The sequence below is a fragment of the Pseudomonas sp. B111 genome, from assembly GCF_026428275.1.
GTDB classification, from domain to species: Bacteria; Pseudomonadota; Gammaproteobacteria; order Pseudomonadales; family Pseudomonadaceae; genus Pseudomonas; species Pseudomonas aeruginosa.
The window spans coordinates 729,855-953,832 of sequence record NZ_CP097857.1; the positions used below are offsets into that span (position 1 = coordinate 729,855).

Here is a 223,978-nt window from a genome sequence, read left to right on the forward strand (position 1 = left end):
GGCTGGTCGAGCAGCACGATCGGCACCAGCGGGCTCTTGCCGGTCTGCACCAGGGTCAGCACTTCCAGCGCCTCGTCGAGGGTGCCGAAGCCGCCGGGGCAGAGCACCAGGGCGTCGGCTTCCTTGACGAAGAACAGCTTGCGCAGGAAGAAGAAGTGGAACGACAGCAGGTTGCCGCTGCCGTCCACCGTATGGTTGGCGTGCTGCTCGAAGGGCAGGGTGATGTTGAAGCCCAGGCTGTTCTCCAGCCCGGCGCCTTCGTGGGCGGCGGCCATGATGCCGCCGCCGGCGCCGGTGATCACCATCAGATCGTAGCGGGCCAGTTCCTCGCCCAGCTTGCGCGCCAGGGCATAGACCGGATGTTCGACCGGCGTGCGCGCCGAGCCGAACACGGTGACCTTGCGTCGCCGCTTGAACTGCTCGAGGACGCTGAAGGCATGCTCCATCTCGCGCAGGGTCTGCAGCATGATCTTGGCGTCCCAGCGGTTGCGGTCGGCCTGGGCCATGCGCGTCACGGTGAAGAGCATCTCGCGGTAGAGCGCGAGATTGGGGCTGTCGCCGGGAGCCGCAAGGGCCGCCAGTTCGTCGACCTTCCGCGCCAGGTCGGTGCCGCTGGTCTGGAAGTGCCGGGAAAGATAGTCATCGGCTTCGTAGGGCATTCGCATACTCCTTCTACAACCACCCTGGACAGGCGGTCATCCGCATACTGCCACGGACTGCGTGACAGTTGCGGACGGCGGCTCAGATCTCGATGCGTTCGCCGGGTTTCGGTATCTCGGCATCCCAGTCGAGACGCTCGCGGATCGCGCCCTGCAGCGCTTCCATCTTTTCCCGCTCGCCATGTATCAGGTATAGCGCTGGACGGTGGGCGAAGTGAGCGACCCAGTCGAGCAGCTGTGATTGCCCGGCGTGGGCGGAGAAGCCGCCGAGGGTATGGATTTGCGCCTTGACCGCGATGCGCTGGTGGAACACGCGAACCGCGCTGGCGCCGTCGACGATGTTGCGGCCCAGGGTGCCGCGCGCCTGGAAGCCGGGGAATACCACATGGCATTCCGGGCGCCAGAGGTTGTGCTTGAAGTGATGGACGATACGGCCGCCGGTGCACATGCCGCTGCCGGCGATGATGACCGCGCCGCTCTTGATCCGGTTGATCGCCATCGACTCGTCGGCGCTGCGGGTGACGCGCAGCACCGGCAGCCATTCCTCCAGGCGGGTGGTGCCGGTGCCGCGAATGTACTCGCGGTCGCGGTCGTCGAACTCGTTGCTGTGGCGCAGGTAGATGCCATTGGCACGGGCGGCCATCGGGCTGTCGAGGAATACCGCCTGTTGAGGCAGGCGGCCCTCCTGGTAGAAGCGGCCGAGGTAGTAGAGCAGGTCCTGGGTGCGACCGACGGCGAACGACGGGATCAGCACGTTGCCGCCGTCGCGATGCGCCTGGTCGAGAATCGCCGCCAGTTCCTCCAGGGTGTCGTTGCTGTCGCGGTGATCGCGATCGCCGTAGGTGGATTCGAGCATCACCACGTCGGCCCGGCTCAGCGGCGAGGGCGCGCGCATCAACGGCGAGCAGGTGTTGCCGAGGTCGCCGGAAAACACCAGGCGGCGCGGTTGCACCTGGTCGTGGAACTGCACTTCGACGATCGACGAGCCGAGGATGTGCCCGGCGTTGTGAAAGGTCACCCGCACGCCGCGAGCGACCGCCACTGTGCTGCCGAGGCTGATCGGCCGGCGCAGCTTGAGTGCGCGTTCGGTGTCGGCCTGGGTATACAGCGGCTTGATGCTCGGCTTGCCGATCCGGTTGCGCCAGCGGTTCTCCCACTCGGCGTCCTTTTCCTGGATGTGCGCGGAGTCCAGCAGCATGAGTTCCAGCAGTTCGCAGGTGGCCTCGGTGGCGAAGATCGGGCCCTTGAAGCCCTCGGCCGCCAGGCGCGGCAGCAGGCCGCTGTGGTCCAGGTGGGCGTGGGAGATGACCACCGCGTCGATGCTTGCGGGATCGAAGGGGAAGGGCGCGCGGTTGCCGTTGTCGGCTTCGCGGCGCCCCTGGCGCATGCCGCATTCGAGCAGGACCTTCACGCCATCGAGGGTTTCCAGCAGATAACAGGAGCCAGTGACCTCCTGGGCGGCGCCTAGAAACGTCAGTGATGCCATCGAGCCTCCTCCGTCAGAGCTCTGTCGACACCCCGATACCTTTCGGGGATCGTGGAATGCCATGGAACCTTCGTACAGGGCCAGGGTGAACGAATCGGGGGCGGGGAGCTTGATGCAGGTCAGCGCCCTTTGCCGTGTGCTGCCTAGACTGCAAGGCACCACTAGGGAGGCTACCCACCATGAGTCAGATTCTGCCCAGTCAGGACGAGTTGCTTGCCCATGCGGCGGCCGAGCCGGCGTTTGCCGCGTGGCTGCAAGGCCATGGTCCGCTCCAGCATAGCGCAGAGACCCGCGCCGCCGTGTTCCGCACCGCTCATCAATTGGTCCAAGCCGGGCTGCAACCGGACCTGGCCAGCGTCTACCAGCTGTTCCGCGCCCTCGACCGGCTGACCGCCAGCGCCCTGCGCATCGTCGTGCACATGACCTACGCCCGGCGCATCCGCCTGGACGGCCAGCCGTTGCAGGCCGAGGATTTCAAGACACAGCCCGAGGGCCACACCGGCGGAGCCCTGAACATGGTCCCGGCCTACGCCGGCTATCTGGCACTCAACGTCCTGACCGGCAAGACTCGCGCCTGGCTGATGGGCCAGGGCCATTGCGTGGCCGCCATCGACGCGCTGAACGTCCTCACCGGCAACCTGCACCCGGAGCAGGAGCGCGCCTATGCCGACGGCGAGGAAGGGCTGAACCGCTTGCTGCAGGACTTCTACGGCTATGCCCAGGCCCCCAACGGCGCACCGGCGGCGCCACTGGGCAGCCACGTGAATCCGCATACCGCCGGCGGTATCGCCGAGGGCGGCTACCTCGGCTTCGCCGAATTGCAGTACGCGCACATGCCGCTGCCCGGCGAGACCCTGGTGGCGTTCCTCTCCGATGGTGCCGCCGAGGAACAGCGCGGCAGCGACTGGATTCCGCGCTGGTGGCGAGCCGAGGATTGCGGGGCGGCGCTGCCGGTGATGATCGCCAATGGCCGGCGCATCGAGCAGCGCACCGAACTGGGCACCCATGAGGGGCTGGAGGGCTTCAAGCTGCATCTGCGCCGCTGCGGCTTCGATCCGATCAGCTTCGATGGGCGCGACCCGGCCGCCTTCGTCTGTACGCTCTGGGAGATGGAGCAGCGCCTGGAGCGGCGCGTGCAGGAGAAGAACAGCGGCATCCTCCGCTACCCGCTGCCGATTCCCTACGGCATCGCCGAGACGGTCAAGGGCTTCGGCTTCTATGGCGCCGGCAGCAACGCCGCGCACAACCTGCCGCTGCCGGGCAATCCGCATAACGACGAACAGGCCCGGCAACTGTTCAACCAGCATGCAAATGAACTCTGGGTCGAGCCTGAGGCTCTCGAATTGGCCCGCCGGCTGTTCGCCGAGCAGCGCGGCGAGCGTCCCCTCGAACGGGACAACCCGCTGGCCCTGCGCCATCCCATCGAACCGATCATCCCGCCGCTTCGCTATCGCGACGACGCGTGCTCGCCGATGGCCGCGCTGGACCGCTTCTATACCGAACTGGTGGAGGCCAACCCCGACCTGCGCGCCCGGGTCGGCAATCCCGACGAATTGGCCAGCAACCGCCTCGGCGGCGTGCTCAAGGTGCTCAAGCATCGGGTCAGCGAGCCGGAGAGCGAACTGGAATCGGTGAGCGGTCGGGTCATCACCGCGCTCAACGAGGAGGCGGTGGTGTCCGCCTGCCTGGCCAACCAGGGCGGACTCAACCTGGTTGCCAGCTACGAGGCGTTCTGCGTGAAGATGCTCGGCGCGGTGCGCCAGACCCTGATCTTCGCCCGCCAGCAGAAGGAAGTCGGGCGTCCGGCCGGCTGGCTGGGCTGGCCGCTGGTCGCTACTTCGCATACCTGGGAGAACGGCAAGAACCAGCAGTCGCACCAGGACACCACCTTCTGCGAGGCCCTGCTTGGCGAGATGAGCGACATGGTCCGGGTGCTCTTCCCGGCCGATCACAACAGCGCCCTGGCGCTGCTACCGACGATCTACCGCAGCCGGGGGCAACTGGCCTGCCTGGTGATCCCCAAGCGCGACCGGCCGATGGTGTTCGACGCCGTCCAGGCCGAGCGCCTGGCCTGCGACGGCGCGATCCTGGTCGAGGAGCGCTGCGGCTCCGATCCACTGCTGCTGATCGCCAACGGCAGCTACCAGCTTGAACAGATGCGCCGCGCCGCGCAGCGTCTGGCCGAGGCCGGGCAGGCCTACCGGCTGGTCTACCTGCAGGAGCCGGGACGCTTCCGCGCGCCGCGCGATCGCTGGGAGGTCGAGGCGGTGGCCGACGAGGCGTTGGTGGAACGACTGTTCCCGGATAGCCATGAGCGCCGCGTGCTACTCACCCATATGCGCGCGGAAGTGGCGCGCGGTCATCTTTGGCCGATCCTGCCGGATGCCCGGCGCACCTCGGTACTCGGCTATCGCAACCGCGGCGGCACCCTCGACGAGGCGGGCATGCAGTTCGCCAACCGCGCCTGCTGGGGCAACGTGCTGGCGGCTTGCGCCCGCTTGATGGAGGTGCCGCGCACCGCGCTGCTGACCCCGGAGGAAGCGGCGGCGGTGGCCGGCAAGGGCGATCCGGCGTTGTTGCGCTGAGTTCGGCTGCGTATCGGCGGATAACGTCTGTGGCGTTATTCGCCCTGCCGAACGGGGGCGGGTGTCTGGCGAAGGCAGGGTGTGGGCAGGGTATCGGCGGATAGCGTCGGCGACGTCATTCGCCTACGGAGCGGGGGGACGAAGCGGCTTGAGCAGCCCGTCCAGCCCGTCGATCTTCAGTTCCAGGGTCAACTGCATCAGCCGCCCGAGTTCACCGGGCGGGAAGCCTTTCTTGTAGAACCACAGCAGGTACTCCTCCGGCAGGTCGACCAGCATCCGTCCCTGGTACTTGCCGAACGGCATCGGCGTTCTGGCGATCTTCAGCAGATGCTGCTTGTCCAGCATGGCGACCGCGCGGCGCGCTTACTTCTTGCCCTGGATGCGGCAGCTGCCGGCATCGAAGCGTTCGGTGGCGACCGGCTGGTTGGTCTTGTACTCGGTGAAGCTGTAGGTGAGGATCGCGCCGCGGGCGAGCAACTGGCGATAGCCGGTGTTGCTGCACACGCTATCGCCGAGCTGGCTGCGCACGCTGTCCGGGTTGGAGCGCATGCGCTCGGCGTGGCTGGCGCGTACGCTGAGGTGATTGATCAACTGGTTGCCTTCGACGGTGTAGCCCTGGTCGAGGATGTCTTCGTTGATGGCGCGGGGAGTGCCTACGCTGCTTTCCTTGGCCACTTTCTCCAGCATCTTGCTCAGTTCGAAATCCTTGAGCGAGGCGGCATGGGCGGCGGTGGGCAGGACGAAACAAAGGGCAAGGGCCATGAAGCGCGACATCGAAGATCTCCTGGGGCAATAAGCGGATTCGACCGATGGAGGGGGCGAATTGTTTCCGTCGGCCCATTCCCGGGACGGACGGTGGCGAATGGGCGCCATGTTACCGCGTTCGGGGCGGGGCACGGAAACGCAAAAGGGCGACCGAGGGTCGCCCTTTCGTCGATAGCGGTGCGGATCAGCGCAGCTTGATCTCTGTCCAGAGCTTGTTCAGGGCGCGTCGCTGGCGCGAGTTCAGGTCCTTCAGCGGCTCCAGCCTGGCCTGGGTGGTGGCGTCCGGGAACAGGGCGGCGAGCGTCTTGATTTCCGGCTTGATGAAGGGCAGGGCGGCGGCGTTGGGCGTGCCGGTACCGATCTGGTTGGTCAGCTCGGAAGCGTTCCGACCGTCGAGCATGAAGTCGATGAAGCGATAGGCCAGGTCAGGGTTCTTCGAGCCCTTGTGGATCACCATGTTGTCGATGGCCAGCACCGCACCTTGGCGGGGCAGGGCGAAGTCGACCTTGAAGGCGCGGCCGGCAGCCTCCGCGTCGGCCCTGGCCTGGTACATGTCGCTGGAGTAGCCATGGGCGACCCAGATGTTGCCCAGGGTCAGCTCCTTGATATAGCTCGACGAGTTGAACGCGGCCCAGTACGGCTTGGCCGCGAGGATCAGCGCCTGGGCTTCCTTCCAGTGCTGCGGGTCGGTGTCGTTGGCGGAGTGACCGAGGTACTTCAGGGCGGCGCCGAACAGTTCCTGCGGGTCGTCCATCACCGTGACCCTGCCCTTGATCTTCTCCAGGACCGCCGGGTCGAAGATCACCGACCAGTCGGCGGGGTCGATGCCCAGCTTGTCCAGCTCGGTCTTGTTGTAGCCGACCAGGGTGGTGGTGAAGGCGTAGGGCAGGGAATAGCGGTTGCCCTTGTCGAAATCCTTGTCGAGGTAGCCCGCGGCCTCGTTGCTCAGGTTCGCCAGGCGACTCTTGTCCAGCTCCAGCAGGTCGCCCTTGCGGATCAGCGCCTCGACCGCGTTCTGGGTCGGGATGATCACGTCGTAGCCGCTGGCCCCGGCGGCCAGCTTGGCCATCATTTCCTCGGTGCCGGAATAGAACTCCTGCACCAGCTCGCAGCCACATTGCTGCTCGAAGCGTTTCAGCGTGTCCTCGGCGATGTAGTCGTTCCAGTTGAACAGATACAGCTTCTCGGCGGCGGTGGCCTGGGCGGCTCCTGCCATGAGGGTTGCGACGAGCAACAGCTTTTTCATCATGGTTCCTTGTTACGGGGTGGCAGGGCTCCGGAAACCGGAGCAGGGCAAGGCCGCAGGCCTCTCCGGGAGGCCCGCGGGTTTCGGCGGATCAATGGCCCTTGATGGCGCTGGGGGAGAGTTTCGAGGCGATCACGATCAGCACCAGGGTGAGCAGCATCAGCAGGGTGGAGACGGCGTTCACTTCGGGCGTCACGGCGATCTTGATCATGGTGTAGATCTGCGTCGGCAGGGTGGCGAAGCCGCCGCCGGCGGTGAAGAAGGTGATCACGAAGTCGTCGATGGACAGGGTGAAGGCCATCAGCGCGCCGGCGACGATGCCCGGCATGATCAGCGGCAGGGTCACCAGGCGGAAGCTCTGCCAGGGCGTGGCACCGAGGTCGCGGGCCGCCTCGGTGAGGCTTTCGTCCATGCCCGACATGCGCGCCTGCACCACCAGGGCGACGAAGCCGACCGAGAAGGTGATGTGCGCGAGGGTCACCGAGAGCATGCCCAGGCTCATGTTCAGGCCGATGAAGAAGATCACCAGCGAGACCCCCATCAGGAGTTCCGGAATGGCGATCGGGGTCAGCACCAGCAGGGGCAGCACGCGCAGCTTGAAGCGATGCAGGGCGACCCCGGCGAGGGTGCCGAGCAGGGTCGCCACGCTGGCCGAAACCAGCGCGATGACCAGCGAGTTGGCGGCGGCCTGGAGCATGTCGCGGTTGCCGAACAGCTTGCGGTACCAGTCCAGGGTGAAGCTCACCCACTCGGCGTTCAGCCGCGAGTCGTTGAAGGAGTACAGCACCACGATCACCAGCGGTACGTAGAGGAACAGGTACACCAGCGCGGTGGCGCTCCAGAGCAGGTAGGGCCTACGCATGGGCGCCTCCCTTGCGGGCGCGCGCGGCGCCCATGCCGAGGGCGACCAGCAGCAGGATGCAGCCGGTCAGGGCGATCGACAGCGCGCTGCCGAACGGCCAGTCGCGGGAGTCGAGGAACTGGCTCTTGATCAGGTTGCCGATCATGATGCCGTCGGTACCGCCGACCAGGTCGGGGATGGCGAACATTCCCAGCACCGGGATGAATACCAGTGCCGCGCCGGCGGCCACGCCCGGCAGCGAGAGCGGGAAGGTCACCCGCCAGAAGCGTTGCCAACGACCGGCGCCGAGGTCCTGGGCGGCGTCGAGCAGGGCCGGGTCGTGTTTCTCCAGGTTGGCGTAGAGCGGCAGGATCATGAACGGCAGGTGCACGTAGACCATGCACAGGATCACCGCGAACGGGGTGAACATCAGGCTGATCGGCTGCGCGCCGAACAGGTCCAGCGCGGCGTTGATCCCGCGGGTCAGGGCACCGGACGGCGAGAGGATGATCATCCAGGCGTAGACGCGTACCAGCAGGTTGCTCCAGAACGGCAGGATCACCAGCAGGATCAGCAGGTTGCGCCACTTCGCCGGGGCCCGGGCGAGGGTGGTCGCCACCGGGTAGGCGAGCAGCAGGCAGGCCAGGGTGGTGACCAGGGCGTAGCCGAAGGATTTGACGAACAGTTGCAGGTACACCCAGCTCTCGGTGAGCCGGGTGTAGTTCTCCACGCTGAGGTCGTAGACGGTCTGCCCGTCCTCGCTGTACATCCAGGGCGCCAGGCCGCCGTAGTCGCCGGGAAAGCGGAACGAGGCGAACAGCATGATCAGCGCCGGAACCAGGAAGAAGAACAGCAGATACGCTTGCGGCGGCCAGACCAGCAGCCACTTGCCGAGGTTCTTTCTCATCGTCTCAGGCCCTGACCAGGTGGCCGGCATCGAAGCGCCAGGCGGCTTCCACCGCGTCGCCCACCTCGAAGAACTTGGCCCGGCCGGGCGTGGCGTTGGGCAGCAGGGTTTCCAGGCGCTCGCCGTTCTCCAGCTCGACGATGTACAGGGTCACGTCGCCCAGGTAGAGCAGTTCGGCGACGCGGCCGCGGAAGTGCACCTCGTCGCTGTCGGCGGTGACGCTCTGCGCCAGGCGGATCTTCTCCGGCCGCAGGGTCAGCACGCAGGCCTCGCCGGGCTGGGCGTCGAAGGATTTCAGCGCCTGGACCTCGCCCAGGCCCCGGAGATCGATGCGCACGCGTTCGCCGTCGACCGCCTCGACTGTGGCGTCGAGCAGGTTGCACTGGCCGATGAAGTCGGCGACGAAACGACTGCGCGGGAAGCTGTAGATGGTTTCCGGGGTGTCCAGCTGCTCCACCCGGCCCTGGTTCATCACCGCGATGCGGTGCGACAGCGCCAGGGCTTCGCCCTGATCATGGGTGACATAGACGAAGGTGATGCCGACGTCCTTCTGCAGGTTGATCAGTTCGATCTGCATTTCTTCGCGCAGCTTGGCGTCCAGCGCCGACAGCGGTTCGTCGAGCAGCAGCAGGCGCGGCCGGTTGACCAGCGCGCGGGCGATCGCCACGCGCTGGCGCTGGCCGCCGGAAAGCTGTGTCGGCATGCGCCCGCCCTTGTCCGCCAGGCGCACGTCCTTCAGGGCTTGTTCGACGCGGGCGTCGATCTCGCTCTTCGCCACTCCGGCCATCTTCAGCGGGAAGGCGATGTTCTGCGCCACGCTCATGTGCGGGAACAGCGCGTAGCTCTGGAACACCGTATGCACCGGGCGCTTCTCCGGCTCGACGCCGGCGAGGTCCTGGCCGTTGAGGCGGATCTCGCCGCTGTCCGGCTGGTCGAAGCCGGCGAGCATGCGCAGGAGGGTGGTCTTGCCGCACCCGGAAGGGCCGAGGAGGGTGAAGAATTCGCCGGTGTTGATCGTCAGGCTGACATTGTCGACGGCGGTGAAGTCGCCGAAGCGGCGGGTCACGTTGCGGATCTCGAGCAAGGGGGGCGTCACTCGTCTGGAGAGGCAGTAAGGTCAGCGGGCGGAGCCGGCTGCCCGGTGTCGAAAAAGGGGGCGGATTATAGGGATCGCATCCCGCTCTAACTAGACGTCTGAGGCCCCTGTGAAGAATTTTTTTTCGCGGCCTCGGAAGTTGTCCGACAAAGCAGGAGCCACGCGGGCTCTGATAGAATTTCGCGGTCGCTTTCCAGCCCGTTTCCTCGAGTCTTCGATGTTCCTTCGCCCGTCCTTTCCGTATCGGGAGCCTGCCCGATGAGCCATGCCGTTTCCCGCTTGCGCCAGGAGCGCCTGGCGCGCAGCCTGAAACCCTTCGTCGCGCGCGGTTCGCGCATGCCGCGCTGCGAAGGCTGTCGGCTGCTGCCGAGCTATTGCATGTGCGCCTGGCGGCCGCGGGTCGAGGCGCGCGCAGGCATGTGCCTGGTCATGCACGACATCGAGGCGCTGAAACCGACCAACACCGGCTGGCTGATCGCCGATACCGTGGCCGACACCTTCGCCTTCGGCTGGTCGCGCACCGAGGTCGACCCGCGCTTGCTGGAGTTGCTGGCCGACCCGCAGTGGCAGCCATACCTGGTGTTCCCCGGCGAATACGTGGCGGCGGAGCGGGTGGTGAACGAGGTCGCCCCGCTGGCGGAAGGCAAGCGACCGCTGTTCATCCTGCTCGACGCGACCTGGACCGAGGCGCGCAAGATGTTCCGCAAGAGTCCTTACCTGGAGCCGTTCCCGGTGCTCAGCCTGCTGCCCGAGCAGCTCTCGCGCTATCGCCTGCGTCGCTCGACCCGTGGCGAGCACCTGTGCACCGCCGAAGTGGCGGCGCTGTGCCTGGACCTTGCTGGCGACGAGGCTGCGGGCGAGGCGCTCGGCGCCTACCTGGAGGTGTTCAGCGAGCGCTACCTGGGCGCCAAGCGGCACATTCCGCTGGACGAGGCCAGCCCGGCGCACCGTGCCCTGGCGCCGTTCCGTGGCTGAGTGTCAGGCCGGGCGCGCTTCGGCGGCGAGCTTGCGCGGCCACAACTGCGCCACCAGCATGCCCGCCAGCATCAGCGCGCAACCGAAATAGCCGCGCAGGTGCAGGGTCTCGGCGAGGAACAGGGCGCCGGCGATGGCGGCGAACACCGCTTCCAGGGACAGGATGATCGCCGCATGGGAAGCGATGGCGTGCTTCTGCGCCACCACCTGCAGGGTGAAGCCGGTGCCGACGCCGAGCAGGCCGCCGTATAGCAGGGCGGGACCGGCCTGGACGATGGCGTCCCAGTGGATTTCCTCGAAGACCAGTGCCAGCAGCAGGCTGACCGCCGCGCAGGTGGCGAACTGCAGGAAGGCCAGGCGGATCGGGTCGTAGCGGCTGGCGAACAGGCCTACCAGCAGGACGTGCGCGCCCCAGACCACCGCGCCGGCCAGTTGCAGCCAGTCGCCGGAAGCGACCTGGAAGCCCGGGCCGATGCTCAGCAGGGCCATGCCGAGCACCGCCAGCGACGCCCCCAGCCAGGTGCCCGCGCCGGTGCGCTGGCCGAACAGCAGGCCGAGCAACGGCACGACGATCACGTAGAGCCCGGTGATGAAGCCGGAGTTGGTCACGCTGGTGAACAGCAGGCCGACCTGTTGCAGGTTGATCCCGGTGGTCAGGGCGACGCCGAGGATCACACCGGCGAGCAACTGTCCGCGATTGAAGGGTTGCGCGCCGTCGCGTCGCGAGCGCAGCATCAGCAGTGGCACCAGCACCAGGGCACCGAGGACGAAGCGCAGGCCGGTATAGAGGAACGGTCCGATGGCGTCCATCCCCAGGCGCTGGGCGACGAACGACACCCCCCAGATCATGGCGGTGATCAGCATCAGGACATCGGCACGCAGGGCTTGGCTTCGCATGGCTCGCTCGACGGGGCGGGGAGGGTCCGCCACTCTGCCAGCAAGCCGGGGTGTTTGAAAAGACGAACGCGGTGTACGAGGTATCCCTCATTCGGCTTGACCGGTCCGCCCTCGGTCGGCATCCTGAGCGCCGCCTCGGCTGGGCCGAACAAACTAGGACATGTCATGGCTTCTTACGAGATCCTGATCGCCGACGATCACCCCCTGTTTCGCAGCGCTTTGCACCAGGCCCTCACCCTCGGGCTGGGTCCCGACGTGCGCCTGGTGGAAGCCGCCAGCATCGCCGAACTGGAAGCGCGGCTGAACGAGAAGGCCGATTGGGATCTGGTCCTGCTGGACCTCAACATGCCGGGGGCCTATGGCTTCTCCGGCCTGGTGCTGTTGCGCGGGCAATACCCGCAGGTGCCGGTGGTGATGATCTCGGCACAGGAGGAGGCCGCGGTGGTGCAGCGCTCCCGCGAGTTCGGCGCCAGCGGCTTCATTCCCAAGTCCAGCCCGCTGGAAACCCTGCAGCAGGCGGTGCGCGCGGTGCTCGACGGGGACACCTGGTGGCCGCCGCAGGATGCCGCCGCCGAAGCCCTCAGCGAGGAGGCCAAGGCCGCCAGCGCCGGGCTCGCCAGCCTCACCCCGCAACAGTTCAGGGTACTCACCATGGTCTGCGAAGGGTTGCTGAACAAGCAGATCGCCTACGACCTGAACGTTTCCGAGGCGACGGTGAAGGCCCACGTCACGGCGATCTTCCGCAAGCTCAACGTGCGCACCCGGACCCAGGCCGCGCTGCTGCTGCAACAAATGGAGACGGTTCCCGCTTCTCATTGAGAGACGGCTTAACGCTTTTTTGACCAGCCGGCGGCTAGACTGCCGGCCTTCCGAATCGATGAGAACCCGACGTGTCGCCTTCCCCCTTCAAAGGCCAGACCGGCCTCAAGCGTATCCTCAACGCCACCGGCTATTCCCTCGCAGGTTTCCTCGCCGCCTTCCGCGGTGAAGCCGCCTTCCGCCAACTGGTGCTGCTCAACGTGGTGCTGATCCCGGTGGCCTTCATCCTCGACGTCAGTCGCGGCGAACGCGCGCTGATGATCGCGGTGTGCCTGCTGGCGCTGATCGTCGAGCTGCTCAACTCGGCGATCGAGGCCACCGTCGACCGCGTCTCGCTGGAACGCCACCCTCTGTCGAAGAATGCCAAGGACATGGGCAGCGCCGCGCAGTTCGTGGCCCTCACCGTGATCACCGTGACCTGGGCGACCATCCTGCTGGGCTGATCTACGCGGACATGAAAAAGCCGGAGGCAGCGATGCCTCCGGCTTTTTCTTGCGTGCGAGGGCGGCGGCTCAGGCCGCCGCGTCGAAGCTGTCGGCCCGCGCCATGTTCCACATGCGCTCGTAGAACTCGCCCTCGATCTTGCCGGAAAGCAGTTCGCCCGGCTTGAGGAAGTAGTGCAGCTGCGAGAACAGGCGGATTTCGGTGTCGGTGATGCGTCGCACCAGGTGCTTGGCTTCGAGCTGCGAGGGATGTTCCAGGCCCGCCGCGGCGAGCATCTCGGCCAGGCCCTTGAGGGTGTTGCGATGGAAGTTGCGCACCCGCTCGGCCTTGTCCGGCACCACCAGCGCGCGCTGGCGCAGCGGGTCCTGGGTGGCGACGCCGGTCGGGCACTTGTTGGTATGGCAGCTCTGCGACTGGATGCAGCCGATGGCGAACATGAAGCCGCGCGCCGAGTTGGCCCAATCCGCGCCGGTGGCCAGGACGCTGGCGATATCGAAGGCGCTGACGATCTTGCCGCTGGCGCCGACCTTGATCTTGTCGCGCAGGTTGAGGCCGACCAGGGTGTTGTGGACGAACAGCAGGCCTTCGCGCAGCGGCACGCCGATATGGTCGGTGAACTCCAGCGGCGCCGCGCCGGTGCCGCCTTCCTTGCCGTCGACGACGATGAAGTCGGGGAGGATGCCGGTCTCCAGCATGGCCTTGGCGATGCCCATGAACTCCCATGGATGGCCCAGGCAGAACTTGAAGCCGACCGGCTTGCCGCCGGACAGTTCGCGCAGCTGGGCGATGAACTGCATCAGCTCGATCGGCGTGGAGAAGGCGCTGTGGCGCGACGGCGAAACGCAATCCTCACCCATCGGCACGCCACGGGTGGCGGCGATCTCGGGGGTGACCTTGTGCTTGGGCAGGATACCGCCGTGTCCCGGCTTGGCGCCCTGGCTGAGCTTGATCTCGATCATCTTCACCTGCGGGTCGAGGGCCTGGGCGGCGAAGCGCTCAGGGTCGAACTTGCCATCGCGGGTGCGGCACCCGAAGTAGCCGCTGCCCAGTTCCCAGACCAGGTCGCCGCCGTTCTCGCGGTGATAGGGGCTGATGCTGCCCTCGCCGGTGTCGTGGTAGAAGTTGCCCATCTGCGCGCCACGGTTCAGCGAGCGAATGGCGTTGGCGCTGAGGGCGCCGAAACTCATCGCCGAGACGTTGAACAGCGAAGCGGAGTACGGCTTGCTGCATTGCGGCCCGCCGATGTCGACGCGGAACTCGCAGGGATCGCTGAGCGGCGCCGGACGCATCGAGTGGCTGATGAATTCGTAGCCTGCGGTGTACACGTCGATCAGGGTGCCGAAGGGCTTCTCCGAGCTTTCGTTCTTCGCCCGCGAGTAGACCAGCGAGCGCTGGGCGCGGGAGAAGGGCAGGGCGTCGCCGTCGGCTTCCAGCAGGTACTGGCGGATCTCCGGGCGGATGCCTTCCACCAGATAGCGGATGTTGCCCAGGATCGGATAGTTGCGGCGCACCGCGTGGGGCGTCTGGATCAGGTCGAACAGGCCGAGCAGGCTCAGGGCCACGCCCAGGAGGGTGAACGGCCAGAGCCATTCGGTGCTGCCGAGGAACGGCAGGCTGAGCAAGGTGAACAGGGCGATACAGGCGAAAAACGCATAGCGACTGAGTAGCGACAGATTCATCATGTCTCCAATCTTCAGGCTTCGGTTCAAAATGGTAGTCACCTTCTTCGAGGCGTCTACGACGGGTTCCCCCCGCGCTAACCAAGCGCTGATTATGGGAAACAAACGGGGATAGAAAGCAAGCTAATAATTGTGTCTGGATGGTCGAGCAGCCGAATGGTCGCCGGGAACTCTTTCCGGAGTTGCGAATTATTCTTATCGGAGTAATATGTAACTATATAACATTATGTAGGAGGCATCCCCATGAAACCCGGCATCCATCCCGAATACCGTCCCGTCCTGTTCCATGACACCTCGGCCGACGTGTACTTCCTGATCGGCTCCACCGCGGAGACCGACAAGACCCATACCCATACCGACGGCAAGACCTATCCCTACGTGACGCTGGACGTTTCCAGCGCCTCGCACCCGGTCTACACCGGCGAACAGCGCAAGACCAAGAGCGAAGGCCGCGTGGCCGGGTTCAACAAGCGTTTCGCCGGCTTCGTCGGCGGCAAGGGGGCCTGATGAAAGTCCTCGCCTCGCTGAAACAGGCCAAGCTGCGCCATCGCGATTGCCAGGTGGTGAAGCGCCGTGGCCGGCTCTACGTGATCTGCAAGTCGAATCCGCGCTTCAAGTGCGTGCAGGGCCGGCCGAAGCCGAAGATCAAGCGCCGCTGAGCGGCGACGGGACGGTCGCCCGTCCCGTCAGCCCTGGGCCTGGAGGAACAGGCCGAACAGCTCGGACTGCGACTTGATGCCGAGCTTGCCGTACATGTGCTTGCGGTGGACCTTCACGGTTTCCGCCGAGATCGCCAGCTTGCGGGCGATCTCCTTGCTCGAGCAGCCGCTGAGCATCAGCCTGCCGACCTCCAGTTCGCGCGCCGTCAGCGGCGTGCCCATCTGCTCCGCGACCTTCTCCAGCGAACCCTGCCAGCCCGGCTCCGGCGCCGCGGGGCTGTTCAACACTTCGTCCTCGAAGGCCAGGCGCTGGCGCATCAGCCCGGCCACCCAGGGCCGCACCAGACCGAGCACGGCGAGTTGCTCGGGGGTGAAGCGGCGCCGCGAGCCGAGCGACAGGCAGAGGGTGCGTTCGCCGGAGAGCTGGACGTTGATCTGGATTTCATCGGCCACCACGTTGAGGCGGAAGTAACGCTGGTAGTAATCGGTCTGCTCGAAGCATTCCGGTGCCACGTCGGCCAGACGGAACAGGCCGCTGCACGGGTTCTCGCGGCTGGCGATGTAGAACGGGTCGAGCAGGTAGAGGCCTCGCAGGTAGTCCTGGAACAGCGGATCCGGCCCGCCGTCGGCGCCCGGGCATTCGGCGAACACCTGTGGCCGGCCCTGGCTGAACAGCAGGGCCACCCAGCTGTCGAACGGAACGTACTGTTCGAGCAGGCGTACCAGGCGAATCCAGAAGTCCGGCGCATCCAGCGCCTCGACCAGTTGCCCGACGGAGCGGTGCCAGGCGATGTCCTGCAAGGTGAAACTCATCTTCTACCCCTGTTGGGTTAACCCTCGGACGTAATTATCGGCGCGGGGAACGCCAAGCATACTGTGCCGGCCCCTGCATACGAACAGCGCGCGTGCCGAACAGCGCCGAGAACAACAAGGAATTCCGATGAAAGTCGAACTCGTCCAGATCGCCGGTCGCGATGGCGACACCGCGCACAACCTGGAACGCGCCCTGGCGGCCATCGCCGACTGTGCGGCGGACACCGAACTGGTGGTGTTCCCGGAAACCCACCTGACCGGCTTCCCCAGCGAAGACAACATCGCCGCCCTCGCTGAGCCGCTCGACGGCCCGACGGTCAGCGCGGTGCAGCGCGTCGCCCGTGAACGTAACGTTTCGGTGGCGATCGGCATCGCCGAGGCGGACGCCGGCCGCTATTACAACACCACCCTGCTGATCGCTCCCGACCGCATCGCCCTGAAATACCGCAAGACCCACCTGTGGGCCTCCGACCGCGGCATCTTCACGCCTGGCGACCGCTACGCCACCGCCCTGTGGAACGGCATCCGGGTCGGCTTGCTGGTGTGCTTCGACATCGAGTTCCCGGAAAGCGCGCGGGCCCTCGGCCAACTGGGTGCGGAACTGATCATCGTGACCAATGGCAACATGGACCCCTATGGCCCCACCCATCGCACCGCGATCATGGCCCGCGCCATGGAAAACCAGGCCTACGCGGTGATGGTCAACCGCGTCGGGCATGGCGACGGCGGGCTGGTCTTCGCCGGCGGTAGCGCGGTGGTCGATCCCTATGGCCAGTTGCTCTGCGAGGCCGGGCGCGAAGAATGCCGGCAGATCGTCGAACTGGACCTCGGCCGGTTGCAGGATGCGCGTCGGGACTACCGTTACCTCGAAGAGCGTCGCCTGGTCCTGCCCGGCGAGCGCCGCGAGCACCCGGACGGCCTGCGCGAGCTGCTGATTCCCTGATTCACCACGGCGCGACAGGAGCGTCGCGTCGTCCTCCGCCCGCCAGCGAGCGGGCGAGGATCGGCCCGGAAAGCCGTAGCACAACGATGGGCGCCCGAGCGTCCGCCGGTCTCCCGGGTGAGGGGAGGCCCCTGCGTCCCGCGGCCTGGCCGGCTGCGGGCCACTGCCATAACAAACGATAATTCCGGAGTAAGCAGTAATGGCCAGACTCAAGCGCACCCTGTCGCTGGGTTCCGTGGTGCTGTTCGGCATCGCCTACATGACCCCCATCATCGTCCTCGGGACTTTCGGCATCCTCGCCGAGACCACCCAGGGACACGTCCCCGCCGCCTACATCGCCGCTTCCCTGGCGATGCTCTTCACCGCCCTCAGCTACGGGCGCATGGCCGCGGCCTTCCCGGTGGCCGGCTCGGCCTATACATACGTGCGCAAGGCCATCGATTCCCGGCTTGGCTTCATCGCCGGCTGGGCGGTGCTGCTCGACTACCTGTTCCTGCCGATGGCGATCTGGCTGATCGGCGCCGCCTACCTGCACTCGGCCTTTCCCGCGGTACCCAACGCGGTCTGGGTGCTGGCGTTCATCGGCGTGACCACGACGATCAACATCGTCGGTCTGCGCCTGGCGAAGAACGTCAATGGCCTGCTGATGCTGGTGCAGTTCCTGGTCCTCGGCGCCTTCGTCGCGCTCTGCGTGCACTACGTGCTGGGCGACCCGGGCAAGCCGCTATGGTCGCTGCAACCGTTGCTCGGTGGCGACCTGCAGGTACCGCTGGTGATGAGCGGTGCGGCGATCGCCTGCTACTCGTTCCTCGGTTTCGACGCGGTCAGCACCCTGACCGAGGAAACCCGCGACCCGCGGCGCAACATCCCGCGGGCGATCCTGCTGATCACCCTGCTGGGCGGGCTGATCTTCATCGTCACCTCGTACTTCGTGCAACTGGCGCACCCGTCGTTCGCCTTCGACAGCGCGGACTCGGCGGCCTACGAGATCGCCCGCAACATCGGTGGCGACCTGTTCGTGACCTTCTTCCTGGTCGGCCTGATCGTCGGCCAGTTCACCTCCGGCCTCTCGGCCCAGGCCAGCGCCTCGCGCCTGCTCTTCGCCATGGGCCGCGACGGCGTCCTTCCGCGGCCGTTCTTCGGGCGTCTCGGCAAGCGCTTCGAGACGCCGGTGAACAGCATCGTCCTGTGCGGCGTGGTGGCCCTGCTGGCGCTGCAGATGGACGTGACCACCTCTACCTCGTTCATCAACTTCGGCGCCTTCCTCGCCTTCAGCCTGGTCAACCTGTCGGTGGTCTTCCACTACTACCTTGGCGCCGAGCGCCGCGGCCCACGGGAAACCCTGTTGTTCCTGGTATTCCCTGGCATCGGCCTGGTCGCCGACCTGTGGCTGATGGCCAGCCTCGACCATCTGGCGATCATCCTCGGCCTCTGCTGGCTGGCGCTGGGCGCGGTGTACCTGGCGGCGATCACCCACGGTTTCCGCGAGCAGCCGCCGGAGATGCGTTTCGAGGAGGGCTGAGAAAGAATCGACGCCCGTTTCGCGGCGGCAAGGCGCAGGCTCCTGGCCTAGAGTGGCTATCCATCGCCTCCCTGGTTCCGGAGCCGGCCATGTCCGACGCAGCGTTGTTCCTTCCCCTTCCCGATGACGACACCCTGTATGCCGCGCTGTTGGCGCGCGACCCCGCCTACGATGGCTTCGCCTTCGTCGGGGTGAAGAGCACCGGGGTGTTCTGCCGCCTGACCTGCCCGGCGCGCAAGCCGAAGCGCGAGAACACCCTGTTCTTCGATTCGATCAAGGGCTGCGTCGAGGCCGGCTTCCGGCCCTGCCTGCGTTGCCGGCCGCTGGAGCGGCTCGGCACGCAGGGGCCGCTGGTCAGCGACCTGCTCCAGCGCCTCGGTCGGCAACCGCAGCGGCGCTGGTTCGAAGACGACCTGGCGGCGCTGGGCTATGACCCGTCCACCGTGCGCCGTGCCTTCAAGCGCGAGTTCGGCGTGACCTTTCTGGAAATGGCTCGCCTGCGCCGTCTTGGCCGGGTCGCCGAGCGGCTGTCCTCGGGCGCGCGGGTGATCGACGCGCAACTGGATGCCAGCTTCGACTCCGACAGCGGCTTCCGTAGCGCCTTCGCGCGCCTGCTGGGCGAGCCGCCGTCGCAGTTGCGCGGGCGCGAGCTGCTCAAGGCGGACTGGCTGCAGACCCCGCTCGGCGCCATGCTCGCGGTGGCCGATGCGCAGGCCCTGCACCTGCTGGAATTCTTCGACCGCCCGGCGTTGAGCGGGGAGCTGAAACGCCTGCAGAAGAGCAGCGGATCGAGCATCGGTTTCGGCCGTTTCGCCCCCATCGACAGGATCGAGGCGGAACTCGCCGGCTACTTCGACGGTACTCCTGTGCGCTTCCGGACCCCGTTGGCGCTGAACGCCTCGGCCTTCACCCGCACGGTCTGGCAGGCGCTGCGCGAGGTACCGTGCGGCAGCACGCAGAGCTACGCCGGGCTGGCCAGGTCCATCGGCTCGCCGTCGTCGGTGCGCGCCGTGGCCCGCGCCAACGGAGCCAACCAGATCGCCATCGTGATTCCCTGCCACCGCGTCATCGGTTCGGACGGTTCCCTGACCGGTTATGGCGGTGGCCTGTGGCGCAAGCGCTGGTTGCTGGAGCATGAGCGGCGCATGGGCGCTGCCGGCTAGCCGGGATCGCCGCCCAGTAGCCGGGCGGGGGCGCGCAACACCGGTTCCCGCTCGACCGCTACGGGCCGCTGCAAGTCCTCGGCGTCGGCGCGCTCGGCGGTCGACAGGTCGCTGGCGTGGAACCCGGTGATCCGCAACAGGGCCAGGGTACAGGCCAGCGAGACCAGCGCGTAGCAGGCCGAGGCCAGGGCCACGCCGACGATGCTGCCGGTACTGTTGAGAATCCACTGGGCCAGTACCGGCGTACCGCCGCCGACCAGCAGCGAGCAGAGCTGGTAGGCCAGCGACAGGCCGGTGTAGCGCACCCGCGCCGGGAAGGCTCGGGCGAGGATACCGCCCACCGCGCCGTAGAACATCGCGTGCGGCACCGTGGCCAGGCACATGCCGACCGCGGCGATCCAGTAGACCTTGGTTTCCACGGCGAAGAACATCGCCGGCATCAGGATGAACTCCGGCAGCACCATCAGGCATGCCGCCTTGCGCATGTCGATGCGCGAAGTGAGCAGCGCCCCCAGCGGCTGGCTGAGGAACTGCACCACCAGCGCGACCACGATGATGCTGAGGAAGGTGCCCTGGCTGTAGCCGAGGGTCTTGGTCGCCCAGGAGAGGGCGAAGGTGCTCTTGAAGTAGGTGACGTGGATGATCGGCAGCACGCCGGCGCCGAGCAGGACGATCTTCCAGTGCTTGCCCAGCACCTCGGCGAGCGGCAGCTTCACCGTGCGCTTCTGCGCCAGCACGCGCTTCATGTCTTCCGACTCCTCCAGCTTCAGGCGGATCACCATGCCGACGATGACCAGCACCGCAGAGAGCAGGAACGGCGCGCGCCAGCCCCAGAGAATGAAGTCCGAGGCGGGCAGGGCGCTGAGGGCGAAGAACGCCAGGGTCGCCAGCAGGTTGCCGGTGGGCGAGCCCTGCTGGGCGAAGGCGGCGTACAGGATGCCCTTGCCCTTGGGCGCGCTTTCGCTGGCGATCAGGATCGCGCCGCCCCACTCGCCGCCGACCGCGATGCCCTGGACGATACGCAGCGCCACCAGGGAGATCGGTGCCCAGATGCCGATCTGCGTATAGACCGGCAACAGGCCGATGCAGGTCGTGGCGATGCCCATCATGATCAGGGTGATCACCAGGGTGGTCTTGCGGCCGATGCGGTCGCCGAGATGGCCGAAGATGATCCCGCCCAGCGGGCGGGCGATGAAACCCGACCAGAGGGTGACGAAGGACAGCAGGGTGGCCAGGCCCGGATCCATGTCGGCGGGGAAGAATACCTTGCCGAACACCAGGGCGGCGGCCAGGCCGTAGATGTAGAAGTCGTACCACTCGATGGTGGTGCCGATGAAGGAGGCGATACCGGCCCTGCGGGCCTTCTTGTGCAGGTCGGCGTCTTCGGGAGAGGGCGTGCGCGGCATGGGTCGAGTCCTGTTTATTGTTGTTCTCGCCGACACGCCGCTCCCTACCGCCCTTCGCTGAAAGGCGGGGCGGAAACGCTGGTTTCCGTGGATGGAGAGCGTGCGTCGGTGTTGACCCGGGTGCCTCGGAGTCTAGGTGGCACCCCCGCAAATCAATAGTCTTTTAATCTTATGGCTCGATAAGGGATTCCATATCGACGTTTTCCGTCAGCCCTCGCTCAGGCGTCGTCCAGGCCGCTCTTCAGCGTCGCCAGGAACGCCTGCGCCGCCCGGGAAGGTTCGCTGGCCGGAAGGATCGCGTGGATCTCCGAACGCGCGCCGGCCGGCTCGATCTCCAGGTAGCGCACCTCGTTCCGCCAGGCCAGGCAGAGGGTCTCCGGGATCAGCGCGACGCCCATGCCGAGACCGACCATGGCGGCGACGGTCTGCCACAGGCGCGCCTCGTGGCGGATGCGCGGGCTGAAGCCGGCGTCCACGCAGCGGGCGATGATCAGGTCGTGGTAGTGCGGGGAGACATGGCGCGGGAAGAGGATGAAGTCTTCGTCGCGCAGTTCGGCGAGGTCCAGACGCGCCTGGCCAGCCAGGCGGTGCCCGGCGGGCAGGCAACAGAGGAACGGGTCGCTGATCAAGGGTTCGGAGACGATTTCCGCCGGCAGCCTGCCCCAGTGCACGAAGCCCAGGTCGATCTGCCCGCGCTGCAACGCCTGGGCCTGCTCCGCGCTGTTCATTTCGCCGAGCACCACCTCCATGTTCGGGTGCTCCCGTTCGAAGCGGGACATGGCCCTGGGCAGGCCGCGGTAGAGCATGGAGTTGACGAAGCCGACGCGCAGCTGGCCGACGTCGCCCTCGGCGGATAGCTGGGTCAGGCGTTTCACCTTCTCTGCCTGCAGCAGCAGGTTGCGCGCTTCCACCAGCAGGACCTGGCCGGCGCCGGTGAGCTTCACCGACTTGTTGTTGCGCAGCAGCAATTGGGTTCCGAGCTGTTCCTCCAGCTTCTTGATGTCGAAGCTCAGCGCCGGCTGGGAGATGAACAGGCGAGCCGCGGCGCGACCGAAATGCAGTTCCTCGGCGACCGCGATGAAGTAGCGAAGCTGTCTGAGATCCATGGCAGGCACCTGGTTCTACGATCTGTTTTTCTTATCGTCGATGATTTTTTTTGTATTGGATGCTTATCGAAGCACTCGCCTAGTCTCGGCGCAAGACAAGCAGGAGCCACGCCATGACCGCCATGCCCGAAGTACTTCGCGAAGATACGCTGAACATCCCCGACAGCCGTGGGCTGAATCTCTACACCTGCGATCCGGCCCTGGAGCGGCTGCTGGAGGTATACCTGCCGCCGGCGTTGCTCGCCGAATGGCGGCCGCTCCTCGAACGGCTCGGCGCCCGTGCCGGCGGCGAGCTGGACGTGCTGGCGCTGGCGGCGGACAAGAACCCGCCGGTGCTGGCGCCGCGCACCCGCCGCGGCGAGGATTTGCAGAGCATTCGCAAGCATCCGGACTACGTCGCCCTCGAACGGGTGGCCTATGCCGAACTCGGCCTGGCTTCCATGAGCCATCGCCCGGACGGCCCGCCGCCGCTGGTGAAGTATGCGCTCACCCACCTGTTCGTACAGGCCGAGTTCGGCCTTTGCTGCCCGGTCAGCATGACCGACTCGCTGACCCGCACCCTGCGCAGGTTCGGCGCGCCGGAACTGGTTGAGCGCTATCTGCCGTCCCTCGCCTCGCGGGATTTCGACGAGCTGTTCCAGGGCGCCATGTTCATGACCGAGCAGGCCGCCGGCTCCGACGTGGCGCGGACCCGTACCGTGGCGCGGGAGCAGGGCGGCGAGTGGAAGCTCTACGGCGACAAGTGGTTCTGCTCCAACCCGGACGCCGACCTGGCGATGGTCCTGGCCCGGCCCGAAGGCGCGCCGGAAGGAATGAAGGGCGTGACCCTGTTCCTGTTGCCGAAGGTCCGCGAGGACGGCACGCGCAACGCCTATCGCATCGTCCGCCTGAAGGACAAGCTGGGCAGCCGCTCCATGGCCAGCGGCGAAGTCCGCCTGGAAGGCGCCAGCGCCTACCTGATCGGCGAGATCGGCCGCGGCTTCCAGCAGATGGCCGACATGGTCAACATGTCGCGCCTGTCCAACGGCGTGCGCGCCGCCGGGCTGATGCGCCGGGCGCTGAGCGAGGCGCTGTTCGTCGCCCGCCATCGGCACGCCTTTGGCAAGCACCTGATCGACATGCCGCTGATGCAGAAGCAGTTGCTGAAGATGATGCTGCCCACCGAACAGGCGCGTTCGATGTTCATGCAGATCGCCACGCTGCTGCCGCGCGCCGATGGCGGCGAGGTCGAGGCGCAGAAATGCGTGCGGATCCTCACTCCGCTGATCAAGTTCCGCGCCTGCCGCGATGCGCGACGGGTCACCGGCGACGCCATGGAGGTGCGCGGCGGGGTCGGCTACATCGAGGAGTGGAGCGACCCGCGCCTGGTGCGCGACGCCCACCTGGGGTCGATCTGGGAGGGTACCAGCAACATCGTGGCGCTGGACGTCGCCCGTGCGGTGAGCCGCGAACAGGCGCTCGAACCCTTGCAGCGCCACCTGCGCCGGCTGCTGGATGACAGCGACCTGCCAGGGGACGCCCGCGACCTCTTCGACGAACTGCTGGTGCGAGTGGTCGCGACCATGGCCGACGTCGCCGAGCGCCGCCAGGATGAGCAGGTGCGCCAGGCCGGCAGCGCCCTCTATCACCTGTGCACGGCGATCTTCATGGCCTGGGAGGCCAGCCGCCAGGCACCCGACCAGCGCCGCCTGGCCCTGGCCTTCCTGGTCGCCCGGCACAAGCTGCTGCCGCGCGACCCGCTGCGCCTGGAGGGCTGGACCGACCAGGCCGAACTGCTGGCCAGGGTGGTCGGCGAGGTGCCGCTGAGCCAGGCCGAAGCCATGCAATTGCTGCCGGCCTGACTGCCCGCATTCCCGCTCACAACAACCAGAGAGTCGCCATGACCAATCAGACGGGCGCCCTGCGTGGCCTGAAAATCATCGATCTCAGCCGGGTCCTCGGCGGACCCTACTGCTCCCAGGCGCTGGCCGACCACGGCGCCGAGGTGATCAAGCTGGAACCCCTCGGCGGCGACGAGACCCGTGGCTGGGGGCCACCCTTCGAGGGCGACACGGCGTCCTACTTCAAGGGCGTGAACCGCAACAAGAAGGGCATCGCCGTCGACCTGGCGACGGCGGAGGGCATCGAGCTGCTGCTGCGCTTGCTGGAGGACGCTGACGTACTGCTGGAGAACTTCAAGCCCGGCACCCTGGCGCGCTGGGGGATCGGCTACGAGGAGGTGCTTCGCCAGCGCTTCCCGCGGCTGGTCCACTGCGCGGTATCGGGCTTCGGCGCCGACGGCCCGCTCGGCGGCCTGCCCGGCTACGACGCGGCGATCCAGGCGATGGCCGGACTGATGAGCGTGAACGGCGAGGCCGGCGGCGACGCGTTGCGCATCGGCCTGCCGATCGTCGACATGGTCACCGGGCTGAACGCCATGGCCGGCATCCTCCTCGCCCTCCACGAGCGCCAGGTCAGCGGGCGCGGGCAGTCGGTGGACATCGCCCTGTACGACTGCGGTATTTCCCTGCTGCACCCGCACCTGCCGAACTACTTCGCTTCCGGACGTACGCCCCGGCGTAGCGGCAACGCCCATCCGAACATCGCGCCCTACGACAGCTACCGCACCGGTACCGAGCCGATCTTCCTCGCCGTCGGCAACGACCGCCAGTTCGCCCGCCTGTGCGAGTACCTGGGAGCCGATGAACTGCCGGGGGACCCGCGCTTCGCCGACAACGGCAAGCGCTCGGTCAACCGCGAGGCGCTGAAGCGCGCCCTGGAGGACTACCTGGCGGCCCACGACGGTCGCGAGCTGGCCGAGCGGCTGATCCGTCTCGGCGTGCCCTGCGGAGCGATCGCCACGGTGGATCGGGTGGTGGAACACCCGCACACCCGCCATCGCGGGATGGTCGTCGAACTCGAGGGCTATCGCGGCATCGCCTCTCCGGTGAAGCTTTCGCGCACCCCGGCCAGCTACCGCGCCGCGCCGCCGGTGCTGGGCGGAGACACTCGGGAAGTCCTGGCGGAACTGGGATTGAGCGCCGAGGCGATCGACGCGCTGGTCCGGCGCGGCATCGTCCGCGCCTGAAACCCCGCACGGCACGGCCTGCGCCGTGCAACTCAATCCCCGGGCAATTGGAGATGGCCATGGATTCCTCCCCTGGGGCGGTGAGCCCCGAACTCGTGCTGCTGGAGCGGCCGGAGCAGGGCGTGGCCCTGTTGCGACTGAACCGCCCGGCAGTGCTCAACGCCCTGAACATGCGCCTGCGCGAGGCTCTGGCGGAGCACGTACGGCGCCTCGACGAGTGCGCCGATACCCGGGTCATCGTCCTCACCGGAAATGGCACGGCGTTCGCCGCCGGCGCCGATCTCAACGAACTGGCGGAGGCGTCCGCGCTGGAGATCCAGCAGCGCGGGGTGGAGCGCCACTGGCAGGCGCTCGCCACCTGCCGCAAGCCGCTGATCGCCGCCGTGGAGGGCTATGCCCTGGGCGGAGGCTGCGAGTTGGCGATGCACTGCGACCTGATCGTCGCCGGTGCCTCGGCGCGCTTCGCCCAGCCGGAAGTTCGTGTCGGCGTGATGCCCGGCGCCGGCGGCACCCAGCGCCTGGTGCGAGCGGTGGGCAAGTTCCAGGCGCTGCGCATGCTGTTTACCGGTTGCACGGTACGGGCGCCGGAGGCCCTGGCCATAGGGTTGGTCAGCGAGGTGGCGGCGGATGGCCAGGCATTGGATCGCGCCCTCGAACTGGCTCGCCAGATCGCCGGCCTGCCGCCGCTGGCGCTGGCGCAGATCAAGGAAGTGGTCCTGGCCGGCGCCGACCTGCCGCTGGACCAGGCCCTGGCGCTGGAGCGCAAGGCCTTCCAGTTGCTGTTCGACAGCCACGACCAGAAGGAGGGCATGCGTGCCTTCCTGGAAAAACGCACAGCGGAGTACCTGGGAAAATGAGCGAGCCACCGATCGTTCTCATCGGTATCGTCGGTACCGGTGCCATGGGCCAGGGCATCGCCCAGCTCGCTGCCTGTGCCGGGCTGTCGGTGCTGCTCTACGACAGCCGCCAGGGGGCGGCGCTGCAAGCGCGCGAGCAGATCGCCACGGTCCTTGCCCGGCAGGTGGAGCGGGGCCGGCTGGAGGCGGAGGCTGCCGCGCGCGCGATGGGCAATCTGCGGGTGGTCGAGGACTTGCGGGTCCTACGCGGCTGCCAGTTGGTGATCGAGGCGATCGTCGAGAACCTGGAGGCCAAGCAGGCGTTGTTCCGCCAATTGGAAGAGGTGGTCGGCGACGAAGCGATCCTCGCCAGCAATACCTCCTCGCTGTCGGTTACCGCGATCGCCTCGGCCTGTCGCGATCCCGGCCGGGTCGCCGGTCTGCACTTCTTCAATCCGGTGCCGCTGATGCGTCTGGTGGAGGTGATCGACGGTCTCGCCACCCGCACCGGCATCGCCGAGCGACTGTGCGCCCTGGTGGCGACCTTCGGCCACCAGGCGGTGCGTGCCACGGACAGCCCCGGCTTCATCGTCAACCATGCCGGACGGGCCTTCGGCACCGAGGCGCTGCGTATCCTCGGCGAGGGCGTGGCGCCGGTGGCGGCGATCGACGAAGTCCTGCGCGAGGGCGCCGGCTTCCGCATGGGCCCGTTCGAGCTGTTCGACCTGGTCGGGTTGGACGTCAGCCTGCCGGTGATGGAGTCGATCTACCGGCAGTACTACGAAGAGCCGCGTTATCGTCCGCATCCCTTGCTGCGCGAGATGCTCGCCGCCGGCCGCCTGGGGCGCAAGAGCGGCCAGGGCTTCTACCGCTACGACGGCGCTGGGCAGGTGCCCGTCGCCGCCCCGGCGGTTGCGCCAGGCGCGGCGTTGCCGCCGGTGTGGCTGGGCGTCGACGACGAACATGACCGCGCGCCATTGCTGACGTTGCTACAACGTCTGGGCGCCGAGGTGGAGAGCGGCGAGCGTCCTTCCGGGGCGGCGTTGTGCCTGCTTGCGCCACTGGGCGCCGACGTCAGCGCCGCAGCGCGGCGGTTCGCCGTCGATCCGACGCGCAGCCTGGCCATCGACGTGCTGTCGGACCTGGAGCGACACCGCTGCCTGATGGCCTGCCCGGCGACCCGAGCGGAGCTGCAGCAGGCCGCTCGCACCCTGTTCGCACGGGACGGCGTGGGCGTCACGCTGATTCGCGACAGCGCCGGGTTCATCGTCCAGCGCACCCTCGCCTCGATCGTCAATCTCGCCTGTGACATCGCCCAGCAGGGTATCGCTTCGGTGGAGCACATCGACCTGGCGGTGCGCCTCGGTCTCGGCTATCCGCTGGGGCCGCTGGAGTGGGGCGACCGAATGGGCGCCGGGCGCGTGCTGCGCATCCTCGAACGCCTGCATGCGCTCAGCGGCGACCCGCGCTATCGCCCCAGTCCCTGGCTGCGCCGGCGCGCCCAACTGGGCCTTTCCCTGCGCCAGCCGGACAGCCCGTTGGCCTCCTGATCCCTTCGCGGAGAAACACACCATGCTCGATGCCTATATCTACGCCGGCCTGCGTACGCCTTTCGGCCGGCATGCCGGTGCACTCTCGACGGTGCGTCCGGACGACCTGGCCGGCCTGCTGCTGGCGCGTCTCGCGGAAACCTCCGGGTTCGCCGTCGACGACCTGGAGGATGTGATCCTCGGTTGCACCAACCAGGCTGGCGAAGACAGCCGCAACCTGGCGCGCAACGCGCTGCTCGCAGCCGGCCTGCCGGCGCGGCTGCCCGGGCAGACGGTCAACCGCTTGTGTGCCAGCGGACTGTCGGCGGTGATCGACGCGGCGCGCGCGATCAGTTGCGGCGAGGGCCGGCTGTACCTGGCCGGCGGCGCCGAAAGCATGTCCCGGGCGCCGTTCGTCATGGCCAAGGCGGAGAGCGCCTTCAGCCGCACGCTGGAGGTCTTCGACAGCACCATCGGCGCGCGCTTCGCCAACCCCAGGCTGGTCGAGCGCTATGGCAACGACAGCATGCCGGAGACCGGCGACAACGTGGCCCGCGCCTTCGGCATCGCCCGCGAGGACGCCGACCGTTTCGCCGCTTCTTCCCAGGCGCGCTACCAGGCTGCGCTGGAGGAGGGCTTTTTCCTCGGCGAGATCCTTCCGGTGGAGGTGCGTGCCGGACGCAAGGGCGAGACGCGGCTGGTGGAGCGCGACGAGCATCCGCGGCCGCAGGCCGACCTGGCGGCCCTGGCGCGCTTGCCGGCGTTGTTCGCCGGCGGGGTAGTGACCGCCGGCAATGCCTCGGGGATCAACGACGGGGCGGCGGTAGTGCTGCTGGGCGACCGCGCGATCGGCGAGCGCGAGGGCATCCGGCCGCTGGCGCGGATCCTCGCCAGCGCCAGCGTCGGCGTCGAGCCCCGGCTGATGGGCATCGGCCCGCAGCAGGCGATCCTCCGCGCGCTGCAACGCGCCGGCATCGACCTGGACGAGGTCGGCCTGATCGAGATCAACGAAGCCTTCGCGCCGCAAGTCCTGGCCTGCCTGAAGTTGCTCGGCCTGGACTACGAGGACCCGCGGGTCAATCCCCATGGCGGCGCCATCGCCCTCGGCCATCCGCTCGGCGCCTCCGGTGCGCGCCTGGTGCTCACCGCCGCCCGCGGGCTGCAACGCATCGAGCGGCGCTACGCGGTGGTCAGCCTGTGCGTCGGGCTCGGCCAGGGCGTGGCGATGGTGATCGAGCGCTGCCGATGAGACACCGTTCCCCCTAGAAAAAGAGGCGCCCAGGCGCCCGTCCGGAGTGCGTATGAACAACAACAAGAAATGCGCGTTTTTCCTGCTGCCGATCCTTGCCGGCGATAGCGTTCCCGCCCTGGCCGAGGGCTTCCTCGAAGACTCGCGGGCCAGCCTGGCCTTGCGCAACTTCTACATGAACCGCGACTTCCGCGATGGCGTGGGGCGTGCGAAAAGCGAGGAGTGGGCCCAGGGCTTTCTCTTCGACTACCGCTCGGGCTATACCGAGGGCACCCTCGGCGTGGGTCTCGACCTGCTGGGCAAGCTCGGCGTCCGGCTCGATTCCGGCGCGGGGCGTAGCGGCACCGGCCTGCTTCCGCTTCGCGACGATGGCAGCGCGGCGGGCGACTACGCGCGGCTGGACGCGACCGCCAAGCTGCGCCTGTCGCGCAGCGAGCTGAAGGTCGGCGGCCTGGTGCCGAAGCTACCGACCATCCAGCCCAACTACGGGCGGCTATTCCCCCAGGTGTTCCAGGGCGCGCTGCTGACTTCCGGCGAACTGAGCGGACTGAGCCTGAACCTGGGACGGCTGACCGAGGTCAGCCAGCGCAACGAGGCGGGCACCAGCGACCTGGCGCTGTTCAACCGCAACCGGCGTTTCGCCGGCGCGGCGCAGGCGGACCGTTTCGACCTGGCTGGCCTGGACTACCGTATCACCCCGGACTGGACCGGCAGCTACCACTATGGCGAACTGGAGCAGGTCTACGCCCAGCATTTCCTCGGTCTCAAGGGGCGCATCGGCGTCGCCGCGGATAGCCTGGAGAGCGACTTGCGCCTGGCGCTCAGCCGGGATACCGGCGGCGCTCGCGGCGGGCGCATCGACAACCGTTCCTTCAGCGGGTCGCTCACCTACCGCCTGCGCAACGGCCAGGCCTTCGGCCTGGGCTACCAGCGGATGAGCGGCGACCACGGTTTCCCTTACCTGGAGGGGACCGATCCGTACCTGGTCAATTTCGGCCAGTACAACGACTTCGCCGAGGCTGGCGAGTCCTCCTGGCAACTGCGCTACGACTGCGACTTCGCGTCGCTCGGGGTGCCCGGCCTGAGCCTGATGACGCGCTATTTCAGCGGCCACGGCGCGAAACCGAAGGGCGCCGACGGCAGTCGCGAGTGGGAACGCGACAGCGACCTGCGCTATGTGTTGCAGGGCGGTCCGCTGAAGGGACTGGGGCTGGTCTGGCGCAACGCAACCTACCGTTCGGCCTTCAGCCGCGACATCGACGAGAACCGCCTGTACCTGACCTATGAGCTGCCGCTGTTCTGAGTCGCTCAGCCCTTGGCGGCGCTGACCCCTTCGAGGGTGGCGAAGGAGGTGTCCTTGGCGGTGAGCAGGAAGTCGCGCATGAATGGCGCATCGAACATGTCCGTGCGGATGGCGGCGAAGAGCGTGCAGTACAGGCCCTTTTCACCGAGGCGCCGGGCCGTCACGTAGCCGCGCGAGCTGTACTCGTGCAGGGCCCAGTTCGGCAGGCAGCAGACGCCGCGACCGGAGGCCACCAGTTGCATCATCATCACGGTCAGCTCGGCTATGCGCACCTGCGCCGGCTCCACGTCGGCGGGGTCGAGGAAGCGGGTGAAGACGTCGAGACGGTCGCGTTCCACCGGATAGGTGATCAGGGTTTCCCGCTCCAGATCCTCCGGGACGACGTACGGCCGGCCAGCCAGGGCATGCTGGTTGGCCACCGCCAGCAGCGCTTCGTAGGTGAACAGTGGCACGTAGGTGATGCCGGGCAACTCGACCGGGTCGGCGGTCACCACCAGGTCGAGGTCACCGCGGGCCAGGGCCGGCAGCGGCGCGAAGGAGAAGCCCGAGGCCAGGTCCAGTTCGACTTCCGGCCAGGCGTCGCGGAACTGGTCGATGGTCGGCATCAGCCACTGGAAGCAACTGTGGCATTCGATGGCCATGTGCAGGCGTCCGGCGGTACCGCCGGCGAGCCGCGCCAGGTCGCGCTCGGCGGTGCGCAGTTGGGGCAGCAGCGAGTCGGCCAGTTGCAGCAGGCGCAGCCCGGCGCTGGTGAAGCGTACCGGCTTGGTCTTGCGCACGAACAACTGCATGCCCAGGCGCTCTTCCAGTTCCTTGAACTGGTGCGACAGCGCCGACTGGGTAAGGTGCAGGCGCTCGGCGGCTTCCACCAGGCTGTCGGCTTCGCGCAGCGCGTGCAGGGTCTTGAGGTGGCGAAGTTCGAGCATGGCGGCCTCTGTATGAGCAAAACTTGATAGCGGTGCGGATTCGTTGAGTTTGTCTCATACGCCAGGGGCTGTCGACAAGCGATGGCCTCGATCCCGCAGAGCGCGCGATCGTGGAGCGACGGGGAGAATAGCCCGGCACACGGGACGGCGGCCCGGAGCAGCGGCGCAACGCCGCAGAGCCACAACGCCACGACCGCCTGGCGGCATTCATCAAACTGTCACGCTACTGTGGCAGCGCGCTGGACGAAATTTAATCAGAATCGCGCTCCACTGGGGTTTTGCGTTCTGGGTTTTCTTCATGCGTGCTTTCATCTTCCTGGCCGCCTTGTTGTGCAGCCTCTCCTCCTTTGCGGCGGCGCGTTGCGACGCACGCGTACCTACCGAGACGGTCGAACTGGGCGACGTGCGCCTGGCCTACCAGAGCATCGGCCGCGACAGCGATCCGGCCCTGCTGCTGGTGATGGGCCTGGGCGGGCAACTGATCCACTGGCCGGACGAGGTGGTCAGCGCCCTGTGCGAGCAAGGCTTCCGGGTGATCCGCTACGACAACCGCGACGTCGGCCTGTCGGCCTGGAACGTGCCGGTGCCCAGCTCGCGGCTGACCTACGAAGTGGTGCGTTATCGCCTCGGCCTGCCGGTCAGCGCGCCCTATACCCTCACCGACATGGCCGGCGATGCCCTGCATCTGCTCGACGCGCTGGATATCCCCCAGGCCCATGTGCTCGGCGCCAGCATGGGCGGGATGATCGCCCAGCACATCGCCGACATGGCGCCGCAGCGCCTGCTCAGCCTGACCCTGGTGATGACCAGCTCCGGCGCCGAAGGCCTGCCGGCGCCCAGCGAGTCGCTGCTGCGCCTGCTGGCGCGGCGCGAGGCGGCCAGCCGCGAGCAGGCGGTCGAGCAGCAGGCCGACCTGCTGGCGGCGCTGGGCAGCCCGGAAGTGCGCGACGATCGCCAGCAACTTCTGTTGCAGGCCGCACGTTCCTACGACCGCGCGTTCAACCCGGAAGGCGTGCAGCGGCAATTGCTGGCAATCCTCGCCGAACCCAGCCGGGTGCCGCTGCTGAACCGTCTGCAGGTGCCGACCCTGGTGATCCATGGCACCGCCGATCCGCTGCTGCCGGTGATGCACGGCGTGCACGTGGCGGCGCATATCCGTGGCTCGGAGCTGAAGCTGATCCCCGGTCTCGCCCATCGCTTCCAGGAAGCCTTCAAGGAGCCGTTGCTGGCGGCGGTGGTGCCTTACCTGAAGGCCCATCGGCAGGCCAGCGTCGTCCAGCTCTGAAGCCGCGCTCGCGGTCTCAGGCGTGCAGGCGTACCCAGAGGCCCACCAGCACGCTTGCCGCCACCAGCCAGGCCAGCGCCGCCAGGGCCAGCGAGGTCTCCAGGCGGAAGCGCTCGACCAGCAGGTAGAGCGCGGCGAGATAGACGAAGTAGGGGATGATCGACCACATGCCGAAGACGATGGTGGTCTTCAGGTCGTCCAGCGAACGGCCCTTGCCGACGATGTAGTGGGCAATCAGGGCGAAGGTGGGAAACAGCGGCACCAGGCCGGCGATGTAGTAGTTGCGGGTCTTCGACAGGACGGCGAGGAGCACGACCACGGCGGCGCCGATCAGCGCCTTGAACATCAGGTCCACGGGATTCTCGACTGCGGCGGCGCCACCGGCTTGGTGGCGTCGCGCATTATGCCCGGATCGTCCCGTACCCTTCCATAACGAACGAGGCCCGCAAAAGCGGGCCTCGACGTTTCTGGCTGGCGATCAGGCCGCATGCACCCGCGGGCGATGCGGATGCTCGCTCTGCAGGTACTGGCCGAGGCGCACCTGCTGGCTCGGCGAGAGGAACAGGCCGAGCTTGCTGCGGCGCCAGAGGATGTCCTCGGCGTCCTGGGCCCACTCGTGCTTGCACAGGTAGTCCACTTCGCGGGCATACAGGCCGCCGCCCAGGTGCTCGCCAAGATCGGCTTCGCCATTGACCCCGTCCAGCAGGCGCCACACCCGGGTGCCGTAGGTGCGCGCCCAGCGCAGCGCCAGTTCGCGGTCGAGCCAGGCGTAGCGGTTGGCCAGTTGCTCGGTGAGCGCCTCGACGCTCTGCATCTGCTCGCCGCCCGGCAGCGGTGCCTTGGCGGTCCAGGTCGGGCCGAGATTGGCGAAGAACGGCTGGAGCTGCGCCAGCGCCGATTCGGCCAGCTTGCGGTAGGTGGTCAGCTTGCCGCCGAACACCGAGAGCAGCGGCGGCTCGCCGTTGCCGGCGGAGAGCGACAGGGTGTAGTCGCGGGTGATCGCCGAAGGCTCGTCGGACTCGTCGTCGCACAGCGGACGCACGCCGGCGAAGCTGTGCAGGATGTCGGCGGCCGCGAGTTGCTGCTTGAAGTGGGCGTTCACCACTTGCAGCAGGTAGGCGGTTTCCTCTTCGCTGATCGCCACCTTGGCCGGGTCGCCCTGGTACTCGCGATCGGTGGTGCCGATCATGGTGAAACGGTCCAGATAGGGGATGGCGAAGACGATGCGGCGGTCTTCGTTCTGCAGGATGTAGGCGTGCTCGCCTTCGTACAGCTTCGGCACGATGATGTGGCTGCCCTGGATCAGGCGGATACCGTAGGGCGACTTCTGTTTCAGGTCGTCCTGGATGAAGCGCGCCACCCAGGGGCCGGCGGCGTTCACCAGGGCGCGGGCGCGGATCGAATACAGGCTGCCGTCGCTGCGCTCCAGGTGCAGGTGCCAGAGTCCCTTGCTGCGACGGGCGCTGACGCAGCGGGTGCGGGTATGGACGTGGGCGCCGTGCTCGCGGGCGGAGATCGCGTTGAGCACCACCAGGCGCGCATCGTCCACCGCGCAGTCGGAGTACTCGAAGCCACGGCGGATCTCGGCCTTCAGCGGGCTGCTGCCGGTGAAGCGCAGGCCGCGCGAGGCGGGAAGCTTCTCGCGCTTGCCGAGGTGATCGTAGAGGAACAGGCCGGCGCGGATCATCCAGGCCGGGCGCAGGTGCGGACGGTGCGGCAGGACGAAGCGCAGCGGCTTGACGATGTGCGGCGCCTTGGCCAGCAGGACCTCGCGCTCGGCCAGGGCTTCGCGGACCAGGCGGAATTCGTAGTGTTCGAGGTAGCGCAGGCCGCCGTGGATCAGCTTGCTGCTGGCCGAGGAGGTGTGCTGGGCCAGGTCGTGCTGTTCGCAAAGGAACACGGACAGGCCGCGCCCGGCTGCGTCGGCGGCGATCCCTACACCGTTGATGCCACCGCCGACCACGGCGACATCGTAGACTTCGGCGAGTGGAGCGGAGGGGGTGTGCGCTTGACTCATGTGAAAGGCCCTGAAGTCGAAAGTGAACGTAGTTTTGTTCGAATTCGAAAATAGCTTAGTCGATTGCGCAGTTATTGACCAGCCCGATTCACCAGGCTTTTTCAATTTCGAAGGGTTGCCCGGGCGCTACCGGTTTGCCCGTCCGCGCGGGAACAGCCCCTCTTCCGCATGCGGGAAAGCGGCCGCCGAGGATCGCGGCGCATGGATGGGGGCGGCAGGTGGTTTTTCTGAAACGAACATTCACGGCGCCGAACGGCGCCGTGGCAGGGGAAATGCCTCAGACCAGGTCCAGGTGAACCTTGTGCTGTGCCATCAGGCGGGCGATGGCGGCGGGCGGCGGGCTGTCGCTGATGACCCGGTTGACCAGCGAGATCGGTCCCAGGCGGACCACCGCGTTGCGCCCGAACTTGCTCGAGTCGGCGGCCAGGAACACTTGCCGCGCGTTGTCGATGATCGCCTGGGATACGCGCACTTCCTGGTAGTCGAAGTCGAGCAGGCTGCCATCCTCGTCGATGCCGCTGATGCCGACCAGGGCGAAGTCGACGCGGAACTGCTGGATGAAGTCCACCGCGGCCTGGCCGACGATGCCGCCGTCGCTGCGTACGGTGCCGCCGGCGACCAGCACTTCGAAGTCTTCCTTGGCGCTGAGGGTGGCGGCCACGTGCAGGTTGTTGGTGATGATCTTCAGATTGCGGTGGTTGAGCAGGGCGCGGGCGATGGCCTCGGTGGTGGTGCCGATGTTGATGAACAGCGAGGCGTTGTCCGGCACCAGGCTGGCCACGGCTTCGGCGATGCGCTGCTTCTCGTCGCGCATCTGGTCGGCGCGCATGGTGTAGGCGGTGTTCTCGATGCTCGAATCGTAGGCCGCACCGCCGTGGTAGCGGCGCAGCAGTCCCTGTTCGGCGAGCTGGTTGATGTCGCGGCGGATGGTCTGCGGGGTGACCGCGAACATCTGCGCCATCTCCTCGATGCTCAGGTAACCGCGCTCGCGGACCTCCTCGATGATGCTTTGCTGTCGGGGGGGCAGGTTCATGGGTTGTTCTCGTGCTGCCGGGCCGGGACCCTGGAAAGTCGCCAAGAATGCCGCACGCGGGGGGCCGTTGTCAGCCGTGCATGAGTCGTAGAGGGCGCCGCGGCGGCACCCGGCCGCCGCGCGCAAACGTTACCCAGGGCATGCCAGAGCGGCGCCGGGGAACACGCCATTCGCCGCATCGCGGCGGACGAATGGCGCCAGTTCGTCACAGTTCGCCGTCGTCCCAGCCGCGAGTGCGCTCCACTGCTTTCTTCCAGCCGGCATAGAGCTTTTCGCGCCGGGGCTCGTCGCACTCCGGCTCGAACACCCGCTCGATCACCGCCTTGCTCTTCAGCTCGTCGAGGCTGCTCCAGAAGCCGCAGGCCAGGCCGGCCAGGTAGGCGGCGCCGAGGGCGGTGGTCTCGCGCATCACCGGACGTTCCACGCGGGTGCCGAGGATGTCGGCCTGGAACTGCATGAGGAAGTTGTTGGCCACCGCCCCGCCGTCGACGCGCAGAGCGCGCAGGCGTTCGCCGGCATCGCGCTGCATGGCGTCGAGCACGTCGCGGGTCTGGTAGGCGATGGATTCCAGGGTGGCGCGGATCAGGTGGTCGGCCTTGACTCCACGGGTCAGGCCGAACACTGCGCCGCGCGCATAGGGGTCCCAATAGGGCGCGCCGAGTCCGGTGAAGGCCGGTACCAGGTAGACGCCGTTGCTGTCCTTGACCTTGGTGGCGAAGTATTCGGAATCGAAGGAGTCGTTGATCACCTTCAGTTCGTCGCGCAACCACTGCACCGTGGAGCCGCCGTTGAACACCGCGCCCTCCAGGGCGTAGCCGACCTCGCCGCGCGGACCGCAGGCGATGGTGGTGAGCAGGCCATGGGTGGACTTCACCGCCTTGTCGCCGGTGTGCATCAGCAGGAAGCAGCCGGTGCCGTAGGTGTTCTTCGCCTGGCCCGGTTCCACGCACATCTGGCCGAACAGGGCGGCCTGCTGGTCGCCGGCGATCCCGGCGATCGGCAGCTCGCCGCCGCCGACCCCGCCGATCCGGGCGTTGCCGTAGACCTCCGAAGAGTTGCGCACCTCGGGCAGCATCGAGCGGGGAATGTCGAGCACCTCGAGCATCCGTGCGTCCCAGTCGAGGCTGTGGATGTTGAACAGCATGGTCCGCGAGGCATTGGTGTAGTCGGTGACGTGGACCTTGCCTTCGGTGAGCTTCCAGATCAGCCAGGTGTCGATGGTGCCGAACAACAGGTCGCCGTTGCGCGCGCGTTCGCGGGCGCCTTCGACGTTGTCGAGGATCCACTTCAGCTTGGTCCCGGAAAAGTACGGGTCGGTGACCAGACCGGTGGTTTCGCGGATGTAGTCTTCCAGCCCGTCGCGCTTGAGCTGCGCGCAGATCGCCGCGCTGCGCCGGCACTGCCAGACGATGGCGTTGTGGATCGGCCGACCGCTGTGACGGTCCCAGACCACCGTGGTCTCGCGCTGGTTGGTGATGCCGATGGCGGCCACCTGGTCGTGCTCGATGCTGGCCTGGGCGAGGGCCTCGACCAGGGTCGAACTCTGCGTGGCCCAGATTTCCATCGGGTCGTGCTCGACCCAGCCGGCCTGCGGATAGAACTGGGCGAACTCGCGCTGGGCCTGGCTGACCACGTTGGCATCGCGGTCGAAGACGATGGCGCGGGAGCTGGTGGTGCCCTGGTCCAGGGCGACGACGTATTTCTTGTTGTGCTTGTCGGTCATGGCTGTGGCCTTGTGGCTATGGCAGGAAAGAGCGGGCGGTCAGGAAGCGCGAACCTTCTCCGGCTCGGCTTCGGCGGGCGCCGCGGCGCTCGGCAGATGGCGCGCGATCAGTACACGATAGCCGCCGGCGCCGAGGCAGGCACCGAGGATCGGGGCGAAGATCGGCACCAGGAAGTAGGGAATCTCGCGGCCGCCGGTGAAGGCGATGGGCCCCCAGCCGGCCAGGTAGGTCATCAGCTTGGGGCCGAAGTCGCGCGCCGGGTTCATCGCGAAACCGGTCAGCGGGCCCATGGCGCTGCCGATCACGGCGATCAGCAGGCCGATCAGCAGCGGCGCCAACGGACCGCGCGGCAGGCCGTTGCCGTCGTCGGTAAGAGCCATGATCACCGCCATGAGGATGGCGGTGATCACCACTTCGACGAGGAACGCCTGGCCGACCGACAGCGCCGGGTACGGATAGGTGGAGAACACCGAGGCCAGGGCCAGGCTGTCCTGGCTGCCGCGGACGATGTTCTGCGCCTGTTCGAACTCGATGAACAGGCTGCTGTAGAGGGTGTAGACCAGCGCTGCGGCGCAGAACGCACCGGCCACCTGGGCGGTGATGTAGAACGGCAGCTTGCGCCCCTCGAAGCCGGCGAACAGCCATAGCGCGATGCTCACCGCCGGGTTCAGGTGGGCGCCGGAGACGCCGGCGCTGAGGTAGATCGCCATGCTCACGCCGACCCCCCAGATGATGCTGATTTCCCATAGGCCGAAGCTGGCGCCGGCGACCTTCAGGGCCGCGACGCAACCAGTGCCGAAGAAGATGAGGAGGGCGGTGCCGAGGAACTCGGCCAGGCATTGGCCGAACAGGGACGGGGTCGGGGCGGCGGTGGTCATGGGGCCTCTCTTGTCTGTTCTTGTAATTATGGCGGGCAGCCGTGAAAATTGTTCAGTTTCGAAAAAATATATTCACAAAGGAATGCTGTCAAAGCGCGAAGATGAACGTTTGTCCGAAAAACGACCCTCCGGTTTCGTTTTCGCGGCCAATCGAATATCGCTACCGAGGCACGCGGGCCGCGGCATCGGCGCCCGTGCAGCAGGGGCGGCGATGGCTTAAGGTAGGCGCCGGTTTTCAGCCAACGTTCTTCTCCGGGAGTGACCATGACCCCTGCCATCGACCTGCTGAAAAAGGCCCGCGCCGCGCACAAGGTGCTCAGCTACAGCCACGACCCCAAGGCACCTTCCTATGGCCTGGAGGCCGCGGAAAAGCTCGGCCTGGACCCGCAGCGGGTGTTCAAGACGCTGCTCGCCGCCACGGAGAAGGGCGAGCTGCTGGTGGCGGTGGTACCGGTGATCGGCAGTCTCGACCTGAAGGCCCTGGCCCATGCGGCGGGGGCGAAGAAGGCCGACATGGCCGATCCGCAGGCGGCGCAGCGGGCCACCGGCTACCTGGTGGGCGGGATCAGCCCGCTGGGGCAGAAGAAGCGCCTGCGTACCTTCATCGATGAAAGCGCGCGGCAGTACCCGAGCATCCATGTCAGCGCAGGACGGCGCGGGCTGGAAGTGGAGCTGGCGGCCGAGGTGCTGGCCCAGCTGACCCAGGGTTCGTTCGCCGCCATCGGCCGCGAATGAGCCGCTAATCCCGCCGGCCTAGCGGTCGGCATTCGTCTTACTTTTCAATCTGTCAGGTTTTCCATGTCCCACTATCTCCTCGCCATCGACCAGGGCACCACCAGCTCCCGCGCCATCGTGTTCAGTGCCCAGGGCTTGCCGGTGGCGAGCTGCCAGCAGGAATTCAAGCAGTACTTCCCGAAGGACGGCTGGGTGGAACACGACGGCGAGGAAATCTGGCTGACCACCCTCCAGGTCTGTCGCGACGCGCTCGCCCGCAAGGGCTTGCGCGCGGCCGACATCGCCGCCATCGGCATCACCAACCAGCGCGAGACCACGCTGGTCTGGGACGCCGCCAGCGGCGACCTGATCCACCCGGCCATCGTCTGGCAGGATCGTCGTACCGCCGACTACTGTGCCGAACTCAAGGCCGCCGGCCACGAAGCGAACGTCAGCGCGCGTACCGGGCTGCTGATCGATCCGTATTTCTCCGCCACCAAGCTGCGCTGGATCCTCGACAACGTGCCCGGCGCCCGCCAGCGCGCCGAACGCGGCGAGCTGCGCTTCGGCACCGTCGACTGCTTCCTGCTCTGGCGCCTGACCGGCGGCCGCTCCCATCGCACCGACGCGACCAACGCTTCGCGCACCCTGCTGTTCAACATCCACAGCCAGGACTGGGACGAGGAATTGCTGGCGCTGTTCGAGATCCCGCGCAGCCTGCTGCCGGAGGTACTCGACTGCGCGGCGGAGTTCGGCGTCAGCGAGCCGTCGCTGCTTGGCGCGGCGATCCCGGTGCTGGGCATGGCCGGCGACCAGCAGGCCGCGCTGATCGGCCAGGCCTGCTTCCAGCCGGGCATGGTGAAGAGCACCTACGGCACCGGCTGCTTCATGATCCAGAACACCGGCGAGCAGCCGGTGACCTCGAAGAACCGCCTGCTCACCACGGTCGGCTACCGTCTGGACGGCAAGGTCAGCTACGCGGTGGAGGGCAGCATCTTCGTCGCCGGCGCCGCGGTGCAATGGCTGCGCGACGGCATCAAGCTGATCGACCACGCCCACGAAAGCGAAGCCCTGGCGATCCAGGCCGGCGACTCCAACGGCGTCTACCTGGTGCCGGCCTTCACCGGCCTCGGCGCGCCCTACTGGGACCCGAAGGCGCGCGGCGCGATCTTCGGCCTGACCCGCGACACCGGAATCAAGGAGATCGTCACCGCCGGTCTGCAATCGGTCTGCTACCAGACCCGCGACCTGCTCGAAGCGATGCGCCAGGACGGCACGCCGCCCAGCGCGCTGCGGGTGGACGGCGGGATGGTGGTGAACAACTGGGTGATGCAATTCCTCACCGACATCCTTGGCGTCACCGTGGAGCGCCCGGAAGTCACCGAGACCACCGCCCTCGGCGTGGCCTACATGGCCGGGCTGAAGGCCGGCTTCTATCGTGACCTGGACGACATCGCCAGCCACTGGCACCTGCAGCGCCGCTTCGCCGCACACATGGCCGAGGAGCGCCGCGGCGAACTCTACGCCGGCTGGCAGAACGCGGTGCGACGGGTGCGCAGCGAGGCCTGAGCGGCGTTTCGCGGAAAAAGGCGGCGTTTTTGCCGGCGGCTTCACAACGCCGGCAGGTCGCCGCAAACGCCCGCTCGGGCAATGGGTCGAAGGCAGAGCGAAGTCCCACTGTTACGATCGGAAAAGATCGCACTGTATCGCCCATCCCGGAGCCTGCGGCGGCATGCTGTGGCGATCATTCCCAGGAGATCTGCCATGCAGCTCGAGTTCCACCAGGTCGACGCGTTTTCTTCCCGCCCGTTCAGCGGCAATCCCGCCGTGGTCTATCGCCTCGACGCCTGGCTGGCGGACGAGCTGATGCAGATGATCGCGACCGAGCACAACCTCTCCGAGACTGCCTTCGTCGTTCGCGAAGGAGAGGCCTGGCGGATCCGCTGGTTCACCCCGAGCGTCGAGGTGGCGCTCTGCGGCCACGCCACACTGGCTGCGGCCCACGTACTGTTCGAGGTCTACGACGAGCCGGGCGAGCGCCTGGAATTCATCTCGCGCTCCGGTGCGCTGCGGGTCAACCGCGAGGACGAGCGGCTGGTCCTGGATTTCCCCGCGCAGTATCCGAGCGAGGTCGGTAGCACCGTCGAGCTGGAGCAGGCCCTGGGCCTGCCGCCGGTGGACGTGCTGGGCTCCACCGACAAGCTGCTGGTGCTGCTCGAGTCCGAAGAGGCGGTGCGCGCCTGTCGCCCCGACTTCGCGGCCCTGGCGCGGCTGCCCTGGCGTGGAGTGATCGTCACCGCGCGGGGCCTGCAGAAGGATTTCGTCTCGCGCTTCTTCGCCCCGGCGATGGGCGTCGACGAAGACCCGGTCACCGGCTCCGCGCATTGCAGCCTGATTCCCTACTGGGCCCAGCGCTTGAACAAACTGTCGCTGACCGCCCAGCAGTGCTCGGCGCGCGGCGGCGAGCTGTGGTGCCGGTTGGAGGGCGAGCGGGTGAGTATCGCCGGGCATGCGGTGCTGGTGGCGAGCGGAAGGATTCGATTGGGCTGAGGGGCGCTTCAGGAGGGGGATGACCTCGTGCATGCCAGACTTCCACATACCGAAGCCCTGATCCGTAGAGTGAATAACCGCTTGCGGTTATCCGCCCTACGGATCGGGTTCCTGGCATGCACGAAGTGAGGCTTGCCCTCCAAGTGGTGGGGCGGCAAACCCGCCCCGTCAGGAGGCCGAGCGGAATCGTTGCGGAGGGGGACGAGTGGCAGGATGCCGGGGCGAGTCTTTTGGTTCCTTTTGGACGCTTGCAAAAGGAACTCGCCTGGGAAGGCGAAACAAGAGGTCAAGGCAGGCACAGAAAACAGCTTGACCACCAAACATGACTGTAGTGGTCTACTGATCCCGGACACCGATTTAGGCGAGAATCCTCGCCGTGAGAGAGGTGTCTGATGAGCAAGCAACGACGTACGTTTTCCGCCGAGTTCAAACGAGAGGCCGCGGCCCTGGTGTTGGACCAAGGCTACAGCCATATCGACGCCTGCCGTTCGCTGGGGGTGGTGGATTCGGCCTTGCGCCGTTGGGTGAAGCAGCTCGAGGCGGAGCGCCAGGGTGTGACCCCGAAGAGCAAGGCGTTGACGCCTGAGCAGCAAAAGATCCAGGAGCTGGAAGCCCGGATCAACCGATTGGAGCGGGAGAAAGCGATATTAAAAAAGGCTACCGCTCTCTTGATGTCGGACGAACTCGATCGTACGCGCTGATAGACCAGTTGAGTGAGCAGGAGTCGGTGGAAGTGGTCTGTTCAGCTTTCGATGTGGCGCGGTCTTGCTACTACGTCCACCGTCTTCGACGGCGGCGTGTCGATGCTCGCCGCGTGGCGCTACGCAGCCAAGTCAACCAGTTGTTCAGCCAGAGTCGGGGCTCGGCCGGCAGCCGCAGCATTCTGGGCATGCTGCGCGAAGAGGGCGTGACCATCGGCCGTTTCCGAGTGCGTCGGTTGATGCGTGAGCTGGGCCTGGTCAGCAAGCAACCGGGCTCGCACGCCTACAAACAGGCCACGGTTGAGCGGCCGGATATCCCGAATCGGCTGAACCGCAAATTCGCGACCGAGCATCCCAATCAGGTGTGGTGTGGCGACATCACCTACGTCTGGGCGCAAGGCCGTTGGCACTACCTGGCCGCGGTGCTGGATCTGCATACCCGGCGGGTGATCGGCTGGGCGTTCTCGGCCAAGCCGGATGCCGAACTGGTGATCAAGGCCCTGGACATGGCCTACGAACAGCGCGGCAGGCCACAGCAGGTGCTGTTCCATTCAGACCAGGGCAGCCAGTACGCCAGCCGCCTGTTTCGGCAACGGCTCTGGCGCTATCGGATGCAGCAGAGCATGAGCCGTCGGGGGAATTGCTGGGATAACTCGCCGATGGAGCGCCTGTTCCGCAGTCTGAAGTCGGAGTGGGTCCCGTCAACGGGTTACCTGACGGCGCAGGAGGCCCAACGGGACATCAGTCATTACTTGATGCACCGCTACAACTGGATCAGGCCGCATCAATTCAACGACGGGTTACCACCTGCGGTGGCCGAAGAAAAACTCAACCCACTGTCCGGGATGGGTTGACCACTACAGACGCCCGCTCAAGCGCTAAGCAACAGCGCCCCCCCTCACTGCCGTGTAGCTAAGAAATCGCGAGCGATATAGTCACGTAGGGCGAATACCGCCACAGGCGGTATCCGCCGATGCCCCGGAGAGCCGGCGGATAACCGCAAGCGGTTATTCGCCCTACGGATCGGGCTCCTGGCATGCCCTCCGAGTGGCAGGGCGAGTCTTTTGGACGCTTGCAGAAGGAACTCGCCTGGAAAGGCGAAACAAGAGGCCAAGGCAAGCACGACGCCCGCTCAAGCGCTAAGCAACAGCTTCCCCCCTTAGTGCCGTGCAGGTAGCGACGGGAGCTGGGGGCCAGTGCACGCATTCACGGCCCGCCAGGCAGTCCCCGTGCACCCGGTGCCGAAACGCCACCTTCGTGCCCTGAGTCATGGCGAATGCCCCACGGCAAGTCGCTACCCCTCAGTACCCATCCGCCACCGGCGCCAGGTAGAGCCCGCCCGCACCGAGGGTAATGCGCAGGTTGCGGATCTCCCCGGCGCGCAGGGTCAGGGTCTGTCCGGCGAGGATGGTCATGCCGTTCCGGCAGGCGTCGCCAGGACCGTTCGGCGCAAGACGCACGTCCACCGCGCCGGGTTGCAGGTTCAGGGCCAGGCTGGCGCCCGGTTGCAGGTTGCCGACCAGTTCGTCGTGGACGTACAGGCCGACATCGCAGGCAGTGCCGGACTCGACCCGCTCGCGGGAAACGTTCAGCACCGCATAGCCGATCGGCGCCGGGTCGGGTTGCGCCCAGCCGCCGCTGGCCGGTTGCGGGTCCGCGGCGAGCGCCGGGAGGGCGCAGGCCAGGGCAGCGGTATGGAGCAGCGGGCGAAGGATGGGGAACATGGCGGGCCTCGGCGGCGGGGGGCGTAGGGAAAAGCTTGGCCGAAGCCGGGGTCCGGGACAAGTCGGGACGGGCATCCGCGTGCCCGTCCGTCGCTGGGGTCAGGCGCCGCGTTGCGGCAGCATGGCGCGCAGTACGTCGTCCTTCTGCACGCGGTGGTGCCAGATGGCCGCGGCGGCGTGGCCGAGGATCAGCGCGAAAAGCAGGTACTGGACGGTGACGTGGGTGCCGCCGGCGAACGCCTTGAAGGCTTCCGGCAGGTCGAACGGGCCGATCTGCACCAGCCAGAACAGGTCCAGCGGACGCTTGCCGGCGAGCATGCCGGAGAGCGGCATGACGATCAGCACCGCGTACAGCAGGAAATGCCCGGCCTTGGCGGCCGCGCGCTGCCAGTCCGGGTTCCCCTCCAGGGTATCCGGGACACCCTGGACGCGGCGCAGCGCCAGGCGTGTCAGGGTCAGCAGGAGTACCGCCACGCCCAGCGACTTGTGCAGGGTGAAGACGTTGCCCTTGCCGCCGAGCAGGCCGGCGAAGAAGTCGGCGCCGTAGGGCAGGGCGATGATCAGCAGGACCGCGACGGCGCTGAGCCAGTGCAGGGCGATCTGTGACGGGGAATAGCGGCGGATGGACATGGTTCTACCTCGTGAAGAACAAGGTGAACATGTTAACCATGTGCTTTGTAGGGTTTAAGCCTCTTTACTCCGCCTTTACCCGTTCTTGACGCTTTGTCGGTTACCGGATATTTCGAGGATTGACCTTGACACCATGTCAAGGTCGAAAATCGCCCCATCGATGACCAACAGGAGGCAATACCATGCAAGTCTTCAAGGTTCAGGGCATGACCTGCGGCCACTGCGTACGGGCGATCACCCATGCGGTGCAGGCGAAGGATTCGGCGGCGGACGTCCAGGTGGATCTTGGCGCCGGCGAAGTCCGGGTCGCCAGCCGGCTCGACAGCGCCCAGGTACTCGAGGCGATCCGCGAGGAGGGCTACGGCGCCGAGCTGGCCTGACCCCAGTCGCGCACCAGGCCACGGAACATCGGCTCCAGCAGGTGTTCCGCGTCCGTATCCGGATCGAACAGGCGCGGGTCGCGCAACCAGTCGTTGAACAGGCCCAGGATCAGCGCGTGCAAGGCGCGCGAGGCGATCCTCGGGGTCATGCCCGGATGCAGCCGCACACGGCATTCGTCGCGGGCGAACAACTGCTCGCAGAGTTCGATGAACATCTGCACGAAGGCGTTGTTGCGTTCCTGCGCCTCGCGCAGTTCCTCGGTGAATTCGCAACGTTGCATCAGGATGGTCAGGATGCGGCGCTTCTTCTCCTGCGTCAGCAACGATTGCACGGCCTCCAGGCAGAGGTCGTAGAGCGAGCGCAGCGGGTCGCTGCCATCGCAGCCGGACAGGCGCTCGGTGAGTTGCTCCGGCGGCAGGCGTACCTGGTTGAGCATCTCGTTGAACAGGTGGGCCTTGTTCTGGAAGTGCCAGTAGACGGCGCCACGGGTCACCCCGGCGGCCCTGGCGATCTGTTCCAGGCTGGTATGGGACACGCCTTTTTCCAGGAACAGTTCCTCGGCGGCCAGGAGGATGGCCGTACGGGTTTTTTCAGAATCTTCCTTTGTGCGTCGCATGCTGTGCTGGGTAGTCGAATGGGTCTCGGCAACGGGGCGGGGAGTGTACCGATTTTAGCCGCGCTCGGGCGGACTCGAAGTATTTCGACACCACCTTTGTCTAATGCTGCTCATTCATGAGCCGTGGATTCCGCGGATCCACGGTCTCCGGCCATGATCGGCGGGTGTCTTCGGTGTTATGCTGCGCGCTGCTTTTTCGGCGACTCCCCGGCTGTCCGTAGCATCTTCCCGCCAGTACCGGCCTTCAGGCCTGGAGCCGCCCGCCCTCACAGACGATTCAATGATAGGCGTCGTCGTCCCGCTTGCCGGGAGCCGCGCAGGAAAGTGCCTTGCCTGCCGCCGACGCGCCCCGTGCCGAGCGATCCATGAACCTGCGCATCCTGCTGATACTGGGAGCCCTGAGCGCCTTCGGGCCACTGGCCATCGACTTCTACCTGCCGAGCTTCCCGACCCTGGCCAAGGCCTTCGCCACCGACGTCGAGCACGTCCAGCTGAGCCTGGCCGCCTACTTCGCCGGCCTGTCCATCGGCCAGTTGCTCTACGGCCCGGTGGCCGACCGCTATGGCCGGCGCCTGCCGCTGCTGGTGGGGGTGAGTATCTTCACCCTGGCCTCGGCCGCCTGCGCCCTGGCGCCGAGCCTGGAGTGGCTGATCGCCGCGCGCTTCGTCCAGGCCCTCGGCGGCTGCGCCGGGATGGTCATCTCGCGGGCAGTGGTGCGCGACCTGTGCGATCCGATCGGCGCCGCCAAGGCGTTTTCCCAGTTGATGCTGGTGATGGGCCTGGCGCCGATCCTCGCCCCCGTGGCCGGCGGCCTGCTGCTGGACTGGCAGGGCTGGCAGTCGATCTTCGTCTGCCTGACCCTGTTCGCCGCCCTGGCCGGCCTCGGCGTGGCGTTGTGGCTGCCGGAAACCATCCCGGCCGACGGCGAGCGACCGCCGCTGTCCGGCGCGCTGGGGCAGTACCGGCGGCTGTTCGCCGACCGCCTGTTCCTCGCCTATGGCCTTTCCGGCGGGGTGGCGATGGCCGGGATGTTCGCCTACATCGCCGGTTCGCCCTACGTGTTCATCCAGCTCTACGGGATTCCCGCCGAGCACTATGGCTGGCTGTTCGGCAGCAATGCCGCGGGCTTCATCGTCATGGCACAGGTCAACGCGCGGCTGCTGCGCTATCGCGGGCCGGCGTTCTGGCTGCGGCGGATCATCTGGGGCTACCTGGCATGCGGCCTGGCCCTGCTGGGCATCGCTTCGCTGCAACCGGCCACGCTGTGGCCGCTGCTGGTTCCGCTGTTCGGATGCGTGGCCAGCCTCGGCTGCATCATTCCCAACGCTTCCGCCTGCGCCATGGCCGGACAGGGACAGCACGCCGGCAGCGCCTCGGCGCTGATGGGCAGCCTGCAGTTCAGCGTGGCGGCGGGCGCTTCGGCGCTGGTCGGCGTACTCCACGACGGCACGGCGATCCCCATGACTCTGGTGATCGCCGTCTGCGGCGCGGTCGCGACCCTGCTCGCCTGGCAGACCGGGCGCCTGGAGCGCCAGGCCGCCTGAGCGCGGATCAGGCCGTTCGCTGCTTCAGTTCGGGCAGCACATGGGGCGCGCGCAGGCGCGCCTCGAGGCGGTCGACGAAACGCCGGGCCTCGCTTTCGCTACGGAAGTTGACGGCCTGCTGGTCGAGGCAGACCTGCCAGCATTGGCCTTTCGGGGTTTGCGACGGGCGGACGAGGATGTTCATGGCGATTCATCCATCGGGGCTGGAAAGGGAGCTTCAGTCTAGTCCTGTCGGCCCGGAAAACACTGACCGGGATCAGTTTGCCGACAACTGGTCGCCGCTTCGTTTACAGCCCCGCCGCAGAGCGCTTCAGGCTCCTCCCTCGCCCTGCCTTACCCGCTGCCGGTAGGCGCTCGGCGACAAACCCATGACCTTGCTGAACAGGCGCGAGAAGTAGTAGCTGTCGTCGTAGCCGACCGCCTGGCCGACCCGGGCCACGCTCTGGTCGCTGCTGTCCAGCAACTGGCAGGCGTACTCGATCTTCAGGTGCAGGAAGTGCTGGATAGGCGTACGGCCGGTGATCGCCTTGTAGCGACTGACGAAATGGAACTTCGACAGGTTGCAGAAGGCCGCCAGGCGTTCCAGTTCGAGGCGCGCATGCAGGTGTTCGCGCATGTAGGCGTGCAGCCCGTCGAGGTCCAGGCTGCCCTCGCGCAGCGGGCGCAGCAGCGGTAGCTGGCAGAGCAGGCTGCGCAGGCGGCTGGCGGCGAGCAGGAAGTGCTGGAAGCGGTAGCCGCTGTGGCGCACCTCCAGCAGTTGCTCGAAGCCGCCGAGCAGGGCGTGTTGCAGGCCCCAATGGCGCAGCGGGGTGTCGCGGTAGCCGGCGCTGTGTTGCAGCCAGGTGGCGCTGTCGCCGCGCAGGTGGGTCCAAAAGATGGTCCAGGGTTGGCGGTCGTCGGCGGCGTAGTCGTGGGCCATGCCCGGCGGCAGCCAGAGCAGGTCGCCGCTGCCGACCCGGTATTCGCGCCAGGTCTCGCCCTCGCGCACGCGCAACAGGCCCTGGCCTTCGCTGCAATAGATCAGCAGGTGCTCGTCATGGCGCTCGCGGCTCATGCGGTGGTCGCGGGCGCGCCGGTAGTGGCCCAGGGAGGTGGGGTAGAGGTCGCGGCTGAGCGGGTGGACCGCCAGTTTCTCCAGCAGCGCCGCCGGGATCGGCAAGCGCAGGCTGTCGGCCGGCAGGGGCCAGTCGGAGGTGTGCGACATGTCGGTAGCCGGCTCCGCAATATAGTCCATGAACAACACAATTTAGTCGATCTCGCGACCTTCCGCCCAGTGATAGCTTCTTGGCCAAAGCGAGGTCCGAATCGACCTCGTACCAGTCCGCCACAACAATAAAAGCCGGCCTGGCCGGTGCAGGAGGGTTCATGTCAGTCCCAGTCCGCCACCTCATCGCGGGAGCCTTCGTCGAAGGTCTCGGCGCCCAGCGCATCCCGGTCAGCAATCCCCTCGACAACAGCACCCTGGCGGAGATCGCCTGCGCCAGCGCGGAGCAGATCGAGCAGGCGGTGGCCAGTGCCCGCGAAACCTTCGCCAACTGGAAGGAAACCCCGGTTTCCGAGCGCGCGCGGGTGATGCTGCGTTACCAGGCGCTGCTCAAGGAACACCACGACGAACTGGCGAAGATCGTCTCCAGCGAGCTGGGCAAGACTTTCGAGGACGCCAAGGGCGACGTCTGGCGCGGTATCGAGGTGGTCGAGCACGCCTGCAACGTGCCCTCGCTGCTGATGGGCGAGACGGTGGAGAACGTCGCCCGCAACATCGACACCTACAGCATCACCCAGCCGCTGGGCGTGTGCGTTGGCATCACCCCGTTCAACTTCCCAGCGATGATCCCGCTGTGGATGTTCCCGCTGGCCATCGCCTGCGGCAACGCCTTCATCCTCAAGCCTTCCGAGCAGGTGCCGCTGACCAGCGTGCGGCTCGCCGAGCTGTTCCTCGAGGCCGGTGCGCCGAAGGGCGTGCTGCAGGTGGTGCATGGCGGCAAGGAACAGGTCGACCAGTTGCTCAAGCACCCGCAGGTGAAGGCGGTGTCCTTCGTCGGCTCGGTCGCCGTCGGCCAGTACGTCTACCACACCGGCACCGCGCACAATAAGCGCGTGCAGAGCTTCGCCGGGGCGAAGAACCACATGGTGATCATGCCCGACGCGGACAAGGCACAGGTCATCAGTAACCTGGTCGGTGCCTCGGTGGGCGCGGCCGGGCAGCGCTGCATGGCGATCTCAGTGGCGGTGCTGGTGGGGGCCGCCCGCGAGTGGATTCCGGAAATCCGCGACGCGCTGGCCAAGGTCCGCCCCGGCCCATGGGACGACAGCGGCGCCAGCTACGGCCCGGTGATCAACCCGCAGGCCAAGGCGCGCATCGAGCGTCTGATCGGCCAGGGCGTGGAGGAGGGCGCGCAACTGCTGCTGGATGGCCGCGGCTACAAGGTCGAGGGATACCCGGACGGCAACTGGGTCGGCCCGACGCTGTTCGCCGGGGTGCGCCCGGACATGGCGATCTACCGCGAAGAGGTGTTCGGCCCGGTGCTCTGCCTGGCCGAGGTCGACAGCCTGGAGCAGGCGATCCGCCTGATCAACGAAAGCCCCTACGGCAACGGCACCTCGATCTTCACCAGCTCCGGCGCCGCGGCGCGGACCTTCCAGCACCACATCGAGGTCGGTCAGGTCGGCATCAACATCCCGATTCCGGTACCGCTGCCGTTCTTCTCCTTCACCGGTTGGAAGGGCTCGTTCTACGGCGACCTGCACGCCTACGGCAAGCAGGGCGTGCGCTTCTACACCGAGACCAAGACCGTGACCGCGCGCTGGTTCGACAGCGACAGCGTGGCCGGGACCAACTTCTCGATCCAGATGCGCTGAAAGGGAGACGGACCGATGACCGACATCGCATTCCTCGGCCTGGGCAACATGGGTGGGCCGATGGCCGCCAACCTGCTCAAGGCCGGCCACCGGGTGAATGTCTTCGACTTGCAGCCCAAGGCCGTGCTGAGCCTGGTCGAGCAGGGCGCGCAGGGCGCCGATAGCGCCTTGCAGTGCTGCGAAGGCGCCGAAGTGGTGATCAGCATGCTGCCGGCCGGGCAGCACGTGGAAAGCCTGTATCTCGGCGACGACGGCCTGCTCGCGCGGGTCGCCGGCAAGCCCCTGCTGATCGACTGCTCGACCATTGCCCCGGAGACCGCGCGCAAGGTCGCCGAGGCCGCCGCGGCGAAGGGCCTGACCCTGCTCGACGCGCCGGTTTCCGGCGGCGTCGGCGGCGCCCGCGCCGGCACCCTGAGCTTCATCGTCGGCGGCCCCGCCGAAGGCTTCGCGCGGGCCCGGCCGATCCTCGAGAACATGGGCCGGAACATCTTCCACGCCGGCGATCACGGCGCCGGTCAGGTGGCGAAGATCTGCAACAACATGCTCCTCGGCATCCTCATGGCCGGCACCGCCGAGGCCCTGGCGCTGGGGGTGAAGAACGGCCTCGATCCGGCGGTGCTGTCCGAGGTGATGAAGCAGAGTTCCGGCGGCAACTGGGCGCTGAACCTCTACAACCCCTGGCCGGGGGTGATGCCGCAGGCGCCGGCGAGCAACGGCTATGCCGGCGGTTTCCAGGTGCGCCTGATGAACAAGGACCTCGGCCTGGCGCTGGCCAACGCCCAGGAGGTGCAGGCCTCGACGCCGCTCGGCGCGCTGGCGCGCAACCTGTTCAGCCTGCACGCCCAGGCCGATGCCGAGCACGACGGGCTGGACTTCTCCAGCATCCAGAAGCTCTACCGCGGCAAGGACTGACCCCTACGACCAAAGGTTGATGGCGGGTGCCCGGCGCCCGCCCATACTCCAAAGCTCACTCACTGCTTCATCCCTAATAAGAACAATCAGAGGGCTGGAACATGACGTACCTGCAGCAGCACGCCCGCTCGATCGCCGAGCCGGCCGCGTTCTGGGCCGAACAGGCCCGTTCCCTGGCCTGGTACCAGGCGCCCGCGAATATCCTCGAAAGCCTGCCCGACGGCACCCATCGCTGGTTCGCCGATGGCCGCCTGAACAGCGCCTACCTGGCCCTCGACCGGCAGATCGAGGAGAGGCGCGGCGAACAGACCGCGCTGATCTACGACTCGCCGGTGACCGGCACCCAGGACCGCTACAGCTACCTGCGGCTGCGCGACGAAGTGGCGCGCCTGGCCGGCGCCCTGCGGGCCCTCGGGGTCGGCAAGGGCGACCGGGTGATCATCTACATGCCGATGGTGCCGCAGGCGGCCATGGCGATGCTCGCTTGCGCGCGCCTGGGCGCGGTGCATTCGGTGGTGTTCGGTGGCTTCGCTCCCTACGAACTGGCCCTGCGCATCGACGACGCCACGCCGAAGCTGGTGCTCACCGCTTCCTGCGGGCTGGAGTTCGACCGGGTGATCGAATACAAGCCGCTGGTGGACAAGGCCCTCGAACTGGCGATCCACCAGCCTGCCCACGTCATGGTCTGGCAACGCCCGCAGGCGCTCGCGCGCCTGCACCCGGGCCGCGACCTGGACTGGCAGGACTGCCTCGCCGCCGCCGAGCCGGCCGATCCGCTGCCGGTGGCCAGCGGCGATCCGCTGTACATCATGTACACCTCGGGCACCACCGGTAAGCCCAAGGGCATCGTCCGCGACAACGGTGGCCACGCGGTGGCGGTGCGCTACGCGGTCCGCACTATCTACGGCATGCAGGCCGGCGACGTCTGGTGGGGGATCTCCGACGTCGGCTGGGTGGTCGGCCACTCGCTGATCGTCTACGGCCCGCTGATGTGCGGCTGTACCACAGTGTTCTACGAAGGCAAGCCGGTGCGTACGCCGGACGCCGGCGCCTACTGGCGGGTGATCGAAGAGCACAGGGTGAACAGCCTGTTCTGCGCGCCGACGGCGATCCGCGCGATCCGCAAGGAAGACCCGCATGGCGAACGGGTGAAGCGCTACGACCTAAGTTCGCTGCGCCACCTGTTCCTGGCCGGCGAGAAGCTCGACAGCAGCACCCAGCACTGGCTGGAGGAGCACACCGGGCGGCCGGTCCACGACCATTGGTGGCAGACCGAGACCGGCTGGCCGGTGACCGCGCCCTGCATCGGGATCGCCGGCCACGACCTGCGGGCCGGTTCGACCAACCGCGCGGTGCCCGGCTACCACGTGCAGGTGCTGGACGACGAAGGCCGGCCGCTGGGAGCGAACCGCCAGGGCGCAATCGTCATCGCCCTGCCGTTGCCGCCGGGCTGCGCGCAGACCCTCTGGGGCGACCACCCGCGCTACCTGCAGGCCTACCTGGGCAACTATCCCGGCTACTACCACACCGGCGACGGCGGTTATCTCGACGAGGACGGCTTCGTCTACATCATGGGGCGCACCGACGACGTGATAAACGTTTCCGGGCATCGCCTCTCCACCGGCGAGATGGAGGAACGCGTGGCGCAGCACCAGGCGGTTGCCGAGTGCGCGGTGATCGGCGTGCGAGACGAACTCAAGGGCCACGTGCCGCTGGGCCTGGTGGTGCTCAAGGACGATGCCGGGATCGCCGCCGAGCAACTGCAGCGCGAGCTGGTGGCGCTGGTCCGCGAACAGATCGGCGCGCTGGCCTGCTTCCAGCGGGTGGTGGTGGTCAAGCGGCTGCCGAAGACCCGCTCCGGGAAGATCCTCCGCGCAGTGCTGCGCAAGATCGCCGATGGCGAGGACTACGCGGCGCCATCGACCATCGACGACCCGACGATCCTTGGCGAGATCGAGACTGCGCTGAGGGTGCGCAAGGCGGGATAGCAAAGGCCAGGGGCACGGCGGTAGGGTGGAAAACGCCGCGCCCCGTGGTCCTGCCGTTCAGAACCCTTCGAGAACGATCTTGCCCTTGGCCCGGCCGCTCTCCAGCAGCGCGTGGGCGCGGCGCAGGTTGGCCGCGTCGATGCGGCCGAAATGCTCGCCGACGGTGGTCTTCAACACGCCTTCGTCGATCAGCCCGGCGACCCGCTCCAGCAGCCGGTGCTGCTCGATCATGTCGTCGGTCTGGAACATCGAGCGGGTGTACATGAACTCCCAGTGCAGCGACAGGCTCTTCTGCTTCAGCTTGACGATGTCCAGCGACGCCGGGTCGTCGATCAGCGCCAGGCGGCCTTGCGGGCGCAGCGCGGCGACGATCTGTTCGAGGTGCTGGTCGGTGTGGGTCAGGCTGGCGACGTGGCTGACCTCGGCGATGCCGATCCGCTTCAGCTCTTCGGCCAGCGGCTTGCCGTGGTCGATCACATGGTGCGCGCCGAGGTCGCGGACCCAGGCCTGGGTCTCTGCGCGCGAGGCGGTGCCGATCACGTTCAGGCCGGTCAGTTGCCGGGCCAGTTGGACCAGGATCGAACCGACCCCGCCGGCGGCGCCGACCACCAGCAGGCTCTGGCCCTGGTCGGCCTTGCCTTCGGCGATCTGCAAGCGCTCGAAGAGCAGTTCCCAGGCAGTGATGGTGGTCAGCGGCAGGGCCGCGGCCTGGGCGAAGTCGAGGCTTTTCGGCAGGTGCCCGGCAATGCGCTCGTCGACCCGATGCAGCTCGCTGTTGCTACCGGGGCGGGTGATGTCCCCGGCGTACCAGACCCGATCGCCAGGACGGAACAGGCTGACCTCGCTGCCGACCGCGCGCACCACGCCCGCCGCGTCCCAGCCCAGCACCTTGGCCTGGCCGGCTTCCGGCTGGGCGCGCTGGCGGACCTTGGTATCCACCGGGTTGACCGAGATGGCGCGGACCTCCACCAGCAGGTCGCGCGGGCCCGGCGTGGGCTCGGGCAGTTCGAGATCGAGCAGGGCATCGGGATGGTCGATGGGCAGGGACTGGTAGTAACCGACAGCTTTCATGGGGGCTCCGGGAAACTGGCCTCAGGCGAGGCGATAGAGTTGGTCGATCTTCACGTTCTGCAGCAGGGCTTCGTTGCCGCGGCTGAAGCGCAGGAAGTGTTCGGTGTTCTGGTGGCGCTCCAGGGCGGCGTCGTCGCGCCACTGCTCGATCATGTAGAACAGATGGGAGTCGTGGCGGTCCTGGTGCAGGTCGTACTGCAGGCAACCAGCCTCGGCGCGCGACGGGGCGACCAGGGCGCGCAATTCGCGTTCCAGGGCCTCGGCGTGGCCGGGGGCGGCGGTGATGGTGGCGATCAGGGTGAGGGGTGTGCTCATGGTGGGTTCCTTCGATGGGGCGGAGTCAGGATGGGCTATTTCAAATCGCTGAAAAACAGGCTATCAGGGAAGACTCTTTCAAAGGAATCTTGAAAATGCTGCGTTACGACGACCTCCAGGTGTTCGTCCACACCAGCGACAGCGGCTCGTTGTCCGCCGCCGCGCGCCAGTTGGAGATTTCCCCGGCGGTGGCCAGCGCGGCGCTGAAGCGCCTGGAAAGCGAGCTGGAGGTACGCCTGTTCGCCCGCTCCACCCGCAGCCTGCGCCTGACTCCCGAGGGCGACGCGTTCCTCCTGCATGCCCGCGCCTCGTTGCGCAGCCTGGAGGAGGGGCGCCGGTTGCTGCAGGGCGGCAAGGACCAGATCGCCGGGGTACTGCAGCTTTCCGCGCCCTCCGACTTCGGCCGCAACCTGCTGCTGCCCTGGCTCGACGAGTTCCAGGCGCGCTATCCGCAACTGAGCCTGCGCCTGCTGCTCGGCGACCGGGTGACCGATCTCTACCGGCAACCGGTGGACGTGGCGATCCGCTACGGCGCACCGGCCGACTCCAGCCTGGTCGCCCTGCCGCTGGCGCCGGACAACCGGCGAGTGCTCTGCGCCGCGCCGGGCTACCTGGCGGAGCGCGGCGAGCCGCGCCAGCCGGACGACCTGCGCGAGCACAATTGCCTGCTCTACCAACTCGGCGGCCGGGTACACGACCGCTGGGCGTTCCAGCGGGGCCGCCGCAGCCTGAGCCTGACGGTCGCCGGCGACCGGGTCTGCGACGACGCCGACGTGGTGCGGCGCTGGGCCCTGGCCGGCAAGGGGCTGGTCTACAAGTCCTGGCTGGACGTGGCCGAGGACGTGCGCGCCGGGCGCCTGCGCCTGCTGCTGCCGGAGTGGCAGGGCGAAGCGACGCCGATGAACCTCTTGTGTACCCACCGCGCCCAGTTGACCCGCCCGGTGACCCTCTTGCGCGCGTTCGTGCGCGAGCGTTGCGACGCATTGCTGGCGGAGGCTCCATGGACGAGGAACTGAACCGGGCGGCGAGCCTGGCCATCGAGCTGGCGGACGTGGACAGCGCCGCGCGCTTGCACGAACGCCTGCGCGAGGCCCTGGCGTTGCCGCCGTGGTACGGATGCAACTGGGATGCCTTCTGGGACGCCATCAGCGGCCTGGTGCCGATGCCCCGGCGATTGCGTCTGCAAGGCTGGAGCGACTTCGCCCGGCGCCTGCCGGAGGAAGCGGCGCAGCTTTCGGCCTGCCTGGAGGCGTTGCGCGAGACGTACCCGCAACTGGCGCCGGAAGTCCTGCGCGACGCTTGATCAGTCCCAGCCGAACAGCTCGGCGGCGTTGCGGCTGCTGCTCGCCGCCAGTTCCTCGGCGTCGACCCCGCGCAGCTCGGCGAGGGCGCGGCAGATGTCCGGCAGGTGCTCCGGACTGTTGCGCTGGCCGGGATACATCGAGGGCGCCATGTCCGGCGCATCGGTTTCCAGCACGATGGCGTCGGCCGGCAGCTCCGCCGCCACCTTGCGCAGGCGGTTGGCCTGCGGCCAGGTCGGCGCGCCGCCGAGGCCGAGGCGGAAGCCGAGCTTGAGGTACTCGCGGGCTTCCTCGCGGCTGCCGGCGAAGGCATGGATGATGCCACGGCGCTCCAGTCGGATGCGCTTGAGGGTGGCGATGGTCGCCGCGTGGGCGCGGCGCACGTGGATCAGCGCCGGCAGGCGGAATTCCGCGGCCAGCCGCAGTTGGGCCTCGAACAGCGCCTGCTGGGCGTCGCGGTCGAGGTGTTCCAGGTAGTAGTCCAGGCCGATCTCGCCGACCGCGCAGAGCTTCGTCTCGCCGCGCAGGCGTTGCAGCCACTGGCGCAGGTCGTCCAGGTGCTGCGGGCGGTGCCGCGCCAGATAGACGGGGTGCAGGCCGAGCGCCGCGTACAGGCCATCCTCGGCCTGCGCCAGGTCCCAGACCCGTTGCCAGTTCTCGCGGTAGACGCCGAGCACCACCTGGCGCTCGACCCCCAGCGCGCGGCTGCGTTGCAGCAGCGCGGCGCGGTCGGCGTCGAAGTCCGGGAAGTCGAGGTGGTTATGGGTGTCGACCAGGCGCATGGCGGCCGGCTCAGTCGCGCAGCTTGAGTTGCCGGGGGACGGCGTGCAGGCCCGGCCGGTAGTCGTTCTCCTCGACCGCGCGGAGCGCCAGTTCGAGGGCGTTGGCGGCGATCAGCGCGTGCTGCTGGTAGATCGAGTTGACCTTCAGCGGCACGAAGTCGAGCAACTGGGTGTCGCCGAAGGTCGCCACCCGCAAGCCTTCGGGCCAACCGTCGGCGCGCGCCTGGAACACATCGAAGACGCCTTCGAGGAGTACATAGGCAGTGGTCACCAGGGCGTCGGGCAGGTAGCCCAGGCGCTCGAGCAATTGCTCCATCAGGCGGCGTCCGCACTCGCGGCTGAACACTTCGGCATGCTCGACGATGACCTCGCCGCGGAAGTCCTTCAGCGCCTGGCGGAAGCCGGCGGCGCGGTCGTGGCTGATGATCAGGTCCGCCCGCGCGCCGAGCAGGGCGATATGGCGCGGCGCCGGTTGCAACAGGGTTTCGGTGAGGCGGCGCGCGGCGTCCTGGTCGTCGCTGATCACCGAGGCGAAGCGCTGCGGGTCGAGCTGGCGGTCGATGGCCACCACCGGCAGGCCTTCGGCGACCAGCCGGGCATGGGTATCATCCCCGGCCGGCAGGCAACTGGCGACGATCAGCGCGTCGCAGCGGCGCGCGCGGAACAGGTTGACCACCTGGCGCTCGGTCTCCGGCTCGTCGTCGGAGCAGGCGATCAGCAACTGGTAGCCGCGCGCCCGGGCGCCTTGTTCGAGTTGCTTGGCGAGGCGGGCGTAGCTGGGGTTTTCCAGGTCCGGGAGGATGAAGCCGAGGGTGCGGGTCTGCCCGCGGCGCAGGCCGGCGGCCTGCTGGTCCGGCTGGTAGCCGTGTTCCTCGACCACGGCAAGCACGCGCTCGACGGTGGCGGCGCTGATGCGCCGCTGGGCGGCCTTGCCATTGATGACGTAGCTGGCGGTGGTCACCGAGACCCCGGCCAGGCGGGCGATATCACTGAGTTTCAAACCGATCTCTACTGGAGGCGACGACAAGTTGGGCTTCAAGGATCAATCATTATCGGGTAACGTGCCAATTTAATTAAGTGAATCGATTCAGCAAAAGATTCCGGCGAAGCCGGCGCCCCCTGCCCCAGGCTGCCTCGCGCAGTCCGAACGCGGCGCCGCCTACGCTATGGCAGGTCAATGACAACAAGCGGATCACCGCCCCAGGCTGTACGGAAGGCTCCCGCGAGCCGCTTTCCGCTACCGCCGGCACATCCCGCGCCCGCGCCTCGGCGCGGCGGGACGATCCGGACGTGAGACGGGGAGCCGTTCGCTCCTGAGGAGGTTTCCATGCTCGAACTCGATACCCGGCAGATCCGCATGGGCCAGCGCGCCGCGGACAAGGCCGAAGCCCTGCGCCTGCTCGGCGCGGCGCTGGTCGCCGACGGCCTGGCCGCGCCCGGCTATGCCGAGGGCCTGAAGGCGCGCGAGGCACAAGGCTCCACCTACCTCGGTCAGGGCATCGCCATACCCCATGGGACCCCGGATACCCGCGAGCTGGTCTTCAGCACCGGTGTGCGCCTGCTGCAATTCCCCGAGGGAGTGGACTGGGGCGATGGCCAGCAGGTCTACCTGGCCATCGGCATCGCGGCGAAGTCCGACGAACACCTGCAGCTCCTGCAATTGCTCACCCGCGCCCTCGGCGAGGCCGACCTGGGACCGGCGCTGAGCGCGGCCGCCAGCGCCGAGGAAGTCCTCGGCCTGTTGCAGGGCGCGCCGCAGGAACTGGCGCTGGACGCGCAACTGGTCGGCCTCGGCCAGAACGCCGAGGACCTCGACGAACTGGCCTGGCTCGGCGCGCGCCTGTTGAAGAAGGCCGGCTGCGTGGAGAACGGCTTCGCCGCCGTGCTCCAGCAGACCGAACCGTTGCCGCTGGGCGACGGGCTGTGCTGGTTGCACAGCGAACAATTGGTGAAGCGCCCCGGGCTGGCCTTCGTCACTCCGGCGCAACCGTTACAGCACCAGGGGCAACCGGTCACCGGGCTGTTCTGCCTGGCCAGCCTGGGCGAAGCGCACCAGGCGCTGCTCGAACGCCTGTGCGACCTGTTGCTGGAAGGGCGTGGCGCCGAGCTGGTGCGCGCCACCAGCAGCCGCAGCGTACTCGCGGCGCTCGGTGGCGAGCTGCCGCCGGACTGGCCCAGCGCGCGAGCGGTCCTGGCCAACCCGCATGGCCTGCATGCCCGCCCGGCGCAGGCGCTGGCGCAGCTGGCCAAGGGCTTCGCCGGCGAGATCCGGGTGCGCCTGGCCGACAGCGAGGCGGCCCCCGTCTCGGCGAAGAGCCTGAGCAAGCTGCTCGCCCTCGGCGCGCGACGCGGCCAGACGCTGGAGTTCAGCGCCGAGCCGGCGATCGCCGAGGACGCGCTGCCAGCCTTGCTGGCCGCGGTGCGCGAGGGGCTCGGCGAGGAGGTCGAAGCGCTGGCGGAGGAGGCCTTGCCCGATGCCGTCGGCGAGGCGGAAGAGGATGCCCGGCCGGCGCCGCTGCGCGCCGGCGATCGCCTGCAGGCGATCGCCGCGTCGCCGGGCATCGCCAGTGGTCCGGCGCATGTCCAGGTGGCGCAGCGCTTCGAGTTCCAGCCGCGCGGCGAGTCGCCGGCCCATGAACGCGAGCGCCTGCTGCGGGCCAAGCGGGCGGTGGACGAGGAGATCGTCGGCCTGGTCGAACGCAGCACGGTGAAGGCGATCCGCGAGATTTTCGTCACCCACCGGGAGATGCTCGACGATCCGGAACTGGCCGAGCAGGTGCAACTGCGCCTGAATCGCGGCGAAAGCGCCGAAGCGGCCTGGAGTCGGGTGGTGGAAGACAGCGCGGCGCAGCAGGAGGCGCTGCACGACGCGCTGCTCGCCGAGCGCGCCGCCGACCTCCGCGACCTCGGCCGGCGGGTGCTGGCCAGGCTCTGCGGGGTGGAGGCGCCGCGCGAGCCGGAGCAGCCGTACATCCTGGTGATGGACGAGGTCGGCCCCTCCGATGTCGCCCGCCTCGACGCCCAGCGGGTCGCCGGCATCCTCACGGCGCGCGGCGGCGCCACTTCGCACAGCGCGATCATCGCCCGCGCCCTCGGCATTCCGGCATTGGTCGGCGCCGGCGCGGCGGTGCTCGGCCTGGAGCCGGGCACGGCGCTGCTGCTGGATGGCGAGCACGGCTGGCTGCAGGTGGCGCCGAGCACCGAACAGTTGCAGCAGGCCGCCGCCGAGCGCGACGCCCGCCAGCAGCGCCAGGCCCGCGCCGACGCGCAGCGTCTGGAGCCTGCGCGGACCCGCGACGGCCACGCGGTGGAAGTCTGCGCCAACCTTGGCGACACCGCCGGCGCCGCGCGCGCGGTGGAGCTGGGCGCCGAGGGCGTTGGCCTGCTGCGCACCGAGTTCGTCTTCATGAGCAACGCCCGCGCGCCGGACCTGGCGACCCAGGAAGCGGAATACCGTCGGGTGCTCGACGCCCTCGACGGACGTCCGCTGGTGGCGCGGACCCTGGATGTCGGCGGGGACAAGCCGCTGCCGTACTGGCCGATTCCCCACGAAGAGAATCCCTATCTGGGCCTGCGCGGTATCCGCTTGACCCTGCAGCGACCGCAGATCCTCGAGACCCAGTTGCGCGCGCTGTTCCGCGCCGCCGGGGAGCGACCGCTGCGGGTGATGTTTCCGATGGTCGGCAGCCTCGACGAATGGCGCCAGGCGCGTGACCTGGCGCTGCGCCTGCGCGAGGAAATCCCGCTGGCCGACCTGCAACTGGGGATCATGGTCGAGGTGCCCTCGGCGGCGTTGCTCGCGCCGGTGCTGGCCCGCGAGGTGGATTTCTTCAGCGTCGGCACCAACGACCTGACCCAGTACACCCTGGCCATCGATCGCGGCCACCCGAGTCTTTCGGCCCAGGCCGACGGCCTGCATCCGGCGGTGCTGCAACTGATCGACATGACCGTCCGCGCCGCCCACGCCGAGGGCAAGTGGGTCGGCGTCTGCGGTGAACTGGCGGCCGACCCGCTGGCGTTGCCGCTGCTGGTCGGCCTGGGAGTGGACGAGCTGAGCGTTTCGGCGCGCAGCATCGCCCTGGTCAAGGCCGGCGTGCGCGAACTGCAGCTGGTCGCTGCGCGCGGCCTGGCCCGCAAAGCCCTGGGCCTGGCGAGCGCCGCCGAGGTCCGGGCCCTGGTGGAAGCGGAGGTGCAGTAATGGCGCGGATCCTGACGATTACCCTGAATCCGGCGCTGGACCTCACCGTGCGCCTGCGCCAGCTGGAACTGGGGGCGGTTAACCGCAGCGAGGCGGTGCTGACCCAGGCCGCCGGCAAGGGCCTGAACGTCGCCCAGGTGCTTGCCGACCTCGGCCATCGGTTGACGGTCAGCGGCTTCCTCGGCGAAGACAACCAGCCGCCGTTCACCGCCATGTTCCAGCGTCGTGGCTTCGCCGATGCGTTCGTCCGGGTGCCGGGCGAAACCCGCAGCAACATCAAGCTGGCCGAGCGCGGCGGGCGCGTCAGCGACCTCAACGGGCCGGGCCCGGAGGCCGACGAGCGAGCCCAGGCGGCGTTGCTCGAACGCCTCGACCGGCTTGCCGGGGAGCACGAGCTGGCGGTGGTCGCCGGCAGCCTGCCGCGCGGGGTCGAGCCGGAATGGCTGGGCGAACTGCTGCGGCGCTTGCGGCGCCTCGGCCTGAAGGTCGCCTTCGACAGCAGTGGCGCGGCCCTGCGCGAAGGTGTGAAGGCTGCGCCGTGGATGATCAAGCCGAACGTCGAGGAACTGGCCGATCTCTGCTCGGCGCCGATGGATGACCTGGTCGCACAGCGCCAGGCGGCCGAACGCCTGCGCCATGACGGGGTAGGCCAGGTGGTGATTTCCCAGGGCGCCGCGGGGGTCAACTGGTTCGCCGCCGAGGGTGCCTGGCAGGCGCGGCCGCCGGCGGTGGAAGTGGCCAGCACGGTGGGCGCCGGCGATTCCCTGCTGGCCGGCATGCTGCACGGCCTGGCCAGCGGCTGGCCGGCCGAGCGGGTGCTGCGTCAGGCCACCGCCATCGCCAGCCTGGCGGTGACCCAGTTCGAGTTCGGCATCGGCGATCCGCAGCGCCTGGCGCGGATCGAAGCGGGCGTCGTGGTGCAGCCATTGGTCGAGGAGGCCTGAGATGAAACTAGCGATCGTCACCGCCTGCCCTGGCGGACAGGTCACCAGCGTGCTCGCCGCGCGCCTGCTGCGGGGCGCCGCCGAGCGCCTGGGCTGGGAAACCTGCGTCGAGGCGAATGCCGGGTCGAGGCCCGAGGGCGAACTGAGCGCCGAACAGATCGCCGAAGCCGACTGGGTCCTGCTGGTCGGCGTCGAGCCGCTGGCGGCGGCGCGTTTCGTCGGCAAGCCGGTGTATCGCGCGCGTCCCGCCGAGGCGCTGGCCGATCCGCGCGCCTTCCTCCAGCGGGCCGCCGCCCTGGCGAGCGTGGAGGTCGCCGGGGACGAGGCCGGCCTGGTTGCGCCGGAGGCCGGAGCGGCACCGCGGATCGTCGCGGTGACCGCCTGTCCGACCGGCGTGGCGCACACCTTCATGGCCGCCGAGGCGTTGCAGCTCGCGGCGGGGCAACTGGGCTTCGCGTTGCAGGTCGAGACCCAGGGCTCGGTCGGCGCGCGCAACCCGCTCGACCCGGCGGACATCGCCGCCGCCGACGTGGTCCTGCTGGCCGCCGACATCGACGTGGACACGGCCCGTTTCGCCGGCAAGAAGATCTACCGTTGCGGCACCGGCGTGGCCCTCAAGCAGGCCCGCGCGACGCTCGAGCGGGCGCTGGCGGAAGGGCAGGTCGAGAGCGCGGGCGCAGCCAGCGCGGTGGTCGCCAGGGACGAGAAGCGCGGGGTGTACAAGCACCTGCTGACCGGGGTGTCGTTCATGTTGCCGATGGTGGTCGCGGGCGGCCTGCTGATCGCCCTGTCGCTGGCCTTCGGCATCGATGCCTACAAGCAGCCGGGCAGCCTGGCGGCGGTGCTGAGGACGGTCGGCGACACGGCTTTCGTCCTGATGGTGCCGATGCTCGCCGGCTACATCGCCTATTCCATCGCCGACCGCCCGGGCCTGGCGCCGGGCATGCTCGGCGGCCTGCTCGCCGGGACCCTCGGCGCCGGGTTCATCGGCGGGATAGTCGCCGGCTTCATCGCCGGCTATGCGGCGCGGGCCATCAGCCACGGGCTGAGGCTGCCGGCGAGCCTGGAAGCGCTGAAGCCGATCCTGGTCATCCCGTTGCTGGCCAGCCTGGTCACCGGCCTGCTGATGCTCTACGTGGTCGGCAAGCCGGTGGCCGGGATGCTCGCGGCCCTGACCGGGTTCCTCGACGGCATGGGCACCTCCAATGCCATCCTCCTCGGCCTGCTGCTCGGCGGGATGATGTGCGTCGACCTCGGCGGACCGGTCAACAAGGCCGCCTACGCCTTTTCCGTCGGCCTGCTCTCGTCGCACAGCTACGCGCCGATGGCGGCGGTGATGGCGGCGGGCATGGTGCCGCCGATCGGCATGGGCCTGGCGACCCTGCTGGCGCGGCGCAAGTTCGCCGAGAGCGAGCGGCAGGCCGGCAAGGCAGCCTCGGTGCTGGGGCTGTGCTTCATCTCCGAAGGCGCCATCCCGTTCGCCGCCAAGGACCCGTTGCGGGTGATCCCGGCGAGCATCGCCGGCGGCGCGCTGACCGGCGCTCTGTCGATGTACTTCGGCTGCAAGTTGCAGGCGCCTCACGGCGGGTTGTTCGTGATGCTGGTGCCCAACGCGATCAACCACGCCCTGGCGTACCTGCTGGCGATCGTCGCCGGCAGCCTGCTTACCGGGCTGCTCTACGCCGTGCTCAAGCGCGGCGCCGAGCCGGGGCTGGCGCTGGGGACCTCGTCCTCGCGGGAACCGGCGGCTGGCGGATAGCCGCGAGGCGGTCATGCGCCCTACGCCACCTGAGCGACGTGGCAGGGGGTAGGGCGAATAACGCCGCAGGCGTTATCCGCCGATACTCCGGCGAACCAGCGGATAACCGCAGCGGTTATTCGCCCCAGCGGTCGATCCGACCTGGGGCGGCCTCAGGCCTGGCGCAACAGGCGCACGCCATCTTCCTGTGCGAGGCTGGCCTCGTTGATCGGCAACGAGCAGGACTGCCCGCGTCCCATCGGGTAGTAGTGGAAGCCGTGGCGGGCCATGCGCTCGGGGTCGTAGAGGTTGCGCCCGTCGAAGATCACCGGGGCCTTCAGGCGCTCCTTGAGCAGCTCGAAATCCGGTGCCTTGAATTGCTGCCACTCGGTGCAGATGACCAGCGCATCGGCGCCTCCCAGGGTCGCCTCGGGGGTGCCCATCAGGCTCAGGCGTTCGTCGTGGCCATAGAGCCGCTGGGTTTCCTGCATGGCTTCGGGATCGTAGGCGCGCACCTGCGCGCCGTGGCGCCAGAGCGCTTCCATCAGTTCGCGGCTGGGCGCGTCGCGCATGTCGTCGGTGTTCGGCTTGAAGGCCAGGCCCCAGAGGGCGAAGGTCTTGCCGCGCAGGTCGCCGTCGTAGAACACCCGGATGCGTTCGAACAGCTTGTGCTTCTGCCGCCGGTTGATCGCTTCCACCGCCTGCAACAGGTCGCTGGAGCAATGCGCCTGCTCGGCGCTGTGGATCAGCGCGCGCATGTCCTTGGGGAAGCAGGAGCCGCCGTAGCCGCAGCCGGGGTAGATGAAGTGGTAGCCGATCCGCGGGTCGGCGCCGATGCCCTGGCGCACCGCCTCGATGTCGGCGCCGAGGTGTTCGGCCAGTTCGGCGATCTGGTTGATGAAGCTGATCTTGGTCGCCAGCATGCCGTTCGCCGCGTACTTGGTCAGTTCGGCGCTGCGCAGGCCCATGAACAGCATGCGGTCGTGGTTGCGGTTGAACGGCTCGTAGAGTTCGCGCATCACCTGGCGCACCTCTTCGTTGTCGCAGCCGACCACGATGCGGTCCGGGCGTCGGCAGTCGGCGACGGCGGAGCCTTCCTTGAGGAATTCCGGGTTGGAGACGATCTCGAATTCCAGTTCGCGTCCGTCGGCTTCCAGGCGCCGCTCGATGTGCGCGCGCAGGCGGTCGCCGGTGCCTACCGGGACGGTCGATTTCTCCACCACGATGACGGGCTTGCGGCGATGCTCGGCGATGGCATCGGCCACCGCGAAGACCGCGCCGAGATCGGCCGCGCCGTCCTCGCCAGGCGGGGTGCCGACCGCGATGAACTGCACCCGGCCGTGTTCCACGGCGAGGCGCGCATCGCTGCTGAAACGCAGGCGGCCGCTGTCCAGGCCTTCGCGCAGCAAGGCGTCGAGCCCGGGTTCGTAGATGCTGGCGAGGCCCTGCGCGAGGCGTTCGACCTTGTTCCGGTCGATGTCCATGCACAGTACATCGTGGCCCACTTCGGCGAGGACGGCGGCCTGCACCAGTCCTACATAGCCACTGCCGAATACGCTGATCTTCATGGTGCTTTCCTCGACGGATGATGCGCGGGCGCGGCAGCGGTGCGGCGGGCGTTGACGGTCAACACGCCGAGCACCACCAGGCCTACGCCCAGGGTCTTGCTGGTACTGAAGGTTTCATCGAACGCCGGCAGGCTCGCCGCCAGCAGGTAGACCAGCGCGTAGCTGGCGCTCAACAGGCTGTAGGCGCGGCCCAGCGGCAGGTGGCGCAGGGCGGCCAGCCAGCACAGCAGGGAGGCGGCGTAGGCCGCCACCGCCAGGGCTACCGCGAGCAGCGCGGCGCGCTCCGGCGTTTGCCCGGCCCAGGCTTCCGGCAGCGGCAGGCGGCTCATGCCCCAGCGCATGCCGAGCTGGGCGGCGCTGGCCAGCAGCACGCTGCCCAGGGCCGCCAGCCAGCCGCGTAGCGCGTTCATGCGCTCCTCCCGAGCAGGGCCACGCCGGCGACGATCAGCAACAGGCCGGCGAGGTGGCGGCGATCCACCGGCTCATCGAAGACGAAGCGTGCCGCCAGGGTGACCAGGACGAAGTTCAGCGCCAGCATCGGATAGGCGCTGCCGACTTCCACCCGTTGCAGGAGCAGCAGCCAGCAGAGCAGGCCGAGCCCGAGGGCGAGCAGCGCCAGCCACGGCCACGGACTGCGCAGGCGCGCCGTCCAGCCGTCGGCGGCGACCAGGCGCCAGTGCTCCACGGTGAGCTTCTGCGCAACCTGGCCGAGGCCGGTCATGAGCAGGGTGGCGAGCAGCAGCGCGGCACTCATGGGCGCACCTGCGGCAGGATCGCCAGGACCAGGTTGCCGTTCCGGTAGCGTTCGCCGTCGCCCGGCAACAGCGCCAGCTGGTAGCGGTCGCTGGCGCTGTTGATCCGCAGCAGCACGGCCACCGAGCCGTCCTGGCGTGCCCGCCAGAGCCACTGGCGGATGTCTGCCAAGGGCACGCTGCGCTGGCTGTGCTCGGGGTAGGAGAGGCCGTACTTCAGCTCGCCGCGCGTGTCGTAGAGCGTCACGTCGCTACGACGCAGGCGCCAGGCGAGGGCCGAGGCGGCGCCGAGGTCGTTGCTCAGCAGATGGCGGGCGCCGGTCAGTTCGTCGAGGTGTTCGGCGACGAACAGGTCGGGGGTCTTGTTCTGCACCACATGGTTGGGCATCGCCGCCGGCAGCAGTGCGATCAGTACCCAGCTCGCCAGCAGCGGCGCGGCCCAGGCGCGTAGCGGGTAGCGCCACTGGGCGAGGCCGGCGGCGGCCCAGGCGCCGATCACCAGCAGGACCAGGAACAGCTCGAAGGGTTCTTCCTGGTACACCGGCTTGCGCAGTTGCAGGTAGGCCAGGGCCGCCAGCGCGAGGAGCGCCAGGCCCAGGTTGAGCAGCCCGTTGCCGCGCAGCGCGACGCTGTTCCCCTGGCGCAGCCGTTGCACCAGGGCGTGGCCCATGAGCAGCGCCAGCGGCAGCAGGCAGGGCATGATGTAGGTCGGCAGCTTGCCCCGGCTCAGGCTGAAGAACGCCAGCGGCAACAGCAGCCATAGCGCCAGGAAGACCACCGGCGCCTGGCGCCGCTCGTGCCAGGCCTGGCGCAGCGCGCTCGGCAGCAGGCCGCTCCAGGGCAGGCAGGCGACCGCCAGCAACGGCAGGTAGAACCACCACGGGCGAGAGTGCTGGGCGTCTTCGCCGGCGAAGCGGCGGATGTGTTCGTGCCAGAAGAAGAACCGCCAGTAGTCCGCTTCCCGCGCATGCACGGCGAGCGCCCAGGGCAGGCAGACGAGCAGCGCCGCCAGCACCGCCAGCGCGCCGTAGCCAAGCAGCTCGCGCCAGCGCCGCTGCCAGAGCATGTAGGGCAGGGCGACCAGCACCGGCAGCAGCCAGGCGAGGAAGCCCTTGGTCAGGAAGCCTATGCCGCAGGCGAGGCCGAGCAGGGTCCAGCCGAGCAGGCGCGCGCGGCGGCTCCCCGCGTCGAGGGCGTACCACAGCGCCACCAGGCTCAGGTTGACCCAGAAGGTGAATTGCGGGTCGAGGTTGGCATAGCCGGACTGCCCGGCGATCAAGCCGAAGCTGGCGTAGAGCAGCGCGCACGCCAGGCTGGTGCGCGGGTCGCGCCACAGGCGGCGGGCCAGCAGGTAGGCGAGCAGGACGCTGAGGGCGGTGGCGACGACCGAGGCGATGCGCACGCCGAACAGGTTTTCGCCGAAGACCGCCTGGCCGAGGGCGATCATCCAGTAGCCGGCGACCGGCTTCTCGAAGTAGCGCAGGCCGAGGAAGTGCGGCGACACCCAGTCGCCGCCCAGCAGCATCGCCTGGCTGATCTGCGCGTAGCGGGTCTCGTCGGGAATCCACAGGCCATGGTTGCTCAGTGGAACCAGGTAGAACAGGCCGAAGGCGATCAGCAGCAGCGACCAGGTCTGGCGGCGGCTCATGGCTGGCGCACTCCCAGCCAGCCCTCGCGGCCGGCCAGGCGGCCGCGCACCAGTTCGGCCAGCGGCAGGCTGCGCGGATCGTCCGGCAGCAGTTCGCCCAACGGGCGGAAGCGGATGCCGCGCCGTTCGGCGCGCCGCAGCAGTTCGCGGAACGCCGGGGCGAGGAGCAGCCCCTCGACCTCGGCGTGGATGGTGTAGACGTTGTCGCGGCCAGCGGCGAAGCGTTCCAGGATGAAGTCGTTGTAGGCCTCGCGCGGCAGGCCGGGACCGACCACCTCGTCGAAGGTCGGCAGGTTCACCGGCACCTGCGGGATACCAGGGCTGCCGTCGGCCAGGCGCGGGCGGAACGCGCCGCGTCCGCGGCAGTCGCTGTTGTAGCGGAAGCCGAAGGGCTGCTTGGCCTCGACCACCCGGCCGTCGGCGCGCCAGCCGGCGGCGGCGGAACAACGCACCGGCTGGCCGAGGATGTCCGCCAGGCAATCGCTGCCGCGGCGGATCTGCTCGCCGAGCTGCTGCACGCTCCAGACGCCGGCGTGGGTCTGCCAGGCATGGTGGTCCCAGGCGTGCAGGCCGACCTCGTGGCCGGCGGCCTGGGTCCGCCGCATCAGCGGGCCGAGTTCGCGGCCGATCGGCTTGCCCGGCCAGGCGGTGCCGGCCAGCAGGATGTCCCAGCCATACAGGCTGGCGGCGCGCGAGCGGAGCATCTTCCAGAAGAACGCCGGGCGCGCCAGGCGCCAGAGGTGGCGGCCCATGTTGTCCGGGCCGACGCTGAAGAAGAAGGTCGCCTTCAGCCCGGCTTCGTCGAGCAGCTCGAGCAGCCGCGGCACCCCGTCGCGGGTGCCGCGGAAGGTGTCGACGTCGATGCGCAGGCCGGCCTGGATCACGCCTGTGCCTCGCGCTCGCGGAGCGCTTCGTGGAGGAAGAAGTCGAGGGTCTTGCCGATGGTCTCGCGCAGTTCGATGGTGGGCTGCCAGTCGAGCAGGCGCCGGGCGTTGTCGATGCTCGGCTTGCGGTGGGCCACGTCCTGGTAGCCGTCGCCGTAGAAGCTGCGGCTCTCCACCTCGCGGAAGCCGGCGAAGGGCGGGAACTGCGCGCGCAGCGGGTGGGCCTCGAACTGGCGCAGCAGTTCCTCGCCGAGCTGGCGGATGCTAGCCTCGTTGTCCGGGTTGCCGATGTTGACGATCTGCCCGTCGCAGCGGCCGTCGCGGTTGTCGATGATCCGCGCGAGGGCCTCGATGCCGTCGTCGACGTCGGTGAAGCAGCGCTTCTGCGCGCCGCCGTCGACCAGGCGGATCGGCGTGCCTTCGACCAGGTGCAGGATGAGCTGGGTGATCGCCCGCGAGCTGCCGATCCGCGCCGAATCCAGGCGGTCCAGGCGCGGGCCCATCCAGTTGAACGGACGGAACAGGGTGAAGCGCAGGCCCTGCTGGCCGTAGGCCCAGATCACCCGGTCGAGCAACTGCTTGGACACCGAGTAGATCCAGCGCTGCTTGTTGATCGGCCCGACCACCAGATTCGAGCGGTCTTCGTCGAAGTCCGGGTCCTGGCACATGCCGTAGACCTCGGAGGTGGAAGGGAACACCACGCGTTTGCCGTATTTCACGCAGTAGCGGACGATCCGCAGGTTTTCCTCGAAGTCCAGTTCGAACACCCGCAGCGGGTTGCGCGTGTACTCGATGGGCGTGGCGATGGCCACCAGCGGCAGGACCACGTCGCATTTCTTCACATGGTATTCGAGCCACTCCGAATGGATGCCGATGTCGCCTTCGACGAAGTGGAAATGCGGGTCGGCCTTGAGCCGTTCGATGGCGTCGGAGCCGATGTCCATGCCGTGGACCTCGTAGCGCCCGTCGCGCAGCAGGCGTTCGGACAGGTGGTTGCCGATGAAGCCGTTGACCCCGAGGATCAGCACCCGCGTGCGGCGCTGCGGGCCGGACGCCGCGCCACGCAGGCGCGCGCCCTCGACCAGGCCCAGCTCGGTGGCCAGTTGCGTGCCGGCCAGGTACAGGCCGCGCTCGCCGCGCTGGCCGAAGCGCAGCACCAGCGAGTCCTCGCCGCAGGCGATCCGCAGCGGGTCGCAGGACAGTACGCTGCCCGGCTCGCGACCGTGGTTGCCGGCGACCACCTCGGCGCTCCAGACGATCAGCTTCTGTTCGCCGACCTGGCAGAAGGCGCCAGGGTAGGGCTGGGTCACCGCGCGCACCAGGTCGTACAACTGCCGTGCCGGCCTGTGCCACTCGAGCAGGCCGTCCGCCGGGGTGCGCCGGCCGAAGTGGCTGGCCTGGCTCTCGTCCTGCTCGACTTCCGGCAGCACGCCGAGGGCGAGCAGCGGCAGGCTGTCGCGCAGCAGGGCGCCGGCGGCCTTGCGCAGCTTGCCGTGCAGGCTCAGGGCGGTGTCCTCGGGGTCGATGGCGATGGCCTGCTGGGCGAGGATCGGCCCGGCGTCGGCGCGCTCGATCATGCGATGCAGGGTCACCCCGGTCTGCGTTTCGCCGTTGACCAGCACCCAGTTCGCCGGGGCGCGTCCGCGGTAGCGCGGCAGCAGCGAACCGTGCAGGTTGTAGGCGCCGCGTGCGGCGCAGGCGAGCAGTTCGGCGCCGAGCAGGCGGCGGTAGTAGAAGGAGAACAGATAGTCCGGGCGCAGTTGGCGGATGCGCTCCAGCCACAGCGGATGGTTCACGTCCTCGGGCGCGTGCAGCGGAATGCCGCGCTCGGCGCAGAGGCGCGCGACCGAGGCGTAGAAGGTGTTTTCCCGTGGGTCGTCGGCATGGGTGAAGACGGCGGCGACCTCGTAGCCGGCATTGAGCAGGGCTTCGATACCGGTGCAACCGATGTCGTGGTAGGCGAAGACGACGGCTTTCGAGGTCATGGCGTGGAAGGCTCGCTGGATGAAGAGGTGAAACCGGCCCGCTGCAGGGCCGAGGGAAGCGCGGAGGGCGTGGCGCGGACCACGCGCTCGATGAAGAAGCGCGGCCGCGCGCGCACGTCGCTGTACATGCGCCCGAGGTACTCGCCGAGCAGGCCCATGCCGAGCAACTGCACGCCGCTGAACATGAACAGCACGGCGAACAGCACGAACAGGCCGTTGCCGGCCCAGGCGGCGCCGAAGGCCAGGCGCAGCACGAGGAGGAACAGGGCGAAGAGGAAGCCGGCCAGGGCCATGCCGCCGCCGACCAGGCTGAGCAGGCGCAGCGGCGTGGTGGTCATGCAGGTGACCAGGTCGAACATCAGGTTGAGCAGGCGCATCGCGCTGTATTTCGATTCGCCGTGGGCGCGCTCGGCGTGGGCGACGCGGATCTCGCAGGTATGCCGGGCGAAGCCGTTGGCCAGGATCGGGATGAAGGTACTGCGTTCGCGGCAGGCCAGCATCGCTTCGACGATGCTGCGCCGGTAGGCGCGCAGCATGCAGCCGTAGTCGTGCATGGCGACCCCGGTGGAGCGCTGCACCGCCAGGTTCACCAGGCGCGAAGGCCAGCGCCGCCAGGCCGAGTCCTGGCGCTCGGCGCGGATGCTGCCGACCACGTCGTAGCCCTGCGCGGCGCGCTCCACCAGGCGCGGGATTTCCTCCGGCGGGTTCTGCAGGTCGGCATCGAGGGTGATCACCAGGTCTCCACGGGACTGTTCGAAGCCGGCGAGGATCGCCGCGTGCTGGCCGTAGTTGCGGTTGAGGATCACCGCCACCACGGCGCTGCCGTCGCGTTCGGCGGCGGCCTGCAAGAGTTCCGCGGAGCGGTCGCGGCTGCCGTCGTCGACCAGCACGATCTCGAAGGCGCGGCCCAGCTCCAGGCAGGCGGCCTCGGTGCGGCGCAGCAGTTCGGGCAGGCTGGCTTCCTCGTTGTAGACCGGGATCACCACCGAGACCAGGTCGATCGGATAGGGCTTCATCGACGTTTCTCCAGGATGTCCTCGATGGCGCGGGCGACGCGCTCGATGTCGTCGTCGCGCATGTCGGGGAACAGCGGGATGGAGCACAGGCGGGCCGAGTTCCACTCGCTGTTGGGCAGGCTCAGGCGCGGCTGGCGCTGGCGGTAGTAGTGGTGCAGGTGACTGGCGATGAAATGGATGCCGCTACCGATGCCGCGCGCCTTCAGGGCTTCCATGAAGGCGTCGCGGCCCAGGCCGCAGGCCTCGGCGTCGATGCGCAGGATGAACAGGTGCCAGGCGTGGCGCTGCTTGTGCGCGGGCAGGCCGAGCGGCGCCAGCGGCAGGCCGGCGAGGCGCTCCAGGTAGCGTTCGGCGAGGGCCTGGCGGCGCGCGTTGAGCGCGTCCAGGCGCTTGAGCTGGACCAGCGCGAGGGCGGCGTTGAGGTCGGCCAGGTTGTATTTGAAACCGGGCTCGATCACTTCCGCCTGCGGCTTGCGTCCATGGCTCAGGCGGTCGTAGGCATCGACCCCGAGGCCGTGGAACTTGAGGCGGCGGACCCGTTCGGCGAGGGCGCTGTCGTCGCTGACGAACATCGCGCCTTCGGCGCAGGTCAGGTTCTTGATCGCGTGGAAGGAAAAGATCGCCGTGCCGCGGGAGCCTACCGGGCGCCCGCGGTATTCGCTGCCGACCGCGTGGGCGGCGTCCTCGACCAGGGCGATGCCGTGGCGCCCGGCGACCGTGCGCAGGCCTTCGAGATCCAGGGTGGAGCCGGCGTAGTGCACCGGCACGATGGCGCGGGTGCGCGGGCCGATGGCGGCTTCCACTGCCTGCGCCGAACACATCAGGGTGTCGCGGTCGACGTCGACGAACACCGGGGTGGCGCCGAGCAGGGTGATGACGTTGGCGGTGGAGACCCAGGTCAGCGACGGCGTGATCACTTCGTCGCCGGGGCCGATGCCCAGCGCCAGCAGGGTGACGTGCAGGGCGCCGGTGGCCGAGGATAGCGCCACCGCGTGGCGGCAGCCGAGGCGTTCGGCGAAGCGCTGTTCGAGCTCCTGGTTCTTCGGCCCGGTGGTGATCCAGCCGGAACGCAGGACCTGCTCCACGGCGGCGATTTCGTCCTCGCCGATGCTTGGCCGGGAGAATGGCAGAAAGTCCAGTGACATGTAATGAAGCCTCGGTACTGGGAGGGCGGTACGAAGAGGTTATTTATATGTCGCTGAATGCTGCCTGAACGTTTGTTAAGACTCGCTTAACAACGGCTGAATGAAGACTGAACGAACTCGAAGAAACTGAAGGATAAAGCCGGAAGCCTCGTTTTCAGGGGCTTGCAGGGTTGGCTGGAAAGGATCTCGGGTGTTTTCTGAGTGGCTTTTATTAATAACCCGAGTCCTGTTTCTTTAAGGGTTCATTAATACTTGATGTCCGCTCCCCGTGAATATTCCGGAAGCTTTATGGAAATATGGGGAGGGCCAGGGAAAGTCAATCCCGTAGGTTGTCGGAAAAAAACAACCCCCTGGCGGATCGCTCCGCCAGGGGGCCGGGTCGACGCTTCAGCGGCTGCCGGCGACCACTTGCAGGGCCGGTTCTGCGGTGCGCCCGTAGACGTCTTCCAGGCGCTCGATGTCGTCCTCGCCGAGGTAGCTGCCGGACTGCACCTCGATGATCTCCAGCGGGATCTTGCCGGGGTTGGCCAGGCGGTGCACGGAGGCGATCGGGATGTAGGTCGACTGGTTCTCGGTGAGCAGGAAGGTCTTGTCGTCGCAGGTCACCTGGGCGGTCCCGGAAACCACGATCCAGTGCTCGGCGCGGTGGTGGTGCATCTGCAGCGAGAGGCGCGCGCCGGGCTTCACGGTGATGTGCTTGACCTGGAAGCGGCCGCCCATGTCCACCGAGTCGTAGGAGCCCCACGGACGGTAGACCTCGCAGTGGTTCTGGGTCTCGCTGCGGCCCTGGGCGTCGAGGTCCTTGACCACGTGCTTGACGTCCTGCACCCGGTCCTTGTGGGCGATCATCATGGCGTCCTTGGTTTCCACCACCACGATGTCCTCCAGGCCGATCACCGAGACCAGCTTGCCGTTGCCGTGCACCAGGCAGTTGTGGCTGTCGTGGACCAGCACGTCGCCCTTGGTGACGTTGCCGTTGGCGTCCTTGGCGTGCACGTCCCAGATCGACGACCAGCTGCCGACATCGTTCCAGCCGGCGGACAGCGGCACCACGCAGGCGCGTGAGGTCTTCTCCATCACTGCGTAGTCGATGGAGTTGTCCGGGCAGCATTCGAAGGTGGCGGCGTCGATGTTCACCAGGTCGCCGTCGTGCTGGCTGCGCTCCAGGGCCAGCAGGCAGGTGTCGTAGATGTCGGCGTCGTGCTTCTTCAGTTCTTCCAGGTAGCGGCTGGCGCGGAACAGGAACATGCCGCTGTTCCAGTAGTAGCCGCCGGCGGCGACGAACTCGCGGGCGCGGGCTTCGTCGGGCTTCTCGACGAAGCTCTGCACCCGGCTGACGCCTTCCGGCAGTTGCGCATCGGCGCTCGCGCGGATGTAGCCGTAGCCGGTCTCGGGGCGGCTGGCGGGAATGCCGAAGAGCACCATCTCGCCCTTTTCGGCGGCGTTGGTGGCCAGCGCCAGGGCCTGCTGGAAGGCGCGCTGGTCCTCGATCACGTGGTCGGCGGGAAGGATCAGCAGCAGTTCGTCGCGGCCTTCGGCGACCAGTTTCATCGCGGCGATGGCCACCGCCGGCGCCGTGTTGCGGCCGAAGGGTTCGAGGAGGATCGCCTGGCTCGCCAGGTTCTGTGCCTCCAGCTGTTCCTGGACGATGAAGCGGTGCTCCTTGTTGCACACCAGCAGCGGCGCCTGCATGCCGTCGAAGGCCAGGCGCTTGATGGTCTGCTGGAACAGGGTGTCGTCGCCGGTAAGGGCGAGGAACTGCTTGGGGTACTGCTTGCGGGAAAGAGGCCAGAGTCGCGAGCCGCTGCCACCGGAAAGGATTACTGGGATCATGTTGTTTCTCCTTGAAGCGATGCGTCTGTCTAGGGATCCCGCCGCGCGGCGGGATGTCTCGTTACCGGGCTCCACGGAGCCCCGGGTGACCTCTCCAGTGCGCTCCTTCTGCGGGAGCGCTGACGGTTGGTGCGCCGGTGTCGGGCCGGTCTTGTTGTGTGGAATGCCGGGAGGGGCGAGCCCCTCCCGGTCGGTCTCAGTCGGCCTTCACCGGGCGCTTGACCCAGACCGGCGCGAGCTTGCCGCCGCTGCCGGTGACATACAGGCAGACCACCTCGCCGCGGGCCAGGGTGACCGGCTTCAGGTCGCTGACCTTCTTGCTGCCGTCGAACAGCGCCAGGTTCACCTTCACCGGGTTGATCTCGCGGTCGCCGTGGCTTTGCGGGCCGACGTCCTTGACCACGTCGGTCTTGCCGTCGGCGGTCTTCAGGGTCAGCTTCGAGCCGCTGAGGTTCTGCACCCGCACCAGCGCCTTCTGCTTGTTCTTGAACGGCGGCTCGGCCACCAGCTGCGGCTTGCCGCCGGGCTGGCTGACCAGGGTGTAGTAGCTGTCCGGGTCGAGCTTGACCGGCAGGCTCTGCTGGCCGACCTGGGCGGTGTAGCTGCCGGGGGGGAGGAACTTGAAGTCGCTGGAACCGAGCGGCGCGACGTCGTTCAGGCTGGTGCTGCCGACCGACACGTCGAGTTCGCTGTTGCCGGCGTTGTAGGCGCGGACGAAGGCCGAGCCCTTGGGTGCCTGGGGCCCGTACAGGGCGCCCTCGTCGGCCTGCGCGGCGAATGCGGCGACGCCGAGGGAAAGTGCGCAGGCCAGGCGGGTCCAGGTGTGGCGGCGGGTCATCGGGTTCATGGGTATTCCTCCGTTGCTTCTTCTTCAGCGGGGCGCTCGGCCCCGTGGGTAAACAGCCTTGGCTGTGTTCGTTCAATCGTTGCGGCTGGCGGCCAGGCGCTCGTCGCGGCCGCCACTGGCCTTCAGCTGGGCGACCCAGTCGGCGTCGAACTGGCTGAGGTCGCTGGCCATCGGCAGGTAGCGCTCGGGAAACTCCCAGACCAGCAGTTGCGGCGGGTCCTTGCGGAAGCCTTCGTCCTGCAGCAGTTCCAGCATCGGTTCGAGGGGGCCCTTGCCTTCCTTCGCGTAATTGATCAGGTCGGCGGACAGCGCCTGTTTCAGCGCGCCCTCGAAGTTCCACCTGGGGTTGGCGCTGTAGCTGGTGCCGACCAGCGCCAGGCGCGGTTGCTGGCTATCGCCGAAGAGGTCGTCGCCCGCGCCGGACTGCTGGCCGCCCGGCAGTGCCGGCGCGGCTTCGGTGGTGCGTTGCTGCAACTGCTCCGGACGCGGCAGCAGTTCGTCGAACAGCGGGTCGAGCGGCAGGAAGCTGAGCAGGTCGCCCTTGTGCGTGCGTTCTTCGCCGACGCGGGTGACGAAGTTCTGCGCCGGCACATCCAGCAGGTGCGTCTCGCGGATATCCGCGCCGAGGCGCTGGGCCACGGTTTCCGCGCCGAGCGGCGACCAGTGGGTGTCGGTGCGCAGGAACACCGCGCCGTTGTCCTTGGCCTGGCGCAGGCTGCCGAGCAGGTCGGGACTGTCGATGCCGGCGGCGCGGGCGCGGGCCAGGAAGTCCTGGTAGAGGCTGTCGTGCAGCGCGGCCGGCTGCTCGCGGCCGATGTGCTCGGGATACAGGCGGGCCTTGGCCGGGATCACCGCGAGCACCAGCTTGACGCCGCGCCGGTTCAGCTCGCGCTGCACGCCGCGCACCAGTGCCCAGTTGTCTTCCAGTTGCTGGCCGCTCGGCGCCGGCTTGAACTCTTCGTCGGTGAACAGCCAGCCGTCCTTGCCGATCACCACGCCGGGGCGGCCTTCGTGGAACAGCGTGTAGTCGAGTGCGGCCCAGAGGTTGGTGCCCAGGCGCTTGATCGGGAATTCCTTGTCGTAGTGGGCTTCGAAGGCGTGCGCCAGCTTGCCGTTGAGCAGTGGCGTATCGGCCGCGGCGGAGAAGCCCGGCACGCTCTTCAGCGACCATCCGGCGAGCCCCAGCAGCAGCCCGCCGAAGGCGGCGATATAGGCGTATTGCAGGGGGCGGGAAATGCTCTGTGTCATGGCGTGGGCCTCGCTCAGAACTGGAAGTAGAGGAATGGCGAGTAGCTCTGCGCGGAGAGCTTCAGCACCGAGGCGGCGAACAGCAGGAGCAGCGCCAGGCGGGTGGCCAGGACGGGCAACTGGCTGAGCCAGCTCGGCTGGTAGACCAGCGCGCCGCTCGGCGAGTAGGCGATCGCCGCCGGGTCGCCGGCGGCCTCGCGCGGGGCGCGCGGCTGGGCACTGGCCGGGCCGTCGGCGGCCACTTCGTCGCTGTTCGCCGCGGCCTTGGGCGCCTTGGTCTGCAATGGCTGGTTGTAGAACTGGCGCAGGCCGAAGAACGCCAGCACCAGGTAGGCCAGGACCAGGGTGCCGACCTGCAGGCCGGTGAGGCTGGCGCGGTTCAGTTCGGAGAGCTGCCAGGTGCCGAAGCTGAACATGGCTTCGTACATGCGCCAGGCGACCTGCAGGTTCTCGGCGCGGAAGATCACCCAGCCGATCACCACCAGGAGGAAGGTGAACGCCCACTTCAACGGGTTGAGCACGCGCGGCGCGGCGTTCACCCCGAGGGCCCGCTCGATCGCCAGCCACATGCCGTGCCAGGCGCCCCAGATGATGTAGGTGAAGTTGGCGCCGTGCCACAGGCCGCCGAGGAGCATGGTCAGGAACAGGTTGCGGTAGGTCTGGAAGGTGCTGCCGCGGTTGCCGCCCAGGCTGATGTAGAGGTAGTCGCGCAGCCAGGTCGACAGGCTGATGTGCCAGCGCCGCCAGAACTCGGTGATCGACTGGCTGATGTAGGGCTGGTTGAAGTTCTCCATGAAGCGGAAGCCCATCATCAGGCCGAGGCCGATGGCCATGTCGCTGTAGCCGGAGAAGTCGAAGTAGAGCTGCGCGGTGTAGGCCAGGGCGCCGAGCCAGGCGTCGCCGGTGGTCGGGTTCTGCAGGGCGAAGCAGTGGTCGGCGAGGGCGGCCAGGGTGTCGGCGATGAACACCTTCTTGACGAAGCCCTGCATGAAGCGGGTGCAGCCTTCGGCGAACTTGTCGACGGTGTGGGTGCGGTGGTTGAACTGGTCGACCAGGTCCTTGAAGCGCAGCACCGGGCCGGCGATCAGGTGCGGGAAGATCGCGACGAAGGCGGCGAAGTCGATCAGGTTGTGGGTCGCCGGGGTATCGCCGCGGTAGACGTCGATGATGTAGCTGATCGACTCGAAGGTGTAGAAGGAGATGCCGATCGGCAGCAGGATGTGGGTCAGCACGAACGGCTGCATGCCGAACGAGGTGATGATCTCGTTGAGGCTGTCGACGCCGAAGTTGGCGTACTTGAAGTAGCCGAGCACGCAGAGGTCGACCACCACGCCGAGGATCAGCCAGCGTTGCGCGGCCCTGGTGCGTACGCCGGCGGCGCCGATGCGCAGGCCGATCCAGTAGTTGAAGACGGTGACCCCGGCGAACAGCAGGAGGAAGTCCACCCGCCACCAGGCGTAGAACACGTAGCTGGCGATCAGCAGCAGCAGGTTCCGGTAACGTTCGCCGCTCAGGTAGTACAGGCCGAGAAAGACCGGCAGGAACAGGAACAGGAACACGTTTGAAGAAAAGACCATGCCGTCTCTCTCTCTAGAGCGTCAACCATTCAGGTCGGCCCTGCCTTTCCGCGCCCTGGAGCGCTCGAGGAAAGGTGGGACGACCCGCCGTTTTCCTCCCCGTGGTGTTGCCTAAGGTGTTGCGCCCGCCCGCGTCTGTCGCGCATGGGTCGGGGTGTGGCGCCTGGTGGGACGCCTGGTCGGCGAGCGGGGCAGAGGGGCGCGTGGCCCCCGGCCTGTGCGCCCGCTTCCCGCCACGCCCTCAACTTCCCCCTTCGCGGCTGAACACCCGCGTCACTTCGCCGCCGAGGCGGAAGCTGTTGAACGGCTCGCGGTCCTTCTTCGCCTCGAGCATCTTCGGCTCGCAGCGGTAGAGGGCGCAGTAGGGCTCCAGCCAGGCGTACTTGTTGTCGACCTTGAGGTCGGTCATGTCCTGGTCCTCGCCGGTCTTCTCCTCGAAGGTTTCCTCGTCGTCGACCCCCTTCATCACCCGCTCGGCCAGGCGCTGCAGGGCGCCGTGGTTCTCCTGGCGCAGGTCGACGCCGTTGACCTGGGCGAACGCGGCGATCATCGCCAGCGGCGGCAGCGCATAGTTGTGGTAGGCGAGGGCGCGCTGGCGGCGCTTGAGTTCGTTGGGCAGGAAGCCCTGCTCGTCGACCTGGTTGGCGGCGACCTTGAACTCGCTCACCGCCCAGTCGAAGAGGTCGCGGCGGTTGGTCACCACCGCGGTGGACATCACCGACCAGGCCGCCCAGTAGGAATGGTTGTTGATCTTCTTCAGCGGCAGGCCGCTCCAGTCGCGGACTACCTGGGTGCCGAGCCGGGCGAACCAGTCCTCGATTTCCCGGCTCTGCTCGGCGTGGGCCGCGAGCGGCCGCGAGCTGGAGAACTTCAGGCGCATGTAGGCGCCGGAGAGGCTGCCCAGCGCCCATTTGCGCATGGACTTGCCGGTGTGGTTGAAGTCGTCGCTCTGCAGGGCGCCGGCGCGGGCCCAGGCGCTCATCCAGTTCAGTGCGCAGGCCAGGTCGCCGTCGCGGCCGCTGCGCATGTACTGGGTGACCAGCTTGGTGGCGCCGCGCTCCATGTCGGTGATGTCCTTGATCTGCGAGCGGAAGGTCTTCTCCGCCTTGACGTTGAGGGTCGCCCGCGCCGAATCGGAGCCTTCGTACTTGCTGGTGAAGACCAGGCTGCCGGTATACGGCGGCGGCACCGCGGGGCAACTGCCGGCGCTGCCCTTGCGCTCGCCGACCGCCGCGTAGTAGCCGGGCGGGGGTACCAGGTCGGCGGCCTGGCTGACCTGGCTGGCGAGCAATGCCGCGGCGAGGGCGCCGGGCAGGGCGATACGGATCAGGTGGGACGTTTTCATCGTTTACCTCCCGGCCACCGACTGGCTGGCCTTGGCGGGCGCCGCCTGGCAGATGCTGGCCTGGACCTCCAGGCCCTGGGGCATGTCCTCCGGCGCTTCGATTTCCAGGGAAAGGAACTGCTGGTCGGCCCAGTCGCTGTCGTTGCGCAGCTGGAAGACGTAGCGGCCGCCGGTATCGACGGCTTTCGACTGCTCGATCTTCAACTGCTCGCGGCGGCCGTTCATGTACCAGATGGTGTTCTTCAACTCGTGTACCGAAGGGTCGCTGTAGGTCACGTCGGCGACGTAGCTGCCGCTGCGGATCGGTAGCGCGGCGCTGTTCAGCAGCACCTCGTTGCGGCCCTGGCGCAGCTTGACCTTGCGGCTGAGCACGGTCTTCCGGCCGGAGCAGCCGTTGTCCACCAGCGGCATGGCCTGGCGGTAGAAGCTCTTCTGCGCCATGTCGTAGTGGGTGGCGAATTCCCAGATGAGGATCTTCGGCGGGTTCTTGTGGAATTCCTCGCTGGTCATGTACGCCAGCAGCGAACTGTCGAAGCCGCCGCCGGACACCGCGTTGTTGAGGATGTCGGCGCCGCTGAACTCCTCCAGGAAGCCGGCGAAGTTGTAGGCCGGGCCGCTGTTGGAGGTGCCGACCAGGGCAATCTGCGGGTTGCCGCCGTCGCCGAACAGGTCGCCGCTGTCGCTGGCGCCCACCGGCTCGGTCTCGAAGCGGTCGACGTACTGGGTGGCGTAGCTGTTGCCGCAGAGTTGCGCGGCGGCCTTGTGGAAGGTGCCGAGCTTGGACAGCAGGCCGACGCGCTTGCTTTCGAACTGCTTCTTCGGGATCTCCTCGAAGCCGGGCACCTGCTTCAGCGTCTCGGCCACGATCTTCGCGCTGCGCCGGGCGCCATGGGGAGTCCAGTGGTGGTCGCCCTTGAAGTAGTAGGCGTGCTCCTCCTTCTCGTCGAACAGCGGCGAGAAGTCCGGGGTCCAGATGCCGGCCTGGCGGAAGCGGGCGATGGTCGCCAGGTAGTTCTTCTTCGCCAGCTCGTAGTCGAAGCCGGCCTTTTCCGCCGGGCTGAGCTTCTCGCGGTTCACCAGGCCGCGGGTTGGCTGGTAGACCACCACCAGCTCGATGCCCTTGCGCTTGAGTTCGTCGCGCAGTGCGCGGAGTTCGCGCCAGCCTTCGGCGCTGGTGCCGAAGTCGGTACGCAGGTCGTAGGTGGTGCGGAACAGCCAGTCATCCTGGGCCTGCACCAGGTGGGTGAAGAAGCCCAGGTACTTGGTGTTGTAGCGCGAGTCGTCGGCGGCGGCCGGGCACAGGTTGCCGGCCGGCAGCGCCTGGTAGCTCGGCGCCGCGCCGGGGTCGGCGGCGAGGGCTGCCTGGGCCAGGCAGAGGCCGGCGGCCAGGGCGCTCAGGCGGAACAGTCGGGAAGTGCGGGTTTTCATGCGTCTGGGTCCTCAGTCCTGGAGTTCGGCCTGGCTTTCCACGGGATCGATCAGCACCGCCTTGTCCTGGCGCACCAGCAGGTCGAGGATCTGGTCCTGCTTCTCGCCGAGAACGCCGGGCAGGCTGATGCCGGAGGATTTGGTCGGGGCGAGCATCGCCACCCGGTACAGTTCGAGGCTCAGCGGCGAATCCACCGAGAGCGGGCCGGAGCCGTTGCCGGCGAGCTTGCCGCCGACCACGATCAGCGAGACCTTGGTGTCGAACGGGTCGAGGGCGATGTTGCGGTCGGTGTTGGTGAGGTCCTTGATGTGGCCGTACACGCCGATCAGCTGGTTGCCCGCCGCGAGGTTTTCGTAGAGGCGGATGTTCACGCTGTTGCGCACGCGGATGCCGTGGCGGCGGTTGGCCAGGACCTGGTTGCCCCAGAGCAGGTTGTCGCCGCTCTCGTAGAGGGTGATGCCGTCGGAATGGTTGCGATAGACCTCGTTGTAGGCCACCAGGTTGCCCTCGCTGTTACGGTCGAGGACGATCCCGGAAAGCTTGTTCTCGTAGCTGCGGTTGTTGAAGATGAAGCTGTCGTTGACTTCCCGCGAGACGATGATGCCGTGCTTCTTCCTGGTCCCGTGGACGGTGTTGTCGGCGATGATCAGGCGGTGCGAACGGTCGTGCGGGTCGATGCCGTAGACGATGTTGTCGCGGTAGGTGTTGCCCTTCACCACCAGGTCGTCGGCCTCGTAGCAATAGAAGCCGTACCAGCTGTCGACGATGGTCGAGTCGATCACCCAGCCCTTGGGGCGCGGGCGCTTCATCTGCTTGTCCATGCCCGGGCTGTACTGCGAGATGGAGATGCCGTAGGCCTTGGAGGCGTTGTAGCCGAAGCTGGTGAAGGTGCTGTTGCTCAGGTACACCTCGGCGCCGCCCCAGGAGATCAGGAACGGACGGAACTCGTTGGGCGTCTTGAACCAGGCCGGCTCCTTCTTCGATTCGCTCCAGCCGGTGACCTTGCTGTCGCGGACGAACAGCATGCCGTCGTTGACCAGGAACGCGCCGCGCTCCTGGGACAGGCGCAGTTCCTTGACCTGCTTGTCGATGTCGAGGGTCGCGCCCTGGCTGACCACGATAGGCAGGCGGGCGACGAACACCCCCGGCTCGACCTGTTCCAGCGCGCTGGCGGGAAGCTTGCCGGCGAGCTGGGCGAGGTTCACGTAGCCGCCTTCGATGAAGATCGCCTGGGGCATCTGGCGCTGGCGCTTGACCCATTCGGCGAGGCGGTTGCTGCCACCGGTGAACTCCTTCAGCGGCTGCTGCTGGACCATCCGCTGCACGCTGGCGCGGCCACCCGGCTTGCGCACGATCTTGGCTTCCACCGCGGCGGCGGTGTAGCCGGAGAGGTCGGGCAGTTTCGGCGGGTCCAGGTGCAACGGTTCGGCCGGCGCGGTGGTCACCGTGTAGTTGCCGGTTTCCTTCAGGCCCTGGGTCAGGCCCGGCTCGTTGCCGGCCTGCGCCGGGACCGGCTGCGGTTTCTCCACCGGCTGCGCCGCCCACGCCTGGCCGTGCAGCAGCACCGCGCCGAGCACTGCCGCGGCCAGCGGGCGCAGGCGCGGGAGCCGGCGGCGGGGGATCGAAAGGGAAATGTCGGGCATGTCCGGTTTCCTCGCGGGGCTCAGAAGCGCCAGATGAAGTCGACGAAGGCGCGGTGCATGGTCGAGTCGGTGCCCGGCCCGTAGGCGTCGCCCGGCTTGAACAGGCCGCCGCGGAAGCGGATCAGCGCCGAGGGCTCGTCGACGTACTGGCTCATCGAGGCCGGCAGCAGGCCTTGCTTGAAGTACTTGGTCACCACCAGGTCGAGTTCCTGGCCGATGTCCTTCTCGCCCGGTTGCAGGGCGGCGTTGATGCCGCTGGTGCCGATGTCGGAGTCGTCGTCGACGCGCCAGAACTTGTGGTAGACCAGGCTCGCGTCGTAGTCCTCGCGCAGTTGCCAGGAGCCGAACAGGGTGGCTGCCTGGAGGTTGCTCAGTTCGCCGCGGAAGGCTTCGCCGAAGCGGTGCACGCGCGAGCGGGTGCCGGTGAAGTTGGAGCGATTGCTCTCCAGCCCGGTCTGCTGGAACTGCTCCTCGCCGTCCTTGCCACCGCCGCTGCCGCGGGCGTAGCCGACGCCGGCCTTCCATTGCTCGTCGATGTTCCAGCGCAGGCCGAGGTCGACGCCGAAGGCATTGACGTCGCCGCTCTGCTTGCCGGTGGCGATGCGCCGGTCGTCGACCGTGGTGGTGGTCAGGTTGTCGCGGTCGCCGGTCAGCCAGGTGGCGCTGGCCCAGTAGTTCAGCGGCATGCTCGAACGATAGTTGTAGGCATCGCCGGTAGCCTCGATGCCGAGCCAGGTGAGCTGGCCGGTATAGGTCTTGTCGAGGTTGTCGACTTCCTCGCCGGGGCGGCGCAGGTGGCCGCTGTCGTCGGCGTGGTGGATGCGCACGCCGATGCGGTGGTGCGGCGCCCACTGGGTGGAGATGTCGCCGAACACATGGGTGCGGTCCTTGTCCTCCGGGGCCAGTTCGTCGAGGTCGGTGCGGTATTCGCTGAAACGCTGGGCGACCCCGGCATGGGCGTTGAGCAGGGTGGTCTCGAAGCTCCAGTTCAGCGCCTCGATGTTGGTGTCCTGCCACTGGCCGCTGTCTTCCCGCAGGCGCTGGCGGCCGAAGCGCAGGTGCTCGCCGGGGTAGGCGGTGAGGCCGGCGTAGTCGACCCAGAATTCGCGTGCGGCGAGGTAGCTCTTGTCCGGCTCGCGACCGTCGTTGCGGCTGTTGTTGCCGTCGTCGGTGTCCGATTGCAGGGTGTCGGTCTCGATGGTGTCGGTGGCGGCCACCGCCTGGCCCATGAAGTAGGCGCTCCAGTCGCCCCACTGGCCGAAGGCCCAGGGCCGCAGGTCGATACCGATGTCGTTGAGGGTGCCGCCGGGAGCGGTGCCGAGGTCGCGATCGTTTTCCGATTCGCCGGTGATCTTCACGTCCAGGCCGAAGTTCTTCGGTGCCTCGCCGCTGCCGGCGGCGAACGCCGGCGCGCCGAGCAGCAGGGCGATGGCCAGGGACAGGGCGCGCGGCGCGAAGGACGGCCGCGGGTTGACGGAACGGGAGCTGTTCATAGGCTTTCTGGCTCTTCTTCGTTGATCGGCGAGTCCTGGCTCTGCAGCAGGCTGACGGTGGCCTGCCAGTTGTTGCCGCGGCTCTGTTGTTCGCGCTTGAGCAATTGCTGCGCCTGGCTGCGTTCGGCCGGCGGCAGTTGCGCTTCGATCTGCCCGAGCAGGTCGCTGGCCTGCGGTACCTGCTGCTGCACGGCGAGCTGGCCGAAGACGTAGGCGTTGACCCGGTTCGGCTGGATGCCGCGGCCCTGCGACCAGAGCTGGGCCAGGGCCATGTCGGCGCTGGCCTGGCCGGCGCGGGCGGCGAGGATCAGGTGGTCGACGGCCTTCTGCGGATAGACCTTGCCGAGGAAGCCGCGGCGGTAGATCTGCCCCAGGTAGTAGTTGGCCTGGGGTTCGCTGGCGGCGGCCTTGAGCAGGTGCCGCTCGGCCTTGCGCGGGTCCTGCGGCGCCCACTTGCCGTCGTAGTAGAGGCGCCCGAGGAGCAGTTCGGCGCGTGGCTGGGCGGCGTCCTGGGCGTTCTTCAGGTAGCCGAGCATCTTTTCCAGGTCGCCCTGGTCGGGATAGTCGTAGAGCAGCTTGGCCAGGCTGACCCAGGCCGCGGGGTAGCTCGGCGCGATCTCTTCCAGCAGCGCCTGGGCGGTCTGCGGGTCGGGTTGGCCGAGTTCGCCGTCGGCGAGCACCCCGGCCACCGAGTCGACTCGCTCGCCGGGCACCCGGCCGGCCTTGTAGGCGGCGCGCAGCTGTTCGAGCAGGGCCTTCTGCTTTTCCGCGTTGCCCTGCATCTGGTAGACCGTGGCCAGTTCGTACCAGCACACGTCCATGCGCCGCAGCCAGCGCTGGCAGACCTGCTCGATCTCGCCCAGGTGCTGGGCGTAGGTGCCCTGGGTGCGGTAGAGGATGATCTGCGCCAGGTCGGCCTGCGGCAGTCCGCGCGCGCGCCACTGGTCGATGCGCTGCTGCGGGTCGATTTCCGGCCAGGACTGCGGGTATTGCAGGTAGAGCACGATGAGCGGCACCAGGGCACTGTCCTCGCCCTGTTCGAAGGCCTGGCTGAGCAGGCGCTCGGCCTCGCGGTGCTCGGCGTCGCTGGCGCCGGGCTTGGCCGCCAGCCACTTGCCAAGGCGTGCGCGGGCCCGCGGCGAGGTCTGCGCGGCCTCGCGGTAGAGCTTTTCGGCCTTGGCCTGCTGGGCGCTGTCGCCGCTGGCGACCTGCATGTCGGCGAGGCCGACCTGGGCGTCGGCGTAACCCATCGCGGCCAGGGCCTGGTAGTTGCTCTGGGCGGTGGCGAGGTCGCCGCGCTCCAGGGCCTCCTGGGCCAGGCGCTGGTCGGGCAGCCCGGCGCAGCCGGCGGCCAGGGCGATGGCCGAGGCCAGCAGCAGGTGCCGGGACGCCAGGGGCAGGGGAGGGAGGATGGGCATCTTCATGGTCGGGTACCGGTCAGCGAGCGGTGGCCAGGGTCACGGCCTTGTTCAGCAGGGTGCGGCCGGGGAGGCCGCCGATGCTGACCTCGGCCGGGCGGCCGGCGTACTGGGCGTCGAGCGGCTGGTCGGGCTGGATCTGCACGCGGATTTCCGAGGACAGGTCGCCGTCCACCGGCGCGGTGTTGACGATGCGGCCGCTGCGGTTGACGCCGTCGCCGGCGACCTGGAAGTTCACCCGGGTGCCCGGCGCCAGCTCGGCGGCGTTGCGGTAGGGGAAGCGCGCCTCGATGCTGGCCACGCTGTCGCGCGGGGCGAGGGTGAAGATCACCTGGCCCTTGTTTGCGTATTGCCCGTCGGCTACCAGTTGCTGGACCACGCGGCAGTCGCAGGGGCTGGTCAGGGTCCCTTTCATCTGGTGGCCGAAGAGCTTCTCGATGTTGCCCGGGTTGAGCTGCTCCTCGGTCAGGTTGCCCTTGAGCATGTCCAGCAGGTTGGCCGAGAAGGTGGCGATCGGCGCGCCTTTGGCGACTTCCGCGTTGGGCCCGAGAAGGCTCTGCACGGTGCCCTCGCGGGGCATGGTGATCTGCTGGTTGGGGACGCTGACCACGCCGGAATCGGCATGGGTGACGAAGTACAGGTTGTACATCTGGTTGAGGATGAAGGCGAAGGCGCCGACTCCGACGACGAAGATCGCGGTGCTCAGGGTCACCGCCCGGACCCGGCCGAAGAAGCCCATCCCGCCGTTGCCGCCGCCCTGCTTGCGGGCCTTGGTGAAGTTCTCGCGCTGGAGGGTATTGAGCATGTCGCCGACGCCGATCACCTCGCCGGCCAGGTAGGAGGTGATCAGGTAGCGCAGGGCCGCCACCTCGCGCGGCTTGAGGTTCTGGAACTCGCAGCCGACGCGGCGGCTGGCGGGGTCCACCGAGCGCACCTGGAACTCCACTTCGAGGGAAAAGCTGATGCTGTCGACCTGGAACAGCAGCTTGCCCTTGTACAGGTCGCCGGGCTGGATCGGCGCGCCGCTCGCGGTGAAGGCGAAGCCGCCGGCGGAGAGATCCAGCAGGCGTGCGTCGACGCCTTCGCGGTTGGCGCCGATGTAGCGGATGCGCGCCGGCAGCTTGACCCGGGCGAACTGGCGCTGGGCTTCGGATTCGTGCACGACGTTGACGTTGACGGCTGTATTCATGGTGTCGGGTCCTGTTCGGTCCAATCTGGGTCGATTTGCGCGCGGGCCGGGGCCCTGGCGTTGTCCGTAGTCGATTCGGTGGTCATACGATGGTCAGCAGCACGGCGACGAAGATGCTGGCGGCAGAGAAGGTCATGGCCCGCGACGACCAGGCGTTGAACCAGCGCTGGAAGCTGGCCAGGCCGCGCTCCAGCTTGGTCGGCTGGCGGGTCCAGGACTGCCGGTCGAGGCGGAAGAACACGTAGATCTTCACCAGCGCGCCGACGATCTGGTTGTAATAGAGGATCAGCGGATAGGCCGGGCCGATGCGGTGCCCGGAGAGCGAGAGGAGCAGGGTCAGCACCAGGCGGGTGAGGCCGATCCAGAGCAGGTACACCAGCAGGAAGGCGATGCTGTACTTGAGGCTGGCGAGGATCGCCACCACCAGGCCGAGCAGGCTGGTCCACATCGAGACGCGCTGGTCGAACAGCACCAGCATGGTGAACCAGCCCAGGCGCCGCGCGCCGAGCTTGAGCGCGCGCGAGTTCTGCCGCAGGTTGTTGCCGTACCAGCGGTACATCAGCTTGCGGCTGGCCTTGATGAAGCTCTTCTCCGGCGGGTGCTCTACCGTGTTGATCGCCGCGTCGGGCACGTAGAAGGTGTCGTAGCCCAGGCGCATCAGGCTGAACCAGCTGGACTTGTCGTCACCGGTGAGGAACTTGAAGCGACCCAGGCGCCAGTGCTCCAGGTGGTCGTTCTCGACGTCGGTGATGAACTCGGGGTTGGTCACCACCCGGGCGCGGAACACCGACATCCGTCCGGTCATGGTCAGCACGCGCTTGGACAGGGCCATCGAGCACATGTTGATGTGGCGCTGGGCGAAGCGCAGCTTGTGCCACTCGCTCATCACGTAGCCGCCCTGCACTTCGCAGAATTCATTGGTGGTGAGGCCGCCGACGTTGGGGAAGAGCTTGAACCAGGGCACGGTCTTCTTCACCACGCCGTGGTCGAGCACGGTGTCGCCGTCGATCACCGCGACCACCGCGTCGTCGTCCGGCAGGTGCCGGGAAATCGCGCGGAAGCCATAGGCCAGGCCGTCGCGCTTGCCGGTGCCGGGAATCCGCACGAAGTCGAGGCTGACCCGGTCCGGCGGGTTCATCTTCTCCCACAGAGAACGGACCAGGACCTCGTCGGACATCTCGACGATGGAGCAGACCACGGTGGTCGGGTAGCCGCTGTCGATGGCTTCGCGGATCACCGAGCGATAGACCATGGCAGTGGTCAGGGCGTCGATGCGGAAACTGGTGACCATCAGGAACACGTGCGACGGGTCGGCCGCGCTGCCCAACTGGCGCACGCGCCGGCGGTAGTACGGGTAGACCACGTGGAGGAACAGCATGCCGCGCAGGAAGTGCACGCCGCCCATGGAGTAGCGCCAGATGCCGACGGCGCCGATAAGCAGGATGAAATCCTTGGAGTCGGCGTCGAACACGGTCTTCGGCACTGCCAGCGCGAGCACCATCAGCAGGCTGAGGAACACCAGCCAGCCGGTGGCTTCGGCGAGGCCACGTTTGTAAGTTTCCATCATCAGTTCCATCGGGCTGGGGACCTTGGCCTCGACGCCGGCGTGCGCTTGTTGTTGTTATGGCGCACGCCGCGGAGACGGCCTTCGGTCCGAGGGCGATAAAGAGGTTCTTTACCGGCTCACGGGGCCAGGGGCGGCCCGCTACCAGCAGATGCCCTCGGCCTGGGCAGTGGTGGTGTGCGGCATGAAGCCCACCAGGTCGACCAGCTTCTTGCCGCTCGGGGTCTTGTTCACCAGGTCGACGAACAGCTCGTCGCCATTGCCCAGCACCAGCACATCGGAACTCGCCACCACTTCGTCGAGGTCGGAGACCAGCAGCGAGGAGACGTGCGGGATCTTCGACTCGATGTATTCCTTGTTGGCCCCGTGGACACGCGCGTATTCGACGTTGCGGTCGAAGATGCGCAGCTCGTAGCCCTTGCCGATGAGCATCTCGGCCAGCTCCACCAGCGGGCTTTCGCGCAGGTCGTCGGTGCCGGCCTTGAACGACAGGCCGAGCAGGCCGACCTTGCGGGTGTCGTGGCTGGTGATGAGATCGAAGGCCTTCTGCACCTGGTTGGAGTTGCTGCGCATCAACGAACCGAGCATCGGGTGCTCGACGTCCAGCTGGCTGGCGCGATAGGTGAGGGCGCGTACATCCTTGGGCAGGCAGGAGCCGCCGAAGGCGAAGCCGGGACGCATGTAGTAGCGCGACAGGTTGAGCTTGTGGTCCTGGCAGATCACGTCCATCACCTCGCGGCCGTCGACGCCGACCGCCTTGGCGATGTTGCCGATCTCGTTGGCGAAGGTGACCTTGGCGGCGTGCCAGACGTTGCAGGTGTACTTGATCATCTCGGCGACCTCGACGGTCTTGCGGATGATCGGCGCGTCCAGCTCGCGGTAGATTTCCTCGAGAAGGTCGCCGGTCTGCTTGTCCAGTTCGCCGATCACGGTCATCGGCGGGAAGTCGTAGTCCTTGATCGCGGTGCTCTCGCGGAGGAATTCGGGGTTGGTGCCGACGCCGAAGTCGACCCCGGCCTTCTTGCCCGAGCAGTCCTCGATCAGCGGGATCACCACGTTGTTGACGGTGCCCGGCAGCACGGTGCTGCGCACCACCACGGTGTGGCGTTCGGACTTCTCGCGGATGGCGAAGCCGATCTCGCGGCAGACGGTCTCGATGTAGCCCAGGTCCAGGTCGCCGTTCTTCTTGCTCGGCGTGCCGACGCAGATGAACGATACGTCGGAGTCCAGCACGGCCTTCTTGAAGTCGGTGGTGCCCGACAGCCGTCCGGTCTGCCGGCCTTGCTGCAACAACGCTTCCAGGCCCGGTTCGACGATGGGCGACTTGCCCTGGTTGATCAGGTCGATCTTGGTGCTGGAGACATCCACACCAATGACTTCATGACCGCGTGCCGACAGGCAGCCAGCACATACTGCACCGACATAGCCCAAACCAAAGATGCTGATTCGCATCGCATTCACCTCGATTGTTTGTCGCGCCGTTAATGAGGTGGCCGTATGGCCACTTCCCTATCTGGCGAGCCGTTACTACGAGCCCCGATCCAGAGCCCTTGATCCGCCTTCAGGCAGTTTCGAATAGAGTGCTTAGTTGTTCGGCACTCTAATAGGGCAAGTTATAAGTTCATGCCCTTTAATGTTTCAGGTGGGTTTCAATAACGGTGCATAACCCGACCTTGGATGCTTCGTTTTAGTTCGGTCCATAGAATTCAAGTTTCTAAAGGCCTTTAATTTCAACAGGTTGAGTTTGTCCCTCGGAGCGGAGTCCGATTATTCGAGACGGTTTCAAGTTGCTCTGCCCATAACTATCGATAGGCATCGCGGTGATAGGATGTTTTCTCTGCGAGGGAAGTTCCGGCCGTTTGTCCCGCTCGCGAAATATTTGGAAATATCCGTTTGATATCACTTGATACCAACTTGATGGCCTTTCCGTTAAATGCCTGCCAATGGCCACTAGTTGCAGAATGCATGGCGGCTGAAAGTTCCGCGTCACCGGAATGAAACAGAAGCCGCTTTTACCGCCTTAAGCAAACCTTAAGGATTCCTTAATCTTCGACCCATGCACTTTGCAATCGTAATTTGCATGTGATGGCGGGAGGCTGGTAATGGCCAATGGATTACGCCGGAGATGGCATTTCCGCCTCGAATTGGGAAAAAGCAGGTGGGCTGGGTGTGGAAAAATGTGATGCAGTTCCGCATGACTTGCAGACGAACGGTTGAGTAGGCCTATTCGCCACAAGGGCTTTTCCGGGGAGAAAGACGGCGCAGCAGAGCCTCGGAGGGACGAACGCTCCAGCGCCAGGAGGCGTCGGCGTGCCGAAAGAGGAGCGGCCCGCCAGGGCGGCGGGCCGGGGGAGGTCAGTCTTGCGGGGCGTCCCTGAGGAATACCAGCTGATCCGGGCCGGACTGCTCGGCGCTGAAGTAATAGCCGTGGGCATTGAAGTCCTTCAGCCCGGCCGGGTCGCGCAGGCGCTCGCGGATCACGTAGCGAGCCATCATGCCGCGAGCCTTCTTGGCGTAGAAGCTGATGATCTTGTACTGGCCGTTCTTCAGGTCCTTGAACTCGGTGTCGATGACCCGCGCTTGCAGCGCCTTGCGCTTCACCGCGCCGAAGTACTCGTTGGAGGCCAGGTTGAGCAGAACGTCGTCGCCCTGGGCGGCCAGCGCTTCGTTCAGCCACTGGCTGATACGCTCGCCCCAGAAGGCGTAGAGATCCTTGCCACGGGCGTTGGCCAGGCGGGTGCCCATTTCCAGTCGATAGGGCTGCATGAGGTCGAGCGGGCGCAGCACGCCGTAGAGACCGGAGAGCATGCGCAGGTGATCCTGGGCGAAGGCGAAATCGTCCTCGCCGAAGTCTTCCGCGTTGAGGCCGGTGTAGACATCGCCCTTGAAGGCGAGCAACGCCTGCTTGGCGTTCTCCGGGGTGAACTCCGGATGCCAGCTGGCGTAGCGAGCGGCATTCAGGCCGGCGAGCTTGTCGGAAAGCTTCATCAGTTCGCTGATCTGCAGCGGCGTGAGCTGGCGCAGTTGCTGGATCAGTTCCTGGGCGTGGTCCAGGTATTGCGGCTGGGTGAAGCGGTGGGTGACCGGCGGGGTCTCGTAGTCCAGGGTCTTGGCGGGGGAAATCACCATCAGCATCGTTCAGGCTCCTCGAATCGTCGGGCGATTGTAGGGGCTGGAGACGTCCGGCTCCACCTATGCGGTCGATAGGGAAAGGCGCCGCCGACCGAACGGCGCCGAGGTATCAGGCCTGGACGGGAGCGAGGTGCGCGGCGACGCTGCCCCGGGCGGCGAACACCACCAGGTGGTCGGCGGCGACGCGGATACCGACGTCATCGCCCGGCTGGTGGTCGGCATGGCTGGGGAAGATCGATTCCAGCTGGGTACCGGTGGGCAATTGCAGGCGGTACAGGGTGGCGGCGCCGAGGAAGGTCTTGCCGACGATCCGCGCCTTCAGCTCGCCCTGCGGCGCGTGCACCAGGTCGTCCGGGCGCAGCAGGACGTCTACCGCGCTGCCGGAAGGCAGGCTGTAGGCGCGATTGCCGCGGATCACGCCGAGTTCGGTCTGCACCGTATCGGGGCTGAGCAACTGGCCGCGAATGAAGTAGCCCTGGCCGACGAAGCTGGCGACGAAGGGCGTCAGCGGCTCGTGGTAGAGGTTGTAGGGAGTGTCCCACTGTTCCAGGTGACCTTCCTTGAACACGCCGATGTGGTCGCAGACGGCGAAGGCTTCTTCCTGGTCGTGGGTCACCAGGATCGCGCTGGTGCCGCGTGCCTTGAGGATCTCGCGAACCTCCTGGCTGAGGCTGCGGCGCAGTTCCACGTCGAGGTTGGAGAAGGGTTCGTCGAGCAGCAGCAACAGCGGTTCGGGCGCCAGCGCGCGGGCCAGGGCCACCCGTTGTTGCTGGCCGCCGGAGAGTTCGTGGGGGTGGCGCGCGGCGAGGTGGTCGAGCTTGACCAGCTCCAGAAGCTCGCGCACCAGGCGCTCGCGTTGTGGATGCTTGCGGATGCCGAAGCCGACATTGTCGGCCACGCTGAGATGGGGGAACAGCGCGTAGTCCTGGAACACCATGCCGATCCGGCGTTTCTCCGGCGCCAGGGTGAAGCCGGGACGCGAGATGACTTCGCCGCCCAGCTCGATCTGCCCGGCCAGCACCGGTTCGAAGCCGGCGATGGCGCGCAGGGTGGTGGTCTTGCCGCATCCCGAAGGACCCAGCAGGCAGCCGATGTCTCCGGCATTGAGGTGCAGGTCGAGGTCCTGCACCACTTTCTGCGAGGCGTAGCCGCAGGCGAGATCTTTCAGGTTCAGCAGCAGGTCGTGGCTCATGGGCTCAGGCGTAATGGGCGTGTTCGATCAGCAATTCGAGGAGGGCCTTCTGCGCGTGCAGACGGTTCTCTGCCTGGTCCCAGGCTACCGAGCGCGGGTCGTCCAGCAACTCTTCGCTGATTTCCTCGCCGCGGTGGGCCGGCAGGCAGTGCATGAATAGTACATCGTCGGCGGCCCCATCGAGCAACGCGGCGTTCACCTGGTAGGGACGGAACAGGGCGATGCGCGCGGCGGCTTCGTCTTCCTGGCCCATCGAGGCCCACACGTCGGTGCTCACCAGGTGCGCGCCGGCCACCGCCTCGCGCGGGTCGCGGACGACGCGCAGGCGGTCGCCGGCAAGGGCGACGAACTCGGCCTTCGGCTCGTAGCCCTCGGGGCAGGCCACGCGCAGCTGGAAGTCGAACTTCAGCGCCGCTTCTATATAGCTGTTGCACATGTTGTTGCCGTCGCCGATCCAGGCCACGGTCTTGCCCTGGATGCTGCCGCGGTGCTCGTGGAAGGTCTGCATGTCGGCGAGCAACTGGCAGGGGTGCAGGTCGTCGGACAGGCCGTTGATCACCGGCACCTTCGAGTGCGCGGCGAATTCCGTCAGGGTGGCGTGGGCGAAGGTGCGGATCATCACGCCGTCGAGCATCCGCGACATGACCCGGGCGCTGTCGCCGATCGGCTCGCCGCGGCCGAGCTGGGTGTCGCGCGGGGAGAGGAAGATCGCCTGGCCGCCGAGCTGGATCATCCCGGCTTCGAAGGACAGGCGGGTACGGGTCGAAGCCTTCTCGAAGACCATGCCCAGGACCCGGCTCTTCAGCGGCTCGTAGAGCACGCCTCGGTTGCGCAGGTCCTTCAGCTCGCTGCCGCGGCGGATCAGACCGATCAGCTCTTCGGGGCTGTAATCCATAAACGAGAGAAAGTGCCGTACGCTCATCGCTGACTACCTTTTATTTTTACTGCTGGCCGAGGCACTGGCCGGCTTTCGCGAGAGAAAACGGGACTGGACCTGCGGCGGGACCGCAACGTGCGGGAAAATAGGGGAAGGCGCGATCTTATAAGGAAATGTCGCGGAAACACAAGGAGGGGCTTGGAAGGCCCGGGTTACGGGGTTTTTCCCCGGGTCTTCGCGGTTGTCCCGCCGCCAAAGTCCCGCCTCGTCGATCTATCGGTTGAGCGGGGCGACGCTTTATGCTGTGCGCGCCCGAATGCCTTCATGGAGGAGGCGGGTTTCGGACCAGGGAGGTCGAACATGCACACGGGAGAAACACTCGCCGCCGCGCCGCCGGCACGGCCATTGCGCCAATCGCGGCTGGGCGGCCTGTCGCTGTTCCTCGCCCTGGCCGGGGTCGCCATCGCGCTGGTGGTGATGGCGCTGGCGCTCGGCGAGCGGATCGACCTCAGCGACGAGAACCATCTGCTCGGCCTGTTCGCCGCCCTGCTGGCGGTCTTCGCGGTATCGACCTGCGGCCTGGTGCTGGGCCTGGCCGGCCTGCTCAGGCGCAGCCGCAAGCGTCACCTGGCCCTGGCCGGCATCGTCCTCAACCTGTCGTGCCTGCTCTGGGGCTGGCATGCGCTGAGCACGGCGGCGGCCGCGATCCTGATGGTCCTGGGGCAAACCGGGTTGTCGTTCCTCAGCGCCCTGGCGGTGCTGTTCGGCATGATCTTCTTCCGCCAGGCCTGACCCGTTCCGCGACTATGCGCAGGCAGCCTGGGCGCCCGCCGTTCGGCCGCTCGTTCATCGAATGGCCGCATTGCGGACACTCGTCGCGGATTTGCAGGGGCAGGGGCTCAGTCGGGGAAGGAGGGCGCGAGAGGAGCAAAAAGGTGAGCCCCGGAGGTGCGGATCTCCGGGGCTCGTGCGGCACGGTGGTGCGGGCACCGGGTCGCGATCAGCGCTGGAAGGGATAGTACAGCGCTGGATGGACAGTATAGCGCTATGCATTTCGCATGAATCCTTTAGTTAGGTCTTTTTCTCATATTTGCAGCGGTTTCGTGACCGAGGGCAATGAAGTGGCTTTTTCCCCTTGCCGCCCGCCGGAACCCATCCAACGGCTGGCATGCCCTCGTAACCGAAGTCAGAAACGCCAGTCGACGGCCAGTCCGACGCCATGGTCCTTCTCGCGGCTGCCCAGCAGGCCGTTGTAGCCCAGCCGCACGCTCACTTCGCGATTCACCGCGAGGCTGGCGTCGACGCCGAGCAGCGCGGCGTCGCGGGACAGGGCCACGCTTTCCACGCTGAATGGCTGGCTGCCGCTGGCGAACGCCAGGTGGCGTTGCGGGGTGGTGTCGCTCAGGTTGTGGCGCCAGCCGAGGCTGCCGGAGAGCGCCAGGCGGCGTTCGGCATCCAGCTCGAAATGCCGTTTCGCGCGTAGGCCCAGGGTGGTGAAGGCGGCGTCCAGGTTGTCGTCGCCACCCTCCAGGGCCGCGGCACTACCGCGTTCGCGGAAGTCATCGCTGGCGACGTGCACGTAGCCAGCCCGGCGAAGGGTTCCAGCTCCAGGCTGCGCCAGCCCAGCGCGTAGGCGGCCTCGGCGAACAACTGGCTGCTCTGTGCGTCGAGCTTGGCCTTCTGCTTGCCGGCCACGGCGCCGTATTGCAGGTCGCGCTTGACCTCGGCGCGGTGCCAGGTGTGCGCCGCGCCCAGGCTCAGGCGCCATTGCTGCAATTGCCGGCCGAGGTAGGCGCCGAGGTGGTAGCTGTCGATGCTGGCGGAGGATTGCAGGCTGCTGTCCATGTTCAGCGAGCTGTTGCTGTAGCCGGCCACCAGGCCGAGGCGCGTGTCGCTGGCGACCTGGCTGTCGACGCCGAGCAGGAAGCCGCCGACCGAATGCCGGTAGCCTTCGCTGCCGTGGCTGCCATCGGCGCTCTTGCCCCAGGAACCGAGCGCCTTGAACCAGCCTTCGGGAGCCTCCCTGCCGGCCTCGCCGTCGCTGGCCTGGCGCAGGCGTTCGCCGACGCTGTCGCGCAGATAGCGGCTGTCGTTGAGCAACAGGCCGGCGAGCGCCGGGTAGATTTCCCCGGACAATTGCTGGAAGGCCCGTTGGGCGGTTGCGGCGTTTTCCGATAGGAGCAGGCTTTCGTAGACCGGGTTGCCGGCGCCGAGCGCTTCCACGGCACCAGCGACCGCCGCCTGGTTGGGCGTCTGCGCGACGCTGGCGAGGGCCGTGCCGTTGCGTCCGATATCCAGGCGGATGGCGTTGGCCGCGTAGTCCAGGGTGCCGCCGAGGAACAGGTAGTTCGGCAATACCGCGTCGAAGCGCCCGTCGATGCCGCCGGCGGCGTCGAGGATGTCGTAGCGGCGGCCGACCAGGCTCTCGACCTGGGACTGGCTGAGCAGGTCGGGGCTGTTTTCCATGGCCAGGGTGACATTGCCGCCCGCGATGCTCGCCTTGCCGCTGGCGACGATCCGGTCGCTGGCGCTTTCCGAAAGCTCCACCGCGTAGGTCGAGCCGGATTCGAAGCGCAGGTCCCCGGCGACCTCCAGGGTGCCGATGGAGTTGCCCGCGGCCACCGTGCCGCCGGAGCGCGCCAGCAGGCCGCCGATCCTGCCGCTGCCGCCGAGGGTGCCGCCGGCATTGACTTCGACGGCGGACAGCAGCGAACCGTCGACGCTGAGCAGCCCGCCATCGACCAGGGTCGGCCCGCGATAGGTGCTGTCGCCGCTCAGGACCAGGCTGCCGGCACCGGCCTTGACCAGGCTGCCCTGGTACTGGCGCTGGGCGGCGGCCTGGTCGCGGGCCATGCCGATGGCATAGTCGGTGCGTTCCTGCTGGCTGGCGCCGGCCGGCAGGCCGTTTTCCCAGCCCTTGTCCTTCAGCGTCCGCTGCCAGGCCGCGTGCTCGGCGGCGTCCTCGGCCTGGCGCTGGAGCAGGGCGCTATCGGAAATCGGGTTGCTCCATTCGTCGCGCAGGCCGGCCGGAAGGTTGGCCTCGAAGCGGCCGAGCAATTGTCCAGGCCCATGCATCGCCCGACCGAGATCCGGCACGCCCCAGCCGACGGTGTCGGTGGGGGCGCCGGTCGGCGTGCCGTCGAGCTGGGTGGCGGTGGTCAGCAGAACCTGCAGCGCCTGCTCGTTGTTCAGGTACGGATAGCGCTGCATGACCAGGGCCAGCGCGCCGGTGGCGTGGGGCGCGGCCATCGAGGTACCGGACTTGTTGGCGTAGCCGCCGCCGGGCATGGTGCTGTTGATCAGGCGGCCGGGCGTGGTGATGCACCAGTACTTGGCGATGCCGCAGCGGTTGTAGCGCTGGCCGTTCTGCTGGTCGAGGCCGGACACGGCCAGCCAGTGGCCTTCCAGGTCCGGCTGGAAGTAGGGCAGGGCGGAGCGCACGCTGGCGTTGGCGTAGCCGCTGTTGCCGGCGCTGAAGACGTTGATCACGCCCTGGCGGGAGACGCCGGCGGCGGCGTCCAGCCAGGTGGAGCGCCCGTAGTGCTGGGCATAGGCGGCGTGCAGGCCGTCGAGGGTCTCGTAGCTGACGTCCTTGGGCTGGCTGCCCCAACTGTTGTTGATCGCCCGCACCCCGGCGTCGGCCAGCGCCTGGTAGGCGGCCTTGAAATAGTTCGGGTCGGGCGTCGGGCCGAACAGGAAGCTGTCGTTCTGGTTGGTGTTGGCGACGTACACCTGTGCCGCGTAGGCCACCCCGTGCATGCCGACGCCGTCGCGCGAGGCGCCGAGGGTGCCGCCGACGTGGGTGCCGTGGGAGTCGTTGTTGCCGTTCATCGCGCCGCTGACGCTGAACGGCGTGCCGTCGACATAGGTGCCGCTGGCCGTCACCGGCTGGTAGCGCGAGGCGGGGGTATCCGGATGGCTCGGGTCGAAACCGGAGTCCATCTCGCCGATCTTCACGCCCTGGCCGTCGATACCGGCGGCATAGGCCTGGTCGGCCCGCATCCGTTCCAGGCCCCAGTCCTGCTGGTATTCGGCGGAGCGCCAACTGGCCGGATCGCCGGGCCGACCGGCTTCGACATAGGCGGCCGTGGCCGGCTGGGCGATCCAGGCGCCCAGCAGCAGGGCGGCTGACAACGAGGTGGGGCGAGGGCGGAAGGGGCGGGCGTCGGTCATGCGGTCTCCACGCTTTATTGGTCTTGTCGGACAGGGGCGGACTCGAAGAGACAAGGTTTAGCACCGGCTTTCGCCGCGCCGGAATTCCCAGGTGGATAGTTGACAGCCGGACAAACGGCACGCTTCCCCTCTACCGCGCCCATCGGCCAGCCTGATGCCTGGCGATTCAGCCGACTGACGCTGCTGGCGCGGCGGCGGAAGGCGCCGCATAGTGCCGATTCGACGACTAGACCGGTCGTCTGGTCCTCGCGTACGCGCCGGGCCGCGGCGGCCGGCGACGACAATGAAGAGGCGAGCCATGAGCAAGACCCTCCACTACCGTGCGTGCCATCTCTGCGAGGCCATCTGCGGGCTCGCCATCGAGACCGAGAGCGACGAGGGCGGCGTGCCGCGGATCCGCTCGATCAAGGGCGACCCGCAGGACAGCTTCAGCCGCGGCCATGTCTGTCCCAAGGCGGTGGCCCTGCAGGACATCCAGGACGACCCCGACCGCCTGCGCCAGCCGTTGCGCCGGGTCGGCAGCGAGTGGCAGCCGATCGGCTGGGACGAGGCCTTCGCGCTGGTGGCCAGCCGCCTCGGCGAGATCCGCGAGCGCCATGGCAACGATGCGGTGGCGGTCTACCAGGGCAATCCGAGCGTGCACAACTACGGCCTGATGACCCATAGCAACTACTTCCTCGGCCTGCTGAAAACGCGCAACCGCTTCTCCGCGACTTCCGTCGACCAGTTGCCGCATCACCTGGTCAGCCAGCAGATGTACGGCCATGGTTTGTTGATCCCGATCCCCGACATCGACCACACCGACTTCATGCTGGTGCTCGGCGGCAACCCGCTGGCGTCCAACGGCAGCATCATGACCGTGCCGGACGTGGAGAAGCGCCTGAAGGCGCTGAAGGCCCGCGGCGGCCGGCTGGTGGTGGTCGATCCCCGGCGCAGCGAGACCGCGGCTATCGCCGACCGGCACCTGTTCATTCGTCCCGGCCAGGATGCGGCGCTGTTGCTCGGGATACTCAACACCCTGTTCGAGGAGAACCTCGGTCGCCCCACGCCGCTGCCGGTCGACGGGCTGGAGCGGGTGCGCGAGGCGGTCGCGGTCTTCGACGCCGAGTCCATGAGCGCGCGCTGTGGCGTGCCGGCCGAAAGCATTCGCCAACTGGCGCGGGATTTCGCCGCCGCCGAACGGGCGGTCTGCTATGGCCGGATGGGCGTTTCCACCCAGGCCTTCGGCACGCTCTGCCAGTGGCTGGTGCAACTGATCAACCTGGTCACCGGCAACCTCGACCGGGTCGGTGGCGCGCTGTGCACCTCGCCGGCCCTGGACCTGGTGGCGAGTACCTCGGGTGGCCACTTCGACCGTTGGCGCAGCCGCGTCTCGGGGCTGCCGGAATATGGCGGCGAACTGCCGGTGGCGGCATTGGCGGAAGAAATCCTCGGCGAAGGCGAGGGGCAGGTGCGCGCGCTGGTCACGGTAGCCGGCAACCCGGTGCTGTCCACGCCCAACGGAAGGCGGCTCGAACAGGCCCTGGACGGCCTGGAGTTCATGCTCAGCATCGACCTCTACATCAACGAGACGACCCGCTACGCCGATCTCATCCTGCCGCCCACCGCGCCGCTGGAGCACGATCACTACGACACCACCTTCAACGTCTTCGCCGTGCGTAACGTGACCCGTTTCAACGAGGCCGTGCTGCCGCGTCCCGAGGGTGCGCTGCACGACTGGGAGATCTTCGTCGGCCTGGCGCGGGCCTTCGCCGCGCGCAACGGCCTGGAGCTGAAACCGACCCTGGAGCCGCAGCAGATGATCGACCTCGGCCTGCGCGCTGGCGCCTACGGCGACCGTTCCGAGCACAGGCTGAGCCTGGCCACTCTGCGCGAACATCCCCACGGCATCGACCTCGGGCCGCTGCGGCCGAACCTGGCGCCGCGCCTGAAGACCGCCGACCAGCGCATCCAGGCCGCGCCGCCGCTGTTCGTCGACGACCTGCAACGCTTCGCCGCACAGCCACTGCCTGCGTCCGACCAGTTGCTGCTGATCGGACGACGCCACGTGCGCAGCAACAATTCCTGGATGCACAACTACCATCGCCTGGTGAAGGGCAAGCCGCGTCACCAGTTGCTGATGCACCCGCGGGACCTGGAGGGTCGCGGCCTGGTCGACGGGCAGCGGGTGCGGGTGCGCTCGCGGGTCGGCAGCGTCGAGGTGGAGGTGGCGGCGAGCAGCGAGATGATGCCCGGGGTGGTCAGCCTGCCGCACGGCTGGGGCCACGCGCGGCCCGGCGTGCAACTGGCGATCGCCCGCGCCCAGGCCGGCGCCAGCGCCAACGACCTGACCGACGAGCGTCATCTCGACCTGCTGTCGGGCAACGCCGCGCTCAACGGCCTGCCGGTGGAGGTGGAAGCGGCCTGAGCGGGTCGACGGAACGCGAGAGTAAAGCCGAGCGTCGCGCTAGGCTTTCCGATACAATACCGGTCATTATTTGCCGAGTTACCGTGTCGAAACGTTCCTGTTGAGGTAAGCCATGGACATCATCGAAACCATTAAAGAGCAGATCGCCAACAACCCCATCCTGCTGTACATGAAGGGTTCGCCGAACGCCCCGCAGTGCGGTTTCTCCTCGCGCGCGGCCCAGGTGCTGATGGCCTGTGGCGAGAAGTTCGCCTACGTCGATATCCTGCAGAACCCGGAAATCCGCGCCAACCTGCCGAAGTACGCGAACTGGCCGACCTTCCCGCAACTGTGGGTCAATGGCGAACTGGTCGGTGGCAGCGACATCCTCGCCGAGATGTTCGAGAAGGGCGAACTGCAGACCCTGGTCAAGGACGCGGCGGCCAAAGCCAACGCCTGATCCGCGCATCCGACGAAGAGCCCCGCCTTGTGCGGGGTTTCTTTTTTGTCCGGAGAAACCAGCAAGGAAACCGGGAGCCTCCATGTCGGAAGTCAATCCTCGCCAGGGTCGCCTGGCTTGCATCTATTTCTTCGCCATGGCCGGGCTGGTCATCGGCAACCTGATGGGACGCATCCCGGCGCTCAAGGAGCAGACCCAGCTGGACGAGCGCGCGCTCGGCCAGGCCCTGCTCGGCGTCGGGGTCGGCGCGCTCACGGCGTTCCCGTTGAGCGGTTTTCTGGTCCAGCGCATCGGCAGCCGCAGCGTAGTGATCGGCGGTTGCCTGATCATGCTGCTGGTGTTTCCGCTGCTCGGCCTGAGCCAGGGCTGGTGGCAACTGGCCCTGGCCTTCTACGTGCTGGGCGTGAGCTTCGCCGGGATGGACGTGGCGATGAACATCCAGGCGGTGGATGTCGAGCGCCTGCTCGGCAAGCCCTGCATGTCCATGCTGCATGGCATGTACAGCCTCGGCTGCCTGGTCGGTGCGTTGAGTGCCGCGGCCCTGGCCGGACTGACGCCGTTCTGGCACTTCCTCATTCTCACCGCACTCGGCCTGCTGAGCCTGCCATTCTTCGTACGCGCGTTGCTTCCGCCGGACCCGAGCAAGGCGGGCGCGCGCAAGGGCGGCGGCTTCACCTTGCCGCCGCGGGCCTTGCTCGGCCTGGGCCTGCTGATTCTCTGTGCGTTCGTTTCCGAGGGCGGCGTGGCTGACTGGAGCGCGCTGTTCCTGCACAGCGTTCTGGATGCTTCCGAGCGGGTGGCGGCGCTGGGCTTCGCGGCGTTTTCCGCGGCGATGGTGGTGGGGCGCCTGTTCGGCGACCGCCTGCGCGGACGCATCGACGATGCGCCATTGCTGCGCGGCCTGGGTTCGCTGGCCACGCTGGGCATGCTGGTAGCGCTGTTCAGCCCCTGGCCGGCGCTGAGCATCGCCGGTTTCGGGGTGGTTGGCCTGGGGCTGTCGGTGATGGTGCCGATCGTGATCAGCGCCGCCGGCAACCAGCCGGGCATCGATCCGGTGATCGGGGTCGCCGCCGTCTCTACCGTGGGTTATGGAGGACTGCTGATGGGGCCGCCGCTGATCGGCCTGCTGGCCCACGAGATCGGCCTGCGCTGGGCATTGCTGGTGCTGGTCGGTCTTTGCCTGTTGCTGGCCCTGCGCGCCGATCTGGTCCGGCGCAGGCCGCGCAGCGCCTGAGGCTTTCTGGCGGGCAAGAAAAAAGCGCCGGCGGGGCAGGCCGCCGGCGCTTCGTCGTGGTTCCCGATCAGTCGTCTTCGTGCATGTGCGACTGCAGGTAGTTCTCCAGGCCGACTTTCTGGATCAGGCCCAGTTGGGTCTCCAGGTAGTCGATGTGCTCTTCTTCCGACTCCAGGATGTCCTTCAGCAGGTCGCGGCTGACGTAGTCGTGCACCTGCTCGCAATGCACGATGGCTTCGCGCAGGTCCTTGGTCGCCTTCAGCTCCAGGTTCAGGTCGCACTGCAGCATTTCCTGGGTGTTCTCGCCGATCAGCAGCTTGCCGAGGTCCTGCAGGTTGGGCAGGCCTTCGAGGAACAGGATGCGCTCGATGAGCTTGTCGGCATGCTTCATCTCGTCGATCGACTCGTGGTACTCATGGGCGCCGAGGCGCTTCAGGCCCCAGTCGTTCCACATGCGCGAGTGGAGGAAGTACTGGTTGATCGCGATCAGCTCGTTGCCGAGGATCTTGTTGAGGTGCTGGATGACTTTCTTGTCGCCTTTCATGCCGAATCCTGCCGTCGTAGTGGGTGTGATTCGCCAAGTTTGGCCGCGACGAAGCAGGGTGTCAAACCTAAGTTATTGAAATATAAGGGAAAAAGAATATGAATACGAATGTTTTCTTTCCGCGTTCTGCCGCTAAGTCATTGAATTGAAGGCATAAAAAAACCGGGCGCCAGGCCCGGTTCTTCTGAAAGAGGGATAAAAAATATTTTTCAGGCAGCGACGAACGCCGTAGTCCCGAACGCCGGTACCGGCTGGGCACTCTGCAGGTCGTTGAGGGTTTCGCGTACCACCTGCTTGGCCAGGCATGCGCACTTGCCGCACTGGGTACCGACGCCGGTGGCTTCGCGAACCTCACGATAGCTGCAGCAGCCTTCGTAGATGGCATCGCGGATCTGGTTGTCGGTAACACCTTGGCAGAGGCAGACGTACATGGCGATCTGGCTACTGGGAAGTTGAGTTGGAAAAGATACTAATAATAATGAGAATGATTGTCAAAGTTCCCTGGAGCGTTTTAGTCGGGTTTTTTTCGCCCCCCGACAAATGGCTTTGTCGGACAAAGACTTAGCGCCGGCTGGGGCGGGGTGTATGATGGTTGTTTCCCGGGGAACGGCGCCCCTGCCATCGAGGCTTCACGAGGAGCCGGCAGGCTGCGGTGCCGTCCTTCAACCTTCCGCTTAAAGGAGACATGGAATGAGCGTACTCGTAGGTAAGAAAGCGCCTGACTTCAACGTTGCCGCGGTACTGGGCAATGGCGAGATCGTCGAGAGCTTCACCCTGTCCGAGGCCATCAAGGGCAAGTACGGCCTGGTGTTCTTCTATCCGCTGGACTTCACCTTCGTCTGCCCGTCCGAGCTGATCGCCCTGGACCACCGCATCCCGGAATTCCAGGCGCGCAACGTCGAGGTGGTCGGCGTTTCCATCGACTCCCACTTCACCCACAACGCCTGGCGCAACACCCCGGTGGACAAGGGCGGCATCGGCGCCGTCAAGTACACCCTGGCGGCCGACACCAAGCACGAGATCGCCAAGGCCTATGACGTCGAGTCCGACGGCGGCGTGGCCTTCCGTGGCGCGTTCCTGATCGACAAGGAAGGCGTTGTGCGCTCGCAGATCGTCAACGACCTGCCGCTGGGCCGCAACATGGACGAGCTGCTGCGTCTGGTCGATGCCCTGCAGTTCCATGAGGAGCACGGCGAAGTCTGCCCGGCCAACTGGAAGAAGGGCGACAAGGGCATGACCGCATCGCCCGAAGGCGTGGCCAAGTACCTGGCCGAGAACGCCAGCAAGCTGTAAGAAGAGCCTGCTTCGCGCGTTGGAAAAAGCCCCGCTTCGGCGGGGCTTTTTCATGGGCTCGCGAGGGCCGGCAGCCCCATCCCAGGTCACGCGCCTCGCTCCGAAGAGGGGGAGATTGCCTGACCGGTCGCGTAGGACGGATAACGTCCTGGCGTTATCCGCCTAAGTGGGCCGAGGCTCAGTCGTCGTCATCCATCCAGCCGCCCATTTCCTTCCAGCGGTTGACGATGCCGCAGAACAGCTCGGCGGTCTTCTCGGTGTCGTAGCGTGCCGAGTGCGCCTCGCGGTTGTCGAACTCCATGCCGGCGGCCTGGCAGGCCTTGGCCAGGACCGTCTGGCCGTAGGCGAGGCCAGCCAGGGTGGCGGTGTCGAAGCTGGAGAAGGGATGGAACGGATTGCGCTTGATCCCGGTACGCGCCACGGCGGCATTGAGGAAACCGAGGTCGAAGCTGCTGTTGTGGCCGACCAGGATCGCCCGCTTGCAGCCATTGGCCTTCAGCGCCTTGCGGATGCCGCGGAAGATCTCGGTGAGTGCCGCTTCCTCCTGCACCGCCATGCGTAGCGGGTGGTCGAGCTTGATGCCGGTGAATTCCAGCGCGGCCGGCTCGATGTTGGCGCCTTCGAAGGGCTCGATGCGGAAGAAGTAGGTGTGTTCCGGGAACAGGAAGCCTTTCTCGTCCATGCCGACGGTGGTCGCGGCGATTTCCAGCAGCGCGTCGGTGGCCGAGTTGAAGCCGCCGGTCTCGACGTCCACCACTACCGGCAGGTAGCCGCGGAAGCGGCGCGCCATCGGATGGCGCGGGCCGCTGGGGAGGCTGCCGTCGAATTCGTCGTCGAAGTTGTCTTCGCTCATGCCCCGGCCTCCAGCAGTTTCCAGCGGAGTGTCTCTCCGGCGCGCAGCGGCACCACGTCGAAGTCGCCGAAGGGGAGGCTGGCGGGCGCCTGCCATTCCTCGCGGACCAGGGTGATCCGGTCGGTGTTGCGCGGCAGGCCATAGAAGTCCGGGCCGTGCAGGCTGGCGAAGCCTTCCAGCTTGTCCAGCGCATTGCGCTGTTCGAAGGCCTCGGCATACAGCTCGATGGCGGCGTAGGCGCTGTAGCAGCCGGCGCAACCGCAGGCGGCTTCCTTGGCGTGGCGGGCGTGCGGCGCCGAGTCGGTGCCGAGGAAGAATTTCGGATTGCCGCTCACCGCGGCGTCCAGCAGGGCTTCCTGGTGGGTGTTGCGCTTGAGGATCGGCAGGCAATAGAAATGCGGGCGGATACCGCCGACCAGCATGTGGTTGCGGTTGTACAGCAGGTGATGGGCGGTAATGGTCGCGCCGACGTTGGCCGGGGCTTCCCGGACGAACTGGGCGGCGTCGCCGGTGGTGATGTGCTCGAAGACCACTTTCAGGGTCGGGAAGCGCTCGACCACCCGGCGCAGGTGCTCGTCGATGAACTGCTTCTCGCGATCGAATACGTCGACCTCGGCGCGGGTCACCTCGCCATGCACCAGCAGCGGCATGCCGACCTCGGCCATCGCCTCGAGCGCTTCGAAGATATTGTCGATGCGGGTCACGCCAGAGTCCGAGTTGGTGGTGGCGCCTGCCGGATAGAGCTTGGCGGCATGCACGAAGCCGCTGGCCTTGGCGGTACGGATTTCCTCGGTGCTGGTGCGGTCGGTGAGGTACAGCACCATCAGCGGCTCGAAGCGGCTGGCGGCGGGGCGGGCGGCGAGGATGCGCTGCCGGTAGGCGTCGGCTTCGGCGGCGTTGCGCACCGGCGGCACCAGGTTCGGCATGACGATGGCGCGGCCGAAGGTGCGGGCGGCGTCGCCGACGGTATTGGCCAGCGCGGCACCGTCACGCAGGTGAATGTGCCAGTCGTCGGGGCGCAGGAGGGTGAGACGGTCGGACATGGGGCTTCCAGGACGGGATTTCGTGGGGGGAAATGCTACCGGAAAAGGGGGGGCGGGGCACTCGCTATCAAGTTTTGTCCGGGCCGTCCGATACATCCTTCGTATTTGGACGCTTTCCCGGAGCCCGCCGTCGTGCAGCCGCGCCTTCTTCTATTGCCTTTCCTGCTCAGCAGCCTGCCGGCACTGGCGGTGACCTTCCAGACGCGGCTGGAGAGCGTCGAGTGGAAGGTCGAAGGCGACCAGTTCGAATGCCGCCTGTCGCAGCCGGTGGCGAATTTCGGGGTCGGCGAGTTCGTCCGGCGTGCCGGCGAGCAGGCGACCTTCCGCCTGAAGCCCGAGGCCCAGTGGCTGGGGCGCGGGTCGGCGACCCTGCTGGCTGCCGCGCCGCCCTGGCGACCGGGACAGGGCGACATCAACCTTGGCCAGGTCAGCATCGGTAGCGGCGAGGTGCCGTTCAACAGCAACCAGCAACAGGCCGGTCGGTTGCTCACCGGCCTGCTCGAGGGGCGCAGCCCGCTGGTCCGCCATCGCACCTGGCAGGGCGATCGCCTGGAGGTGCGCCTGCTGCCGGCGCGCTTCGCCAGCGTCTACAGCCAGTACCAGGCCTGCATCGCCAAGCTGCTGCCGGTGAACTTCGACCAGGTCAAGCTGGCCCAGGTCGGCTTCCCCGACGGCGGCACGGCGCTGAACGACGTGGCGCGAGCCAAGCTGGACATCATCCTGCAACTGCTCAAGGCCGATCCGAGCATCAACCGGATCGAACTCGACGGGCACTCCGACAACAGCGGCAACCGCCTGACCAACCGCGACCTGTCGCGCCGCCGCGCGCTGGCGGTGCAGGAGTACCTGAAGAGCAACGGGGTGCCGGAAAGCCAGATCAACGTGCGCTTCTATGGCGAGCGCTACCCGCTGGTGGCCAACAACAGCGCCGCCAACCGTGCGCGCAACCGCCGGGTCACCGTGCACCTGTCGCGCGAGGCGGTGGTCGAGCCGGCGACGGAAGCGCCGAAGGCCGAGGACAAGCCGGCGCCGCCCGCGGCAGAACCTGCCGCACCGAAGCCTCCGGCCGCCTCGCTTCAGGGAAAACCCACGGTTTGAGTCGCGCAAACGATAGAATCTGTCGCTTTTGCGTCTAAAGCTGTCGCCCCTCTGTAATTTCCCGAATGCCCTGCGTAGAATTGTCGCTTTTCGTGACGACCCCCGTGGAGTGATGGCATGGCGGATGTGAAGAAGGTAGTCCTGGCGTATTCCGGCGGCCTGGATACCTCGGTAATTCTGAAGTGGTTGCAAGATACCTATAACTGCGAAGTGGTGACCTTCACCGCCGACCTCGGCCAGGGCGAGGAAGTCGAACCGGCTCGCGCCAAGGCCCGCGCGATGGGCGTCAAGGAAATCTACATCGACGACCTGCGCGAAGAATTCGTCCGCGACTTCGTCTACCCGATGTTCCGCGCCAACACCGTCTACGAAGGCGAGTACCTGCTGGGCACTTCCATCGCTCGTCCGCTGATCGCCAAGCGCCTGATCGAGATCGCCAACGAGACCGGCGCCGACGCCATCTCCCACGGCGCCACCGGCAAGGGCAACGACCAGGTCCGCTTCGAGCTGGGCGCCTACGCGCTGAAGCCCGGCGTCAAGGTGATCGCGCCCTGGCGCGAGTGGGACCTGCTGTCCCGCGAGAAGCTGATGGACTATGCCGAGAAGCACGGCATCCCGATCGAGCGCCACGGCAAGAAGAAGTCGCCGTACTCGATGGACGCCAACCTCCTGCATATCTCCTACGAAGGCGGCGTGCTGGAAGATACCTGGACCGAGCACGAAGAAGACATGTGGAAGTGGACCGCTTCCCCGGAAAACGCGCCGGACACCCCGACCTACATCGAGCTGACCTACCGCAAGGGCGACATCGTCGCCATCGACGGCAAGGACATGACCCCGGCCGAGGTGCTCACCGAGCTGAACCGCGTCGGCGGGATCAACGGCATCGGCCGCCTCGACATCGTCGAGAACCGCTATGTCGGCATGAAGTCCCGTGGCTGCTACGAGACCCCCGGCGGCACCATCATGCTCAAGGCCCACCGCGCCATCGAGTCGATCACCCTGGACCGCGAAGTGGCCCACCTGAAAGACGAGCTGATGCCCAAGTACGCCAGCCTGATCTACACCGGCTACTGGTGGAGCCCGGAGCGCCTGATGCTGCAGCAGATGATCGACGCCTCGCAGGTCAACGTGAACGGCGTAGTGCGTCTGAAGCTGTACAAGGGCAACGTCGTGGTGGTGGGCCGCAAGTCCGACGACTCGCTGTTCGACGCCAACATCGCGACCTTCGAGGAAGACGGCGGCGCCTACAACCAGGCCGATGCCGCGGGCTTCATCAAGCTCAACGCGCTGCGCATGCGCATCGCCGCGAACAAGGGCCGCACGCTGTCCTGACCGACGCGCGCCGCCTGCGATGGAACGAAGAACCCCGGCCATGAGCCGGGGTTCTTCGTTCCTGATTGCTGAAAGCGATAGCCGGGGCCGTTCAGGAAGACTTCTGGATCAGTTCGATCTTGTAGCCGTCCGGGTCGGTCACGAAGGCGATCACGGTGGTGCCGTGCTTCATCGGCCCGGCTTCGCGGGTGACCTGGCCGCCGTTGTTGCGGATGTCGTCGCAGGCCTGGTAGGCGTCGTCGACCTCGATGGCGATATGGCCGTAGCCGGTGCCGATCTCGTAGGCATCCACGCCCCAGTTGTGGGTAAGCTCGATCACCGCGGAATCCGCCTCGTTGCCATAGCCGACGAAGGCGAGGGTGAACTGGCCGTCGGGATAGTCGTTCTTCCTGAGCAGGGTCATGCCTAGCACCCGGGTATAGAAATCGATCGAGCGATCGATGTTTCCGACCCGGATCATGGTATGGAGAATGCGCATTTTCAGTGCCTCGAGCTTCACGGTCAAAGGCGGATTTTACCATGCGGCCGGCAACCGGCTGCGAGATCGGGATCGTCCCCGTCCCGGCGACCGGCCCTTTGCCGGACTTCCCTTCCTACGGGGCGTTTCGCCTCTTCCCTGGGCCGGCCGTCGATAGCCGGTCGGCCTGCCTCCGCCACCCTCCCGGGCTGCCCGCTGCGTCTCCGAGCGTGCCAGGTGTCCCGCCCCCGGTGAGCTGCCGAAAGCTCGCTGCGCCTTCGCCATGAGGACGGAAAAAGGGGGGTTGACCTTGCCAAGGTGTCAAGGTCGATAACCGGCCACGGAAGCGGTTTCGTCCAGCCAGGCCATGCAGGCTCAGACCAGGAAGGCACAACAATGAATCTCAGACACTTCATCCGCATCACCGCGACGCTAGGCGTCGCGGCCCTTATCGCTGGCTGCGGGGAATCGGCGCCGCCCGGGGCGGCGAGCGCCCCGCCAAGCGTTCCCGTCGCCGAGGTGGTGGTTCGCCCGGTGACACCCTACGCCGAGTTCACCGGCTCGCTGACCGCTGTCGAGCAGGTAGAACTACGGCCGCGCGTCGCCGGCTACATCCAGGACGTTACGGTGCCGGAAGGCCGCCTGGTAGAGAAGGGCCAGCAACTGTTCCTCATCGACCCGCGCGTGTTCAAGGCGGCGCAGGATGCCGCCAGGGCGCGCCTGCGCGAGGCCGAGGCCGCGGCGTTGCTGGCGCGCACCGAACACGAGCGAGCCGAGCTGCTGTATGCGCGGAAGGTCGTCGCCCGGGAGCGGCTCGACAGCGCCATCGCCTCGCGCAATGCCAGCAAGGCCCAGGTCGATGCGGCCAGGGCCGCCCTCGACGCGGCGCAACTGGATCTCGGCTTCACGCGGGTCACGGCACCGATCGGCGGGCGTGTCGGGCATATCCAGGTCACCGAGGGCAACTACGTCACCAATGGCGTCACCGCGCTGACCAGCATCGTTTCGGTCGATCCGCTGTACGTGTACTTCGATGTCGACGAGCGCACCTACCTGCAGGCCCTGGCGCCGACCCGCGGCAGGGAGGGTGAGCAGGCCCCCAGGGTCAAGGTGGCGTTGCTCACCGACGAGTCCTATGGACGAAGCAGTCGCCTCGATTTCCTCGCCAATGCCGCCGACCGCGGGACCGGCACGGTCCGGGTTCGGGCGGTGGTCGACAACCCGGACGGGCAACTGACGCCGGGGCTGTTCGCCAAGGTCAGGCTGGAGACCGGCAAGCCTCGCGCGCAGGTGCTGGTCGCCGACCATTCCATCGGCACCGACCAGGGCCGGCGCTATGTGCTGGTCGTCGACGAAGGCAACAAGACCCAGTACCGGCCGGTGGAACTCGGCCCGATGGTCGACGGCCTGCGGGTCGTCCGCCAGGGCCTGCAGCCGGGCGAGCGCATCGTCGTCAAGGGCCTGGTGCGGCCGGACATGCAGATCACGCCGCTCCTTGCGGAAATCGATGGCACGCCCGTCGACCTGTCGAAGACCGTGGGGGCCGCACAATGACATTCCCACGCTTCTTCATCGATAGGCCGATCTTCGCCATCGTTCTTTCGGTGCTGATGATGATCGGAGGCATCGTTTCGTTCTTCCAGTTGCCGCTGAGCGAATACCCGGCGGTGACGCCGCCGACCGTGCAAGTGACCACCGCCTATCCCGGCGCCAACCCCGACGTGATCGCGCAGACGGTGGCGACACCGCTGGAGCAGGCGATCACCGGGGTCGAGGGGATGCTGTACATGTCCTCGCAGTCGGCCACCGACGGGCGAATGATCCTGACCATCACCTTCGACCAGCACATCGATCCCGACATGGCCCAGATCCAGGTGCAGAACCGGGTCTCGCGGGTGCTCTCGCGCCTGCCCGACGAGGTGCAGCGGCAGGGCGTGGTCACCCAGAAGACCTCGCCGGACATCCTCATGGTGGTGCACCTGCTGTCGCCGGAGCAGCGCTACGACCCGCTGTACATCTCGAACTACGCCTACCTCCAGGTGCGCGACGAACTGCTGCGCCTGCCGGGGATCAGCGATGTGGTGGTGTGGGGCGCCGGCGAGTACAGCATGCGCCTGTGGCTCGACCCCGACCTGATCGCCGCGCGCGGACTGACGGCGGGCGAGGTGATCGCCGCGGTACGCGAACAGAACGTCCAGGTGGCGGCCGGCGCCGTCGGCCAGGCGCCGGACTCCACCGCGGCCTTCCAGGTCACGGTGAATACCCTCGGGCGCCTGAGCGACGAAGAGCAGTTCGGCGACATCATCGTCCGCACCGGCGCCGACGGCCAGGTGACGCGCCTGCGCGACGTCGCGCGGATCGAGATGGGCGGCGATGCCTATGCGCTGCGCAGCCTGCTGGACGGCGAGCCGGCGGTGGCCTTGCAGATCGTCCAGAGCCCCGGAGCCAACGCGCTGGATACCGCCGAGGCGGTGCGTGCCACCGTGGCGAGGCTCGAAGGCAACTTCCCGGCCGGCCTGAGCGCGCGCATCGCCTACGACCCGACAGTGTTCGTCCGCGCTTCGTTGCAGACCGTGGCCACCACCCTGCTGGAGGCGATCCTGCTGGTCGTGGTGGTGGTGGTGCTGTTCCTGCGTAGCTGGCGTGCTTCGCTGATTCCGCTGATGGCCGTGCCGGTCTCGCTGGTCGGCACCTTCGCCATCATGCATCTGATGGGTTTCTCGCTGAATACCCTGTCGCTGTTCGGCCTGGTGCTGTCGATCGGCATCGTCGTCGATGACGCCATCGTGGTGGTGGAAAACGTCGAGCGCCACATCGAGAACGGCGAGCCGCCGCTCCAGGCCGCGCGGCGTGCGATGGACGAGGTCACCGGACCGATCATGGCGATCACCTCGGTGCTGGCGGCAGTGTTCGTCCCCACGGCCTTTCTCAGTGGCCTGCAGGGCGAGTTCTATCGTCAGTTCGCCCTGACCATCGCCATCTCCACCATCCTGTCGGCGCTCAACTCGCTGACCCTCAGCCCGGCCCTGGCGGGCCTGCTGTTGCGTCCGCGGCCGGCCGGAGATGCGGTGGCGGGGCGCTTCCAGCGACTGCTCCAGGTCCTCGGCCGACCGTTGCGAAATGCCCCCGAGGCCTACGGCAACGCGGTGCGCAAGGTGGTGCGGGTGAGCGGCCTGGCCCTGGTGGTGTATGGGGGCCTGCTTGGCCTGACCTGGGTCGGTTTCCAGGCGGTGCCACCGGGCTTCGTGCCGATGCAGGACAAGTACTATCTGGTCGGCATCGCCCAGTTGCCGAACGGAGCGTCGCTGGAGCGTACCGATGCGGTGGTCAGGCAGATGTCCCGGATCGGCCTCGACGAGCCGGGGGTGGAGAGCGTCGTGGCCTTCCCGGGCCTGTCGGTGAACGGCTTCGTCAACGTGCCGAACGCCGCGGTCATGTTCTTCATGCTCGACCCGTTCGAATCGCGCACCTCCGCCGATCTCGGCGCGCTGGCCATCGCCGGGCGCCTGCAAGCCAAGTTCGCCAGCATTCCCGACGGCTTCCTCGGGGTCTTCCCACCGCCGCCGGTACCGGGGCTGGGAACCATCGGCGGCTTCAAGATGCAGGTCGAGGATCGCGGCGGCGCCGGGCTGGAAGCCCTGGCCAGGCAGACCCAGGTGCTGATGATGAAGGCCACTGAGTCCGGCCAGCTCGGGGGCTTGATGACCAGCTTCGATATCAATGCCCCGCAGCTCGAGGTGGTGGTCGACCGCACCAAGGTGAAGAGCCAGGGCGTTCGCCTGGCCGATGTGTTCGAGGCATTGCAGGTCTACCTCGGCTCGCTGTACATCAACGACTTCAACCGCTTCGGGCGCACCTACAAGGTCACTGCCCAGGCCGATGCGCCGCACCGCATGCAGGCCGAAGCCATCGGGCGCCTGCAGGTACGCAATGCCGCCGGGGCGATGTTGCCGCTGTCCTCGTTCGTCACCGTGACGCCCAGCTCCGGTCCCGACCGGGTGATCCACTACAACGGCTATCCGTCGGCCGATATCAGCGGTGGCGCGCTTCCCGGCGTCAGTTCGGGACAGGCGGTGGCGTTGATGGAGCGCCTGGCCGGCGAAGTGCTGCCCGAGGGCATGACCTTCGAATGGACCGACCTGACCTACCAGCAGAAGCTGGCCGGCAACAGCGCGCTGTTCATCTTCCCGCTGTGCGTGCTGCTGGCCTACCTGATCCTCGCCGCGCAGTACAACAGCTGGCTGTTGCCGCTGGCGGTCCTGCTGATCGTGCCGATGTGCCTGCTCAGCGCGATCGCCGGGGTGTGGCTGGTGGGCGGCGACAACAACGTGTTCGTCCAGATCGGGCTGGTGGTGCTGGTCGGCCTGGCGGCGAAGAACGCGATCCTGATCGTCGAGTTCGCCCGCACGCTGGAGGCCGAGGGCGCCCGTGCGCTGGAGGCGGTGGTCGAGGCTTGCCGCCTGCGCCTGCGGCCGATCCTGATGACCTCGCTGGCGTTCATCGCCGGCGTGGTGCCGTTGGTCATGGCCAGCGGCGCCGGAGCGGAAATGCGCCAGGCCATGGGCGTCGCGGTATTCGCCGGGATGCTCGGGGTGACGCTGTTCGGCCTGTTCCTCACGCCAGTGTTCTACGTACTGGTACGGGCACTGGCGGCGCGCCTGGAGCGACGCGCCGGCGGCAGCCTGGCGCATCTGGAGGGAGGCCGTCCATGAAGCCATACCTGCGGTCTTCGTTGAGCGCGCTGATCCTGCTGGGCGGCTGTGCCGCGGTGGGGCCCGACTATGCGCCGCCGAGCGCGTCCGCACCGGCCAGCTTCGGCGCGATGCCGGTGGGTATCGATGGCGGTGGCGTGGAGGTCGAGTGGTGGCGCGGGTTCGACGAGCCAGCCCTGGAATCTCTGATCCAGCGGGCGCTCGCGGTGAACCTCGACATCGCCCTTGCCGGCGCGCGCCTGGACGAAGCGAAGGCGCTGCTGCGCGAGAACCGCGAGGAGTTCCTGCCGCGCGGCGGGTCGGCGTTCGATTACCAGGCCCGGCGGCGCGGCGAGGTGGAAACACCGGCCGGCCAGCAGCGCGACATCGAGACCTATCGCGGCGCGCTGGATGCTTCCTGGGAAATCGACCTGTTCGGCCGGGTGCGGCGCTCGGTGGAGGCCGCCGAGGCGCAGGCGGGTTCGCGCGAGGCCCTGCTGCGCAACGTGCAGGCGAGCGTCGCGGCTACGGTTGCCATGACCTGGTTCCAGCTACAGGGCATCGAGGCCGAACTTGCGGTGGTCCATGACATCGCCGGCAACCAGCGCGACAGCCTGGAGATGGTCGAACGCCTGGTCAGCGCCGGCTCCGCCCACGAGTTCGACCGGTTGCGCGCCGAAGCGTTATTGCACAACGTCGAGGCGGCCGTGCCCGACCTCGAACGGCGCCGCGCCGCCACCCGCAATGCGCTGGCCGTTCTCCTCGCGGAAGCCCCGCAGGCCTTCAGCCCGCCGGTCGCCCGCGCCTCCGGGGAAAGGCTGACGCTCCGCACCCTCGGGGTCGGCGACCCGGCGGGACTGCTGGCGCGTCGCGCCGACATCGCCGCGGCCGAACGCAACCTGGCGGCCGCGACCGCACGTATCGGCGTCGAGACCGCGGGGCTGTATCCGCAGGTCGAGGTACGCGGCTCGATCGGCCTGGTCGCCGGCAATCTCGATGCTTTGGACGAGAGTGGTACGTCCTTCAACGTCCTGAACCCGGTGATTCGCTGGGCGTTACTCGACCGCGGTCGCGTGCGGGCGCGGATCGCCGCCAGCGAAGCCCGTGCGCAGGAGGCATTGATCCTCTACGACCGGACGGTGCTGCGCGCCCTGCAGGAGACCGATGATGCCTTCAACGGCTATGGCGCTGCCGCTGACAGGCTCCGCCTGCGCCTGCTCGAGGCGACGGCCAATCGCGAGGCGGCGCGCCTGGCCCGGGAGCGCTTCGTCCAGGGGGACGGCGAGTACCTGGACGTGCTCGAGGCGGAACGCTCGGACTACCTCAGCCGGCGCGCATTGAGCATCGCGCGCACCGAGCAGCGCCTTGCCGTCGTGGGGATCTACAAGGCGCTGGGTGGTGGCTGGGAAGCCTGCGCGGGGGCGCGGCGCTGTGGCGTGGCTACCGACGATACCTCTCCAGGCGTGGCACGGCAGCGCGACAGTCGCTCCTGATCAGCCGCCGGCCTTCGCTCGACTGCCTGGGTCGAGGGCCGTGCGGCGCGTCCTCCGGTTATTTGGCGAACCCCGGGAGTACGGATTGCCTGGCGCGGATCGCTCGTCCCTGTCCGCCTTATCGATAAGTCGGTTCCGAACTCTTTTCGGTAGTTCATTCAGATGGATGAGTGAAGAGGGCAGATGGAAAGTATCTGCTCGGGACTTCAATGTTCAGAAGAGTGGGGAAGCATTACTTTCTCACTGTTCTTCAGGTACGTTCCGGCTGCCCGCCGTTTCTTATTGAACGAAGTCACTCCTGTGCCTCTGCGCTCGCGCCGCACGGAGAATATCGTCGAGAGGTTCTTCAATGGTGAGTGGAGCTGGCTGACGCGGTATCTAGGTTGTCTGGCGGAGTTGTTCTATATGTTCGAACTTGGCTTTGCTCGTTGTTTTAAGTTTGCGGAATAACCTCTGGAACTATTCATATGAATTTTTGAAAGTTTGGTTTACCTGAGAGATTTATGAGTTGACCTTGTCACGATGGCAGGACTCATGGTTCGCAGGAGTCAACAAACCAGGAGGTTGCGATGTTTTCTTTCCATATTCCGAACATGACCTGCGGCGGTTGTGCCAAGACTGTCACCCGTATCCTGCACGGCGTCGATCCCCAGGCGCGCGTAGAGACCGATCCCCCTCGGCGCGAGGCCAGGGTCGAGAGCACTCTGGACAAGCACGCATTCCTCGAGGCGTTGAGCGAGGCCGGTTATCCGGAGGGCCGTTGAGCGCATGGGCATGACGCAGGCGTAGGGGCGAATAGTAGCGTTTCGCCCAGTGCCGGCAATAGGAAAATGATTTTCATTGAAGTCCGCGTTCCATATGCCATCAATGGCGCTTGGCTATTGTGGAAAGAACGCTTTGGAATTTGTAAATCAATATTTCAGTCGGCCGTGAGGTGACAGTTATGTGAACGGCAAGAGGCGCTGACAGGAAACCCTAAAAGTTATTCTCCGATGGATTCGAAGGCCTTTAGCTCGGGGTTTTTCGCAGCGCATCCAGTGTTATCGAAGAGCACCTTTCGGCGAACTCCGTTGTCCGCCGACAAGGCCGCTGCATTGCTTGACCTTGCCACCGTGGCAAGCTTTACGGTCGCCCCGCACAACAACAAAAACAAGGGTGATCCAAATGACTTCAAATCCGTTACAGCAATGCTGCAATTCTTCCTCCGATATGAATATCCGTTCCCCGCGGACAATGTCGGAACCTGCCCGAAATGCATCGGCTCTCCTGGCTGAAGCCTTGAAACCCGGTGCCTCTCTGGACCAGATCACGCTCGCGCTCGAGGCGATTCTCGCGGTCACGGCCAAAGGCCTGAGCGGTGATGCTTCGGCTTACGCGCAGTACCAGGCGTTGCTCCTGGAACTGCACGTAGGCAGCGATCCGCATACGGAGCCGACCCGCCGCTGGATGGCGAGCCAGGTCTACCTGGTCGAGGATCGTTTCGCTCCCGAGCCGGCCGGTTTCAGCGCCGTCCCGGTGGAGGAGTTCCGCAAGAAGGTCGACGCCGAGATCGAGGCGCGCAGCCGGGTGCGCCATCCCATGTCGGTCCACCTGTTCCAGGGCACGCCGCCGGTCGAGGACGTGCGCTTCTTCCTGGAACACCATTGGGTCCGTTCCTACAACTTCTACAGCCTCCTGGCGGAGCTGGCCTTCCGCTTCGAAAACATCGAGGACGCCTCGGTGTTCTACCGCAACCTCTACGGCGAGGCCGGGGCGGAGACGCCGGAGCGCTCGCACCCCGCGTTGCTGTCCCACCTGATGACCTACTTCGACATTCCGCTGCGCATCGATTTCCCGGCGCTGCATCCGCTGGAGAAGGCCTACCTCAACAACCGTATCCGTTGCGTGCGGCACACCGATGTCGCCTGGGGCCTTGCGCTCCTGTACGCGGTCGAGTCGGTGAGCTGCGTCAACCACCGGCGCATCTACGAACTCCTGCAGCGCCTGGGCGTGCCCGAGCAACCCAGCGAGTTCCATCGCCTGCACGGCACCCAGGACGAGATCGATACCGAGGAGATGTGGGCGCTGATCGCCAAGTTCGCGCCGAGCGAAGACTTCCAGCGCAAGTTCATGCAGTCGCTGGCGCGCCACTTCGAAATCAACCGGGCCTACTTCGACCTGCTCTGGGAGCAGATGCAGGCGAATTCCCTGGCCATGGCCTGATGCCTATCCAGAACAAGAACAAGGAGTACAGGATGAATACCCGCAATTTTTCCCTGCCGCAGTTGCAGAACCTGCCCATCGATGAAGCACGCATCGTTGCCGATGCGCTGGCCGTCCACGCTACTTCCCGCCAGATCGATAGCGCCGCGAGCAAGCTGGCCGCGCTGGCCGAGGCAGGGCTCAAGGGCGACCGCCAGGCCTATGCCGCGTACCAGCAGTTGCTTTACGTCCTTTCGTTGAGCGACGACGTGGCGACCGCCCAGACCCGGCGCTGGCTGGCCCGGGCGATCTATCGCGTCGAAGAGCGTTTCATGCCCGCCGCCGATCTTTCCAGGGCGCTGTCCGAGGAGGATTTCCAGAAGCGTCTCGAACAGGAAATCGCCGCGCAGTCCCGCGAGCGGCACCCGATGTCGCAGTACGTGTTCTCCGGCTCGGCCTCCCGCGCGCAGCTCCAGGTGTTCCTCCGTCACCAGTGGTTCCGCACCTTCCGCCTGTACCGCGATGCGGCCGACCTGTTGGTCAACCTGACCGATGTGGACGAGGCCGCGGCGCTCGCGCGCTACCTCTATGGCGAGTTGGGCGAGGAAGACGAAAAGGGTTCGCATCCGCGCCTGCTGGCCAAGCTGCTCGAAGCCATCGGCCTGGAGGCGGACTTCCAGGCCGTCTCGACGATGCCCGAGGAAATCGCCTACCTGAACAATCGCGCCCGTGCCTTCCGGCATGCCGAGGTCGGTTGGGGGCTGGCGGTGTTCTACATCACCGAACTGGTCGTGCCGGGGAACCACGAAAAGCTCTATCGGGCCCTGCTCCAGGCCGGCCTGAGCGAGGACCAGGCGGAGTACTACAAGGTCCACATCAGCCTCGTACCGCCGCGGGCCAAGCGCGAATGGCAACTCATCGCGCGGCGGATTCCGGACGTGCAGTTCCAGAATGCGTTCCTGACCTCGCTATCGCAGCACTTCCGTGTGGAAAGGGCCTATTACGACGCGATCTGGGAAGAGATGCAGAGCGTCAAGTGACTTCCACCGGGACAAAGCGAGCACTCGAAAATGCCAAGTCACATTACGGAATCCCGTATACACGGGGGCGCCTACTCGTCCCCGGCATTCGCCGCGATCTTTTCCGATACCAACCAGGTGCGGAGGTGGCTGGATGTCGAGCGAGCCTTGGCGGCGACCCAGGCCGAGATGGGCATCATCCCCCACGAGGCGGCGCGGGAGATCGACCGCGCCGCCCAGGTGGAGCGCTTCGACCTCACCCAACTGGGCCGCGAAAGCCTGGAGACAGGGCACCTGCTGGTGCCTACCATCCGCGCCCTGGCGAGGTCGTGCGAGGGTAGCTGGGGGGAGTACGTGCACTATGGCGTGACCACCCAGGACATCCTCGACACCGGGCTGATGCTGCAGGTCAAGGAAGCCTGGGGCCATGCGCTCGGGCTCCTGCACTCGATCCGTGGCCATCTGCTGGCGCTTGCCCTGCGCCACCAGCACACGCCGATGGTTGCACGCACCCACGGGCAGCAGGCGCTGCCCACGACCTTCGGCTACAAGGTCGCCGTCTGGGTGGATGAAATCGACCGTCACCTGGCGCGCTTCGACGAAGCGCGCGAACGCGTCCTGGTCGGCAACCTGACCGGTGCCGTGGGAACCCTGGCGTCGTTCGGCGCCCAGGGCTTCGAGCTACAGCGGCGAACCCTGGCCAGGCTTGGCCTCGGCGCGCCGTCGACCAGTTGGCACAGCGCCCGGGACCGGGTGCTGGAGGTTGCCGGGTTGCTGGTCCAGGTGTCGGTGACGCTGGGCCGGGTGGCGAACGAGATCTACCACCTGCAGCGCAGCGAAATCGACGAGGTACGCGAGGGCAGCCGGCCGGGACAGGTGGGCAGCAGCACCATGCCGCACAAGCGGAACCCGTCGTCGGTCGACCTGGTCAGCGCGCTGTCGCGGCTGGTGCGGGCGCAGATGGTGGCGCTCACCGATGCCGCGTTCCAGTTGCACGAGCGCGACGGCACCGCCTGGCGCATCGAGTGGGCGGCGTTGCCGGAGCTGTTCGTCTACGCCGGCGCCTTGCTGACCCGCATGGAGGCGGTGCTGGCCGAGGGGCTCGAGGTGCGCGAGGAACGCATGCGCACCAACCTCGACCTGCTGGGTGGGCTGATCCTGTCGGAGCGGGTCATGCTCGCGCTGGCGGGGCAGTTCGGCAAGCAGACCGCCCACGAACTGCTCCATGAGATAACCCAGGCCTCCCAGCGGCAGGGCGTTCCGTTCCGCGAGGCGCTGCTCGGGCAGCCAAGGTTGCGCGGCTGTTTCAGCGCCGAGGCGCTCGAAGAACTGCTCGACCCCGTCGGCTACGTCGGCCTCGCCGCGGAGATGGTCGACCTGGTCGCCGGCAAACCACGAACCGGCGCGTCGGGCGACAGGCCCGAAGGCGCCGCCTCTTCCCAAGGAAATCCCGGTCAGTCCCAGTACGTGATGGAGGATAGGTGATGGATGCTGAATCGCTGGAAATGCTTGCCCGTTCCTCGTGCACCGCGCATCCGCAGAGCTTCGGCGGCGCACCGGCCGAGTCGTCCTGCAAGCACGAACACAGTCACATCGTTGACTCTAAAACCCATGGCGGCGGCTACGCCGGTCCGGTGAGCCGGCGGATCTTCTGTAGCCACTGCCGCCTGCAACGCTGGCTCGACGTGGAGGCGGCGCTGGCGCTGGCGCAGGCCGATGTCGGCGTCATCCCGCCCGAGGCCGCGCTGGAGATCGCGAAGGCCGCCAGGCTTTCGGCCGTCGACCTGCAGCAGATCGCCGAGGGTGTGGCCAGCACCGGGCACTCGCTGATGCCCCTGCTGGGTGCGCTGCAACGGAACTGCAGCCCCAGCGCGCGCGAGTACGTGCATTTCGGCGCGACCACGCAGGATATCCAGGACACCGCGCAGTCCCTGGAAATGCGCGATGTGCTGGATGAAACGGAGCGGGCGCTGGACATCCTCCTGGACCGGCTCTCGGTGCTGGCGAGCGGGACCCGCAATGCGCTGATGGTCGCCAGGACCCACTCGATCCCGGCGTTGCCAACCACCTTCGGGCTGAAGGTGGCCGGCTGGATCGACGAGTTGCTGCGTCACCGCGAACGCCTGGGCGAGGCGCGCAAGCGGATTCTGGTGGTGCAACTGTTCGGCGGCGTGGGCACGATGGCCGCCTTCGGCGACGAGGCCATGCTCCTGCTCGAAAGCTTCGCGCGGCGGCTGTCGCTGGACGTGCCGCTGGCGGGTTGGCACGTGTCCCGCGACCGGGTTACCGAGTTCGTCAGTACCCTGGCCATGGTCACCGCGTCCCTGGCGCGGATCGCCGACGAGATCCGCACCCTGAACCGCTGGGAGATCGGCGAGCTGGAGGTGGGCTGGACGCAGCAGCAGATCGGTAGCAGCACCATGCCCCACAAGCGCAATCCGGAAGGCTGCGAGCAGGTCGTGGTGCTGGCCCGGCTGGCCAAGGCCCAGGTCCTGCTCGCGCTGGACGCCATGATCCTCGAGCACGAGCGGGACTACCGCGGCACGCGCCTGGAATGGTGTGCGGTGGCGGACGTTTCCCACTATGCGCTGATGGCGCTGTCGCTGCTGACCGACACCATCGACGGGCTCACGGTCCACGACGAGACCATGGCGCGGACGGCGAATGCATACAGCGATGCGATCTGTACCGAGGCGTTCGTCTTCGAGATGGCCAAGCAACTGGGCAAGAGCAGCGCTTACGAAATCATCTTCGAGATCACCCAGGCCTGCCAGCGCAAGCGGATTCCGATGCGCCAGGCGCTCGAGTCGGATCCGCGGGTGGGCGCCGTCATGCCGAAGGAAACCCTGGCCAGGCTGTTCGAGCCGCGGACCCATCTCGGCATGGCCGGGACCATCGTCGACAAGGTGCTGGACAAGGTCGCCAGCCACCACTGAATCACCCGCCGCCAGAGGCGACGGTACTGCACATCAACGGAGAACAAGAATGACAAAGGCTAACGAGATCGAAACCGCGAAGGTCAAGCAGTTTTCAGCGCGGATCATGGAGGACTACGGCAATACCCTGCGCGGCGCGATGCTCTACATCGGCGACCGCCTGGGGCTGTTCAAGGCGCTCGCCCATGGCCAATGGGTGACCCTGGAGGAGCTGGCGCAGCAGACCGGCTACACCACCCGCTACCTGCGCGAATGGCTGGGCAGCATGGTCACCGGCAACTACCTGGCCTACGATCCGCAGAGCAGGAGCTATCGGTTGCCGGCCGAGTTCGTCCCGGTGCTCGCCGACGAGGACTCGCCTTATTTCGCCGGCGGGATCATCCAGTTGAGCGTGCCCTTCGTGAGCATGGCGCCGAAGATCATCGAGGCCTTCCGCTGCGGCGGCGGTTGCCCCGAGGAATCCTTCCCGCTGGAAACCTGGGAAGGCATGGAGCGCATGACCATGCCCTGGTACAAGCACTTCCTCGTGCAGCACTGGATTCCTTCGCTGGATGGCGTCAAGGAAAAGCTCCAGGCGGGTGGCAGCGTGCTCGATTTCGGCTGCGGCAGCGGGCTGGCCGCGATCATGATGGCCAAGGCGTTCCCCGAAGCCCAGGTCTATGGCTGTGACTTCCACGCGCCGTCTATCGAACGCGCGCGGGCGAACGCCGAGGCTGCGGGGGTCGGCGACCGGGTGCGCTTCGAGGTCAGCGATTCCGATGCGCTGGCGGGCAAGAAGTTCGACTTCGTCACGACCTTCGTGGTCATCCACGACGCGACCGACCCGCAGCAGATGATGAAGGACCTGCGCGAGTCGACCGCCGACGATGGGACCTACCTGATGGTGGAGCTCAACCTGTCGCAGGAACTGCACGAGAACATGAACCTGTTCGGTCGCGTGATGTACCCGCAGAGCACGCTGTATTGCATGACCTGTTCGCTGTCCCACGGCGGCGAGGGCCTCGGCGCCTTCATGGGCGAGGACCGCGCGCGGCAGATGGCCGAGGCCGCCGGCTTCAGTCGCTTCCGCAAGGTGCCTTCGGAGTGGCCGCCGCTGCCGGCGCTGTTCGAACTGCGACCCTGAGGTTGCACGCCCGGAGTCGCCTGGCGCGGCTCCGGGGCGAGGGTGGCGTCCGCGCCACCCGCAGCCCGGTGTGTCCGGGACCGCCGCAGTCGTTTCGTCCCTGTCTGCCTCGGCCTGAAGTCTTCGCTGCGAAGACCCTCGTCCTTATATAAGCAGGGGAGTTGCTGCGATCAGAGGTCGAGAGCCTGCGGCACTCGTTCAAGCGAGCGATGTGGCTGTCAGGAAACCTTCCCCTGTTACCGAATGGAGCAATGTTGCTCCTTGTGTGTGCAACAACGCCCCACTTCCCGGAAGCCTGGCGAACCGCGTGAAAACCGTTCGGAGCGCCTTTCGTCGCAGGATTCCTCGGTAATTCTCCGCGCTTTAATTCAACTCTCTGATTTTAAAAGTTTAATACTCGAAACAAGGCTGTTTCGCCGGTGAACTTTCATCTGGCATGGCTTCTGCAAGTTTTATATTTAAAACGATGTTTCATATATAAAACAATACAAGAGGCTTAGTCCAGATGAGAGCGACGTCGTTGAGCATCCTCACTTCCGAGCATTCGCTACCTGTAGCCGCTCCTGCGGATAGCCGTCTCGAAATCGAATTCCGCGGCGTCGCCAAGCATTTTCCGGGCCGCGGCAAAAGCGCGGCGACCCTCGCGGTGCAGGGGCTCGACCTGGCCATCCGCCGCGGCGAGGTGGTGTCCATCATCGGGCCGTCCGGTTGCGGCAAGAGCACCCTGCTGAACATGGGGGCGGGTCTCTACGCACCCAGCGAAGGCGAGGTGCGGGTCGGCGGCGAGCGGGTCAGCGGTCCGGTACGCAAGGTCTCTTTCATGTTGCAGAAGGACCTGCTGATGCCCTGGCGCAGCATTCGCCGCAACATCGAGCTGGGCCTGGAGATCGACGGTCGCGCGGCCGGCGAACGGCGCGCCATCGCCGAGGAAATGCTGGAGAAGTGCCACCTCGCCGGTTTCGCCGAGCACTATCCGTTCCAGCTTTCCGGCGGCATGCGCCAACGCGCCGCCCTGGCCCGAACCCTGGCCACCGACCCGCAGGTGCTGTTCCTCGACGAGCCGTTCTCGGCCCTCGACGCGCAGACCAAGATGATCCTCCAGCAGGACCTGGCGCGGATGCTCTGCGAGCAACGCAAGACCGCGCTGTTCATTACCCACGACCTGGTCGAGGCGATCGCCATGTCCGATCGCATCCTGGTGATGAGCGCGCGGCCGGGCACCATCGTCGAGGAGATCGAGGTCGGCCTGCCGCTGCGCGACAACCCGCTGGAGCGCCGCAAGCTGCCGGAGATCGGGCCGCTGGTCGGGCGCCTGATGACCCTGCTGAAAGTGGGCGAGAGCGCCGAGCTGCACTGATCGCCGCCTGCCGATCCGAATTCCGCTACAGGAGCCGCTGATGTCCAAGTCATTGCTCAACGCCGCATTGTGCGGCGCGTTGTTCGCCGCCGGCCTGTCCGTCCAGGCCGCCCCGCGGGAAGTCACCTACCTGCTGCCGGCACCGCCGAACTCGCCGGCCTTCGCACCCTGGGTGATCGCCCGGGAGAAGGGCTACTACGCCGACCTGGGCCTGAAGGTGACCTTCGTCGCCGGCAAGGGCGGGGTCGACGTGGCCAAGCAGATCGGCGCCGGCAACGCACCGGTCGGCGGCGCCATCGGCGATACGCCGATCGTGGTGCGCGCCAACGGCATCCCGGTGAAAGCCGTGGCGGTGCTCGGTGCCGGCGGGGTGACCATGATCGCCACCGATGGCACGGCCGGTATCGACAGCGTCAAGGACCTCAAGGGCAAGACCCTGACCGTGATGTCCTACTCCGACACCACCTACTACGCCCTGCTGGCGTCGATGCGCAAGGCTGGCCTGGGCAAGTCCGACGTGGACATCCAGGCGGCCGGCCCATCCGGCGTCTGGCAACTGTTCTCCGCCGGCCGCTCGCAGGCCATGGCCGGCGTGCCGGACTGGGTGGTGAGTGCCGAGGACGCCGGCCGGCAGGTGAAGTTGCTGCCGGGCAGCGAGGTGTTCGAGAGCATGGCCCAGGCGATCCTCGCCTCGGACGAGGCCATCGAGAAGCAGCCTGAGGTGGTCGGCGGGGTGGTCAGGGCGACCCTCATGGGCATGCGCGACATCATCGCCGACCCAAGGCAGGCCGCCGCCACCTTCGCTGCCGCGGTGCCCGCCTACAAGGGCCGCGAGGCCAGCCTGGAACGGGTCCTGCGGCTCTATGTCGAGCACGTCTACGCCAACCAGCAGCCGCTCGGGCACATCGATCCGCAGCGCCTGGACAAGGTTCGCAGGTTCTACGTCAGCGAAGGCATCGTCGGCCGCGAGACGCCGCTGGACGAGCTTTACACCAACCGTTTCGTCGAGTCCGCCGACCTGACCGCGCAGCACGGAGCCCGCCCATGAACCTCTCCACCAGACCCTTGCTCGGCAGTCTCGCGCTGTTGTTCCTGTTCCTCGCTGCCTGGCAGTGGGGGCCCGGCCTGCTCGGCATGCCCGAGTTCGTCCTGCCGGGGCTGAGCCGGGTGGCGGCGGAGGGCGTGGCCATGTGGCACGGCGCCGGACTGCTGGAGCACACGGCGATCACCAGCCTGGAGATCGTCGTCGGTTTCGCCCTGGGCGCGCTGCTTGGCGTGAGCATCGGCGTTGCCCTCGGCCTGTCGCCGACCACCGAGGCCATGCTCTCGCCCTACATCCTGGCGCTGCAGATCGCGCCGAAGGTGGCCTTCGCCCCGCTGTTCGTGATGTGGCTGGGCTATACGGTGTACCCGAAGATCCTCATCGCCGTGCTGATCGTGTTCTTCCCGGTGATGATCAACGTGCTCTCGGCCATCCGCACCGTCGACCCGGACATGATTAACCTGGTGCGCGCGATGAGCGCCAGCCGTTGGCAGATCTTCCGCCTGGTGGAGTTCCCCTCGGCGATGGCCGCGCTGTTCTCCGGCCTGCGCATCGCCTCCACCCTGGCGGTGATCGGCGTCACCGTCGGCGAGCTGGTGGGCGGCAACAAGGGCCTCGGCTTCCTGCTGGTGGATGCCGAAGGGCAGGGCAACACCGCCGGGGTGTTCGTCGCCATCGTCATGCTCACCCTGATCGGCGTGCTCGCCTATGGCGCGGTGGTCTGGGCCGAGAAGCGCGTCCTGCATTACCTGCCGAAAGCCAACCTGGGCACGGTGTGAACGCCATGAGCCAGAACTCTCTTCTCGACGGTCGCCGCGTGCTTCTCACCGGCGGCGCCCGCGGCCTCGGCTACGCCTTCGCCGAAGCGGCGGCACGCGCCGGCGCCCGGGTGGTGATCGCCGACATCCTGGAGGAACGCGTGCAGCGCTCCGCCCGTGAACTCGCCGAGCAGGGCCTGGATATCAGCGGCCTGCCACTGGACCTGGCCGACCCGGTTTCGATCGAGCGCTGCGTGGCCGCGGCGGTCGAGCGCCTGGGCGGTCTCGACGGCCTGGTGAACAACGCCTCCATCACCAACTCCGGCGGCAAGAGCTGCGAAGAACTGGAGATCGAGGTGTTCGACCGGGTGCTCCAGGTCAACGTGCGCGGCACCTGGCTGATGACCCGTGCCTGCCTGCCGGCGCTGCGCGAGTCCGGACGTGGCGCGGTGGTCAACCTGGCCTCCGACACCCCGCTGTGGGGCGCGCCCAACCTGCTCGCCTACAGCGCCAGCAAGGGCGCGCTGATCGCCATGACCCGCAGCCTGGCCCGCGAGCTGGGCGGCGACGGCATCACCGTCAACGCCATCGCTCCCGGACTGGTGGAGGTCGAGGCCACCGAGTACGTGCCGGCCGCCCGCCACCGGCTCTACCGCGAGCAGCGCGCGCTCCAGCGCGGCCAACAGCCGGCGGATGTCTGCGGCGCGGTGCTGTTCGCCCTTTCCGACCTTTCCCGCTTCATCACTGGACAAACCTTGCCGGTCAACGGCGGGTTCGTCATGCCCTGATCCGGAGGACTCCATGACCGATCTGAACCAGAACGCCCCGAAATCCTGGGACCGCCCCGAAGGCGCCAGCTTCGAGGAGTGGTGCAACACCCGCATCGCCCGTTACTCCACCCGCAAGTACGACTGGAACGCGCTGAAGTTCCAGGCCGACTACGACCCCAGGTTCCGCCGCGCGCAGATGCGCTACATCGGCACCGGCGGCACCGGTGTGGCCAGTGACATGAACACCATTCCGTCCGAGCACTTCACCTTTTCCACCATGGTCATCCCGGCGGGTCACGAAGGCCCGCCGCACCTGCACATCGACGTCGAGGAAGTGTTCTTCGTCCTGCGCGGCAAGCTCAAGGTGGTGCTGGAGAAGGACGGCGAGCGCTTCGAGACCATCCTCACCGACCGCGACGTGATTTCCGTGCCGCCGGGCGTGTACCGCGAGGAGATCAACATCGGCGACGAGGATGCGCTGATGTGCGTGATGCTCGGTGCGAAGAAGCCGATCACCCCGACCTACCCGCCGGAGCACCCTCTGGCGAGCATCAAGCGCTGAGGCCGCCGATGAACATGGCGCAGACCCACACCCCCGTCCCGAACCTGCAACAGCGCTTTCCCGAGCGGCTGGTGCAACTGGCCGACGGCGCCCAGCTGGCCATCCGCGAATGCGGCCAGGGCCCGGTGGTGGTGCTGTTGCACGGCATCGGTTCGGGCTCGGCGTCCTGGCTGCATTGCGCCCAGCGCCTGGCCGCCGGCAATCGGGTGATCGCCTGGGACGCGCCGGGTTACGGCCTGTCCACGCCGCTGCCGCCGGCCCGGCCCAAGGCCTGCGACTACGCCGCGTGCCTGGAGCTGCTGCTGGATGCGCTGGGCGTGGAGAGCTGCCTGCTGGTGGGCCACTCCCTCGGCGCGCTGATGGCCACGGCCTACGCCGCCGGCATCGGCGCGGCGCGGGTGCGCCGCCTGGTGCTGCTCAGCCCGGCGCGCGGCTACGGCGCCGCCGAGCTGCGCGACAGCGGCGCCCAGGTGCGCCGCCAGCGCCTGGAGAACCTGGAGCGCTTCGGTATCGACGGCATGGCCAGCGAGCGCACCGCGCGCCTGCTCGGCCGCAACCCCAGCGAGGAGGCCCTGGCCTGGGTGCGCTGGAACATGGCGCGGCTCAACCCCGAGGGCTACCGCCAGGCCGTCGAGCTGCTCTGCGGCGACGACCTGCTGGGCAACGGGCAGCCTGCCGCTCCTTGCGAGGTGCATTGCGGCGAGGACGACGGCATCACCACGCCCGAGAGTTGCGGCGCCATCGCCCGCCAGCTCGGCGCGTCGTTCTCGTCGATTCCCGGGGCCGGCCACGCCAGCCCGATCGAACAACCCGAAGTGGTCGCAGGACGCATCGGCCACGCGCAACGCCTCTCTCTTGAAGGAACCGCCAATGGATAAGTCAGACGATTCGCAAGACAAGTACATCGTGCCTGGCCTCGAACGCGGCCTGCTGCTGCTCTGCGAGTTCAGCCGGAAGGACCGTACCCTGACGGCGCCGGAGTTGGCGCGGCGCCTGAAGCTGCCGCGCTCGACCATCTTCCGCCTGCTGACCACCCTGGAGGCCATGGGCTTCGTCACCCGCAACGGCAACGAGTACCGCCTGGGCATGGCGGTGTTGCGCCTGGGCTTCGAGTACCTGGCCTCGCTGGAGCTGACCGAACTCGGCCAGCCGCTGCTGAACCGCCTGTGCGACGAGATCCGCTACCCCTGCAACCTGGTGGTGCGCGACGGCCGTTCGATCGTCTACGTGGCCAAGGTTTCGCCATCCACCCCGCTGAGCAGCTCGGTGAACGTCGGGACCCGGTTGCCGGCCCACGCCACGGTGCTCGGCCGCATCCTGCTGCAGGACCTGAGCCTGGGCGAGCTGCGCGAGCTGTACCCGGAGGAGCAGCTGGAGCAGTTCTCGCCGAACACCCCGCGCAGCGTGCTGGAACTCTTCGACATGGTCCAGGGCGACCGCCAGCGTGGCTTCGTCCAGGGCGAGGGGTTCTTCGAGGCGAGCATCTCCACCGTCGCGGCGCCGGTACGTGATCACAGCGGTCGCGTCATCGCGGCGATGGGGGCGACCATCGCCGCCGGGCATATCGACCCGGAACGCATCGAGGGACTGGTCAGCCGGGTGCGCAGCAGCGCCGACGAGCTGTCGTACCTGCTCGACTACCGCGCCGACGGCCAGGACAACGTCACCCCGATCTTCCGGAGTCGCCCGCATGAAACCGTATGACCTGTCCAAGGCGGTGGCGGTGGTCACCGGCGGTTCCTCCGGGATCGGCCTGGCCACGGTGGAACTGCTGCTGGAGGCAGGCGCCGCCGTGGCTTTCTGCGCTCGCGACGGCGAGCGCCTGCGTGCCGCCGAGTCCGCGCTACGCCAGCGCTTCCCCGGGGCGCGCCTGTTCGCCAGTGTCTGCGACGTGCTGGATGCGTTGCAGGTGCGCGCCTTCGCCGAAGCCTGCGAGAGAACGCTGGGGTGCGCCAGCATCCTGGTGAACAACGCCGGCCAGGGCCGCGTCTCGACCTTCGCCGAGACCACGGACGAGGCCTGGAGCGAGGAACTGCAACTGAAGTTCTTTTCCGTCATCCACCCGGTACGCGCTTTCCTGCCGCAACTGGAAAGCCGCGCCGACGCGGCCATCGTCTGCGTCAACTCGCTGCTGGCCAGCCAGCCGGAGCCGCACATGGTGGCTACCAGCGCGGCCCGCGCCGGGGTGAAGAACCTGGTGCGCTCCATGGCCTTCGAGTTCGCGCCTAAGGGCGTACGGGTCAACGGCATCCTCATCGGCCTGGTCGAGTCCGGCCAGTGGCGGCGCCGTTTCGAAGCCCGCGAAGAGCGCGAGCTGGACTGGGCGCAATGGACCGCGCAGCTGGCGCGGAACAAGCAGATTCCCCTGGGACGCCTGGGCAAGCCGATCGAGGCGGCCCGCGCCATCCTGTTCCTCGCATCTCCCCTGTCTGCCTATACGACGGGCAGTCATATCGACGTTTCCGGAGGGTTGTCCCGTCATGCGTAACGCAAGCCAAGTCACCGTCGGCGCCGCCATCGCCGCCTTCCTCGAACAGTGCGAGGTGAAGGCCGCCTTCGGGGTGATCTCGATCCACAACATGCCGATCCTCGATGCCTTCGCCAGCCGCGGCAACATCCGTTTCGTGATGGCCCGCGGCGAGGCCGGGGCGGCCAACATGGCCGATGCCTACGCCCGCACCAGCGGTGGCTTGGGCGTGTGCCTGACCAGCACCGGAACCGCCGCCGGCAACGCTGCCGGGGCGCTGGTCGAGGCGCTCACTGCCGGCACCCCGCTGCTGCACCTGACCGGGCAGATCGAAACCCCCTACCTGGATCGGAGCCTCGCCTACATCCACGAGGCGCCGGACCAGTTGAGCATGCTCAAGGCCATCTCCAAGGCGGCCTTCCGCGTGCGCAGCGTCGACACCGCCATCAGCACCCTCAAGCTGGCCGTGCAAACCGCCCTGACCGCGCCCGCCGGCCCGGTGAGCGTGGAAATCCCGATCGATATCCAATCGGCGCTGATCAACCTGCCGGCCGACCTGTCGCCGCTGCCGGTGCCGGTGGCCAGGCCCTCCGAGCAAGCCCTGGACGACCTAGCCGAGCGTTTCGCCCAGGCGCGGCGACCGATGCTCTGGCTGGGGGGCGGTGCCCGGCATGCCGGCCCGCAGGTACAACGCCTGCTGGCCATGGGCGTGGGCGTGGTCACCAGCACCCAGGGGCGTGGCATCGTCCCGGAAGACGACACGCGTTCCCTCGGCGCCTTCAACCTGAACAAACCGGTGGAGCGGTTCTACCAGAGCTGCGACGCCATGCTCGTGGTGGGCTCGCGCCTGCGCGGCAACGAAACCCTCAAGTACGAACTCAAGCTCCCGCGTCCGCTTTACCGGGCAGACGCCGATGCCACGGCGGAGGGCCGCTGCTACCCCAGCGATTTCTTCGTCTGCGGCGATTCCGAACGGGTCCTCAAGGGGCTCGCCGACCGCCTGGAAGGGCGCCTGTCGGTGGACCCGGCCTTCGCCGCGGATCTCGCCGCCGCGCGCAACCAGGCCCGCGCCCAGTTGGTGGACGGCCTTGGCCCCTACGCTTCGCTGGTGGAGCAACTGCAGGCGCTGGCCGGCCGCAATTTCAACTGGGTGCGCGACGTCACCGTCTCCAACAGCACCTGGGGCAACCGCCACCTGAATATCTTCAGCCCCCGCGCCGGCGTCCACGCCCTCGGCGGTGGCATCGGCCAGGGCCTGGCCATGGGCATCGGCGCGGCGGTCGGCGCGGCGGAAACCGCGCCTGGGCGCAAGACCTTCGTGCTCGCCGGCGACGGCGGCTTCATCCTCAACCTGGGCGAACTGGCCACCGCCGTGCAGGAGCGGGCCGACATGCTCATCGTGCTGATGAACGACCAGGGTTACGGGGTGATCAAGAACATCCAGGACGCCGCCTACGGTGGCCGCCGCTGCTACGTCGACCTGCACACCCCGGACTACGCCCAACTGTCGGCTTCCCTCGGCCTGCGTCATGCCAAGGTCAGCGATCTGAAGGATTTCAGCGCCGTGCTCGATGGCGCCCTGGCCGAGCCAGGTCCCTTCCTGCTGGAGGTGGACATGCTCGCGGTGGGCAGCTTCAAGAGCATTTTCGCCGGCCCGCCGACCAACGATGCCAAGACCGACAAGGCCACCGCCTGAGGCTCTCGCCATGCTGAATATCGTCATGATCGGCTGCGGCGCCATCGGCGCCGGCGTCCTGGAACTGTTGGAAAACGATCCGCAACTGAGGGTCGATGCGGTGATCGTTCCTCGCGACTCCGAGACCCAGGTCCGCCATCGCCTGGCCAGCCTGCGCCGGCCGCCGCGGGTACTCAGCGCGCTGCCGGCCGGAGAGCGCCCCGATCTTCTGGTGGAGTGCGCCGGGCACCGCGCCATCGAGCAGCACGTGCTGCCGGCGCTGGCCCAAGGCATTCCCTGCCTGGTGGTCTCGGTGGGCGCGCTGTCCGAGCCGGGCCTGGTGGAGCGCCTGGAAGTCGCGGCGCAAGCCGGAGGCAGCCGCATCGAGCTGCTGCCCGGCGCCATCGGCGCCATCGATGCGCTGTCGGCGGCCAGGGTCGGTGGCCTCGAGTCGGTGCGCTACACCGGGCGCAAGCCGGCGAGCGCCTGGCTGGGGACGCCGGGCGAGACGGTCTGCGACCTGCAGCGCCTGGAGAAGGCGCGGGTGATCTTCGACGGCAGCGCCCGCGAGGCGGCGCGGCTCTATCCGAAGAACGCCAATGTCGCCGCCACCCTGTCGCTCGCCGGCCTCGGCCTGGACCGCACCCAGGTGCGCCTGATCGCCGACCCCGAAAGCTGCGAGAACGTGCACCAGGTGGAAGCCAGCGGCGCCTTCGGCGGCTTCGAACTGACCTTGCGTGGCAAACCGCTGGCGGCCAACCCGAAGACATCGGCGCTGACCGTGTACAGCGTGGTCCGAGCGTTGGGCAACCACGCCCACGCGATTTCGATCTAGGGACGACTACCGTGATTGACCTGAACCCGATCCAACCCATCTGCATCGCCGGCGAGTGGCGAGCGGGCGGCGGCGACCTCTACGAAAGCCTCTATCCGGCCACCGGCGAGGCCGTCGCCCGCCTGCATGCGGCCAGCCTGGAGGACGTGGAGGAAGCCATGGCCGGCGCCCACCGCGCCTTCCGTGAGAGCGGCTGGGCCCAGCGCAAGCCTCATGAGCGGGCCACCGTGCTTTATCGTATCGCCGCGCTGATCCGCGAGCGCAGCGAAGAACTGGCGCAGTTGCAGCGCCTGGACAACGGCAAGCCGATCAGGGAAACCCGCAACCTGGTGGCCAGCGCCGCCGCCACCTTCCAGTTCTTCGCCGCCGCCTGCGAGACCCTGGAGGAAAGCATCACGCCGTCGCGCGGCGACTTCGTCAGCATGAGCGTGTACGAGCCCATGGGCGTGGTGGTTGCCATCACCCCGTGGAACTCGCCCATCGCCTCCGAGGCGCAGAAGCTCGCCCCGGCCCTGGCCGCCGGCAACGCGGTGGTGGTCAAGCCGGCCGAGATCACCCCGCTGGCCGCCCTGGCGCTGGCGCGCATCTGCGATGAGGCCGGCCTGCCGCGTGGGCTGGTCAGCGTGCTGCCGGGCAAGGGCGCGCTGATCGGCGATGCCCTGACCCGCCACCCCCTGGCCAGGCGCGTATCCTTCACCGGCGGCACCCGCACCGGCAAGCACATCGCGCGCATCGCCGCCGACAAGATGATGCCGGTGTCCCTGGAACTGGGCGGCAAGTCGCCGACCATGGTGCTGGCCGACGCCGATCTCGACCACGCGGTGGCCGGCGTGCTCTATGGCATCTTCAGCTCCAGCGGCGAATCCTGCATTGCCGGCTCGCGGTTGTTCGTCGCCAGCGAGCGCTACGACGAATTCATGGAGCGCCTGGCCACCGGCGCCGCGGCCCTGCGCGTCGGCGACCCGGCCGACGAGCGCACCCAGATGGGCCCGCTGATCAGCGCGCGGCACCGCGAGTCGGTGGAGCGCTATGTCGAGATGGGCGTGGCCGAGGGCGGTCGCCTGCGCACGGGGGGCGTACGTCCCCATGGCGCAGCCTTCGATCGTGGCTACTTCTACACCCCGACCATTATCGAGGGGCTCACCAATGGCGCCCGCCTGTGCCGGGAAGAGGTCTTCGGCCCGGTGCTGGTGGCCATGCCTTTCGCCAGCGAAGAGGCCCTGATCGAGGAGGCCAACGACAGCTGCTACGCGCTGGCCGCCGGCATCTGGACCCGCGACTTCCAGCGCGCCTGGCGGCTCGGCCGCGCCGTGCAGGCCGGCACCGTGTGGATCAACACCTACAAGCAGTTCTCCATCTCCACCCCCTTCGGCGGCTGGCGCGACAGCGGCCTGGGCCGCGAAAAGGGCCGCCTGGGGATACTCCAGTACATGGAGCAGAAGAGCCTCTACTGGGGCCTGAACGAACAGCCGCTGGCCTGGGCCGGCAGCCACTGATGAGGAAGACGCGATGAGCGTATCGGGAATCGACGAAATCACCTACGGCGTGGAAGACCTGGCCACCAGTGCGAGTTTCTTCGCCGACTGGGGCCTGGCGCAGGTCGAGGCGAGCGAGGACCAGGTGGTCTTCGAAAGCCTCAACGGCTGCCGCGTGATAGTCGCGGCGCGGGACAAGCCCGGCCTGCCGCCGGCCATCGAGGAAGGCTCGACCCTGCGTGAAGTGGTCTGGGGTGTGGAGAGCGAGGCGGACCTCAAGCGGTACGCCGAGCGCATCGCCAATGATCCCGGCTTCATCGAGGGCGAGGGCCGTATCGGCTGCACCGACCCGAACGGTCTGGCCGTGCGCCTGCAGGTCACCCGTAAACGCGACATCCAGGTGGCCTGCGGCCAGTCCAACACCTGGCAGTTCAAGGGCCGGATCAACCAGGCCAGCCCCATCTACGAGCGTGCGCAGCCCGTCGAAGTCGGCCACGTGGTGTTCTTCGTCAAGGACGTCAACGCCTGCGAACGCTTCTACCGCGAGCGCTTCGGCTTCGTCTGCTCCGATCGCTATCCGAATCGCGGCGCCTTCCTGCGTTGCGCGGAGGAGGGCGGCCACCACGACCTGTTCATGCTGCAACTGCCGCAACCGCGCGCCGGCCTGAACCACGTGGCGTTCACCGTGCGCGATATCCATGAGGTGTTCGGCGGCGGCATGCACATCGCCCGCTGCGGCTGGGATACCGAGATCGGCCCGGGTCGGCATCCGGTGTCCTCGGCGTACTTCTGGTACTTCCGGAACCCCGCCGGCGCCCTCGTCGAGTACTACGCCGACGAGGACCAACTGACCGGCGAGTGGCAGGCCCGCGAGTTCGAACCTGGCCCTACGGTGTTCGCCGAATGGGCCATCGCCGGTGGCCTGGACGGCAATACCCGGCGACAGAAAAGCGTCGAGGCACCGCAGGGCCGGTTCCTCACCGACAAACCCAGGAGTTGAGACGAGCATGATCGACACCTTGTTGCTGACCGTGCTGCTCCGGCACGACCAGTCGAAGAATCTCGACGAGATCCAGGCCCGCATGAAGGCCATGGACTGGTGGGAGCGCTTTCCGGGAGAGGGCGTGGAGATCGTTTCCTGGACCGTCGCCATGGGCCTCGGCCAGATCGTCACCCTGCGCCTGCCGCCGGCCCTGCTGCCACGCGTCAACGTCGAACTGGAGCGCTCCGCCTGGGGCGTGTTCCGCACCGAATGCTACCCGACCTACGACTTCGTCCCGGTTCGCGAAACCATCCGCGAACGGGTCCGCACTGGAGGCCAATGACATGCAAGACCGTTACCTCGAACCCCATCAGGCCCGTACCCGCGAGCCGAACGCCTTCGAAGACCTGCTCGGCGATTCCATCGAGCGCGCCTACGCCGCCGGCCTGCACGACCTGCCGGGGCTGCTCGGCTACCTCAACCAGGCTGGCCCGACCTGCCCGGGCGGCGGTCCCTGGACCGAGGAAGCCTACAAGACCCTGATGGCCCGCCTGGGCGCGTGAACTCCCCCGAGAGGAAACCGCTATGAGCACCGTGGACCCTGTTGAACAGCTTCTCGCCAACGGCCTGAAGAACCTCTGGTACCCGATCTGCCCGGTGGGCTTCATCGAGGACAAGCCGGTGTCCCTGCGCCGCCTGGGCTACAAGCTGGCCGTCTGGCGCGATACCGACGGCACCCTGCATGCCCTCGAAGACCATTGCCCGCACCGTGGCGCGCCGCTGTCGCGCGGGGTGAACCTGGGCGACCGCCTGCAATGCCCCTACCACGGCGTGGAAGTGCGCTGCGACGGCGTTACCGCCCGCGTGCCCGGCAGCCCCGGCTGCAAGCTGGAAGGCAGCCAGGCCACGCGCTTCTTCCACATCACCGAGGCGGCCGGCGCCGTGTGGCTGTACAACTCGGCGGGCAATGTCGAGGAAGCCCCGCCGCTGGTGCTGCCCGAGCAACTGACCGACCCCGAGTTTTCCCACTTCCTCTGCTATACCGAGTGGCGCGGCGACTACCGCTACGTGCTGGACAACGTCATGGACCCCATGCACGGCACCTACCTGCACAAGCAGTCGCACTCCATGTCCGAGGGCGAAAGCCAGGCACGCTTCGTCACCCGCGACACCGACACCGGCTTCATCTTCGAGAAGGACGGCCAGCGCGGGGTCAACTTCGACTGGACCGAATGGGCCGACACCGGGATGCACTGGATGCGCCTGGAGATTCCCTATCCGAAGACCGGCGGCCCGGGTGGCAACTTCCATATCGTCGGCAGCTACACGCCGATCGCCCGCGACCTCTGCGCGGTGTTCCACTGGCGTTGCCGGCCGCTTACCGGCTGGCAGCGTGACACCTGGCGCTTCCTCTACAGGAACCGCCTGGAGGTGCGTCACTGGGCGGTGCTGGAGCAGGACCGGGAAATGCTCGAGTTCATGGAGCCGGACGCCAACCAGAGGGAGAACCTCTACCAGCACGACCTCGGCCTGGTGCGCCTGCGGCGGCACCTGAAGAACCTGGCCAAGGCCCAGCTGGAACTGATCGAGGCCCGGCAACTGTGACCGTCGTGCGCCGGATCCGCGCCGCGGCGCTACCCGACCTGCCGGATGCAAGCTGGTCCAATGCCCTGCTGGTGGGAGAGGAGCTGGTGATGTCCGGCATGACCGCGCACCCGGCCACCCGCCAGGCCGTCGAGCGCGGCGCCGCGCTCGACGCCCATGCCCAGGCCCTGGTGGTGCTGGGCAAGGTGAAGGCGCTGCTGGAGGCGGCGGGAGGCCATGTCGGCAACCTCTACAAGCTCAACGTCTACGTCAGCCGCATCGCCGACAAGGACGCTATTGGGCGCGCGCGGCAGGAGTTCTTCGCCGGCCAGGGCACTTTTCCCGCCTCCACCCTGGTCGAGGTGAGCGGCCTGGTGTTTCCCGAACTGCTGGTGGAGATCGACGCCTGGGCGCGCCTCGATATCGACCTGGCGAACTGCGACGAAGCCTGAAAGCGAGGTAGAAGATGACTCACGACAACAGACTGGCGGCCTTCGTCCATACCCTGCGCTTCGAGGCGCAGGGTATCCTCGGCGTCGAACTGCGCCCGCAGGGCGACCAGGTCTTTCCGCCATTCAGCGCCGGCGCGCATATCGACCTGCACCTGCCCAACGGCCTGGTGCGCAGCTACTCGCTGCTCAACTCGCCGGAGGACTGCGGCCGCTATGTGCTCGGCATCCTGCGTGATCGCGGCAGCCGCGGCGGCTCCGCGTTCGTCCACGATAGCCTGCGGGTCGGCATGCAATTGCAGATATCCCGGCCGCGCAACCTGTTCCCGCTGGAGGAAAACGCTGCGCACAGCGTACTGGTGGCCGGTGGCATCGGCGTGACGCCGATCTACTGCATGTTCAACCGCCTGCGTGCGCTGGGACGTTCGGTGGAGCTGCTCTACTGCGCGCGCTCGCGCCAGGAAGCCGCCTTCGTCGAAGAACTGGCCGCCAGCGATGCCGCTATCCAGCTGCATTTCGACGACGAGAAGGGCGGCCCCATGGATCTCGGCGCCTTCCTTGGCGCACGGGCGTCCACCGCGCATTTCTACTGTTGCGGGCCGACCCCGATGATCGATGCCTTCGAGACGCACTGCGAACGCCTCGGCCATCCGCATGTGCATATCGAGCGCTTCGCCGCCGCGCCCCAGGCCCCGGCGGCGCCCCAGGGCAGCTACGAAGTGCGCCTGGCGCGCAGCGGCACGAGCATCGAGGTGCCGAGCGGCAAGTCGTTGCTCGACGCCCTGCTGGAAGCTGGCGTGGCGGTCGATTGCAGTTGCCGCGAGGGCGTTTGCGGTTCCTGCGAGACCCGTGTGCTGGAAGGCGAGCCGGAGCATCGCGACGGCGTCCTGACCAAGGCGGAAAAGATCGCCAACCAGACCATGATGGTCTGCGTGTCCGGCTGCAAGGGATCGCGCCTGGTGCTCGACCTCTGATCCCCGGTTATTCCCGCGTTGCCTTTGGACCGGCGTTTGTAACGCCGGTTTTTTTGCCTGGGGATCGAGCCCGGCCAAGGTTGGAATAGCGTTCCGGGGGGGACGAAAAGTGTCACCGTGATCTTTCTACGCACCCGCTTCGGGCGTTTTCGTTACCTTGCCAAGAGCCTGTTTCGAGGGTGAAAAGAAGTTGCGCGTTTAATATATAAACAACTGTATTTAAAGGATTTTTTTGTTTTGGTAGATTGTTCTTGCACTGGCATGGTTAATGCTCGAAACGTTGTGCCGCATATGAAACGAAGTGCGGAGCGATAACACAACCGAGGCCGTTCCGCCGGCCGGGAAAAATAAAAAACAAGAGCAACCGGAAACCAACTATCCAAGGCCACCCGCGCTGTCGGCGAAGTTCGCCGAAGGGGTTCGGCTTGCTCGAAAAAACGCTGCCCTGGCGCACTCGTAGACGAGGTCATGATGAAAACCCATCCGCTGTTCCCCGTACTTCTTCTTTCCAGTCTTTCGGCCCTGGCCGCTTCGCCGCCGTCCGAGGCGTCGAAGACCGGCAAGCCTTTCCCGCATGTCGGCCTGCGCAGCGACGACGGGCGCAGCAGCCTGGATATCGGCGGCGCGCTGCGGGTGAACTACCGCGACGAACACTGGAAGAGCACGGAAAACAATGGCCGCCTGCTGTTCGATACCTTCCGCCTGGATATCCAGGCAACCCACGAGGACTTCTTTTCCGACCTCGGCTACTGGTTCCAGGACGACGGCAAGCGGGCCATCGACCGCGGCTTCGTCGGCTATCGCTTCAGCGACCTATCCAGCCTGCAATTGGGCGCGCCGTTCAAGCCGTTCGGCCTGGAGCCCTATCCGCAGTTCGGCTGGAGCTACCACATCCCGTTCTTCCTGGGCTACGGGGTCAGCGCCGGCAGCGGCGCCAAGTACGTCTACAAGGACGCCGACTGGCATGTCCAGGCCGGCTATTTCCCACGGATGCTGCCGGGCGGTGTGCGCTATTCGCCGGAAGTCGGCCGTTATGCCGACCTGGACGACAACGCGGTCGCGGCGATTCATTCGCGGCAGGACAACGAGAAACGTGACCAGCTCAACCTGCGGGTCGCCCGTAATCTCGCCGGAGATGGCTGGAAAAGCGAGTTGGGCGCGTCGCTGGCGGCCTCGCGCCTGTACAACGCGACCACCAGGGACGATGGCCGCTACTGGGCGGCGGGGTTGCATGGTGTGCTCAACGCCGGCAACTGGACGTTCAGCGGCGAAGCCATTCGCTACGCTTTCGATCCGAAGAACCCGGCGGGCGTCAGCGACGACGTGGTACTCATGGGTACCAACGGCCTGACCCCGGCCTACCTGATGGCCGCCAGGGCCTCGGTGGCGTCCTTCAACGTCGCCTACGACGTGCCGACGCCGAACCTGGGCATGCTGAAGAAGCTGCGCTTCTACAACGACTACAGCCGCATGTTCAAGGACAAGGCCGGCTGGGACGACTCGCAGATGTATACCGCAGGGGTGCAGTTCTTCGCCTTGCCGATCATGGGCTGGCTGGACTTCACCTGGGGACGCAACGCCAATCCCTACGGCGGTGCCGAGAGCGGCACGGGCTTCAGCAGCACCAGTTCGTCGCGCAGCAACGAGTGGATATTCCGCACCAACCTGAACATCGGCTACTACTTCTGAACGGCGGAAAAAACGAAGCCCCGCCAATTGCGGGGCTTGCTTGCGGTGTGGACGGCGCTGCTCACAGGTCGAAGTCGTAGTCTGACAACTGGCGCTGCAGGCGGCGTTCTTCCAGCAGGTTGTCGATGATGCGACGCTTGGTCAGGTTGGTCTTGGCCACCTCGACGCTGGTTTCCTCGCCGTCATCCTCTTCAACGCCGGCTTCGTCGTCGATCTCGAGTTCTTCTTTGGCTTTTGCCATGACATTCACTCCAACTTATGGGGTGGTAATGGCGCACCTTATAGCGACAAAGCCGTGGCTGGTAAAAAAGATTTTTTCAATCGTAAAGATAGGATTTCGAATAGTTGATCAATCGTCTGAAGTCTTGTGCTTGTATTCGCACAGGTCCTCGATCCGACAGCTTCCGCATTGCGGCTTGCGCGCCTTGCAGACGTAGCGGCCATGCAGGATCAGCCAGTGGTGGGCATCGAGCAGGTACTCGCGCGGCACGAACTTCAGCAGTTTCTTCTCCACTTCCAGAACGTTCTTTCCCGGTGCTATGCCGGTGCGGTTGGCGACGCGGAAGATATGCGTGTCCACCGCCATGGCCAGTTGCCGGAAGGCGGTATTGAGCACCACGTTGGCGGTCTTGCGGCCAACCCCGGGCAGGGCTTCGAGGTCCTCGCGGTTGTCGGGGACCTGGCCGCCGTGCTTTTCGATGAGGATGCGGCAGGTTTCGATGACGTTCTTCGCCTTGCTGTTGTAGAGGCCGATGGTCTTGATGTACTCCGACAGCCCCTCGACGCCGAGGGCGTGGATCGCCTCGGGGGTGTTGGCCACCGGATAGAGGCGGGCGGTGGCCTTGTTCACCCCGACGTCGGTGGCCTGGGCGGAGAGGATCACCGCGATGAGCAGTTCGAAGGGGGTGGTGTAGGCCAGTTCGGTCCTTGGCTCGGGGTTGTCTTCGTGCAGTCGGCGGAAGATCTCCGCGCGCTTGGCGGCATTCATTCAATCACTCCGGTGACGCGGACGCGCTGGCGCTGGGTGGCGGGTACGTCGCCCGCCTGCACCTTGGCGCGTTCCGCCAGGCTTTCATCGATACGGTTCTTCAGGGCGATCAGCAGGCCGAGCATGATGAACGCGCCCGGCGGCAGGATCGCCAGCAGGAAGCCCTGGTACTGTGGGAACGGCTGGATCTTCCAGTCCGCCGCCGCCGGGCCGAACAGCAAGTGCATGTCGGCCAGCAGGGTACCCTGGCCGAGCAGCTCGCGCAGGCCGCCGAGGACCAGCAGGACCAGGGCGAAGCCGAGGCCCATCAGCAGTCCGTCGAAGCTGGCGCGCAGCACGCCGTTCTTCGCCGCGAAGGCCTCGGCGCGGCCGAGGATCACGCAGTTGGTGGTGATCAGCGGGATGAAGATGCCGAGGACCTGGTACAGCTCGTAGGTCCAGGCCTGCATCAGCAGTTCGATGCAGGTGGTCAGCACGGCGATGATCATGACGAACGCCGGCAGCCGGATCGCCTCGCTCACCGCGCCGCGCACCAACGATACCGCGGCATTGGAGCAGGCCAGCACGAGCATGGTGGCCAGGCCCAGGCCGAGGGCGTTGACCGTCGAGTTGCTGGTGCCCAGCAGCGGGCAGAGGCCGAGCAACTGGACCAGGCCCGGGTTGTTGCGCCACAGGCCGTTGCGGGCGATCTCGCGGAAATCTTGTTCACTCATGTCCGGCAGCCTCTTCGGGGGCGAGCAGGCGTTCGCGGTTGGCGTCGAAGTAGCGCAGCGCCTTGTGCACGGCGCGGACCACGGCGCGCGGGGTGACGGTGGCGCCGGCGAACTGGTCGAACGTACCGCCGTCCTTCTTCACCGCCCAGCCGGCGTCCGCCGGATCGCCCAGGCTCTTGCCGTCGAAACCGTGCACCCAGGGACTCTTGGCCAGTTCGATGCGGTCGCCGAGGCCGGGGGTTTCCTTGTGCGCGACGACCCGTACGCCGAGCAGCCGGCCCTGGGCGGTGACCCCGACCAGTAGCTGGATGGCGCCGCTGTAGCCATCCGGCGCGCTGGCCTGGAGGATCACTGCGCTGGCCTGCCCGTGCAGGCGGGCGACATAGGCCGGACGCGGCGCATCCAGGCCGAGCAGCTTCGGCGCGAAGGTTGGCACCTGGCTGTCCAGCGGATGGTTGTCGTAGCTGCCCGGCGGCAGCAGTTCCAGCAGGGCGCGGCCGCGCGCCTCGCGCTGGGCTTCGGCGATGCGCGCTTCGGTGAATTGCTGCACCAGTGCTACCAGGCCCACTCCGACCAGGGCGAAGAGCCCGAGCAGGAGGGCATTGCGCAGCATCGAACGGCGAGTCGCGGCGTCCATCAGTCGCCTGCCTTGAAGCCGCGCTCGGCCTTGCGATGGCCGTAGGTGCGCGGCCGGGTGTAGTAGTCGATGGTCGGCGTCGCCAGGTTCATCAGCAGCACGGCGAACGCCACGCCATCGGGATAGCCGCCCCAGGCGCGGATGACGTAGGTGAGGACGCCGACGCCGAGGCCGAAGACCAGCCGCCCGCGATTGCTGGTGGCGCCGGACACCGGGTCGGTGACGATGAAGAAGGCGCCGAGCATGGTCGCCCCGCTGAACAGATGGAACAGTGGCGAGCCATGGGAATCGGAGCCGGAACCATTCCAGAACAGCAGGCTCATGGCGAACAGGCCGGCGAGCATGCCCAGCGGCGCGTGCCAGGTGAACAGCCGGCGCCAGAGCAGGAACAGGCCGCCGAGGAGGAACGCCAGGTTGACCCACTCGCTGCCGGCGCCGCCGAGATGGCCGAAGGCCGGGTTGCCGGCGAACAGCTCGTCGACGGTCAGGCTGCGGTCGGTCTTCAGCACGTCGAGGGCGGTGGCGTGGGCCCAGGCGTCCGGCCGGCTAGCGAGGCCGAGGAATTCGCGGAGGCTGTCGGGCAGGCCGAGGGCGCTGTCCGGCGAGGGCCAGCGGGTCATTTCCAGGGGAAACGAGACCAGCGCCACGACGTAGCCGAGCATCGCCGGGTTGAACGGGTTCTGTCCGAGGCCGCCGTACAGGTGCTTGCCGAACACCAGGGCGAAGAAGGTCGCCACCAGGGTCAGCCACCAGGGGGCGTAGGGCGGCAGGGCGACGGCCAGCAACAGGGCGGTGACCAGCGCGCTGCCGTCCTTGAGGAACACCCCCGGCGGACGTTTGCGCAGGGCCAGCATGGCGGCTTCGCAGGCCAGCGCGACGAGGCTGGCCCAGGCCAGGTTGAGCAGGGTGCCCGGGCCGTACAGCCAGGTAAGCGTCAACAGGCCGGGGACGCAGGCGCCGAGCACCAGGCGCATGATCGCCGGGGTACGGTTGGAGCCGCGGGCGTGGGGCGAGGTGGGGCGGGGCAGGGCCATGGTCACTCCGTGCCGTGTTCGGTCAGGGCGCGCTCGGCGGCGCTCAGGCGCGTGCGGGCGGCGGCGAGTGCGGCGGGGTCGGCGTTCGCCAGGCGTTCGAGCTTCTTCAGGGCGGCGCGGGCGTAGGCCAGCTCGGTCTTCAGCTCGCGGGTGCGCGGGTCGACCGGGCGCTTGTCGATCCGCACCAGCTCCGGCGCCGGCTTGCCGCAGGCGTCCTCGGCGGCATGCAGGTCGCGCTCGGCGGCTTGCAGCTCGCCGCGCAGGCGTTCCAGCTCGCTGTCCATCACCCCGGCCTGCTCGGCCTTCTTCAAGGCCGCGCGCTTGCCGACCAGGGCGATCTTCGCCCGCTTCAGCGCCGCCTGGCCGTCGTCGCCGGGCGCCGCGGGCTTCGGCGCGTGACGCTCGAGGCGGGCCAGGGTGGCTTCGCAACGCTCGACCTCGGCCCGCAGTTCGTCGAGGGTCGCCCGCTGCTCGGCGCCGGGCGCTTCGCCGAAGGCCTTTTCCGAGCGCTTGAGCTGGGCGCGGGCCATGGCGGCCTGGGCCTTGGCCTTCTTCAGTTCGGCTTCGTCGTCGAGCGCGGCTGGCGGTGCGCTGGGTAGGTCGCGCGGCAGGCTGGCTTCGGCATCGGCCAGGGCCTTGTCGGCGGCCTCGGCGGCGGCGCGCAGTTCCGCGACCAGGCCATGCTGTTCCGGGGTGTCGTGGCTGAGCAACTGTTTCTCGGCCTTCTTCAGGGCCACCCGCGCCATGCTCGCTTCGATCTTCAGCCGTTTCAGTCGTTCGCTGCCGCTACCGGCCTGCTTGCGCGCCCTGGCCCGCTCGATCGCCGCCTGCACCGGGTCGACCGCCGTGGCGGGGGCGGCTTCCTCGCGCTCGGCCTGGGCGGCGCGCACCAGCGCGGCCTTCTCCGCGCGTTGGGCGCGTTCTGCGGCCCGGCGCTCCTCGTCGCGGCGCAGGCGAGCCTGGCGTTGCTCGAAACGCTCACGGGACTGTTCGGCCTTCAGCAGCTTCTGCCGCTGCTCGCGGATCTCCGCCTTGGACGCGCGGTAGTACTGCACCAGGGGAATGCCCGACGGGCAGACGTAGGCGCAGGCGCCGCATTCGATGCAATCGAACAGGTTGTGGGCGAGCAATTGCTCGTGCTCGTCGCCCAGGGCGAAGAAATGCAGTTGTTGTGGCAGCAGGCTGACGGGGCAGACCCGGGCGCAGTCGCCGCAGCGGATACAGGGCATGGCCGGCACTGGTTCCGGCAGCTCCGTGGCATCGCCGGCGAGCAGGCAGTTGCAGGTCTTGATCAGCGGCACCGAGAGATCGGGCAGGGCGAAGCCCATCATCGGCCCGCCCATCAGCACGCGTTGCAGGCGTCCCTCGGCGAGGCCGGCGAACGCCAGCAACTCGTGCACCGGCGTGCCGATCAGCGCCTCGACGTTCATCGGCCGCTCCAGGGCGCTGCCGGCGAGGGTGGTGATCCGCGAGATCAGCGGCCGACCGAGGACGACGGCATCGTGCACGGCGGCCAGGGTGCCGACGTTCTGGCACAGGATGCCGATGTCCGCCGGCAGGCCGTCCGCCGGGACTTCCCTGCCGGTGAGCAACTGGATCAACTGGCGCTCGCCGCCCGAGGGATAGCGGGTCGGCAGGGCGACGATGCGATAGGGCCGTTCACCGAGGGCGGCGCCGAGGGCGGCGATGGCTTCCGGCTTGTCGTCCTCGATGCCGACCAGCACCTCTTCGGGGCACAGGATCTGCACCAGGATATCGATGCCGCCCAGCACCTGCGTGGCGCGCTCGCGCATGAGCAGGTCGTCGGCGCTGATGTAGGGCTCGCATTCGGCGCCGTTCACCACCAGCGTATGGATCTTTTCCGCCGGGCGCGCGGCGAGCTTGGCCGCGGTGGGGAAGCCGGCGCCGCCGAGACCGCCGATGCCGGCCGCGCGGATGCGTTCGAGCAGCGCCAGCGGACTTTCGGCGCGGAAGTCCGGGCAGGGATGCAGCTCGGTCCAGCGCTCCAGGCCGTCGCTGGCGATGACGATGGCCGGCGCGGGAAGACCGGAGGCATGCGGATAGGGGTGTGCGCCGATCGCCACCACGGTACCCGAGGTCGGGGCATGCAGCGCGGCGCTGACGGTGCCGTCCGGGAGGGCGATGGTCTGGCCCTTGAGCACGGCCTGGCCGACTTCCACGCAAGGCCGCGCCGGCGCGCCGATGTGCTGGCCGAGCGGCACGATGTAGCGCTGCGCCAGCGGCGCCTGCTGGATCGGCAGGGCGGTGGAGCGCTCCTTGTTGGCCGGCAGGCAGAGGCCGCCGGGGAAGGCGTGCAGGGCGCTCATGCCGCTCGCTCCCGGTCGCTGGCGATCAGTCGCGGCGACGGCTGCGGCCATTTCCAGTGGCGCACGTCGTCCGGTATCTCGCGCATCTCGATGCAGTCCACCGGACAGGGCTCCAGGCACAGGTCGCAACCGGTGCATTCGTCGGCGATCACCGTGTGCATCAACCGTGCGGCGCCGACGATGGCGTCCACCGGGCAGGCCTGGATGCACTTGGTGCAGCCGATGCATTCGGCCTCGCGGATGTAGGCTACCCGCGGCGGGGTTTCCTCGGCGGCGTCGAGCGGCTCGGGCTCCAGGTCGAGCAGGTCGGCGAGGGCGCGGATGGTCGCTTCGCCGCCCGGCGGGCACTTGTTGATCTTGTCGCCGGCGGCGATCGCCTCGGCGTAGGGCTTGCAGCCGGGGTAGCCACACTGGCCGCACTGGGTCTGCGGCAACAGGGCGTTGACCTGCTCGGCGACCGGATCGCCCTGGACGCGGAAGCGCACCGCCGCATAGCCGAGCAGCGCACCGCCGGCCAGGCAGATCGGCAGCAGCGCGCCGATCGCCAGGAACACGCCGTTCATGGCCGGACCAACCCGCTGAAGCCCATGAACGCCAGCGACATCAGGCCGGCGGTGATCATGCCGATGGCCGCGCCGCGGAACGGCGCCGGCACGTCGGCGATGGCGATGCGCTCGCGCAGGGCGGCGAACAGCACCAGCACCAGGGAAAAGCCCAGCCCGGCGCCGAAGCCCTGGGTAGTGGCCTGGAGGAAGCCGTATTCAGCCTTGTTGGCGTTGAGCAGGGCGACGCCGAGGACGATGCAATTGGTGGTGATCAGCGGCAGGAAGATGCCGAGCACCCGGTACAGCAGCGGGCTGGTCTTCTTCACCAGCATCTCGGTGAACTGCACCACCACCGCGATCACCAGGATGAAGCCGATGGTGCGCAGGTACTCCAGGTCCAGCGGGCGCAGCACGTAGCGTTGCAGGATATGGCTGCACATCGCCGCCAGGGTCAGGACGAAGGTGGTGGCGAGGGACAGGCCGATGGCCGTCTCGATCTTCCGCGACACGCCCATGAACGGGCACAGGCCGAGGAACTGCACCAGGACAAAGTTGTTGACCAGGATGGCACTGACCAGGATCAGGGCGAGTTCAGTCATACGCGAAGCATTCGTTGCAGGGCCGGGGCCGTCGGGGAAATCCCCTATTATCGGGTGGGATTGCCCTGCAAGGCTAGCGTACCTTCGCAGTTTGGCATGGCAACCCAGTCAGTCGCAGGCGCCGCCAGGACCCATGGTCCATGGCGGAGGCTCGTGCAAGTGCCCGCGATGTGGGTTTCAGCGCGCCAGCCGCTGCTCGATGCTTTGGCTCAGGGCCTTCAGGCGGGGCAGTACTTCTTCGGGGGGCGGGGTGTAGTCGGTGAGGTCGTCGGTGCCTTTCTGGAAGGTCTGCACCTGGATCGCTACCAGCGGATCGAGGGTGCCGCCTGTATGGGCCAGGCCGAACCAGGCGCGTTCCCGTTCGCCGGAGTCGGGGCGCGGGTCGAGGCGCCAGCCTTCGAAGGCGGCCAGGCGCTTGCCGATGTGGAGGCTGTCGAGCAGCGCGCTTTTTTTCCATTTCTGCCGGTCGTAGCCGGGACGGAAGTCGCTGTCGTAGAGGCCGCTGGTGGGACGGGTCTGCCAGGGATCGTTGGCCGAGGCGGTGAGCAGGCTGAAGATCACGTTGGGCGTGCGGGTGAAACGCAGGCTGTTCTTCAGTTCGTAGGCGGTCTTGCCGTCGTCGGCGATAAAGCCGTAGGGGAAGCAGATGCCCGGTTCGTTCGGCACTTCGTAAAGCTCGCGGGTGCGGAAACGGGCGATTAGGTCCTTGATGCGCTGGGCGGAGTTCTCGGTCGGCTTGGAGAAGGTGAAGTAATAGACCCGCTGGTTGCGCCAGAGCAGGACATGGAAGGGGATATTCTTGCTGCCAAGGATATGGGAGTCGGGGATGCCGAGATCGTGTTCGTAGATCTTGGCGAGAGGAATCTTGGCCTCCATTTCTGCGATTCCTTTTTTTATCCGTTCAATACTTTTCTCTTCGCTCTTGTTTTTTTGGAGCGTACTTATTGCTTTCTTATCTAGTTTTATGTTTTCTCTAAGATGGTCTTGGTATATTTCTGCTGTTCCTTTTATGTAGTTTGAGGCGTTATGGAATTCATTTTTATCAACCTTTTCGGAAACGTAAAAAATCATACTGTCGTAGTCATAGCTGCCGTTGTCACCTACGGCGGTCACCTCGGCGGTAAAGTTATGCCCCCCCCCTTTGGATATCTGCCAGACTCGTGAGGCATCATAAGTTGCCCACTCCATCTCCTCCGGTATCTCGAAGGTCATTCGACCCAGACACTCCTGGTATTTACTTGAGGGGGCTTCTGCCCAAGTTATATTCGAGCTGCTCAATAGGATAAGACCCATCAAAACCCTTTTCATGTGCGATGCTTTCCTTGTGCCGAGCTATCTCCATTCATGGCGACCTGGGTGGGAAGCGATCTGCTGTCCTGATGTGCCAGGATGCTTAGATTCAAGCCAGAATCATTGCGCTCACCACGGGTCCAACTGGTTGGTAGAGCCGTGATGAAACCGGAAACCCCGTTGGGTGGTGGGAAGGTTTTCACCGAAGTGAGATTAGATGAGCGCCAGAAGATTTCCTGATATGGCATCGGCTCCATCAGTTGTCCGCCCGCCCTTAACTCGCCAGGTTTTCTGTATGCCCAGGTTGGCCATATGGAGGCGGGAAATCCGTCCTCAAATCCTTTAGGCGGCTCTGGAGTCAGTTGCAGTTGAGTCTGGCTGATATTTTGGGGAATAAAATTGAAAGTCCGTTCATAGGCACGAGTATTCTCCTTGGCTAATGTTTGTATAGCTTCCCAGGCCTCTTGAGCCGCCGGGATGGACAGATAAGCACTCAACTCGCTGGCCGGCTTGACGAAACCGCCTGGCCCCTGGCTCAAGCCAAAATGCTTCTTCCACAAATTCACCCGCAACTGGTGGATGGCCTTGCCGACGATGGCGTCGTTCTTGCCGTCCAGCCTGACCGTCAGCGGCTCGCTGTCGCGCACCATCACCGCCAGCTCGGAGTCGCGCTCGCCTTGCAGGCTGCGGTCGTTGATATTGGCGCTGCCGAGGATGGCCACCCGGTCGTCGGCGATCAGCAGCTTGCTGTGCACGTAGATCTGTTCGGTGACCACCCGCCCGCCGAGCACCGCCCAGGTGCGCAGGTTGAGCAGGGTCAGGTAGCGGCTCCAGTCCTGCTGTTCGTAGACCGGGCGACCGCGAGCGTCCTTGCGCTCGATGATTTCCCGGGCCTGGGCCGGGTCGGACTTGCCTTCCAGGGCCTTGAGCGCCATCTGCCGCTGAATGCGCTTGACCAGGCTCTGTTCGCCGAACACCAGGCTCTGCTGGGTCAGGTGCACCTGGTGCATGATGTTCGGCACGTTCAGCGCGCCCTCCGGGTGCACCGGCAGGACCAGGTAGACGTGGAACGGGTGCTCGCGCTGGATGGCCCGTTCGATGCGCCGCGCCAGGGCTTCGCCGATCTCGTTGAGCAGGCCGTGCTGGGCCTCGCCGAGCTTGTGGGTGAGCCAGCCCTGGGCGTTCACGCCCCACATGGCGAGCATCGACTTGAGGAACTGGCGGGCCTCGGTGCCAGGCTCCTGGGCGATCTTCTCCACTTCGGCCCAGTCCAGCAGCCAGAGGTCGCGCTGCTCCAGGGCTTCCTCCAAGCGTATCCGGACGACGAAGTCGCGTCGCAGGCTGCCAACGTCGCGCAGACTGGCCATGGGGCCTGAAAGGGGCAGATCCTTGAAAACTTCGCTTTCCTTGCCGAACTCGCTCTGGAAGAACTGGTTCTCGATATAGATGAACTGCTGCGCCCCGGAAATCGCCAGGAGCATGGCGTCCTTGCAGTTGCTCTGGACTCCTTCGGTGGAGACGCCGACCTGCAAGGGCAGGTTCACTCCCGCGCCGAGGCGGCCGGCCTGCTCCTGTTCGAGCATGCGCGCCGCGGCGCTGCGCAGTACCTGTACGGTCATGCCGCCGCGGCGCACCTCCGGCTCTTGCGGCAACTGTTCCGGCGCGTTGATCCAGCAGGGCGTGGGTGGGTCCAGTTCGAGCCGGAGGTTGCGCTTCTCGTCCAGGTAGTTCTCCAATCCCGCGGCGGCGGCCAGGCTGTTCAGCCACTTCATCACGGCTTCCAGGGCGCTGCGTACCAGCGCCGTATCCTGTAGCGCCGGCGTCTTGGCCAGGTAGGCCTGCTGGCCGTTCCAGCGGTCGATGAAGTTGCGCGCCAGGTCGTACACCGACGGCCCTTCGATGCGGCAATGCACATCCTGCCAGGGCATGCGCGGCTGGTCGGCGGCCAGCCGGGCGTTGTCCGGCGAGGCCAATGGCTGAGGCGCTTCGTCCAGGTAGCGATAGGGTTGCTGGTGGCCTCCGGCGCGAGCCTGCAACAGCCTGTGGAGTGTCCAGAACAGCGAGCCGGCCAACTCGCCGGCCTTGCCGCTCAGGTTCTGCGGGATATCTTCGAAGCCCTTGCCGCTGATCAGGGTCAGGACCTGGCCCAGTTCGGTTTCGCTCATCCACTGGTTGATCAGGAGCAGGCTCTTGATCCGCAGGGCTTCCGGCAGGTTGAGCGCGGCCGTGCGCAGTTCCTCCAGCCAGGCGCGCAGGCGGCGTTCGAGTTCAGGCTCGATGGGCAGGGCGTCGAGGTTGTCGGCGATCAGGTTGGCAATGGCGCGGATGCTGCTGGCGACCATCTGCCGCCTGAGCGCATCGAGCCGTTCGAAGCCTTCGTCCAGGCCTTCTTTCGAGCTGTTGTAGGCGCGGCCGAGCCATTGCAGGGAGGGCAGCATCGGGCTGCGGAACAGGTCGGAAAGGTAGGCGGCGCCGTTGAGGGCGCGGGCGCGGCTGGGTGCGAGGGGAATGCTCAGCAGCGGTTCGTCGCTGGCGGCGATGTGCGGGAAGGGCGACAGGCGAAGGGTGGGCGCATGCAGCGTCAGGCTGGCGAGCGGCCTGGAAAGGTCGAACAGGGTGGCCATCATCAGGCCCATGGAGCTGACGTGTTCGTCCTCCGCCATCCAGCCAAGATGCGGTAGGCCGGGATTATAGGCGTCGTTGCCCCGGCGCCCGGAGGCGTCGAGGCTGAAATCGTTGTCGTCGCGACGGCCATAGGCAAGGTCGATCCCGCCGACATAGCCGATGCGGTTGTCGATCACCACGGATTTCTGGTGGTGGGAGAAGGCGACGCCCAGTCCCTGCATGTCGCTCTGCTGGATCGCCGGCGTACAGAAGGCGCGCGCGCCGCCCTCGAGTCCGGCGTTGAGCTGGAACACCGCGAGCATGGTTTCGAAGTCATAGGTGCCGAGGCTGCCGGAAGGGCTGAGCCAGGGCATCACGTAGACCTTCAGCGCGGGCGAGCGCTCCAGCGCCTGGCGCAGGCACTGCCAGAGGCTGCGGCGGCCGTCGAGGAGGACGTCGTAGTTGACCTGCCAGCCGGTGATGAAGATGCTCGAACTGGCGCTGTCGAGGGCGCTGGCCAGGTCGCTGAAGTAGTCCCGGCCGGTGGTGAAGAAGCGGACCCGGTTACCGGCCCGCTTTTCGGAAAAGAGGTTGGACCCCTTGATGAAACAGCCCGGTGCGGAAATGGCTACGCAGGGGCTGCCATCCTGCTGGTTGATCTGGTTGAGTTCCTTTTCGTGGAGGCCGTTGTAGGGCTTCTTCTGCAACATGGATCAGTCCTTGGCCAGTAGGTGGGAATAAAGGTCGCCTTCGCAGCAACTGTCGAGCTTGCCGCGCTGGTGTTCGAGCGGGGTGGGCGCGCGCTGGCCGCCCAGGGTGTCATGGAAGTCCAGCGCGCCCAGCGCGTGGCGCGTGGCGTCCCAACCCTCACGCTCCCGATGCGGACGGATGCCTATTCGTTGCCCCGGATACACCAGCCAGACATCGCCAGGCGCACGCTCGCAGGCGTTCGATAGCTGACGCTGTTGAGTGTCGTCCAGCACCAACCGTCCCTTCTCGTCGCTCTCGCCTTCCAATACCAGGTTGTGCTCCTTACCCTGGACGATGCGCCAGGGCGTATGAATCAAGGGGAATCCTTCGTCTCCGGGAATATCCTGCAAACGGATATCGAAGCGGTATTCGCCGTTCTGCTTCGGATCGCTGGCGTGGAGACCGGCGTTGGCGGGTTGTAGCGGGCGTCCTGCGACATCGGCGTCCGCCGCCCCCGGCGTCAACGGCATCTTGATCGCGATCCCCGAGCCGCTTCCCGGCGCGCCGCCTGCATTGATCCGTGCCAGCGGGCCGCTGATGGCGATGCCGCTTGCGTCAAGCCGGATACGTGCTGGCTGTCGCCGACCGTCAGATGGTCATCGGCCTTCAGCTCGACCTTGCGCTCTCCGTGCACGGTGTGATGCTCCTCGGCCTTGAACTCGCTGTAGCTGTTCGCCTCCACGGTGTCGTGGCGTTCGTGGCCGACGCGGATCTTCTGGTCGTGCTCGATGTTCTCGTCCCAGTCGCGCTGGGCATGGACGAAGATCTGTTCCTGGCCCTTGCGATCCTCGATGCGCAGCTCGTTGTAGCCACCACCGCCAGGGCTGCTGAGGCTCTTGAAGACGCTGCGGGTCTGGTTGCGCCGGCAACTCGTAGGGCACCGGATGTTCCGGCTGTGGTAGACAGGCAGCCGGTGACCAGCGGCTGGTCGGGGTCGCCTTCGAGGAAGTCCACCAGCACTTCCATGCCGACCCGCGGGATGGCGATGCCGCCATAGCCGTTTCCCGCCCAGCCGGAGGCTACGCGCAACCAGCAACTGCTGCTTGTCGTCGGCCTGGCCCTCGCGATCCCAGTGGAACTGCACCTTGACCCGGCCGTAGCGGTCGCAGTGGATTTCCTCGCCCGGCGGGCCGGTCACCACCGCGGTCTGGTGCCCAGCACGCGCGGCTTCGGGGCTCCAGCGGGGGACGGAAGAACGCCTCCCAGGGCGTGGCCTGGAAGCGGTTGCGGTAGCCCTGCCGGAAGTCGTCCGGGCTCGCCGAGGTGTCGGAGACGATGCTCTCTTCCAGCACCTGCGGCTGCCGCCCTTCGTGGAAGACCTCGGTGAGCAGCCAGAGGTCGTTCCACTCCGCGCGGGGATGGGCGGCGAGCTCCAGGAAGTGCCCGCTGAGCAGCAGCGGTTGGTCGCTGACCCCTCGGCCAGGCGGTAGTCGGCGCGGTGCCGTTCCAGGGCGCGCTGGCCAGGTGCTTGCCGCGCTGGCGATCGACGAAGCGACCGGGATAGTCGTAGTCCTCCAGGTCCGGCTCGGCCGGGGCGTCGGCAGCGGGGCGATTGCGGCCTCCAGCAGCAGCCGCGGCTTCTCGAAGTCGTAGTCGCGGCGAGTGGTGCGCGTGGTGCGGCTGGCCAGGCGCAGGCTGAAGCGCTTGATCACCGGTTCGTCGGCGACCAGCCCACTGTCGTGCACGTAGGCGGTGGGACGGCCCAGGCGGGGGAACACCGTCTGGTCGTCGCCGAACACCAGCAGGTGCGCCTCGGCGCTGTGCCGGAAATGGAAATGGATGCCCTCTTCGGCACAGAGGCGCTGGACGAAATGCAGGTCGCTTTCGTCGTACTGCACGCAGTATTCGCGCTCGGGATACCGGGTGCCGAGCTGGAAGCGGTAGGCGTCGGCGAGGATGCCGTGCTCCTCGAGGATCAGGGCGACGATCTGCGGCACCGTGAGGTGCTGGAAGATCCGCTGGTTGTTGCGCTGGGCGAGGTAGGCCAGGTGTGGGACGAGGGTGAGGCGATAGCGGGTCAGGCGCTTGCCGGCATCGCCCTGGGCAGCGCCGTAGACCAGGCCGTGGACACCCTGGCCCTGCGGGGTGAAGGCGAGGAAGGCGGGCCGGTGCAGGAACGTTTCGAGGTCGAGGCCGGCACGCTCTCCGACCAGTTCGAGTTCGAAACGGTAGGGGCGACTGATGCCTTCGTGGCCGTTGAAGGCGAGGACCTGCAGGTCATGGCGGAGGCCGTCGAGGCTGAGGCTGAAGTGAGTCTGGTTGGCCGGGTTGAACATCCGCTGTCCCCTGTTTCTCGAAAAACCTGCACGGCTGGCGTCCCTGTTCGCCGTGGTCGCTCCGAAGAGCGGGATAGCGCGGATGCTACGTCAAAAAAACTGTGCAAATTGTTGCGCACATCGCCGGAAAACCGCGGCGCGCCTGAGTCTCAGTACTATGAAACAAAATATGTGAGGGAAAATCCGATGGGCGCAGACTGAGCGAAAAAGCGCTACCGCAACCCGAGCAGGATGCTGCTCCGCCCGGATCGACGGAGGTTCCACGGAGCGTCCGGCACTCCGCAGAGAGCGGTTCTATTGCAACCTGGCCCGCTCCAGCAGCGCCCAGGCCAGGGCGAAGGTCGGTTCGCCATCCTCGCTCTGCTCGCTGGCGCTGACCACGATCCACCGCGCGCCCGCCGGCTTGGCTGCCCACAGGCGGTATTCGCTGCCTGCGGAGCCGCCGTCGTCTTCCTCTACCTTGTAGCGCGCCTCGCCGTCGCCCAGGCGCCTGCTCGCCAGGTCGGTCGGGGGTGGCGCGTCTTGGCGCTGGACCTCCAGTTGGCGTGGGTTGCGCAGCTTGCCGCCTTCGTCGAAGCGGAAGCCCTCGGCGCTGCGCCGCGCGTCGAAGCCGACGGGGCGCTCCACCACCAGGCCGTTCGGGTGGGTCAGGGTCTTGTCGAAGTCCACCCCGGACTCCGCGGTGCAGGCCAGCAGGGCGAGGCTGGCGAGAATCAGGGCGACTGTCTTCATGGGAACCTCATTCCAGGGTCGAGGAAGGTGGCGTAGGCATCGTCGACGAACATCGGCCAGCCCGGCGACAGGTTGTCGTCCCAGGGCCGCGAGGTGTATTCCGAGGCCAGCGCGCGGACATTGTCCCGCGGCCAGTTGCGAGGATTGCCGGCGTAGGCGCGGAGATCGATGGAGGGAAATGCACCGCGGGTCTTCGGCAACTTGCGCAGGTCCTGTTGCGACGCCAGGTTGGCGACGTAGCGGATGTAACGGGCGGTGGCGAAGATGTTGAATTCGTCGGAAGCCAGCAGGGTGGCGACCGCCTTGCGCGACAGGCCGCGGCGCACCGGCTGGCCGAGCAGGTCGGTGAACAGCTCGTACTTGATCGCGGTGGAGACCACCACCTGGCCGAGGCCGATGGAGGTGTTGGCGCTCTTGATGCTGACTGCCGCCTGATAGTCCTTGGCGTCTTCGTCGCGGGTCTGGTCACGCTGCTCGGCGAGGATGATCGCGCCGATCAGTTGCGGCGTCAGGTCGTACTTGCGCGCAGCCGCGGACATGACCTTGGCCCGCGACGGCGGGTTGCCCGGATAGGCGTCGGGGAACAGCGTGCTGATCGGCTGGCCGACCAGCGTCTGTGCCTGGTTCAGCTTGTCTTGCGGCGACAGCTGGCTCAGGTAGGCGCCCAGGTCGCCGAGCGGGTTGCTGTACTTGGTGACGGTCGCCGGGTCCTTGTTGAGCAGCTTGAGCTGGTCGCCGAAGGCAATGGACGGCAGGTCGGTCGGATTGACGCCGGTGGCGCCGACCCCGCTGAACGGACCCTGGATCGCCTGGCTGGCCACCCCGGTGGCGCCGGCCGCGGCGAAGCCCAGGCGACCGGCGGCGTCGGCGAGGTCGGCGCAGATGTCGAAGAAAGTGATGGTGGGGAAGTAGATCCAGTTGTCGGTCTGGGTGCCCAGGGGATTGTTGATCAGGCTGCGGATCAAGGCATTGCGTGCCTGGTAGCGCTGCATGGTGGTGCGCCCGGCGATGCTGGCGATCAGCGAGCGCGCCAGTTCCGGCGGGCCCACCCGCTGGAACAGCTTGATCAGCGAGCCGCTCTTGTCGAGTGCGGCGATGGTCGCATCGGGCACGTTGTCGTTGCGGATCGCGGCGATCACCCGGCGGGCTTCCTGGCGGGTCACCTGCCAGTCGTCCCAGCTATAGGAAATCAGTGACTCGATCAGGTCGCTGGTGGCGGTCATCGGTCTTCCTCCTTGTGAGTTGCCAGGCCCGTCAGGCGGTCCTGGGCGAAAGAGCGGACCCTCCCGGTCCGCCCGTATGCCTGGGCTCAGCGCGCCTCGTTCTTGCCGGGCCGCCGCAGCCAGCGCCACAGGCCGCGCAGCAACAGGCCCAGCGGCAGCAGCACGACGAGGAACGGCAGGCTGTAGGCGAAGAATTTCATCGCGGCGATGGTGCCATCGACAAGGTCGTCGAGCAGTTGCCCGGCGGCCGTGGCGAGCTGGCCGAGGCGGCTGTCCGGCTGCGCCTCGTTGCTGAAGCTCAGGGTCAGCAGGTTGGTAGCGATGCGCCGCTGCTGCTGGGCGCCGGCCTGGGCGTTGTCGGCCAGTTGGGCTTCCACCGCGGCGATTTCCTTGGCCAGGGCCAGCAGGTCGCCGACGCTCATGTCCTTGCGCCCCTGGTATTGCTGCAGGGTCTGGTACTCGCGTTGCAGGCGCTCGCGTTGCTGGCGGGTGTCGGCGACCGCCTGGGCCAGGTCCTCGGCGCGGGTCTGCCGGCTTTCCAGCGTGCCGCCCTCGGCAGCGGCCGCGACCAGCTTCTCCACGCCGTCCGGGACGATGCGCACGGTGAGTTCGGCGTAATGGCCGATACCGCCGCGTTGTTCGATGGCGAGCACGTCGCACTGGCCGAAGCGCTCGCTGTTGCAGGCGTCGCGGCTGGCGGCGAGTTGCGCGTCGATACGCGCGGCGGAAAGGCGGATGCCGACGCGGTGTTCGTAGGCGAGGGCGGTGCCGGGTTTGCCCGTCTCGCCCTGGAAACCGGCATTGCCGGAGACGCTTTCGGCGTGTTCGGCGGAGCATCCGTAGAGCGCCGCCAGCAGGACGCCGGCGGCAAGCTTCCATGCGTTCATTCTATCGAGCCCTCCATGGCTTCGTGGTCTGCGTTACTTGACGCGCTGGCCCGGCTTGGCTCCGCTGTCCGGACTCAGCAGGTAGATCTCCTCGCCACCTGGGCCGGCGGCCAGGACCATGCCCTCGGACACCCCGAACTTCATCTTGCGCGGCGCCAGGTTGGCCACATAGAGCGTCAGGCGGCCTTCCAGGGCGCTCGGGTCGGGATACGCGCTCTTGATCCCGGAGAACACGTTACGCTTCGCGTCGCCGATGTCCAGCGACAGGCGCAGCAGCTTGTCGGCGCCTTCGACGAACTCGCACTTCTCGATCAGGGCGATGCGCAGGTCGACCGCGGCGAAAGCGTCGAAGTCGATCTCCGCGGCGATGGGTTCCTTGACCAGCTCGCCGTTGCCGGCGGGTTGGGATGCGGCGGCGGCGAGGTCTTCCTTGGAGGCTTCGATCATGGCTTCTACTTTCGCGGGCTCGATACGGGTCATCAGGGGCTGGAACGGGTTCAGTTGGTGGTTGGCCAGCAGGGTCCGGTGGTCGGCCCAGGTCAGCGGGGCGACGTTGAGGAAGGCTTCGGCGGCGGCGGCCAGCTTCGGCAGCACCGGCTTGAGGAAGATCACCAACTGGCGGAACAGGTTGATGCCCAGGCCGCAGACGGCCTGGACCTTGTCCTGCTGGCCTTCCTGCTTGGCCAGCGCCCAGGGCGCCTGTTCGGCGATCCAGGCGTTGGCGCGGTCGGCGAGGGCCATGATCTCGCGCATGGCGCGATTGAAGTCGCGGGCCTCATAGGCCTCGGCGATGCCCGGTGCGGCCTCGCGGAAGGCGGCGAGCAGCTCCGGCGCAGGATCGGCGCCGACCAGCACGCCGGCGTTGCCCTTGTGGATGAAGCCGGCGCAGCGGCTGGCGATGTTGACGACCTTGCCGACCAGGTCGGAGTTGACCTTCTGCACGAAGTCCTCGAGGTTCAGGTCGAGGTCCTCGACGCCGCGGCCGAGCTTGGAGGCGTAGTAGTAGCGCAGGTATTCCGGGTCCAGGTGGTCGAGGTAGGTGCGCGCCTTGACGAAGGTGCCGCGCGACTTGGACATCTTCTGGCCGTTCACGGTCAGGTAGCCGTGCACGTTCAGCGCGGTCGGCTTGCGGTAGCCGGCGCCTTCGAGCATGGCCGGCCAGAACAGCGCGTGGAAGTTGACGATGTCCTTGCCGATGAAGTGGTACAGCTCGGCACTGGAGTCCTTGCCCCAGAACGCGTCGAAGTCCAGCTCGGGACGCCGCGCGCAGAGGTTCTTGAAGCTGGCCATGTAGCCGATCGGCGCGTCCAGCCAGACGTAGAAGTACTTGCCGGGAGCGTCGGGAATCTCGAAGCCGAAGTACGGCGCGTCGCGCGAGATGTCCCACTGCTGGAGGCCGCTGTCCAGCCACTCGGCGAGCTTGTTGGCCACCGACTCCTGAAGGGCGCCGCTGCGGGTCCATTGCTTGAGCATGGCCTCGAAGTCCGGCAGCTTGAAGAAGTAGTGCAGCGATTCCTTGAGCACCGGAGTGGCGCCGGAGATCGCCGATTTCGGGTCCTTCAGTTCGGTCGGGGCGTAGGTCGCGCCGCAGGCCTCGCAGTTGTCGCCGTACTGGTCGGCGGTGCCGCACTTCGGGCAGGTGCCCTTGATGAAGCGGTCGGCGAGGAACATCTGCTTTTCCGGGTCGAAGTACTGGGTCACCGGGCGGGTGTCGATGTGCCCGGCGTCGCGCAGTTTCAGGTAGATCGCGCTGGACAGCTCGCGGTTCTCTTCCGAGTGGGTCGAGTGGTAGTTGTCGAAGTCCACCAGGAAGTCGGCGAAGTCGCCCATGTGCTCGGCGCGCACGGCGTCGATCAGTTGCTCGGAGGTGATGCCCTCGCGCTCGGCGCGGAGCATGATCGCCGAACCGTGGGCGTCGTCGGCGCAGACGTAGACGGCCTGGTTGCCACGCATCTTCTGGAAGCGCACCCACATGTCCGTCTGGATGTACTCCAGCATGTGTCCCAGGTGAATGGAACCGTTGGCGTAGGGGAGGGCGCTGGTAACGAGGATCTTGCGTGGTTCGGACATGGGTTCGGCTTATCGGCTGAGAGCTAAACGGATCGGTCACTATAAAGAAGCGGCGGTTTTTTTTCATCCGCGCGCCACTCGGGTAGGATGACCGGCATCGATTCCCCGCTTAACCCTCAGGAAATCCCCCATGTCCGCTATCACTCGCCAAACGGTGGAAGCCACCCTCCGCCAGTACCAGGACCCCTATCTGAACCAGGACCCCGTCAGCGCCGGCTGCCTGCGCGAGGTGGAGATCCAGGGCGACCGCGTGCGGGTGCGCCTGGAACTGGGGTACGCCGCCGGGCTGTTCAGAAACGGCCTGGCGCAAACCCTGCAAATGGCCCTGGAGGCGCTCGACGGCGTCGCTCGCGCCGAGGTCCGGGTCGACTGCGTGATCCAGCCGCACAAGGCACAGCCGCAGGTCGAGGTGATGGGCAACGTGAAGAACATCGTCGCGGTGGCTTCCGGCAAGGGCGGCGTCGGCAAGTCCACCACCGCCGCCAACCTGGCCCTGGCCTTGGCCCGCGAGGGTGCGCGGGTGGGTATCCTCGACGCGGACATCTACGGACCCAGCCAGGGCATCATGTTCGGCCTGCCGGAAGGCACCCGGCCGAAGGTCCGTGAGCAGAAGTGGTTCGAGCCCCTGGAGGCGCACGGGGTGCAGGTGATGTCGATGGCCTTCCTCACCGACGACAGCACGCCGGTGGTCTGGCGCGGGCCGATGGTCTCCGGTGCCCTGATCCAACTGATCACCCAGACCGCCTGGGACAACCTCGACTACCTGGTGGTGGACATGCCGCCGGGCACCGGCGACATCCAGCTGACCCTGGCGCAGAAGGTGCCGGTGGCCGGCGCGGTGATCGTCACCACCCCCCAGGACCTGGCGCTGCTCGACGCGAAGAAGGGCGTGGAGATGTTCCGCAAGGTGAACATCCCGGTGCTCGGCGTGGTGGAGAACATGGCGGTGCATATCTGTTCCAACTGCGGCCATGCCGAGCACCTGTTCGGCGAGGGCGGCGGCGAGAAGCTGGCGGCGCAGTTCGGCGTCGAGCTGCTGGCGTCCATGCCGCTGTCGATCGCCATCCGCACCCAGGCCGACAGCGGCCGGCCGACGGTGATCGCCGACCCGGAAAGCCAACTGGCGATGCTCTACCAGGAAATCGCCCGCCATGTCGGCGCGCGCATCGTTCTCAGCGAGCGGGCCAGCGTCGGCCTGCCGAACATCAGCATCAGCGACGACTGAGGCGCTCGGGCAGCCGTCGGCGACGGCTGCCTTTGCCCTGGGGCGGCGGCCCCGGTAAGATTCGCGATCATTTTTCGCAGCTTTCGACAGGACACCCTCCATGACCATCAAATCGGACAAGTGGATTCGCCGCATGGCTCAGGAGCACGGCATGATCGAGCCGTTCGTCGAGCGCCAGGTGCGCGGCGCGGACGACAGCCGGGTGATTTCCTACGGGGTGTCCAGCTACGGCTACGACGTGCGCTGCGCCGCCGAATTCAAGGTGTTCACCAACATCCATTCGGCGGTGGTCGATCCGAAGAACTTCGACGAGAAAAGCTTCGTCGACATCAACAGCGACGTCTGCATCATCCCGCCGAACTCCTTCGCCCTGGCGCGCACCGTCGAGTACTTCCGCATCCCGCGCGACGTCCTGACCATCTGCCTGGGCAAGAGCACCTACGCGCGTTGCGGCATCATCGTCAACGTCACCCCGCTGGAGCCGGAGTGGGAAGGCCATGTGACCCTCGAGTTCTCCAATACCACCAACCTGCCGGCGAAGATCTACGCCAACGAAGGCGTGGCGCAGATGCTCTTCCTGCAATCCGACGAGGCCTGCGAAGTGTCCTATAAGGACCGTGGCGGCAAATACCAGGGCCAGCGCGGCGTGACCCTGCCAAAAGCCTGACGCCAGAGCGTTTCGACACCGGAAACCGGGCCTGGCGCCCGGTTTTTTCATGCCTTTTCCGCCAACCCCTCGCTGTTCCCCGCCGGCCGCTCTGGCACGCCTTATCGCGGGCGGGCAGGGGCTTATGCGCAGGCGGCCGCCCGTCCTGTGAAATCTGGCAGTTACCGTTAGCTTTCGAATTGGCTAAAAAGTGTTCATCGGCTACGCGTGAACACGGACGCCAATCGTTTGCGCAGGCCGATCTGCAAGACCCACACAAGCCCCTCGCCTGAAGGGGTACGCATCCGCCGTGGCTGGTCCGCGCGGATGGCCGCTGAGTTACTTGTCTGCCGTTCGAACAATAAGAACGAACTCTACGTAATGCCGGGATACCCGTGGCAGCGATAGCTGTTTGCCTGTTCGAAAATTTTTGGGAGGTGTGAAATGCGGCGCGAAAGTCTGTTGGTATCGGTTTGCAAGGGCCTGCGGGTACATGTCGAGCGCGTTGGGCAGGATCCCGGGCGCAGCACGGTGATGCTGGTCAACGGCGCGATGGCGACCACCGCCTCGTTCGCCCGGACCTGCAAGTGCCTGGCCGAACATTTCAACGTGGTGCTGTTCGACCTGCCCTTCGCCGGGCAGTCGCGTCAGCACAACCCGCAGCGCGGGTTGATCACCAAGGACGACGAGGTGGAAATCCTCCTGGCGCTGATCGAGCGCTTCGAGGTCAATCACCTGGTCTCCGCGTCCTGGGGCGGTATCTCCACGCTGCTGGCGCTGTCGCGCAATCCGCGCGGTATCCGCAGCTCGGTGGTGATGGCATTCGCCCCTGGACTGAACCAGGCGATGCTCGACTACGTCGGGCGGGCGCAGGCGCTGATCGAGCTGGACGACAAGTCGGCGATCGGCCATCTGCTCAACGAGACCGTCGGCAAATACCTGCCGCCGCGCCTGAAAGCCAGCAACCATCAGCACATGGCTTCGCTGGCCACTGGCGAATACGAGCAGGCGCGCTTTCACATCGACCAGGTGCTGGCGCTCAACGATCGGGGCTACCTGGCTTGCCTGGAGCGGATCCAGAGCCACGTGCATTTCATCAACGGCAGCTGGGACGAGTACACCACCGCCGAGGACGCCCGCCAGTTCCGCGACTACCTGCCGCACTGCAGTTTCTCGCGGGTGGAGGGCACCGGGCATTTCCTCGACCTGGAGTCCAAGCTGGCCGCGGTACGCGTGCACCGCGCCCTGCTCGAGCACCTGCTGAAGCAACCGGAGCCGCAGCGGGCGGAACGCGCGGCGGGATTCCACGAGATGGCCATCGGCTACGCCTGAACCCTTGACCTGCGAAGACCCGGCCTGGCCGGGCTTTGCGGTCGCATAACGCACGGAGTAGCCCCATGCACGCCATCCTCATCGCCATCGGCTCGGCCGGCGACGTATTTCCCTTCATCGGCCTGGCCCGGACCCTGAAACTGCGCGGGCACCGCGTGAGCCTCTGCACCATCCCGGTGTTTCGCGACGCGGTGGAGCAGCACGGCATCGCGTTCGTCCCGCTGAGCGACGAACTGACCTACCGCCGGACCATGGGCGATCCGCGCCTGTGGGACCCCAAGACGTCCTTCGGCGTGCTCTGGCAAGCCATCGCCGGGATGATCGAGCCGGTCTACGAGTACGTCTCGGCGCAGCGCCATGACGACATCGTGGTGGTCGGCTCGCTATGGGCGCTGGGCGCACGCATCGCTCACGAGAAGTACGGGATTCCCTACCTGTCCGCGCAGGTCTCGCCATCGACCCTGTTGTCGGCGCACCTGCCGCCGGTACACCCCAAGTTCAACGTGCCCGAGCAGATGCCGCTGGCGATGCGCAAGCTGCTCTGGCGCTGCATCGAGCGCTTCAAGCTGGATCGCACCTGCGCGCCGGAGATCAACGCGGTGCGCCGCAAGGTCGGCCTGGAAACGCCGGTGAAGCGCATCTTCACCCAATGGATGCATTCGCCGCAGGGCGTGGTCTGCCTGTTCCCGGCCTGGTTCGCGCCGCCCCAGCAGGATTGGCCGCAACCCCTGCACATGACCGGCTTCCCGCTGTTCGACGGCAGTATCCCGGGGACCCCGCTCGACGACGAACTGCAACGCTTTCTCGATCAGGGCAGCCGGCCGCTGGTGTTCACCCAGGGCTCGACCGAACACCTGCAGGGCGACTTCTACGCCATGGCCCTGCGCGCGCTGGAACGCCTCGGCGCGCGTGGGATCTTCCTCACCGGCGCCGGCCAGGAACCGCTGCGCGGCTTGCCGAACCACGTGCTGCAGCGCGCCTACGCGCCACTGGGAGCCTTGCTGCCATCGTGCGCCGGGCTGGTCCATCCGGGCGGTATCGGCGCCATGAGCCTGGCCTTGGCGGAGGGGGTGCCGCAGGTGCTGCTGCCCTGTGCCCACGACCAGTTCGACAATGCCGAACGGCTGGTCCGGCTCGGCTGCGGGATGCGCCTGGGCGTGCCGTTGCGCGAGCAGGAGTTGCGCGGGGCGCTGTGGCGCTTGCTCGAGGACCCGGCCATGGCGGCGGCCTGTCGGCGTTTCATGGAATTGTCACAACCGCACAGTATCGCTTGCGGTAAAGCGGCCCAGGTGGTCGAACGTTGTCATAGGGAGGGGGATGCTCGATGGCTGAAGGCTGCGTCCTGAACGGTGCTGGCATAACAGATAGGGTTGCCATGATTTTGCCGTATCGGCAAGGCTGCGCGCTTGACAGCGTCATACCCCGGGCCAATTCTGCTGTGATGCATTTTATCGATCAGGGCTTACTGCAATGAGGAATGACGGAGGCTTTTTGCTGTGGTGGGACGGTTTGCGTAGCGAGATGCAGCCGATCCACGACAGCCAGGGCGTGTTCGCCGTCCTGGAAAAGGAAGTGCGGCGCCTGGGCTTCGATTACTACGCCTATGGCGTGCGCCACACGATTCCCTTCACCCGGCCGAAGACCGAGGTCCATGGCACCTATCCCAAGGCCTGGCTGGAGCGATACCAGATGCAGAACTACGGGGCCGTGGATCCGGCGATCCTCAACGGCCTGCGCTCCTCGGAAATGGTGGTCTGGAGCGACAGCCTGTTCGACCAGAGCCGGATGCTCTGGAACGAGGCTCGCGATTGGGGCCTCTGTGTCGGCGCGACCCTGCCGATCCGCGCGCCGAACAATTTGCTCAGCGTGCTTTCCGTGGCGCGCGACCAGCAGAACATCTCCAGCTTCGAGCGCGAGGAAATCCGCCTGCGGCTGCGTTGCATGATCGAGTTGCTGACCCAGAAGCTGACCGACCTGGAGCATCCGATGCTGATGTCCAACCCGGTCTGCCTGAGCCATCGCGAACGCGAGATCCTGCAATGGACCGCCGACGGCAAGAGTTCCGGGGAAATCGCCATCATCCTGAGCATCTCCGAGAGCACGGTGAACTTCCACCACAAGAACATCCAGAAGAAGTTCGACGCGCCGAACAAGACGCTGGCTGCTGCCTACGCCGCGGCGCTGGGCCTCATCTGAAGCGCAGGGCGCGCCGGCCGGCGCGCCCTACCAGATCTGGCAGGTTGCCTGCCGTTCATCCTCCTTTAGTCTTCCCCCTCATGTGTGTGCTGGTATGTCCTCCGACTGAGAGGGCCCAGGAGTATCAGGGTAGGGATGCCGCCTTTTTTTCTCGGCCGGCACGACACGGGGACTTGGTCATGATCGAATTGCTCTCTGAATCGCTGGAAGGGCTTTCCGCCGCCATGATCGCCGAGCTGGGACGCTACCGGCATCAAGTCTTCATCGAGAAGCTGGGCTGGGACGTGGTCTCCACCTCCAGGGTCCGCGACCAGGAATTCGACCAGTTCGACCATCCGCAAACCCGCTACATCGTCGCCATGGGCCGCCAGGGCATCTGCGGTTGCGCCCGCCTGCTGCCGACGACCGACGCCTACCTGCTCAAGGACGTCTTCGCCTACCTGTGCAGCGAAACCCCGCCGAGCGATCCGTCGGTCTGGGAGCTTTCGCGCTACGCCGCCAGCGCGGCGGACGATCCGCAGCTGGCGATGAAGATATTCTGGTCCAGCCTGCAATGCGCCTGGTACCTGGGGGCCAGTTCGGTGGTGGCGGTGACCACCACGGCCATGGAGCGCTATTTCGTTCGCAACGGCGTGATCCTCCAGCGCCTCGGCCCGCCGCAGAAGGTCAAGGGCGAGACGCTGGTCGCGATCAGCTTCCCGGCCTACCAGGAGCGCGGCCTGGAGATGTTGTTGCGCTACCACCCGGAATGGCTGCAGGGTGTACCGCTGTCGATGGCGGTGTGAGGTCGTCAGCCGTTTCGCGCACTTTTTTCCGCTTCTCCTGCCGCATGCTCGGCCCGCGCCCCGGCGTCATCGGGCGTTCCCCTGCATTCCGGGATTTGGCCGCGGCTGCCGACTTGCGTAGTCTCTCTGCGGTCCGCCATCCCGAGGAGTCGCCATGCCGAAGTCATTCCGCCATCTCGTCCAGGCCCTGGCCTGCCTTGCGCTGCTGGCCAGCGCCAGCCTCCAGGCGCAGGAGAGCCGCCTCGACCGCATCCTCGAAAGCGGCGTGCTGCGCGTCGCCACCACGGGCGACTACAAGCCCTTCAGCTACCGCACGGAAGAGGGCGGTTACGCCGGTTTCGACGTGGACATGGCGCAGCGCCTGGCCGAGAGCCTGGGGGCCAAGCTGGTAGTGGTGCCGACCAGTTGGCCGAACCTGATGCGCGATTTCGCCGACGACCGCTTCGACATCGCCATGAGCGGCATCTCGATCAACCTGGAGCGCCAGCGCCAGGCGTATTTCTCGATTCCCTACCTGCGCGACGGCAAGACGCCGATCACCCTCTGTAGCGAAGAAGCGCGTTTCCAGACCCTGGAGCAGATCGACCAGCCGGGCGTGACGGCCATCGTCAACCCCGGCGGCACCAACGAGAAGTTCGCCCGGGCGAACCTGAAGAAGGCCCGGATCCTGGTGCATCCGGACAACGTGACGATCTTCCAGCAGATCGTCGACGGCAAGGCCGACCTGATGATGACCGACGCCATCGAGGCCCGCCTGCAGTCGCGTCTGCACCCGGAACTCTGCGCCGTGCATCCGCAGCAACCCTTCGACTTCGCCGAGAAGGCCTACCTGCTGCCGCGCGACGAGGCCTTCAAGCGCTACGTCGACCAGTGGCTGCACATCGCCGAGCAGAGCGGCTTGTTGCGCCAGCGCATGGAGCACTGGCTCGAATACCGCTGGCCCACCGCGCACGGCAAGTAGTACAGGGGCGGCGAGGTTGGCCGCGGGCCCGCGCGGCCTTCCTTGGCGGCGGCAAAAACGTTATGGTCGGCGCCCCATCCTGGTGCCTGGTCCATGCGTTATCTACTGTTCGTCACCGTCCTCTGGGCGTTCTCCTTCAACCTGATCGGCGAGTACCTCGCCGGCCAGGTCGACAGCTACTTCGCCGTGCTTACCCGGGTCCTTCTCGCTGGCCTGGTGTTTCTCCCGCTGACCCGCTGGCGCGGCGTCGAACCGCGTTTCGTCGGCGGGGTGATGCTGGTCGGCGCGCTGCAGTTCGGCATCACCTACGTCTGCCTGTACCTGAGCTTCAACGTGCTGACGGTGCCCGAGGTGCTGCTGTTCACCGTGCTGACGCCGGTCCACGTGGCCCTGTTCGACGACCTGCTCAATCGCCGCTTCAACTTCTGGGCCCTGGCCGCCGCGCTGGTGGCGGTGCTGGGCGCGGCGATCATCCGCTACGACGGGATCACCGGCGAGTTCCTCCAGGGCTTCCTGCTGCTGCAACTGGCCAACGCCACCTTCGCCGCCGGCCAGGTGCTGTACAAGCGCCTGGTGCGCAAGTACCCGTCCGAGCTGCCGCAGCGCCAGCGCTTCGGTTATTTCTTCGTTGGCGCGCTGCTGGTGGCGTTGCCTGCCTGGCTGCTGTTCGGCGATCCGCAGCGCCTGCCGGCCGGCGAGCTGCAATGGGGCGTACTGGTATGGATGGGGCTGCTGGCCACCGCCCTCGGCCAGTTCTGGTGGAACAAGGGCGCCACCGAGGTGGACGCCGGTACCCTGGCGGTGATGAACAACCTGCACGTGCCGGTCGGGTTGCTGCTCAACCTGCTGATCTGGAACCAGCACGCAGACCTGCCGCGCCTGGCCCTGGGCGGCGCGGTGATCGTCGCTTCGCTGTGGGTCAACCGGCTCGGCCGGCGCGAGGTGCGTGCATGAGGATTTCCGGACAGGGCGTGCTGCTGTCGCTGGCCGCCTCGGTGCTGTTCGTTACCCTGCCGGGCTACGTCCACCTGCTGGAGCCGCTGGACAGCTTGCAGGTGGTGGCGCATCGGGTGGTCTGGTCGATCCCGATGGTATTCCTGCTGGTCGTCGCCACCCGCCAGTGGCCGACCCTGCGCGCCGCCTGGCGCCGGCTGTTCGCCGAGCCCTGGCTGCTGGCCTGCTTCCCGCTGACCGCGGCGATGATGTTGCTGCAATGGGGCATCTTCATCTGGGCGCCGTTGGCCGGGAAGACCCTTGAACTGTCGCTGGGCTACTTCCTCCTGCCGCTGGCGATGGTGCTGGTGGGGCGGGTGTTCTACGGCGAGCGCCTGACGCCGCTGCAGGCTATCGCCGTGGCCTGCGCGCTGGCCGGGGTGCTCCACGAATTCTGGCTGACCCGCGCGTTCTCCTGGGTCTCCCTAGTCACCGCGCTGGGCTATCCCCCGTACTTCATGCTGCGGCGCAGGATGGGCGTGGACGCGCTGTCCGGGTTCGTCTTCGAGATGCTCTTCCTGCTGCCGCTGGCGCTGGCCGCGCTGTACTGGCTGGGCGACGAGAGCCAGGCCTTCCGCGAGGCGCCACGCCTGTGGCTGTTGCTGCCGATGCTGGGGCTGATCAGCGCGCTGGCCTTCGGCGCGATGATGGCTTCCAGCCGACTGCTGCCGATGGGGCTGTTCGGGATTCTCAGCTACGTCGAACCGGTGCTGCTGTTCCTGGTGGCGGTACTGTTCCTCGGCGAGGCGTTCCGTCCCGAGCAGCTATGGACCTACGCGCCGATCTGGCTGGCGGTGCTGTTGACCGGCTGGGACAGCGCGCGCCTGCTGAGGAAACAGGCGCGGCGGGGCATCTGAGCGAGCCGCAGGCGCCGGAATCAGCGCTTGCGGGTGCTTTCGACCTGGGCGAGGGTGGTCGGCAGGATGCGCTTGCCGGCCAGGTAGTGGCGTTTCCAGTAGCTGCTGTTGAGGTCGGAGACGCGGACCTTCTTGCCGCGCCGCGGCGCGTGCACGAAGCGGTCGTTGCCGACGTAGATGCCGACGTGGTCGACGCTGCGGCTGCGGATCCGGAAGAACACCAGGTCGCCCGGTTGCAGCTTGCCGCGGGAGACCTTGTTGTTGTCCATGTTGTAGATGGCGCGGGCGGTCCGCGGCAGGTCGACGTCGTCGACGTCCTGGAACACATAGTTGACCAGGCCGCTGCAATCGAAGCCTTTCTTCGGCGTGGTGCCGCCCCAGCGGTAGGGGGTGCCGATCATGCTGAAGGCGCGGTCGGTGACTTCGGAAGCGGCGGCCGCGACCACCGAGCGGTTGGCGGACTGGCGGGTGCTGACGACCCGGCTGGGCGACAGGGTGGAATTCTTCGACGGCTTGAAGGTGTGGGTGACCTGGTTGGAAGCCAGGCTGGGCGTCGAGAGGGCGGCCAGAAGGGCCGCGAAGCCTACAGACAGGCATGTCAAAAAGGGTGAACGCATTTCGGCATGTCTTCGCGTGCGTGAATAACGGTCCAGGCTTCCGCTGGTTCGTGGTTACTCTCTGTTCATCGGAGTGTCTTCTGGGTGACCGGAACGAGCCCTCCTGACTCTTCCGACCAGGCCGTCAAACGAAACGGCCAACTGCTTCCGGGCCTGGATGCATTCAGGTTGTCCCGGCGATAACGGGCTTCACGAAGGAAAATCGGGGACTCATCGGCGTTCCCAGCGTATTCCCCTACGAAAGCGGCGGCTATTGTGACCTATTTTGACGCCAGCCTTCTGACCATTCGTCGAATGGTCGGTTCCGGATGTGACGCGCCGGTTTCGCCATGCAAGTGGCGATACTTGCGGGTCCGGCAATGACCTGTTGTTCGCCGTGGCCTTGGAAAGCCTCTGCGCCGGGGGTATGTTCGTGGTCCCCGTACCCGAGTGAAGCCCGTAGAAGCGAGTCCAGATATGACCGAAACAGCCAAGCGTCCCTTGTACGTTCCCCATGCCGGCCCTTCGCTGCTGGAGATGCCGCTGCTGAACAAAGGCAGCGCGTTCAGTACCCAGGAACGCATCGATTTCAACCTGCAGGGCCTGCTGCCGCACAACATCGAGACCATCGAGGAGCAGACCGAGCGCGCCTACAGCCAGTACAACCTGTGCAACACCGATCTGGACCGCCACATCTTCCTGCGCTCGATCCAGGACAACAACGAGACCCTGTTCTTCCGCCTGCTCGAGGAGCACCTGGAAGAAATGATGCCGATCATCTACACCCCCACGGTCGGCCAGGCCTGCCAGGAGTTCTCGAAGATCTACCGGACCCACCGTGGCCTGTTCATCTCCTACCCGGACCGCGAGCGGATCGACGACATCCTGCGCAGCGCCACCAAGAACAACGTGAAGATCGTGGTGGTCACCGACAGCGAGCGGATCCTCGGCCTGGGCGACCAGGGCATCGGCGGGATGGGCATCCCGATCGGCAAGCTGTCGCTGTACACCGCCTGCGGCGGTATCAGCCCGGCCTACACCCTGCCGGTGGTGCTGGACGTCGGCACCAACAACCCGGACCTGCTCAACGACCCGATGTACATGGGCTGGCGCCACGAGCGGGTGAGCGGGGCGCAGTACGAGGAGTTCGTCGACCTGTTCATCCAGGCCATCAAGCGCCGCTGGCCCAACGTCCTGCTGCAATTCGAGGACTTCGCCCAGACCAATGCCATGCCGTTGCTGGAGCGCTACAAGGACGAGCTGTGCTGCTTCAACGACGACATCCAGGGCACCGCCGCGGTGGCCGTGGGCACCCTGCTGGCGGCTTGCAAGGCCAAGGGCGAGAAGCTCAGCGAGCAGACCGTGACCTTCGTCGGCGCCGGCTCCGCCGGTTGCGGCATCGCCGAGCAGATCATCGCCGCCATGCAACTGGAGGGCCTGGACGAGGCCCAGGCGCGTCGGCGCATCTTCATGGTCGACCGCTGGGGCCTGCTCACCGACGACATGAGCAACCTGCTCGACTTCCAGCACCGCCTGGCGCAGAAGCGCGCCGATCTCGGTGCCTGGGGCGGCCAGCAGGGCGACGACCTGGCGTTGCTGGAAGTGATCCGCAATGCCCGGCCGACGGTGCTGATCGGCGTCTCCGGGCAGCGCGGGCTGTTTTCCGAAGAGGTCATCCGCGAGCTGCACAGCCATTGCAAGCAGCCGCTGGTGATGCCGCTGTCCAACCCGACCTCGCGGGTCGAGGCGACTCCGCAGGAAATCCTCAACTGGACCGACGGCCAGGCGCTGGTCGCCACCGGTAGCCCGTTCCAACCGGTGCAGGTGGGCGACAAGCGGATTCCCATCGCCCAGTGCAACAACGCCTATATCTTCCCCGGCATCGGCCTGGGGGTGATCGCCGCGCGGGCCAACCGGGTCACCGAAGGCATGCTGATGGCCGCGGCCAACGCCCTGGCCAACTGCTCGCCGATCGTTACCCAGGGCGAGGGCGCCGTGTTGCCGGCGCTGGGTGACATCCGCGAGGTCAGCAAGCGCATCGCCGTCGCCGTGGCCAAGCAGGCCCAGGCCGAGGGCAAGGCCCTGCATACCAGCGACGAGGTATTGAACGACGCCATCGAGGCGAACTTCTGGTTCCCGCGCTACCGTGCCTACCGCCGGACTTCGTTCTGAGGCTTAGCCGCAGGCTGCGCACAAGGGAGAGGCGTTAACCGCCGATATTCCGCGCGATCGGTGCGAGAACGCGAAAAGGCCACCCCGAGGTGGCCTTTTTCGTTGACGGGAGCGCTAGCGCTCAGCGCACATGATCGGGGCGCGTCCGGTGTTCGGCCTGGGTTTCCGGGTTTTCCGCCGCGCGCCGCGCCAGGGCCGGCAGGACATGATCGCGCAGCAGCGGCGCGAGATTGTCCGGCTGCGCTTGGCCGGGGACCAGCCAGGCCAGTTCCTCCAGCTCCGCCTGCGCACAGACGGCGTGGGGCAGGCGGGCGACGTAGATATCGGCATCGACGCGGGTGTTCGCCTCGTTGGCCGCCGGCGCCTGGAAGCTGCCGAGGTGCTCGAAGGTCGAGGCGCCCATCGGCAGGCGCAGTTCCTCCAGCAGTTCGCGCTGTAGCGCGGCGAGGGGCGTTTCGCCCGGCTCGCGCTTGCCGCCCGGGAGCATGAAGGCCTGGGTGCCGCGCTTGCGCACCAGCAGCAGGTTGCCCTGATCGTCGAACAGGCAGGCGGCGGAAATGCTCAGCAGGTTGTCGGTCATTGCGGGTCGTCCTCGGCGATCACCTGGTAGCGCATCTGTACGATGCCGCTGTTGTAGCCATGTTGTTCCAGCAGTTGCAGGCGCCGCTCGCGGCCGCCGGCGAACAGCGGGATGCCGGCGCCGAGCAGTTGCGGAATGACGCTGACGATCACCTCGTCGAGCAGCCCGGCCGCCAGGCAACTACCGGCCAGGCTGCCGCCGCCGGCCAGCCAGATCCGCCGGCAGCCCTGTTCGCCGAGGCGCGCGAGGCCTTCCTGGGGTGTGACGTGGCGCAACTCGACGCCTTCCGCTGCGCTTTCCTGCGGGTTGCGGGTGAGTACCTGGCAGGGTTTGCCCGGATACGGCCAGTCGCCGAAGCCGCGCACGATATCGTAGGTGCCGCGGCCCATCAGCAGGCCGTCGATGCCCTGGTAGAAGCTCTTGTAGCCGTGGTCGTTGCCGCCCTCGGCGAAACGGTCGAGCCAGTCGACGCTGCCGTCGGGGCGGGCGATGAAACCGTCCAGGCTGGCGGCGACGTAGTAGGTCAGGTGCGGTTTCATGGACGGTTTTCCTCGGTTCAGGCGGTGGCTTCGTCGCTGCGGCTCGGCGCGGCCAGCGCCTCGAACGAGCGGGCCCCGGCGTCACGCCCTTCGAGCATGCCTTGCAGCCCCTGGCGCAGGTCCTGGCCGCTGGGCTGCTGGTAGGCGCCGAGGCCGAACTCCGGCATCACCGCCAGCAGGTAGTCGAACACGTCGCCCTGGATACGCTCGTAGTCGACCCAGGCGGTGGTGCGGGTGAAGCAGTATATCTCCAGCGGGATGCCCTGGGCGGTCGGCTGCAACTGGCGGACCATGCAGGTCATGTGCGGATGGATGTCCGGATGGTTCTGCAGGTAGGCGAGGGCGTAGGCGCGGAACGTACCGATGTTGGTCAGCCGGCGGCGGTTGGCGGCCAGCGGGGCGACCCCGCCGTTGGCGGCATTCCACTCCTGCAACTCGGTCTGCTTGCGGGCCATGTATTCGGTGAGCAGGCGCACCTGGCTCAGGCGCCGCTCTTCCTTCTCGTCGAGGAAACGCACCTGGCTGGAGTCGACGTAGATCGCCCGCTTGATCCGCCGTCCGCCGGACTGCTGCATGCCGCGCCAGTTCTTGAACGACTCCGACATCAGGCGCCAGGTCGGCACCGAGACGATGGTCTTGTCGAAGTTCTGCACCTTCACGGTGTACAGGGTGATGTCCACCACGTCGCCGTCGGCGCCGACCTGCGGCATCTCGATCCAGTCGCCGACCCGCAGCATGTCGTTGCTGGTGAGCTGCACGCTGGCGACGAAGGACATCAGGGTGTCCTTGTAGACCAGCAGGAGGACCGCCGACATCGCGCCGAGGCCGGACAGCAGCAGGAGCGGCGAGCGGTCGATGATGATCGAGACGATGATGATCGCGCCGAACACGAACACGGCGATCTTCGCCAGTTGCACGTAGCCCTTGATCGAACGGGTGCGGGCGTGCTCGGTACGCGCGTAGATGTCCAGCAGGGCATTCAGCAGCGCGGTGAGGGCGAGGATCAGGAACAGCACGGTGAAGGCCAGTGCCAGGTTGCCGAGGAAGTGCGCGGCCTTGTCCGGCATCTCCGGGATCCACGGCAGGCCGAATTGCACCAGCAGCGAGGGCGTGGTCTGCGCCAGGCGCTGGAACACCTTGTTGCGGATCAGGTCGCCGAGCCAGTGCAGCGCGGGCTGGCGGGCGAGCAGGTTGGCGGCGTAGAGGACGATGTAGCGGGCCACCCGGCCGAGGATCAGGGCGCCCACCAGCAGCAGGCCGAAGGCCAGGCCGGCGTGCAGGATAGGGTGTTGGTCGAGCGCCGACCAGTACCCGGAGAGCTGGTCGAGAAGGGATGTGGAGTCCATGGACAGGCGACTTCCTTTGTTGCGGGCGGGGGGGGACGGGCCGGCCCCGCGGTTGAACGGAGATCCCGACGCGGGGGCCGGGAACGCACAAAGGAACCAAGAGTGCCCCATCGGGCGCCGGATCGCATCCCCGACGTGTCTACAAAGGTTTTCCGCCGACGCGCGGGCTCAGCCGGCAAGCTCCTCCAGGGTGCGCCCGCGGGTCTCGATGCCGAAGGCCCAGACCACCAGGGCGGCGACGCCGAAACAGAGGGCGCCGAGGGTGAACACCCCGCCCTGGCCGGTGAGCGGCAGGACCAGCCCGGTGACCAGCGGGCCGAGCAGCGAGCCGATTCGCCCGACCGCCGAGGCGAAGCCCGAGCCGGTGGCGCGCGCGGAGGTCGGATAGAGTTCCGGCGTATAGGTGTAGAGCACCGCCCACATGCCGAACAGGAAGAACTGCATGGCCAGGCCGAAGCCGATCAGCAGCGCCAGGCTGCCGCCGAACACCGCGGTCTGGCCGTAGGCGTAGGCCATCGCGCCGCCGCCGAGGAGCATCAGCACGCAGCTCGGCTTGCGGCCCCAGCTTTCCACCAGCCAGGCCGCGCAGAGGAAGCCGGGTATCCCGGCCAGCGAGATCAGCACCGTGTAGTACACCGACTGGGTGACGGCGAAGCCGGATTGCTGGAGCAGCGCGCTGAGCCAGGAGGTCAGGCCGTAGAAACCGAGCAGGGCGAAGAACCACAGGCCCCAGACGGTCAGGGTGCGGCGCCGGTAGGCTGGCGACCAGAGTTCGGCGAAGGCGCTGAAGAAGCCCGGACGGCTGCGTTCCCGCTGCGGCTGGCGCAGCGGCGGCGGCAGCTCGGTCAGGCCCAGCGAACGCATCACCCGTGCTTCTATGTCGCGCAATACCCGGTCCGCCTGTTCGCGCCGGCCGGCCTGCTCCAGCCAGCGCGGCGACTCGGGAATCAGGAAGCGGATGGCGAGGACGAACACCGCCGGCAGCGCCAGCACCAGGAAAATGCTGCGCCAGCCGGTCAGCGGCAGGAGGAAGTAGGACAGGCAGCCGGCGGCGACGAAGCCCAGCGGCCAGAAGCCGTCCATCAGCGCAATGTACTTGCCGCGGCGGCTGGCCGGGATCATCTCCGACAGCAGCGACTGGGCGATGGGAAACTCCATCCCCATGCCGATCCCCAGCAATACCCGGTAGAAGGTCAGGCTGCCGAGGTCGCCGGCGGTGGAGCACAGGTAGCTGGCCAGGCCCCAGAGCACGATGCTGGCCTGGAATACCGGCTTGCGCCCGAAGCGGTCGGCGAGCATGCCCGACAGGGCCGCGCCGATCACCATGCCGAAGAAGCTCGAGCTGGCCAGCAGCCCGGCCTGCGCCGAGTCGAGCCCGAACTCGGCTTTGATCGAGCCGAGCAGGAAGGTCATCATCGCCAGGTCCATCGAGTCGAAGAAGAACGCCAGCGCGATGATCACGAAGATCAGTCGGTGATACGGACTCAGCGGCAGCCGTTCGAGGCGTTCGGCGGCGGATGCGGGCGCGTCGGGCATGACCTGGTTCCTCTGGGCGGCGGGCGTCGAACGAGTCTGCGATCGCCGCCCGCGCCGCGCTTGCCTGGCGGCGACCCGGCGTCGAGCCGATTGCGACGCCGGCGCTGGCCGTCGCGCCGCGCGAATAAAGCCTGCGCGCCGGCGCGGCAACCGTTAGGCTATGCACCTGTCCATTTTCACGTGCAATGCCGAGGTCTCCCTTGTTCAGCCAATTTCCCCTCCACGAACGCCTGCTGAAGGCACTGGAAAGCCTGTCCTTCAGCGAGCCGACGCCGGTCCAGGCCGCGGCCATTCCCAAGGCGCTGGAGGGGCACGACCTGCGGGTCACGGCGCAGACCGGCAGCGGCAAGACCGCGGCCTTCCTGCTGCCGCTGCTGCACCGCCTGCTGGCCGAGGACAAGCCGCGCTCCCTGGCGCGCGCGCTGATCCTCCTGCCGACCCGCGAGCTGGCCCAGCAGACCCTCAAGGAAGTCGAGCGCTTCGCCCAGTTCACCTTCATCAAGGCCTGCCTGATCACTGGCGGCGAGGACTTCAAGGTGCAGGGCGCGCGCCTGCGCAAGAACCCGGAGATCATCATCGGCACCCCCGGCCGCCTGCTCGAGCAGCGCAACGCCGGCAACCTGCCGTTGCAGGACATCGAGGTGCTGGTGCTGGACGAGGCCGACCGCATGCTCGACATGGGCTTCGCCGACGACGTGCTGGCCCTGGCCAATGCCTGCCCGGCCGAGCGCCAGACCCTGCTGTTCTCCGCCACCCACAGCGGCGCCGGGTTGAACAAGGTGATCGCCGAGGTGCTGCGCGAGCCGCAAGTGCTGCGCCTGAACCAGGTCGGCGAGCTGAACGAGAACGTCCGCCAGCAGGTCATCACCGCCGACGACGTGGCGCACAAGGAACAGTTGCTGCAATGGCTGCTGAGCAACGAGACCTACACCAAGGCCATCGTCTTCACCAATACCCGGGTCTCCGCCGATCGCCTGACCGGGCGGCTGATCGCCAACCAGCACAAGGTCTTTGTCCTGCATGGCGAGAAGGACCAGAAGGACCGCAAGCTGGCCATCGAGCGCCTGAAGCAGGGCGCGGTGAAGATCCTCGTCGCCACCGACGTCGCCGCACGCGGCCTGGACGTCGAAGGCCTGGACCTGGTGATCAACTTCGACATGCCGCGCAGCGGCGACGAGTACGTGCACCGCATCGGCCGCACCGGTCGCGCCGGCGCCGAGGGCCTGGCGATCTCGCTGATCTGCCATGGCGACTGGAACCTGATGTCGAGCGTCGAACGCTACCTCAAGCAGAACTTCGAACGACGCAACATCAAGGAACTGAAGGCCGCCTACCAGGGGCCGAAGAAGCTCAAGGCCTCGGGCAAGGCCGCCGGCAGCAAGAAGAAAAAGCAGGACAGGAAGGGCGCCGCCGCCAAGCCCGCGGCCAAGCGCAAGCCCGCCGCGCGGCCGAAGGCCGGGCCGTCGGCGGTGGTCAGCGCCGACGGCATGGCGCCGCTCAAGCGCAAGAAGCCGACGGCGGAGTGATCGCGCCGGCGTTGGATTGCGGATAACGCCGCTGGCGCTGTCCGCCCCAGGGGACTGCCAGGCCCCGTTCTCAACTCCCCGCCGTCGCGCCCGCCTCGTCGTTGGCCGGCGGCGTGGCGCTCTTCACCAGCGGCGTATCGTAGCTGCTGGCCTCGTAGCTCACGCAATGGCGGATCTGCGGCGGACCGTCGCCGGCATGCAGGGCGGTGACGTTGTCGATGACGATCTTGTCGGCCAGGGTCATGCGGTCGAGCATGCGCAGGTGCTGGATCCAGTTGTCCACCAGGAACAGTTCCTGCCAGACCTCCGGGTTGCTCACGTCGCGGAACAGCGACCAGCGCTCCGCGCCGTTGCGCAGGCGCAGGCGGCGCAGCGGCTGGGCGGCGCGAACGAAGTCGCGGGTGCGCTCGGCGGGAATCCGGTATTCGATGGAGACCAGCACCATGCCCCGCCGCGTGTTGAAGACGAAGCTCGGCTGCCCGGGCATGCTCGCCGGCGCGCGGGAAATACTGGCTGCGTCCATTTCCGGCAGGCGCGAGTTGTATAGCAGGATCACCGAGGCCAGCAGCAGGCAGCCGGCGGCCAGCAGCGCACCGTGCACGGTCATGGTCTCGGCGAGATGGCCCCAGAGGAACGAACCCAGCGCCAGGCCACCGTACAGCGCGGTCTGGTACAACGCCAGGGCGCGCGCCTTGATCCAGTCGGGGACGAGGATCTGCACCGCCGAGTTGTAGGTGGCGAGGGCGCCGATCCAGCAGCCGCCGCCGAGGATCAGCACCGGGAACAGGACCCAGAGGTTGTCTACCAGGCCGAGGGTCAGCAGGATCAGCGCCAGGGTGAAGCCGGCCAGACTGATCAGCCGGCTGCTGCCGATCCGCTGGCGCAGGCGCGAGACCTGGGTGCTGCCGAGGATCGCGCCGAGGCCGAGGGCGCCGAGCATGTAGCCGTAGATCGCCGCGTCGCCGTCCGGGTTGCGGTGCGCCAGCAGCGGCAGCAGGGCCCAGACCGCGCTGGCGGAGAGGCCGAAGGCGAAGGAGCGCATCATCACCAGGCGGGTGACGGTTGAGTACTGGGTGAAGCGCAGCGCCGCGGTGACGCCTTCGAGGATGCCTTCCGGCGGCAGGCTGCGCTTGGGCACGTCGCGCCGCCACTGCCAGATCGCCCAGATCAGGGCCATGTAGCAGAAGCTGTTGAACAGGAACACCCAGGCCGGTCCCACCGCGCTCAGCAACAGGCCGCCGAGGGCCGGGCCGGCGGCGCGGGCGACGTTGTAGTTGACGCTGTTGAGCAGCACCGCGTCGCTGACCATGCGCGCCGGCACCTGCTCGTTGACCGCCGCCTGCCAGGCCGGGATGGTCACCGAGCCGCCGAGGGAGATCCAGAGGATGGAGATGATCAGCAGCACCGGGTCGAGGTAGCCGAGGAAGGCCAGCAGGGTGGCGAACATCGCCCCGGTCATCTCGAAGCTGAGTCCCCAGAGCATGATCTTGCGCCGGTCGTGGTTGTCGGCGATGACCCCGGAGAGGATCGACAGCAGCACCAGCGGCAGCGCCGCGGCGACCTGGATCATCGCCACCATCAGCGGGCTGGCGTGGGCGTCGGTGACCACCCAGGCGGCGGCCACCGACTGGGCCCAGGTGCCGAGGTTGGCGAACAGGTTGCAGATCCAGATGATGCGGAAGGCCTGGATCGAGAACGGCGCCCAGGTGCCGGTGCGTTCTGGCTTGGCCGCTTGGCCTTCGGGTTTGAGGGGCAGGTCGTGCTTGGGCGAAACGGACTGGAGCATCAGATGGGTGCCTTGTATCAGCGTGCCTGATGTCGGGAAAGTCTAGCCGCCTGGCGCCTGGGCGCCATTGATGGCGGTCATGGGGCCGGCCCGGCGTGGATAGACATTGGTCCGATGGCGCTATCGGAGAGTTCCGATGTCCAGGCAGGACAGTGCCCTGGGTGTCCCGCATTGGTAGGCTTGCCGGCACCGAGTCGAGACAAGAGCGAAAAGCCGATGAAGTTGCTGTTGCGTTGCCTGCTGCTGGGGGCGTGGGTCGTCTCGCCGAGCCTGTGGGCCTGGTCCAACCATACGGTGGGCAGCTACCTGGCATTGCGCGAGCTGGCGGCCATCCGCGAGGCGCCGGAAGTCGAGGTGGAGCCGCTGGAGGCGTTCCTCGCCGCCGAGCGCGGCGGACTGGCCGCCCTGCTGGACGAGCAGGAAGCCTACGCCCGAGCGCATATCGGCAACTACCCGGCGCGTCCGGACGCCCTGCGCTTCGCCGCCGACGGCGAGGCCGGCGACTTGCGCCAGGCGTTCCTCGCGGCGCTGCGGGTCAACCCGGAGATCCGCCTGGCGCTGGCGATCCAGCCGCTTCCCGGGCAGGACCAGCCGCAGCGCCCGCACCTCAAGCCACAGGAGGTGCTGGTGTTCCAGAACCTCTCGCCGTGGACCGCCTGGCGTTTCATCCGCCTGGAGCCCGGCGAGCGAGTCGCGCCCCTGGCAGTGCTGGCCACCGCCGCCGACGAACCGGACTACGGCCACGACATCAACCTGTTCAGCGACAACCCCGGCGAGGCCGGCCAGCGCTACGGCTTCGGCACCCAGCCATTCGGCGACCCGCGCTTCGAGTTCAGCTCCCAGGCGCCGTTCCACATGGGCTTCTACCACGAGGCGGCGGTGATCTACAGCGGCGCGCCGTTCCTCGCCCGGGCCTGGCCGGAATGGCGTGCCTACCAGTACTTCGGCCTGTCCCGCTTCGCCTTCGCCAACGGTCATCCTTACTGGGGCTACCGGTTCCTTGGCTGGGGCATGCACTACATCCAGGACATCACCCAGCCCTACCACTCCACGCCGCTGCCCGGTGCCAGCCTGGCGGCGATGCTACAGATGGAGGGCAAGGCATTGCTCGGCTACCCGGAGGAAAAGCAGGCGGCCATCGAGCGTGTCGCGAACCGCCATACCGCGGTGGAGAAATACCAGTTCGACTGGCTGCGCCACCTGCTCCGCGACGGCCGCCCGCAGCCGATGCTCGACGCCTACGCCGACACCCGCCGCGACGGTGCCTATCCGGCCTATTCGCCGACCTACTTGCGCGAGGTGGTGGCCGCCGAGTCGAACGCCCACGCCGCGGCCTTCGACGCCGCCATCGGCGAATGGCTGGCCGCCCGCCCGGCCTTCGCCGCGCAGGACTTCAGCGAGAGCAACCAGCCACGCCCCGAGGCCCACGACAATGCGGCGCTGAACGCGCAACTGATCGAACTGATCGGGCATTTCGGCGCGCATAGCCGGAACATCGCCAGGGCGGCGTTGGAAACGGAGGAGGGTGGGGCGAAGGAGTGAGGGGGCGGGCGGATAACCGCGAGCGGTTATTCGCCCTGCGGAGCGGGGGCGCTGTCCGGCGTTTCCGGGGTGTGCAGGGCGGCGAACCCGCCCCGCCAGGCGGGTCGATGCCGCGACTCAGTCGCGCAACAGCTCCGCAGGCACCTCGCTGCGCAACATCAACTGGCACTGCTGGCTCTCCGGGTCGAACAGGATCACCGCCTCGCCCCGCCGCAAGGCATGCCGGGCGCGTTCTACACGCACGTCCAGCGGGGTCTCATCGCCATTGTCGGTGCCTTCGCGGGTGACGAAGTCTTCCAGCAGGTTGTTCAGGGTGTCGGCTTCGAGCAGGTCGTGGGGGATCAGCATGGCGGTACTCCGGTATGGCGGCGAATGCTAGCGCGACGCATCGCGTACTGTCATGCCTGTCGCGAAGGCTGGCCGAGCAGGCGTTCGAGGGTGGCATAGAGTTCCGCCCGGTCCACCGGCTTGCCGAGGTAGGCGTCCATGCCGGCCTCGATTCCGGCCCGGCGGTGTTCGTCGAGGATGTGCGCGGTCAGGGCGACGATCGGGACGCGCGGCCAGCCCTGGGCACGCTCCTCCCGGCGGATCAGGCGGGTCGCCTCGAAGCCGTCCATTTCCGGCATCTCGCCATCCATCAGGATCAACTGGATGCCGTTCGGGTCGCGCAGGTACTCGTCCAGTGCGAGCCGCCCGTTGCCGGCCAGGCGCACCGCGTAGCCGCGCTTGGCGAGGAAGCCGCGCACCACCAGCTGGTTCACCGGGTTGTCCTCGGCGACCAGGATGCATGGGGCGTCCAGGCGTTCGTCCGGGGCCGCCTCGCTGCTCCGCCCTGGCTGTCGGCGCCGCTCCCGGTACAGTTCCAGCAGGGCTTCGCGCAGGGCCTTCACCGCCACCGGCTGGGCCAGGGCCAGCAGGCGCAGGCCTTCGTGCGGCGGCAGGTCCTGGCAGTGCTGCGGCGGGCATAGCAGGAGGATGCGCTGGCCTTGCTCCAGTTGCGCATAGAGGGTGTCCAGCCAGATCGACGGCGGCCCCGGCCAGGGCGCCGCCAGGACCAGCAGGGGCGGTGCGCTGAAGTCCTCCAGGTAGGCGTTCAGCCGTCTCGGCTGCAGGCAGCGTTCGACCCGCAGCCCCCAACGCTCCAGCAATGCCTGCAGGCAGTCCAGGGTCAGGTTGTCCTCGCTGGCCAGCAGGGCCGGACGGTGTTGCAGCAGTTGCGCCAGTTCGTCCGCTTCGCCGGCGTCGAGGGCGGGGCTGAGCGGCAGGTCGACGCTGAACCGGGTGCCCTTGCCCGGCTCGCTGCTCACCTCGATGCGCCCGCCCATCATCTGCACCAGCTCGCGGCTGATCGCCAGGCCAAGGCCGCTGCCGCCGTAGCGGCGGGTGGTGCTGGAGTCGGCCTGGGAGAAGGATTCGAACAGGGTCTTCTGCGCCTGGGCGGATATCCCGATGCCGCTGTCGCTGACGCTGTACAGCAGGCGCTCGCGTCCGCCCTCGTCGAAGCGCCGCTGCACGCGCACGGCGACATGGCCTTCGGCGGTGAACTTGAGGGCATTGCTGAGCAGGTTCATCAGTACCTGGCGCAACCGCGTCGGGTCGCCGTTGAGGCGGCGCGGCACGCCCCTGTCCAGGCCGAGATGCAGGCGCAGGCGTTTTTCCACGGCCTGGGCGCTGAACAGCGCCAGGGTGTCGGAGAGTAGTTCCTCAAGATCGAAGTCGATGCGCTCCAGGTGCAGCTTGCCGGACTCGATGCGAACGTAGTCGAGGATATCGTTGATCACCGACATCAGCGCGCTGCCGGAGCTGGCGATGGTCTCCACGTAGGCCGCCTGGCCGCGGTCCAGCGGGGTGTCGCGGAGCAGTTGCAGCATGCCCAGCACGCCATTCAGCGGGGTGCGGATCTCATGGCTCATCTTCGCCAGGAAGCGGCTCTTCGCCTCGTTCTCCACCCGCGCCTGCTCGGCCGCCTGGCGCGAGCGGAAGCCTTCCTCCTTGAGCGCATTGATGCGGTCGGCGAGGCCGATGGACAGGGTCACCAGTTCCACGGTCATGCCGATCTTGACCACGCTGCTGCCGAACAGGCCGAACAGTTCGAAGCCCAGCGAGGCGGCGGTGGTGACCAGGAACGACAGCAGCAGCGCGCCCCAGGCCAGGATGTAGTAGAGGCCGTAGCGCAGGCCCTGGCGCCAGACGTGGACGCCGGCCAGCAGCAGGCTGAGGGATACCAGCATCACCGTCAGGCTGGCGAGGACGTTCCAGGCGCGCAACCCCACCAGCGGCTCGCTGGCCAACAGGGCCACGCAGGCCAGCAGCAGGCCGCGGAGGAAGCGGTCGAGGCGCGGGAAGTCGCGGCGGGTGTAGAGGTAGCCGCGGCTGAACTGGATCGACACCAGGCAGCTCAGGTACATCAGCAGGTAGATGCCGGCCGACTCCAGCGCCACGTGTCCGGGCAGCAGCTTGAACAACAGGCCGTCGAAGCTGGCGGAAAACAGGCCGAGGCTGAGGTTGTACAGCAGGTACCAGGCGTAGGTGGCCTCGCGCAGCGAGACGAAGAGGAACAGGTTGTAGCAGAACAACCCGAACAGCACCCCGTAGAAGGCCCCGTTGAAGCCCATCAGGGTTTCCTGGCTGGCCGCGCTGGCCGCGTAGGTGCTGAAGTACAGCGGCACGTAGACAGTGCTGGTGCTCTGCACGCGCAGCAGCAGGGTGCTCTCGCCGGGCGGCAGTCGCAGCGGGAACCAGAAGTTGCGCACCTGCACCGGGCGCTGGGAGAAGGCGAACAGGTCGCCGCTCTCCTGCTGTTCGATGCGCCCATCGGCGGTCAGCAGATAGACCTTGAGGTCGTCCAGCAGCGGGTAGTTGATCTCCAGGAAACCGGCCAGGTCGGTGCCGTTGCGGTTGTCCAGGCGCACCCTGAACCACCAGGCTGCGGCGTTCTTGCCGAAGTTCGCGTGGTCGCCGCGCAGGGCGGCGAAGGCCTGCGCCGGCAAGGCGAGGATGTCGCCCAGGCGCGCCTTGCCGCTGGCGTCGCGGTAGTACTCGGCGTATGCGCCCAGGGACAGGCGCAGGTCCTCTCCGTCCAGCGGCGCGGGCGGCTGCGCCTGGGCCGGCAGCGCGCAGCAGAGCAACAGCAGGACCAGGCAGAGTCGAGACATGCAACTACTCCATGGACACGAGTCGGCACGCATGATGCTACGGAGGAAACGAGACAGGCGAGGGAACCTGCCATCAGCCTAGCAGTTGGCTGGAGAGGAGGGCGGCCTCCCCGGGGGCGGGGAGGCCGGCGCGGGTTCAGTCCTTGTCGCTGTTGTTGCTGCTGTCGAGCACTTCGTCCACCGGCGGGACGTGGGTGCAGCTTTCCATGTGCACCGGATGCTCGAGCTGCTTGTTGAAGCGTTCCAGCGAGGTTTCCCGGGGCTTGGCGTCGCTGGCGAAGACCGGCGGGCTGAGGATGTAGGCGGTGAGCAGCCGGCTCAGCGCGGCGAGACTGTCGATGTGCGTGCGCTCGTAGCCGTGGGTGGCGTCGCAGCCGAACGCCAGCAGCGCGGCGCGGGTGTCGTGGCCGGCGGCGATCGCCGACTGCGCGTCGCTGTGGTAGTAGCGGAACAGGTCGCGGCGCAGGGCGATGTCGTGGCGCTCGCCGAGCCGCAGCAGGTGCCGCGACAGATGGAAGTCGTAGGGCCCGCCGGAGTCCTGCATGGCCACGCTGACGCTGTGCTCGTTGGAATTCTGGCCTTCGGCCACCGGGGCGATGTCGATGCCGACGAACTCGCTGACGTCCCAGGGCAGGGCGCCGGCGGCGCCGGAGCCGACTTCCTCGGTGATGGTGAACAGCGGGTGGCAGTCGATCGGCGGCTCCTGCCCGCTTTCCTTGACCGCCTTCAGCGCCGCCAGCAGCGCCGCGACCCCGGCCTTGTCGTCCAGGTGGCGGGCGCTGATATGGCCGCTCTCGGTGAACTCCGGCAACGGATCGAAGGCCACGTAGTCACCCACCGAGATGCCCAGGCTCTCGCTGTCGGCGCGGCTGGCGGTATAGGCGTCGAGACGCAGCTCGATGTTGTCCCAGCTGATCTTCAGGTTGTCCACCTCGGTATTGAAGGCGTGGCCTGAGGCCAGCAGCGGCAGCACGCTGCCACGGAACACGCCCTGTTCGGTGAACACCGTGACCCGGCTACCCTCGGCGAAGCGGCTCGACCAGCAGCCTACCGGGGCCAGGCCGAGGCGGCCGTTGGGCTTGATCTCGCGGACCAGCGCGCCGATCGTGTCGAGGTGCGCGGAAACCGCCCGGTCCGGGGTATTCAGGCGGCCCTGGAGGGTCGCCCGGATGGTTCCCCGGCGAGTCATCTCGAAGGGCACGCCAAGTTCGTCGAGCTGCTCGGCGACATAGCGCACGATGGTATCGGTGAAGCCGGTGGGGCTGGGGATGGCGAGCATCTCCAGCAGCACCCGTTGCAGGTAGTTGAGGTCCGGTTGTGGCAGAGGGGTCATGAAGGCACCTCGCGGCTGAGGGGGAAGAGAAGATCGACGAAGCGTTCGGCGGTCGGCTGCGGCTCGTGGTTGGCCAGGCCGGCGCGCTCGTTGGCTTCGATGATCACGTAGTCGGGCTGGTCGGCGGCCTCGACCAGGAAGTCCAGGCCCACCACCGGTATTTCCAGGGCCCGCGCGGCCTGGATCGCGGCCTCGCGGAGGGCCGGATGGAGGGCGTCGGTGACGTCCTCGAGGATGCCGCCGGTGTGCAGGTTGGCGGTGCGCCGCACGGCCAGGTGTTCGCCGCTGGGCAGCACGTCGTCGTAGCCATAGCCGGCGGCCCGCAGGGTGCGCTCGGTCTCGTGGTCGAGCGGGATGCGGCTTTCCCCGCCGGTGGCGGCCTGGCGCCGGCGGCTCTGCGCCTCGATCAGCTCGCGGATGCTGTGCCGGCCGTCGCCGATCACCGCGGCGGGACGACGGATGGCGGCGGCCACCACCTCGTAGCCGATCACCAGCACGCGCAGGTCGTGGCCGGCGTGGTAGCTCTCCAGCAGCACGCGCGAATCGAAATGGCGGGCGGCCTCGATGGCCTCCTCGACCTCGTCCGCGGTACGCAGGTCCACCGCCACGCCCTGGCCCTGCTCGCCGTCCACCGGCTTGACCACCAGCGAACCGTGCTCGGCGAGGAACGCGGCGTTTTCCTCCGCGCTGCCGGCCAGGCGCTGCTGCGGCTGGCGCAGGCCGGCGTGCTGCAGGGCGCGGTGGGTGAGGACCTTGTCCTGGCAGAGGGTCATGCTCACCGCCGTGGTCAGGTCGGAGAGCGATTCGCGGCAGCGGATCTGCCGGCCGCCCTGGGTCAGGGTGAACAGGCCGCCCTCGGCGTCGTCGACGCGTACCTCGATGCCGCGCCGGTGGGCCTCGTCGACGATGATCCTGGCGTAGGGGTTGAGGTCTTCCTCCGGGCCGGGGCCGAGGAACAGCGACTGGTTGATGCCGTTCTTGCGCTTGATGGTGAAGGTCGCCAGTTCGCGGAAGCCGAGCTTGCGGTAGAGCGCCTTGGCCTGCTGGTTGTTGTGCAGCACCGAGAGGTCGAGGTAGGCCAGTTCGCGGCTCATGAAGTGCTCGACCAGGTGCCGTACCAGCGCCTCGCCGACGCCCGGCCGGCTGCATTGCGGGTCCACCGCCAGGCACCAGAGGCTGGAGCCGCCCTCCGGGTCCTGGAACGCCTTGGCGTGGTTGAGGCCCATCACCGTGCCTACCGCGACGCCAGTGTCGGCGTCCTCGGCCAGCCAGTAGATCGGCCCGCCCTGGTGGCGCGGGCTGAGGCGCTCGGTCTGCACCGGAAGCATGCCGCGTGCCAGGTACAGGCGGTTGATCGCCGCCCAGTCCTCCTCGGTATGCACCCGGCGGATGCGGAAACCGCGTGGCGGACGGCGCGCCGGGCGGTAGTCGGTGAACCACAGGCGCAGGGTATCCGAGGGATCGAGGAAGAGCTGCTGCGGGGCGTGGGCCAGGACCTGCTGCGGCGCCGCCACGTAGAGCGCGATGTCGCGTTCGCCGGGGGCTTCCTGCAACAGGTCGCGGGCCAGTTCCTCGGCGTCCGGGTAGGTCTGCCCGATCAGCAGGCGGCCCCAGCCGCAGTGGATGCTCAGCGGTTTCTCGGTGGGCTCGCTGTGATCTTCGGCGAGACGCGCCTGCAGGCGTTCGTAGGTGGGCGCCTGGATACGTTGCAGGCGCTGGTTGTGCGGGTGAGGCAGATGCAAGTGGCCTTTCATGATCGCTCCTGGTTCGGGCCCCTGCGTTGGGGGCCCATTTTCAAAGTCCCTGTTCGCTGAGCCAGAGGTTGAGGGCGGCCAGCTGCCACAGCTTGGAGCCGCGCAGCGGTGTGAGGTCGCCGTCCGGATCGCTCAGCAGGCGATCGAATATCGCCGGCTGGAACAGGCCGCGGTCCTGGCTCGGGTCGAGCAGCAGCTCGCGTACCCATTCGCGGGTGCGGCCCTGCAGGTGCTTGAGGCCGGGCACCGGGAAGTAGCCCTTGGGCCGGTCGATGACTTCGCTGGGAATCACCTTGCGCGCGGCACCCTTGAGCACCTGCTTGCCGCCATCGCCGAGCTTGAAGCGGGCGGGAATGCGCGCCGACAGCTCGGCCAGGCGGTAGTCGAGGAACGGCACGCGGGCTTCCAGGCCCCAGGCCATGGTCATGTTGTCGACCCGCTTGACCGGGTCGTCGACCAGCATGATCGTGCTGTCCAGGCGCAGCGCCTTGTCCACCGCGGCCTCGGCGCCGGGGCTGGCGAAGTGGTCGCGGACGAAACGCCCGGCGACGTCCTCGACGCGGAAGCGCTCGCCGACGGTGGCCAGGTATTCCTCGTGGTCGCGGTCGAAGAACGCCGCGCGGTACGCGGCGAAGGCGTCGTCGGCGCCATCCACCTTCGGATACCAGTGGTAGCCGGCGAACAGCTCGTCGGCGCCCTGGCCGCTCTGCACCACCTTGCAGTGCTTCGAGACTTCCCGCGCGAGCAGGTAGAAGGCGATGCAGTCGTGGCTGACCATCGGCTCGCTCATGGCGCGGAAGGCCGCCGGCAACTGCTCGATCACTTCGTGCTCGCCGATGCGCAGGCGATGGTGGCGGGTGTGGTAGCGCTCGGCGATCAGGTCGGAATACTGGAACTCGTCGCCGCGCTCGCCGCCGGCATCCTCGAAGCCGATGGAGAAGGTCAGCAGGTTGTCCACCCCGGCCTCGTGCAGCAGGCCCACCAGCAGGCTCGAATCGACCCCGCCGGAGAGCAGCACGCCGACCTCGCGGGCGGCGCGCTGGCGGATCGCCACCGCTTCGCGGAGGCCGTCGAGGACGCGCTCCTGCCAGTCGTCGAGCGTCAGCTCGCGCTCGTCCGGGCGCGGGCCGTAGTCCAGCGTCCACCAGGTGCGCTGCTCGCAGCTTCCGTCGAGGTCGACGCTCATCCAGGTCGCCGGCGGCAGCTTCTTCACGCCCTCCAGCAAGGTGTGCGGGGCGGGAACCACGGCGTGGAAGTTGAGGTAGAAATTCAGCGCCTGCGGATCGAGGTCGCTGGCGATGTCGCCGCCCTTGAGCAGGGCCGGCAGGCTCGAGGCGAAGCGCAGGCGCGAGTGGTCGAGGCTGTAGTAGAGCGGCTTGATGCCGAGGCGGTCACGGGCCAGGAACAGCCGCTGGCGATCGCGCTCCCAGACGGCGAAGGCGAACATCCCATTGAGCCGGGGCAATAAATCGGCGCCCCAGGCATGGTACCCCTTCAAGAGAACTTCGGTGTCGCCGCCGGAGAAGAACCGATAGCCAAGGCTTTCCAGTTCGCCACGCAGTTCGGGGTAGTTGTAGATGGCGCCATTGAACACCATGGCCAGGCCGAGATCGGGATCGATCATCGGTTGGCCGGAAGCTTCCGCCAGGTCCATGATCTTCAGCCGTCGATGTCCGAGGGCGATCGGGCCCTGGGCATGGAAACCCCAGGCGTCGGGGCCTCGAGGGGCCAGGTGGTGGGTGATGCGTTCGACCGCTGCGAGGTCGGCTGCCTGGTTGTCGAAACGAAACTCTCCTGATATGCCGCACATATTCCTTACCGGTTCTCCGTTGGGGAAGTGGGTTACGTACTCCTTCCGGGTACATGACTTACCTAACAGAGGACCGTTACAGTTGGAAGGAGTTCTATACGAATTTTCCGGGCCTATCAGGACCCTTAACGAAGAATTTATTATGGTTGAAAGTAATAAGACCGCTGCCGATACCTATTCGCTCGCTATTTTCCGCGCCATCCGCCGCCTCCAGCAGGCCGCTGAAATCCACTCCAAGCGTCTCAGCCGATACGGCGGCCTGACCCCGCTGCAATTGCTGATCCTGCATGTCCTGGCGGTGGAGGGAGAACTGACCGCGACGCAACTGGCCAAGCTGGTCAGCCTGTCCCAGGCATCGCTCTCCGGCGTGCTCGACCGCCTCGAAGGACGCGGCCTGCTCTATCGTCGGCGCGACGAACAGGACCGGCGCAAGTCCTGGCTGCACCTCGACCCGGCCGGCCACGAAGCCCTGGCGGAGGCGCCGCCGCTATTGCCGGAGTACGTGATCGAGCGCTTCGCCGCGTTGCCCGAGTGGGAGCGCCACGGCCTGCTGGCCGCGCTGCTGCGCGCGGCCGACCTGTTCGGCCTGCCGGAAGAGGACGTCGAAGAAGAGTGAGGGCGCCAGGTTCGCTACGAAAGACAGTCGCGTCGGCGGTCTTTACCTGGCGAACCTGCCGATGCCTTGCCGGTGCAGGCTGGTGGACAAGCGCGTTGTACGCCATGGCGTGACCTCCGCGTAGGGCGGATAACGCCGTCGGCGTTATCCGCCGACCCAGCGATATCCGCCCGACGACATGGCATGACCGTCGAGCAGGGCGCATGACGCCGCTTCCCCGGTGCCCCGGCCGCCGAGGAAAGCTACCCGCCGTAGAGCTTCTGCGCCGCCAGGGAGAAGCTCACCGCCACCAGCATCAGCGCGAACAGGCGTTGCAGGGTCGGGCCGCCGAGGCGCTGCGCCAGCAGGTTGCCGCCGAGCACGCCGACCGCGCCGCCGGCGGCGAGGCCGCCGAGCAGCGGCAGCGGCGGGTGGGCGCCGGTCAGGTAGATCAGGAAGCCGCCGCCGGAGACCAGCGCGATCACCGCCATCGAGGTGGCGGTGGCGGCCATCATCGACAGCGGGGTGAACCAGAGCAGCCCCGGCACCACCAGGAAACCGCCGCCCACGCCCATCAATCCCGACAGCAAGCCGACCGCCAGGCCGATGCCGAGCAGCGGCAGGCTCCGTGCCTGGTCGCTGGCCTCGCGTTTCATCCCGGCGCCGCGCCACATGCGCCAGGCCGACCAGAGCACCAGCAGGCAGAAGGCGACGATCAGCACGCCTTCCGGGACGAAGCGGCCGAGCCATTGGCCGACGGCGTTGCTCGGCAGGCCGGCCAGCGCCAGGACCAGCACCGGCCGCCAGGCCACCTGGCCCTGGCGCGCGCGCGGGATGGCGCCGATCAGCGCCGACAGGGCGACCGCGCCGAGGCTCACGCCGATGGCGTCGCGCAGCGGCAGGTGCAGGCTGAGCAGCAGGGGCAGGGCGACCAGCGAGCCGCCGGCGCCGGTGAGGCCGAGCAGCAGGCCGAGAACGGCGCCGATGCCCAGGGATTCGAAGAGCAGTACATCCATCGTCGATCAACTGTTTCCGCGGGTGAGCCAGCCGGTGGTCCGGTATGGCCTGCGCGTGCGGCAGGCCCGAAGGGTAGCGCAAATCGGTGCGCCCGGGGCTTCAGCCGCGCTGCCCGCGCACCAGGTCGCGCAGCAGGAAGCGGTTCGGGTGGCAGGCCTCGGCCACCGCGCGCGGCAGCGGCAGCGGCTCGCCGCAGATCCACGCCGCCAGCAGTTCGCCGGACAGCGGCGCGCTGATCAGCCCGCGCGAGCCGTGGCCGCTGTTCAGGTACAGGCCTGGCAGCCAGGGGCAGGCCCGCTCCGGCACCTGGCGGGCGTCGCGGGCGAGCACCGCGTAGGCCTCGTCGAAGGCCGCGCGCTCGGCCAGCGGGCCTACCAGGGGCAGGTAGTCGGGGCTGGTGCAGCGGAATGCCGCGCGGCCTTCCAGGCGCTCCAGCGGCAGGTCGTCGGCGCCCAGGCGCTGCAGCAGGTCGGGGGATATTTCCCGCAGCAGTTCGAGGTTGCCCTGGTGTTCGGCGAGGGTCGGCGCCAGGTCTTCGCTCTTGAAGTCGAAGCTGGCGCCGAGGGTGTGTTCGTCGCCACGCGGCGGTGCGACGTAGCCCTCGGCGCAGACCACGGTGCGCAGCGCCCGACTTTGCGGGGTGGCCGGCAGGCGGGTGACCTGCCCGCGAATGCGCTTCAGCGGCAGCTCGGCGGCGGGCGGGAAGTCGCGGATGTCGGCGGCGGTGGCGAGGATCGCGAGTGGCGCGCGGGCCAGGCATTCGTCGCCGGCGTAGGCGCACCAGTCGTCGCCCTCGCGGCGCAAGCGTACCGCCCGGCCGCTCAGCAGGGTGATCCCGGGGGTGGCGGCCAGGGCCTGGCACAGCGCGGGCGGATGGACCCAGCCGGCTTCGGGATAGAACAGGCCGCCGGCGGGCAGGGCGACGCCGGCGAGGCGCTCGGCCTGCTCGCGGTCCAGGCCGTGCAGCAGGTCGGCGGGGAAGGCTGCGGCCAGTTGCGCCTGGCGTTGCGCTTCCTTGGCGTCGAAGGCCAGTTGCAGTACGCCGCAGGCGTCCCAGTCGCGGCCGCGCCGCAGGCGTTCGAGCAGCCGGCGGGTATGGCCGAAGCCGCTGAGCACCAGGCGCGACAGCGGCGTGCCGTGGGCCGAGAGTTTCAGGTAGAGCACGCCCTGGGGGTTGCCCGAGGCTTCCCGGGCGAGGCCGGGATGGCGTTCGATCAGGGTCACCTGCCAGCCGCGCGCGGCGAGGCTGGCGGCGCTGGCGCAGCCGGCCAGGCCGCCGCCGACCACCAGTGCCGCGCGGCGCCCGGCGTGGGGCGCGGGGCGTGCGTACCAGGGCTTGCCGGCGTTCGCCGGCGGCCCCTGGTAGGTGCCGCCGAGCATCTCGCGCTTCTGCCCGTAGCCCGGTACCCGTTGCATGGCGAAACCGGCCTCGATCAGCCCGCGGCGGACGAAACCGGCGCTGGTGAAGGTGCCCAGGGTCGCCTGCGGCGCCGACAGTCGCGCCAGTTCGGCGAACAGCGCGGGCGACCACATGTCCGGGTTCTTCGCCGGGGCGAAGCCGTCGAGGAACCAGGCGTCGACCCGCGCGTCGAGCTGCGGCAGGCACTCCAGGGCATCGCCCAGCAGCAGGGTCAGGCCGACCCTTCCGCCCGCGAACGCCAGGCGCTGGAAGCCCGGATGCAGGGCGAGATACTGGTCCAGCAGGGCTTCGCTCCAGGGCGCCAGTTCCGGCCATAGCGCCAGGACGCGGCGCAGGTCGGCGGCGGCGAGGGGGAATTTCTCCACGCTGACGAACTCCAGACGCGCGCCGGCCGGAGCAACCCGTTCGAACAATTGCCAGGCGCAGAGGAAGTTCAGTCCGGTGCCGAAGCCGGTCTCGCCGATGCACAGCACCTCGCCGTCGCCCAGCGCGGCGAAGCGCTCGGCCAGGCGGTTGGTGGCGAGGAACACATGGCGCGTCTCGTTGAGCCCGGAATGCCGGGAAAAATATACGTCGCCGAAGGCGCGGGATAGCGGCTGGCCGTTTTCGTCCCAGTCGAGCTGGGCATGCTGGAAGTCGGACATGGCAGAACCTGAAAAAGCGGATGGCGCATTTTACGGGGCTTTGCCGGCCAGCGGCGAGGCGCTGCGCGAACATGCCGCGGCGCCGCGCAGACAGCCGCACGCCGATCCGCTACCTTGAAGGACTCAGGTTAAGGGAGACCTCCATGTTCGAATCCGCGGAAGTTGGCCACAGCATCGACAAGGACACCTACGAGAAGGCCGTCATCGAGTTGCGCGAAGCGCTGCTCGAGGCGCAGTTCGAGCTCAAGCAGCAGGCGCGCTTCCCGGTGATCATCCTGATCAACGGCATCGAGGGCGCCGGCAAGGGCGAGACGGTCAAGCTCCTCAACGAGTGGATGGACCCGCGCCTGATCGAGGTGCAGAGCTTCCTCCGTCCCTCCGACGAGGAACTGGAGCGGCCGCCGCAGTGGCGCTTCTGGCGGCGCCTGCCGCCCAAGGGGCGGACCGGTATCTTCTTCGGCAACTGGTACAGCCAGATGCTCTACGCGCGGGTCGAGGGGCATATCAAGGAGGCCAAGCTGGACCAGGCCATCGATGCCGCCGAACGCTTCGAGCGCATGCTCTGCGACGAAGGCGCGCTGCTCTTCAAGTTCTGGTTCCATCTCTCCAAGAAACAGTTGAAGGAGCGTCTCAAGGCGCTGGAGAAGGATCCGCAGCACAGCTGGAAGCTCAGTCCGCTGGACTGGAAGCAGAGCGAGGTCTACGACCGCTTCGTGCATTACGGCGAGCGCGTGCTGCGCCGCACCAGCCGGGACTACGCGCCCTGGTACGTGGTGGAAGGCGCGGACGAGCGCTACCGCGCCCTGACCGTCGGCCGCATCCTTCTCGAAGGGTTGCAGGCCGCGCTGGCCACCAAGGAGCGCGCCAAGCGCCAGCCGCACGCCGCACCGCTGGTGTCGAGCCTGGACAACCGTGGCCTGCTGGACTCCCTGGACCTGGGCCAGTACCTGGACAAGGACGCCTACAAGGAGCAGCTCGCCGCCGAGCAGGCGCGCCTGGCCGGGCTGATCCGCGACAAGCGCTTCCGCCAGCATTCGCTGGTCGCGGTGTTCGAGGGCAACGACGCGGCCGGCAAGGGCGGCGCCATCCGCCGCGTTACCGACGCGCTGGACCCGCGCCAGTACCATATCGTGCCGATCGCCGCGCCGACCGAAGAGGAGCGCGCGCAGCCCTATCTCTGGCGCTTCTGGCGGCACATCCCGGCGCGCCGCCAGTTCACCATCTTCGACCGTTCCTGGTACGGCCGCGTGCTGGTGGAACGCATCGAGGGCTTCTGCGCACCGGCCGACTGGCTGCGCGCCTATGGCGAGATCAACGACTTCGAGGAGCAGCTCAGCGAGTACGGGATCATCGTGGTGAAGTTCTGGCTGGCGATCGACAAGCAGACCCAGATGGAGCGCTTCAAGGAGCGCGAGAAAACCCCCTACAAGCGCTACAAGATCACCGAGGAAGACTGGCGCAACCGCGACAAGTGGGACCAGTACGTGGACGCGGTGGGCGACATGGTCGACCGTACCAGCACCGAGATCGCGCCCTGGACCCTGGTCGAAGCCAACGACAAGCGCTTCGCCCGGGTCAAGGTGCTGCGCACCATCAACGACGCCATCGAGGCGGCGTACAAGAAGGACAAGTGAGGCCTGCCGGAATGCGGCGCCGTCCTCTCCAGGGGATGGCGACGCATACGCCGGATGAATGATCGGTGCCTCGCGCGATTGCCTCGCCTTATCCTCGCTCGATCCGGCCGCTGCCCCGGCGGCCGCCCGACAATAACAGCGAGGGTTCCCCCATGCGTGAAGTGGTGATCGTCGACAGCGTCCGGACCGGCCTGGCCAAGTCCTTCCGCGGCAAGTTCAACCTGACCCGGCCGGACGACATGGCCGCCCACTGTGTCGACGCGCTGCTGGCGCGCAACGACCTCGACCCGCTGCTGGTGGATGACTGCATCGTCGGCGCCGGCTCCAACGAAGGCGCCCAGGGCCACAACATCGGGCGCAACGTGGCGGTGCTCTCCGGCCTCGGCATCCAGGTGCCGGGGATGACCCTCAACCGCTACTGTTCCTCCGGCCTGCAGGCGATCGCCATCGCCGCCAACCAGATCGCTTCCGGTTGCAGCGAGGTGATCGTCGCCGGCGGCGTCGAGTCGATCACCCTGACCCTGAAGAGCGTCAACACCGACCACCTGGTGAACCCGCTGCTGCAAAGGGAGGTGCCGGGCATCTACTACCCCATGGGGCAGACCGCCGAGATCGTCGCCCGTCGCTACGGCATCACCCGCGAGGCCCAGGATGCCTACGCCCTGCAGAGCCAGCAGCGGATGGCGCGAGCCCAGGCGGACGGGCTGTTCGCCGACGAGATCGTGCCGATGACCACCCGCTACGCGGTGGAGGACAAGGCCAGCGGCGAGAAGCAGGTGCTCGACGGAGTGGTCGACCGCGACGACTGCAACCGCCCGGACACCACCCTCGAAGGCCTGGCCTCGCTGAAGCCGGCGTTCGCCGAGGACGGTTCGGTCACCGCCGGCAACGCCTCGCAACTCTCCGACGGCGCCTCGATGACCCTGCTGATGAGCCTGGAGAAAGCGCTGGCGCTGGGCCTGGAGCCGAAGGCCTTTTTCCGTGGCTTCACCGTGGCCGGCTGCGAGCCGGACGAAATGGGCATCGGTCCGGTGTTCTCGGTGCCGAAGCTGCTCAAGGCGAAGGGGCTGAAGATCGCCGACATCGATCTCTGGGAACTCAACGAAGCCTTCGCCTCGCAGTGCCTGTACTGCCGCGACCGGCTGGAGATCGACAACGAGAAGTACAACGTCAACGGCGGCTCCATCGCCATCGGCCACCCGTTCGGCATGACCGGCTCGCGCCAGGTCGGTCATCTGGTCCGCGAACTGCGCCGGCGCAACCTGCGCTACGGCGTGGTGACCATGTGCGTCGGCGGCGGCATGGGCGCCAGCGGGCTGTTCGAAGCCGTACGCTGAGCCCGTGCGCGACGGCGGGCCCCGCAGGCCGGGGCTCGCCTCATGGGTTTTATTTACATGACGCTCCGTGCCATCCCCGGCGACTCGCGCTAGGCTAGGCGCCTTTTTCCTTGCATAGGGATGTAGCGATGTCCACCGAGCCCAACTCGCCGTTCGTCGACGACCCGCTGAGCGCCGTCGATGCACGGATTCTCGGCAGCCTCGTCGAGAAGCAGGCGACCACCCCGGAAACCTATCCGCTGACCCTCAATGCCCTGGTCCTGGCCTGCAACCAGAAGACCAGCCGCGATCCGGTGATGAACCTCACGCCCGGCCAGGTCGGCCAGAGCCTGCGCCAGCTCGAGGGGCGCGGCCTGGTCAGGCTGGTGATGGGCAGCCGCGCCGACCGCTGGGAGCACACCCTGGGCAAGGGCCTGGAATTGGTGGCGCCACAGGTGGCGCTGCTCGGCCTGCTGTTCCTGCGTGGTCCGCAGACCCTCAACGAACTGCTCACCCGCAGCAACCGCCTGCACGATTTCGACGACGTCGAGCAGATCCGCCACCACCTGGAACGCCTCGCCGGCCGTGGCCTGGCCGTGCACCTGGAGCGTCGCGCCGGGCAGCGCGAGGAGCGCTACATGCACCTGCTCGGCAGCCAGGCCGACCTCGAGGCCGCCGTGGAGGCGATGGGCAGCGACCCGGAACGCGCCGCGCCGGCCGCTCTGTCGGCCGATGCGGAAGCGCGGATCGCCGAGCTGGAGACGCGCCTGGCGGCGCTGGAGGAGCGCCTGGCCAGACTCGAAGGAGGGGCGTGATATCGCGGGTGGGCGCAATCGGTGACATGCAGGTTCCGGCGGATAACCGCGAGCGGTTGTTCGCCCTACGGCCCGCAGTGACTTTGTGGGCGGCGCTGCCTGTCGGGTAGGGCGCATAACGCCAGCGGCGTTATCCGCCGATGCGCCGCCCCGCAAGGCGAACGCCAACCCAAAAAAGCCCGGCTATTGCCGGGCTTTTTCATGCGCGCGCGTCGGTGGCCGATCAGGCCTCCGGCTGTACCGGCACGTGGATCAGTTGCAGGCGCTCGCTGCTCCAGGCACGGGTGCTGTTGGTCAGCTCGATGTCGTTGTTCAGCTTGCGCCCGTAAGACGGCACGATTTCCTTCAGGCGTGCCTGCCACTCGGGGGTGGCGACCTTGTCCTTGAAGGCCTTCTCCAGCACCGACAGCATGATCGGCGCGGCGGTCGAGGCGCCCGGCGAGGCGCCGAGCAGGGCGGCGACGGAGCCGTCGGCGGCGGTCACCACTTCGGTGCCGAATTGCAGTACGCCGCCTTTCTCGGCGTCCTTCTTGATGATCTGCACGCGCTGGCCGGCCTGCACCAGCTTCCAGTCCTCGTCGCGGGCTTCCGGGAAGTACTCGCGCAGCGAGGCCATGCGGTCGTCCTGGCTGAGCATCAGCTGGCCGATCAGGTACTGGCTGAGATCGAAGTTGTCGATGCCGGCGTTGAACATCGGGCCGATGTTGCTGCTGGTCACCGAGCCCGGCAGGTCCCACAGCGAGCCGTTCTTCAGGAACTTGGTGGAGAAGGTGGCGAACGGACCGAACAGCAGAACCGGCTTGCCGTCGATCATGCGGGTGTCGAGGTGCGGCACCGACATCGGTGGCGAACCCACCGAAGCCTTGCCGTAGACCTTGGCCAGGTGGCGCTTGACCACGTCCGGGTTGGTGGTGGCGAGGAACGAACCGCCCACCGGGAAGCCGGCATAGCCTTCGGCCTCGGGGATACCGGACATTTGCAGCAGCTTCAGCGCGCCGCCACCGGCGCCGATGAAGACGAACCTGGCCTTGACGCTGGTTTCCTTGTCGCCATTGGCCAGGTCGGCCATGGTCACGGTCCAGGTGTTATCGTCGTTGCGCTTGAGGTCGCGGACCTCATGTTGCAGGCGCAGCTTGAAGGTGTCCTTGGCCGACAGCGAGCCCACCAACTGGCGGGTGATCTCGCCGAAGTTGACGTCGGTGCCGATCGACATGCGCGTGGCGGCGATCTTCTGCCCCGGCTCGCGGCCTTCCATCACCAGCGGCACCCACTGCTTGATCTGCTCGGGGTCTTCCGAGTACTCCATGCCGCGGAACAGCGAGCTGTGCTGCAGGGCGGCGTGGCGCTTCTTGAGGAAGGCGACGTTGTCGTCGCCCCAGACGAAGCTCATGTGCGGGACGTTGTTGATGAACGACTTCGGATCGTTCAGCACCTTGCGGTCGACCTGGTAGGCCCAGAACTGCTTGGAGATCTCGAAATTCTCGTTGATCGCCACCGCCTTGCTGATATCCATCGAGCCGTCCGCGGCCTCGCTGGTGTAGTTCAGTTCGCAGAACGCCGAGTGACCGGTGCCCGCGTTGTTCCAGCCGTTGGAGCTTTCCTCGGCGACCTTGTCCAGGCGCTCGACCATCTCGATGGTCCAGCCCGGTTCCAGTTCGTTCAGATAGGTACCCAGGGTGGCGCTCATGATGCCGCCACCGATCAGGAGCACGTCGACCGGTTTTTCCGATTCGACGCTGTTTTTGGAGCAACCCAGCACGCTGACGCACAAAAGCATCAATAAGATTTTTTTCATGGATTTACCGCTAGAAAACGTGGAGAAGCGTGGATACGCACGACGTGGCAGGTATTCACCGGGTGAATGATACTGGAACTCACCCCCGATGTGAGTGCGTTCACATGCGGTGACATTTGCCTCGGCGTTCCGCCGAGAATACCTGCCTTCCCTTTCTTGAACGTTTCAGCCGCCGGGAAATAAATTCCGCGCCTGTATCGTTTCAGTGGGAACCCGGCGCCTGGATTTCCGCCGATTGGCGCATCCTGCGGATATACGCGTCGATTTCCCGCTCCGCGTCGAAACGGGTGAAGTAGGGACCTTCCAGGGTCCCTTCGCGGGTGGAGAAGAAGTACTGGCCATTCACCGAACTTATGCGATCGCTGCGGAAGCGGGTGGCCGGGACGGGATCGGTGGAACGTTTCCCCAACATGACGGCGACTCCTGGATGGCGGGCCAAGGTGATTTCAGTGTAGGCGGGGGTTGGCCGGGCGGCAGGCCGGCGGACGAAAGGAGACGGATTTCCAGGCGAAGGGTTGGGTATTCTATTTTTGGTTATAAGAAAATCTGAATTTATTCTTTTTAACGTCGACCGGCCTTGGGCATAGTGGGTCCCAACACGAACAAGGAGTGACCCCATGAGCCTCAGACTCGGCGACATCGCCCCCGATTTCGAACAGGATTCCAGCGAAGGGCGCATCCGCCTCCACGAATGGCTGGGCGACAGCTGGGGCGTGCTGTTCTCCCACCCGGCCGACTTCACCCCGGTGTGCACCACCGAGCTGGGCTTCACCGCCAAGCTCAAGGACCAGTTCGCCCAGCGCGGGGTCAAGGTCCTGGCGCTGTCGGTGGACCCGGTGGACTCGCACCTGAAGTGGATCGACGATATCAACGAGACCCAGGACACCCGGGTCAACTTCCCGATCATCGCCGACGCCGATCGCAAGGTCTCCGAACTCTACGACCTGATCCACCCGAACGCCAACGACACGCTGACCGTGCGTTCGCTGTTCATCATCGACCCGAACAAGAAGGTGCGCCTGATCATCACCTACCCGGCGAGCACCGGGCGCAACTTCAACGAGATCCTCCGGGTGATCGATTCGCTGCAACTGACCGACGAGCACAAGGTCGCCACGCCGGCCAACTGGGAGGACGGCGACGAGGTGGTGATCGTGCCTTCGCTGAAGGACGAGGAAGAGATCAAGCGGCGTTTCCCCAAAGGCTACCGCGCGGTGAAGCCCTACCTGCGCCTGACGCCCCAGCCCAACCGCTGAGGCCGGATTCGTCCCGCCTGCATGGGCAGGCACGGCAGGCGGGACCTTTTATTCGACGGTGCGTGCCGTCATGCAACGCTGTTTAGCCACGAGCAGGGTTTTTGGCCGGTTTCGACCGGCCCTCTTTTTTATGTGCGCCAGCGCGTCGCCGCGACGCTTTCTATCCGCCATCCGTTTCCGAAACCGGCTCTGACTTGCCCGCCAGACGGGGAGAAGGCTCGCTCATCCACCTCCTTCCAGGAGCAGACGCATGATCGCCGCTCTCCGTCGCTGCCGGGCCTGGCTGGCCCTGCTCGCCGTTCTTGCCGTGTTTCCCGCGGCCGAGGCCGCCGACGCCCCCGCTGAAATCCGTCTCGACTATGCCTACTACGCCCCCACCAGCCTGGCGCTCAGGAAGTTCGGCTGGCTGGAGAAAAGCCTGGACGGCAGCGGCACCCGGGTGCGCTGGGTGTTCAGCCAGGGCAGCAACCGTTCCCTGGAGTACCTCAACGCCGGCAGCGTCGATTTCGCCTCGACCGCCGGCCTCGCCGCAGTACTCGCGCGGGCCAACGGCAGCCCGGTACGTACCGTATACGTCGCCAGCCGCCCGGAGTGGACCGCGCTGCTGGTGCGCAAGGATTCGCCGATCCGCAGCCTCGCCGAACTCAAGGGGCGCAAGGTGGCTGCCACCAAGGGCACCGATCCCTACCTGTTCCTGCTCCGCAGCCTGCACAGCGTGGGCCTGGACAAGAACGACCTGCGTATCGTCCACCTGCAGCATCCCGACGGCCGGGTAGCCCTGGAGAAGGGCCAGGTCGACGCCTGGGCCGGGCTCGATCCGCACATGGCGGCCAGCGAGTTGCAGGCCGGCTCGCGGCTGCTCTACCGCAACCTCGGCTTCAACAGCTACGGCGTGCTCAATGTCCGCGAGGATTTCGCCGAAGGCCATCCGCAACTGATCCGCCAGGTGCTGGCGGCCTACGAGCAGGCGCGCCACTGGGTGATCGGGCATCCCGACGAGGCCGCGCAACTGCTTGCCGAGGAAGCCGGCCTGCCGCTGGAAGTGGCTCGCCTGCAACTGTCGCGCACCGATTTCAGCCAGCCGCTGCCGGGCGCCGAACAGGTCGCCGCGCTCAAGGCCGCGGCGCCGATCCTGGCGGACGAGCGCCTGGTGCGGCCGGGCGTGGACGTGCAGAAGGTGGTCGACGAACTGATCGCGCCGCAGTGGGCCGCCGAGGTCATCGGCGGTGCCCCGTTGGCGCGCACGGAGCCCTGAGCCATGGTCAGCCAGAGCCTGCGACTGGCCCGGCGAGTTTCGCGCCGGGCGTGGCGACTGCGCGTGCCGGGCGCCTGGCGGGCCTGGGCCTTGCCGCTGCTGGCGCTATCGTCGTGGGAAGCGCTGGTGCGCCTGGGCTGGCTGCCGGCCTACCAGATGCCAGCGCCGAGCGGCATCCTGCTGACCCTGGTGGAACTGGCTCGCGGCGAGCTGTGGGGGCATGTCGGCGCGAGCCTGGCGCGGGTCGCCGCCGGTTTCGCGATCGGCAGCGGCCTGGCTCTGGCGGTCGGAACCTGGGTCGGCCTCAGTCGTCGCGCCGAAGCCTACCTCGAGCCGAGCTTCCAGGCCCTGCGGGCGATCCCCAGCCTGGCCTGGGTGCCCTTGCTGCTGCTCTGGTTCGGCATCGACGAGACGCCGAAGATCGTCCTCATCGCCCTCGGCGCCTTCTTCCCGGTCTACCTCGCGCTGGTCGCCGGGGTACGCGGGGTCGACCGCAAGTGGGTGGAACTGGGGCGGCTCTACCGTTTGTCGCGCTTCGCCCTGGTCCGCCGCATCCTCCTTCCGGCGGCGCTGCCGAACCTGTTCACCGGCCTGCGCGGAGCGCTCAGCCTGAGCTGGATGTTCCTCGTCGCGGCGGAGCTGATCGCCGCCACCCAGGGCCTCGGCTACCTGCTCAGCGACGGTCGGGAAACCTCGCGTCCGGACCTGGTGATCGCCGCGATCCTGGTCCTGGCGGCGCTCGGCAAGCTCAGCGACGGCCTGCTCCGCTCGCTGGAGCGCCGGGCCCTGCGCTGGCGCGACAGTTTCGACGGGGAGGGCGGCGCATGAGCGGCCTGCTCGACCTGCTGGAGATTCGCAAGGCCTATGGCGATACGCGGGTGCTGGAGGGCGTGGCGCTGTCGCTGGCGCCCGGCGAGGTGGTCAGCCTGCTCGGCCCCAGTGGTTGCGGCAAGAGCACCCTGCTGCGGATCGCCGCCGGACTGGACGATGACTTCCAGGGCACTGTCGAACGCAACCCGATCCTCGGCTTCGGCCCGGACGGCGAGAACGGCCGCAGCGGCGGAATCGGCGTGGTGTTCCAGGAGCCGCGCCTGTTGCCCTGGCTGACGGTGGCGCAGAACGTCGGTTTCGCCGACGGCTGGCTGGAGGACGAGCACTGGGTCGAGCGCCTGCTCGCCGATGTCGGACTGGCCGGCTGCGGAGGATTGCTGCCCAAGCAACTGTCCGGCGGCATGGCGCAGCGCGCGGCGATCGCTCGCGGTCTCTACGGACGGCCGCAGGTGCTGTTGCTCGACGAGCCGTTCAGCGCGGTCGACGCCTTCACCCGCATGCGCCTCCAGGACCTGCTGCAGGACGTGGTGCAGAACTACGAGATCAGCGTCCTGCTGGTCACCCACGATCTCGACGAGGCGTTCTATCTCGCAGACCGCGTGCTGCTGATGGGCGGCCGTCCCGGACACATCCGCCGCGAGTTCCACGTACCGCTGGCGCGTCCCCGCGATCGCCGGGCGGTGGAGCTGGCCTACTTGCGCGGCGAGGCCCTGACCGAAATGCAGCGGGCGCACGTGCTCTGAGGCAAGACCCCGAGCCGGGTTCTTATATTCTTTATGGAATAAATAAATGAATAAAAAACATTTATTGGAATATGAGGCCGCCTGTTAAGGTCTATGCAACTTGGTTAGCAAGCCAAACGAATATTCTGTTTTCCGGTTATAAGGAATCCCCCCATGCTCGTCGTTTCCATCGCCGGAAGTCCCAGCGTACGCTCCCGCTCCGGGGTGTTGCTGGAGCGTGCCAGGGACTGGCTGAGCCGTCGCGGCGTCGAGGTGGCCAGCCACCAGGTGCTGGATTTTCCCGCCGAGGACCTGCTGCGTGCCCGCCTCGACAGTCCGCCGGTACTGGCGCTGGCCGAGCAGATCGGCCGCGCCGACGGCCTGCTGGTCGCCACCCCGGTGTACAAGGCCTCGTTTTCCGGCGCGCTGAAGGTCCTGCTCGACCTGTTGCCCGAGCGCGCCCTGGAGCACAAGGTGGTGCTGCCGTTCGCCACCGGCGGCAGCAGCGCGCACATGCTGGCCGTGGACTACGCATTGAAGCCGGTACTGGCCGCGCTCAAGGCCCAGGAGGTGCTGCACGGCGTATTCGCCGTGGACAAGCAGATCGCCTACGCCACCGAGAGCGACCCGGCGCGCCTGGAGCCGGTCCTCGAGCAGCGCCTGGAAAACGCCCTGGAAACCTTCCACCTGGCCCTCTCGCGACGGCCGCAGCCGATCGACCCGCAGTTGCTCAACGAGCGCCTGGTGAACGCCCGCTGGAGCATCTGATCCGTCCGCCGCCAGCGCACGCGCGCCGCGGCCCGATTGCACAACGCACACACGACGACCTCACTGTTCCGTCAACGGCGCGGCAGGTTCGGCACCCACAACGACAAAGGAGAGCGCCATGCGCACCATCGCTTTGCGTCGTGGACTGGCGGCCCTGCTGGTGGCGGCCCTGTCCTACGGCGTCCAGGCCGACGAGAAGTCGGCCAACACCCTGCGGATCGGTTATCAGAAATACGGCACCCTGGTCCTGCTCAAGGCCCGCGGCACCCTGGAGAAACGTCTCGCCGAAGACGGCGTGAAGGTGCAATGGACCGAGTTTCCCGGCGGCCCGCAATTGCTCGAGGGACTCAATGTCGGCAGCATCGACTTCGGCGTGACCGGGGAAACCCCGCCGGTATTCGCCCAGGCCGCCGGCGCCGACCTGCTCTACGTGGCCTACGAACCGCCGGCGCCGACCAGCGAGGCGATCCTCCTGCCGAAGGACTCGCCGATTCGTTCGGTGGCCGAGCTGAAGGGCAGGAAAGTCGCCCTGAACAAGGGCTCCAACGTGCATTACCTGTTGGTCCGCGCCCTCGAGCAGGCCGGCCTGAAGTACAGCGACATCCAACCCGTCTACCTGCCGCCGGCCGACGCCCGCGCCGCCTTCGAGCGCCACAGCGTCGACGCCTGGGTGATCTGGGACCCCTACCAGGCCGCCGCCGAGAAGCAGTTGTCCGCGCGAGTCCTGGTGGATGGTCGCGAGCTGGTCGACAACCACCAGTTCTACCTCGCCACCCGGACTTACGCGCAACGGCATCCGCAGGTGCTCGACAAGCTGGTGGACGAGATCCGCCAGGTCGGCGACTGGTCGCGGGCCAACCCGCAGCAGGTGACCGAGCAGGTCGCGCCGCTGCTCGGGTTGCCCGCCGACATCACCCTGACCGCGGTGAAGCGCCAGGGCTACGGCGCGCAGTTGATCACCCCGGCGGTGGTCGAGGCGCAGCAGAAGATCGCCGACACCTTCACCCAGCTGAAGCTGATTCCCAAACCGCTGAGCATCAAGGACGTGATCTGGACGCCATCGGCCGGCAAGGTCGCCAGCGCCCCCTGAGCCCGTACCGCCCACATACCGACACGATCATCGCGCGGCTACGCCACGCCGGCGCGCTCACCCTGGAGTCAATTGCGATGAGCCTCGAGATTTTCTGGTTCCTTCCCACCCACGGCGACGGCCACTACCTGGGCACCACCCAGGGCGCCCGTGCCGTCGACCACGGCTACCTGCAGCAGATCGCCCAGGCCGCCGACCGCCTGGGCTTCGGCGGCGTACTGATCCCCACCGGACGTTCCTGCGAGGACTCCTGGCTGGTCGCCGCCTCGCTGATCCCGGTAACCCAGCGCCTGAAGTTCCTCGTCGCGCTGCGTCCCGGGATCATTTCGCCGACCGTCGCCGCGCGCCAGGCGGCGACCCTGGACCGGCTGTCCAACGGCCGCGCGCTGTTCAACCTGGTCACCGGCGGCGATCCCGACGAACTGGCTGGCGACGGCCTGCACCTGAGCCACGCCGAACGCTACGAGGCGTCGGTCGAATTCACCCGCATCTGGCGTCGCGTGCTGGAGGGCGAGACCGTCGACTACGCCGGCAAGCACATCCAGGTGAAGGGGGCCAAGCTCCTCTATCCGCCGTTGCAGCAGCCGCGTCCGCCGCTGTACTTCGGCGGCTCCTCGGAGGCCGCCCAGGACCTCGCCGCCGAGCAGGTCGAGCTGTACCTGACCTGGGGCGAGCCGCCGGCGGCGGTTGCCGAGAAGATCGCCCAGGTACGCGAGAAGGCCGCCCGCCAGGGCCGCCAGGTGCGCTTCGGGATCCGCCTGCACGTGATCGTCCGCGAGACCAGCGAGGAAGCCTGGCAGGCCGCCGATCGCCTGATCGCGCACCTCGACGACGACACCATCGCCCGCGCCCAGGCCTCCCTGGCGCGCTTCGACTCGATCGGCCAGCAACGCATGGCCGCGCTGCACGGCGGTTCGCGCGACAACCTGGAAGTCAGCCCCAATCTCTGGGCCGGCGTCGGCCTGGTACGCGGCGGCGCCGGCACCGCGCTGGTCGGCGACGGACCGACGGTGGCGGCGCGGGTCAGGGAGTACGCCGAGCTGGGCATCGATACCTTCATCTTCTCCGGCTATCCGCACCTGGAAGAGTCCTACCGGGTCGCCGAACTGCTGTTCCCGCACCTCGACGTGCAGCGCCCGGCGCAGCCCGAGGGACGCGGCTATGTCAGCCCGTTCGGCGAGATGGTGGCCAACGACATCCTGCCCCGGCAGGCCGCGCAGAGTTGAGAGCGGTCGGAGCGAACGACATGAGCATTTCCAAACGACTGGCCGAGCGCCTGGCGCCCTGGGCGCTGCCGCTGGTCCTGCTGGCGGTGTGGCAGGCGGCGGTTGAGTTCGGCTGGCTGTCCAGCCGCATCCTCCCCGCGCCCAGCGCCGTGCTCGAGGCCGGCTGGGCGCTGCTGCGCAGCGGCGAGATCTGGCAGCACCTGGCGATCAGCGGCTGGCGCGCGGCGATCGGCTTTCTCATCGGCGGCGCCATCGGCCTGGTGCTGGGCTTCGTCACCGGCCTGTCGAAGTGGGGCGAACGCTTCCTCGACAGTTCGGTGCAGATGATCCGCAACGTGCCGCACCTGGCGCTGATCCCGCTGGTGATCCTGTGGTTCGGCATCGACGAGTCGGCGAAGATCTTCCTGGTCGCCCTCGGCACGCTGTTCCCGATCTACCTGAACACCTACCACGGCATCCGCGGCATCGACCCCGGCCTGCTGGAGATGGCGCGCAGCTACGGGTTGTCCGGCTTCGCCCTGTTCCGCCAGGTGATCCTGCCCGGCGCGCTGCCGTCGATCCTGGTCGGGGTGCGCTTCGCCCTCGGCTTCATGTGGTTGACCCTGATCGTCGCCGAGACCATTTCCGCCAGCTCCGGCATCGGTTACCTGGCGATGAACGCCCGCGAGTTCCTGCAGACCGACGTGGTGGTCCTGGCGATCCTGCTCTATGCCGTCCTCGGCAAGCTCGCCGACCTCGCCGCCCGCGGTCTGGAACGCGTCTGGCTACGCTGGCACCCGGCCTACCAGGTCAAGGGAGGTGGCGCATGAATGCCCACAACGCCGCCCTTGGCGGCACTCCGCAGCGCCTCAAGCGCGGTATCCCGCTGGCCCTGCGCGGAGTGGCGCGGCGCTTCGGCGAGCGCGAGGTGCTCAAGGACATCGACCTGCTGGTTCCGGCAGGGCAGTTCGTCGCTATCGTTGGCCGCAGCGGCTGCGGCAAGAGCACCTTGCTGCGCCTGCTGGCCGGCCTCGACCAGCCCAGCCGCGGCGAGTTGCTGGCCGGCTCGGCGGCGCTGGCCGAGGCCCGCGAGGACACCCGGCTGATGTTCCAGGACTCGCGCCTGCTGCCGTGGAAGCGGGTGATCGACAACGTCGGCCTCGGCCTGCGCGGCGACTGGCGGGCGAAGGCCCTGCAGGCGCTGCGGGCGGTCGGCCTGGCCGAGCGTGCCAACGAGTGGCCGGCGGCCCTGTCCGGCGGGCAGAAGCAACGCGTCGCGCTGGCTCGCGCGCTGATCCACGAGCCGCGCCTGCTGTTGCTCGACGAGCCGCTCGGCGCGCTCGATGCGCTGACCCGGATCGAGATGCAGCAACTGATCGAAGGACTCTGGCGCGAACACGGTTTCACCGTCCTGCTGGTCACCCACGACGTCAGCGAGGCGGTGGCGGTGGCCGACCGGGTGATCCTCATCGAGGACGGCGAGATCGGCCTCGACCTGCCGGTGGAACTGCCCCGGCCGCGCTCGCGTGGCTCGGCGCGACTGGCCGCGCTGGAAGCCGAAGTGCTCAACCGGGTGCTGGCGCAGCCGGAGCTGCCGCCGCAACCCGAACCCGTTTCACCCCTGCCCACGCAACTGCGCTGGGCGCTCTAAGCAACCATGCCTCGTTCCGAATCCCCCCAGGAGAAACGCCATGACCATCAAAGCCATCAACGTTCGTAACCAGTTCAAGGGCACCGTGAAGGAAATCATCGAAGGGCCGGTGCTCTCCGAGATCGACGTGCAGACCGCCGCCGGGATCGTCACTTCGGTGATCACCACGCGTTCGGTGAAGGAACTGGAGCTGGCCATCGGTAGCGAAGTGATCGCCTTCGTCAAGTCCACCGAGGTATCCATCGCCAAGCTGTGACGCTGGCTGCGCCGCGCTTGCGGCGGCGAGAAGGGCGGGGACCCCGATGGGGCCCCGCCTTTTTTCGTCGCGTATCGGCAAGGCCGGCCGGTGGCGACGGCTGGCGTGGGTCGCTATGGAGCGGTCGGTAGGGCGAATAACCGCTCGCGGTTATCCGCCGTGGGGGCGACCGGGACTTCTCAGCCCCGGCGCGACAGGGGCTGGCGCTCGAAATGCACGCCGGCCAGGCCGGTCTGTTGCAGGGCGCGGATGTTGGCGTGGTCGTCGCCTTCCGGGTTGTCGCGCACCGCACGGTAGTGCTCGCCGAAGGCCAGCAGGGTTTCCTCGAGGCTGAGGCCTTCGAGGATGGCGAAGCCCAGGGTCTTGCAGGAACCTTCGTTCTGCCCGGCCGGGTTGCTCACGCTGCCGTTGTCGAAGGCGCTCGGCGTGTAGCTGTAGTGCTCGGCGATGAACGCCAGGGTGTCGGTGAACAGGTGGTGTTCGCTGCGCAGACGCGCGCGGAAGTCGGTCAGGGTCATCGAAACAGGCTCATGGTGTCTGGGGCAGGGTTGGCAAGGGGCCCGGTGGCCTCAGGCGTTGCCCTGGCTCTTGGCGAAGGCGGCCTGTTGTTCCGGGCTCGCTTCTTTCTGGTACTTGGCTTTCCACTCGGCATAGGGCATGCCGTAGATCTCTTCGCGGGCCTGGTCATTGCTGACTTCCACCCCGAGGTCGTCGGCGGCGGCCTTGTACCACTTGGACAGGCAGTTGCGGCAGAAACCGGCGAGGTTCATCAGGTCGATGTTCTGCACGTCCTTGCGGGTCTGCAAATGATGGACCAGGGTGCGGAAGGCGGCGGCTTCGAGTTCCAGGCGTTGCTGTTCGGTGAGGTTGGCTGCGGTCATGGCGGTGTTTCTCGACGATGGCTCGGGGCAGGGTGAAGGCACAGGGCCAGGTCCGGCGATGATAAGAGTTGGCGCGGCCGGCGGGCAACGCTTGTGCGCGTCTTCGCGCGGTTCGCTCGTCGGCCGCCTCAGCGGTGGCCGGCGAGGGTGATCGAGACTGACTCGGCGAAGCGCAGCGCGTGCGGCTTGTCCACTTCCACCTCGGCGTAGCGCACCGCCGGGTTCTCCATCACCAGGTCGAGGATTTCCTGGGTCATCCGTTCGAGCAGGGCGAAGCGGTTCTCCTCGACGTGGCGGATGATCGCCTTGGTGATGGTGCGGTAGTTCAGCGCGTGCTCGATGTCGTTGACCTCCACGGCGTCCGCGGCCGGGTAGAGGATGGTCAGGTTGATCAGCACGTCCTGCTTGTTGAGGATTTCCTCCTCCTTGATCCCGATGAAGGTGCGCAGGCGCAGGTCCTTGACGCGGATTCGCGCCATTCCCGGTTCCAGTCGCGGCATGTCACTTGCTCCTTCCGATCAATTGCAGAAATTCCTGGCGGGTGGTGTTCGAGTCGCGGAACGCGCCGAGCATCACCGAGGTGAACATCTGCGAGTTCTGCTTCTCCACCCCGCGCATCATCATGCACATGTGCTGGGCCTCGATCACTACCGCCACGCCGGCGGCGCTGGTCACCTGGCGGACCGCCTCGGCGATCTGCCGGGTGAGGTTCTCCTGGATCTGCAGGCGGCGGGCGAACATGTCGACGATCCGCGCCACCTTCGACAGGCCGAGCACCTTGCCGGTGGGAATGTACGCCACATGAGCCTTGCCGATGAAGGGCAGGAGGTGGTGTTCGCACAGGGAGTACAGCTCGATGTCGCGGACGATGACCATTTCATCGTTGTCCGAGGCGAACAGCGCGCCGTTGACGATTTCCTCCAGGGTCTGGCCATAGCCGTGGCAGAGGTACTGCATGGCCTTGGCCGCGCGCTTCGGGGTGTCGAGCAGGCCTTCGCGCTGCGGGTCTTCGCCGAGACCGACGAGGATCTCCCGGTAATGCTGGGAAAGTGCTGGGTTCATAAGGGGTCCTTGGCGCCTCACTTGACGTGGCGGCCGCCGTTCACGGTCAGGGTGGTCCCGGTGACGTAGGGGTTGTCCAACAGGTAGCGAAGGCTCTGGTAGATGACTTCCGGCCCCGGCTCGATGCCGAGGGCGGATTTCGCCAGGGTGCGGGCGCGGTATTCGGCGTCGTCCCCGTCGTTGAACATCACCAGCGCCGGTGAAATGGCGTTGACCTTGATCCTCGGCGCGAAGCGCGCGGCGAACGACAGGGTCAGGTTGTCCAGCCCGGCCTTGCTCGCGCAGTAGGCGATACGCCGGGCGCTGCCCTTGCGCGCCACGTCGTCGGTGAGGTGGACGATGTCGGCAGGCTGCGAGCGTTCCAGCAGCTCGGCGCAGTGCAGGTTGATCAGGTAGGGCGCGAGCATGTGCACGCTGAACAGTTGCTGGAACGCCTCGGCTTCGTGGCCGGGCGTCTCGGCGACCCAGTCCGAGGCGTTGTGGACGATCGCTCGCAGGCTGTCGGTATGCTGTCGGAGGGCCCCGATGAAGGCGAAGATGCCGGCCTCGCTGGCGAAGTCGGCGTGCAGGGTCAGCGCGCCGGCCTGGCGCAGTTCGTCCAGCGCCGGGCGTTCGCTGCGGTAGCTGACGATCACCGACTCGCCGTCGGCCAGCAGGCGGCGGGCGCAATGCAGGCCGACACGCTGGCTGGCGCCGGTGATCAGGATCGGGGCTGTCGCCATGGGACTCTCACAGCAGGCGAAGGGAATCGGATGGATGCAGGGTACCCGACTGAGCCAGTCGGGCAAAGCCTTGCGCTACGGCCCACCCCGCCGGGGTGGGCGGCAAGCCGTCAGTGCGCTTCCGGCAGGCTGGCGGCGCGCTGCGGGCGGCGGTGCAGCCAGGGGGCGAGCAGGCGGCTGGAGAGAGGGATGAACCAGTAGGTCATCAACGGGGTGAGGACCAGGGTGCTGAGCAGCACCCGCGCGGCCAGCGACAGCTCGCCGAGGTAGGGGCCGGCGCCGAGGTTGAAGGCCAGCGAGACCGGGAAGAACGCCAGCCAGATCGCCACGCTCTGCTTCCAGCGCGGCGGTTTGCGGTTGTCGTCGAACCAGGCGGCGAGGCCGTGGGCGCGGTGCTCGCGCGGTTCGTCGAAGAGTCCCTGGCCGCGTTCGAGCCAGGCCTGGCGCGAGGCGGAGTGGGCCCAGGCGGCGAGGGTGGCGTCGTCGGCGAAGCGAAAGATCATCTGGAATTCGTCTCCGCCAGCGGGCGGCGCCAGCGCCCCGGAGCCGAGGTAGCCGGGGAAGTCGGCGGCGAGGGCTTCGCCTTCGCGCTGCCAGGCGAGGAAGTCGCGGTAACGGCCGGCGGCGACGCGGCGGGCCACCAGCAGGGTAACGGGAGCGGTAGACATCGTGTATCTCCTGGAACGGTTGAGCGCGCTTCGTGGGCGCCCTCGGACAACGGCGCAGCGCCGGGGGTGGTGGGCTGCGTCGGAGGACAGGCAAGGATCGTTCCCGCCGTGGTGGCGAAGGTTCGCTGCCGTGTCTACGGCAGCGCGATGACATCCCGATGACAGGGAGCGCACCGAAATGGTGCTTTTGCGGCCTGTCTGCATTGATTCGGTGCGTCCCGCTCGGCGAACGCATGCGGCATAATGCCCGGCTTACCCCTGTTGGCTTACGGAGTGTTCATGAAAGTCGCCATTCTCTCCGGCTCGGTCTACGGCACCGCCGAAGAAGTCGCCCGGCACGCCCAGAAATTGCTGTCCGAGGCCGGCCTCGAGGCCTCCCATCTGCCTCGCGCCAGCCTCGACGAACTCAAGGCCTTCGCCCCCGAGGCATTCCTGGTGGTGACCTCGACCACCGGCATGGGCGAACTGCCGGACAACCTGCAACCGCTGTACTACGCGATCCGCGACCAACTGCCGGCCTGGCACGGTCTGCCGGGCGGAGTCATCGGCCTGGGCGATTCGAGCTACGGCGACACGTTCTGCGGTGGCGGCGAGCAGGTTCGCGAACTGTTCGGCGAACTGGGCGTGCGCGAAGTGCTGCCGATGCTGCGCCTGGATGCCAGCGAAACCGTTACCCCCGAGACCGACGCCGAGCCTTGGCTGGCCGAGTTCGCCGCCGCCCTCAAGGGCTGATCCCGGGCGTACCCCGCCGAGGCGGCGGATAACCGCGTGGCGGTTATTCGCCCTGCACGGAGAAGGAGCAAACGGTAGGGCGAATAACGCCCCAGGCGTTATCCGCCGAAACGCCTGCCCAGGCGGCGGATAACCGCGTAGCGGTTATTCGCCCTACACGGGGAGGGGACAAGCGGTAGGGCGGATAACGCCTCCAGGCGTTATCCGCCTAGCTTCTACCGAGCTGGCGGTTATTCGTCCTACGCCGGGCTTTCCTCCAGCGGCCGCTCGCGCAGCAGCTCCAGCCAGGCCTGCGCCGCCCGCGACAGGTAGCCGCCCCGGCGCCAGATGAAGGCGATGTCCCAGCGCAGGTCCGGCTCCCTGAGCAGGACCCGCACCACTCCCGGGCGTTCGATCTCGCGAGCGATCGCCCGCGGTAGCAGCACCACCCCCTGGTTGGCCGCCACCAGCGCGCCGAGGAAGTCGGCCTGGCCGCTGCGGCCGCCTTCGCGCGGGCTGAAGCCGGCCTCCAGGCAGGCGCGCAGCAGGCGGTCGTTGAGGGTGAAGCTCTGCTGGTAGAGCAGGAACGGGCTGTCCGCCAGTTCGCCGAGGGCGACGCTGGCGGCAGCGGCCTTGGGATGCCCGGCCGGCAGCAGCACGTCCAGCGGTTCGTTGCAGAACGGCTGGTAGTCGAAGCCGTCGTCCGCCGGGGTGAGGCTGCCGGCCAGTTCCAGTTCGCCGGCCAGCACCGCCTGCTCCATGGTCTTGCTGCCGCCTTCCACCAGGTGCACGGCGATGTTCGGATAGCGCCGCCGGTATTCGGCGAAGCGTTGGGCGAACAGCGCGTCGGCACCGAGCAACGGCAGGCCCAGGCGCAGTTCGCCGCGGTTGAGCTGGCTGAGATCGTCCAGTTCGCTGAGCAGGTCGCGGCGCAGCCGCAGCATCTCCTCGGCGCGGCGAAACACCACGGCGCCGGCGTCGGTCAGGCGCACGTGCGGCCCGTTGCGTTCCAATACCTGCACGCCGAGGCTCTGCTCCAGTTGGGCGACCTGCTTGCTGATGGTCGACTGGCTGGCGTGGCGGACCTGCGCCGCCTGGGTGAAGCTGCCCTGGCGGACCACTTCGACGAAGCTGCGGAGTTGACGGAATTCCATTCTGGAATGGCTCTCATGCGGACAATTCGCTTTGGGGATGATAGGCCGGGCCTTATCCTTTCTCCATCCCCGATTTCCCAGCCAAGGCCTTTCCCATGTTGCCCCCGCTCGTCCGCCGTCTGTCCCGCCTTGCCGCCGAACTGGCGGTACTCATCGCCTTCTGGTGGGCCGGCGGCTGGCTGGCGAAGGCCATCGGCCTGCCGCTGCCGGGCGGGGTGGTCGGCCTGGCGGCGCTGTTGCTGCTGTTCGCCAGCGGCCTGCTGCGTCCGGCCTGGCTGCAGGCCGGCGCCGGCCTGTTGCTGGCGGAGATGTTGCTGTTCTTCATCCCGGCGCTGATGAGCCTGCTCGACTACGGCGCGCTGCTACGCAGCGAGGGCTGGCGCATCCTCCTGGTGATCATGCTCAGCACCCTGCTGGTGATGCTGGTCACCGCGGTGTCGGTGGAGTGGATGTGCCGCTGGAGGGCGCGCCATGAGTCTCGATAAGCAAGCCCTGTTCTGGTTGGCGGCGACCGTCGGCGGCTACCTGCTGAGCCGCCAGCTGTACCGCCGGGTGAAGTGGTACTGGCTGTCGCCCATCGTGTTCGTCCCGGTGCTGCTCTATGCCCTGGCGATTCCCACCCATACCCGCTACGCCGACTACGCCCGCGACACCAATTGGCTGGTGGCGCTGCTCGGTCCGGCGACGGTGGCCTTCGCCATCCCGATCTGGCAGCAGCGCGAGCTGCTGATGCGCCACTGGCCGGCGCTGCTGGCCGGGATGTTCGCCGGCACCGCAGTGGCCATCGGCAGCTCCTGGGCGCTGGCCCAGGCCCTGGCGCTGGACGGCCAGGTCACGCTGTCGTTGCTGCCGCGCTCGATCACCACGCCGTTCGCCATGGAGATGTCCCACGACCTGGGCGGCGTGCCGGAACTGACCGCCGCCTTCGTGATGATCACCGGGGTGTTCGGCGCGGTGATCGGCGGCACCCTGTTGCGCGTCCTGCGCCTGCGCACGCCGCTGGCCCGCGGCGCGCTGTTCGGCGTCGGCGCGCACGGCGCCGGCACCAGTCGGGCCTACGAGTTCGGCGGCGAGGAAGGTTCGGCGGCCGGTCTGCTGATGGTTCTCACCGGGCTGTTCAACCTGCTGGTCGCACCCCTGGTCGCCCACTGCCTGTAGCCTGCGCGCATAGGCCGGCTGAATCCTCCGCCATTCAGCCGGCGCGCGAGTGTAAGCCCGGCGACAGTCGCCGGAGGAGGGCGGGGCTAGACTGCGGGCATCCGATAACGACAAAAGAGGATGCCGCCGTGACCGCCGTTCACTCCCTGCCCGCCGATGTGCAAGCCCAGGTCTCCGCCGCCGAATGGCAGACCCGCGTCGATCTCGCTGCCTGCTACCGGCTGGTCGCCCTGCACGGTTGGGACGACCTGATCTTCACCCACATCTCGGCCAAGGTGCCGGGCACCGAGGACTTCCTGATCAACCCGTTCGGCCTGATGTTCCACGAGATCACCGCCTCCAGCCTGGTGAAGGTGGATGCCAGCGGCAAGAAGCTGATGGACAGCCCCTACGAGATCAACCCGGCCGGCTACACCATCCATAGCGCGGTGCACGAGGTCCGCCACGACGTCGAGTGCGTGCTGCACACCCATACCGCCGCGGGGATCGCGGTGTCCTGCCAGAAGCAGGGCCTGTTGCCGCTGTCGCAGCAATCGTTGTTCGTGCTCTCCAGCCTGTCCTACCACGCCTACGAGGGCGTCGCCCTGAACCATGAGGAAAAGGCCCGCCTGCAGGCCGACCTGGGGACCAGCAACTTCCTGATCCTGCCCAACCACGGCCTGCTCACCTGCGGCGGTTCCATCGCCGATACCTTCCTCATGATGTTCACCCTGCAACGTGCCTGCGAGGTACAGGTGATGGCGCAGAGCGGCGGCGCCGAGCTGATCCACATCCCGGGGCAGATCCTCGCCGGCGCGCGCGACATGATCGCCGGGGTGATGCGCAGCAAGACCGGCATGGGCGGCCAGCTCGCCTGGCCGGCGCTGCTGCGCAAGCTCGACCAGCAGAACCCGGGCTACCGCCAGTGACCGCGGCGCTGCCCGGCATTCCCCTGGAGGCCTGGCGGAGGCGCGGCCGCACCCTGGATTTCAAGGGCTTCCCGATCCGCTACTGGGAAGCCGGGCAGGGTCGGCCGTTGCTGCTGATCCACGGTTTTCCCAGCGCCGCCTGGGACTGGCACTACCTCTGGGAGCCGCTGGCGCAGCGCTACCGCGTGCTGGTCTGCGACCTGCTCGGTTTCGGCGATTCGGCCAAGCCGCGCGCCCATCGCTACAGCCTGCTGGAGCAGGCCGACCTGCAACAGGCGCTGCTCGGTCGCCTGGGAATCGACGAGCCGCTGCACGTGCTGGCCCACGACTACGGCGACAGCGTCGCCCAGGAACTGCTCGCCCGCCATCACGAAGGCCGGCTGCGGCTCGCCTCCTGCGTGTTCCTCAATGGTGGGCTGTTCCCGGAAACGCACCGCCCGGTGCTCAGCCAGAAGCTGTTGCTGAGCCCGTTGGACGGGCTGTTCGGCCGGCTGTTCGACCGCCGCGCCCTGGCGCGCAACTTCGCCAAGGTCTTCGGCCCGCGCAGCCAGCCCGGCGAGACCGAGCTGGATACCTTCTGGAGCCTGATCGAAAGCAACCAGGGGCAGCGGGTGATGCATCGCCTGATCCGCTACATCGTCGACCGCCGCGAGCAGCGTGAGCGCTGGGTGGCGGCGTTGCAGCACGGCGGGGTGCCGTTGCGGGTGATCGACGGCGCCGTCGACCCGATCTCCGGGGCACACATGGTCGAGCGCTACCGGCAACTGGTCGCCGATGCCGACTGCGTGCTGCTCGATGGCATCGGCCATTATCCGCAGATCGAAGCGCCGGCGGCGGTGCTCGAACATTACCTGGCGTTTCGCGCCCGACTGGATGATTCAGAGTTTTCTTAAGCGAGTTTGAGATTGCAGCAAGTGCCATCGCGCAAGGATCGGGGCTAGGGTGCTGGCGCCTCGCTGGACGAGGCGTTTCGTCACCCATGGAGGTCTCCATGCACGATCCCGTTTCTCCCTTGCGCGTGTTCGACGAGGGCTCCTGGTTGTTCCGCCAGATGGTGCAGGCGCAGCCGTTCATCCGCCAGTCCGGGATGGTCCTCGCCGAACTCGCCCTGCTGCTGGCGCTCGGGCTCGGCTACCTGTGCTGGCAGGAAGGCAGTCGCTGGTACGCCGTCGGCGCCGGCTTCGCGTTGCTCGGCAGCCTGCTGCTGGTGGTGGTCCGGCACAACTACGACTGGTGGCTGTTCAAGCTCGGCCCGCGTGGCCGGCTGTACATTCCGTTCGACTGAAGCGGAACATCCCGCTGCCTTATCGGGCGCCATTCATGGTGGCGCGAAGCCTTGTCCCCGCCGGCGGGCTGGCCGACACTCGGGCAATCCTTCCTACTGCCCTGGAGTCCCGAACATGAGCGATGCCCTGCGTTTCGACGACCAAGTCGTGATCGTCACCGGAGCCGGCGGCGGCCTTGGCCGCGCCCATGCCCTGCTGTTCGCGAAGCATGGCGCCAGGGTGGTGGTCAACGACCTCGGCGGCAGCACCCATGGCGAAGGCGCCAGTGCCTCGGCGGCGGACAAGGTGGTGGCGGAAATCCGAGCCGCCGGCGGTACCGCGGTGGCCAACCACGACTCGGTCACGGACGGCGGCAGGATCGTGGAGAACGCGCTGGACGCCTTCGGCCGCGTCGACGTGGTGGTCAACAATGCCGGCATCCTGCGTGACAAGACCTTCCACAAGATGGAGGACGCCGACTGGGACCTGGTCTACCAGGTGCATGTCGAAGGCGCCTACAAGGTCACTCGCGCCGCCTGGCCGCACTTGCGCGAGCAGGCCTACGGGCGGGTGGTGTTCACTTCCTCGACCTCGGGCATCTACGGCAACTTCGGCCAGAGCAACTACGGCATGGCCAAGCTCGGCCTCTACGGCCTGACCCGCACCCTGGCCCTGGAAGGGCGCAAGAACAATATCCTGGTCAACGCCATCGCCCCCACCGGCGGTACGCGGATGACCGAGGGGCTGATCCCGCCGCAGGTCTTCGAGCAGCTCAAGCCGGAGCTGGTCAGCCCGCTGGTGGTCTACCTCGGCAGCTCGGCCTGCGAGGATACCTCGGGGCTCTATGAGGTCGGCGGTGGCTGGATCGGCAAGGTGCGCTGGGAGCGCAGCCTGGGCTTCGGCTTCGATCCGAAGGCCGGCTTCGATGCCGAGGACGTGGCCGCGCACTGGCAGCAGATCTGCGACTTCGAGAACGCCGCGCACCCGGCGGACAACGTCGAGGCGCTCCGTGAAATGATGGCCAACCTGCAGAGGCACGCGCTCTGAGACGCCCGGCGGATGCGGCGCGGCCGCGGGAAAAGGACTAAGGTGAAGACCGGCTGACGCCGGTCTTCTGCCATCCGGCCGGTGTCTTTTTTCGCTTTTTCCGCAGGGAGTCTGTCATGAGTGTCATCGTCGAACGCAACGGCCCGGTCACCACCCTGGTCATCGCTCGCCCGGAGCGGCGCAATGCGGTGGACCGGCCGACCGCCCAGGCCCTGGCCGACGCCCTGCGCGAGTTCGAAGCGGACGATACGGCGCGGGTCGCGGTACTCACCGGCAGCGGCGGCAATTTCTGCGCCGGCGCCGACCTGGCGGCGGTAGCCGAGGATGGCGAGCGGCGCAATCGTCTGGAGGCGGAGGGCGACGGGCCGATGGGGCCGAGCCGCATGCAGCTCGGCAAGCCGCTGATCGCCGCCATCGAAGGCTATGCGGTGGCCGGCGGGCTGGAGCTGGCGCTGCTCGCCGACCTGCGGGTGATGGCCGAGGACGCCATCTGCGGAGTGTTCTGCCGGCGTTTCGGGGTGCCGCTGATCGATGGCGGCAGCGTGCGCCTGCCGCGGATCGTCGGGCAGGGCCGGGCGCTCGACCTGATCCTCACCGGGCGTCCGGTGAAGGCCGACGAAGCGTTGCAGATCGGCCTGGCCAACCGGGTGGTGCCGAGCGGTTCGGCGCGAGCCGAGGCCGAGGAGCTGGCGGCGGAACTCGCCGCCTTCCCGCAGACCTGCATGCTCGCCGACCGCGCCAGCGTATATGCGCAGTGGGAACTGTCCTTCGACGTGGCCCTGGCCAACGAATTCCAGGGCGGGCTGGCGGTGATCGAGAGCGGCGAGACCCTGGAGGGCGCGCAGCGCTTCAAGGACGGTGAGGGGCGCCACGGGCGCTTCGAGTGACGCCGTCGCGCCGCGTGGGCTAGCGGTGGATGATCACGTAGCTCTTGCGCACGGTTTCCTGCACATCCCACACGCCGAGACTGTTCTCCGGCAGCAGCAGGGCATCGCCGGCCTCGATGCGGATGGTCTCGCCGCCGTCCGGGGTGAAGGTGCAGCGGCCTTGCAGGAAGTGGCAGAACTCCTGCTCGACGATCTGCCGCCGCCAGCGTCCGGGGGTGCATTCCCAGATTCCGGTTTCCACCTGGTCGGTGCGCTCCACGGCGTAGGCGCGGGTCTGCGCGACCGGCTCGCCAAGCGGCACCGCGACCGGGCTGGCGGCGCCAAGATCGGCGCCGGCGGTATTTTTCAGAAGGGTCAGGGCCATGCGGTTTTTCCTCTGTGGGAGGTGGAGGGGATTCTCAGCGCATCAGGCTTTCCATGCCGGCCGCGAGGGTTTGCGCCAGGCTGCGGCGCCAGGGCGCGCTGTGCGGGTCGGCAAGGACCCGGTCCTCATGGACGAAACTGCGGATGATCGCGTTGTAGCCGAGCCAGCGGCAGGGTTCCGGTTCCCAGCGGGCCAGGCTGTCCAGCGGACGCTCGCCCAGCACCCAGGGCTGCCGCAGCAGCTCGCTGTCCTCACCGAGGATCAGCGCGGCCAGGGTGCGGCCGCCGAGGTTGCTGGCGCCGACCCCTTCGCCGCCGTAGCCGCCGGAGAGGGCGATGCCACTGGCGCGGTCGAGCAGCATGTGCGGGCGGAAGCGCCGGGCCATGCCGAGGTTGCCGCCCCAGGTGTGGCTGATCCTGGCGTCCTTGAGCAGCGGGAAGAGTTCGCCGAACAGGTAGCGACGCAGGCCGACTTCCTCGTCGTCGAGGCTGAAGTCGTTGCGCAGCTTGCCGCCGAAGCGGTAGCCGCCCCGCGCGCCGAAGGCCAGGCGGTCGTCGGCGGTGCGCTGGCCGTAGGTGACCTGGCGGCTGAATTCGCTGAAGGCCTGGCCGCGCTCCAGGCCGATCTCCGCCCAGACCGACGACGGCAGCGGCTCGGTGGCCACCAGCAGACTCTGCACCGGCAACTGGTAGTGGCCCAGTGGCGGCAGGCTGGCGGCATAGCCTTCCACCGCCGGCACGATCCATTCGGCGCGCAGTTCGCCGCGCTCGGTGCGCAGCAGGCCGCGTTGCCAGTGCAGCACCCGGCTCTTCTCGAACAGCCGCACGCCCAGGCGCTCCACCGCGCGGGCCAGGCCGCGCGCGAGCCTGGCCGGCTGGATGGTGGCGCAGTGCGGCGAATGGATCGCCCCGTAGCTGCCGGGGATGCGCAACTGCTGGTCGAGTTCCTGCGGCGTCAGCCAGCGGTAGTCGCTTTCGTCCAGGCCTTCGGCATAGAGATCATGCAGATAGGCGCGCAGGCGGCGTTCCTGTTCCGGGTAGCGCGCCGCGCAGTAGAGCACGCCGCCCTTGCGGTAGTCGCAGTCGATGCCTTCCTCTTGCAGCACCCGCGCGACCTCGTCGGGAATCCCGTGCAGCAGGTCGTAGCCGGCCCGGCGCCGTTCCGGCGGCAAGCCGGCGAGCAGGCCGTCCTCGCCGAGCAGGTTGCCCATCAGCCAGCCGCCGTTGCGCCCCGAGGCGCCGAAGCCGGCGGTTTCCGCCTCGACGATGGCGACGCGCAACTGCGGCGCCCGGCGCTTCAGGTAATAGGCGGTCCAGAGGCCGGTGTAGCCGGCGCCGACGATGGCCACGTCGACCTCGAGGGATTCTTCCAGGGACGGGCGCGCTTCGAGCGGATCGTCCAGTTGATTCATCCACAGGCTGAGGTGGCGCCAGGCCGACATAGAGGGCTCCATCGCGAGAGGGAAAGGGGAATGCGGCGAGAGTAGGAAGATGCCGTGCGCCTGTCGTGCGCGCGGGTCCGCTGGGAAATCTCAGCGGCGCGACGACAGGCGCTTCAGGTATTCGCGCGGAGACTGGCCGGTGTGCTGGCGGAAGCAGCGGTAGAAGGCCGACAGCGAATTGAAGCCGGCGGCGAAGGCCAGTTCGTCGACCCGTCCGGGCAGCTCGCCGGAAAGCTGGCCGAGCAGGTGTTGCAGGCGGGTCTGGTTGACGTACTGGTAGAAGCTCAGGCCGAGCACCTGGTTGAGCAGGTAGGAAATCTGGTTGCGCGTATAACCGGTGGCGTTGGCCACCTGGGTCAGGTCCAGGTCCGGATCGAGATAGGGCTGGGCCTGCTGGAAGTAGTGCTCCAGGTCGCGCGCCAGCAGGCTCAGCTGCTTGGCCGAAAGCCCCAGGCGGCTGGCCGGCGGCCGGCCGTCGCCGCCGGCCTGGGCTCCGCCGCCGCTTTCGTGGACCAGCGAGGCGTATTCGTTGATGCGCCAGATCAGGCCGTCGCGCACGGTGATCGCCTCGCTGGCGCGGAACGAAGCCAGGCGGCCGCTGAGGGTCACCCGCAGGCGGTACTGGATGAAGGCGGTATCGCCGTCGAAGCGGATACGGTCGGTGTGCTCCAGCGACTCGTCGGGGCCCTTGGGCATGGTCGCCTCGACGTACTCGCGGAGATCGGCCAGGCGCATCCGGCGGTTCTGGAAGAAGTCGTTGTATTCGACCTCGGGATGATAGAGCGCCATCACCGCGTCGATGTCGCGGTGCTTCCAGCTGAGGTGGTAGCGCATGACCGTCTCGCGGGTGGCGTCGGCGAGGTCGCGGTCGGCGGGAATGGTCTGTTCGGGCTGCATGCAGCGAAGGATGCCATCGCCGCCGCCGGCGGAACAGTGCCGCGCCGTCATCCATGCACTGGATGACGGCGTATCCATCCTGCATATGGCGTTCGCCGAGGCGCTTTCCAGGGCCCCTGTTCACTCTTTCGGGCGACAGCCGGAATACCTCCTTGGTGCGCTTACCGCCGTTCGGGCCGCTGGGTAGGGTGTAGCCACCTCGACCCTGTCAGGAGAGCCGCATGACAACAACAAAAAGGCGCGGAATCTTCCCTCTGCACGCACTCGCTGCGGCCACAGCCCTGGGTTGCGCCACCCAGGCCTCGGCCGTGTCATTCAACATCGGGGAGATCGAAGGGCAATTCGACTCGTCGCTGTCGGTGGGGGCCAGCTGGTCCATGCGTTCCGCCGACAAGGACTACATCGGCACCCGCAACGGCGGCCACGCCTCGTCGCAGACCTCCGACGACGGCCGGCTCAACTTCAAGAAGGGCGAAACCTTCTCGAAGATCTTCAAGGGCATCCACGATCTCGAACTCAAGTACGGCGACACCGGCGCGTTCTTCCGTGGCAAGTACTGGTACGACTTCGAGCTGAAGGACGAACACCGCCTGCTCTACGACATCGACGACCACAACCGCAAGGAGGGCGCCAAGTCCTCCGGGGCGCAGTTGCTCGATGCCTTCCTCTACCACAACTACAGCATCGGCGACCTGCCCGGCAGCGTGCGGGTCGGCAAGCAGGTGGTGAGCTGGGGCGAGAGTACGTTCATCCAGAACTCGATCAACAGCATCAACCCGATGGACGTCGCCGCGTTCCGCCGGCCCGGCGCGGAGATCAAGGAAGGCCTGATCCCGGTGAACATGCTCTACCTGTCCCAGGGCATCAGCGACGCGCTGACCGTCGAAGGCTTCTACCAGTTGGAGTGGGACCAGACGGTGATCGACAACTGCGGTACCTTCTTCTCCACCACCGACGTGGTCGCCGATGGCTGCGAGCGGATGGTCTACGCCGGCAGCGACTTCGACCCGAACCCGGCCAACGGCTACCGCTACCTGCCGCGCGCCGGCGATCGCGATGCCCGCGACAGCGGCCAGTGGGGCCTGGCCCTGCGCTGGTACGCGGCGGAGCTGAACGACACCGAGTTCGGCCTGTACGCGATGAACTACCACAGTCGCAACCCGTACTACAGCGTGATCGCCGGCAACGGCCTGGCCACCTCCGACCCGGTCACCGGGCGCTCCACCGGCTATTACTTCATCGACTATCCCGAGGACATCCGCCTCTACGGCCTGAGCTTCCAGACCAACATCGGCAGCACCTCGGTGGCCGGCGAGCTGAGCTACCGGCCGAACATGCCGCTACAAATCAACAGCACCGACATGTCGATCGCCGCGATCTACCCGACCACCCTGTTCGGCAACCCGATCTACGACAGCGGCTTCGCCACCCCGCGCGCCGGCGAGGTGATCAACGGCTACGTGCGCAAGCCGGTGACCCAGGCACAGGTGACCGTCACCCAGTTCTTCGACCGGGTACTGGCGGCCGACCGCCTGACCGTGGTCGGCGAAGTCGGCTACAACCACCTCAGCGGGGTCGACGGCGACGACCTGCGCTACGGCCGCGACGCCATCTACGGCATCGGCGAACTGCCGAACAACGCCTTGTGCACCGGCGCGCTCAACGTGGCCAACCCGCAGGAGTGCAACAGCCACGGTTTCTACACCCGCAACTCGTGGGGCTACCGCCTGCGCGGGATCCTCGAATATCCCAACGTGTTCGCCGGGGTCAACCTGAAGCCGAACCTGGCCTGGTCGCACGACGTCGAGGGCTACGGGCCGAACTTCAGCGAGGGCGCCAAGGCCGTCAGCGTCGGCCTCGATGCCGACTACCAGAACACCTATACCGCCAGCATCAGCTACACCGACTTCTTCGGCGGCAACTACAACCCGATCAACGACCGCGACTTCCTCGCGGTGAGCTTCGGGGTGAACTTCTGAGGTCCGCCGCCCCTCGGGGCGGCCGCTTTCGCGGATACGAACAAGGATAACGACGCATGAAAACAGCACGACTCCTGTCCTCCGGGGCGCTGGCCCTCAGCCTGCTGGCCGGTTCGGTGACGGCGGCGGTTTCGCCCGACGAGGCCGCCAAGCTCGGCAGCAGCCTGACCCCCATCGGCGCGCAGAAGGAAGGCAACGCCGACGGCAGCATCCCGGCCTGGACCGGCGGCCTCGCGGCCAGCGCCGGCAAGGTCGACGGCAAAGGCTTCCTTTCCGATCCCTTTGCCGACGAGAAGCCGCTGTTCACCATCACCGCGCAGAACGTCGAGCAATACAAGGACAAGCTCTCCGACGGCCAGTTGGCGATGTTCAAGCGCTACCCCGAGACCTACCGGATCCCGGTGTACAAGACCCATCGCACGGTGGCCCTGCCGGCCGAGATCGACGAGGCGGTCAGGCAGAGCGCGCTGAACGTGCAGCCGATCAACGACGGCAACGGCCTGTCGAATTTCGAGAAGAGCCGCTACTACGCCTTCCCGATCCCGAAGAACGGCGTCGAAGTGCTCTGGAACCACATCACCCGCTACCGCGGCGGCAACCTCAAGCGCATCATCGTCCAGGCCACCCCGCAGACCAACGGCAGCTTCACGCCGATCCGCTTCGAGGAGTCGGTGGCGTTCCCGCAGAACATGCCTGACCTCGACCAGAGCAAGGCGGCCAACATCCTCACCTTCTTCAAGCAGCAGGTGACCGCGCCGGCGCGCCTGGCGGGCAACGTGCTGCTGGTCCACGAGACCCTCGACCAGGTCAAGGAGCCGCGCCTGGCCTGGGTCTACAACGCCGGCCAGCGCCGCGTGCGGCGCGCCCCGCAGGTGGCCTACGATGGCCCGGGCACCGCCGCCGATGGCCTGCGCACCTCGGATAACTTCGACATGTTCTCCGGCGCCCCGGACCGCTACGACTGGAAGCTGGTCGGCAAGCGCGAGATGTACATCCCCTACAACGCCTACAAGCTCAACGACCCGACCCTGAAGTACGGCGACATCATCAAGGCCGGGCACATCAACCAGGACCTGACCCGCTACGAGCTGCACCGGGTGTGGGAAGTGGTCGGCACGGTGAAGCCGGGCGAGCGGCACATCTACGCCAAGCGCCACATGTACATCGACGAGGACAGCTGGCAGATCGCCCTGGTCGACCACTACGACGGTCGCGGCCAGCTCTGGCGGGTCGGCGAGGGCCACGCGCAGTACCACTACGACCAGAAGGTCGCCGGCTACACCCTGGAGGCGCTCTACGACGTGATCGCCGGTCGCTACCTGGCGCTGGGCATGAACAACGAGGAGAAGCGCGGCTACGAGTTCGGCTTCAAGGCCTCGTCCGCCGACTACACGCCGGCCGCCCTGCGCAACGCAGGGGTACGCTGAGTCCCGGCCAGTCGCGACGAGCGCGTCGGCTTGTGCCGACGCGCTCGTTCGTTATGACGGCCCATCACCCGGCGCAATCATCGTTCAGCAGCGGGGCAGGCGCGGTCTAGGCTCCCGGCAAGGCGCTTCGACAGAACAAGAGCACTGCCATGACCGAGCCGACCGAGCTGCCCGCCGCCTTGCCGCGGCTGCCGCCGCAGCACCTGCCGCGGCCCCGTTTGCACCAGCCGCTGCTGCGCGGCGAATGCCGCCTGCGACTGCTCTGCGCGCCCGCCGGCAGCGGCAAGACCGTCCTCCTCGGAGAATGCGCGCGGCGGGCGCCGCCTGGCGTGCAGGTGGTCTGGCTGGCGCTGGGCGGGGAAGCGCTGGACCCCGCGACCTTCCGCCGCCGCCTGGCCGGCGCCCTCGGCTTGGCCGAGGACAGCGACGAAGCGCAGCTGTGCCGGCGGCTGCGTAACGCTTCCGCGCTGTGGCTGCTGCTCGACGATTACCCACGGCACCCCGACCCCGCCCTCGACGCCTGCCTCGATCGCCTGTTGAGCGCGGCCTCGCCACGGGTGGGCTGGTGGCTGGCGAGCCGGCGGCGGCCGCAGTGCAACCTGGCGCGGTTGCTGCTGGAAGGGGAGTTGCTGGAGGTCGACGGCGGCCTGCTGGCGTTCGATGCCGACGAGGTCGCCGAACTGCTCCGCCTGCACGGGCGCAGCGCCGATGCCGCTACGGCCGGGGCACTGCTGGAACGCAGCGGCGGTTGGTGCGCCGCGTTGCGCTTGCGCCTGCTGGTCGGCGAAGAGACGGCCGGACCGTTGTTGCAGGAATACCTCCAGCACGAGTTGCTCGACGAGCTGCCGCCGCCGCTGGCCGACGCCGCGCGTGCCCTGGCCTGGCTGCCGCAAGTCGGTCCGGAGCTGTTCCGCCGGCTGTTCGAGGAACTGCCCCACGGGCTGGACGACCTGTTGGCGCGGGGCTTCCCCCTGCTGGCCGATACGAACCAGCGCTACAGCCTGCCGCCGGCGATCCGCGAGGCCTGGCGCGAAGCGCCGCAGCGCCCGCAGCGGGACTTCCACCGGGAAGCCTGCGAATGGTTCGCCGAACACGGCGAGACCCGCGAGGCGGTCGACCAGGCGCTGGCCGCCGACGAACCGGAAACCGCCGCCGGATTGTTGCAGAAGCTCACCGAGGAGCAATTGCTGCACGGCCACAACATCGGCATGGTCCTGGCCCTGCGCGACGAACTGCCGGCGGCGCTGCTGGCCAGCACGCCGCGCCTGGTGATCCTGAATGCCTGGACGCTGCTCTACGCCGGACGCCTGGCCGAAGCCGAGGACTGCATCGGCCAGTTGGCGCGCTTCCTGCCGATGCCCTCGGCGTCCCGCCAGCGGGTGCTGCTGGCGCAATGGCAGGGCTTGTTCGGGATCCTCCTGCACTGCCGCGGCGAGCGCGGCGCCGCCGACTACCTGCGCGAGGCGCTGGAGCAACTGCCGGAGGACGCCTGGTCGCAGGGACTGATCTGCCGCTCGGCGCTGATGCAACTGGCGATGATCGAGGGGCGGATGGACCAGGCGCGGTTGATCGGCCGCGATGCCTTGCGCCTGGCGCGCGAGCACGACAGCCTGATCTTCGAGGCGTTGATCGAACTGGAGCGGGCGCAGTGGCTGGAGCAGCGCGGCGAACTGCTGCGCGCGGAAGGCGTCCTCGATCGCGCCCAGCGCTACCTGGAGGACCTCGGCCAGCAGGGCAGCCCGATGCTCGGCCGGATCGCCCTGCGCCGCGCGCGCCTGTGCCTGCAGCAGGGCCGCGAGGTCGAGGCCGGGCACTGGTATCGGCTGGGGCTGGAGCAGGCACGGGAGAATCTCGATCCCTGGGCGCTCTACGGCTACCTGGGACTGGCCTTGCTGGAAGCCGGGCAGGGCGACCTGGACGCGGCGTTCAACCGCCTGCTGGAGGTCGAGCGGCTGATGCAGCAGCGCCATGTCCCCGATCCGCTGTATCGCGGCGCGCTGCTGCTGGTCAGCTCCGCCCTGACCCTGCAGCAGGGAAGGCCGGCGCAGGCGCGGGAGATCCTGCTGCGGGTCCGCGCCTACTTCCAGCCGGGACGGGCGCGCCTGTCGCCGCCCTCCGAACCGGAGCTGGAAGCGCGGGTAGAGCACCAATTGGCACTGGCCGAACTCTACAGCGGCGAGGCAGCCGCCGCCGAAGCGCGGCTGCGCGGGCTGCTCGCCATTCTCGAGGCGCAGGGGCGGCAGACGCTGCTCTGCGAAGTGCGCATGGGTATCGCCGAGTGCCAGTTCCTCTCCGGACAATTGCCCCAGGCCCAGCAGACCCTGCGCAGCGGCCTGGAGCTGGCGGAGCGGCTAGGCCTGCAACTGCCGCAGCGGCGACTGCGGGATCGCCAGCCGCAACTGTTCGCCGCCCTGCCGGGGGAAGAAGAGGAGGGGCTCAGTCCGCTCAGTTGTCGGGAGCTGGCGGTGCTCGGCCTGATCGCCCAGGGCTGCTCCAACCAGGAGATCGGCGAGCAACTGTTCATTTCCCTGCACACGGTGAAGACCCACGCCCGGCGGATCAACGGCAAGCTCGGGGTGGCCCGCCGGACCCAGGCGGTGGCGCGGGCCAAGGCCCTCGGCCTGCTCGCCTGAGCGGCCTCAGTGCAGGGCGCGGCCGGTCGGCGGGGCGAGTTCGCCCAGGCGCTGGCCGAGGCGCAGTTGCTCGGTGGGATCGTCGCTGAGCAAGAGCGCGCGTTCCAGGTCGTAGCGTTCCGCCTGCGGGCAATCCAGTTGCCGATAGAGGCCGGCGCGGGCCTCGTGGTCGGCGGCGCCCACCGGGCCGAGTTCGATCACCCGCTGGGCATCCTTCAGCGCGGCCAGCGGCTCGCCGGCGGCGCTGTGCAGTTGTCGCAGGTTGCGCGACAGACGCTGGAGGATTTCCCCGGCAGAGGCCTGCTTCAGGTAGGCGGCTTGCAGCTCGCTCTTCGGCCCCTGCAGGCGCAGCAGCAGTTCGCGGCAGTCGGTGGGATAGAGGCGCCGTCCGGTGGCCGGGTCGAGCAGATGGTCGGCCTGCGGCACGCGCAGCAGGAAGCGTCCCGGGAAGTTCACTCCGACCAGCGGAATGTCCAGCCGCCGCGCCAGTTCCATGGCCACCAGCGCCAGCGACAACGGCTGTCCCTGGCGCCGCTGCAGCACCAGCGGAAGCAGGGCCGAGCGCGGTTGCAGGGGGAAGTCGTCGTCCTCGCAGAAACCCTGTTCGCTCATTCGCCGCAGCAACCCCTGGGCGCGCTCGCTGGCCGAGGCGCGGTCGTCCAGGCTCGCGCCGATCTGCCGGACGAGTTCGTCGAGCTCGCGCAGGGCGTGGGCGGGCGAATACGCCGGGAGGTGCTCCGCGGCGATCCACAGGGCCGCCTCGAACAGCGCTGGCGGTTCCTGGGCGAGACAATCGAGGCAGGCTTGACGCGGGTCCATGGCTTTCCTCCTGGTGCGCCTGGATCGTTGCGGACGGGCCGTTCGGAGCACGCCGGGGCCGGTTTCGAGCGGGCGGACCCCAAGGTTGTAACCGTCCGCCGAAGCTTCGTCCAGTACCCGGCTCGGCGAGCGCCGCCGCCTGGTCGTCGGCCTTGCGGGCGTTTCGCCGACGCCTGCCTATACTGAAGGTGCCGGGCGGCAACGGCCCGGCCCGGACAACAAGCAGCAAGCAGGGGAGCCCCAGCATGTTCGACATGATGGACGCGGCCCGGCTCGAGGGTCTCCACCTCGCCCAAGACCCGGCCACGGGACTCAAGGCCATTATCGCCATCCACAGCACGCGACTCGGCCCGGCACTGGGTGGTTGTCGCTACCTGCCTTACCCCAACGACGAAGCCGCCATCGGCGACGCCATCCGCCTGGCCCAGGGCATGAGCTACAAGGCGGCCCTGGCCGGGCTGGAGCAGGGCGGCGGCAAGGCGGTGATCATCCGCCCGCCGCACCTGGACAATCGCGGCGCGCTGTTCGAGGCCTTCGGGCGCTTCATCGAAAGCCTCGGCGGACGCTACATCACTGCGGTGGACAGCGGTACCTCCAGCGCCGACATGGACTGCATCGCCCAGCAGACCCGCCACGTCACCAGCACCACCCAGGCCGGCGACCCCTCGCCGCATACCGCCCTCGGCGTGTTCGCCGGGATTCGCGCCAGCGCCCAGGCGCGCCTCGGCAGCGACGACCTGGAAGGCCTGCGGGTCGCGGTGCAGGGGCTCGGCCACGTCGGCTACGCATTG

The 223,978-nt window shown here is 67.4% G+C and carries 203 protein-coding genes and 2 pseudogenes (2 of these 205 only partly in view); 104 read left to right on the forward strand and 101 right to left on the reverse strand.

Going from position 1 to position 223,978, the window contains the following annotated elements; genetic code table 11:
• Positions 1-659, reverse strand: partial view of an LOG family protein gene (locus tag M6E97_RS03380; RefSeq protein ID WP_003092255.1) — the 5' portion only. The gene continues 412 nt to the left of window position 1, outside the view; only the first 659 of its 1,071 coding nucleotides appear in the window; the start codon lies at positions 657-659; its stop codon lies beyond the left edge, outside the window.
• Positions 660-741: 82 nt separating this feature from the next.
• Positions 742-2,145, reverse strand: a complete 1,404-nt coding sequence (locus tag M6E97_RS03385; protein ID WP_009313549.1) for an MBL fold metallo-hydrolase RNA specificity domain-containing protein — start codon at positions 2,143-2,145, stop codon at positions 742-744.
• A gap of 179 nt (positions 2,146-2,324) precedes the next feature.
• Here M6E97_RS03385 and M6E97_RS03390 point away from each other — a divergent pair, with 179 nt between their 5' ends.
• Entirely contained in the window at positions 2,325-4,730 is a 2,406-nt protein-coding gene (locus tag M6E97_RS03390; protein WP_033938395.1) for a xylulose 5-phosphate 3-epimerase, read from the forward strand.
• Between the two features lie 123 nt (positions 4,731-4,853).
• On the opposite strand, the gene M6E97_RS03395 is transcribed toward M6E97_RS03390, so the two are convergent.
• From M6E97_RS03395 to M6E97_RS03420, 6 genes are all read right to left on the reverse strand, one after another.
• The gene (locus M6E97_RS03395) at positions 4,854-5,075 is read right to left on the reverse strand and encodes a DUF3820 family protein (RefSeq protein WP_003092249.1); all 222 of its coding nucleotides are present in this window, start codon (positions 5,073-5,075) and stop codon (positions 4,854-4,856) included.
• An 18-nt stretch (positions 5,076-5,093) separates the two neighbouring features.
• The gene (locus M6E97_RS03400) at positions 5,094-5,504 is read right to left on the reverse strand and encodes a quorum-sensing-regulated virulence factor family protein (protein ID WP_003092248.1); all 411 of its coding nucleotides are present in this window, start codon (positions 5,502-5,504) and stop codon (positions 5,094-5,096) included.
• Between the two features lie 175 nt (positions 5,505-5,679).
• Entirely contained in the window at positions 5,680-6,744 is a 1,065-nt protein-coding gene (locus M6E97_RS03405; RefSeq protein WP_003113877.1) for a polyamine ABC transporter substrate-binding protein, read from the reverse strand.
• 88 nt (positions 6,745-6,832) lie between these two features.
• Positions 6,833-7,603 (reverse strand): ABC transporter permease, encoded by a 771-nt coding sequence (locus M6E97_RS03410; protein ID WP_003129959.1) that lies wholly within the window; start codon positions 7,601-7,603, stop codon positions 6,833-6,835.
• The gene (locus tag M6E97_RS03415; protein ID WP_003092241.1) at positions 7,596-8,489 is read right to left on the reverse strand and encodes an ABC transporter permease; all 894 of its coding nucleotides are present in this window, start codon (positions 8,487-8,489) and stop codon (positions 7,596-7,598) included. Before M6E97_RS03415 ends, M6E97_RS03410 begins: the two co-directional genes overlap by 8 nt.
• A gap of 4 nt (positions 8,490-8,493) precedes the next feature.
• Positions 8,494-9,585 (reverse strand): ABC transporter ATP-binding protein, encoded by a 1,092-nt coding sequence (locus tag M6E97_RS03420; protein ID WP_003129962.1) that lies wholly within the window; start codon positions 9,583-9,585, stop codon positions 8,494-8,496.
• Between the two features lie 258 nt (positions 9,586-9,843).
• On the opposite strand from M6E97_RS03420, the gene M6E97_RS03425 reads away from it, so the two are divergent.
• Positions 9,844-10,560, forward strand: a complete 717-nt coding sequence (locus tag M6E97_RS03425; RefSeq protein WP_003129964.1) for a tRNA-uridine aminocarboxypropyltransferase — start codon at positions 9,844-9,846, stop codon at positions 10,558-10,560.
• Positions 10,561-10,563: 3 nt separating this feature from the next.
• On the opposite strand, the gene M6E97_RS03430 is transcribed toward M6E97_RS03425, so the two are convergent.
• Positions 10,564-11,490, reverse strand: coding sequence for a DMT family transporter (locus M6E97_RS03430; RefSeq protein WP_003119360.1), 927 nt, complete (start codon positions 11,488-11,490; stop codon positions 10,564-10,566).
• A gap of 132 nt (positions 11,491-11,622) precedes the next feature.
• On the opposite strand from M6E97_RS03430, the gene erdR reads away from it, so the two are divergent.
• Both erdR and M6E97_RS03440 read left to right on the forward strand, forming a co-directional pair.
• Positions 11,623-12,276 (forward strand): response regulator transcription factor ErdR, encoded by a 654-nt coding sequence (gene erdR, locus M6E97_RS03435; protein WP_003092229.1) that lies wholly within the window; start codon positions 11,623-11,625, stop codon positions 12,274-12,276.
• A gap of 71 nt (positions 12,277-12,347) precedes the next feature.
• Positions 12,348-12,719, forward strand: coding sequence for a diacylglycerol kinase (locus M6E97_RS03440; protein WP_033938397.1), 372 nt, complete (start codon positions 12,348-12,350; stop codon positions 12,717-12,719).
• A gap of 69 nt (positions 12,720-12,788) precedes the next feature.
• Here M6E97_RS03440 and M6E97_RS03445 read toward each other — a convergent pair whose 3' ends face one another.
• Positions 12,789-14,399 (reverse strand): FMN-binding glutamate synthase family protein, encoded by a 1,611-nt coding sequence (locus tag M6E97_RS03445; RefSeq protein WP_003092223.1) that lies wholly within the window; start codon positions 14,397-14,399, stop codon positions 12,789-12,791.
• A gap of 243 nt (positions 14,400-14,642) precedes the next feature.
• On the opposite strand from M6E97_RS03445, the gene M6E97_RS03450 reads away from it, so the two are divergent.
• Complete coding sequence (locus M6E97_RS03450) at positions 14,643-14,906, forward strand: type B 50S ribosomal protein L31 (protein WP_003092213.1); 264 nt, start codon at positions 14,643-14,645, stop codon at positions 14,904-14,906.
• Entirely contained in the window at positions 14,906-15,058 is a 153-nt protein-coding gene (gene ykgO / locus M6E97_RS03455; RefSeq protein ID WP_003092209.1) for a type B 50S ribosomal protein L36, read from the forward strand. Before M6E97_RS03450 ends, ykgO begins: the two co-directional genes overlap by 1 nt.
• 27 nt (positions 15,059-15,085) lie before the next feature.
• Here the strand turns inward: ykgO and M6E97_RS03460 are convergent, their stop codons facing one another.
• Positions 15,086-15,871: a helix-turn-helix transcriptional regulator gene (locus tag M6E97_RS03460; RefSeq protein WP_003092207.1), complete on the reverse strand. Its 786-nt coding sequence runs from the start codon at positions 15,869-15,871 to the stop codon at positions 15,086-15,088.
• A 127-nt stretch (positions 15,872-15,998) separates the two neighbouring features.
• Between M6E97_RS03460 and M6E97_RS03465 the strand changes: the two genes are divergently transcribed.
• From M6E97_RS03465 to M6E97_RS03475, 3 genes are all read left to right on the forward strand, one after another.
• The gene (locus tag M6E97_RS03465; protein ID WP_033938399.1) at positions 15,999-16,814 is read left to right on the forward strand and encodes a carbon-nitrogen hydrolase family protein; all 816 of its coding nucleotides are present in this window, start codon (positions 15,999-16,001) and stop codon (positions 16,812-16,814) included.
• A gap of 199 nt (positions 16,815-17,013) precedes the next feature.
• Entirely contained in the window at positions 17,014-18,336 is a 1,323-nt protein-coding gene (locus M6E97_RS03470) for an APC family permease (RefSeq protein WP_003138044.1), read from the forward strand.
• 89 nt (positions 18,337-18,425) lie between these two features.
• A complete protein-coding gene (locus tag M6E97_RS03475) occupies positions 18,426-19,499 on the forward strand; it encodes a bifunctional transcriptional activator/DNA repair enzyme AdaA (protein WP_033938401.1) in 1,074 nt (357 codons plus the stop codon).
• Here the strand turns inward: M6E97_RS03475 and M6E97_RS03480 are convergent.
• On the reverse strand, positions 19,496-20,905 hold the full coding sequence (locus M6E97_RS03480) for an MFS transporter (RefSeq protein ID WP_003113881.1): 1,410 nt from the start codon (positions 20,903-20,905) through the stop codon (positions 19,496-19,498). The genes M6E97_RS03475 and M6E97_RS03480 overlap by 4 nt on opposite strands.
• 218 nt (positions 20,906-21,123) lie before the next feature.
• Entirely contained in the window at positions 21,124-22,011 is an 888-nt protein-coding gene (locus tag M6E97_RS03485) for a LysR substrate-binding domain-containing protein (protein WP_003092195.1), read from the reverse strand.
• 113 nt (positions 22,012-22,124) lie between these two features.
• Between M6E97_RS03485 and M6E97_RS03490 the strand changes: the two genes are divergently transcribed.
• The 6 genes from M6E97_RS03490 to M6E97_RS03515 are packed head-to-tail and all read left to right on the forward strand — an operon-like array spanning position 22,125 to position 29,995.
• Positions 22,125-23,852 carry an acyl-CoA dehydrogenase family protein gene (locus M6E97_RS03490; RefSeq protein ID WP_023100867.1) on the forward strand — a complete coding sequence of 576 codons (1,728 nt, stop codon included), beginning with the start codon at positions 22,125-22,127 and terminating at the stop codon, positions 23,850-23,852.
• Positions 23,853-23,890: 38 nt separating this feature from the next.
• Positions 23,891-25,078, forward strand: coding sequence for a CaiB/BaiF CoA transferase family protein (locus tag M6E97_RS03495; RefSeq protein WP_023092583.1), 1,188 nt, complete (start codon positions 23,891-23,893; stop codon positions 25,076-25,078).
• 59 nt (positions 25,079-25,137) lie between these two features.
• Positions 25,138-25,935 carry an enoyl-CoA hydratase gene (locus M6E97_RS03500; RefSeq protein ID WP_021265152.1) on the forward strand — a complete coding sequence of 266 codons (798 nt, stop codon included), beginning with the start codon at positions 25,138-25,140 and terminating at the stop codon, positions 25,933-25,935.
• Complete coding sequence (locus tag M6E97_RS03505) at positions 25,932-27,464, forward strand: 3-hydroxyacyl-CoA dehydrogenase (protein ID WP_033938403.1); 1,533 nt, start codon at positions 25,932-25,934, stop codon at positions 27,462-27,464. Before M6E97_RS03500 ends, M6E97_RS03505 begins: the two co-directional genes overlap by 4 nt.
• Positions 27,465-27,486: 22 nt before the next feature.
• Positions 27,487-28,692, forward strand: coding sequence for a 3-oxoadipyl-CoA thiolase (locus M6E97_RS03510; RefSeq protein WP_003109714.1), 1,206 nt, complete (start codon positions 27,487-27,489; stop codon positions 28,690-28,692).
• Between the two features lie 52 nt (positions 28,693-28,744).
• Positions 28,745-29,995 carry an OprD family porin gene (locus M6E97_RS03515; RefSeq protein ID WP_034005032.1) on the forward strand — a complete coding sequence of 417 codons (1,251 nt, stop codon included), beginning with the start codon at positions 28,745-28,747 and terminating at the stop codon, positions 29,993-29,995.
• Between the two features lie 5 nt (positions 29,996-30,000).
• Here the strand turns inward: M6E97_RS03515 and metR are convergent, their stop codons facing one another.
• Positions 30,001-30,921, reverse strand: coding sequence for a transcriptional regulator MetR (gene metR / locus M6E97_RS03520; protein ID WP_003092181.1), 921 nt, complete (start codon positions 30,919-30,921; stop codon positions 30,001-30,003).
• 298 nt (positions 30,922-31,219) lie between these two features.
• Here metR and M6E97_RS03525 point away from each other — a divergent pair, with 298 nt between their 5' ends.
• Positions 31,220-32,206, forward strand: coding sequence for an alpha/beta fold hydrolase (locus M6E97_RS03525; RefSeq protein WP_003098462.1), 987 nt, complete (start codon positions 31,220-31,222; stop codon positions 32,204-32,206).
• Positions 32,207-32,222: 16 nt separating this feature from the next.
• Here the strand turns inward: M6E97_RS03525 and M6E97_RS03530 are convergent, their stop codons facing one another.
• The 5 genes from M6E97_RS03530 to glpF form a co-directional block, all read right to left on the reverse strand.
• Positions 32,223-32,552 carry a GlpM family protein gene (locus M6E97_RS03530; protein WP_003119370.1) on the reverse strand — a complete coding sequence of 110 codons (330 nt, stop codon included), beginning with the start codon at positions 32,550-32,552 and terminating at the stop codon, positions 32,223-32,225.
• Between the two features lie 132 nt (positions 32,553-32,684).
• On the reverse strand, positions 32,685-34,223 hold the full coding sequence (gene glpD, locus M6E97_RS03535; RefSeq protein WP_003129991.1) for a glycerol-3-phosphate dehydrogenase: 1,539 nt from the start codon (positions 34,221-34,223) through the stop codon (positions 32,685-32,687).
• Between the two features lie 277 nt (positions 34,224-34,500).
• On the reverse strand, positions 34,501-35,256 hold the full coding sequence (locus tag M6E97_RS03540) for a DeoR/GlpR family transcriptional regulator (protein ID WP_003092173.1): 756 nt from the start codon (positions 35,254-35,256) through the stop codon (positions 34,501-34,503).
• A gap of 205 nt (positions 35,257-35,461) precedes the next feature.
• Entirely contained in the window at positions 35,462-36,979 is a 1,518-nt protein-coding gene (gene glpK / locus M6E97_RS03545) for a glycerol kinase GlpK (protein ID WP_003092168.1), read from the reverse strand.
• A 39-nt stretch (positions 36,980-37,018) separates the two neighbouring features.
• Positions 37,019-37,858, reverse strand: a complete 840-nt coding sequence (gene glpF, locus M6E97_RS03550; protein ID WP_033938406.1) for a glycerol uptake facilitator protein GlpF — start codon at positions 37,856-37,858, stop codon at positions 37,019-37,021.
• 264 nt (positions 37,859-38,122) lie between these two features.
• Between glpF and ybaK the strand changes: the two genes are divergently transcribed.
• The 4 genes from ybaK to M6E97_RS03570 all read left to right on the forward strand — a co-directional run bounded on the left by ybaK (position 38,123) and on the right by M6E97_RS03570 (position 42,677).
• Positions 38,123-38,593, forward strand: a complete 471-nt coding sequence (ybaK, locus tag M6E97_RS03555) for a Cys-tRNA(Pro) deacylase (protein ID WP_003098459.1) — start codon at positions 38,123-38,125, stop codon at positions 38,591-38,593.
• 63 nt (positions 38,594-38,656) lie between these two features.
• Positions 38,657-40,141: a glycerol kinase GlpK gene (glpK, locus tag M6E97_RS03560; RefSeq protein WP_003092161.1), complete on the forward strand. Its 1,485-nt coding sequence runs from the start codon at positions 38,657-38,659 to the stop codon at positions 40,139-40,141.
• Between the two features lie 195 nt (positions 40,142-40,336).
• Complete coding sequence (locus tag M6E97_RS03565; RefSeq protein WP_003159513.1) at positions 40,337-41,122, forward strand: PhzF family phenazine biosynthesis protein; 786 nt, start codon at positions 40,337-40,339, stop codon at positions 41,120-41,122.
• Positions 41,123-41,514: 392 nt separating this feature from the next.
• A protein-coding gene (locus M6E97_RS03570; RefSeq protein WP_087920907.1) for an IS3-like element IS222 family transposase occupies positions 41,515-42,677 on the forward strand; the annotation gives its coding sequence in 2 pieces (ribosomal slippage) (positions 41,515-41,770 and positions 41,770-42,677; 1,164 coding nt in all).
• A gap of 447 nt (positions 42,678-43,124) precedes the next feature.
• On the opposite strand, the gene M6E97_RS03575 is transcribed toward M6E97_RS03570, so the two are convergent.
• Together M6E97_RS03575 and M6E97_RS03580 are read right to left on the reverse strand one after the other, a co-directional pair.
• Positions 43,125-43,547 carry a hypothetical protein gene (locus M6E97_RS03575; protein WP_003117503.1) on the reverse strand — a complete coding sequence of 141 codons (423 nt, stop codon included), beginning with the start codon at positions 43,545-43,547 and terminating at the stop codon, positions 43,125-43,127.
• A gap of 99 nt (positions 43,548-43,646) precedes the next feature.
• Positions 43,647-44,177 carry a cytochrome b gene (locus M6E97_RS03580; RefSeq protein ID WP_003092155.1) on the reverse strand — a complete coding sequence of 177 codons (531 nt, stop codon included), beginning with the start codon at positions 44,175-44,177 and terminating at the stop codon, positions 43,647-43,649.
• A 182-nt stretch (positions 44,178-44,359) separates the two neighbouring features.
• On the opposite strand from M6E97_RS03580, the gene M6E97_RS03585 reads away from it, so the two are divergent.
• Positions 44,360-44,557 (forward strand): heavy-metal-associated domain-containing protein, encoded by a 198-nt coding sequence (locus tag M6E97_RS03585; protein WP_003111818.1) that lies wholly within the window; start codon positions 44,360-44,362, stop codon positions 44,555-44,557.
• Here the strand turns inward: M6E97_RS03585 and nalD are convergent.
• The gene (nalD, locus tag M6E97_RS03590; protein WP_003092152.1) at positions 44,536-45,174 is read right to left on the reverse strand and encodes an efflux system transcriptional repressor NalD; all 639 of its coding nucleotides are present in this window, start codon (positions 45,172-45,174) and stop codon (positions 44,536-44,538) included. The two genes, M6E97_RS03585 and nalD, sit on opposite strands and share 22 nt — an antisense overlap.
• A gap of 365 nt (positions 45,175-45,539) precedes the next feature.
• On the opposite strand from nalD, the gene M6E97_RS03595 reads away from it, so the two are divergent.
• On the forward strand, positions 45,540-46,718 hold the full coding sequence (locus tag M6E97_RS03595) for a multidrug effflux MFS transporter (protein WP_003092150.1): 1,179 nt from the start codon (positions 45,540-45,542) through the stop codon (positions 46,716-46,718).
• Between the two features lie 7 nt (positions 46,719-46,725).
• Here the strand turns inward: M6E97_RS03595 and M6E97_RS03600 are convergent, their stop codons facing one another.
• The gene (locus M6E97_RS03600) at positions 46,726-46,902 is read right to left on the reverse strand and encodes a hypothetical protein (RefSeq protein WP_003104346.1); all 177 of its coding nucleotides are present in this window, start codon (positions 46,900-46,902) and stop codon (positions 46,726-46,728) included.
• Between the two features lie 126 nt (positions 46,903-47,028).
• On the reverse strand, positions 47,029-47,952 hold the full coding sequence (gene mmsR, locus M6E97_RS03605) for an MmsAB operon transcriptional regulator MmsR (RefSeq protein ID WP_003119526.1): 924 nt from the start codon (positions 47,950-47,952) through the stop codon (positions 47,029-47,031).
• 131 nt (positions 47,953-48,083) lie between these two features.
• Here mmsR and mmsA point away from each other — a divergent pair, with 131 nt between their 5' ends.
• From mmsA to M6E97_RS03620, 3 genes are all read left to right on the forward strand, one after another.
• Positions 48,084-49,577, forward strand: a complete 1,494-nt coding sequence (gene mmsA / locus M6E97_RS03610) for a CoA-acylating methylmalonate-semialdehyde dehydrogenase (protein WP_015502507.1) — start codon at positions 48,084-48,086, stop codon at positions 49,575-49,577.
• A gap of 15 nt (positions 49,578-49,592) precedes the next feature.
• Entirely contained in the window at positions 49,593-50,489 is an 897-nt protein-coding gene (mmsB, locus tag M6E97_RS03615; protein WP_033991468.1) for a 3-hydroxyisobutyrate dehydrogenase, read from the forward strand.
• Between the two features lie 101 nt (positions 50,490-50,590).
• Positions 50,591-52,477, forward strand: coding sequence for a propionyl-CoA synthetase (locus M6E97_RS03620; protein ID WP_034005804.1), 1,887 nt, complete (start codon positions 50,591-50,593; stop codon positions 52,475-52,477).
• Between the two features lie 57 nt (positions 52,478-52,534).
• Here the strand turns inward: M6E97_RS03620 and M6E97_RS03625 are convergent, their stop codons facing one another.
• Complete coding sequence (locus tag M6E97_RS03625; protein ID WP_034005805.1) at positions 52,535-53,548, reverse strand: zinc-binding alcohol dehydrogenase family protein; 1,014 nt, start codon at positions 53,546-53,548, stop codon at positions 52,535-52,537.
• 21 nt (positions 53,549-53,569) lie between these two features.
• Positions 53,570-53,863, reverse strand: a complete 294-nt coding sequence (locus M6E97_RS03630; protein WP_003104358.1) for a putative quinol monooxygenase — start codon at positions 53,861-53,863, stop codon at positions 53,570-53,572.
• Positions 53,864-53,958: 95 nt separating this feature from the next.
• Between M6E97_RS03630 and M6E97_RS03635 the strand changes: the two genes are divergently transcribed.
• Positions 53,959-54,879 (forward strand): LysR family transcriptional regulator, encoded by a 921-nt coding sequence (locus M6E97_RS03635; RefSeq protein ID WP_015502509.1) that lies wholly within the window; start codon positions 53,959-53,961, stop codon positions 54,877-54,879.
• On the forward strand, positions 54,864-55,166 hold the full coding sequence (locus tag M6E97_RS03640; RefSeq protein ID WP_003111769.1) for a barstar family protein: 303 nt from the start codon (positions 54,864-54,866) through the stop codon (positions 55,164-55,166). Before M6E97_RS03635 ends, M6E97_RS03640 begins: the two co-directional genes overlap by 16 nt.
• Here M6E97_RS03640 and M6E97_RS03645 read toward each other — a convergent pair whose 3' ends face one another.
• A complete protein-coding gene (locus tag M6E97_RS03645) occupies positions 55,167-55,946 on the reverse strand; it encodes a TatD family hydrolase (RefSeq protein WP_016254276.1) in 780 nt (259 codons plus the stop codon).
• Between the two features lie 10 nt (positions 55,947-55,956).
• The gene (gene cra, locus M6E97_RS03650; RefSeq protein WP_003104372.1) at positions 55,957-56,946 is read right to left on the reverse strand and encodes a catabolite repressor/activator; all 990 of its coding nucleotides are present in this window, start codon (positions 56,944-56,946) and stop codon (positions 55,957-55,959) included.
• A gap of 327 nt (positions 56,947-57,273) precedes the next feature.
• Here cra and ptsP point away from each other — a divergent pair, with 327 nt between their 5' ends.
• The 3 genes from ptsP to M6E97_RS03665 are packed head-to-tail and all read left to right on the forward strand — an operon-like array spanning position 57,274 to position 62,847.
• Entirely contained in the window at positions 57,274-60,144 is a 2,871-nt protein-coding gene (ptsP, locus tag M6E97_RS03655) for a phosphoenolpyruvate--protein phosphotransferase (RefSeq protein WP_014833909.1), read from the forward strand.
• Positions 60,144-61,088, forward strand: coding sequence for a 1-phosphofructokinase (gene pfkB, locus M6E97_RS03660; RefSeq protein ID WP_003112874.1), 945 nt, complete (start codon positions 60,144-60,146; stop codon positions 61,086-61,088). Before ptsP ends, pfkB begins: the two co-directional genes overlap by 1 nt.
• A 1-nt stretch (position 61,089) precedes the next feature.
• Positions 61,090-62,847 carry a PTS fructose-like transporter subunit IIB gene (locus tag M6E97_RS03665; protein WP_003107161.1) on the forward strand — a complete coding sequence of 586 codons (1,758 nt, stop codon included), beginning with the start codon at positions 61,090-61,092 and terminating at the stop codon, positions 62,845-62,847.
• 152 nt (positions 62,848-62,999) lie between these two features.
• On the opposite strand, the gene M6E97_RS03670 is transcribed toward M6E97_RS03665, so the two are convergent.
• The 23 genes from M6E97_RS03670 to argF all read right to left on the reverse strand — a co-directional run bounded on the left by M6E97_RS03670 (position 63,000) and on the right by argF (position 92,656).
• On the reverse strand, positions 63,000-64,394 hold the full coding sequence (locus M6E97_RS03670) for a UDP-glucose 6-dehydrogenase (protein WP_003117510.1): 1,395 nt from the start codon (positions 64,392-64,394) through the stop codon (positions 63,000-63,002).
• Positions 64,391-64,804, reverse strand: a complete 414-nt coding sequence (gene arnF, locus M6E97_RS03675) for a 4-amino-4-deoxy-L-arabinose-phosphoundecaprenol flippase subunit ArnF (protein ID WP_003110472.1) — start codon at positions 64,802-64,804, stop codon at positions 64,391-64,393. The genes M6E97_RS03670 and arnF overlap by 4 nt, the downstream gene beginning before the upstream one ends.
• Positions 64,801-65,148: an EamA family transporter gene (locus tag M6E97_RS03680; protein ID WP_003112876.1), complete on the reverse strand. Its 348-nt coding sequence runs from the start codon at positions 65,146-65,148 to the stop codon at positions 64,801-64,803. The genes arnF and M6E97_RS03680 overlap by 4 nt, the downstream gene beginning before the upstream one ends.
• Positions 65,145-66,794: a lipid IV(A) 4-amino-4-deoxy-L-arabinosyltransferase gene (gene arnT, locus M6E97_RS03685; protein ID WP_034005806.1), complete on the reverse strand. Its 1,650-nt coding sequence runs from the start codon at positions 66,792-66,794 to the stop codon at positions 65,145-65,147. The genes M6E97_RS03680 and arnT overlap by 4 nt, the downstream gene beginning before the upstream one ends.
• A complete protein-coding gene (gene arnD, locus M6E97_RS03690) occupies positions 66,791-67,678 on the reverse strand; it encodes a 4-deoxy-4-formamido-L-arabinose-phosphoundecaprenol deformylase (protein ID WP_003112878.1) in 888 nt (295 codons plus the stop codon). The genes arnT and arnD overlap by 4 nt, the downstream gene beginning before the upstream one ends.
• Entirely contained in the window at positions 67,675-69,663 is a 1,989-nt protein-coding gene (gene arnA, locus M6E97_RS03695) for a bifunctional UDP-4-amino-4-deoxy-L-arabinose formyltransferase/UDP-glucuronic acid oxidase ArnA (protein ID WP_034005808.1), read from the reverse strand. The genes arnD and arnA overlap by 4 nt, the downstream gene beginning before the upstream one ends.
• Positions 69,660-70,679 (reverse strand): undecaprenyl-phosphate 4-deoxy-4-formamido-L-arabinose transferase, encoded by a 1,020-nt coding sequence (gene arnC, locus M6E97_RS03700; protein WP_003112880.1) that lies wholly within the window; start codon positions 70,677-70,679, stop codon positions 69,660-69,662. The genes arnA and arnC overlap by 4 nt, the downstream gene beginning before the upstream one ends.
• The gene (gene arnB / locus M6E97_RS03705; RefSeq protein WP_003130049.1) at positions 70,676-71,824 is read right to left on the reverse strand and encodes a UDP-4-amino-4-deoxy-L-arabinose aminotransferase; all 1,149 of its coding nucleotides are present in this window, start codon (positions 71,822-71,824) and stop codon (positions 70,676-70,678) included. Before arnB ends, arnC begins: the two co-directional genes overlap by 4 nt.
• 387 nt (positions 71,825-72,211) lie before the next feature.
• Positions 72,212-73,657 carry a mannose-1-phosphate guanylyltransferase/mannose-6-phosphate isomerase gene (locus M6E97_RS03710; RefSeq protein WP_003092113.1) on the reverse strand — a complete coding sequence of 482 codons (1,446 nt, stop codon included), beginning with the start codon at positions 73,655-73,657 and terminating at the stop codon, positions 72,212-72,214.
• Positions 73,658-73,853: 196 nt separating this feature from the next.
• On the reverse strand, positions 73,854-74,504 hold the full coding sequence (algF, locus tag M6E97_RS03715) for an alginate O-acetyltransferase AlgF (RefSeq protein WP_003092112.1): 651 nt from the start codon (positions 74,502-74,504) through the stop codon (positions 73,854-73,856).
• Positions 74,505-74,576: 72 nt separating this feature from the next.
• Positions 74,577-75,752, reverse strand: a complete 1,176-nt coding sequence (gene algJ / locus M6E97_RS03720) for an alginate O-acetyltransferase (RefSeq protein WP_033939508.1) — start codon at positions 75,750-75,752, stop codon at positions 74,577-74,579.
• A 14-nt stretch (positions 75,753-75,766) separates the two neighbouring features.
• Entirely contained in the window at positions 75,767-77,329 is a 1,563-nt protein-coding gene (locus M6E97_RS03725; protein ID WP_003110467.1) for an MBOAT family O-acyltransferase, read from the reverse strand.
• 241 nt (positions 77,330-77,570) lie between these two features.
• A complete protein-coding gene (gene algL, locus M6E97_RS03730; RefSeq protein WP_003092108.1) occupies positions 77,571-78,674 on the reverse strand; it encodes an alginate biosynthesis protein AlgL in 1,104 nt (367 codons plus the stop codon).
• 3 nt (positions 78,675-78,677) lie between these two features.
• Positions 78,678-80,102, reverse strand: a complete 1,425-nt coding sequence (gene algX, locus M6E97_RS03735; protein WP_003092107.1) for an alginate biosynthesis protein AlgX — start codon at positions 80,100-80,102, stop codon at positions 78,678-78,680.
• 12 nt (positions 80,103-80,114) lie between these two features.
• Positions 80,115-81,746, reverse strand: coding sequence for a mannuronan 5-epimerase AlgG (gene algG / locus M6E97_RS03740; protein WP_003110465.1), 1,632 nt, complete (start codon positions 81,744-81,746; stop codon positions 80,115-80,117).
• Positions 81,747-81,766: 20 nt separating this feature from the next.
• Entirely contained in the window at positions 81,767-83,239 is a 1,473-nt protein-coding gene (gene algE, locus M6E97_RS03745; protein ID WP_003110464.1) for an outer membrane porin AlgE, read from the reverse strand.
• Positions 83,236-84,663 (reverse strand): alginate biosynthesis TPR repeat lipoprotein AlgK, encoded by a 1,428-nt coding sequence (gene algK, locus M6E97_RS03750; RefSeq protein ID WP_003110463.1) that lies wholly within the window; start codon positions 84,661-84,663, stop codon positions 83,236-83,238. The genes algE and algK overlap by 4 nt, the downstream gene beginning before the upstream one ends.
• A 13-nt stretch (positions 84,664-84,676) precedes the next feature.
• On the reverse strand, positions 84,677-85,846 hold the full coding sequence (gene alg44, locus M6E97_RS03755) for an alginate biosynthesis protein Alg44 (protein ID WP_003092101.1): 1,170 nt from the start codon (positions 85,844-85,846) through the stop codon (positions 84,677-84,679).
• A gap of 82 nt (positions 85,847-85,928) precedes the next feature.
• Positions 85,929-87,413 (reverse strand): mannuronan synthase, encoded by a 1,485-nt coding sequence (gene alg8 / locus M6E97_RS03760; RefSeq protein WP_003119545.1) that lies wholly within the window; start codon positions 87,411-87,413, stop codon positions 85,929-85,931.
• 138 nt (positions 87,414-87,551) lie between these two features.
• Positions 87,552-88,862: a GDP-mannose 6-dehydrogenase gene (gene algD / locus M6E97_RS03765; protein WP_003110461.1), complete on the reverse strand. Its 1,311-nt coding sequence runs from the start codon at positions 88,860-88,862 to the stop codon at positions 87,552-87,554.
• Positions 88,863-89,765: 903 nt separating this feature from the next.
• Positions 89,766-90,545: a peroxide stress protein YaaA gene (gene yaaA, locus M6E97_RS03770; protein ID WP_003092094.1), complete on the reverse strand. Its 780-nt coding sequence runs from the start codon at positions 90,543-90,545 to the stop codon at positions 89,766-89,768.
• A 106-nt stretch (positions 90,546-90,651) separates the two neighbouring features.
• On the reverse strand, positions 90,652-91,734 hold the full coding sequence (locus M6E97_RS03775; protein WP_003092092.1) for an ABC transporter ATP-binding protein: 1,083 nt from the start codon (positions 91,732-91,734) through the stop codon (positions 90,652-90,654).
• 4 nt (positions 91,735-91,738) lie between these two features.
• Entirely contained in the window at positions 91,739-92,656 is a 918-nt protein-coding gene (gene argF, locus M6E97_RS03780) for an ornithine carbamoyltransferase (protein ID WP_003092090.1), read from the reverse strand.
• 315 nt (positions 92,657-92,971) lie between these two features.
• Here argF and M6E97_RS03785 point away from each other — a divergent pair, with 315 nt between their 5' ends.
• Positions 92,972-93,403, forward strand: a complete 432-nt coding sequence (locus tag M6E97_RS03785; RefSeq protein WP_003110011.1) for a hypothetical protein — start codon at positions 92,972-92,974, stop codon at positions 93,401-93,403.
• Between the two features lie 394 nt (positions 93,404-93,797).
• Here the strand turns inward: M6E97_RS03785 and M6E97_RS03790 are convergent.
• A pseudogene (locus M6E97_RS03790) lies at positions 93,798-96,784 on the reverse strand (autotransporter domain-containing protein).
• 298 nt (positions 96,785-97,082) lie between these two features.
• Here M6E97_RS03790 and M6E97_RS03795 point away from each other — a divergent pair.
• From M6E97_RS03795 to M6E97_RS03805, 3 genes are all read left to right on the forward strand, one after another.
• A complete protein-coding gene (locus M6E97_RS03795) occupies positions 97,083-99,191 on the forward strand; it encodes a molybdopterin oxidoreductase family protein (RefSeq protein WP_033939506.1) in 2,109 nt (702 codons plus the stop codon).
• Between the two features lie 112 nt (positions 99,192-99,303).
• Positions 99,304-99,630, forward strand: a complete 327-nt coding sequence (gene grxD / locus M6E97_RS03800; RefSeq protein ID WP_003092082.1) for a Grx4 family monothiol glutaredoxin — start codon at positions 99,304-99,306, stop codon at positions 99,628-99,630.
• Between the two features lie 82 nt (positions 99,631-99,712).
• Positions 99,713-100,864: an MFS transporter gene (locus M6E97_RS03805; RefSeq protein WP_003104266.1), complete on the forward strand. Its 1,152-nt coding sequence runs from the start codon at positions 99,713-99,715 to the stop codon at positions 100,862-100,864.
• Positions 100,865-100,931: 67 nt separating this feature from the next.
• On the opposite strand, the gene bfrB is transcribed toward M6E97_RS03805, so the two are convergent.
• Entirely contained in the window at positions 100,932-101,408 is a 477-nt protein-coding gene (gene bfrB / locus M6E97_RS03810) for a bacterioferritin BfrB (RefSeq protein WP_003092078.1), read from the reverse strand.
• A gap of 209 nt (positions 101,409-101,617) precedes the next feature.
• Positions 101,618-101,839, reverse strand: a complete 222-nt coding sequence (locus tag M6E97_RS03815) for a bacterioferritin-associated ferredoxin (protein WP_003092075.1) — start codon at positions 101,837-101,839, stop codon at positions 101,618-101,620.
• Between the two features lie 259 nt (positions 101,840-102,098).
• Here M6E97_RS03815 and M6E97_RS03820 point away from each other — a divergent pair, with 259 nt between their 5' ends.
• Positions 102,099-102,701: a peroxiredoxin gene (locus tag M6E97_RS03820; protein ID WP_033939505.1), complete on the forward strand. Its 603-nt coding sequence runs from the start codon at positions 102,099-102,101 to the stop codon at positions 102,699-102,701.
• Positions 102,702-102,879: 178 nt separating this feature from the next.
• On the opposite strand, the gene rnt is transcribed toward M6E97_RS03820, so the two are convergent.
• Both rnt and pyrC read right to left on the reverse strand, forming a co-directional pair.
• A complete protein-coding gene (gene rnt, locus M6E97_RS03825; RefSeq protein ID WP_003092070.1) occupies positions 102,880-103,554 on the reverse strand; it encodes a ribonuclease T in 675 nt (224 codons plus the stop codon).
• Positions 103,551-104,597 carry a dihydroorotase gene (pyrC, locus tag M6E97_RS03830; RefSeq protein WP_003112889.1) on the reverse strand — a complete coding sequence of 349 codons (1,047 nt, stop codon included), beginning with the start codon at positions 104,595-104,597 and terminating at the stop codon, positions 103,551-103,553. Before pyrC ends, rnt begins: the two co-directional genes overlap by 4 nt.
• 132 nt (positions 104,598-104,729) lie before the next feature.
• On the opposite strand from pyrC, the gene motY reads away from it, so the two are divergent.
• Positions 104,730-105,695 carry a flagellar protein MotY gene (gene motY / locus M6E97_RS03835; RefSeq protein WP_003092066.1) on the forward strand — a complete coding sequence of 322 codons (966 nt, stop codon included), beginning with the start codon at positions 104,730-104,732 and terminating at the stop codon, positions 105,693-105,695.
• A 117-nt stretch (positions 105,696-105,812) separates the two neighbouring features.
• A complete protein-coding gene (locus M6E97_RS03840; RefSeq protein ID WP_003092065.1) occupies positions 105,813-107,030 on the forward strand; it encodes an argininosuccinate synthase in 1,218 nt (405 codons plus the stop codon).
• Between the two features lie 91 nt (positions 107,031-107,121).
• Here the strand turns inward: M6E97_RS03840 and gloA are convergent, their stop codons facing one another.
• Positions 107,122-107,508, reverse strand: a complete 387-nt coding sequence (gene gloA / locus M6E97_RS03845; RefSeq protein ID WP_003110007.1) for a lactoylglutathione lyase — start codon at positions 107,506-107,508, stop codon at positions 107,122-107,124.
• Positions 107,509-107,883: 375 nt separating this feature from the next.
• Here gloA and mexP point away from each other — a divergent pair, with 375 nt between their 5' ends.
• The 28 genes from mexP to M6E97_RS03985 all read left to right on the forward strand — a co-directional run bounded on the left by mexP (position 107,884) and on the right by M6E97_RS03985 (position 137,549).
• The gene (mexP, locus tag M6E97_RS03850) at positions 107,884-109,041 is read left to right on the forward strand and encodes a multidrug efflux RND transporter periplasmic adaptor subunit MexP (protein ID WP_003124272.1); all 1,158 of its coding nucleotides are present in this window, start codon (positions 107,884-107,886) and stop codon (positions 109,039-109,041) included.
• Positions 109,038-112,199 carry a multidrug efflux RND transporter permease subunit MexQ gene (gene mexQ, locus M6E97_RS03855; RefSeq protein WP_033939504.1) on the forward strand — a complete coding sequence of 1,054 codons (3,162 nt, stop codon included), beginning with the start codon at positions 109,038-109,040 and terminating at the stop codon, positions 112,197-112,199. The genes mexP and mexQ overlap by 4 nt, the downstream gene beginning before the upstream one ends.
• Positions 112,196-113,671 (forward strand): multidrug efflux transporter outer membrane subunit OpmE, encoded by a 1,476-nt coding sequence (gene opmE / locus M6E97_RS03860; RefSeq protein WP_034005717.1) that lies wholly within the window; start codon positions 112,196-112,198, stop codon positions 113,669-113,671. The genes mexQ and opmE overlap by 4 nt, the downstream gene beginning before the upstream one ends.
• Before the next feature lie 569 nt (positions 113,672-114,240).
• Positions 114,241-114,435, forward strand: coding sequence for a heavy-metal-associated domain-containing protein (locus M6E97_RS03865; protein WP_003092060.1), 195 nt, complete (start codon positions 114,241-114,243; stop codon positions 114,433-114,435).
• Positions 114,436-114,663: 228 nt separating this feature from the next.
• A complete protein-coding gene (locus M6E97_RS03870) occupies positions 114,664-114,945 on the forward strand; it encodes a hypothetical protein (RefSeq protein ID WP_162483816.1) in 282 nt (93 codons plus the stop codon).
• A complete protein-coding gene (locus tag M6E97_RS03875) occupies positions 114,836-115,873 on the forward strand; it encodes an HOASN domain-containing protein (RefSeq protein WP_033939502.1) in 1,038 nt (345 codons plus the stop codon). Before M6E97_RS03870 ends, M6E97_RS03875 begins: the two co-directional genes overlap by 110 nt.
• 32 nt (positions 115,874-115,905) lie before the next feature.
• The gene (locus M6E97_RS03880; protein ID WP_003110004.1) at positions 115,906-116,892 is read left to right on the forward strand and encodes an HOASN domain-containing protein; all 987 of its coding nucleotides are present in this window, start codon (positions 115,906-115,908) and stop codon (positions 116,890-116,892) included.
• A gap of 30 nt (positions 116,893-116,922) precedes the next feature.
• Positions 116,923-118,356 (forward strand): adenylosuccinate lyase, encoded by a 1,434-nt coding sequence (gene purB, locus M6E97_RS03885; RefSeq protein WP_023092603.1) that lies wholly within the window; start codon positions 116,923-116,925, stop codon positions 118,354-118,356.
• Positions 118,356-119,807: a class-II fumarase/aspartase family protein gene (locus tag M6E97_RS03890; protein WP_012613756.1), complete on the forward strand. Its 1,452-nt coding sequence runs from the start codon at positions 118,356-118,358 to the stop codon at positions 119,805-119,807. The genes purB and M6E97_RS03890 overlap by 1 nt, the downstream gene beginning before the upstream one ends.
• Before the next feature lie 49 nt (positions 119,808-119,856).
• On the forward strand, positions 119,857-120,930 hold the full coding sequence (locus M6E97_RS03895) for a class I SAM-dependent methyltransferase (RefSeq protein ID WP_003092054.1): 1,074 nt from the start codon (positions 119,857-119,859) through the stop codon (positions 120,928-120,930).
• Positions 120,931-121,435: 505 nt separating this feature from the next.
• Complete coding sequence (locus M6E97_RS03900; protein WP_003130104.1) at positions 121,436-122,287, forward strand: ABC transporter ATP-binding protein; 852 nt, start codon at positions 121,436-121,438, stop codon at positions 122,285-122,287.
• Between the two features lie 40 nt (positions 122,288-122,327).
• Entirely contained in the window at positions 122,328-123,335 is a 1,008-nt protein-coding gene (locus tag M6E97_RS03905; RefSeq protein WP_023097315.1) for an ABC transporter substrate-binding protein, read from the forward strand.
• Positions 123,332-124,108, forward strand: coding sequence for an ABC transporter permease (locus tag M6E97_RS03910; RefSeq protein ID WP_003112898.1), 777 nt, complete (start codon positions 123,332-123,334; stop codon positions 124,106-124,108). Before M6E97_RS03905 ends, M6E97_RS03910 begins: the two co-directional genes overlap by 4 nt.
• A 5-nt stretch (positions 124,109-124,113) precedes the next feature.
• Positions 124,114-124,875, forward strand: a complete 762-nt coding sequence (locus M6E97_RS03915) for an SDR family oxidoreductase (protein WP_003112899.1) — start codon at positions 124,114-124,116, stop codon at positions 124,873-124,875.
• 13 nt (positions 124,876-124,888) lie between these two features.
• Complete coding sequence (locus M6E97_RS03920) at positions 124,889-125,419, forward strand: cupin domain-containing protein (protein WP_003112900.1); 531 nt, start codon at positions 124,889-124,891, stop codon at positions 125,417-125,419.
• Positions 125,420-125,427: 8 nt separating this feature from the next.
• Positions 125,428-126,297, forward strand: coding sequence for an alpha/beta fold hydrolase (locus M6E97_RS03925; protein ID WP_003112901.1), 870 nt, complete (start codon positions 125,428-125,430; stop codon positions 126,295-126,297).
• On the forward strand, positions 126,290-127,123 hold the full coding sequence (locus M6E97_RS03930) for an IclR family transcriptional regulator (protein WP_003112902.1): 834 nt from the start codon (positions 126,290-126,292) through the stop codon (positions 127,121-127,123). Before M6E97_RS03925 ends, M6E97_RS03930 begins: the two co-directional genes overlap by 8 nt.
• Positions 127,110-127,907 (forward strand): SDR family oxidoreductase, encoded by a 798-nt coding sequence (locus M6E97_RS03935; protein ID WP_023111480.1) that lies wholly within the window; start codon positions 127,110-127,112, stop codon positions 127,905-127,907. Before M6E97_RS03930 ends, M6E97_RS03935 begins: the two co-directional genes overlap by 14 nt.
• The gene (locus M6E97_RS03940) at positions 127,900-129,582 is read left to right on the forward strand and encodes a thiamine pyrophosphate-binding protein (protein ID WP_003130114.1); all 1,683 of its coding nucleotides are present in this window, start codon (positions 127,900-127,902) and stop codon (positions 129,580-129,582) included. The genes M6E97_RS03935 and M6E97_RS03940 overlap by 8 nt, the downstream gene beginning before the upstream one ends.
• A gap of 10 nt (positions 129,583-129,592) precedes the next feature.
• Positions 129,593-130,396 carry an aspartate dehydrogenase gene (locus M6E97_RS03945; protein WP_003130116.1) on the forward strand — a complete coding sequence of 268 codons (804 nt, stop codon included), beginning with the start codon at positions 129,593-129,595 and terminating at the stop codon, positions 130,394-130,396.
• Between the two features lie 11 nt (positions 130,397-130,407).
• Positions 130,408-131,892, forward strand: coding sequence for an aldehyde dehydrogenase (locus M6E97_RS03950; RefSeq protein ID WP_023102925.1), 1,485 nt, complete (start codon positions 130,408-130,410; stop codon positions 131,890-131,892).
• A gap of 13 nt (positions 131,893-131,905) precedes the next feature.
• On the forward strand, positions 131,906-132,871 hold the full coding sequence (locus M6E97_RS03955) for a VOC family protein (RefSeq protein ID WP_022579700.1): 966 nt from the start codon (positions 131,906-131,908) through the stop codon (positions 132,869-132,871).
• 7 nt (positions 132,872-132,878) lie between these two features.
• A complete protein-coding gene (locus tag M6E97_RS03960) occupies positions 132,879-133,196 on the forward strand; it encodes a hypothetical protein (RefSeq protein ID WP_003124217.1) in 318 nt (105 codons plus the stop codon).
• Between the two features lies 1 nt (position 133,197).
• On the forward strand, positions 133,198-133,416 hold the full coding sequence (locus M6E97_RS03965; protein WP_003112909.1) for a recombinase-like helix-turn-helix domain-containing protein: 219 nt from the start codon (positions 133,198-133,200) through the stop codon (positions 133,414-133,416).
• Between the two features lie 22 nt (positions 133,417-133,438).
• Entirely contained in the window at positions 133,439-134,458 is a 1,020-nt protein-coding gene (locus M6E97_RS03970; protein ID WP_003130121.1) for an aromatic ring-hydroxylating oxygenase subunit alpha, read from the forward strand.
• Positions 134,455-134,889: a RidA family protein gene (locus M6E97_RS03975; protein ID WP_003130122.1), complete on the forward strand. Its 435-nt coding sequence runs from the start codon at positions 134,455-134,457 to the stop codon at positions 134,887-134,889. Before M6E97_RS03970 ends, M6E97_RS03975 begins: the two co-directional genes overlap by 4 nt.
• A 14-nt stretch (positions 134,890-134,903) precedes the next feature.
• Positions 134,904-135,860 carry a PDR/VanB family oxidoreductase gene (locus tag M6E97_RS03980; RefSeq protein ID WP_003112912.1) on the forward strand — a complete coding sequence of 319 codons (957 nt, stop codon included), beginning with the start codon at positions 134,904-134,906 and terminating at the stop codon, positions 135,858-135,860.
• Positions 135,861-136,328: 468 nt separating this feature from the next.
• Complete coding sequence (locus M6E97_RS03985; RefSeq protein WP_003112913.1) at positions 136,329-137,549, forward strand: hypothetical protein; 1,221 nt, start codon at positions 136,329-136,331, stop codon at positions 137,547-137,549.
• 61 nt (positions 137,550-137,610) lie between these two features.
• Here the strand turns inward: M6E97_RS03985 and M6E97_RS03990 are convergent, their stop codons facing one another.
• From M6E97_RS03990 to metG, 18 genes and pseudogenes are all read right to left on the reverse strand, one after another.
• Positions 137,611-137,790: a PA3496 family putative envelope integrity protein gene (locus M6E97_RS03990; protein WP_003092052.1), complete on the reverse strand. Its 180-nt coding sequence runs from the start codon at positions 137,788-137,790 to the stop codon at positions 137,611-137,613.
• A 108-nt stretch (positions 137,791-137,898) separates the two neighbouring features.
• Complete coding sequence (nth, locus tag M6E97_RS03995) at positions 137,899-138,537, reverse strand: endonuclease III (protein ID WP_003092050.1); 639 nt, start codon at positions 138,535-138,537, stop codon at positions 137,899-137,901.
• A complete protein-coding gene (locus M6E97_RS04000; RefSeq protein ID WP_003107418.1) occupies positions 138,534-139,250 on the reverse strand; it encodes an electron transport complex subunit E in 717 nt (238 codons plus the stop codon). Before M6E97_RS04000 ends, nth begins: the two co-directional genes overlap by 4 nt.
• Positions 139,243-139,887: an electron transport complex subunit RsxG gene (rsxG, locus tag M6E97_RS04005; RefSeq protein ID WP_003092047.1), complete on the reverse strand. Its 645-nt coding sequence runs from the start codon at positions 139,885-139,887 to the stop codon at positions 139,243-139,245. The genes M6E97_RS04000 and rsxG overlap by 8 nt, the downstream gene beginning before the upstream one ends.
• Entirely contained in the window at positions 139,887-140,921 is a 1,035-nt protein-coding gene (locus M6E97_RS04010; protein ID WP_033939497.1) for an RnfABCDGE type electron transport complex subunit D, read from the reverse strand. The genes rsxG and M6E97_RS04010 overlap by 1 nt, the downstream gene beginning before the upstream one ends.
• A gap of 2 nt (positions 140,922-140,923) precedes the next feature.
• Positions 140,924-143,248, reverse strand: coding sequence for an electron transport complex subunit RsxC (gene rsxC, locus M6E97_RS04015; RefSeq protein WP_033939495.1), 2,325 nt, complete (start codon positions 143,246-143,248; stop codon positions 140,924-140,926).
• Positions 143,245-143,811 carry an electron transport complex subunit RsxB gene (gene rsxB, locus M6E97_RS04020; protein ID WP_003103780.1) on the reverse strand — a complete coding sequence of 189 codons (567 nt, stop codon included), beginning with the start codon at positions 143,809-143,811 and terminating at the stop codon, positions 143,245-143,247. Before rsxB ends, rsxC begins: the two co-directional genes overlap by 4 nt.
• Entirely contained in the window at positions 143,808-144,392 is a 585-nt protein-coding gene (rsxA, locus tag M6E97_RS04025) for an electron transport complex subunit RsxA (protein ID WP_003092041.1), read from the reverse strand. The genes rsxB and rsxA overlap by 4 nt, the downstream gene beginning before the upstream one ends.
• 177 nt (positions 144,393-144,569) lie before the next feature.
• The gene (locus M6E97_RS04030) at positions 144,570-145,268 is read right to left on the reverse strand and encodes a T6SS immunity protein Tli4 family protein (RefSeq protein ID WP_003109999.1); all 699 of its coding nucleotides are present in this window, start codon (positions 145,266-145,268) and stop codon (positions 144,570-144,572) included.
• Positions 145,269-145,696: 428 nt separating this feature from the next.
• Complete coding sequence (gene pldA / locus M6E97_RS04035; RefSeq protein ID WP_023111483.1) at positions 145,697-148,996, reverse strand: phospholipase D; 3,300 nt, start codon at positions 148,994-148,996, stop codon at positions 145,697-145,699.
• Positions 148,997-148,999: 3 nt separating this feature from the next.
• Entirely contained in the window at positions 149,000-149,506 is a 507-nt protein-coding gene (locus M6E97_RS04040; RefSeq protein ID WP_033937716.1) for a hypothetical protein, read from the reverse strand.
• On the reverse strand, positions 149,497-149,946 hold the full coding sequence (locus M6E97_RS31165; RefSeq protein ID WP_416383692.1) for a bacteriophage T4 gp5 trimerisation domain-containing protein: 450 nt from the start codon (positions 149,944-149,946) through the stop codon (positions 149,497-149,499). Before M6E97_RS31165 ends, M6E97_RS04040 begins: the two co-directional genes overlap by 10 nt.
• A gap of 53 nt (positions 149,947-149,999) precedes the next feature.
• Positions 150,000-150,065 (reverse strand): annotated as a pseudogene (locus M6E97_RS31170) (hypothetical protein); the annotation flags it as partial.
• Positions 150,056-151,312, reverse strand: a complete 1,257-nt coding sequence (gene tssI / locus M6E97_RS04050) for a type VI secretion system tip protein TssI/VgrG (RefSeq protein ID WP_267262520.1) — start codon at positions 151,310-151,312, stop codon at positions 150,056-150,058. The pseudogene M6E97_RS31170 and the gene tssI, both read right to left, overlap by 10 nt.
• 294 nt (positions 151,313-151,606) lie before the next feature.
• Positions 151,607-152,044 carry a T6SS effector muramidase immunity protein Tsi3 gene (gene tsi3, locus M6E97_RS04055; RefSeq protein ID WP_003130155.1) on the reverse strand — a complete coding sequence of 146 codons (438 nt, stop codon included), beginning with the start codon at positions 152,042-152,044 and terminating at the stop codon, positions 151,607-151,609.
• Positions 152,041-153,267 (reverse strand): type VI secretion system effector muramidase Tse3, encoded by a 1,227-nt coding sequence (gene tse3 / locus M6E97_RS04060; RefSeq protein WP_003092026.1) that lies wholly within the window; start codon positions 153,265-153,267, stop codon positions 152,041-152,043. Before tse3 ends, tsi3 begins: the two co-directional genes overlap by 4 nt.
• A gap of 86 nt (positions 153,268-153,353) precedes the next feature.
• Complete coding sequence (locus tag M6E97_RS04065; RefSeq protein WP_033938335.1) at positions 153,354-154,154, reverse strand: DUF4349 domain-containing protein; 801 nt, start codon at positions 154,152-154,154, stop codon at positions 153,354-153,356.
• Positions 154,155-154,187: 33 nt separating this feature from the next.
• The gene (metG, locus tag M6E97_RS04070; protein ID WP_003092021.1) at positions 154,188-156,224 is read right to left on the reverse strand and encodes a methionine--tRNA ligase; all 2,037 of its coding nucleotides are present in this window, start codon (positions 156,222-156,224) and stop codon (positions 154,188-154,190) included.
• 130 nt (positions 156,225-156,354) lie between these two features.
• Between metG and apbC the strand changes: the two genes are divergently transcribed.
• The 9 genes from apbC to rarD all read left to right on the forward strand — a co-directional run bounded on the left by apbC (position 156,355) and on the right by rarD (position 165,219).
• Entirely contained in the window at positions 156,355-157,449 is a 1,095-nt protein-coding gene (gene apbC, locus M6E97_RS04075; RefSeq protein WP_003092020.1) for an iron-sulfur cluster carrier protein ApbC, read from the forward strand.
• A gap of 100 nt (positions 157,450-157,549) precedes the next feature.
• Entirely contained in the window at positions 157,550-158,116 is a 567-nt protein-coding gene (gene dcd / locus M6E97_RS04080; protein ID WP_003092017.1) for a dCTP deaminase, read from the forward strand.
• 423 nt (positions 158,117-158,539) lie between these two features.
• Positions 158,540-159,427 (forward strand): 3-(3-hydroxydecanoyloxy)decanoate synthase, encoded by an 888-nt coding sequence (rhlA, locus tag M6E97_RS04085; protein WP_003092013.1) that lies wholly within the window; start codon positions 158,540-158,542, stop codon positions 159,425-159,427.
• Between the two features lie 65 nt (positions 159,428-159,492).
• On the forward strand, positions 159,493-160,773 hold the full coding sequence (locus tag M6E97_RS04090) for a glycosyltransferase (RefSeq protein ID WP_033938334.1): 1,281 nt from the start codon (positions 159,493-159,495) through the stop codon (positions 160,771-160,773).
• Between the two features lie 124 nt (positions 160,774-160,897).
• Complete coding sequence (gene rhlR / locus M6E97_RS04095; RefSeq protein WP_003119559.1) at positions 160,898-161,623, forward strand: transcriptional regulator RhlR; 726 nt, start codon at positions 160,898-160,900, stop codon at positions 161,621-161,623.
• Positions 161,624-161,802: 179 nt separating this feature from the next.
• Positions 161,803-162,408, forward strand: a complete 606-nt coding sequence (rhlI, locus tag M6E97_RS04100) for an acyl-homoserine-lactone synthase (RefSeq protein WP_003092004.1) — start codon at positions 161,803-161,805, stop codon at positions 162,406-162,408.
• A gap of 154 nt (positions 162,409-162,562) precedes the next feature.
• Complete coding sequence (gene pheC, locus M6E97_RS04105) at positions 162,563-163,369, forward strand: cyclohexadienyl dehydratase (RefSeq protein ID WP_003092003.1); 807 nt, start codon at positions 162,563-162,565, stop codon at positions 163,367-163,369.
• A 93-nt stretch (positions 163,370-163,462) separates the two neighbouring features.
• Positions 163,463-164,323, forward strand: coding sequence for a carboxylate/amino acid/amine transporter (locus M6E97_RS04110; RefSeq protein ID WP_003092000.1), 861 nt, complete (start codon positions 163,463-163,465; stop codon positions 164,321-164,323).
• Entirely contained in the window at positions 164,320-165,219 is a 900-nt protein-coding gene (rarD, locus tag M6E97_RS04115) for an EamA family transporter RarD (RefSeq protein WP_003091995.1), read from the forward strand. Before M6E97_RS04110 ends, rarD begins: the two co-directional genes overlap by 4 nt.
• A gap of 20 nt (positions 165,220-165,239) precedes the next feature.
• On the opposite strand, the gene M6E97_RS04120 is transcribed toward rarD, so the two are convergent.
• Positions 165,240-165,836 carry a C40 family peptidase gene (locus M6E97_RS04120; RefSeq protein WP_003103763.1) on the reverse strand — a complete coding sequence of 199 codons (597 nt, stop codon included), beginning with the start codon at positions 165,834-165,836 and terminating at the stop codon, positions 165,240-165,242.
• A gap of 456 nt (positions 165,837-166,292) precedes the next feature.
• On the opposite strand from M6E97_RS04120, the gene M6E97_RS04125 reads away from it, so the two are divergent.
• Entirely contained in the window at positions 166,293-167,987 is a 1,695-nt protein-coding gene (locus M6E97_RS04125) for an NAD-dependent malic enzyme (RefSeq protein ID WP_003103761.1), read from the forward strand.
• Between the two features lie 121 nt (positions 167,988-168,108).
• Here the strand turns inward: M6E97_RS04125 and M6E97_RS04130 are convergent, their stop codons facing one another.
• The 4 genes from M6E97_RS04130 to M6E97_RS04145 all read right to left on the reverse strand — a co-directional run bounded on the left by M6E97_RS04130 (position 168,109) and on the right by M6E97_RS04145 (position 171,988).
• The gene (locus tag M6E97_RS04130) at positions 168,109-168,567 is read right to left on the reverse strand and encodes an NUDIX hydrolase (protein ID WP_003113894.1); all 459 of its coding nucleotides are present in this window, start codon (positions 168,565-168,567) and stop codon (positions 168,109-168,111) included.
• Positions 168,564-169,106 (reverse strand): dihydrofolate reductase family protein, encoded by a 543-nt coding sequence (locus M6E97_RS04135; protein WP_003111057.1) that lies wholly within the window; start codon positions 169,104-169,106, stop codon positions 168,564-168,566. Before M6E97_RS04135 ends, M6E97_RS04130 begins: the two co-directional genes overlap by 4 nt.
• 17 nt (positions 169,107-169,123) lie before the next feature.
• Entirely contained in the window at positions 169,124-170,452 is a 1,329-nt protein-coding gene (locus tag M6E97_RS04140) for a mechanosensitive ion channel family protein (RefSeq protein ID WP_003091979.1), read from the reverse strand.
• Between the two features lie 168 nt (positions 170,453-170,620).
• Positions 170,621-171,988, reverse strand: coding sequence for an MFS transporter (locus tag M6E97_RS04145; protein ID WP_003091973.1), 1,368 nt, complete (start codon positions 171,986-171,988; stop codon positions 170,621-170,623).
• A gap of 185 nt (positions 171,989-172,173) precedes the next feature.
• Here M6E97_RS04145 and M6E97_RS04150 point away from each other — a divergent pair, with 185 nt between their 5' ends.
• On the forward strand, positions 172,174-173,514 hold the full coding sequence (locus tag M6E97_RS04150; protein WP_003122185.1) for a DEAD/DEAH box helicase: 1,341 nt from the start codon (positions 172,174-172,176) through the stop codon (positions 173,512-173,514).
• Positions 173,515-173,584: 70 nt separating this feature from the next.
• Here M6E97_RS04150 and M6E97_RS04155 read toward each other — a convergent pair whose 3' ends face one another.
• Entirely contained in the window at positions 173,585-175,300 is a 1,716-nt protein-coding gene (locus M6E97_RS04155) for an MFS transporter (protein ID WP_003103747.1), read from the reverse strand.
• A 216-nt stretch (positions 175,301-175,516) separates the two neighbouring features.
• On the opposite strand from M6E97_RS04155, the gene M6E97_RS04160 reads away from it, so the two are divergent.
• Positions 175,517-176,842 carry a phospholipase gene (locus M6E97_RS04160; protein ID WP_034064904.1) on the forward strand — a complete coding sequence of 442 codons (1,326 nt, stop codon included), beginning with the start codon at positions 175,517-175,519 and terminating at the stop codon, positions 176,840-176,842.
• A gap of 117 nt (positions 176,843-176,959) precedes the next feature.
• Here M6E97_RS04160 and M6E97_RS04165 read toward each other — a convergent pair whose 3' ends face one another.
• The 5 genes from M6E97_RS04165 to M6E97_RS04185 form a co-directional block, all read right to left on the reverse strand.
• Positions 176,960-177,190 carry a YheU family protein gene (locus M6E97_RS04165; RefSeq protein ID WP_003091959.1) on the reverse strand — a complete coding sequence of 77 codons (231 nt, stop codon included), beginning with the start codon at positions 177,188-177,190 and terminating at the stop codon, positions 176,960-176,962.
• A 50-nt stretch (positions 177,191-177,240) separates the two neighbouring features.
• A complete protein-coding gene (locus tag M6E97_RS04170; protein ID WP_267262521.1) occupies positions 177,241-179,997 on the reverse strand; it encodes a hybrid sensor histidine kinase/response regulator in 2,757 nt (918 codons plus the stop codon).
• A 136-nt stretch (positions 179,998-180,133) separates the two neighbouring features.
• A complete protein-coding gene (locus tag M6E97_RS04175; protein WP_003091951.1) occupies positions 180,134-181,330 on the reverse strand; it encodes an osmoprotectant NAGGN system M42 family peptidase in 1,197 nt (398 codons plus the stop codon).
• On the reverse strand, positions 181,327-183,084 hold the full coding sequence (gene ngg / locus M6E97_RS04180) for an N-acetylglutaminylglutamine synthetase (protein ID WP_003091949.1): 1,758 nt from the start codon (positions 183,082-183,084) through the stop codon (positions 181,327-181,329). Before ngg ends, M6E97_RS04175 begins: the two co-directional genes overlap by 4 nt.
• A gap of 40 nt (positions 183,085-183,124) precedes the next feature.
• Positions 183,125-184,894 carry an N-acetylglutaminylglutamine amidotransferase gene (locus tag M6E97_RS04185; RefSeq protein ID WP_034005775.1) on the reverse strand — a complete coding sequence of 590 codons (1,770 nt, stop codon included), beginning with the start codon at positions 184,892-184,894 and terminating at the stop codon, positions 183,125-183,127.
• 142 nt (positions 184,895-185,036) lie between these two features.
• Between M6E97_RS04185 and M6E97_RS04190 the strand changes: the two genes are divergently transcribed.
• Positions 185,037-185,510: a MarR family winged helix-turn-helix transcriptional regulator gene (locus tag M6E97_RS04190; protein ID WP_003091943.1), complete on the forward strand. Its 474-nt coding sequence runs from the start codon at positions 185,037-185,039 to the stop codon at positions 185,508-185,510.
• A 242-nt stretch (positions 185,511-185,752) separates the two neighbouring features.
• Here the strand turns inward: M6E97_RS04190 and M6E97_RS04195 are convergent, their stop codons facing one another.
• Positions 185,753-186,505: a sulfite exporter TauE/SafE family protein gene (locus M6E97_RS04195; RefSeq protein WP_003117537.1), complete on the reverse strand. Its 753-nt coding sequence runs from the start codon at positions 186,503-186,505 to the stop codon at positions 185,753-185,755.
• Between the two features lie 100 nt (positions 186,506-186,605).
• On the reverse strand, positions 186,606-188,570 hold the full coding sequence (mnmC, locus tag M6E97_RS04200) for a bifunctional tRNA (5-methylaminomethyl-2-thiouridine)(34)-methyltransferase MnmD/FAD-dependent 5-carboxymethylaminomethyl-2-thiouridine(34) oxidoreductase MnmC (RefSeq protein WP_033990953.1): 1,965 nt from the start codon (positions 188,568-188,570) through the stop codon (positions 186,606-186,608).
• Between mnmC and M6E97_RS04205 the strand changes: the two genes are divergently transcribed.
• The 4 genes from M6E97_RS04205 to M6E97_RS04220 all read left to right on the forward strand — a co-directional run bounded on the left by M6E97_RS04205 (position 188,569) and on the right by M6E97_RS04220 (position 192,335).
• Positions 188,569-188,688: a hypothetical protein gene (locus tag M6E97_RS04205; protein WP_003091936.1), complete on the forward strand. Its 120-nt coding sequence runs from the start codon at positions 188,569-188,571 to the stop codon at positions 188,686-188,688. The two genes, mnmC and M6E97_RS04205, sit on opposite strands and share 2 nt — an antisense overlap.
• A 25-nt stretch (positions 188,689-188,713) precedes the next feature.
• The gene (pap, locus tag M6E97_RS04210; RefSeq protein WP_003091935.1) at positions 188,714-190,204 is read left to right on the forward strand and encodes a polyphosphate:AMP phosphotransferase; all 1,491 of its coding nucleotides are present in this window, start codon (positions 188,714-188,716) and stop codon (positions 190,202-190,204) included.
• 152 nt (positions 190,205-190,356) lie between these two features.
• The gene (locus M6E97_RS04215; RefSeq protein WP_033940773.1) at positions 190,357-191,541 is read left to right on the forward strand and encodes a thiolase family protein; all 1,185 of its coding nucleotides are present in this window, start codon (positions 190,357-190,359) and stop codon (positions 191,539-191,541) included.
• A 128-nt stretch (positions 191,542-191,669) separates the two neighbouring features.
• Positions 191,670-192,335: a YceH family protein gene (locus M6E97_RS04220; RefSeq protein ID WP_003091932.1), complete on the forward strand. Its 666-nt coding sequence runs from the start codon at positions 191,670-191,672 to the stop codon at positions 192,333-192,335.
• Positions 192,336-192,558: 223 nt separating this feature from the next.
• On the opposite strand, the gene M6E97_RS04225 is transcribed toward M6E97_RS04220, so the two are convergent.
• Positions 192,559-194,130: a malate:quinone oxidoreductase gene (locus M6E97_RS04225; RefSeq protein ID WP_003091930.1), complete on the reverse strand. Its 1,572-nt coding sequence runs from the start codon at positions 194,128-194,130 to the stop codon at positions 192,559-192,561.
• Positions 194,131-194,332: 202 nt separating this feature from the next.
• A complete protein-coding gene (locus M6E97_RS04230; RefSeq protein ID WP_003091929.1) occupies positions 194,333-194,542 on the reverse strand; it encodes a DUF6316 family protein in 210 nt (69 codons plus the stop codon).
• 205 nt (positions 194,543-194,747) lie between these two features.
• Between M6E97_RS04230 and M6E97_RS04235 the strand changes: the two genes are divergently transcribed.
• The 10 genes from M6E97_RS04235 (at position 194,748) to M6E97_RS04280 (ending at position 203,164) form a co-directional block, all read left to right on the forward strand.
• Positions 194,748-195,386, forward strand: a complete 639-nt coding sequence (locus M6E97_RS04235) for a peroxiredoxin (protein ID WP_003091927.1) — start codon at positions 194,748-194,750, stop codon at positions 195,384-195,386.
• Positions 195,387-195,636: 250 nt separating this feature from the next.
• The gene (locus M6E97_RS04240) at positions 195,637-196,641 is read left to right on the forward strand and encodes an aliphatic sulfonate ABC transporter substrate-binding protein (protein ID WP_023088137.1); all 1,005 of its coding nucleotides are present in this window, start codon (positions 195,637-195,639) and stop codon (positions 196,639-196,641) included.
• Between the two features lie 3 nt (positions 196,642-196,644).
• Complete coding sequence (locus M6E97_RS04245; protein ID WP_003091924.1) at positions 196,645-197,469, forward strand: ABC transporter permease; 825 nt, start codon at positions 196,645-196,647, stop codon at positions 197,467-197,469.
• Positions 197,466-198,215, forward strand: a complete 750-nt coding sequence (locus tag M6E97_RS04250; RefSeq protein ID WP_003091922.1) for an ABC transporter ATP-binding protein — start codon at positions 197,466-197,468, stop codon at positions 198,213-198,215. The genes M6E97_RS04245 and M6E97_RS04250 overlap by 4 nt, the downstream gene beginning before the upstream one ends.
• Before the next feature lie 153 nt (positions 198,216-198,368).
• Positions 198,369-198,962, forward strand: a complete 594-nt coding sequence (gene ssuE, locus M6E97_RS04255) for an NADPH-dependent FMN reductase (RefSeq protein ID WP_003091915.1) — start codon at positions 198,369-198,371, stop codon at positions 198,960-198,962.
• Between the two features lie 118 nt (positions 198,963-199,080).
• Complete coding sequence (locus M6E97_RS04260; RefSeq protein ID WP_003111308.1) at positions 199,081-200,052, forward strand: sulfonate ABC transporter substrate-binding protein; 972 nt, start codon at positions 199,081-199,083, stop codon at positions 200,050-200,052.
• Between the two features lie 77 nt (positions 200,053-200,129).
• A complete protein-coding gene (ssuD, locus tag M6E97_RS04265; RefSeq protein ID WP_033985690.1) occupies positions 200,130-201,278 on the forward strand; it encodes an FMNH2-dependent alkanesulfonate monooxygenase in 1,149 nt (382 codons plus the stop codon).
• Between the two features lie 20 nt (positions 201,279-201,298).
• Positions 201,299-202,087 (forward strand): aliphatic sulfonate ABC transporter permease SsuC, encoded by a 789-nt coding sequence (ssuC, locus tag M6E97_RS04270; RefSeq protein ID WP_003102309.1) that lies wholly within the window; start codon positions 201,299-201,301, stop codon positions 202,085-202,087.
• Positions 202,084-202,908 (forward strand): aliphatic sulfonates ABC transporter ATP-binding protein, encoded by an 825-nt coding sequence (gene ssuB / locus M6E97_RS04275; protein ID WP_003102311.1) that lies wholly within the window; start codon positions 202,084-202,086, stop codon positions 202,906-202,908. Before ssuC ends, ssuB begins: the two co-directional genes overlap by 4 nt.
• A gap of 40 nt (positions 202,909-202,948) precedes the next feature.
• Complete coding sequence (locus tag M6E97_RS04280) at positions 202,949-203,164, forward strand: TOBE domain-containing protein (protein WP_003091900.1); 216 nt, start codon at positions 202,949-202,951, stop codon at positions 203,162-203,164.
• Between the two features lie 179 nt (positions 203,165-203,343).
• On the opposite strand, the gene M6E97_RS04285 is transcribed toward M6E97_RS04280, so the two are convergent.
• From M6E97_RS04285 to M6E97_RS04310, 6 genes are all read right to left on the reverse strand, one after another.
• Positions 203,344-203,682, reverse strand: coding sequence for a HopJ type III effector protein (locus M6E97_RS04285; RefSeq protein WP_003091899.1), 339 nt, complete (start codon positions 203,680-203,682; stop codon positions 203,344-203,346).
• A 51-nt stretch (positions 203,683-203,733) separates the two neighbouring features.
• On the reverse strand, positions 203,734-204,045 hold the full coding sequence (locus tag M6E97_RS04290) for a DUF1244 domain-containing protein (protein ID WP_003091898.1): 312 nt from the start codon (positions 204,043-204,045) through the stop codon (positions 203,734-203,736).
• A gap of 128 nt (positions 204,046-204,173) precedes the next feature.
• On the reverse strand, positions 204,174-204,545 hold the full coding sequence (gene folX, locus M6E97_RS04295) for a dihydroneopterin triphosphate 2'-epimerase (RefSeq protein ID WP_003091897.1): 372 nt from the start codon (positions 204,543-204,545) through the stop codon (positions 204,174-204,176).
• Between the two features lies 1 nt (position 204,546).
• Entirely contained in the window at positions 204,547-205,107 is a 561-nt protein-coding gene (folE, locus tag M6E97_RS04300; RefSeq protein WP_003091896.1) for a GTP cyclohydrolase I FolE, read from the reverse strand.
• Positions 205,108-205,124: 17 nt separating this feature from the next.
• A complete protein-coding gene (gene folM, locus M6E97_RS04305; RefSeq protein ID WP_003091895.1) occupies positions 205,125-205,829 on the reverse strand; it encodes a dihydromonapterin reductase in 705 nt (234 codons plus the stop codon).
• Between the two features lie 110 nt (positions 205,830-205,939).
• Positions 205,940-206,497, reverse strand: coding sequence for a hypothetical protein (locus M6E97_RS04310; protein ID WP_003111015.1), 558 nt, complete (start codon positions 206,495-206,497; stop codon positions 205,940-205,942).
• Positions 206,498-206,776: 279 nt separating this feature from the next.
• On the opposite strand from M6E97_RS04310, the gene M6E97_RS04315 reads away from it, so the two are divergent.
• Positions 206,777-207,229: a flavodoxin gene (locus M6E97_RS04315; protein WP_003130193.1), complete on the forward strand. Its 453-nt coding sequence runs from the start codon at positions 206,777-206,779 to the stop codon at positions 207,227-207,229.
• Between the two features lie 239 nt (positions 207,230-207,468).
• Here the strand turns inward: M6E97_RS04315 and M6E97_RS04320 are convergent, their stop codons facing one another.
• Entirely contained in the window at positions 207,469-208,362 is an 894-nt protein-coding gene (locus tag M6E97_RS04320) for a LysR family transcriptional regulator (protein ID WP_003091888.1), read from the reverse strand.
• Between the two features lie 95 nt (positions 208,363-208,457).
• On the opposite strand from M6E97_RS04320, the gene M6E97_RS04325 reads away from it, so the two are divergent.
• The 7 genes from M6E97_RS04325 to M6E97_RS04355 all read left to right on the forward strand — a co-directional run bounded on the left by M6E97_RS04325 (position 208,458) and on the right by M6E97_RS04355 (position 213,627).
• Positions 208,458-208,847 (forward strand): CidA/LrgA family protein, encoded by a 390-nt coding sequence (locus M6E97_RS04325; protein ID WP_003091885.1) that lies wholly within the window; start codon positions 208,458-208,460, stop codon positions 208,845-208,847.
• Positions 208,834-209,520 carry an LrgB family protein gene (locus M6E97_RS04330; protein ID WP_003102323.1) on the forward strand — a complete coding sequence of 229 codons (687 nt, stop codon included), beginning with the start codon at positions 208,834-208,836 and terminating at the stop codon, positions 209,518-209,520. Before M6E97_RS04325 ends, M6E97_RS04330 begins: the two co-directional genes overlap by 14 nt.
• 128 nt (positions 209,521-209,648) lie before the next feature.
• Positions 209,649-210,428 (forward strand): class II aldolase/adducin family protein, encoded by a 780-nt coding sequence (locus M6E97_RS04335; protein WP_003091880.1) that lies wholly within the window; start codon positions 209,649-209,651, stop codon positions 210,426-210,428.
• Entirely contained in the window at positions 210,425-211,321 is an 897-nt protein-coding gene (locus M6E97_RS04340) for an alpha/beta fold hydrolase (protein WP_034005773.1), read from the forward strand. The genes M6E97_RS04335 and M6E97_RS04340 overlap by 4 nt, the downstream gene beginning before the upstream one ends.
• A 98-nt stretch (positions 211,322-211,419) precedes the next feature.
• Complete coding sequence (locus M6E97_RS04345; RefSeq protein WP_034005771.1) at positions 211,420-211,713, forward strand: hypothetical protein; 294 nt, start codon at positions 211,420-211,422, stop codon at positions 211,711-211,713.
• 115 nt (positions 211,714-211,828) lie between these two features.
• Positions 211,829-212,740: an SDR family oxidoreductase gene (locus M6E97_RS04350; protein WP_015649250.1), complete on the forward strand. Its 912-nt coding sequence runs from the start codon at positions 211,829-211,831 to the stop codon at positions 212,738-212,740.
• Positions 212,741-212,856: 116 nt separating this feature from the next.
• Positions 212,857-213,627 carry a crotonase/enoyl-CoA hydratase family protein gene (locus M6E97_RS04355; RefSeq protein ID WP_003091874.1) on the forward strand — a complete coding sequence of 257 codons (771 nt, stop codon included), beginning with the start codon at positions 212,857-212,859 and terminating at the stop codon, positions 213,625-213,627.
• Between the two features lie 19 nt (positions 213,628-213,646).
• Here M6E97_RS04355 and M6E97_RS04360 read toward each other — a convergent pair whose 3' ends face one another.
• The 3 genes from M6E97_RS04360 to M6E97_RS04370 all read right to left on the reverse strand — a co-directional run bounded on the left by M6E97_RS04360 (position 213,647) and on the right by M6E97_RS04370 (position 216,266).
• A complete protein-coding gene (locus tag M6E97_RS04360; RefSeq protein ID WP_003091873.1) occupies positions 213,647-213,991 on the reverse strand; it encodes a cupin domain-containing protein in 345 nt (114 codons plus the stop codon).
• Between the two features lie 34 nt (positions 213,992-214,025).
• Positions 214,026-215,432 carry an NAD(P)/FAD-dependent oxidoreductase gene (locus M6E97_RS04365; RefSeq protein ID WP_003091865.1) on the reverse strand — a complete coding sequence of 469 codons (1,407 nt, stop codon included), beginning with the start codon at positions 215,430-215,432 and terminating at the stop codon, positions 214,026-214,028.
• Positions 215,433-215,522: 90 nt separating this feature from the next.
• Entirely contained in the window at positions 215,523-216,266 is a 744-nt protein-coding gene (locus M6E97_RS04370; RefSeq protein WP_003119583.1) for an AraC family transcriptional regulator, read from the reverse strand.
• Between the two features lie 284 nt (positions 216,267-216,550).
• Between M6E97_RS04370 and M6E97_RS04375 the strand changes: the two genes are divergently transcribed.
• From M6E97_RS04375 to M6E97_RS04385, 3 genes are all read left to right on the forward strand, one after another.
• Positions 216,551-218,308, forward strand: a complete 1,758-nt coding sequence (locus M6E97_RS04375; RefSeq protein ID WP_003102337.1) for a DUF1302 domain-containing protein — start codon at positions 216,551-216,553, stop codon at positions 218,306-218,308.
• 56 nt (positions 218,309-218,364) lie between these two features.
• The gene (locus M6E97_RS04380; protein WP_003138206.1) at positions 218,365-219,735 is read left to right on the forward strand and encodes a DUF1329 domain-containing protein; all 1,371 of its coding nucleotides are present in this window, start codon (positions 218,365-218,367) and stop codon (positions 219,733-219,735) included.
• Between the two features lie 149 nt (positions 219,736-219,884).
• Positions 219,885-222,368, forward strand: coding sequence for a LuxR C-terminal-related transcriptional regulator (locus M6E97_RS04385; RefSeq protein ID WP_009313639.1), 2,484 nt, complete (start codon positions 219,885-219,887; stop codon positions 222,366-222,368).
• 6 nt (positions 222,369-222,374) lie between these two features.
• Here the strand turns inward: M6E97_RS04385 and M6E97_RS04390 are convergent, their stop codons facing one another.
• Complete coding sequence (locus M6E97_RS04390) at positions 222,375-223,187, reverse strand: SirB1 family protein (protein ID WP_033938310.1); 813 nt, start codon at positions 223,185-223,187, stop codon at positions 222,375-222,377.
• Between the two features lie 245 nt (positions 223,188-223,432).
• Here M6E97_RS04390 and M6E97_RS04395 point away from each other — a divergent pair, with 245 nt between their 5' ends.
• Positions 223,433-223,978, forward strand: the 5' portion of a protein-coding gene (locus M6E97_RS04395) for a Leu/Phe/Val dehydrogenase (RefSeq protein WP_003091859.1). The gene runs 480 nt beyond the window's last position; 546 of the gene's 1,026 nt are visible here — the first part of the coding sequence; its start codon is at positions 223,433-223,435; its stop codon lies off the right edge, out of view.

Bases quoted from the DNA above. Each gene is read 5' to 3' on its own strand.
- pfkB (WP_003112874.1), top strand. From the start codon at position 60,144: ATGGCGCGGATCCTGACGATTACCCTGAATCCGGCGCTGGACCTCACC.
- rsxC (WP_033939495.1), bottom strand. From the start codon at position 143,248: ATGAGCGCCCTGCACGCCTTCCCCGGCGGCCTCTGCCTGCCGGCCAAC.
- M6E97_RS04370 (WP_003119583.1), bottom strand. From the start codon at position 216,266: ATGCGCTACCACCTCAGCTGGAAGCACCGCGACATCGACGCGGTGATG.
- M6E97_RS04225 (WP_003091930.1), bottom strand. From the start codon at position 194,130: ATGAAAAAAATCTTATTGATGCTTTTGTGCGTCAGCGTGCTGGGTTGC.
- M6E97_RS03490 (WP_023100867.1), top strand. From the start codon at position 22,125: ATGACCGCCATGCCCGAAGTACTTCGCGAAGATACGCTGAACATCCCC.
- M6E97_RS04170 (WP_267262521.1), bottom strand. From the start codon at position 179,997: ATGTCTCGACTCTGCCTGGTCCTGCTGTTGCTCTGCTGCGCGCTGCCG.
- M6E97_RS04120 (WP_003103763.1), bottom strand. From the start codon at position 165,836: ATGCGTTCACCCTTTTTGACATGCCTGTCTGTAGGCTTCGCGGCCCTT.
- M6E97_RS03980 (WP_003112912.1), top strand. From the start codon at position 134,904: ATGACTCACGACAACAGACTGGCGGCCTTCGTCCATACCCTGCGCTTC.
- M6E97_RS04280 (WP_003091900.1), top strand. From the start codon at position 202,949: ATGACCATCAAAGCCATCAACGTTCGTAACCAGTTCAAGGGCACCGTG.
- ssuC (WP_003102309.1), top strand. From the start codon at position 201,299: ATGAGCATTTCCAAACGACTGGCCGAGCGCCTGGCGCCCTGGGCGCTG.
- alg44 (WP_003092101.1), bottom strand. From the start codon at position 85,846: ATGAATACAGCCGTCAACGTCAACGTCGTGCACGAATCCGAAGCCCAG.
- M6E97_RS03470 (WP_003138044.1), top strand. From the start codon at position 17,014: ATGGCCAGACTCAAGCGCACCCTGTCGCTGGGTTCCGTGGTGCTGTTC.
- M6E97_RS03480 (WP_003113881.1), bottom strand. From the start codon at position 20,905: ATGCCGCGCACGCCCTCTCCCGAAGACGCCGACCTGCACAAGAAGGCC.
- M6E97_RS04185 (WP_034005775.1), bottom strand. From the start codon at position 184,894: ATGTGCGGCATATCAGGAGAGTTTCGTTTCGACAACCAGGCAGCCGAC.
- folM (WP_003091895.1), bottom strand. From the start codon at position 205,829: ATGGCGACAGCCCCGATCCTGATCACCGGCGCCAGCCAGCGTGTCGGC.
- M6E97_RS03530 (WP_003119370.1), bottom strand. From the start codon at position 32,552: ATGTTCAAGGCGCTGATCGGCGCCGCCGTGGTCGTGCTCCTCGCCGTC.
- M6E97_RS03475 (WP_033938401.1), top strand. From the start codon at position 18,426: ATGTCCGACGCAGCGTTGTTCCTTCCCCTTCCCGATGACGACACCCTG.
- M6E97_RS04160 (WP_034064904.1), top strand. From the start codon at position 175,517: ATGAAGTTGCTGTTGCGTTGCCTGCTGCTGGGGGCGTGGGTCGTCTCG.
- pheC (WP_003092003.1), top strand. From the start codon at position 162,563: ATGCCGAAGTCATTCCGCCATCTCGTCCAGGCCCTGGCCTGCCTTGCG.
- metR (WP_003092181.1), bottom strand. From the start codon at position 30,921: ATGCTCGAACTTCGCCACCTCAAGACCCTGCACGCGCTGCGCGAAGCC.
- M6E97_RS03775 (WP_003092092.1), bottom strand. From the start codon at position 91,734: ATGAGCCACGACCTGCTGCTGAACCTGAAAGATCTCGCCTGCGGCTAC.
- rhlI (WP_003092004.1), top strand. From the start codon at position 161,803: ATGATCGAATTGCTCTCTGAATCGCTGGAAGGGCTTTCCGCCGCCATG.
- ssuD (WP_033985690.1), top strand. From the start codon at position 200,130: ATGAGCCTCGAGATTTTCTGGTTCCTTCCCACCCACGGCGACGGCCAC.
- M6E97_RS03920 (WP_003112900.1), top strand. From the start codon at position 124,889: ATGACCGATCTGAACCAGAACGCCCCGAAATCCTGGGACCGCCCCGAA.
- metG (WP_003092021.1), bottom strand. From the start codon at position 156,224: ATGTCCGAACCACGCAAGATCCTCGTTACCAGCGCCCTCCCCTACGCC.
- mmsA (WP_015502507.1), top strand. From the start codon at position 48,084: ATGTCAGTCCCAGTCCGCCACCTCATCGCGGGAGCCTTCGTCGAAGGT.
- rarD (WP_003091995.1), top strand. From the start codon at position 164,320: ATGAGGATTTCCGGACAGGGCGTGCTGCTGTCGCTGGCCGCCTCGGTG.
- M6E97_RS03425 (WP_003129964.1), top strand. From the start codon at position 9,844: ATGAGCCATGCCGTTTCCCGCTTGCGCCAGGAGCGCCTGGCGCGCAGC.
- M6E97_RS03805 (WP_003104266.1), top strand. From the start codon at position 99,713: ATGTCGGAAGTCAATCCTCGCCAGGGTCGCCTGGCTTGCATCTATTTC.
- tssI (WP_267262520.1), bottom strand. From the start codon at position 151,312: ATGTTCAACCCGGCCAACCAGACTCACTTCAGCCTCAGCCTCGACGGC.
- M6E97_RS04235 (WP_003091927.1), top strand. From the start codon at position 194,748: ATGAGCCTCAGACTCGGCGACATCGCCCCCGATTTCGAACAGGATTCC.
- M6E97_RS03910 (WP_003112898.1), top strand. From the start codon at position 123,332: ATGAACCTCTCCACCAGACCCTTGCTCGGCAGTCTCGCGCTGTTGTTC.
- folE (WP_003091896.1), bottom strand. From the start codon at position 205,107: ATGAACCCAGCACTTTCCCAGCATTACCGGGAGATCCTCGTCGGTCTC.
- M6E97_RS03410 (WP_003129959.1), bottom strand. From the start codon at position 7,603: ATGCGTAGGCCCTACCTGCTCTGGAGCGCCACCGCGCTGGTGTACCTG.
- M6E97_RS04040 (WP_033937716.1), bottom strand. From the start codon at position 149,506: ATGCCGTTGACGCCGGGGGCGGCGGACGCCGATGTCGCAGGACGCCCG.
- M6E97_RS04150 (WP_003122185.1), top strand. From the start codon at position 172,174: ATGCCGAGGTCTCCCTTGTTCAGCCAATTTCCCCTCCACGAACGCCTG.
- M6E97_RS03645 (WP_016254276.1), bottom strand. From the start codon at position 55,946: ATGCGCCTGGTCGACACCCATAACCACCTCGACTTCCCGGACTTCGAC.
- ngg (WP_003091949.1), bottom strand. From the start codon at position 183,084: ATGAAAGGCCACTTGCATCTGCCTCACCCGCACAACCAGCGCCTGCAA.
- M6E97_RS04365 (WP_003091865.1), bottom strand. From the start codon at position 215,432: ATGTCGGCCTGGCGCCACCTCAGCCTGTGGATGAATCAACTGGACGAT.
- M6E97_RS03580 (WP_003092155.1), bottom strand. From the start codon at position 44,177: ATGTCCATCCGCCGCTATTCCCCGTCACAGATCGCCCTGCACTGGCTC.
- M6E97_RS03925 (WP_003112901.1), top strand. From the start codon at position 125,428: ATGAACATGGCGCAGACCCACACCCCCGTCCCGAACCTGCAACAGCGC.
- glpD (WP_003129991.1), bottom strand. From the start codon at position 34,223: ATGAGTCAAGCGCACACCCCCTCCGCTCCACTCGCCGAAGTCTACGAT.
- algF (WP_003092112.1), bottom strand. From the start codon at position 74,504: ATGAACCCGATGACCCGCCGCCACACCTGGACCCGCCTGGCCTGCGCA.
- M6E97_RS03955 (WP_022579700.1), top strand. From the start codon at position 131,906: ATGAGCGTATCGGGAATCGACGAAATCACCTACGGCGTGGAAGACCTG.
- arnA (WP_034005808.1), bottom strand. From the start codon at position 69,663: ATGACCTCGAAAGCCGTCGTCTTCGCCTACCACGACATCGGTTGCACC.
- M6E97_RS04315 (WP_003130193.1), top strand. From the start codon at position 206,777: ATGAAAGTCGCCATTCTCTCCGGCTCGGTCTACGGCACCGCCGAAGAA.
- M6E97_RS03625 (WP_034005805.1), bottom strand. From the start codon at position 53,548: ATGAAAGCTGTCGGTTACTACCAGTCCCTGCCCATCGACCATCCCGAT.
- M6E97_RS04250 (WP_003091922.1), top strand. From the start codon at position 197,466: ATGAGCGGCCTGCTCGACCTGCTGGAGATTCGCAAGGCCTATGGCGAT.
- M6E97_RS03385 (WP_009313549.1), bottom strand. From the start codon at position 2,145: ATGGCATCACTGACGTTTCTAGGCGCCGCCCAGGAGGTCACTGGCTCC.
- M6E97_RS03840 (WP_003092065.1), top strand. From the start codon at position 105,813: ATGGCGGATGTGAAGAAGGTAGTCCTGGCGTATTCCGGCGGCCTGGAT.
- M6E97_RS04260 (WP_003111308.1), top strand. From the start codon at position 199,081: ATGCGCACCATCGCTTTGCGTCGTGGACTGGCGGCCCTGCTGGTGGCG.
- rhlA (WP_003092013.1), top strand. From the start codon at position 158,540: ATGCGGCGCGAAAGTCTGTTGGTATCGGTTTGCAAGGGCCTGCGGGTA.
- M6E97_RS03915 (WP_003112899.1), top strand. From the start codon at position 124,114: ATGAGCCAGAACTCTCTTCTCGACGGTCGCCGCGTGCTTCTCACCGGC.
- yaaA (WP_003092094.1), bottom strand. From the start codon at position 90,545: ATGCTGATGGTGATTTCCCCCGCCAAGACCCTGGACTACGAGACCCCG.
- M6E97_RS03485 (WP_003092195.1), bottom strand. From the start codon at position 22,011: ATGGATCTCAGACAGCTTCGCTACTTCATCGCGGTCGCCGAGGAACTG.
- glpK (WP_003092161.1), top strand. From the start codon at position 38,657: ATGTCCCACTATCTCCTCGCCATCGACCAGGGCACCACCAGCTCCCGC.
- M6E97_RS04345 (WP_034005771.1), top strand. From the start codon at position 211,420: ATGCACGATCCCGTTTCTCCCTTGCGCGTGTTCGACGAGGGCTCCTGG.
- M6E97_RS03725 (WP_003110467.1), bottom strand. From the start codon at position 77,329: ATGGTCTTTTCTTCAAACGTGTTCCTGTTCCTGTTCCTGCCGGTCTTT.
- M6E97_RS04230 (WP_003091929.1), bottom strand. From the start codon at position 194,542: ATGTTGGGGAAACGTTCCACCGATCCCGTCCCGGCCACCCGCTTCCGC.
- mexP (WP_003124272.1), top strand. From the start codon at position 107,884: ATGAATCTCAGACACTTCATCCGCATCACCGCGACGCTAGGCGTCGCG.
- ssuB (WP_003102311.1), top strand. From the start codon at position 202,084: ATGAATGCCCACAACGCCGCCCTTGGCGGCACTCCGCAGCGCCTCAAG.
- arnB (WP_003130049.1), bottom strand. From the start codon at position 71,824: ATGTCACTGGACTTTCTGCCATTCTCCCGGCCAAGCATCGGCGAGGAC.
- M6E97_RS03905 (WP_023097315.1), top strand. From the start codon at position 122,328: ATGTCCAAGTCATTGCTCAACGCCGCATTGTGCGGCGCGTTGTTCGCC.
- rhlR (WP_003119559.1), top strand. From the start codon at position 160,898: ATGAGGAATGACGGAGGCTTTTTGCTGTGGTGGGACGGTTTGCGTAGC.
- M6E97_RS03870 (WP_162483816.1), top strand. From the start codon at position 114,664: ATGGATTCGAAGGCCTTTAGCTCGGGGTTTTTCGCAGCGCATCCAGTG.
- M6E97_RS03965 (WP_003112909.1), top strand. From the start codon at position 133,198: ATGCAAGACCGTTACCTCGAACCCCATCAGGCCCGTACCCGCGAGCCG.
- M6E97_RS03505 (WP_033938403.1), top strand. From the start codon at position 25,932: ATGAGCGAGCCACCGATCGTTCTCATCGGTATCGTCGGTACCGGTGCC.
- glpF (WP_033938406.1), bottom strand. From the start codon at position 37,858: ATGACCACCGCCGCCCCGACCCCGTCCCTGTTCGGCCAATGCCTGGCC.
- M6E97_RS04065 (WP_033938335.1), bottom strand. From the start codon at position 154,154: ATGAACGCATGGAAGCTTGCCGCCGGCGTCCTGCTGGCGGCGCTCTAC.
- arnT (WP_034005806.1), bottom strand. From the start codon at position 66,794: ATGAGCCGCCGCCAGACCTGGTCGCTGCTGCTGATCGCCTTCGGCCTG.
- M6E97_RS03930 (WP_003112902.1), top strand. From the start codon at position 126,290: ATGGATAAGTCAGACGATTCGCAAGACAAGTACATCGTGCCTGGCCTC.
- M6E97_RS04195 (WP_003117537.1), bottom strand. From the start codon at position 186,505: ATGGATGTACTGCTCTTCGAATCCCTGGGCATCGGCGCCGTTCTCGGC.
- M6E97_RS04245 (WP_003091924.1), top strand. From the start codon at position 196,645: ATGGTCAGCCAGAGCCTGCGACTGGCCCGGCGAGTTTCGCGCCGGGCG.
- ssuE (WP_003091915.1), top strand. From the start codon at position 198,369: ATGCTCGTCGTTTCCATCGCCGGAAGTCCCAGCGTACGCTCCCGCTCC.
- M6E97_RS04385 (WP_009313639.1), top strand. From the start codon at position 219,885: ATGACCGAGCCGACCGAGCTGCCCGCCGCCTTGCCGCGGCTGCCGCCG.
- M6E97_RS03620 (WP_034005804.1), top strand. From the start codon at position 50,591: ATGACGTACCTGCAGCAGCACGCCCGCTCGATCGCCGAGCCGGCCGCG.
- M6E97_RS03450 (WP_003092213.1), top strand. From the start codon at position 14,643: ATGAAACCCGGCATCCATCCCGAATACCGTCCCGTCCTGTTCCATGAC.
- apbC (WP_003092020.1), top strand. From the start codon at position 156,355: ATGTCCGCTATCACTCGCCAAACGGTGGAAGCCACCCTCCGCCAGTAC.
- algX (WP_003092107.1), bottom strand. From the start codon at position 80,102: ATGAAAACCCGCACTTCCCGACTGTTCCGCCTGAGCGCCCTGGCCGCC.
- M6E97_RS03890 (WP_012613756.1), top strand. From the start codon at position 118,356: ATGGATGCTGAATCGCTGGAAATGCTTGCCCGTTCCTCGTGCACCGCG.
- M6E97_RS03815 (WP_003092075.1), bottom strand. From the start codon at position 101,839: ATGTACGTCTGCCTCTGCCAAGGTGTTACCGACAACCAGATCCGCGAT.
- pldA (WP_023111483.1), bottom strand. From the start codon at position 148,996: ATGTTGCAGAAGAAGCCCTACAACGGCCTCCACGAAAAGGAACTCAAC.
- M6E97_RS03630 (WP_003104358.1), bottom strand. From the start codon at position 53,863: ATGAGCACACCCCTCACCCTGATCGCCACCATCACCGCCGCCCCCGGC.
- M6E97_RS03390 (WP_033938395.1), top strand. From the start codon at position 2,325: ATGAGTCAGATTCTGCCCAGTCAGGACGAGTTGCTTGCCCATGCGGCG.
- M6E97_RS03465 (WP_033938399.1), top strand. From the start codon at position 15,999: ATGAAAGTCGAACTCGTCCAGATCGCCGGTCGCGATGGCGACACCGCG.
- tse3 (WP_003092026.1), bottom strand. From the start codon at position 153,267: ATGACCGCCACCAGCGACCTGATCGAGTCACTGATTTCCTATAGCTGG.
- M6E97_RS04000 (WP_003107418.1), bottom strand. From the start codon at position 139,250: ATGAGTGAACAAGATTTCCGCGAGATCGCCCGCAACGGCCTGTGGCGC.
- M6E97_RS03680 (WP_003112876.1), bottom strand. From the start codon at position 65,148: ATGAGTGCCGCGCTGCTGCTCGCCACCCTGCTCATGACCGGCCTCGGC.
- M6E97_RS03445 (WP_003092223.1), bottom strand. From the start codon at position 14,399: ATGAATCTGTCGCTACTCAGTCGCTATGCGTTTTTCGCCTGTATCGCC.
- tsi3 (WP_003130155.1), bottom strand. From the start codon at position 152,044: ATGAAGACAGTCGCCCTGATTCTCGCCAGCCTCGCCCTGCTGGCCTGC.
- M6E97_RS04350 (WP_015649250.1), top strand. From the start codon at position 211,829: ATGAGCGATGCCCTGCGTTTCGACGACCAAGTCGTGATCGTCACCGGA.
- M6E97_RS04330 (WP_003102323.1), top strand. From the start codon at position 208,834: ATGAGTCTCGATAAGCAAGCCCTGTTCTGGTTGGCGGCGACCGTCGGC.
- M6E97_RS04155 (WP_003103747.1), bottom strand. From the start codon at position 175,300: ATGCTCCAGTCCGTTTCGCCCAAGCACGACCTGCCCCTCAAACCCGAA.
- M6E97_RS04355 (WP_003091874.1), top strand. From the start codon at position 212,857: ATGAGTGTCATCGTCGAACGCAACGGCCCGGTCACCACCCTGGTCATC.
- erdR (WP_003092229.1), top strand. From the start codon at position 11,623: ATGGCTTCTTACGAGATCCTGATCGCCGACGATCACCCCCTGTTTCGC.
- M6E97_RS03945 (WP_003130116.1), top strand. From the start codon at position 129,593: ATGCTGAATATCGTCATGATCGGCTGCGGCGCCATCGGCGCCGGCGTC.
- M6E97_RS03960 (WP_003124217.1), top strand. From the start codon at position 132,879: ATGATCGACACCTTGTTGCTGACCGTGCTGCTCCGGCACGACCAGTCG.
- M6E97_RS03400 (WP_003092248.1), bottom strand. From the start codon at position 5,504: ATGTCGCGCTTCATGGCCCTTGCCCTTTGTTTCGTCCTGCCCACCGCC.
- glpK (WP_003092168.1), bottom strand. From the start codon at position 36,979: ATGACCGACAAGCACAACAAGAAATACGTCGTCGCCCTGGACCAGGGC.
- M6E97_RS03820 (WP_033939505.1), top strand. From the start codon at position 102,099: ATGAGCGTACTCGTAGGTAAGAAAGCGCCTGACTTCAACGTTGCCGCG.
- M6E97_RS03525 (WP_003098462.1), top strand. From the start codon at position 31,220: ATGCGTGCTTTCATCTTCCTGGCCGCCTTGTTGTGCAGCCTCTCCTCC.
- algK (WP_003110463.1), bottom strand. From the start codon at position 84,663: ATGAAGATGCCCATCCTCCCTCCCCTGCCCCTGGCGTCCCGGCACCTG.
- rsxA (WP_003092041.1), bottom strand. From the start codon at position 144,392: ATGACTGAACTCGCCCTGATCCTGGTCAGTGCCATCCTGGTCAACAAC.
- algD (WP_003110461.1), bottom strand. From the start codon at position 88,862: ATGCGAATCAGCATCTTTGGTTTGGGCTATGTCGGTGCAGTATGTGCT.
- nth (WP_003092050.1), bottom strand. From the start codon at position 138,537: ATGAATGCCGCCAAGCGCGCGGAGATCTTCCGCCGACTGCACGAAGAC.
- M6E97_RS03585 (WP_003111818.1), top strand. From the start codon at position 44,360: ATGCAAGTCTTCAAGGTTCAGGGCATGACCTGCGGCCACTGCGTACGG.
- M6E97_RS03900 (WP_003130104.1), top strand. From the start codon at position 121,436: ATGAGAGCGACGTCGTTGAGCATCCTCACTTCCGAGCATTCGCTACCT.
- M6E97_RS04360 (WP_003091873.1), bottom strand. From the start codon at position 213,991: ATGGCCCTGACCCTTCTGAAAAATACCGCCGGCGCCGATCTTGGCGCC.
- M6E97_RS03540 (WP_003092173.1), bottom strand. From the start codon at position 35,256: ATGAACCTGCCCCCCCGACAGCAAAGCATCATCGAGGAGGTCCGCGAG.
- M6E97_RS03970 (WP_003130121.1), top strand. From the start codon at position 133,439: ATGAGCACCGTGGACCCTGTTGAACAGCTTCTCGCCAACGGCCTGAAG.
- purB (WP_023092603.1), top strand. From the start codon at position 116,923: ATGCCAAGTCACATTACGGAATCCCGTATACACGGGGGCGCCTACTCG.
- M6E97_RS03510 (WP_003109714.1), top strand. From the start codon at position 27,487: ATGCTCGATGCCTATATCTACGCCGGCCTGCGTACGCCTTTCGGCCGG.
- M6E97_RS03710 (WP_003092113.1), bottom strand. From the start codon at position 73,657: ATGATCCCAGTAATCCTTTCCGGTGGCAGCGGCTCGCGACTCTGGCCT.
- ykgO (WP_003092209.1), top strand. From the start codon at position 14,906: ATGAAAGTCCTCGCCTCGCTGAAACAGGCCAAGCTGCGCCATCGCGAT.
- M6E97_RS03880 (WP_003110004.1), top strand. From the start codon at position 115,906: ATGAATACCCGCAATTTTTCCCTGCCGCAGTTGCAGAACCTGCCCATC.
- M6E97_RS04145 (WP_003091973.1), bottom strand. From the start codon at position 171,988: ATGCCCGACGCGCCCGCATCCGCCGCCGAACGCCTCGAACGGCTGCCG.
- rsxG (WP_003092047.1), bottom strand. From the start codon at position 139,887: ATGGACGCCGCGACTCGCCGTTCGATGCTGCGCAATGCCCTCCTGCTC.
- M6E97_RS04125 (WP_003103761.1), top strand. From the start codon at position 166,293: ATGACCGAAACAGCCAAGCGTCCCTTGTACGTTCCCCATGCCGGCCCT.
- M6E97_RS04135 (WP_003111057.1), bottom strand. From the start codon at position 169,106: ATGAAACCGCACCTGACCTACTACGTCGCCGCCAGCCTGGACGGTTTC.
- M6E97_RS04130 (WP_003113894.1), bottom strand. From the start codon at position 168,567: ATGACCGACAACCTGCTGAGCATTTCCGCCGCCTGCCTGTTCGACGAT.
- M6E97_RS04090 (WP_033938334.1), top strand. From the start codon at position 159,493: ATGCACGCCATCCTCATCGCCATCGGCTCGGCCGGCGACGTATTTCCC.
- M6E97_RS03895 (WP_003092054.1), top strand. From the start codon at position 119,857: ATGACAAAGGCTAACGAGATCGAAACCGCGAAGGTCAAGCAGTTTTCA.
- M6E97_RS03940 (WP_003130114.1), top strand. From the start codon at position 127,900: ATGCGTAACGCAAGCCAAGTCACCGTCGGCGCCGCCATCGCCGCCTTC.
- opmE (WP_034005717.1), top strand. From the start codon at position 112,196: ATGAAGCCATACCTGCGGTCTTCGTTGAGCGCGCTGATCCTGCTGGGC.
- M6E97_RS03875 (WP_033939502.1), top strand. From the start codon at position 114,836: ATGACTTCAAATCCGTTACAGCAATGCTGCAATTCTTCCTCCGATATG.
- mmsB (WP_033991468.1), top strand. From the start codon at position 49,593: ATGACCGACATCGCATTCCTCGGCCTGGGCAACATGGGTGGGCCGATG.
- M6E97_RS04290 (WP_003091898.1), bottom strand. From the start codon at position 204,045: ATGACCGCAGCCAACCTCACCGAACAGCAACGCCTGGAACTCGAAGCC.
- ptsP (WP_014833909.1), top strand. From the start codon at position 57,274: ATGCTCGAACTCGATACCCGGCAGATCCGCATGGGCCAGCGCGCCGCG.
- folX (WP_003091897.1), bottom strand. From the start codon at position 204,545: ATGCCGCGACTGGAACCGGGAATGGCGCGAATCCGCGTCAAGGACCTG.
- M6E97_RS03460 (WP_003092207.1), bottom strand. From the start codon at position 15,871: ATGAGTTTCACCTTGCAGGACATCGCCTGGCACCGCTCCGTCGGGCAA.
- alg8 (WP_003119545.1), bottom strand. From the start codon at position 87,413: ATGATGGAAACTTACAAACGTGGCCTCGCCGAAGCCACCGGCTGGCTG.
- M6E97_RS04175 (WP_003091951.1), bottom strand. From the start codon at position 181,330: ATGACCCCTCTGCCACAACCGGACCTCAACTACCTGCAACGGGTGCTG.
- M6E97_RS04190 (WP_003091943.1), top strand. From the start codon at position 185,037: ATGGTTGAAAGTAATAAGACCGCTGCCGATACCTATTCGCTCGCTATT.
- gloA (WP_003110007.1), bottom strand. From the start codon at position 107,508: ATGCGCATTCTCCATACCATGATCCGGGTCGGAAACATCGATCGCTCG.
- M6E97_RS03985 (WP_003112913.1), top strand. From the start codon at position 136,329: ATGATGAAAACCCATCCGCTGTTCCCCGTACTTCTTCTTTCCAGTCTT.
- M6E97_RS04325 (WP_003091885.1), top strand. From the start codon at position 208,458: ATGTTGCCCCCGCTCGTCCGCCGTCTGTCCCGCCTTGCCGCCGAACTG.
- M6E97_RS04205 (WP_003091936.1), top strand. From the start codon at position 188,569: ATGGCAGAACCTGAAAAAGCGGATGGCGCATTTTACGGGGCTTTGCCG.
- M6E97_RS03670 (WP_003117510.1), bottom strand. From the start codon at position 64,394: ATGAAGATCAGCGTATTCGGCAGTGGCTATGTAGGACTGGTGCAGGCC.
- M6E97_RS03565 (WP_003159513.1), top strand. From the start codon at position 40,337: ATGCAGCTCGAGTTCCACCAGGTCGACGCGTTTTCTTCCCGCCCGTTC.
- M6E97_RS03795 (WP_033939506.1), top strand. From the start codon at position 97,083: ATGAGCAAGACCCTCCACTACCGTGCGTGCCATCTCTGCGAGGCCATC.
- nalD (WP_003092152.1), bottom strand. From the start codon at position 45,174: ATGCGACGCACAAAGGAAGATTCTGAAAAAACCCGTACGGCCATCCTC.
- M6E97_RS03415 (WP_003092241.1), bottom strand. From the start codon at position 8,489: ATGAGAAAGAACCTCGGCAAGTGGCTGCTGGTCTGGCCGCCGCAAGCG.
- M6E97_RS04285 (WP_003091899.1), bottom strand. From the start codon at position 203,682: ATGACCCTGACCGACTTCCGCGCGCGTCTGCGCAGCGAACACCACCTG.
- M6E97_RS03865 (WP_003092060.1), top strand. From the start codon at position 114,241: ATGTTTTCTTTCCATATTCCGAACATGACCTGCGGCGGTTGTGCCAAG.
- algJ (WP_033939508.1), bottom strand. From the start codon at position 75,752: ATGACACAGAGCATTTCCCGCCCCCTGCAATACGCCTATATCGCCGCC.
- mnmC (WP_033990953.1), bottom strand. From the start codon at position 188,570: ATGTCCGACTTCCAGCATGCCCAGCTCGACTGGGACGAAAACGGCCAG.
- M6E97_RS04220 (WP_003091932.1), top strand. From the start codon at position 191,670: ATGTCCACCGAGCCCAACTCGCCGTTCGTCGACGACCCGCTGAGCGCC.
- mmsR (WP_003119526.1), bottom strand. From the start codon at position 47,952: ATGGACTATATTGCGGAGCCGGCTACCGACATGTCGCACACCTCCGAC.
- M6E97_RS03785 (WP_003110011.1), top strand. From the start codon at position 92,972: ATGCACACGGGAGAAACACTCGCCGCCGCGCCGCCGGCACGGCCATTG.
- M6E97_RS03595 (WP_003092150.1), top strand. From the start codon at position 45,540: ATGAACCTGCGCATCCTGCTGATACTGGGAGCCCTGAGCGCCTTCGGG.
- M6E97_RS04140 (WP_003091979.1), bottom strand. From the start codon at position 170,452: ATGGACTCCACATCCCTTCTCGACCAGCTCTCCGGGTACTGGTCGGCG.
- M6E97_RS03640 (WP_003111769.1), top strand. From the start codon at position 54,864: ATGGACGAGGAACTGAACCGGGCGGCGAGCCTGGCCATCGAGCTGGCG.
- pap (WP_003091935.1), top strand. From the start codon at position 188,714: ATGTTCGAATCCGCGGAAGTTGGCCACAGCATCGACAAGGACACCTAC.
- M6E97_RS03495 (WP_023092583.1), top strand. From the start codon at position 23,891: ATGACCAATCAGACGGGCGCCCTGCGTGGCCTGAAAATCATCGATCTC.
- grxD (WP_003092082.1), top strand. From the start codon at position 99,304: ATGGACATCATCGAAACCATTAAAGAGCAGATCGCCAACAACCCCATC.
- M6E97_RS03405 (WP_003113877.1), bottom strand. From the start codon at position 6,744: ATGATGAAAAAGCTGTTGCTCGTCGCAACCCTCATGGCAGGAGCCGCC.
- M6E97_RS04380 (WP_003138206.1), top strand. From the start codon at position 218,365: ATGAAAACAGCACGACTCCTGTCCTCCGGGGCGCTGGCCCTCAGCCTG.
- ybaK (WP_003098459.1), top strand. From the start codon at position 38,123: ATGACCCCTGCCATCGACCTGCTGAAAAAGGCCCGCGCCGCGCACAAG.
- M6E97_RS04215 (WP_033940773.1), top strand. From the start codon at position 190,357: ATGCGTGAAGTGGTGATCGTCGACAGCGTCCGGACCGGCCTGGCCAAG.
- mexQ (WP_033939504.1), top strand. From the start codon at position 109,038: ATGACATTCCCACGCTTCTTCATCGATAGGCCGATCTTCGCCATCGTT.
- M6E97_RS03990 (WP_003092052.1), bottom strand. From the start codon at position 137,790: ATGGCAAAAGCCAAAGAAGAACTCGAGATCGACGACGAAGCCGGCGTT.
- rnt (WP_003092070.1), bottom strand. From the start codon at position 103,554: ATGAGCGAAGACAACTTCGACGACGAATTCGACGGCAGCCTCCCCAGC.
- M6E97_RS03600 (WP_003104346.1), bottom strand. From the start codon at position 46,902: ATGAACATCCTCGTCCGCCCGTCGCAAACCCCGAAAGGCCAATGCTGG.
- M6E97_RS04310 (WP_003111015.1), bottom strand. From the start codon at position 206,497: ATGTCTACCGCTCCCGTTACCCTGCTGGTGGCCCGCCGCGTCGCCGCC.
- M6E97_RS03395 (WP_003092249.1), bottom strand. From the start codon at position 5,075: ATGCTGGACAAGCAGCATCTGCTGAAGATCGCCAGAACGCCGATGCCG.
- M6E97_RS04010 (WP_033939497.1), bottom strand. From the start codon at position 140,921: ATGGCCCTGCCCCGCCCCACCTCGCCCCACGCCCGCGGCTCCAACCGT.
- M6E97_RS03635 (WP_015502509.1), top strand. From the start codon at position 53,959: ATGCTGCGTTACGACGACCTCCAGGTGTTCGTCCACACCAGCGACAGC.
- M6E97_RS04375 (WP_003102337.1), top strand. From the start codon at position 216,551: ATGACAACAACAAAAAGGCGCGGAATCTTCCCTCTGCACGCACTCGCT.
- M6E97_RS04320 (WP_003091888.1), bottom strand. From the start codon at position 208,362: ATGGAATTCCGTCAACTCCGCAGCTTCGTCGAAGTGGTCCGCCAGGGC.
- M6E97_RS04240 (WP_023088137.1), top strand. From the start codon at position 195,637: ATGATCGCCGCTCTCCGTCGCTGCCGGGCCTGGCTGGCCCTGCTCGCC.
- dcd (WP_003092017.1), top strand. From the start codon at position 157,550: ATGACCATCAAATCGGACAAGTGGATTCGCCGCATGGCTCAGGAGCAC.
- M6E97_RS03575 (WP_003117503.1), bottom strand. From the start codon at position 43,547: ATGTTCCCCATCCTTCGCCCGCTGCTCCATACCGCTGCCCTGGCCTGC.
- argF (WP_003092090.1), bottom strand. From the start codon at position 92,656: ATGAGCGTACGGCACTTTCTCTCGTTTATGGATTACAGCCCCGAAGAG.
- M6E97_RS03665 (WP_003107161.1), top strand. From the start codon at position 61,090: ATGAAACTAGCGATCGTCACCGCCTGCCCTGGCGGACAGGTCACCAGC.
- M6E97_RS04110 (WP_003092000.1), top strand. From the start codon at position 163,463: ATGCGTTATCTACTGTTCGTCACCGTCCTCTGGGCGTTCTCCTTCAAC.
- arnC (WP_003112880.1), bottom strand. From the start codon at position 70,679: ATGAAGCCCTATCCGATCGACCTGGTCTCGGTGGTGATCCCGGTCTAC.
- bfrB (WP_003092078.1), bottom strand. From the start codon at position 101,408: ATGAAAGGCGACAAGAAAGTCATCCAGCACCTCAACAAGATCCTCGGC.
- M6E97_RS03515 (WP_034005032.1), top strand. From the start codon at position 28,745: ATGAACAACAACAAGAAATGCGCGTTTTTCCTGCTGCCGATCCTTGCC.
- algL (WP_003092108.1), bottom strand. From the start codon at position 78,674: ATGAAAACGTCCCACCTGATCCGTATCGCCCTGCCCGGCGCCCTCGCC.
- rsxB (WP_003103780.1), bottom strand. From the start codon at position 143,811: ATGAACGGCGTGTTCCTGGCGATCGGCGCGCTGCTGCCGATCTGCCTG.
- arnF (WP_003110472.1), bottom strand. From the start codon at position 64,804: ATGAACGCGCTACGCGGCTGGCTGGCGGCCCTGGGCAGCGTGCTGCTG.
- M6E97_RS03500 (WP_021265152.1), top strand. From the start codon at position 25,138: ATGGATTCCTCCCCTGGGGCGGTGAGCCCCGAACTCGTGCTGCTGGAG.
- M6E97_RS04390 (WP_033938310.1), bottom strand. From the start codon at position 223,187: ATGGACCCGCGTCAAGCCTGCCTCGATTGTCTCGCCCAGGAACCGCCA.
- algE (WP_003110464.1), bottom strand. From the start codon at position 83,239: ATGAACAGCTCCCGTTCCGTCAACCCGCGGCCGTCCTTCGCGCCGCGC.
- M6E97_RS04165 (WP_003091959.1), bottom strand. From the start codon at position 177,190: ATGCTGATCCCCCACGACCTGCTCGAAGCCGACACCCTGAACAACCTG.
- pyrC (WP_003112889.1), bottom strand. From the start codon at position 104,597: ATGTCCGACCGTCTCACCCTCCTGCGCCCCGACGACTGGCACATTCAC.
- M6E97_RS04030 (WP_003109999.1), bottom strand. From the start codon at position 145,268: ATGGAGGCCAAGATTCCTCTCGCCAAGATCTACGAACACGATCTCGGC.
- M6E97_RS03935 (WP_023111480.1), top strand. From the start codon at position 127,110: ATGAAACCGTATGACCTGTCCAAGGCGGTGGCGGTGGTCACCGGCGGT.
- algG (WP_003110465.1), bottom strand. From the start codon at position 81,746: ATGCCCGACATTTCCCTTTCGATCCCCCGCCGCCGGCTCCCGCGCCTG.